Origin of the sequence: Pseudomonas haemolytica, from assembly GCF_009659625.1 — a bacterium.
GTDB classification, from domain to species: Bacteria; Pseudomonadota; Gammaproteobacteria; order Pseudomonadales; family Pseudomonadaceae; genus Aquipseudomonas; species Aquipseudomonas haemolytica.
This window is the reverse complement of record NZ_VOIW01000008.1, coordinates 54755-246424: the sequence shown is the minus strand read 5'-3', so window position 1 is coordinate 246424 and position 191670 is coordinate 54755. Positions and strand designations below refer to the sequence as shown.

Annotated in this window: 165 protein-coding genes, 2 tRNA genes, 1 other RNA gene and 2 pseudogenes (1 of these 170 running past the window's edge); 72 read left to right on the top strand and 98 right to left on the bottom strand. The window is 59.3% G+C overall.

The features are described 5' to 3' along the window. Positions 1-248: 248 nt before the first annotated feature. The 9 genes from msrQ to mrcB form a co-directional block, all read right to left on the bottom strand. On the bottom strand, positions 249-869 hold the full coding sequence (gene msrQ, locus FRT59_RS24910; RefSeq protein ID WP_153839904.1) for a protein-methionine-sulfoxide reductase heme-binding subunit MsrQ: 621 nt from the start codon (positions 867-869) through the stop codon (positions 249-251). After that, the gene (gene msrP, locus FRT59_RS24905; RefSeq protein WP_153839903.1) at positions 869-1882 is read right to left on the bottom strand and encodes a protein-methionine-sulfoxide reductase catalytic subunit MsrP; all 1014 of its coding nucleotides are present in this window, start codon (positions 1880-1882) and stop codon (positions 869-871) included. The genes msrQ and msrP overlap by 1 nt, the downstream gene beginning before the upstream one ends. A 63-nt stretch (positions 1883-1945) precedes the next feature. Next, entirely contained in the window at positions 1946-2803 is an 858-nt protein-coding gene (pssA, locus tag FRT59_RS24900; protein WP_034117880.1) for a CDP-diacylglycerol--serine O-phosphatidyltransferase, read from the bottom strand. 145 nt (positions 2804-2948) lie between these two features. Continuing rightward, complete coding sequence (gene ilvC, locus FRT59_RS24895; protein WP_153872641.1) at positions 2949-3965, bottom strand: ketol-acid reductoisomerase; 1017 nt, start codon at positions 3963-3965, stop codon at positions 2949-2951. A gap of 47 nt (positions 3966-4012) precedes the next feature. Further along, positions 4013-4504 (bottom strand): acetolactate synthase small subunit, encoded by a 492-nt coding sequence (gene ilvN, locus FRT59_RS24890; protein ID WP_019410366.1) that lies wholly within the window; start codon positions 4502-4504, stop codon positions 4013-4015. Positions 4505-4506: 2 nt separating this feature from the next. Beyond that, positions 4507-6231, bottom strand: coding sequence for an acetolactate synthase 3 large subunit (locus tag FRT59_RS24885; RefSeq protein ID WP_034117934.1), 1725 nt, complete (start codon positions 6229-6231; stop codon positions 4507-4509). Positions 6232-6662: 431 nt separating this feature from the next. Continuing rightward, a complete protein-coding gene (locus FRT59_RS24880; protein ID WP_153872640.1) occupies positions 6663-6992 on the bottom strand; it encodes a YqcC family protein in 330 nt (109 codons plus the stop codon). Beyond that, positions 6992-7726 (bottom strand): tetratricopeptide repeat protein, encoded by a 735-nt coding sequence (locus tag FRT59_RS24875; protein ID WP_198809792.1) that lies wholly within the window; start codon positions 7724-7726, stop codon positions 6992-6994. The genes FRT59_RS24880 and FRT59_RS24875 overlap by 1 nt, the downstream gene beginning before the upstream one ends. Positions 7727-7742: 16 nt before the next feature. Beyond that, a complete protein-coding gene (gene mrcB, locus FRT59_RS24870; RefSeq protein WP_034117877.1) occupies positions 7743-10067 on the bottom strand; it encodes a penicillin-binding protein 1B in 2325 nt (774 codons plus the stop codon). Positions 10068-10185: 118 nt separating this feature from the next. Between mrcB and FRT59_RS24865 the strand changes: the two genes are divergently transcribed. The 3 genes from FRT59_RS24865 (at position 10186) to FRT59_RS24855 (ending at position 12655) form a co-directional block, all read left to right on the top strand. After that, positions 10186-11742 (top strand): bifunctional aminoglycoside phosphotransferase/ATP-binding protein, encoded by a 1557-nt coding sequence (locus FRT59_RS24865; RefSeq protein WP_198809793.1) that lies wholly within the window; start codon positions 10186-10188, stop codon positions 11740-11742. 92 nt (positions 11743-11834) lie between these two features. Beyond that, complete coding sequence (locus FRT59_RS24860) at positions 11835-12179, top strand: pentapeptide repeat-containing protein (protein ID WP_034117875.1); 345 nt, start codon at positions 11835-11837, stop codon at positions 12177-12179. 203 nt (positions 12180-12382) lie between these two features. Continuing rightward, positions 12383-12655 carry a TfoX/Sxy family protein gene (locus FRT59_RS24855; RefSeq protein ID WP_034117874.1) on the top strand — a complete coding sequence of 91 codons (273 nt, stop codon included), beginning with the start codon at positions 12383-12385 and terminating at the stop codon, positions 12653-12655. Between the two features lie 243 nt (positions 12656-12898). Here the strand turns inward: FRT59_RS24855 and FRT59_RS24850 are convergent, their stop codons facing one another. The 3 genes from FRT59_RS24850 to FRT59_RS24840 are packed head-to-tail and all read right to left on the bottom strand — an operon-like array spanning position 12899 to position 15578. Next, complete coding sequence (locus FRT59_RS24850) at positions 12899-13666, bottom strand: heme ABC transporter ATP-binding protein (protein ID WP_153872639.1); 768 nt, start codon at positions 13664-13666, stop codon at positions 12899-12901. Next, positions 13666-14703, bottom strand: coding sequence for a FecCD family ABC transporter permease (locus tag FRT59_RS24845; protein ID WP_034117872.1), 1038 nt, complete (start codon positions 14701-14703; stop codon positions 13666-13668). Before FRT59_RS24845 ends, FRT59_RS24850 begins: the two co-directional genes overlap by 1 nt. After that, positions 14700-15578 carry a heme/hemin ABC transporter substrate-binding protein gene (locus FRT59_RS24840; protein ID WP_034117871.1) on the bottom strand — a complete coding sequence of 293 codons (879 nt, stop codon included), beginning with the start codon at positions 15576-15578 and terminating at the stop codon, positions 14700-14702. The genes FRT59_RS24845 and FRT59_RS24840 overlap by 4 nt, the downstream gene beginning before the upstream one ends. A gap of 156 nt (positions 15579-15734) precedes the next feature. On the opposite strand from FRT59_RS24840, the gene FRT59_RS24835 reads away from it, so the two are divergent. Then, on the top strand, positions 15735-16052 hold the full coding sequence (locus FRT59_RS24835; protein WP_034117870.1) for a Rieske (2Fe-2S) protein: 318 nt from the start codon (positions 15735-15737) through the stop codon (positions 16050-16052). Here the strand turns inward: FRT59_RS24835 and sfsA are convergent. After that, positions 16049-16762: a DNA/RNA nuclease SfsA gene (sfsA, locus tag FRT59_RS24830; RefSeq protein WP_153872638.1), complete on the bottom strand. Its 714-nt coding sequence runs from the start codon at positions 16760-16762 to the stop codon at positions 16049-16051. The genes FRT59_RS24835 and sfsA overlap by 4 nt on opposite strands. Further along, entirely contained in the window at positions 16762-17934 is a 1173-nt protein-coding gene (locus FRT59_RS24825) for a pyridoxal phosphate-dependent aminotransferase (RefSeq protein WP_153872637.1), read from the bottom strand. Before FRT59_RS24825 ends, sfsA begins: the two co-directional genes overlap by 1 nt. A gap of 320 nt (positions 17935-18254) precedes the next feature. Between FRT59_RS24825 and dksA the strand changes: the two genes are divergently transcribed. The 14 genes from dksA to FRT59_RS24755 all read left to right on the top strand — a co-directional run bounded on the left by dksA (position 18255) and on the right by FRT59_RS24755 (position 37782). Next, entirely contained in the window at positions 18255-18689 is a 435-nt protein-coding gene (gene dksA / locus FRT59_RS24820) for an RNA polymerase-binding protein DksA (protein ID WP_005791430.1), read from the top strand. 83 nt (positions 18690-18772) lie between these two features. Next, on the top strand, positions 18773-19660 hold the full coding sequence (gluQRS, locus tag FRT59_RS24815; RefSeq protein ID WP_153872636.1) for a tRNA glutamyl-Q(34) synthetase GluQRS: 888 nt from the start codon (positions 18773-18775) through the stop codon (positions 19658-19660). Positions 19661-19722: 62 nt separating this feature from the next. Continuing rightward, positions 19723-19899: a hypothetical protein gene (locus tag FRT59_RS24810; protein ID WP_003176118.1), complete on the top strand. Its 177-nt coding sequence runs from the start codon at positions 19723-19725 to the stop codon at positions 19897-19899. After that, complete coding sequence (locus FRT59_RS24805) at positions 19883-22837, top strand: sensor histidine kinase (protein WP_167524309.1); 2955 nt, start codon at positions 19883-19885, stop codon at positions 22835-22837. Before FRT59_RS24810 ends, FRT59_RS24805 begins: the two co-directional genes overlap by 17 nt. Positions 22838-22859: 22 nt before the next feature. Continuing rightward, complete coding sequence (locus FRT59_RS24800; RefSeq protein ID WP_034117865.1) at positions 22860-24296, top strand: sigma-54-dependent transcriptional regulator; 1437 nt, start codon at positions 22860-22862, stop codon at positions 24294-24296. A 697-nt stretch (positions 24297-24993) separates the two neighbouring features. Beyond that, positions 24994-26397 carry a polynucleotide adenylyltransferase PcnB gene (locus tag FRT59_RS24795; RefSeq protein ID WP_153872634.1) on the top strand — a complete coding sequence of 468 codons (1404 nt, stop codon included), beginning with the start codon at positions 24994-24996 and terminating at the stop codon, positions 26395-26397. A gap of 2 nt (positions 26398-26399) precedes the next feature. After that, a complete protein-coding gene (gene folK / locus FRT59_RS24790) occupies positions 26400-26882 on the top strand; it encodes a 2-amino-4-hydroxy-6-hydroxymethyldihydropteridine diphosphokinase (RefSeq protein ID WP_162524997.1) in 483 nt (160 codons plus the stop codon). Between the two features lie 322 nt (positions 26883-27204). Further along, entirely contained in the window at positions 27205-28005 is an 801-nt protein-coding gene (gene panB, locus FRT59_RS24785) for a 3-methyl-2-oxobutanoate hydroxymethyltransferase (RefSeq protein ID WP_043050611.1), read from the top strand. After that, a complete protein-coding gene (gene panC / locus FRT59_RS24780; RefSeq protein ID WP_153872633.1) occupies positions 28002-28853 on the top strand; it encodes a pantoate--beta-alanine ligase in 852 nt (283 codons plus the stop codon). Before panB ends, panC begins: the two co-directional genes overlap by 4 nt. 224 nt (positions 28854-29077) lie before the next feature. Further along, on the top strand, positions 29078-30742 hold the full coding sequence (pgi, locus tag FRT59_RS24775) for a glucose-6-phosphate isomerase (RefSeq protein WP_153872632.1): 1665 nt from the start codon (positions 29078-29080) through the stop codon (positions 30740-30742). 103 nt (positions 30743-30845) lie between these two features. Beyond that, a complete protein-coding gene (gene acs, locus FRT59_RS24770; RefSeq protein ID WP_153872631.1) occupies positions 30846-32783 on the top strand; it encodes an acetate--CoA ligase in 1938 nt (645 codons plus the stop codon). A gap of 16 nt (positions 32784-32799) precedes the next feature. Beyond that, complete coding sequence (locus tag FRT59_RS24765; protein WP_153872630.1) at positions 32800-33669, top strand: oxygenase MpaB family protein; 870 nt, start codon at positions 32800-32802, stop codon at positions 33667-33669. A gap of 69 nt (positions 33670-33738) precedes the next feature. After that, positions 33739-34755 carry a class I SAM-dependent rRNA methyltransferase gene (locus tag FRT59_RS24760; RefSeq protein WP_153872629.1) on the top strand — a complete coding sequence of 339 codons (1017 nt, stop codon included), beginning with the start codon at positions 33739-33741 and terminating at the stop codon, positions 34753-34755. Positions 34756-34842: 87 nt separating this feature from the next. After that, positions 34843-37782 (top strand): DUF748 domain-containing protein, encoded by a 2940-nt coding sequence (locus tag FRT59_RS24755; RefSeq protein WP_153872628.1) that lies wholly within the window; start codon positions 34843-34845, stop codon positions 37780-37782. A gap of 279 nt (positions 37783-38061) precedes the next feature. Here FRT59_RS24755 and FRT59_RS24750 read toward each other — a convergent pair whose 3' ends face one another. The 16 genes from FRT59_RS24750 to rlmE all read right to left on the bottom strand — a co-directional run bounded on the left by FRT59_RS24750 (position 38062) and on the right by rlmE (position 54400). After that, positions 38062-38661 (bottom strand): BON domain-containing protein, encoded by a 600-nt coding sequence (locus FRT59_RS24750; protein ID WP_153872627.1) that lies wholly within the window; start codon positions 38659-38661, stop codon positions 38062-38064. Between the two features lie 294 nt (positions 38662-38955). Then, positions 38956-41061 carry a polyribonucleotide nucleotidyltransferase gene (gene pnp / locus FRT59_RS24745; protein WP_034117854.1) on the bottom strand — a complete coding sequence of 702 codons (2106 nt, stop codon included), beginning with the start codon at positions 41059-41061 and terminating at the stop codon, positions 38956-38958. A gap of 195 nt (positions 41062-41256) precedes the next feature. Continuing rightward, on the bottom strand, positions 41257-41526 hold the full coding sequence (rpsO, locus tag FRT59_RS24740) for a 30S ribosomal protein S15 (RefSeq protein ID WP_003176135.1): 270 nt from the start codon (positions 41524-41526) through the stop codon (positions 41257-41259). A 260-nt stretch (positions 41527-41786) separates the two neighbouring features. Continuing rightward, positions 41787-42704, bottom strand: coding sequence for a tRNA pseudouridine(55) synthase TruB (gene truB, locus FRT59_RS24735; protein ID WP_034117853.1), 918 nt, complete (start codon positions 42702-42704; stop codon positions 41787-41789). A gap of 3 nt (positions 42705-42707) precedes the next feature. Further along, positions 42708-43103, bottom strand: coding sequence for a 30S ribosome-binding factor RbfA (rbfA, locus tag FRT59_RS24730; RefSeq protein WP_016973761.1), 396 nt, complete (start codon positions 43101-43103; stop codon positions 42708-42710). A 159-nt stretch (positions 43104-43262) separates the two neighbouring features. Next, the gene (infB, locus tag FRT59_RS24725; protein WP_153872626.1) at positions 43263-45779 is read right to left on the bottom strand and encodes a translation initiation factor IF-2; all 2517 of its coding nucleotides are present in this window, start codon (positions 45777-45779) and stop codon (positions 43263-43265) included. 27 nt (positions 45780-45806) lie between these two features. After that, positions 45807-47288, bottom strand: a complete 1482-nt coding sequence (gene nusA, locus FRT59_RS24720; protein ID WP_025857112.1) for a transcription termination factor NusA — start codon at positions 47286-47288, stop codon at positions 45807-45809. Between the two features lie 47 nt (positions 47289-47335). Next, a complete protein-coding gene (gene rimP, locus FRT59_RS24715; RefSeq protein WP_034117933.1) occupies positions 47336-47794 on the bottom strand; it encodes a ribosome maturation factor RimP in 459 nt (152 codons plus the stop codon). 140 nt (positions 47795-47934) lie between these two features. Further along, positions 47935-48011: transfer RNA gene (locus tag FRT59_RS24710), tRNA-Met, on the bottom strand. A 96-nt stretch (positions 48012-48107) separates the two neighbouring features. Then, positions 48108-48193 (bottom strand) — tRNA-Leu (locus FRT59_RS24705). Between the two features lie 21 nt (positions 48194-48214). After that, positions 48215-48598: a preprotein translocase subunit SecG gene (secG, locus tag FRT59_RS24700; protein WP_003194191.1), complete on the bottom strand. Its 384-nt coding sequence runs from the start codon at positions 48596-48598 to the stop codon at positions 48215-48217. A 4-nt stretch (positions 48599-48602) separates the two neighbouring features. Continuing rightward, a complete protein-coding gene (gene tpiA, locus FRT59_RS24695) occupies positions 48603-49358 on the bottom strand; it encodes a triose-phosphate isomerase (RefSeq protein ID WP_153839887.1) in 756 nt (251 codons plus the stop codon). Positions 49359-49424: 66 nt separating this feature from the next. Continuing rightward, entirely contained in the window at positions 49425-50762 is a 1338-nt protein-coding gene (glmM, locus tag FRT59_RS24690) for a phosphoglucosamine mutase (protein WP_153872625.1), read from the bottom strand. Between the two features lie 16 nt (positions 50763-50778). Next, a complete protein-coding gene (gene folP / locus FRT59_RS24685) occupies positions 50779-51630 on the bottom strand; it encodes a dihydropteroate synthase (RefSeq protein WP_034117849.1) in 852 nt (283 codons plus the stop codon). A gap of 8 nt (positions 51631-51638) precedes the next feature. Next, positions 51639-53549 carry an ATP-dependent zinc metalloprotease FtsH gene (gene ftsH, locus FRT59_RS24680; protein WP_032803717.1) on the bottom strand — a complete coding sequence of 637 codons (1911 nt, stop codon included), beginning with the start codon at positions 53547-53549 and terminating at the stop codon, positions 51639-51641. 200 nt (positions 53550-53749) lie between these two features. Continuing rightward, positions 53750-54400: a 23S rRNA (uridine(2552)-2'-O)-methyltransferase RlmE gene (rlmE, locus tag FRT59_RS24675; RefSeq protein WP_034117848.1), complete on the bottom strand. Its 651-nt coding sequence runs from the start codon at positions 54398-54400 to the stop codon at positions 53750-53752. 105 nt (positions 54401-54505) lie between these two features. Between rlmE and FRT59_RS24670 the strand changes: the two genes are divergently transcribed. After that, a complete protein-coding gene (locus FRT59_RS24670; protein ID WP_003176146.1) occupies positions 54506-54814 on the top strand; it encodes a YhbY family RNA-binding protein in 309 nt (102 codons plus the stop codon). Between the two features lie 20 nt (positions 54815-54834). Here FRT59_RS24670 and FRT59_RS24665 read toward each other — a convergent pair whose 3' ends face one another. The 8 genes from FRT59_RS24665 to grpE form a co-directional block, all read right to left on the bottom strand. Further along, entirely contained in the window at positions 54835-55239 is a 405-nt protein-coding gene (locus FRT59_RS24665) for a hypothetical protein (protein WP_034117847.1), read from the bottom strand. 28 nt (positions 55240-55267) lie between these two features. Continuing rightward, complete coding sequence (greA, locus tag FRT59_RS24660) at positions 55268-55744, bottom strand: transcription elongation factor GreA (RefSeq protein WP_034117846.1); 477 nt, start codon at positions 55742-55744, stop codon at positions 55268-55270. Continuing rightward, on the bottom strand, positions 55741-58962 hold the full coding sequence (gene carB, locus FRT59_RS24655; RefSeq protein ID WP_153872624.1) for a carbamoyl-phosphate synthase large subunit: 3222 nt from the start codon (positions 58960-58962) through the stop codon (positions 55741-55743). The genes greA and carB overlap by 4 nt, the downstream gene beginning before the upstream one ends. 103 nt (positions 58963-59065) lie before the next feature. After that, entirely contained in the window at positions 59066-60202 is a 1137-nt protein-coding gene (gene carA, locus FRT59_RS24650) for a glutamine-hydrolyzing carbamoyl-phosphate synthase small subunit (RefSeq protein WP_153872623.1), read from the bottom strand. A gap of 259 nt (positions 60203-60461) precedes the next feature. Beyond that, complete coding sequence (gene dapB / locus FRT59_RS24645) at positions 60462-61268, bottom strand: 4-hydroxy-tetrahydrodipicolinate reductase (protein WP_034117843.1); 807 nt, start codon at positions 61266-61268, stop codon at positions 60462-60464. A 9-nt stretch (positions 61269-61277) separates the two neighbouring features. Then, positions 61278-62402 (bottom strand): molecular chaperone DnaJ, encoded by a 1125-nt coding sequence (dnaJ, locus tag FRT59_RS24640; protein ID WP_034117842.1) that lies wholly within the window; start codon positions 62400-62402, stop codon positions 61278-61280. Positions 62403-62719: 317 nt separating this feature from the next. Continuing rightward, positions 62720-64636, bottom strand: coding sequence for a molecular chaperone DnaK (gene dnaK, locus FRT59_RS24635; RefSeq protein ID WP_153839883.1), 1917 nt, complete (start codon positions 64634-64636; stop codon positions 62720-62722). Between the two features lie 102 nt (positions 64637-64738). Continuing rightward, entirely contained in the window at positions 64739-65299 is a 561-nt protein-coding gene (grpE, locus tag FRT59_RS24630) for a nucleotide exchange factor GrpE (protein WP_034117840.1), read from the bottom strand. Positions 65300-65553: 254 nt separating this feature from the next. On the opposite strand from grpE, the gene recN reads away from it, so the two are divergent. Then, complete coding sequence (recN, locus tag FRT59_RS24625; protein ID WP_153872622.1) at positions 65554-67227, top strand: DNA repair protein RecN; 1674 nt, start codon at positions 65554-65556, stop codon at positions 67225-67227. A gap of 84 nt (positions 67228-67311) precedes the next feature. Here recN and fur read toward each other — a convergent pair whose 3' ends face one another. Beyond that, on the bottom strand, positions 67312-67716 hold the full coding sequence (gene fur, locus FRT59_RS24620; protein ID WP_003194220.1) for a ferric iron uptake transcriptional regulator: 405 nt from the start codon (positions 67714-67716) through the stop codon (positions 67312-67314). Positions 67717-67814: 98 nt separating this feature from the next. Here fur and FRT59_RS24615 point away from each other — a divergent pair, with 98 nt between their 5' ends. Continuing rightward, complete coding sequence (locus FRT59_RS24615) at positions 67815-68342, top strand: outer membrane protein assembly factor BamE (RefSeq protein ID WP_034117838.1); 528 nt, start codon at positions 67815-67817, stop codon at positions 68340-68342. A gap of 63 nt (positions 68343-68405) precedes the next feature. Here FRT59_RS24615 and FRT59_RS24610 read toward each other — a convergent pair whose 3' ends face one another. After that, positions 68406-68708, bottom strand: coding sequence for an RnfH family protein (locus tag FRT59_RS24610; RefSeq protein WP_153872621.1), 303 nt, complete (start codon positions 68706-68708; stop codon positions 68406-68408). Then, the gene (locus FRT59_RS24605; protein ID WP_005791512.1) at positions 68701-69135 is read right to left on the bottom strand and encodes a type II toxin-antitoxin system RatA family toxin; all 435 of its coding nucleotides are present in this window, start codon (positions 69133-69135) and stop codon (positions 68701-68703) included. Before FRT59_RS24605 ends, FRT59_RS24610 begins: the two co-directional genes overlap by 8 nt. 168 nt (positions 69136-69303) lie before the next feature. Between FRT59_RS24605 and smpB the strand changes: the two genes are divergently transcribed. Further along, the gene (smpB, locus tag FRT59_RS24600) at positions 69304-69786 is read left to right on the top strand and encodes an SsrA-binding protein SmpB (RefSeq protein ID WP_003176160.1); all 483 of its coding nucleotides are present in this window, start codon (positions 69304-69306) and stop codon (positions 69784-69786) included. Positions 69787-69824: 38 nt separating this feature from the next. Here smpB and FRT59_RS24595 read toward each other — a convergent pair whose 3' ends face one another. After that, positions 69825-70592 carry an FCD domain-containing protein gene (locus tag FRT59_RS24595; protein WP_153872620.1) on the bottom strand — a complete coding sequence of 256 codons (768 nt, stop codon included), beginning with the start codon at positions 70590-70592 and terminating at the stop codon, positions 69825-69827. A gap of 250 nt (positions 70593-70842) precedes the next feature. Here FRT59_RS24595 and FRT59_RS24590 point away from each other — a divergent pair, with 250 nt between their 5' ends. The 6 genes and pseudogenes from FRT59_RS24590 (at position 70843) to FRT59_RS24565 (ending at position 78942) form a co-directional block, all read left to right on the top strand. Next, entirely contained in the window at positions 70843-72537 is a 1695-nt protein-coding gene (locus FRT59_RS24590; protein WP_153872619.1) for a lactate permease LctP family transporter, read from the top strand. A 70-nt stretch (positions 72538-72607) separates the two neighbouring features. Then, positions 72608-75418 carry an FAD-binding and (Fe-S)-binding domain-containing protein gene (locus tag FRT59_RS24585; protein WP_153872618.1) on the top strand — a complete coding sequence of 937 codons (2811 nt, stop codon included), beginning with the start codon at positions 72608-72610 and terminating at the stop codon, positions 75416-75418. 136 nt (positions 75419-75554) lie between these two features. Further along, a complete protein-coding gene (locus FRT59_RS24580; protein ID WP_153872617.1) occupies positions 75555-75833 on the top strand; it encodes a hypothetical protein in 279 nt (92 codons plus the stop codon). Positions 75834-75927: 94 nt separating this feature from the next. Beyond that, positions 75928-76324, top strand: a transfer-messenger RNA (tmRNA) gene (gene ssrA, locus FRT59_RS24575). A 192-nt stretch (positions 76325-76516) separates the two neighbouring features. Further along, a pseudogene (locus FRT59_RS24570) lies at positions 76517-76900 on the top strand (integrase arm-type DNA-binding domain-containing protein); the annotation flags it as partial. Between the two features lie 251 nt (positions 76901-77151). After that, positions 77152-78942: a TIGR04141 family sporadically distributed protein gene (locus tag FRT59_RS24565; protein WP_153872616.1), complete on the top strand. Its 1791-nt coding sequence runs from the start codon at positions 77152-77154 to the stop codon at positions 78940-78942. A gap of 279 nt (positions 78943-79221) precedes the next feature. Here the strand turns inward: FRT59_RS24565 and FRT59_RS24560 are convergent, their stop codons facing one another. The 6 genes from FRT59_RS24560 to FRT59_RS24535 form a co-directional block, all read right to left on the bottom strand. After that, entirely contained in the window at positions 79222-82272 is a 3051-nt protein-coding gene (locus tag FRT59_RS24560; protein WP_153872615.1) for a type I restriction endonuclease subunit R, read from the bottom strand. A 1-nt stretch (position 82273) separates the two neighbouring features. Next, the gene (locus FRT59_RS24555; RefSeq protein ID WP_153872614.1) at positions 82274-83377 is read right to left on the bottom strand and encodes a restriction endonuclease subunit S; all 1104 of its coding nucleotides are present in this window, start codon (positions 83375-83377) and stop codon (positions 82274-82276) included. Next, positions 83374-84888, bottom strand: coding sequence for a type I restriction-modification system subunit M (locus tag FRT59_RS24550; RefSeq protein ID WP_153872613.1), 1515 nt, complete (start codon positions 84886-84888; stop codon positions 83374-83376). The genes FRT59_RS24555 and FRT59_RS24550 overlap by 4 nt, the downstream gene beginning before the upstream one ends. Next, positions 84881-85060, bottom strand: a complete 180-nt coding sequence (locus tag FRT59_RS24545) for a hypothetical protein (protein WP_233456226.1) — start codon at positions 85058-85060, stop codon at positions 84881-84883. Before FRT59_RS24545 ends, FRT59_RS24550 begins: the two co-directional genes overlap by 8 nt. After that, complete coding sequence (locus tag FRT59_RS24540; protein ID WP_153872612.1) at positions 85057-86556, bottom strand: type I restriction-modification system subunit M; 1500 nt, start codon at positions 86554-86556, stop codon at positions 85057-85059. The genes FRT59_RS24545 and FRT59_RS24540 overlap by 4 nt, the downstream gene beginning before the upstream one ends. A gap of 570 nt (positions 86557-87126) precedes the next feature. Next, positions 87127-87930, bottom strand: coding sequence for an HNH endonuclease (locus FRT59_RS24535; RefSeq protein WP_153872611.1), 804 nt, complete (start codon positions 87928-87930; stop codon positions 87127-87129). Positions 87931-88460: 530 nt separating this feature from the next. Here FRT59_RS24535 and FRT59_RS24530 point away from each other — a divergent pair. Continuing rightward, complete coding sequence (locus FRT59_RS24530; RefSeq protein ID WP_153872610.1) at positions 88461-88778, top strand: hypothetical protein; 318 nt, start codon at positions 88461-88463, stop codon at positions 88776-88778. Between the two features lie 55 nt (positions 88779-88833). Here FRT59_RS24530 and FRT59_RS24525 read toward each other — a convergent pair whose 3' ends face one another. Both FRT59_RS24525 and FRT59_RS24520 read right to left on the bottom strand, forming a co-directional pair. Further along, on the bottom strand, positions 88834-89793 hold the full coding sequence (locus tag FRT59_RS24525) for a DMT family transporter (protein WP_153872609.1): 960 nt from the start codon (positions 89791-89793) through the stop codon (positions 88834-88836). Between the two features lie 34 nt (positions 89794-89827). Beyond that, a complete protein-coding gene (locus FRT59_RS24520; protein ID WP_153872608.1) occupies positions 89828-90751 on the bottom strand; it encodes a phytanoyl-CoA dioxygenase family protein in 924 nt (307 codons plus the stop codon). Positions 90752-91166: 415 nt separating this feature from the next. Between FRT59_RS24520 and FRT59_RS27615 the strand changes: the two are divergent. The 3 genes and pseudogenes from FRT59_RS27615 to FRT59_RS24510 form a co-directional block, all read left to right on the top strand. Further along, positions 91167-91253 (top strand): annotated as a pseudogene (locus tag FRT59_RS27615) (DUF6124 family protein); the annotation flags it as partial. 205 nt (positions 91254-91458) lie between these two features. After that, positions 91459-91968, top strand: coding sequence for a hypothetical protein (locus tag FRT59_RS24515; protein WP_153872607.1), 510 nt, complete (start codon positions 91459-91461; stop codon positions 91966-91968). Positions 91969-92115: 147 nt separating this feature from the next. Then, entirely contained in the window at positions 92116-93549 is a 1434-nt protein-coding gene (locus FRT59_RS24510; protein ID WP_153872606.1) for an ArnT family glycosyltransferase, read from the top strand. 15 nt (positions 93550-93564) lie between these two features. On the opposite strand, the gene FRT59_RS24505 is transcribed toward FRT59_RS24510, so the two are convergent. Then, entirely contained in the window at positions 93565-94053 is a 489-nt protein-coding gene (locus FRT59_RS24505; RefSeq protein ID WP_005791582.1) for a TIGR00645 family protein, read from the bottom strand. Positions 94054-94215: 162 nt separating this feature from the next. Here FRT59_RS24505 and FRT59_RS24500 point away from each other — a divergent pair, with 162 nt between their 5' ends. Further along, positions 94216-96039: a hypothetical protein gene (locus tag FRT59_RS24500; protein ID WP_153872605.1), complete on the top strand. Its 1824-nt coding sequence runs from the start codon at positions 94216-94218 to the stop codon at positions 96037-96039. Between the two features lie 6 nt (positions 96040-96045). Here the strand turns inward: FRT59_RS24500 and FRT59_RS24495 are convergent, their stop codons facing one another. Continuing rightward, positions 96046-96363, bottom strand: coding sequence for a PA4575 family protein (locus FRT59_RS24495; protein ID WP_034117929.1), 318 nt, complete (start codon positions 96361-96363; stop codon positions 96046-96048). 313 nt (positions 96364-96676) lie between these two features. Next, positions 96677-99115 (bottom strand): Lon protease family protein, encoded by a 2439-nt coding sequence (locus tag FRT59_RS24490; RefSeq protein WP_065925342.1) that lies wholly within the window; start codon positions 99113-99115, stop codon positions 96677-96679. Between the two features lie 268 nt (positions 99116-99383). Between FRT59_RS24490 and FRT59_RS24485 the strand changes: the two genes are divergently transcribed. The 4 genes from FRT59_RS24485 to FRT59_RS24470 all read left to right on the top strand — a co-directional run bounded on the left by FRT59_RS24485 (position 99384) and on the right by FRT59_RS24470 (position 102972). After that, the gene (locus FRT59_RS24485) at positions 99384-99872 is read left to right on the top strand and encodes a DUF3015 domain-containing protein (protein ID WP_034117820.1); all 489 of its coding nucleotides are present in this window, start codon (positions 99384-99386) and stop codon (positions 99870-99872) included. Positions 99873-99963: 91 nt separating this feature from the next. Further along, the gene (locus FRT59_RS24480) at positions 99964-101817 is read left to right on the top strand and encodes an Lnb N-terminal periplasmic domain-containing protein (protein WP_153872604.1); all 1854 of its coding nucleotides are present in this window, start codon (positions 99964-99966) and stop codon (positions 101815-101817) included. A gap of 230 nt (positions 101818-102047) precedes the next feature. Continuing rightward, complete coding sequence (locus tag FRT59_RS24475; protein ID WP_153839411.1) at positions 102048-102404, top strand: hypothetical protein; 357 nt, start codon at positions 102048-102050, stop codon at positions 102402-102404. Between the two features lie 70 nt (positions 102405-102474). After that, positions 102475-102972, top strand: coding sequence for a GreA/GreB family elongation factor (locus FRT59_RS24470; protein ID WP_153839412.1), 498 nt, complete (start codon positions 102475-102477; stop codon positions 102970-102972). Here the strand turns inward: FRT59_RS24470 and gdhA are convergent. Next, positions 102969-104306: an NADP-specific glutamate dehydrogenase gene (gdhA, locus tag FRT59_RS24465; protein ID WP_153872603.1), complete on the bottom strand. Its 1338-nt coding sequence runs from the start codon at positions 104304-104306 to the stop codon at positions 102969-102971. The genes FRT59_RS24470 and gdhA overlap by 4 nt on opposite strands. Positions 104307-104655: 349 nt before the next feature. Next, positions 104656-106320 (bottom strand): energy-dependent translational throttle protein EttA, encoded by a 1665-nt coding sequence (gene ettA, locus FRT59_RS24460; RefSeq protein ID WP_034117814.1) that lies wholly within the window; start codon positions 106318-106320, stop codon positions 104656-104658. Positions 106321-106605: 285 nt separating this feature from the next. Between ettA and FRT59_RS24455 the strand changes: the two genes are divergently transcribed. Continuing rightward, the gene (locus FRT59_RS24455) at positions 106606-110457 is read left to right on the top strand and encodes a sensor domain-containing protein (protein WP_153872602.1); all 3852 of its coding nucleotides are present in this window, start codon (positions 106606-106608) and stop codon (positions 110455-110457) included. 230 nt (positions 110458-110687) lie between these two features. Next, the gene (gene glyA, locus FRT59_RS24450; RefSeq protein WP_153839415.1) at positions 110688-111941 is read left to right on the top strand and encodes a serine hydroxymethyltransferase; all 1254 of its coding nucleotides are present in this window, start codon (positions 110688-110690) and stop codon (positions 111939-111941) included. A 102-nt stretch (positions 111942-112043) separates the two neighbouring features. Here the strand turns inward: glyA and yjiA are convergent, their stop codons facing one another. The 3 genes from yjiA to FRT59_RS24435 form a co-directional block, all read right to left on the bottom strand. Further along, positions 112044-113003: a GTPase gene (gene yjiA / locus FRT59_RS24445; RefSeq protein ID WP_153839416.1), complete on the bottom strand. Its 960-nt coding sequence runs from the start codon at positions 113001-113003 to the stop codon at positions 112044-112046. 135 nt (positions 113004-113138) lie between these two features. Continuing rightward, a complete protein-coding gene (locus tag FRT59_RS24440) occupies positions 113139-113336 on the bottom strand; it encodes a YbdD/YjiX family protein (RefSeq protein WP_003194308.1) in 198 nt (65 codons plus the stop codon). 15 nt (positions 113337-113351) lie between these two features. Further along, positions 113352-115418, bottom strand: a complete 2067-nt coding sequence (locus FRT59_RS24435) for a carbon starvation CstA family protein (protein WP_034117810.1) — start codon at positions 115416-115418, stop codon at positions 113352-113354. A gap of 173 nt (positions 115419-115591) precedes the next feature. On the opposite strand from FRT59_RS24435, the gene FRT59_RS24430 reads away from it, so the two are divergent. Continuing rightward, a complete protein-coding gene (locus tag FRT59_RS24430) occupies positions 115592-115960 on the top strand; it encodes a PilZ domain-containing protein (RefSeq protein ID WP_034117809.1) in 369 nt (122 codons plus the stop codon). A gap of 63 nt (positions 115961-116023) precedes the next feature. Here the strand turns inward: FRT59_RS24430 and radA are convergent, their stop codons facing one another. From radA to katB, 3 genes are read right to left on the bottom strand one after another with little or no spacing between them, the layout of a single operon-like run. Next, positions 116024-117391 carry a DNA repair protein RadA gene (gene radA, locus FRT59_RS24425; RefSeq protein WP_046069598.1) on the bottom strand — a complete coding sequence of 456 codons (1368 nt, stop codon included), beginning with the start codon at positions 117389-117391 and terminating at the stop codon, positions 116024-116026. A gap of 36 nt (positions 117392-117427) precedes the next feature. Further along, the gene (locus tag FRT59_RS24420; RefSeq protein ID WP_034117807.1) at positions 117428-117967 is read right to left on the bottom strand and encodes an ankyrin repeat domain-containing protein; all 540 of its coding nucleotides are present in this window, start codon (positions 117965-117967) and stop codon (positions 117428-117430) included. Positions 117968-118025: 58 nt separating this feature from the next. Continuing rightward, positions 118026-119567 carry a catalase KatB gene (katB, locus tag FRT59_RS24415; RefSeq protein WP_034117806.1) on the bottom strand — a complete coding sequence of 514 codons (1542 nt, stop codon included), beginning with the start codon at positions 119565-119567 and terminating at the stop codon, positions 118026-118028. Positions 119568-119854: 287 nt separating this feature from the next. Here katB and mscL point away from each other — a divergent pair, with 287 nt between their 5' ends. After that, positions 119855-120271, top strand: coding sequence for a large-conductance mechanosensitive channel protein MscL (gene mscL, locus FRT59_RS24410; RefSeq protein ID WP_153872601.1), 417 nt, complete (start codon positions 119855-119857; stop codon positions 120269-120271). A gap of 40 nt (positions 120272-120311) precedes the next feature. Here mscL and FRT59_RS24405 read toward each other — a convergent pair whose 3' ends face one another. Further along, a complete protein-coding gene (locus FRT59_RS24405) occupies positions 120312-121088 on the bottom strand; it encodes a ferredoxin--NADP reductase (RefSeq protein ID WP_153872600.1) in 777 nt (258 codons plus the stop codon). Between the two features lie 395 nt (positions 121089-121483). Between FRT59_RS24405 and FRT59_RS24400 the strand changes: the two genes are divergently transcribed. Together FRT59_RS24400 and FRT59_RS24395 are read left to right on the top strand one after the other, a co-directional pair. Next, entirely contained in the window at positions 121484-122194 is a 711-nt protein-coding gene (locus FRT59_RS24400; RefSeq protein WP_153872599.1) for a helix-turn-helix transcriptional regulator, read from the top strand. 141 nt (positions 122195-122335) lie between these two features. Beyond that, on the top strand, positions 122336-123460 hold the full coding sequence (locus tag FRT59_RS24395; RefSeq protein WP_153872645.1) for a methyltransferase: 1125 nt from the start codon (positions 122336-122338) through the stop codon (positions 123458-123460). A gap of 82 nt (positions 123461-123542) precedes the next feature. Here the strand turns inward: FRT59_RS24395 and FRT59_RS24390 are convergent, their stop codons facing one another. Genes FRT59_RS24390 through FRT59_RS24380 form a run of 3 tightly spaced genes read right to left on the bottom strand, consistent with a single transcriptional unit; the run spans position 123543 to position 126171 of the window. Next, the gene (locus FRT59_RS24390) at positions 123543-123710 is read right to left on the bottom strand and encodes a DUF2474 domain-containing protein (RefSeq protein WP_080752921.1); all 168 of its coding nucleotides are present in this window, start codon (positions 123708-123710) and stop codon (positions 123543-123545) included. Between the two features lie 12 nt (positions 123711-123722). Then, entirely contained in the window at positions 123723-124730 is a 1008-nt protein-coding gene (gene cydB, locus FRT59_RS24385) for a cytochrome d ubiquinol oxidase subunit II (protein WP_014720024.1), read from the bottom strand. 1 nt (position 124731) lies between these two features. After that, the gene (locus FRT59_RS24380) at positions 124732-126171 is read right to left on the bottom strand and encodes a cytochrome ubiquinol oxidase subunit I (RefSeq protein ID WP_034117801.1); all 1440 of its coding nucleotides are present in this window, start codon (positions 126169-126171) and stop codon (positions 124732-124734) included. Between the two features lie 317 nt (positions 126172-126488). Between FRT59_RS24380 and FRT59_RS24375 the strand changes: the two genes are divergently transcribed. Further along, positions 126489-127739 (top strand): MFS transporter, encoded by a 1251-nt coding sequence (locus FRT59_RS24375; RefSeq protein ID WP_034117800.1) that lies wholly within the window; start codon positions 126489-126491, stop codon positions 127737-127739. Between the two features lie 123 nt (positions 127740-127862). On the opposite strand, the gene FRT59_RS24370 is transcribed toward FRT59_RS24375, so the two are convergent. The 4 genes from FRT59_RS24370 to FRT59_RS24355 all read right to left on the bottom strand — a co-directional run bounded on the left by FRT59_RS24370 (position 127863) and on the right by FRT59_RS24355 (position 132097). After that, entirely contained in the window at positions 127863-130046 is a 2184-nt protein-coding gene (locus tag FRT59_RS24370) for a xanthine dehydrogenase family protein molybdopterin-binding subunit (protein ID WP_153872598.1), read from the bottom strand. Next, positions 130043-131032 carry an FAD binding domain-containing protein gene (locus FRT59_RS24365; RefSeq protein WP_034117798.1) on the bottom strand — a complete coding sequence of 330 codons (990 nt, stop codon included), beginning with the start codon at positions 131030-131032 and terminating at the stop codon, positions 130043-130045. Before FRT59_RS24365 ends, FRT59_RS24370 begins: the two co-directional genes overlap by 4 nt. After that, positions 131029-131553: a (2Fe-2S)-binding protein gene (locus FRT59_RS24360; protein ID WP_153872597.1), complete on the bottom strand. Its 525-nt coding sequence runs from the start codon at positions 131551-131553 to the stop codon at positions 131029-131031. Before FRT59_RS24360 ends, FRT59_RS24365 begins: the two co-directional genes overlap by 4 nt. Positions 131554-131650: 97 nt before the next feature. Then, positions 131651-132097 (bottom strand): DUF4879 domain-containing protein, encoded by a 447-nt coding sequence (locus tag FRT59_RS24355; protein WP_153872596.1) that lies wholly within the window; start codon positions 132095-132097, stop codon positions 131651-131653. 209 nt (positions 132098-132306) lie between these two features. Here FRT59_RS24355 and FRT59_RS24350 point away from each other — a divergent pair, with 209 nt between their 5' ends. Together FRT59_RS24350 and trmA are read left to right on the top strand one after the other, a co-directional pair. Next, positions 132307-133602, top strand: coding sequence for an NCS2 family permease (locus FRT59_RS24350; protein ID WP_034117796.1), 1296 nt, complete (start codon positions 132307-132309; stop codon positions 133600-133602). Beyond that, positions 133599-134678 (top strand): tRNA (uridine(54)-C5)-methyltransferase TrmA, encoded by a 1080-nt coding sequence (gene trmA / locus FRT59_RS24345; RefSeq protein WP_153872595.1) that lies wholly within the window; start codon positions 133599-133601, stop codon positions 134676-134678. The genes FRT59_RS24350 and trmA overlap by 4 nt, the downstream gene beginning before the upstream one ends. An 83-nt stretch (positions 134679-134761) precedes the next feature. On the opposite strand, the gene FRT59_RS24340 is transcribed toward trmA, so the two are convergent. The 7 genes from FRT59_RS24340 to FRT59_RS24310 all read right to left on the bottom strand — a co-directional run bounded on the left by FRT59_RS24340 (position 134762) and on the right by FRT59_RS24310 (position 144435). Further along, positions 134762-136090: a TolC family outer membrane protein gene (locus FRT59_RS24340; protein ID WP_153872594.1), complete on the bottom strand. Its 1329-nt coding sequence runs from the start codon at positions 136088-136090 to the stop codon at positions 134762-134764. Next, positions 136087-137412: an HlyD family type I secretion periplasmic adaptor subunit gene (locus tag FRT59_RS24335; RefSeq protein WP_153839426.1), complete on the bottom strand. Its 1326-nt coding sequence runs from the start codon at positions 137410-137412 to the stop codon at positions 136087-136089. The genes FRT59_RS24340 and FRT59_RS24335 overlap by 4 nt, the downstream gene beginning before the upstream one ends. Further along, positions 137409-139157: a type I secretion system permease/ATPase gene (locus tag FRT59_RS24330; protein WP_153872593.1), complete on the bottom strand. Its 1749-nt coding sequence runs from the start codon at positions 139155-139157 to the stop codon at positions 137409-137411. Before FRT59_RS24330 ends, FRT59_RS24335 begins: the two co-directional genes overlap by 4 nt. A gap of 170 nt (positions 139158-139327) precedes the next feature. After that, on the bottom strand, positions 139328-139948 hold the full coding sequence (locus FRT59_RS24325; protein WP_153872592.1) for a heme acquisition protein HasA: 621 nt from the start codon (positions 139946-139948) through the stop codon (positions 139328-139330). Positions 139949-140029: 81 nt separating this feature from the next. Beyond that, complete coding sequence (locus tag FRT59_RS24320; protein ID WP_153872591.1) at positions 140030-142687, bottom strand: TonB-dependent receptor; 2658 nt, start codon at positions 142685-142687, stop codon at positions 140030-140032. A 164-nt stretch (positions 142688-142851) separates the two neighbouring features. Then, positions 142852-143850, bottom strand: coding sequence for a FecR family protein (locus tag FRT59_RS24315; RefSeq protein ID WP_162524957.1), 999 nt, complete (start codon positions 143848-143850; stop codon positions 142852-142854). Between the two features lie 63 nt (positions 143851-143913). After that, a complete protein-coding gene (locus FRT59_RS24310) occupies positions 143914-144435 on the bottom strand; it encodes an RNA polymerase sigma factor (protein ID WP_034117786.1) in 522 nt (173 codons plus the stop codon). A gap of 206 nt (positions 144436-144641) precedes the next feature. Between FRT59_RS24310 and aroQ the strand changes: the two genes are divergently transcribed. Both aroQ and FRT59_RS24300 read left to right on the top strand, forming a co-directional pair. Next, positions 144642-145088, top strand: a complete 447-nt coding sequence (aroQ, locus tag FRT59_RS24305; protein WP_034117785.1) for a type II 3-dehydroquinate dehydratase — start codon at positions 144642-144644, stop codon at positions 145086-145088. Then, a complete protein-coding gene (locus FRT59_RS24300) occupies positions 145088-145942 on the top strand; it encodes a shikimate dehydrogenase (protein WP_153872590.1) in 855 nt (284 codons plus the stop codon). The genes aroQ and FRT59_RS24300 overlap by 1 nt, the downstream gene beginning before the upstream one ends. A 137-nt stretch (positions 145943-146079) precedes the next feature. Here FRT59_RS24300 and FRT59_RS24295 read toward each other — a convergent pair whose 3' ends face one another. Together FRT59_RS24295 and quiC are read right to left on the bottom strand one after the other, a co-directional pair. Next, a complete protein-coding gene (locus tag FRT59_RS24295; protein ID WP_034117783.1) occupies positions 146080-146745 on the bottom strand; it encodes a TetR/AcrR family transcriptional regulator in 666 nt (221 codons plus the stop codon). Between the two features lie 77 nt (positions 146746-146822). Continuing rightward, on the bottom strand, positions 146823-148724 hold the full coding sequence (gene quiC, locus FRT59_RS24290) for a 3-dehydroshikimate dehydratase QuiC (protein ID WP_153872589.1): 1902 nt from the start codon (positions 148722-148724) through the stop codon (positions 146823-146825). Between the two features lie 224 nt (positions 148725-148948). Between quiC and FRT59_RS24285 the strand changes: the two genes are divergently transcribed. Then, complete coding sequence (locus FRT59_RS24285) at positions 148949-150283, top strand: MFS transporter (protein ID WP_153872588.1); 1335 nt, start codon at positions 148949-148951, stop codon at positions 150281-150283. A gap of 1 nt (position 150284) precedes the next feature. On the opposite strand, the gene FRT59_RS24280 is transcribed toward FRT59_RS24285, so the two are convergent. Next, positions 150285-151163: a DMT family transporter gene (locus FRT59_RS24280; protein WP_034117780.1), complete on the bottom strand. Its 879-nt coding sequence runs from the start codon at positions 151161-151163 to the stop codon at positions 150285-150287. Positions 151164-151347: 184 nt separating this feature from the next. On the opposite strand from FRT59_RS24280, the gene FRT59_RS24275 reads away from it, so the two are divergent. From FRT59_RS24275 to FRT59_RS24265, 3 genes are read left to right on the top strand one after another with little or no spacing between them, the layout of a single operon-like run. Beyond that, positions 151348-151758, top strand: a complete 411-nt coding sequence (locus FRT59_RS24275) for a membrane lipoprotein lipid attachment site-containing protein (RefSeq protein WP_034117779.1) — start codon at positions 151348-151350, stop codon at positions 151756-151758. A gap of 45 nt (positions 151759-151803) precedes the next feature. Beyond that, positions 151804-152691 carry a KPN_02809 family neutral zinc metallopeptidase gene (gene ypfJ, locus FRT59_RS24270; protein ID WP_034117778.1) on the top strand — a complete coding sequence of 296 codons (888 nt, stop codon included), beginning with the start codon at positions 151804-151806 and terminating at the stop codon, positions 152689-152691. Further along, complete coding sequence (locus FRT59_RS24265) at positions 152692-153678, top strand: alpha/beta hydrolase (protein WP_153839435.1); 987 nt, start codon at positions 152692-152694, stop codon at positions 153676-153678. Between the two features lie 70 nt (positions 153679-153748). On the opposite strand, the gene FRT59_RS24260 is transcribed toward FRT59_RS24265, so the two are convergent. From FRT59_RS24260 to FRT59_RS24250, 3 genes are read right to left on the bottom strand one after another with little or no spacing between them, the layout of a single operon-like run. After that, positions 153749-154336: an HAD family hydrolase gene (locus FRT59_RS24260; RefSeq protein ID WP_153872587.1), complete on the bottom strand. Its 588-nt coding sequence runs from the start codon at positions 154334-154336 to the stop codon at positions 153749-153751. Then, positions 154333-155202 (bottom strand): acyl-CoA thioesterase II, encoded by an 870-nt coding sequence (gene tesB / locus FRT59_RS24255; RefSeq protein ID WP_153872586.1) that lies wholly within the window; start codon positions 155200-155202, stop codon positions 154333-154335. The genes FRT59_RS24260 and tesB overlap by 4 nt, the downstream gene beginning before the upstream one ends. Before the next feature lie 38 nt (positions 155203-155240). Next, on the bottom strand, positions 155241-155810 hold the full coding sequence (locus tag FRT59_RS24250; RefSeq protein WP_153839438.1) for a GNAT family N-acetyltransferase: 570 nt from the start codon (positions 155808-155810) through the stop codon (positions 155241-155243). 77 nt (positions 155811-155887) lie between these two features. Here FRT59_RS24250 and FRT59_RS24245 point away from each other — a divergent pair, with 77 nt between their 5' ends. Together FRT59_RS24245 and FRT59_RS24240 are read left to right on the top strand one after the other, a co-directional pair. Continuing rightward, positions 155888-156808: a histone deacetylase family protein gene (locus tag FRT59_RS24245; protein ID WP_153839439.1), complete on the top strand. Its 921-nt coding sequence runs from the start codon at positions 155888-155890 to the stop codon at positions 156806-156808. 169 nt (positions 156809-156977) lie between these two features. After that, positions 156978-158210 (top strand): TIGR03862 family flavoprotein, encoded by a 1233-nt coding sequence (locus tag FRT59_RS24240; RefSeq protein WP_153872585.1) that lies wholly within the window; start codon positions 156978-156980, stop codon positions 158208-158210. 55 nt (positions 158211-158265) lie between these two features. Here FRT59_RS24240 and FRT59_RS24235 read toward each other — a convergent pair whose 3' ends face one another. From FRT59_RS24235 to yedA, 3 genes are all read right to left on the bottom strand, one after another. Further along, positions 158266-158766, bottom strand: coding sequence for a hypothetical protein (locus FRT59_RS24235; protein WP_034117771.1), 501 nt, complete (start codon positions 158764-158766; stop codon positions 158266-158268). Between the two features lie 187 nt (positions 158767-158953). Next, entirely contained in the window at positions 158954-160288 is a 1335-nt protein-coding gene (gene rhlE1 / locus FRT59_RS24230; protein ID WP_153872584.1) for an RNA helicase RhlE1, read from the bottom strand. 48 nt (positions 160289-160336) lie between these two features. Then, on the bottom strand, positions 160337-161233 hold the full coding sequence (gene yedA, locus FRT59_RS24225) for a drug/metabolite exporter YedA (RefSeq protein WP_034117769.1): 897 nt from the start codon (positions 161231-161233) through the stop codon (positions 160337-160339). A gap of 160 nt (positions 161234-161393) precedes the next feature. Here yedA and FRT59_RS24220 point away from each other — a divergent pair, with 160 nt between their 5' ends. Continuing rightward, positions 161394-161855: an Lrp/AsnC family transcriptional regulator gene (locus FRT59_RS24220; protein ID WP_034117768.1), complete on the top strand. Its 462-nt coding sequence runs from the start codon at positions 161394-161396 to the stop codon at positions 161853-161855. Further along, complete coding sequence (locus FRT59_RS24215; RefSeq protein ID WP_080752920.1) at positions 161845-162552, top strand: cyclase family protein; 708 nt, start codon at positions 161845-161847, stop codon at positions 162550-162552. The genes FRT59_RS24220 and FRT59_RS24215 overlap by 11 nt, the downstream gene beginning before the upstream one ends. A gap of 105 nt (positions 162553-162657) precedes the next feature. Here the strand turns inward: FRT59_RS24215 and FRT59_RS24210 are convergent, their stop codons facing one another. Beyond that, on the bottom strand, positions 162658-162915 hold the full coding sequence (locus tag FRT59_RS24210) for an acyl carrier protein (protein ID WP_153872644.1): 258 nt from the start codon (positions 162913-162915) through the stop codon (positions 162658-162660). Positions 162916-163406: 491 nt separating this feature from the next. Here FRT59_RS24210 and FRT59_RS24205 point away from each other — a divergent pair, with 491 nt between their 5' ends. Then, complete coding sequence (locus FRT59_RS24205; RefSeq protein WP_153872583.1) at positions 163407-163715, top strand: DUF6124 family protein; 309 nt, start codon at positions 163407-163409, stop codon at positions 163713-163715. A 141-nt stretch (positions 163716-163856) separates the two neighbouring features. On the opposite strand, the gene FRT59_RS24200 is transcribed toward FRT59_RS24205, so the two are convergent. The 3 genes from FRT59_RS24200 to FRT59_RS24190 all read right to left on the bottom strand — a co-directional run bounded on the left by FRT59_RS24200 (position 163857) and on the right by FRT59_RS24190 (position 165865). Then, positions 163857-164468 (bottom strand): 3'-5' exonuclease, encoded by a 612-nt coding sequence (locus FRT59_RS24200; protein WP_034117766.1) that lies wholly within the window; start codon positions 164466-164468, stop codon positions 163857-163859. Positions 164469-164510: 42 nt separating this feature from the next. Next, positions 164511-164987: a LabA-like NYN domain-containing protein gene (locus FRT59_RS24195; protein WP_034117765.1), complete on the bottom strand. Its 477-nt coding sequence runs from the start codon at positions 164985-164987 to the stop codon at positions 164511-164513. A gap of 128 nt (positions 164988-165115) precedes the next feature. Continuing rightward, complete coding sequence (locus FRT59_RS24190; protein ID WP_034117764.1) at positions 165116-165865, bottom strand: DUF2076 domain-containing protein; 750 nt, start codon at positions 165863-165865, stop codon at positions 165116-165118. 182 nt (positions 165866-166047) lie between these two features. On the opposite strand from FRT59_RS24190, the gene FRT59_RS24185 reads away from it, so the two are divergent. After that, positions 166048-166707 (top strand): YciC family protein, encoded by a 660-nt coding sequence (locus FRT59_RS24185; protein WP_034117927.1) that lies wholly within the window; start codon positions 166048-166050, stop codon positions 166705-166707. A gap of 41 nt (positions 166708-166748) precedes the next feature. Beyond that, positions 166749-167837, top strand: coding sequence for an endonuclease/exonuclease/phosphatase family protein (locus FRT59_RS24180; protein WP_153839446.1), 1089 nt, complete (start codon positions 166749-166751; stop codon positions 167835-167837). A gap of 124 nt (positions 167838-167961) precedes the next feature. Here FRT59_RS24180 and hrpB read toward each other — a convergent pair whose 3' ends face one another. Beyond that, the gene (hrpB, locus tag FRT59_RS24175; RefSeq protein WP_153872582.1) at positions 167962-170469 is read right to left on the bottom strand and encodes an ATP-dependent helicase HrpB; all 2508 of its coding nucleotides are present in this window, start codon (positions 170467-170469) and stop codon (positions 167962-167964) included. A 160-nt stretch (positions 170470-170629) separates the two neighbouring features. On the opposite strand from hrpB, the gene FRT59_RS24170 reads away from it, so the two are divergent. Together FRT59_RS24170 and FRT59_RS24165 are read left to right on the top strand one after the other, a co-directional pair. Then, positions 170630-171049 (top strand): polyribonucleotide nucleotidyltransferase, encoded by a 420-nt coding sequence (locus FRT59_RS24170; RefSeq protein WP_153872581.1) that lies wholly within the window; start codon positions 170630-170632, stop codon positions 171047-171049. Between the two features lie 9 nt (positions 171050-171058). Further along, a complete protein-coding gene (locus tag FRT59_RS24165) occupies positions 171059-171952 on the top strand; it encodes a cation diffusion facilitator family transporter (RefSeq protein WP_034117760.1) in 894 nt (297 codons plus the stop codon). On the opposite strand, the gene FRT59_RS24160 is transcribed toward FRT59_RS24165, so the two are convergent. Then, positions 171949-172905 carry a DUF6515 family protein gene (locus tag FRT59_RS24160; protein WP_034117759.1) on the bottom strand — a complete coding sequence of 319 codons (957 nt, stop codon included), beginning with the start codon at positions 172903-172905 and terminating at the stop codon, positions 171949-171951. The two genes, FRT59_RS24165 and FRT59_RS24160, sit on opposite strands and share 4 nt — an antisense overlap. A 428-nt stretch (positions 172906-173333) precedes the next feature. Here FRT59_RS24160 and FRT59_RS24155 point away from each other — a divergent pair, with 428 nt between their 5' ends. Beyond that, positions 173334-173813, top strand: a complete 480-nt coding sequence (locus FRT59_RS24155; protein WP_003194418.1) for an Lrp/AsnC family transcriptional regulator — start codon at positions 173334-173336, stop codon at positions 173811-173813. 136 nt (positions 173814-173949) lie between these two features. Next, positions 173950-174159 carry a DUF2788 domain-containing protein gene (locus FRT59_RS24150; RefSeq protein WP_025999909.1) on the top strand — a complete coding sequence of 70 codons (210 nt, stop codon included), beginning with the start codon at positions 173950-173952 and terminating at the stop codon, positions 174157-174159. On the opposite strand, the gene FRT59_RS24145 is transcribed toward FRT59_RS24150, so the two are convergent. From FRT59_RS24145 to FRT59_RS24130, 4 genes are all read right to left on the bottom strand, one after another. Next, positions 174154-174789 (bottom strand): pseudouridine synthase, encoded by a 636-nt coding sequence (locus FRT59_RS24145; protein WP_153872580.1) that lies wholly within the window; start codon positions 174787-174789, stop codon positions 174154-174156. The two genes, FRT59_RS24150 and FRT59_RS24145, sit on opposite strands and share 6 nt — an antisense overlap. 72 nt (positions 174790-174861) lie before the next feature. Then, positions 174862-176334 carry an AMP nucleosidase gene (gene amn, locus FRT59_RS24140; RefSeq protein WP_153872579.1) on the bottom strand — a complete coding sequence of 491 codons (1473 nt, stop codon included), beginning with the start codon at positions 176332-176334 and terminating at the stop codon, positions 174862-174864. 184 nt (positions 176335-176518) lie between these two features. Then, positions 176519-178171: an acyl-CoA dehydrogenase family protein gene (locus FRT59_RS24135; RefSeq protein ID WP_153872578.1), complete on the bottom strand. Its 1653-nt coding sequence runs from the start codon at positions 178169-178171 to the stop codon at positions 176519-176521. A gap of 68 nt (positions 178172-178239) precedes the next feature. Further along, positions 178240-180639, bottom strand: coding sequence for a hybrid sensor histidine kinase/response regulator (locus FRT59_RS24130; RefSeq protein WP_153872577.1), 2400 nt, complete (start codon positions 180637-180639; stop codon positions 178240-178242). Positions 180640-180914: 275 nt separating this feature from the next. On the opposite strand from FRT59_RS24130, the gene FRT59_RS24125 reads away from it, so the two are divergent. The 4 genes from FRT59_RS24125 (at position 180915) to FRT59_RS24110 (ending at position 184462) form a co-directional block, all read left to right on the top strand. Further along, positions 180915-181712, top strand: a complete 798-nt coding sequence (locus tag FRT59_RS24125; protein ID WP_153839453.1) for a hydroxymethylpyrimidine/phosphomethylpyrimidine kinase — start codon at positions 180915-180917, stop codon at positions 181710-181712. Positions 181713-181757: 45 nt separating this feature from the next. Beyond that, on the top strand, positions 181758-182387 hold the full coding sequence (gene thiE, locus FRT59_RS24120) for a thiamine phosphate synthase (protein WP_153872576.1): 630 nt from the start codon (positions 181758-181760) through the stop codon (positions 182385-182387). An 11-nt stretch (positions 182388-182398) separates the two neighbouring features. Then, positions 182399-183682 (top strand): glutamate-1-semialdehyde 2,1-aminomutase, encoded by a 1284-nt coding sequence (hemL, locus tag FRT59_RS24115; RefSeq protein ID WP_034117752.1) that lies wholly within the window; start codon positions 182399-182401, stop codon positions 183680-183682. A gap of 225 nt (positions 183683-183907) precedes the next feature. Then, on the top strand, positions 183908-184462 hold the full coding sequence (locus FRT59_RS24110) for a tetratricopeptide repeat protein (protein ID WP_034117751.1): 555 nt from the start codon (positions 183908-183910) through the stop codon (positions 184460-184462). Positions 184463-184504: 42 nt separating this feature from the next. Here the strand turns inward: FRT59_RS24110 and FRT59_RS24105 are convergent, their stop codons facing one another. After that, positions 184505-184831, bottom strand: coding sequence for a DUF1820 family protein (locus FRT59_RS24105; protein WP_003194436.1), 327 nt, complete (start codon positions 184829-184831; stop codon positions 184505-184507). 130 nt (positions 184832-184961) lie between these two features. Here FRT59_RS24105 and miaB point away from each other — a divergent pair, with 130 nt between their 5' ends. From miaB to lnt, 5 genes are all read left to right on the top strand, one after another. Continuing rightward, positions 184962-186290 carry a tRNA (N6-isopentenyl adenosine(37)-C2)-methylthiotransferase MiaB gene (miaB, locus tag FRT59_RS24100; RefSeq protein ID WP_153839455.1) on the top strand — a complete coding sequence of 443 codons (1329 nt, stop codon included), beginning with the start codon at positions 184962-184964 and terminating at the stop codon, positions 186288-186290. 215 nt (positions 186291-186505) lie between these two features. Further along, entirely contained in the window at positions 186506-187510 is a 1005-nt protein-coding gene (locus FRT59_RS24095) for a PhoH family protein (protein WP_034117749.1), read from the top strand. Continuing rightward, positions 187503-187961 (top strand): rRNA maturation RNase YbeY, encoded by a 459-nt coding sequence (ybeY, locus tag FRT59_RS24090; protein ID WP_034117748.1) that lies wholly within the window; start codon positions 187503-187505, stop codon positions 187959-187961. The genes FRT59_RS24095 and ybeY overlap by 8 nt, the downstream gene beginning before the upstream one ends. 42 nt (positions 187962-188003) lie before the next feature. Then, complete coding sequence (locus tag FRT59_RS24085; RefSeq protein WP_010206772.1) at positions 188004-188843, top strand: CorC family transporter; 840 nt, start codon at positions 188004-188006, stop codon at positions 188841-188843. A gap of 8 nt (positions 188844-188851) precedes the next feature. Continuing rightward, positions 188852-190375, top strand: a complete 1524-nt coding sequence (lnt, locus tag FRT59_RS24080; RefSeq protein ID WP_153872575.1) for an apolipoprotein N-acyltransferase — start codon at positions 188852-188854, stop codon at positions 190373-190375. A 133-nt stretch (positions 190376-190508) separates the two neighbouring features. On the opposite strand, the gene FRT59_RS24075 is transcribed toward lnt, so the two are convergent. After that, a complete protein-coding gene (locus FRT59_RS24075; protein WP_153872574.1) occupies positions 190509-191270 on the bottom strand; it encodes a YdcF family protein in 762 nt (253 codons plus the stop codon). Between the two features lie 97 nt (positions 191271-191367). After that, positions 191368-191670: the 3' portion of a hypothetical protein gene (locus FRT59_RS24070; RefSeq protein WP_153872573.1), read on the bottom strand. Its footprint extends 15 nt past the window's final position; 303 of the gene's 318 nt are visible here — the last part of the coding sequence; its start codon lies beyond the right edge, outside the window — the gene reads right to left on this strand; it ends in the stop codon at positions 191368-191370.

Below are 191670 nucleotides of genomic sequence, written 5' to 3'. Positions count from 1 at the left end.
AGCTTTCGAAGATTTCTTCAACAACTTCAACCACTTGCGCTTCTGATCTCTCATCAGCGGGAGGCGAATTCTACAGCGTTACACGCTGCTGTCAACACCTCTTTTTCAACTTCCTTTCGGCTTCGATTAACTGAAGCAACCTGCTGCCGAAAACCTCATAACTCATTGTTTACCAAGGAGTTTTCCGTTTCGACTGCGCCGGAAGTGGGGCGAATTATAGGCTTCCAAGATCTGCCGTCAAGGGTTAATTACACTTTTGTTGCAGAAAGCGTTTTTTTAGCAATAAGGCGAGGGATTCGACGCATCACGGGTGGTATCCGCAGCACCAGGAGCAGCGCACCTATAGAAGCGTAGATAGCCCACTCCTTCAGATCAGCCCGGACTATCCACAACATGTGCAGCAATCCGAGCCCAAGGATCACATAGACCAAACGATGCAATTTCTTCCAGCGACTGCCCAACCGACGCTGGCTATAGCGATTCGAGGTGACGGCCAACACCAAGAGAGAAAGAAATCCCAGCGTACCGACAATTATATAGGGCCGCTTGCGCAACTCCACACCGAGCTGCGACCAATCCAGCCCCAGGACAAACACACAATAAGCCGCCAAGTGCAGCACCACATAAGCAAAGCACCACAACCCCAACTGTCGACGCACCGCTATCCACCCCGCCCAACCACTCAACTTCTGCAGCGGCGTCATACCTAGCGTTACCAGCAGCAGGATCAACGTACCTAGACCCAGGCGATCGACCAACACTTTTCCTGGGTCAGGTCCCAGTGCAAAACTCCATGCCTCATAGAGCCAGAGCAATGGCCACACTGCCGCAGCTATAAAGACGCCGATGCGCCAGATCGGATAGCGCATCAGTAGTTCTTCCGCAGGTCGAGGCCTGTATATAAAGAAGCAACCTCATCCGAGTAACCATTGAACATCTGCGTCTCGCGTACGTTAGGGCTGAACAGGCCACTGGGTAGACGCCGCTCCCGCGCCTGGGTCCACCGCGGATGGTCAACCGTAGGGTTTACATTCGCATAGAACCCATACTCATCGGCCGCGATGCTTTGCCAGGTGGTTTTCGGCTGATCGCTGACAAGACTGATCCGTACGATGGATTTCACACTCTTGAAGCCATACTTCCACGGCACGACGAGGCGCAGTGGCGCACCATTCTGGTTAGGCAATTCCCGTCCATACATACCCACGGCCAGGATCGCCAGTGGGTTCATCGCCTCATCCAGGCGCAGCCCTTCTACATAAGGCCAGTCGATCAAGCCGAAACTTGAGCGCTGCCCCGGCATGCTCTTAGGATCCTGAAGGGTTTCAAAACGGATGTACTTCGCTTTGGACGTCGGCTCAACTTGCTTGAGCAAGGCCGAGATAGGGAAGCCGATCCATGGGATAACCATCGACCAGGCTTCGACGCAACGCAGGCGATAGATCCGCTCTTCCAATTCATAGGGCTTCATGAAGTCTTCCAAGGCGTATCGCCCAGGCTTTGCCACCTCACCATCAATCACCACACTCCAAGGCTCAGTCTTGAGCGAGCCTGCGTTTGCCGCCGGATCACCCTTGCCTGTGCCAAACTCATAGAAGTTGTTGTAGTGGGTCGCATCCTTGAACGGCGTAATGGCCTCGTCTTTGACCGTCACCGCTTGCCATTTCGTACCTGGAAGCTTCTCGGCGAACCAATTGGGCGCCCTGCCCGGCTCGACATCGGCATAACGCGACGCATCGCCCGCAGTGGCCCAACGCGGCAAGCTGCTGGCAGCAATACCGGCAAGCGCACCGCCGAGCAAACTGCGACGAGAGAAGTAAAGGGATTCAGGCGTGACATCCGATTCATGGCAATCGGATGCTTTGGGTAATTTGATTAACATGGCAACTCCGCAGCATTGGAGAACTGATGCACCAATAGACTGCGGAGTATGGGGGAAATTACATTAAGACAATGTTTTGTCCCGACGCAGATGCAGCAAGTACTGAATCGGCCCCGAAGCGGCATAGGCCAGGAACGCCAGCAGCAGAATACGTGGCGGATCGCTGAACACCACTGCGAACACCAGCACTACCACAAGGATCGCCACGAAAGGCACGCGCCCCTTGAGGTCAAACTCCTTGAAGCTGTTGTACTTGATATTGCTGACCATCAGCATGCCGGCCGCCGCGACCATCAAGGCAACCAGGAACGACATCTTCGACCCCTGGATACCGTAGTCACTGAACGCCCACACAATACCGGCCACCACACCCGCTGCTGCCGGGCTGGCCAGACCAATGAAGTAGCGCTTGTCGGCAGTCCCCACTTGGGTATTGAAGCGCGCCAGACGCAACGCGGCGCCCGCGACATAAATGAAGGCAACCATCCAGCCGACCTTGCCCATATCGCCCAATGCCCAGGCAAACGCCAGCAGTGCGGGTGCGACACCAAAGGCAACCATGTCCGACAGCGAGTCGTACTCGGCGCCGAATGCACTCTGGGTATTGGTCATCCGCGCCACGCGACCATCCAGGCCATCAAGCACCATGGCCACGAAGATTGCGATGGCAGCAAAACCAAAGTATTTGCTGGCACTCACCGCATCACCCGCCGCCAACGCGCTCTGGGCACTCATGGAGTTGATGATGGAATAGAAGCCGGCAAACAGGTTCGCCGTCGTAAACAGATTGGGCAGAAGATAGATGCCACGATGCCGGACCTTGCGACCTTCCGCATCATGCCCTTCTTCGACATGTTCATCGATCGGTAGCAGGCTATCGGCGTCAGAAGCCTGGCTTGGCTCTTCGGGACGTTCGCTCATGGACTTTACCTTGCAACGGTGTGAAAAAAATTCGACAGATACTTGCGGCGAGTGTTCGCCCGCAAACGATGCAGCTTTATACCAGAACCAGCCCCTCAAACGAAAAAACGCGGCCTAAGCCGCGTTTTCCCTTGGTGCGTACGACTTAGTTCTTGGCTTTGTCGACGATCTTGTTGGCACCGATCCACGGCATCATGGAGCGCAGTTGCTCGCCGATGACTTCGATACCGTGAGCGGCGTTGTTACGACGCTTGGCGGTCATCGAAGGGTAGCCGGTAGCGCCTTCGCTGATAAACATTTTGGCGTATTCGCCGTCCTGAATACGTTTCAGGGCGTTGCGCATGGCCTGACGGGACTCGGCGTTGATCACTTCCGGGCCGGTTACGTACTCGCCGTATTCGGCGTTGTTGGAGATCGAGTAGTTCATGTTGGCGATACCGCCTTCGTACATGAGGTCAACGATCAGCTTCAGTTCGTGCAGGCATTCGAAGTAGGCCATTTCTGGTGCATAGCCAGCTTCAACCAGGGTTTCGAAACCGGCCTTGACCAGTTCAACGGTACCGCCGCACAGAACGGCTTGCTCGCCGAACAGGTCGGTTTCGGTCTCGTCCTTGAAGGTGGTTTCGATGATGCCGGTACGACCGCCACCAACGCCAGCGGCGTAGGACAGTGCAACGTTCTTGGCGTTGCCCGACGCGTCCTGGTAGATCGCGATCAGGTCAGGGATACCGCCGCCTTTGACGAACTCGGAGCGCACGGTGTGGCCCGGTGCTTTCGGCGCGATCATGATCACGTCGAGGTCAGCGCGCGGCACAACCTGGTTGTAGTGAATCGCGAAGCCGTGGGAGAAGGCCAGGGTGGCGCCTTTCTTGATGTTCGGCTCGATTTCGTTCTTGTACAGCGCGGACTGGAACTCGTCCGGGGTCAGGATCATGACCAGGTCGGCAGCTGCAACGGCGGACGCAACGTCGGTCACTTTCAGGCCATGGGCTTCAGCCTTGGCAACGGTGGCCGAGCCTTTACGCAGACCAACAGTGACGTCAACGCCGGAGTCTTTCAGGTTGCACGCTTGGGCGTGACCCTGGGAACCGTAGCCGATGACGGCGACTTTCTTGCCCTGGATGATCGACAGGTCACAATCTTTATCGTAATAAACTTTCATGAGGTTCCTCTATATATCCAGGCCGTAAGGCCATTCGCTAATTTGGGTTAGATGCTGAGTACTTTGTCGCCACGGGCAATCCCGGTGACACCACTGCGTACCGTTTCCAGAATCGAGGCCGTCCCGATCGACTGGATGAAGCTGTCCAGCTTGTCGCTTGTACCGGTCAGTTGAACGGTATAAACGCTGGCGCTCACATCGACGATCTGCCCGCGAAAAATATCGGTAGTGCGTTTGATCTCGGCACGTTGGGCACCCGTGGCCTTGACCTTGACCAGCATCAGCTCGCGCTCGATGTGGGCACTTTCCGACAAGTCGACCAGCTTGACCACTTCGATCAGCTTGTTGAGGTTCTTGGTGATCTGCTCGATCACCTCATCGTGCCCCACGGTGGTCAACGTCAGGCGCGACAAGGTCGGGTCTTCGGTCGGAGCCACGGTCAGGCTTTCGATGTTGTAGTTGCGTTGCGAAAACAGGCCGACAACACGAGACAGGGCGCCGGGTTCGTTCTCCAGAAGCAGGGAGATAATATGCCGCATGATTAAGTACGCTCCGTCTTGTTCAGCCACATGTCGCGCATAGAGCCGTCTTTGATCTGCATCGGATAGACGTGCTCGCTGGTGTCCACCTGAATATCGATGAACACCAGGCGATCCTTCATGGCGAACGCCTCTTCCATCTTCGGCTTCAGATCTTTCAGATCGGTGATGCGAATGCCGACGTGGCCATAGGCTTCAACCAACTTGACGAAATCCGGCAACGATTCCATGTAGGAATGGGAGTGACGGCTACCGTAGCTCATGTCCTGCCACTGACGAACCATGCCCAGTACACCGTTGTTCAAGCAGACGATCTTGACCGGAAGACCGTACTGCAGGCACGTCGACAGTTCCTGGATGTTCATCTGGATGCTGCCTTCACCGGTGACACACGCCACGTCGGCATCCGGGAAGCTCAGCTTCACGCCCATGGCCGCAGGGAAACCAAAGCCCATCGTGCCCAGGCCACCGGAGTTGATCCAGCGGTTAGGCTTGTCGAACTTGTAGTACTGCGCTGCGAACATCTGGTGCTGGCCCACGTCGGAGGTCACAAAGGCGTCGCCCTTGGTTACCTCACACAGGGTTTCGATCACAGTTTGTGGCTTGATGATGCTGCCGTCGCCCTTGTCATACGGGAACAGGCCGCGATCACCACGCCATTCGTCAATCTGCTTCCACCAACTGGCAACGGATTCCTTGTTCGGCGCCTCGCCAATGTCCTTGAGCGCAGCAACCATTTCGGTTAACACGCTCTCCACCGGCCCAACGATCGGCACATCGGCCTTGATGGTCTTGGAGATAGACGCCGGGTCGATGTCGATATGGATGATCTTGGCATTCGGGCAGAATTTGCTCGCGCCGTTGATCACACGGTCATCGAACCGTGCGCCCACCGCCAGGATCACGTCGGCGTGGTGCATGGTCAGGTTGGCGGTGTAGCTGCCGTGCATGCCGAGCATGCCGACGAACTGACGATCCGAACCCGGAAATGCGCCGAGCCCCATCAAGGTGTTGGTCACCGGCAGATTGAGCAGCTTGGCCAGTTCGGTCAGTGGTGCGGAACCACCGCCCAGAATCACGCCACCGCCGGAGTACAACACTGGACGCTTGGCCGCCAGGAGCATTTCTGCCGCCTTGCGGATTTGCCCTGAGTGCCCACGGACGGCCGGGCTGTAGGAACGCAGCTTGGCTTTCTTCGGGAAGACGTATTCGAATTTTTCGGCCGGGTTGGTCATGTCTTTCGGGATATCGACCACCACAGGACCCGGGCGACCGGACTGTGCGAGGTAGAACGCCTTCTTCATGACTTCCGGGATTTCCGACGCATGCTTGATCATGAAGCTGTGTTTCACGATCGGGCGGGAAATACCGATCATGTCGGTTTCCTGGAATGCATCGGTACCGACCATGGTGCTGGCGACCTGGCCGGAAATGATCACCATCGGGATGGAGTCCATATAAGCAGTCGCGATGCCGGTAATGGCATTGGTTGCGCCTGGGCCGGACGTTACCAGTACTACGCCGGCTTTACCGGTGGCACGGGCGTAACCGTCAGCCATATGGGTCGCGGCCTGTTCGTGGCGAACCAGGATGTGGGTAACAGCCGGTTCCTTGAACAGTGCGTCGTAGACATGCAGCAGAGCACCACCTGGGTACCCGTAGATATAGTCGACGCCTTCGTCACGCAAAAAGCGGACGAGCATCTCACCGCCAGATAAAAGCTCCACGTTGTTCACCTCTAAAACGCCAGAATACCGTCCGTTAAAAACCGACGGGTCTTAATAGGTTTACTTCTCAACAGAGCATGAGCGACGGTGGTCGCCGACTACGTCAGCACTGACTGAGCAAGTATTGGGATCGTCCCAAGTGTTGCGGGCTTTTCCCACCCAGCGCGAGGTAACGCGTTGCGGGTGTTACAGGTCGGCGCGGATGTGCGCCTCATGATCTGCTGAGCGGGCCTGCTTCTGGCAGTCCCGATACAGCGGACTTTGGATTCTTCTGTTTCAGGCCGTTCAAGTCAAGCAATAATTGCGCTTTTTTCCAACTAAGCGCATGAGAACGTAGAAGAAAGGGCTTTGAGGAGGGATAAAACTCGCCTGAATGTCGTCAAGCGGTAGAAATATGCGCAAGACTGCCGAAAAACCCGACAGTCAGGCAATTAACGAGCGTCGACGATCAATTGATCGAACTTTTTCAGCGCGTTACGCAAGCCAATGCTCTCCAATGGCCGGTCGGCGTAGACCATCTCGGCCATTTCCAGAATCCCCGACGCATTTGGCAATGGCAGGTCCTGCTCCAGGATCTGCTTCATGCGCACGAGGAAGATCCATTGCAGCCACTGGTGGAAGTCCAGGGTATCGACTGAAAAGGGCTCGACGCTGCTGAGCGCTTCAGCGCTGGGGGGCAGTTCGTCCCACCAGCCCTGCGCGCGCAATTCGCGCTCAATCAGCAATAACTGTTCGGCAATCGCTGGAAAACGCGCATCCATCAGAGGCTGACCTTGGCTTTCTGCCGTGCCTGGGCAGCGCCGGCGGCGTCGCCTTGGGCGGCACGCGCATCACCGATCAAGGCCCACAAGCTGGCTTGCAGGTCCGGGCGACCATTGGCCAGGGTCAGGCCACGGCGAGCGAATTGCTCCGCTTGGGGCGCATCGCCCTGGGCCATGCGCACTTGGGCCAGGCGATACAACACTTGGGGCTCGCGAGGCGCCACGCGCTGGGCACGTTCAAGGCTCGACGAGGCGCCATTCAAGTCGCCGCCCGACTGCTGCTGTTGAGCGGTAGTGAGCAGCGCCAGCACCGGGCCGTCCAGCTGTTCGTCAGCCGACAGCCCACCCGCGCTGGACGCCGACGGAATACCGCTCGGCGTCGACGGCATATTGTAGGTGCCCTGGTTGACCGGCGCGGTTTGAATCGGCGTGGAGTTCACCGGGCCTGAAGTGCTTGGGCCTGGAGTCCATGGCTCGGCACTGATGGGCGCCGAGGTCGCAGCACCACTGCCGGGCACCATCACTACCACGCCGGAATCCTGCGGTATCGCCTGGGTTGCAGCTTGGGCAGGCCGCTTGACCACGGTCTGACGGAAGCCACCATTGGCCGAGATGCGGTCGTTATTGGAGACGGACGTGCTTGAGTCCACCACGGGAATAGAGCCGCGCTGCACGCTGGAGCAACCGCCGAGCAAAGCCAGAGCCGTAATCGCTGGAATCCACAACTTGTTCACTTGAAACCCTCTTTGCTTAATTCATCCAGCCCTTGACCCAATCCATCACCGATTCCGCGTCAGCAGGAGCACTGCCACCGCATGCGGCGCCGGGTGGTGGTTCGCTGCCGCGAATATACGGCATCTGTACCGCGCCCGGACAGTTGGCATCAGAGCCTTGGCCCGTGTGCGGGTCGATCCAGGCCTGCACGATATTGTCTGGCTGCGGCATGTTGAGCGGCAATGGATCGGCCTTGCGCATGAAACTGGTCCACACCTGCAGCGCGCCGGTTGCACCGGTAAACGGCGTCTTGCCGTTGTCGTCGCGCCCCAGCCACACCACGGCCAGTACATCCTGGCCGAAGCCCGCGAACCAGCTGTCGCGCGAGTCGTTACTGGTACCAGTCTTGCCCGCCAGGGTCAGGTTCGACGGCAGCACGCTATAGACCGAACGCCCTGTGCCCTCACGCATCACACGCTGCATGGCGTTCTGGATCAGGTAGATGGACCCCGCGTCAAAACGCTGCTGGATCTGGAACGGGTAGCGCTTGAGCGGCTCGCCCTCGGCGGTCAGCACACTGCGAATGCCGCGCATCGGCGTATTGAAACCACCGTTGGCCAGGGTCTGGTACATGGTGGCTACTTCCATGGGAGTCATGGCCGCAGCCCCCAGGAGCATGGACGGGAAAGCCGGGAACTCACGCTCGATCCCCAGTCGCGCCAAGGTCTTCAGGACATTAGGTACGCCCACTTCAAGCCCCAGGCGCGAGGTCGAGATGTTATAGGAATGCGCCAGACCCTGATACAGGAACACGGTACCGTGGGAGCGGCGGTCGAAGTTCTTGGGGGTCCACACCTGGCCATTCGCGCCCTTGACCGACAGCGGGTCATCCGACAGCCAACTGGTCAGTGTGTACTTGCTGGGTTTTTCCAATGCGCTCAGATAGACCGCAGGCTTGACCAGCGAGCCAATCGGCCGCACGGCATCGAGTGCGCGGTTGAACCCGGCGAAGCTGGCCTGGCGGCTGCCGATCATGGCCTGGACTTCGCCAGTTTCCGGGTTGGTCACGACCATCGCGGCTTCGACCTCATCCGAGCCCTTACGGCCGGTCAGGCGCTTGAAGGTGTCGTTGACCGACGCCTCCGCCTTCATCTGCAGTATCGGATCGAAGCTGGTGAAGATCCGCAGCCCCTCTTCGGTCAAGTCTTCGTCGCGATAGTCTTCACGCAACTGGCGCTTGACCAGATCGATAAAGCCGGGGAATGAGCTATCCGCCAGCTTGCCGCGGGTGGTCACGCCCAGTGGCATCTTCTTCGCGGCGGCAACCTGCTCGGCCGTGGCAACGCCCTGCTGCTCCAGTACATCCAGTACCAGGTTGCGGCGCTCAAGCGCACGCTCCGGGTTGCGCCGCGGGTTGTAATAGGACGGCCCCTTGACCATCCCCACCAGCAACGCGACTTGATGCAACTTCAACTCGGATAACGGCTGCCCAAAGAAGAACTGGCTCGCCAGGCCGAAACCATGCACCGCGCGCTGGCCATCCTGGCCGACGAATACCTCATTGAGGTACGCCTCGAGGATTTCCTGCTTGCTGTAATGCAGCTCCAGCAACATCGCCATCATGGCTTCGGTGAGTTTACGGGTCAGGCTACGTTCGTTGGTCAGGTAGAAGTTCTTGACCAGTTGCTGCGTGAGCGTACTGCCGCCCTGGGTCATCTTGCCGCCAGAGGTGTTGACCCAAACGGCGCGGGCAATCGACTTCGGCGAGACGCCCCAGTGGCTGTAGAAATCGCGGTCTTCGACAGCCACCAGGGTTTCCAGCAAGTACGGCGGCACCTGATCGAGCTTGATCAGGATGCGATCTTCAAGGTTCTTAGGGTAGATACCGCCGATCATCAACGGTTCCAGGCGTACCACCGGCAGCTTGGAGCCATTGAGCGACGACAACTCGGCCACATAGTCGCCGGAGAAACGCACACGCACCGGCTGGGCTTTTTCCAGGCCTTCGTAGAACTGGAAGCCACGGGTATTCAGGTCGACGGTATTACCGCTGACAGCAGCAGCGCCCGGACCATTGCTCACGGGTTCGCGGCGGTAGCCCAGTGCGTCGAGCTCGGTCAGGAAGTCCTCCTTGCTCAGCTTCTGGCCGGAGAACAATTCCAGCGGGCGGGCGTACACCTTGGCCGGAATGGTCCAGCGCTTGCCGGAGAACTTTTCCTGCACCACGGCATCGAGGTACACCGCAAAGCCGGCGATCACCACAAGGCCCACCAGGCCAAGCTTGAGCGCCCAGCCCAGCCAGGGGCGCAGGCCGCGGGAAGGAGGTTTTTTACGGGAACGGGGAGATCGGGTTCGAGTCATGGCGGCGGATTATACGCACTTTATTGATGATCAACATGAGCCGGACAGCGGTTTGCACGACTGGCATCAGCAGCCATAATGGCCACCATGATTTCTCCCCGACTTTGAAGGATCGCCCGTGAGCCAGTCCCTGATCGCTGCCCTGCAAAACCCGGCTTTGTACCCTCATCCGGTTGAAGCGTTTCAAGTTATCGAGACCCATATTTCCTGGGTGATTCTGACTGGCGCCTACGCTTATAAATTGAAGAAACCGATGAACTTCGGGTTTCTGGACTTCACCCAACTGGAAGATCGCGGCCACTTCTGCCGCGAAGAATTGCGCCTCAACCAGCGCTTGACCGAAGATTTGTATCTTGAAGTATTGCCGATTACCGGCACTGCCGAAGCGCCGCAATTGGGTGGTGACGGCCCGGTGCTCGAATACGCACTGAAAATGCGCCAGTTCCCGCAAAGCCAGATGCTCAGTACCCTTCAAGCCAACGGCGAGTTGACCAGCGCGCACATCGACGAGATGGCCAAGCAGATTGCGCACTTCCACCTCACCGCCCCCAAAGTCCCAAAAGAGCACCCGGCCGGCACGCCAGAAGAAGTGATGGCCCCTGTGCGTCAGAACTTCGACCAGATCCGCCCGTTCCTCAGCGACAAGGCCGACCTGACTCAACTGGAAGCCCTGCAAGCCTGGGCCCAAAGCAGCTTCGAACGCCTCAAGCCTCTGCTTGAACAGCGCAAGCTCAATGGCTATACCCGTGAATGCCACGGCGATATCCACCTGGGCAACGCCACCCTAATTGATGGCCACGTGGTGATCTTCGACTGCATCGAGTTCAACGAGCCTTTCCGCTTTACCGATGTGTACGCAGATACCGGCTTTCTGGCCATGGACCTTGAGGACCGCGGCCTGAAATGCCTGGCACGGCGTTTTATCAGCCAGTACCTGGAACTGACCGGCGACTATCAGGGCCTGGAGGTGCTGAACTTCTATAAAGCCTACCGTGCACTGGTTCGCGCCAAAGTTGCGCTGTTCAGCATGCCGAGCGAAGCAAGCCCGGTGCAACGCGCCACCACCCTGCGTCAGTACCGCAACTACGCCAACCTGGCGGAAAGCTACAGCACCATCCCATCGCGTTTCCTGGCAATCACCCATGGTGTTTCAGCCGTGGGTAAAAGCCATGTTTCCATGCGCCTGGTCGAAGCACTGGGCGCCGTGCGCCTGCGTTCGGATGTGGAGCGCAAGCGCCTGTTCGGCGAGCAGCAGGTAGAAAACACGCCACAGGCCGGCATCTACAGTCATGACGCCAGCGCTGCCACCTACGCTCGCCTGAACGAAATTGCCGACACCGTGCTACGCGCCGGTTACCCGGTGGTGCTGGATGCCACCTTCTTGAAACGCGCTCAACGTGACGCGGCAGCCCAAATCGCCGAAGCCACCGGGGCGCCGTTCCTGATCCTGGACTGCAACGCGCCTCAAGCCGTTATTGCCAGCTGGCTTGCACAGCGTCAGGCGGATAAAAACGATCCTTCCGACGCAACACTGACCGTTATCGAAGAGCAGCAAGCCAGTCGTGACCCACTGACAGCGCAAGAACTGCTGCTGAGCAAGCGTGTCGAGACCAATGAAAGCGGGACCCTCGATGCGTTAGTCGGGCATATTCGCCAGGCTTTGCCGGGGTTGTAAGAAATATTTCTTGGTCGTGTCGCCCACTTCAGCGCGCGACCCAGCAATAGTGGCACTATAATGGCGTCATAATTCCAAAAGGAGTCGCGATCATGAGTCAGCCCAAGCTTCTCGATACCCCGCTCTACGCACTCCTGCACAAGGACGACATTCGCGGCTTCAATCAGGAACGCCCTGAAGACGGCACCATCGACATGCGCGGTGGCGACTTCCGAGGGCTGGACCTGCGCGACCTGAACGCCGCCGGTGTTGACTTCACCGACGCCTATTTCCGTTCCGCCGACCTGCGCGGCCTGGATTTACGCGACTGCTCGCTGGAAGGCGCCAGCCTGGCCCATGCGCAGATTTCGGGGACTTATTTCCCGCCCGAGCTCACGGCTGACGAGATTCTGATGTCAGTCAATTTCGGCACTCGCCTGCGCTACCGTACCAAGTAACCCCACGCCCAGAACCCCGGCTAAGCCCTAAGAGTGCCGGGCGTTTCCCGCCTGCCTGTCACTAAAGCCATCACCTCACTCTTATAAGCTTTTCGCCCGTCTCTGACCAAAGAACCACGCTTTTCCTACTGAGCGCTACACTCATTTTCAGGCTGCCTGGTCACGATACCCACCGCACCATTCGGCCGTCGCAAGGAGGCTTGATGAACGATGAGCTGCAACACCTGAAAAACCTTGGCAAGACGTCAGCGCAGTGGCTGCATGCGGTGGGCATCCACAGCGCGTCCGACTTGCGTCGCCTGGGAGCGGTCGATGCTTACCGGGCTGTGCGAACTCGCGGCTTCCGAGCATCGAAAGTCCTGCTGTATGCCATTGAAGGCGCACTGATGGATGTGCACTGGAACGACATTCCCACAGAGCGCAAGGAGGCACTGAACCGTCAGTTGGAGGCTATGTCAGCAAGTCATAAAAATTAGATTGGCACTTAACCCCCCTGTATATGGGCAATACAAACGAGCGTTTGAGAAAACTGGATGAGCGTGCAAAAACAAATCTTGACTCTCAAATGAGAATCGTTATGATTATCACAACTGGTCGCGAGATCAGCCGATAACTGAAAGACCATTGGTTCGGACTCTCAGATTATCTCCTCATCAGGCTAATCACGGTTATTTGACCCGGCTCTTGCCGGGTCTTTTTTTGCCCGCAGATAACCGACCTCAGCGCGCAATGATCAGCGGGTGCCCACGCTCCGGATGCGGCTGTACCAGTACATCCAAGCCAAAGACGGCCTTGAGCGGTTCAGGTCGCAGGACCTTTGAGGGCGTACCCAAGGCATGGGGGCGCCCGTCTTCCAGCAACAGGATCCGGTCGCAGTACCGCGCCGCCAGGTTCAAGTCATGCAGGATGACCAGCACCGCAGCCCCTCTATCGGCAAAGCTTCGAATAGCTTGCAAGGTTGTGTGCTGGTGCAAGGGATCGAGCATCGATGTCGGCTCATCCAACAGTAACGTCTGCCCCGCCTCACCCGGCCACAACTGCGCCAATACACGCGCCAGGTGCACACGTTGGCGCTCGCCACCTGACAAGGCCAGGTAACTGCGCCCACTTAAATGACCGACATCCGCCGCCTGCAGTGCCGCGTTGATGATTTCGTCGTCGCGTACTCGCCCGGCCTGATGAGGCAAACGCCCCATGCCCACCACCTCTTCGACACGAAAAGCAAAATCCAGGGTTGAGCTTTGCGGTAACACGGCCAGGCGCTTGGCACGCTGTGCGCCACCCAGGCTTTTCAACTCTTGCTGATCCAGCCACACCTTGCCCTGATCAGGCTGCAATTCCCCGCACAGCGCTCCCAGCAAGGTACTCTTGCCAGCACCGTTGGGCCCCAGCACGCCCAGTACTTCGCCCGGCAATAGGTCCAGGGTGACATCGGCCAGCACGGTTTTACGCCCGCGCCGTATCTGCAACGCTTCAACTCGCAGCATCAGGCGCGACCCCGCAGTAGCAAATAGAGGAAAAATGGCGCACCGATAAACGCTGTGACAATGCCAATCGGTAGTTCCGCCGGCGCCAACGCCAGGCGCGCCACCAGGTCTGCAAACAACAGCAAGCTCGCCCCCGCCAGCACCGAGGCAGGCAACAACACCCGATGATCCGGCCCCGCCAGCAGCCGTACCAAGTGCGGCACCACCAAGCCGACAAAGCCAATCATCCCAGCCGCCGCCACCGCCGCACCAACGCCTAAGGCCGTGCAGAACACCAACTCACGCTTGAGCCCCTCTACATCGATGCCCAGATGATTGGCCTCCGACTCTCCCAACAACAGCGCATTCAGCGCCTTGGCCCGGCGCGGCAACCATAGCGCCACGCCTGCACTTACCAGCAGCAAGGGCCACAACCGCGAATAGCTCGCACCATTCAGGCTGCCCAGGTTCCAGAACGTCAGGGTGCGCAAAGTGGCGTCATCGGCCAAATAGGTAAACAGCCCGACCGCAGAACTGGCCAGCGCCGTAAGGGCAATACCCGCGAGCAGCATCGTCGCGACATTGGTCTGGCCATTGCGACGCCCCAGCCGATAGACCAGCGCCGTCACCCCCAAGCCACCGAGAAACGCGCACAGCGACAACAGGTACGGCCCAAACGCATCCGGCAGCCCGCCCAAAAAAGAACCGCCGACAATCGCCACCGCTGCCCCCAACGCAGCGCCGCTGGACACCCCCACCAACCCGGGATCAGCCAGCGGGTTGCGAAACAGCCCCTGCATCGCCACGCCCGACAACGCAAGGACACCACCGACCGCCAACCCCAGCAAGGTGCGTGGCAGGCGAATCTGCCCCAGGATCAACTCAGCCTGTTCCAACCCCGCCGCCTCGATCGGCACCCCCATCAGCCTTAAAGCGGCCCTGAGCGTGTCCAACAACGGCAGGCTGACCGGGCCCAAGGCCAATGAGAGCCAAATCGCCAATACGCACAACAACGACAGCCCGATAAACAGTGCTTTCGGCTTAACCAGAGTGGTCATGGAGCAGGCTTAGCCTGGGACGGATAAAACCCCGCAGACAACTTCGCCAGGCTTTGTGGCAAGCGCGGTCCCAGGCCACCTACCAGTAAGGTCGGATCGAGCTCAAACACTCGACCGGTCTTGGCCGCAGGTGTAGACGCGAGGATCGGGTTTTGCTTGAACAATGCCGCCCGCGCCGCATCACCGGTCAGCGCGCGATCGGCAAATACCAGCACATCAGGGCTCAACCCTGCCAGCGACTCCACTGAAAACGGTTTATAGCCGGTATGCGTGGCCAGATTACGCCCGCCGGCCTGCTGCAACAGCCAGTCGGCGGCCGTGCCCTTGCCTGCAATCAACGGCTTGCCACCGGCATGGCCCAGCAGCAGCAACACACCCGGCGTCTTTTGCGTGGCCTGGGCCTTGGCCACCCAGCTCTTCTGCTGCTCAAGCGCCTGCTCGTATCCGACGAACAAGGCGTTGGCCTTGGCTTCACTGCCGAGCAACTTCCCCAGGTGGTGGAGGTTGTCTTTCAAGGTCGGCAGATCTGGCTGGGCCGAGAACATATCCACCTGCACGCCAGCACTGCGAATCTGCGCCAGCACCGGCGGCGGTCCCATTTCCTCGGTGCCCACGAGGATTTGCGGTTGCAGGCTGAGAATGCCTTCGGCCGATAGCTGCCGTTGATAGCCAATGCTCGGCAACGCCTTGAGCGACTCGGGATGCTGACTGGTGGTATCCACCCCGACCAATTTCGATTCACCGCCCAGCGCCGTCACCCATTCCGATAGCGCCCCTCCGGCACTGACCCAGCGTTGTGGCAGTTCAGAGGCTTGTGCCCCGTGGTTGACCAGCAGTGAGGCAACAAGCGCAATAGCGCTGGTACTCAGGCGCATAACAGGGTTTCCTTCCTAGGGCAGGGCCACTCAAGCACTCATCGATGTGACAGATAATCCCTGCCAGGCATCGTATTGAGCACCCAGTCAGCTGACGGGCGAAGCAGGCATTTGATAATTGTTTGCATTTGAACGTCAAGGCACTTAAGGATTGAAATGAAGTTTCTCTGCGCCTCAGGCGACCTCGCTCCCAACAGCAGCCGCGGTTTTGATATCGATGGCCGTAAGCTGTTGGTTGTGCGCCGGGACGGCATTGCCTACTTCTATCTCAACCGCTGTCCCCATCGCGGTATTCCCCTGGAATGGCAGCCCGACCGCTTCCTCGACGCCAGCGCCAGCCTGATCCAATGCGCCACCCACGGCGCGCTGTTCCTGATCGAAAGCGGCGAGTGCATCGCTGGCCCGTGCGCCGGCCAAAGCCTCACCGCCCTGCCAGGTCGAGAAGACGAACAGGGCTTGTGGGTGGAACTCTAGTCGCCCAGCAGAACCTCGAGGCGACGCTCGATGTAAATCTCCTCGGGCGTGACCCTCACCCCGTAAGCCAGCACTTCGACACCCGCGGCCTTTGCCTCGCGCAGTGCAGCGGCGTAACCGGCATCGATTTCCACGGCTGGGCGCACCGCATCGACCCCCGACAGATTCACACAATACAACTGCACCGCACGCACGCCGTCACGAGCCAGGTGAGCCAACTCGCGCAAGTGCTTGGCACCGCGCTGCGTCACCGCATCGGGGAAAGCCGCCACCGAGGTGCCATCAAAGCCCAGGGTGACGCTTTTGACTTCGACAAACGCTGCGCCCTGCGGGTAATCCAGGCGAAAATCGATGCGGCTCTTCTCCTGACCGTAAGGCACTTCACGCTTCAACGCGGTAAAGCCGTTGAGTTCAGTGATCACTCCGGCCAGTAGCGCTTCTTCGACCAACTGATTGGCGCGCGCGGTGTTAACGCATGCCAGCCGCCCCTGGGGCGTTTCAGCAATCTCCCATGTGCCCGGCAATTTGCGCTTGGGGTCTGTGGAACGGCTGAACCAGACCTGGCCACCTTCGACCATGCAATTGAGCATCGAACCGGTGTTCGGGCAATGAATGGTGAGCAACTCGCCGGTAACGGTTTCGATATCGGTGAGAAAACGTTTGTAGCGGCGGATCAGCCGCCCTTCTTCGAGGGGAGGATTAAAGCGCATCAGCCTTGCCAGCTCCGCAAGCCACGGGCGATCCGTTCCACCGCCTCTTGTAGCCGATCGAGGTTTTGCGTGTAGGCAAAACGCACATGGTGGCCGGCTTGATAACGACCGAAATCTAATCCAGGAGTAAAGGCCACGTGTTCGGTCTCGAGGAAATGACGGCAAAACGCGAAGGCATCACCGCCGAACGCGCTGATATCGGCGTACAAGTAGAACGCTCCTTCCGGCTCTACGGCGATGCCAAATCCCAGCTCGCGCAAAGCTGGCAGCAGGAAGTCACGACGGCGACCGAATTCGGCACGGCGCTCTTCAAGAATGCTCAGGGTCTGCGGGGTGAAACAGGCCAATGCCGCGTACTGAGCCATGCTCGGCGCGCTGATGTAGAGGTTTTGCGCCAACTTTTCCAAGTCCCCGACCGCAGCGGGAGGCGCGACCAACCAGCCCAGGCGCCAGCCGGTCATGCCGAAATACTTCGAAAAACTATTCAGCACAAAGGCGTCATCGTCGACTTCCAGCACGCTGGCGGCGTCGGTGCCGTACGTAAGGCCGTGATAGATCTCATCCACCACCAGGTGACCGTTCCGCGCCTTGATTGCACTGGACAACCCTGCCAGTTCGTCCCGCGTCAGGATGGTACCTGTAGGGTTGGCCGGGGACGCGACCAACGCGCCCACACTGTCTTGGTCCCAATGCCTGGCGACTAGATCCGCGGTCAACTGGTAGCGCACTTCCGGCCCCACGGGCACCAACTGAGCGGCTCCTTCTACCAGTCGCAGAAAATGTCGATTACAGGGATAGCCGGGATCCGCCAACAGCCAGTGCTTGCCGGGATCGACCAATAAGCTGCTAGCCAATAGCAACGCACCGGACCCGCCGGGAGTGATCAGAATGCGCTCAGGATCGACGCTGAGGCCATAGCGCTGTTGGTAAAAGCCACTGATCGCCTCGCGCAGTTCGGGCAACCCTCGGGCGGCGGTATAGCGGGTCTTGCCGTTGGCCAGCGCGGCCTGGCCGGCCTGGATGATCGGTTCGGCCGTGGTGAAGTCCGGCTCGCCGATTTCCAAGTGGATCACGTCGTGGCCGGCAGCTTGCAGCTCATTGGCCCGTGCCAGTAACGCCATGACATGAAATGGTTCGATGGCGCGACTGCGCGCACTGTAGGGCTGAGCCATTAGCCTTCCTTAACGGTGAGGACAAAATCAGGATTCTACCGAACCCTCGCGGTAAAACATGCTCTATTGCCTGCTCGGCCATCCAAGATGAGCCCGGCAAGCGCTTGCAAAACGACTAAAATCAACATTCGAGACGATACATACCCAGTCATGGCGGGCTGCTGCGGTTTGCAACCCCTTTGCCGTGGACCTCGACAACCGGGAGTGGCGCACCCTGAATCTATCTGGTAAGTTCGCCCGCTTGCAGCCGCAGGGCCGGCAGGTGTCGGTGACGTTGCAATCCTGCGCAATGGATTAGAAGAGTGAGAGGCGGTCTATTCATGTCCACCCAAGCAAAGCAACAGAGCATCAGCGGCTTCCAACCCTACGTTGAATCGAAGGGTGAGGAATACATGGGCAAGCCCATGCGCGAGCACTTCTCCAAAATCCTGAAGCAGTGGAAGCAGGACTTGATGCAGGAAGTCGACCGCACGGTTGACCATATGAAGGACGAGGCAGCCAACTTCCCGGACCCGGCAGACCGTGCCAGCCAGGAAGAGGAATTCGCCCTTGAACTGCGCGCCCGTGATCGCGAACGCAAGCTGATCAAGAAGATCGACAAGACCCTGCAACTGATCGAAGACGAAGAGTATGGCTGGTGCGAATCCTGCGGCGTCGAGATCGGTATTCGTCGCCTGGAAGCCCGCCCAACCGCGGACCTGTGCGTAGACTGCAAGACCTTGGCTGAAATCAAGGAAAAACAGGTCGGCAAGTAACCCTGCCGAACTGAACGAATGGGGCGTGCAAACGCCCCATTTTTGTTTCTGGCGTTTACCGGTTTTGCAGTAGTATCCGGCCCATGACAGCCTCTACCTATATCGGGCGTTTCGCCCCCACGCCCAGCGGCCATTTGCACTTCGGTTCCCTGGTCGCCGCCCTCGCCTCCTACCTCGATGCTCGCGCCCACCACGGCCGCTGGCTGATGCGCATGGAAGACCTCGACCCTCCCCGTGAAGAGCCCGGCGCGCAGGCGGCAATCCTGCATGCCTTGGAACGCTATGGTTTTGAATGGGATGGTGAACTCGTCCGACAGAGCGAGCGGCATGACGCCTACGCCAAAGTCCTGAATGACCTGTTCAACCACGGCCTGGCCTACGCCTGCACGTGCTCGCGCAAGCAACTGGAGCCTTACAACGGGATCTACCCAGGTTTATGCCGCAATGCCGGCCACGATCAGCAAGATGCTGCCATCCGCCTGCGTGTACCCGAGCTGGAATATCACTTTACCGACCGCGTACAAGGCGAGTTCCGACAGCATCTGGGACGCGATGGCGGTGACTTCATCATCCGGCGCCGCGACGGCCTCTACGCCTACCAACTGGCCGTAGTCCTCGATGACGCCTGGCAAGGGGTTACCGATATCGTGCGCGGCGCCGACCTGCTGGACTCCACGCCGCGCCAGCTGTACCTGCAAGAACTGCTCGGCCTGCGCCAGCCACGTTACCTGCACGTGCCGCTGATCGTGCAGCCGGACGGCAACAAGCTGGGTAAATCCTACCGTTCGCCACCGTTGGCAGCGGACCAGGCCACACCTTTGCTGCACCGGGCACTGCGCGCCCTCGGCCAACAGCCCGGCGACGAACTGCTTCACGCCAGCCCACGGGAACTACTGGATTGGGGCATTGCACACTGGGACGCCACCCGCATCCCGCGCACACTGACGCTGGCCGAAGCGCAATTGCGTTGAAGGCGCTTGCAGGTTGTCAGCCATCCGTTACCATCGCCGCAGATTTTTAATCAGAGGCCAACATGTACATCTATCGATTGGTCCTGCTGCTGGTCGTCGGGATCTACCTGTTTTCCCCCGCCATCATGGATTGGTGGATCGACGCCACGGGCGCCTGGTACCGCCCTTATCTGCTGTGGCTGATCCTGATCGTCGTGACCTTCATCCTGCAGAGCCAAAAAGATGCCGATGAGCTTTAGCCTCACCCAGATGCTGCTGATCAGCGCCGCCTACCTGGCTGCGTTGTTCGGCGTGGCCTGGATCAGTGAGCGCGGAATGATTCCGCGGGCGATCATTCGCCATCCGCTGACCTACACCTTGTCCTTGGGCGTGTATGCCAGTGCCTGGGCGTTCTACGGTACGGTGGGCCTGGCCTATCAGTACGGCTACGGCTTTCTCTCCAGTTACCTCGGCGTGTCCGGCGCATTCCTGCTAGCGCCGGTGTTGCTGTACCCGATCCTGAAAATCACCCGTACCTACCAGCTCTCGTCCCTAGCGGACCTGTTTGCCTTTCGCTTCCGCAGTACTTGGGCCGGCGCGCTGACCACGATTTTCATGCTGATCGGCGTTTTGCCGTTGTTGGCCCTGCAGATCCAGGCGGTGGCCGACTCCATCAGCATCCTGACCCGCGAGCCCGTGCAACATCGCGTCGCCCTGGCCTTCTGCGCACTGATCAGCCTGTTTACGATTTTCTTCGGCTCGCGTCATATCGCCACCCGTGAGAAACACGAAGGCCTGGTGTTCGCGATTGCCTTTGAGTCCGTGATCAAGCTGATCGCCATCGGCGGCGTCGGCCTTTATGCGCTCTACGGCGTGTTCGATGGCCCGCAACAGCTGGAGCTGTGGCTGCTGCAGAACCAGACTGCCCTCGCCGCCCTGCACACCCCGTTGCAAGAAGGCCCGTGGCGTACGCTGCTGCTGGTGTTCTTCGCTTCGGCGATCGTGATGCCGCACATGTACCACATGACCTTCACCGAAAATCTCAACCCACGCTCGCTGGTCAGTGCCAGCTGGGGCTTGCCGCTGTTCCTGTTGCTGATGAGCCTGGCGGTGCCGCTGATCCTGTGGGCCGGCCTGAAACTGGGGGCCACCACCAACCCTGAGTACTTCACGCTCGGCATCGGCATCGCCGCCAACAGCCCGGCCCTGGCGCTGCTGGCGTATGTCGGCGGTTTGTCGGCAGCCAGCGGGTTGATCATCGTCACGACGCTGGCGCTCTCGGGCATGGCACTCAACCACTTGGTATTGCCGCTGTACCAGCCGCCGGCCGAAGGCAATATCTACCGCTGGCTGAAATGGACCCGCCGTGCGCTGATCATCGCGATCATCATGGCCGGCTACGGGTTCTACCTGCTGCTCGGCGCCGGCCAAGACCTGGCCAACCTCGGCATCGTCGCGTTTGTCGCCACCTTGCAGTTCCTGCCGGGGGTGTTGTCGGTGCTGTACTGGCCGACTGCCAATCGCCGTGGCTTTATTGCCGGGCTACTGGCGGGGATTATGGTGTGGGTAGTCACCATGCTGCTACCGCTGGTCGGCAATTTGCAGGGCTTCTACATCCCATTGCTGAACATGATCTACGTGCTGGATGACACCAGTTGGCACATGGCAGCCATTGCCTCGCTGGCCGCCAACGTGCTGATGTTCACCCTGATCTCACTGTTCACCAACGCCAGTCCCGAAGAAACCAGCGCTGCCGAAGCCTGCGCAGTCGACAATGTGCGCCGCCCGCAACGCCGAGAGCTGCATGCGGCCTCGCCCCAGGAATTTGCCACGCAGTTGGCCAAGCCCCTGGGCGCGAAGGCGGCGCAAAAGGAAGTCGAACAAGCGCTGCGTGACCTCTATCTGCCATTTGACGAGCGCCGCCCCTATGCCCTGCGCCGTCTGCGCGACCGCATCGAAGCCAACCTCTCCGGGCTGATGGGCCCCAGCGTGTCCCAGGACATGGTGGAAACCTTCCTGCCCTACAAGGCGGGCGGCGAAAACTACGTCACCGAAGACATCCATTTCATCGAAAGCCGGCTGGAGGATTACCACTCTCGCCTCACCGGCCTGGCCGCCGAACTCGACGCCCTGCGCCGTTACCATCGCCAGACCCTGCAAGAGCTGCCGATGGGCGTCTGTTCCCTGGCCAAGGATCAGGAAATCCTGATGTGGAACAAGGCCATGGAAGAACTCACCGGCATCGCCGCGCAACGGGTGGTGGGCTCGCGCCTCAATACCCTGGGCGATCCGTGGAAAGAACTGCTCCAGGGTTTTATCAATTTGCCCGACGAGCACTTGCACAAGCAGCACCTGGCCCTCGACGGCCAGACCCGCTGGCTCAACTTGCACAAGGCCGCCATCGATGAACCGCTGGCGCCCGGTAACAGCGGCCTGGTGCTGCTGGTGGAAGACCTGACCGACACGCAAATGCTCGAAGACAAGCTGGTGCACTCCGAGCGACTGGCCAGTATTGGCCGCCTGGCGGCGGGCGTGGCCCATGAAATTGGCAACCCGATCACCGGTATCGCCTGCCTGGCGCAGAACCTGCGAGAAGAGCGCGAAGAAGATGGTGAAATCACCGAAATCAGCGGACAAATCCTCGAGCAAACCAAGCGTGTCTCACGCATCGTGCAGTCACTGATGAGCTTCGCCCACTCCGGCGCGCATCAGAATCAGGACGAGGCGGTGTGCCTCGCCGAGGTGGCGCAGGATGCCATTGGGCTGCTGGCCTTGAACCGGCGCAATTTCGAAGTACAGTTCTTCAATCTGTGTGATCCGGAACATTGGGTCGATGGCGACTCGCAACGCCTGGCCCAAGTGCTGATCAACCTGCTGTCCAACGCACGCGACGCGTCCCCGGCCGGCAGTGCTGTACGCGTCAAGAGCGAGGCTTTCGAGCATACGGTCGACCTGATCGTGGAAGACGAAGGCAGCGGCATTCCACAGAACATCATGGATCGACTGTTCGAACCTTTCTTCACCACCAAGGACCCCGGTGAAGGTACCGGTCTGGGCCTTGCACTGGTCTATTCCATCGTTGAAGAGCATTATGGACAAATCACCATCGACAGCCCGGCTGACATCGAAAGCCAACGCGGCACCCGTATCCGGGTGACCTTGCCGCGTCATGTCGAAGCGACGTCCGCTGTGAACTGAGACCGTCGAGAGAATTGAATCAATGCCGCACATTTTGATCGTCGAAGACGAAACCATTATCCGCTCTGCCTTGCGTCGCCTGCTTGAACGTAATCAGTACCAGGTCAGCGAAGCCGGCTCGGTGCAGGAAGCCCAAGAGCGATTCAGCATTCCCACGTTCGACCTGATTGTCAGCGACCTGCGCCTGCCGGGAGCCCCGGGCACCGAGCTGATCAAGCTGGGCCAAGGCACTCCGGTGCTGATCATGACCAGCTACGCCAGCCTGCGCTCGGCGGTGGACTCGATGAAGATGGGCGCGGTGGACTACATCGCCAAGCCTTTCGACCACGATGAGATGCTCCAGGCCGTGGCGCGCATCCTGCGTGACCGTCAGTCGGCCAGCAGCGCGCCTGCCGAACAGCGTCCCGCCGGCAAGACCATTGGTAGCGAGAAGCCAGGTGTCGACAACAGTAACGGTGAAATCGGCATTATCGGCTCCTGCCCGCCGATGCAGGACCTGTACAGCAAGATTCGCAAGGTGGCGCCGACCGACTCCAATGTATTGATCCAGGGCGAATCGGGAACCGGCAAGGAACTGGTGGCCCGCGCCCTGCACAACCTGTCCAAACGTGCCAAGGCGCCGATGATCTCGGTGAACTGCGCAGCGATCCCGGAATCCCTGATCGAGTCCGAACTGTTCGGCCACGAGAAGGGCGCGTTCACTGGCGCCAGCGCCGGGCGTGCGGGGTTGGTGGAAGCGGCTGACGGCGGCACCTTGTTCCTCGATGAGATCGGCGAGTTGCCCCTGGAAGCCCAGGCGCGTTTGCTGCGCGTGCTGCAGGAAGGCGAGATTCGCCGCGTCGGTTCGGTGCAATCGCAAAAGGTCGATGTACGACTGATTGCTGCGACGCACCGTGACCTCAAGAGCCTGGCCAAGATCGGCCAGTTCCGTGAAGACTTGTATTACCGCTTGCACGTGATCGCCCTCAAGTTGCCAGCCCTGCGCGAGCGCGGTGCCGACGTCAACGAGATCGCCAGTGCGTTCCTGTTGCGCCAGAGTGCCCGCATCAACCGTACCGACCTGAAGTTTGCCGCTGACGCCGAGCAGGCAATCCGGCATTACTCGTGGCCGGGTAACGTGCGGGAGTTGGAGAACGCCGTAGAGCGTGCGGTGATTCTGTCGGAGAGCCCGGAAATTTCCGCTGAGTTGCTAGGTATCGATATCGAACTCAGTGACCTGGAAGACGACGATTTCATCGGCCTGGCCCCACAACAGGGCGGCGGTAGCAATACCAGCCATGAACCGACGGAAGATTTGTCACTGGAAGACTACTTCCAGCATTTCGTCCTTGAGCATCAGGACCATATGACCGAGACCGAGCTGGCACGCAAGCTGGGCGTGAGCCGCAAGTGTCTGTGGGAACGTCGCCAGCGCCTGGGCATTCCACGGCGCAAGACCGGGGTCGCCAGCGAAAGCTGAGGGCGCGCGCCCACAGGTAACACCCGCTGATGTGAAAAAACTGTTACCGCTGACTTTTCACGTAACAAAAGCCGGGGCTTACGGTAACGAAGCCCCGGCTTTTTTTCGGCTCCAAAAACTGCAAAACCGCCTCTACCCCCTGGTTTTGCTGGCCGGCACAAAAGTTGGCACGCACCCTGCTATATGCTTAGTACAAAAACAATAACAAGCTTTGTACAAGACAATAAAAATAAGACGAATCGACTCACGCATAACAAAAACAACACGGCGGAGGCGCAGCTAACTGATTCTTTTGGAGAGGCGTTGCATTTGGGGCTTGCCCCGCAACCAGGCCGAGAACAACAAAAACTGCCCTAAGGCAGAGCCTGAACTGGTTGGATCGTAGATCAGCAACACAGCGACCAAAGCAATCCGTTTGCTCTTGACTCCCGATTGGGAGTGTCATGAAGGTGAAGCTTCATGGCGAGGGCGATCAACAAAAACAAGAAGCCCGACATCAATAATAAAAATAGAGCACGCAACTACTTCTGGGGGAGCTTCGGCTCCCCTTGTAGTTTCCGGCATTTGACGTTCAGAGGCTTATGGCGCAATGCCTGTAGCTTGTTCCTACACCATCCCCTGACTAAATGCTAGAATCCCGGCCCATCATGCGGTCATTCTTCGTTATGGCCGAACATTCCTTCAAACAGTGCATCCCATGCTGAAGAAGTTGTTCCAGTCATTCCGTTCTCCCTTGCGTCGAACGCAACACAAACGCAGCACGCCTGAAGTGCTCAATAGCAGCCAGCATTCGCTGCAACGCGCTCAGTTCAGCCGTTATGCAGTGAACATCGTCGAACGTTTGCAGAACGCCGGCTACCAGGCTTATCTGGTGGGTGGCTGCGTACGTGACATGCTGCTCAACATAACGCCCAAGGATTTCGACGTCGCCACCAGCGCCACGCCTGAACAAGTGCGCGCTGAGTTCCGTAATGCACGCATCATCGGCCGGCGCTTCAAGTTGGTGCACATTCACTTTGGTCGCGAAATCATCGAGGTCGCGACCTTCCGCGCCGGTCACCCGCAAAATGACGAAGAGGAAGACACCAACCAGTCTTCCCGCAACGAGAGCGGGCGCATCCTGCGCGATAACGTCTACGGCACCCTGGAGGAGGACGCGCAACGCCGCGACTTCACCATCAACGCCCTGTATTACGACCCGGTCAGCGAACGCATCCTCGATTACGCCAATGGCGTACACGACATTCGCAATAACCTGATCCGCCTCATCGGCGACCCGACGCAGCGCTACCAGGAAGACCCGGTGCGCATGCTGCGCGCCGTGCGGTTCGCGGCCAAGCTCAACTTCGGCATCGAGAAGCACACCGCTGCGCCGATTCGCGAGCTGGCGCCGATGCTGCGGGAAATTCCCTCGGCACGCCTTTTCGAAGAAGTGCTCAAGCTGTTCCTCTCGGGCTTTGCCGCCGACACCTTCGAAATGCTCGTCGACCTGCAGTTGTTCGATCCATTGTTCCCGGCCAGTGCCGAAGCCCTGGAATACAACCCGACGTACACCCATACGCTGATCAGCGAAGCGTTGGTCAACACCGACCTGCGCATCAAGCAGAACAAACCGGTGACCCCGGCTTTCCTGTTTGCCGCCCTGTTGTGGCCAGCCCTGCCCAAGCGCGTGCTGCGCCTGCAGGACCGTGGCATGCCGCCTATCCCGGCCATGCAGGAAGCCGCTCACGAACTGATCGCAGAGCAGTGCCAACGCATCGCCATCCCGAAACGCTTCACCATGCCGATCCGCGAGATCTGGGACATGCAAGAGCGCCTGCCACGCCGCAGCGGCAAACGCGCCGACCTGCTGCTGGACAACCCGCGCTTCCGTGCCGGCTACGACTTCCTGCTGCTGCGTGAAAGCGCCGGCGAACAGACCGATGGCCTGGGTGAATGGTGGACCGACTACCAGGACGCCAATGACAGCCAGCGCCGCGAAATGATTCGCGAGCTGGGCAGTAAAGGCGATAGTGCTGGTGAAGGGCCGAAAAAGCGTCGCCGCAGCTCCAGCAAGCGTAAACGCAGCAGTGCCGATGCTTCGGGCGCCGCGGGCGAATAAACGTGGAGCGTATCTACATCGGCATGGGCAGCAACCTGGCTGCTCCGCAACAGCAACTGCGCAGCGCGGTGGAGGCCCTGGCGAAATTGCCTGGCACCCAGCTCGCCGGTGTGTCCGCTTTCTACCAAAGCGACTCCTTACTCCCGGGCCAACCGCGCTACACCAACGCGGTTGCGGCCCTGGATAGCGATCTCGCGCCACTGGACCTGCTCGATGCACTGCAAGCCATCGAGAATGACCAGGGCCGCGAACGCCTTGAGCGTTGGGGCCCACGCACGCTGGACTTGGACATCCTGCTGTTCGGCGATCGTTTGATCGACGAGCCACGCCTCAAGGTGCCGCACTACCAGATGCACGTGCGGGCGTTTGTGTTGTACCCGCTGGCGGAGTTGGCTCCAGGTACCCTGCAACTGCCTGACGGACGCCGCTTGAGCGACCTGCTCACTGCCTGCCCATTCGTCGGCCTGGAACGCTTACCTCTGTAGGAGCGAGCTTGCTCGCGAAAATCGTCAACGATAACGCGCACAGCCTGATTAAATCCGGTGGCTATTAGTTTTTCGAGAGCAATCTCGCGCCTACAATCGCGTCAGTAACAGCGGTAACACCGCCATCGTAACAATGCGGTAACACATCCAATTGACTTCCCGTGTCCTCCTCACGACTATAGGCGTCCCGCTGCCGCCAACCCGGCGCTAAAGGGCGCAATCCAGGCCTTATAAGCACTGCTTCCAAGACAGTGCGCCTGTATAAACGAAGACTCACGCGCGTTACTCGCTGTTTCCAAGCGCCTGAACGAGGACCCTTTTCATGCCAGACATTACCCTGACCACCTTGCAGAGCCTCAAGCTCAAAGGTGAAAAAATCACCATGCTGACTTGCTATGACGCTACTTTCGCCAACGCCTGCTGCCAGGCTGGGGTAGAGGTGTTGCTAGTGGGCGACTCCCTGGGCATGGTTCTTCAAGGGAATGACAGCACGCTGCCCGTGACCACGGATGAACTTGCCTACCACACCGCCAGCGTCAAGCGTGGCAACGACGGCGCCTTGATCATCGCCGACCTGCCGTTCATGGGTTACGCCACGCTTGAGCAAACCTTCCAGAACGCCGGCAAGCTGATGCAGGCCGGCGCGCACATGATCAAAGTCGAAGGTGCCGTGTGGCTGGCCGAGTCGATCCGACTGCTGGCTGAACGTGGCGTACCGGTGTGTGCGCATATGGGCCTGACGCCACAGTCGGTGAACATCCTCGGCGGTTACAAGGTACAGGGCCGCAATGAAGCACAGGCCCGCCAGATGCGCGCCGATGCTATCGCCCTGGAACAAGCCGGTGCCGCGATGATTGTGCTGGAGTGCGTACCGAGCGAACTGGCCGCAGAAATCACCCAGGCCGTCAAAGTGCCGGTGATCGGCATTGGCGCAGGTTCCGCCACCGATGGTCAGGTACTGGTACTGCACGACATGCTCGGCCTGTCGATGACCGGCCACGTACCCAAGTTCGTTAAAAACTTCATGGCCGGCCAAGACAGCATCCATGCAGCGCTGAGTGCCTACGTCAGTGAAGTCAAAGCCGTCACTTTCCCGGGCATCGAACACGGATTCTCTGCATGAACACCGTTAAAACCGTCCGCGAACTACGGGCCGCCGTGACCCACGCCCGCAGTGCCGGCAAACGCATCGGCTTCGTGCCCACCATGGGCAATCTGCACAGCGGCCATGCCACCCTGGTCACCAAGGCTGCGCAGCAAGCGGATTTCGTGGTGGCGAGTATTTTCGTCAACCCGCTGCAATTCGGTGCCGGCGAAGACTTGGACAAGTACCCTCGCACGCTGGCCGCCGATCAGGAAAAGCTCTTGCAAGCCGGCTGCAACCTGCTGTTCGCGCCTACCGTCGAGGAAATGTACCCAGGCGGCATGACCGGCCAGACCCGCGTCAGCGTTCCACAACTGTCCGAAGGTTTGTGTGGCGCCAGCCGCCCAGGGCACTTCGAGGGCGTGGCCACCGTGGTCAGCAAGTTGTTCAACATGGTCCAGCCGGACATGGCCGTATTTGGTCAGAAGGATTACCAGCAACTGGCGGTGATTCGCGCCATGGTTCATGACCTGAACATGCCGATCCAGATCATCGGTGAGCCCACCGTACGCGCAGAGGACGGCCTCGCGCTGTCATCGCGCAACGGCTATCTCACCGAGGAGCAACGCGCTGTAGCGCCTGTGCTGTACCGCGCCCTCAGCCAGATCGCCACTGCCATCAAAGGCGGTGAGCATGATTTCGCCAAGCTGCGTGCCGAGCAGATCCATCTCATTGAAGCCGCTGGGTTGCGCATGGATTACCTGGAAGTACGCCAAGGCGTGCATCTGCGTCCGGCTACGGCTGAAGATCGTGATGTCGTGATACTGGTTGCGGCTTATCTGGGGGCGACACGTCTCATTGATAACCTGCACCTGAACCTCGCCTGAGCCCTCTTTACTCCCAACCTGTTGCCCCGATAGCTGTGCCGGTATAAAAAAGTACCGGCCACGGCACCGACAAAGCCAAGACATATCGACACGCTAGGTTTAATGTAATTGCCCTGCGCTATGGTTAGCGCTGTCTGGAACCCAGTCCTTGAGATAAGACTGGATGTTCCGGGCTTTGAAGTGTCCTAAAGGCAGTCCCCGTAATAAAAAGGAAACCCGCAGCGATGGCGTACTACCGCACCCCTCATGACGTTACCGCGCTGCCCGCCTGGCAAGCGCTTACCCAACATCGCCAAGCCATGCAGGATTTCAGCATGCGCGAGGCGTTCAATGCCGATCCTCAGCGTTTTTCCCAGTTCACCTTGAGCAGCTGCGGACTTTTCCTCGATTACTCGAAAAACCTGATCACCCGTGAAACCCGCGACCTGCTGGTGGACCTGGCCAATGAAGTAAATCTTAAAGGCGCGATCGACGCGCTGTACGCCGGTGAGCCGGTCAACTCCTCCGAAGGCCGCCCAGCGCTGCACACCGCGCTGCGCCGCCCAGTGGGTGACAAGCTGTCGGTCAACGGCGTGAATATCATGCCGGACGTGCACAAGGTGCTGAACCAGATCACTGACCTGGTCGGGCGCATCCACGACGGCCTGTGGCGTGGCTACACCGAGAAGCCGATCACCGACGTGGTGAACATCGGTATCGGTGGCTCGTTCCTCGGCCCGGAACTGGTCTCCGAAGCCCTGCTGTCCTACGCCCACAAAGGCGTGCGCTGCCACTACCTGGCAAATATCGACGGCAGCGAGTTCCACGAGCTGACCATGAAGCTGCGTGCCGAGACCACGTTGTTCATCGTCTCGTCCAAATCCTTCAATACCCTTGAAACCCTGAAGAACGCCCAGGCCGCACGTGCCTGGTACCTGGCCCAGGGTGGCTCGGAAGCCGAGCTGTATCGCCACTTCATCGCGGTCTCGAGCAACAACGCCGCGGCCGTGGCCTTCGGCATCCGCGAAGAGAACATCTTCCCGATGTGGGACTGGGTAGGCGGGCGTTACTCGCTGTGGTCCGCCATCGGCTTGCCAATTGCCCTGGCCATCGGCATGTCCAACTTCAAGGAGCTGCTGTCCGGTGCCTATACCATGGACCAGCATTTCCAGAACGCACCGTTCGAAGCCAACATGCCCGTACTGCTAGGCTTGCTGGGCGTGTGGTACGGCAACTTCTGGGGTGCGCAGAGCCATGCGATCCTGCCGTACGACCATTACCTGCGCAACATCACCAAGCACTTGCAACAACTGGACATGGAATCCAACGGCAAGAGCGTGCGCCAAGATGGCACGCCGGTGTCCACCGATACCGGCCCGGTGATCTGGGGCGGCGTAGGCTGCAACGGGCAGCACGCTTACCACCAGTTGCTGCACCAAGGGACCCAACTGATCCCGGCTGACTTCATTGTGCCGATCGTCAGCTTCAACCCGGTGTCCGACCACCATCAATGGCTGTACGCCAACTGCCTGTCCCAGAGCCAGGCACTGATGCTTGGCAAGACCCGCAGCGAAGCCGAGGCCGAGCTGCGTGAAAAAGGCCTGCCGGAAGCTGAAGTACAGAAGCTGGCACCCCACAAGGTGATCCCGGGCAACCGTCCGAGCAACACCATCGTGGTCGAGCGCATCAGCCCGCGTCGCCTCGGTGCACTGGTGGCGATGTATGAGCACAAGGTGTTCGTGCAGAGCGTTGTCTGGGGCATCAACGCCTTCGACCAATGGGGCGTGGAGCTGGGCAAGGAGCTGGGCAAAGGCGTGTACAACCGCCTGACCGGCGCCGAAGAAACCCTGGCAGACGATGCCTCGACCCAAGGCCTGATCAACTACTTCCGCGGTCGTCACCGCGGCTGAAGCAGGTTTGGAGGCCAACGTCCGTTTGGACGTTGGCCTTGAACCCTCCCGCCACAGGGTGCATCTTTATTGCTTGTCGCAAAAACAAGAATAAGGATCGCTCATGTTCGATATCAGCACGTTCCCCACCGCCGATGCCGTCCGCCGGGCTGCGCAACTCAGTCAAGACGACTACCAGCGCCTCTATCGCCAATCCATCGAACAGCCGGACACCTTCTGGGCCGAACAGGCCAAGGGCTTTCTCGACTGGATAACGCCGTGGCACACCGTCCAGCAGTCAGACATCAAGACCGGCGCTGCCCAATGGTTTGCCGGTGGCCAGTTGAACGTCAGCTACAACTGCATCGACCGTCACCTGGCGCAACGTGCCGATCAGCCAGCCTTCATTTGGGAGGGCGACGATCCGACAAAATCCAGCAAAATCACCTACCGCCAACTTCATCAAAACGTCAGCCGCCTGGCCAACGTCTTGAAAAGCCGTGGCGTGAAAAAAGGCGACCGGGTTTGCATCTACATGCCAATGATCCCGGAAGCGGCCTACGCCATGCTGGCCTGTACGCGAATTGGTGCGGTGCACTCGGTGGTGTTTGGCGGCTTTTCCCCTGACGCCCTGCGTGATCGTATTCTCGACGCCGATTGCCGCACCGTGATCACCGCCGACGAGGGCATGCGTGGTGGCAAGCCAGTGGCACTGAAACAGAATGTCGACAAAGCCCTGGCCAGTTGCCCGAACGTCAGTACGGTGCTGGTGGTGGAACGCACGGGGGCAAGCGTGAACTGGAACGAGGGCCGCGACCTCAAGTATCAAGCCGCGCTGGAAGCCGCCAGCGACAACTGCCCGCCTGAACCGATGGACGCCGAAGACCCGCTGTTCATCCTCTATACCTCCGGCAGCACGGGCAAACCCAAGGGCGTGCTGCACACCACCGGCGGCTACCTGCTGCAAGCGGCGATGACCTTCAAGTACGTGCTCGATTACCAAGAGGGCGAAGTGTTCTGGTGCACCGCCGATGTGGGCTGGGTCACTGGCCACAGTTACATCGTCTACGGCCCGCTGGCCAATGGCGCCACCTCGCTGATGTTCGAAGGCATACCCAGTTACCCGGACAGCTCGCGCTTCTGGCAGGTGATCGACAAGCACCAGGTGAATATTTTCTACACCGCGCCCACCGCGTTACGTGCCCTGATGCGTGAAGGCCACGGCCCATTGGAGAGCACCTCCCGCGCCAGCCTGCGCCTGCTCGGCAGCGTTGGCGAGCCAATCAACCCGGAAGCCTGGGATTGGTACTTCAACGCGGTCGGCGAACAGCGCTGCCCCATCGTTGATACCTGGTGGCAGACCGAAACCGGCGGCATCATGCTCAGCCCGCTGGTCAGCGCCCAGCGCATCAAACCCGGCTGCGCCACCCAACCGATGTTCGGCGTGCAGCCGGTGCTGCTCGATGAGCAAGGCAAGGAAATCAGCGGCGCCGGCAGTGGTGTGCTCGCCATCAAATCAAGCTGGCCGGGGCAGATTCGCAGCGTCTACGGCGACCCGCAGCGCATGATCGACACCTACTTCAAACCCTATCCCGGTTATTACTTCACGGGGGACGGTGCGCGCCGCGATGAGGACGGCGACTACTGGATCACCGGGCGGATCGACGATGTGATCAACGTCTCGGGCCATCGCATCGGCACCGCCGAGGTGGAAAGCGCCCTGGTGCTGCATGACCAGGTCGCCGAAGCCGCTGTGGTCGGCTACCCCCACGACGTCAAGGGCCAGGGTATCTATGCCTTTGTAACGCCAATGAATGGCGTCGAGCCCAGCGATGCGCTGAAAAAGCACCTGCTGGATCTGGTCAGCAAGGAAATCGGCAGCTTTGCCAAGCCGGAACTGATCCAATGGGCGCCTGCCCTGCCGAAAACCCGCTCCGGCAAGATCATGCGGCGCATCTTGCGCAAGATCGCCTGCAACGAACTGGACAGCCTGGGAGATACCTCGACCCTGGCCGACCCGAGCGTCGTAGACGGCTTGATCGACAAACGCCTGAACCGATAGGAACACCCGAGCCTCCATGGAATTTATCCGCAGTCGTATCGAAACCCAGTTGATGAGCCTGACGGGCTTGTCACTGGGCCAACTGGACCTGGAGAACCCCAAGGGCGATCCGGGCCTGTTCGGGCCGGATTCAATGAGTTGGCAAGTGCATGGCGACTTCAGCAGCATGCTTATCGGTGGCATCAGTGCCTTGATGCTGCAAGCCTTGCACCCATTGGCTCTGGCCGGCGTGTGGGACCATTCGAATTTCCGCCAGGACATGCTCGGGCGCTTGCGGCGTACCTCGCAGTTCATTTCCGGCACCACCTTCGGCTCGCGCAAGGACGCTGAGTGGTTGATCGAAAAAGTGCGCACCATTCACCTGCAGGTGGTCGGCCATGCACCGGATGGGCGACCTTATGCGGCCAGCGATCCAGAGCTGCTGACCTGGGTGCATGTGGCCGAGGTCAGCAACTTTCTCGCTGCTTACCTGCGTTATCGCAACCCACAGCTTTCGGGTCGGGACCAGGATCGCTACTACAGCGAAATTGCCTTGGTCGCCGAACGCCTGGGCGCTCGGCGTGTGCCGCGTTCACGCCAGGAAATTTCGGATTACCTGGCGCGCATCCGCCCGCAACTGCGGTGCGACGAACGCAGCCGCGAGGTGCTGCGCCTGCTGCTCAATGCCCCTGCCCCCAGTACGTTGGCCAAACCCTTCGGCAGCCTGATGATGCAGGCCGGGATCGACCTGCTGCCCGACTGGGCAAGCGCAATGCTCGACCAATACCAGAGCCCACTGCAACGCCAGATGATCCGCGCCGGGGTCAGGCGCAGTGCGCCACTGCTGCGCTGGGCGATGCGCAATGGTTCGGTGCAGCGCGCCCATCGGCGGATGGGGTTGATGTAGGTGGCGGCCCATAGCTGTTAAACTCCGCGCCCATATTGCCCTCATTTACCCGCTAGCAAGGCGCGCTCCATGACTCCCTTGAATCAGGCGCTGCGCGCCGCCCTCGATTATCGCCAAGACCTCCTCAATACGCTGCACGCCCAAGGTACGGACTGCTATCGACTGTTTCACGGCAGCCAGGAAGGTGCCGGTGGCCTGACCATCGATCGCTACGGCCCGCAATTATTGGTGCAGAGCTTCCACCAGTCCCTTGAAAGCGCAGACCTGCTGGACCTGCACCAACTGATCAACCAGTACATGGGCCTGGAATTGCTGCTGGTATACAACGACCGTGCCCGGGGCAACTCGCGGATCGACCGCGAAGACACGGTGTACCGTGCAGAGCCTGCGGCGCTGGAAGACCTGGTCGGCCACGAATGGGGCCTCAACTACCGCGTACGTGGACGCCATGCCGGACAAGACCCGTTGCTGTTCCTCGACCTGCGTAACACCCGTGGCTGGGTCAAGGATCACAGTGCCGGCAAAAGCGTGCTGAACCTGTTCGCCTACACCTGCGGCGTGGGCTTGAGCGCGGCGGCCGGCGGTGCGCGCGAGGTGTGCAACCTGGATTTTGCCGAGGGCAACCTGGCGGTTGGGCGTGAAAACGGCCAGCTCAATCCGCATCTGCCAACCATGGAATTTGTGCAGTCCGATTACTTCCCGGCGATTCGCCAGTTGGCGGGCCTGCCGATCACCCAGCGTCGTGGCCAGAAGCTGCCCAGCTATCCACGCCTGGAGCCGCGTCAGTACGATCTGGTGCTGCTCGACCCTCCGGCCTGGGCCAAGAGCGCCTTCGGTACCGTCGACCTGTTGCGCGACTATCAGAGCCTGCTCAAGCCCGCGCTGCTGGCTACCGCCGACAATGGCGTGCTGATTTGTTGCAACAACCTGGCGAAGGTCAGCATGGATGACTGGCGTGAGCAGGTGCTGCGTTGCGCAGAAAAAGCCGGTCGCCCCGTACGTGACTGGCAGGTCATGACACCCGGGGCCGACTTCCCCTCGAAAGATCAACAACCGCCATTGAAGACCTTGATCCTGCAGTTGTAGGAAGTTTCCCAAGGCCCACGGTTCTTCGGAACCGAATTCCCGTGCCATACTCCAAGGCACTCTCGTTCGACATAGATGGCGTCACCCATGCCCAAAGGATTGATTCGCGCCGCAGGCGCCTTGTTGACCGCCCTTGCTTTGTACAGCGTGCTGGGCTTTCTGATCTTACCCGGCATTGCCCTTCGCATTGCCAACCAACAGTTGGCGAACTACGCCACGGTGCCAGCGCGAATCGAGCGCATCGAGCTCAACCCGTTCAGCCTCGAACTGACGCTGTGGGGCCTGAAGATCGGTGAGCCTGGCAAAGAACAAGTGGGTTTCGAGCGCTTTTACGCCAACCTGCAAGTGGACAGTCTCTGGACCCGCGCCCTGCACCTGGCCGATGTGCAACTGGACCAGCCCAAGACCGAACTGCTGTTCGACAAATCCGGCCAACTTAACCTGGCGCAGCTGTTCAAACTGCCACCGAGCGAGCCGACTCCGGCCGACCCCGATGCCAAGCCGTTTCCACTGCGTATCGACAGCATCAAGCTGGCGGGCGGTAACCTGCATTTCCAGGATCTACGCCCCAGCGAACCCATCGAATTCCTCTACGACAAACTCGACTTCGAGCTGAAAAACCTCAGCACCTTGCCCGAAGACAACGCCGACATGACCCTGGTCGCCGCCGGCCCTGAAGGTGGGCAGATCGACTGGAAAGGCAATTTCAGCCTGGTACCGATCACCTCCGAAGGCACCTTGAAGGTCACCGATGGCAAGATGAAAGCCTGGTGGCCGTATGTGCGTGACGCCTTGCCACTGGTGCTGGAAGACGGTGTGCTCAACTTCAGCACCGACTATAAATTCAGCCTGGCCAAAGAAACCGAACTGAACCTGACCAATACCGCCGCCAGCATCGCACCCTTTGCGATCAAGGCGCCGGATGGTCGGCCACTGGCCCGCCTGGAGCGCCTGGATGTCAGCGAAACCACGGTGGACCTGGCTAAGCAGCAGGTGATTGTCGGCAAGATCCGCAGCAACAAGCTGGAAACCTGGGCCGCCCGTGAGGCCGATGGGCAACTGGACTGGCAGAAACTGTTCGCCAGCCAGCCGAGCAAACCAGCCAAGGCTCCGGAACCGGTCAATGCGCCGGCCACTGCCGATGCCCCTGAAGCGCAACCGGCGGCCCCGAACAAACCCTGGCAAGTGCTGCTCAAGGATGTACAACTGCGTAACTATCAGGTGCACCTGGCCGACCGCCAGGCCAAGCCTGCGGTCGCGCTGGAGCTGGGCCCATTGAATGTCGACGTGCAGAACTTCGACAGCCTCAACCAGAGCCCATTTACCTTGAAGGTCGACACCGGCCTGGGCAAGCAAGGCAAGATCCAGGCAACTGGCGAGGTTAACCTCAACCCGGTCAGCGCCAAACTGAAAGTGAACACCCAGGACATCGACCTGCGTGTCGCCCAGTCCTACATCAGTCCGTTTATTCGCCTGGAACTGCGTAGCGGCATGCTGGGCAGCAACCTGGATGTGAACCTCAAAAGCACCGAGCCACTGGCACTTCAGGTCACCGGCCGCGCCCAGGTTGATCAACTGCACACCCTGGATACGCTCAAGACCCGCGACTTCCTCAAGTGGCAACGCCTGGTGCTGGAGGGCGTGAACTACCAGCACGGCCAAAGCCTGTCGATCGACAAGGTCAACCTGCAGCAGCCGTATGTGCGCTTCATGATCAACGACGACCGCACCACCAACATTGACGATCTGCTGATTCCACAGCCGGCAGACAGTGGCAACAAGTCGAAGTCGGCCGCCAAACCTGCAGCCAACAACGAGAAGCCACTGGGCGTTCATATCGGCCAGATCGCGATCAACGACGGCTCGGCCAACTTTGCCGACTTCAGCCTCACTCCCAACTTTGCCACCGCGATTCAACAGCTCAACGGCCAGATTGGCACCATCGACAGTCGCCAGGCCAAACCGGCCAGCGTCGACATAAAGGGTAAAGTGGACCGCTACGCGCCGGTGACCATCAAAGGCAGCGTGAATCCGTTTGACCCGATGGCAGCGCTGGACATCGCCACCAGCTTCAAGCGTGTCGAGCTGACCACATTGACGCCGTACTCGGGCAAGTTCGCCGGTTTCCGTATCCGCAAAGGCCGCCTCAACCTGGACCTGCACTACGTGATCACCAAGGGCCAGTTGAAGGCCGAGAACAAAGTGGTGGTCGAGCAACTGCAACTGGGTGAGAAAGTCGACAGCGCTGACGCCGTGGACTTGCCGATTCGCCTGGCGGTTGCGCTGCTCAAGGACTCCGACGGCAAGATCTCCATCGAACTGCCGGTAACCGGCGACCTGAACAACCCACAATTCAGCGTGATGCCGATTGTGTGGCAGACCCTGCGTAACCTTGTCGTCCGTGCGGCAACGGCGCCCTTCAAGTTTATCGGCGGGCTGGTGACCGGTGGCGGCTCTGAAGACCTGGGGAACGTGTCGTTTGCCGCAGGCTCCAGTGAGCTGAACAAAGATGCCGAAGGCGCGCTGAACACCCTGGCCAAGGCGCTGAAAGAGCGCCCTACCCTGCGCCTGGAAATCGAAGGTACCGCAGCTGCCAGCAGCGACGGGCCGTTCCTGGCCGCACAACGGCTGGAGCGTGAATACCAATACAACTACTACAAGATCCTCCAGCGTCGTGGCGACAAAGTCCCCGCCCAGGCGTCGTTGCTTGAGGTGCCAGAGAAAGAAAAAGCACCGTTGCTGGAGGGTATCTACCGCACTCGCCTCAAACAGCAACCACCGGCCGAATGGAAGGACCTGGGCAGCGCTGAACGCACGGCGAAGCTCAAGGACGGCGTGATCAAGTTCTGGAGCGGCAGTGATGTGCTGTTGCGCCAACTGGGCCAAGACCGCGCCAGTACGATCAAGGATTACCTGGTGGACAAGGGGCAGTTGGAAGATGACCGGGTGTACTTCATTGATGCGCAGTTGGGGCAGGCCGAGAAAGATGGTCGGGTCGTCACGCCAATGCATCTGGATGCTGAGTAACCCGCGACTGCCACACAACTAATGTGGGAGCGGGCTTGCTCGCGAAGGCGGTGTATCAGGTACACATTCAGTGACTGATACATCGCCTTCGCGAGCAAGCCCGCTCCCACACTTTTTGATCTTCGTATGCCCTTCAAAATAGAACAGGCCCCGACACAAGTGCCGGGGCCTGTAATGACCACATCCATGTGGTCGGTCGCATGAACTCCAGAGGTGCATTGGGTGGATATCTAACTCACCCTAAGCCGCCGCAGTCTAGTTCAGACGAAAAGGGTAACGTTACTCTGCTTTCAGGCCGTCGGCCGATACAGCTTTAACGCCCTTGATTTTCTTGGCGATTGCCACCGCGGTAGTTTTCTGAGCTTCGGTGACCGCTACGGTCGACGACAGGGAAACTACGCCTTTGTTGGTTTCGACTTTGATGTCGGTGCCAGGAATGCCTTTCTCGGTTACCAGATCAGCTTTTACCTTGGTGGTAATCCAGGTATCCGTAGTCCCTTCCTTGGCTTTGTCGATGTTGTCAGCTTTTACAGCACCGCCAGCCAGCAGGCCATCAGCGGAAACAGCAGTCACGCCTTTAATTTTCTTGGTGATGGCTACAGCGGTCGCTTTCTGGGAATCCGAGATAGCTACGTCAGAGGACAGGGAAACCACACCTTTGTTGGTTTCAACCTTGATGTCCGAACCAGGAATGCCTTTCTCGGTCAGCAGGTCAGCTTTTACTTTGGTGGTGATCCAGGTATCCGAGGTGGACTCTTTAGCCTTGGTCATTTCACCAGCCGCCAGAGTCATAGGGGCTTGGGAAGTCTGAGCAAAGGCTACGTTAGCACCCATGGCCAGAGTCAGAGCGGTAGCAGTAGCGAGAGCGAACTTCTTCATACGAGTAACTCCTGTTTTATTAAAAGTCTGCAGCGCGTGAACCTTGATGCTGCAGCGTTAACAGGGATATTGCAGGCAGTGTGCCAAGTCGGAAAATAGAGTTAAACCCTTATAAATCAATGAGTTGAAAAACACACTGATTTTCGAAATCGTGCAACTTGCATGAACTGCGTCGTGCCTGCATGCAAGTTGCGGTTTTTTGCCTTGGGCTAAATGGCTGATTTTGCTTAATTTTCCAGCGCCCATAAAAAAAGGACTCCGAAGAGTCCTTTTTTCAGCCTGGCCTACGGGTGATTAAACGCCCGAAGCCTTGGCTGCTGCTACGTCCTTGATGGACAGCTTGATACGACCGCGGTTGTCCACGTCCAGTACCAACACTTCTACTTCCTGACCTTCTTTCAGAATGTCAGTCACTTTCTCAACACGAGCGTCGCTCAGCATGGAGATGTGAACCAGACCGTCTTTGCCTGGCAGGATGTTAACGAATGCGCCGAAGTCGACGATGCGCTCAACCTTACCGACGTAGATCTTGCCGATCTCAGCCTCAGCGGTGATACCCAGGACGCGCTGACGTGCAGCTTCAGCAGCCTCCTTGGTTTCGCCGAAGATCTTGATCGAGCCGTCGTCTTCGATGTCGATCGAAGCCTTGGTCTCTTCACAGATCGCACGAATGGTCGCGCCGCCTTTACCGATAACATCACGGATTTTGTCGGTGTCGATTTTCATCGCGATCATGGTCGGAGCATTTTCCGACAGCTCGGTACGGGACTGACCAATGATCTGGTTCATCTGGCCGAGGATGTTCAGGCGCGCTTCCAGGGCTTGGCCCAGAGCGATTTCCATGATCTCTTCGGTGATGCCCTTGATCTTGATGTCCATCTGCAGCGCGGTCACACCTTTAGCGGTACCGGCTACTTTGAAGTCCATGTCGCCCAGGTGATCTTCGTCACCCAGGATGTCGGTCAGGATGGCGAACTTCTCGCCTTCTTTAACCAGGCCCATGGCGATACCGGCAACCGGTGCCTTCATCGGCACACCAGCGTCCATCAGTGCCAGGGAAGCACCGCAAACGGAAGCCATGGAGCTGGAACCGTTGGACTCAGTGATTTCCGACACAACACGGATGGTGTACGGGAACACGTCAGCAGCAGGCAACATGGCCTGAACCGAACGGCGTGCCAGACGACCGTGGCCGATTTCGCGACGGCCAGCACCGCCCATGCGACCACACTCGCCCACCGAGAACGGCGGGAAGTTGTAGTGCAGCATGAAGGGGTCTTTTTTCTCGCCTTCCAGGGTGTCCAGCAGTTGTGCGTCACGGGCAGTACCCAGGGTCGCGACTACCAGAGCCTGAGTTTCACCACGAGTGAACAGCGCCGAACCGTGAGTCTTCGGCAGAACGCCGACTTCGATGTTCAGTGGGCGCACGGTGCGAGTGTCGCGACCGTCGATACGTGGCTTGCCGTTAACGATGTTTTCGCGAACGGTGCGGTATTCGATTTCACCGAATGCAGCTTTAACGTCGCTGGCAGAAGGCTGGCCTTCTTCACCGGACAGCTTGGCCACAACCTGATCCTTCAACTCGCCCAGGCGAGCGTAACGGTCGGCCTTGACGGTGATGGTGTAGGCGTCGGAGATGGCAGCGCCGAACTCGGAGCGGATAGCGCCCAGCAGCTCAGTGGCTTCCGGGGCAGCAGCCCAGGTCCAGGTCGGCTTAGCAGCTTCGGCAGCCAGTTCTTTAACAGCGTTGATCACAACCTGGAACTCGTCGTGAGCAAACAGTACAGCGCCCAGCATCTGGTCTTCGGTCAGCTCTTTGGCTTCCGATTCAACCATCAACACGGCTTCCGAAGTACCGGCAACGACCATGTCCAGGCTCGAGGCCTTCTGTTGTTCGTAAGTCGGGTTCAGCAGGTAGCCGGTGCTTTCGTGGAAAGCAACGCGCGCTGCGCCGATCGGGCCATCGAAAGGAATGCCGGAGATGGCCAGGGCAGCCGAAGTACCGATCATCGCAGCGATGTCCGGATCGGTCTTTTTGCTGGTGGAAACCACGGTGCAGACAACCTGCACTTCGTTCATGAAGCCTTCTGGGAACAGCGGACGGATCGGACGATCGATCAGTCGGGAAGTCAGGGTTTCTTTCTCGGAAGGACGGCCTTCGCGCTTGAAGAAACCGCCAGGGATCTTACCGGCAGCGTAAGTCTTTTCCTGGTAGTGAACGGACAAAGGGAAGAAGCCTTTGCTCGGGTCAGCGGTCTTGGCGCCAACAACGGTCACCAGTACGGTAACGTCATCGTCAACGGTAACCAGCACTGCGCCGGAGGCTTGACGGGCGATACGGCCTGTCTCGAGGGTAACGGTCGACTGACCGAACTGAAATTTTTTGATAACCGGGTTCACGGTGTCCTACCTTCTTTGTGGCTCTTGGGGGAACTTGTCTTCTTGCGAAATTCTTGGGCAATGCCGGGAATCGGCCCGACGCTAGTCCAGGGTAAAACGTGTATCCAGATAAAACTTGAGGCTGGGAGCCTACCATGGGCCAGCGGGAATCCCACTGACACACGGCAGACAACCAACCTCTAGCGCAATCGCTGATTAGCGACGCAGACCCAGGCGACCGATCAGAGCCTGATAACGACCCAGATCCTTGCCTTTCAGGTAGTCCAGCAGCTTACGGCGCTGGTTTACCATGCGGATCAGACCACGACGGGAGTGGTGATCTTTACCGTTGGCCTTGAAGTGACCTTGCAGCTTGTTGATGTTGTGGGTCAGCAGTGCAACTTGCACTTCTGGCGAACCAGTGTCACCAACAGCTTGCTGATAGTCAGCTACGATTTGTGCTTTTTCTTGAACGTCGAGAGCCATGAGGCAATCCTTTTTTCAGGAAACCACCCAAAGGGCAGTCTCAACAGGCCAGGGACAAATCCCTGTATCTAAAAATGAGTGTTGACCGTGCCTGTTAACAGCCACACTCGTCCCAGTTTGCGTAAAAGCTACTGCGCTCGGTAATCCTGCGTCAAAAACAGACTCGGAATGCTCATTAACAGCAGTTAACTCCGCTTCCTCGTCTGTTTTTTCCTTGTCTTACCTTCGCTCGCTACGCTTTTACCACAAACTGGTTCCGGTCATTCTGACCGAATCAGTCGACGCGGCGCGATGCGCCCGTCTTCGCTCACTTCACCGATACCGATAAAGCGACCGTTATGATCCTGTACCCGCACCATGCCGAACTTCGGGGCATCCGGGGCACGTACCGGCTGGCCGTTGAGCCAGTAGAACGCGCTGTGCTCCGAGAAGTGCAGCAACGGCCAATCGAGCAAACCGCTGTCCGATGGCATCAGGAAGCGATCAACCGCTTCGTTGCCGCCTTCGGCGTGTACCGCTTCCAACTCTTCCAGCGTGACCGTCTGGGCCAGGCTGAAAGGCCCGGCCTGGGTGCGTCGCAGTTCTGCAACGTACGCGCCGCAACCGAGCTTTTCACCAATATCTTCCACCAGGGTACGGATATAAGTGCCTTTGCTGCAGTCCACGGCCAGGCGGGCAGTGTCGCCTTCACAGGCGAGCAATTCCAAGCGCGCAATAGTAACAGAACGCGGTTCGCGCTCCACTACTTCGCCCGCACGTGCCAGCTTGTAAAGTGGCTGCCCATCCCGCTTGAGCGCCGAGTACATCGGCGGTATCTGACTGATTTCTCCACGAAAAGCGGGTAAAGCAGCTTCGATGTCAGCACGACCAACGGTCACGTCGCGAACCTGCAAAACATCACCTTCAGCATCCGCCGTGGTGGTGGTCTTGCCCAGTTGCATCAGGGTTTCATAACCCTTGTCGGAATCGAGCAGGTACTGCGAGAACTTGGTGGCCTCGCCAAAGCACAACGGCAGTACGCCGGTGGCCAGTGGATCGAGGCTGCCGGTGTGCCCGGCCTTCTCGGCGTTGAGCAGCCAGCGGACCTTCTGCAGCGCGGCATTGGAAGTAAAGCCAATGGGCTTGTCGAGCAGAATGATGCCGCTGACGTTGCGACGGATACGTTTGACCTGAGCCACCGCTTACTCCTTGGCGTCTTCAGGTGTGGACGGGTGCTGACTGTCTTCCGCCACGGCGCGCTCGATCAGTGCCGACAGATGCGCACCCCGAACGACGCTTTCGTCGTAGTGAAAGTGCAACTGTGGGACGCTGCGCAGCTTCATTTCGCGGGCCAACTGCATGCGCAAGAAACCTGCGGCCGAGTTGAGCACCTTGATGCTTTGTGCGATTTCTTCGCTGCTGTCCTGCCCCATCACGGTGATAAAGATCTTGGCGTGACCTACGTCACGGCTCACTTCAACTGCGGTGATGGTGACCAGCCCAACGCGGGGGTCTTTGACTTCGCGGCGGATCAGTTGGGCCAGCTCACGCTGCATCTGATCACCGATACGCTGGGTACGGCTGTATTCTTTTGCCATGTCTTGTTACCTGTTACTGCCACACGGTGAAACCCGTGGGGTCTGAAAGCGGCAAACGCCCGGCCTGACAAAAGCCAGACCGGGCGTTGCGTTTAGAGTCCGTACGCTACGCGGGGCATTTGCATGCCCACACGTTGCGTGGCTCCGAAAGTGCGCGAGTTAGAGGCTGCGAGCAACCTGAACCTTCTCGTAGACTTCGATCTTGTCGCCAGCCTTGACGTCGTTGTAGCTCTTGACGCCGATACCGCATTCCATGCCGGCACGTACTTCAGAAGCGTCATCCTTGAAGCGGCGCAGGGATTCCAGCTCGCCTTCGAAGATAACGATGTCTTCACGCAGTACACGGATTGGACGGTTACGGTGCACGACACCTTCGATAACCATGCAACCGGCGATCGCGCCGAATTTCGGCGAACGGAACACATCACGCACCTCGGCAACACCCAGGATGTTCTCCCGGACGTCACTGCCAAGCATGCCGGTAAGGGCTTTCTTGACGTCTTCGATGATGTCGTAGATGACGTTGTAGTAACGCATGTCCAGGCCTTCCTGCTCGACGATCTTGCGAGCGCCAGCATCGGCACGCACGTTGAAGCCGAACAGTACAGCGTTGGAAGCCAGTGCCAGGTTGGCGTCGGATTCGGTGATACCACCGACACCGCCACCGACAACACGCACTTGCACTTCGTCGTTACCCAGGCCGTTCAAGGCGCCGTTCAACGCTTCGAGGGAACCACGGACGTCAGATTTGAGGACGATGTTGAGCGTCTTCTTCTCTGCCTGGCCCATGTTCTCGAAGATGTTCTCCAGCTTGCCGGCGTGCGCGCGAGCCAGTTTGACTTCGCGGAACTTGCCTTGACGGAACAGAGCCACTTCACGGGCTTTCTTCTCGTCGGCAACTACGCTCATCTCGTCGCCAGCGTCCGGAGTACCGTCCAGGCCGAGGATCTCGACAGGGATGGAAGGACCCGCTTCTTTGATTGGCTTGCCGTTCTCGTCGAGCATGGCACGTACACGGCCATAGTTCGAACCGACCAGGACCATGTCGCCTTGGCGCAGGGTACCGTCTTGAACCAGAACGGTTGCAACCGGGCCACGACCTTTGTCGAGACGCGATTCAACCACAACACCACGACCCGGGGCCGATGGAGTTGCTTTCAGTTCGAGTACTTCAGCTTGCAGCAGGACCGCTTCGAGCAGTTCGTCTACGCCGGTACCGACTTTCGCCGAAACCGAAACGAATGGCGTATCACCGCCCCACTCTTCGGAAGTCACGCCGTGAACCGACAGTTCGCTACGGATGCGATCAAGATCGGCGCCCGGCTTGTCGATTTTGTTCACTGCGACAACCAGTGGAACACCAGCGGCCTTGGCGTGCTGGACCGCTTCAATGGTCTGCGGCATTACGCCGTCGTCCGCTGCAACTACCAGAATCACGATGTCAGTTGCCTTGGCACCACGGGCACGCATTGCGGTAAACGCGGCGTGACCTGGGGTGTCGAGGAAGGTGACCATGCCGCGTTCGGTTTCAACGTGGTACGCGCCGATGTGCTGGGTGATACCGCCGGCTTCGCCAGCAGCTACCTTGGCACGACGAATGTAGTCGAGCAGCGAAGTCTTACCATGGTCAACGTGGCCCATTACGGTCACAACTGGCGCACGGGAGAACGTCTCACCTTCAAACTTCAAGGACTCGGCCAAGGAGTCTTCCAGAGCGGTATCGCTGACCAGGGTCACTTTGTGGCCCAACTCCTCAGCCACAAGCTGAGCAGTTTCCTGATCAAGCACCTGGTTGATGGTCGCTGGAGTACCCAGTTTGAACATGAACTTGATGATTTCAGCAGCCTTGACCGACATCTGATTGGCGAGATCGCCAACAGAAATGGTCTCGCCGATCTGCACATCACGCACGACAGGGCCGGTTGGGCTCTGGAAACCGTGGGCGTTGCGTTTTTTCAGCTTGGCCTTGCCGCGACCACCACGACGGAAGCCATCGCTTTCTTCGTCGGTAGTACGCGGGGCAACGCGTGGAGCAGGCGCTTTCTCTTTGACCGAAGCACGATGCGGAGCATTTTTACGCTCGCCATCGCCACCACCACCGCGACGATTGTTATCGTCGGCACGTGGCTTGTCCGGACGACGAGGTTCGTCGCGCTTGCGGGCGTCTGCTGCAGGAGCAGGTGCAGCGGCAACCGGGGCGGCCTCACGCACTGCTTCAACAGGGGCGGCGGCCGCTTCAGTGGCAGCAGGTTGCGCAGCAGCAGGCTGGCGACGCGCTTCTTCTTCGGCGCGACGCTTGGCTTCTTCTTCAGCCTTCTGACGTGCAGCATTTTCTACTGCGCGACGTTCTTCCAGTTCGCGTTTGCGCTCGGCTTCGATTTCTTCCGGGCTGCGCTGTACGAAGACTTTCTTCTTACGCACTTCAACGCTGATGCTCTTGCTACCTGCAACACGCAGGGTGCTGGTGGTTTTGCGCTGCAATGTAATCTTGCGCGGTTCTTCCACTTTCGCCTTGTGGCTGCTCTTCAAGTGAGTCAGCAAAGACTGCTTCTCACTATCGCTCACACCTTCATCGGCGGCGGTGTGCGGCAGACCTGCCTCACGCATCTGCTGCAACAGGCGCTCTACCGGTGTTTTGACCTCATCGGCCAGTTGTTTCACCGTGACTTGCGTCATGCACTTCTCTCCTCAGGCCGCGCCTAATTACTCGAACCAATGGGCTCGGGCGGCCATGATCAACTTGCCGGCACGATCATCGTCAATGCCGTCGATGTCGAGCAGATCGTCAATAGACTGCTCGGCCAGGTCTTCGCGGGTAATTACGCCGCGCACCGCCAGTTCCATCGCCAAATCCTTGTCCATACCCTCAAGCGAGAGCAGGTCTTCGGCCGGATGGGCGTCTGCCAGCTTTTCCTCAGTAGCGATGGCTTTAGTCAACAAACGATCCTTGGCCCGAGCGCGAAGCTCGTTGACGGTGTCTTCGTCAAAGCCGTCGATGTTGAGCATTTCTTCCAACGGTACGTAGGCAATCTCTTCCAGGCTGGTGAAGCCTTCATCTACCAGCACCTGCGCCAGGTCTTCATCGACTTCCAGCTCTTCGATGAAGTTGCGCAGGATGTCACCGGTTTCAGCTTGCTGCTTAGCCTGGATGTCCGATTCGGTCATCACGTTCAGGGTCCAACCGGTCAGTTGGCTGGCCAGACGCACGTTCTGACCACCACGACCAATGGCCTGAGCCAGATTGTCTGCGCCAACGGCGATGTCCATTGCATGGGCATCTTCGTCAACGATAATTGCCGCCACTTCAGCCGGCGACATGGCGTTGATCACAAACTGCGCCGGGTTATCGTCCCAGAGGACGATGTCCACACGCTCACCGCCCAATTCGCCCGACACTGCCTGGACGCGCGAACCGCGCATACCGATGCAAGCGCCTTGCGGGTCGATGCGTTTGTCCTTGGAACGGACCGCGATCTTGGCACGCGAACCCGGGTCGCGGGACGCAGCCATGACTTCGATCAGGCCTTCGGCGATTTCCGGCACTTCGATACGGAACAGCTCAATCAGCATTTCCGGCGCGGTACGCGACAGGATCAACTGAGGGCCGCGGTTCTCGGTGCGGATTTCCTTGAGCAGCGCACGCAAGCGCACGCCGACGCGGAAGGTTTCGCGCGAGATGATGTCTTCGCGGGCCAGCAACGCTTCGGCGTTGTTCCCCAGGTCGACGATCACGTTGTCGCGGGTGACTTTCTTCACGGTGCCCGAGATGATTTCACCCAGGCGCTCGCGATAGGCGTCGACGACTTGAGCGCGCTCGGCTTCGCGAACCTTCTGCACGATGACCTGTTTGGCGGTCTGTGCGGCAATACGGCCGAACTCGATCGATTCGATCTTTTCTTCGACGACATCACCAACCTTGGCACCTGGATGCGTTTCGGCAACCTTGCTCGGCCAGGTTTCGATGGCCGGATCATCAAGATCGGCTTCTTCGACGACCGTCCAGCGACGGAAAGTCTCATAGGCACCGGTGTGGCGGTTGATTTCCACACGCAGATCAACTTCGTCTTCAAAACGCTTTTTGGTAGCGGTGGCCAGGGCCAGCTCCAGCGCTTCAAAAATCACGTTTGCCGGTACGCCCTTTTCATTGGATACCGACTCAACAACCAGCAGTACTTCTTTGCTCATCGTACGCCTCGCCTTTCGCAAGCCATTGGATCCGCGGGATCCGCGTCTCAGTCAAAACTGGGAATAATGTTGGCCTTGTCGATCATATCGATCGGCAACAGGAATTCATGGTCTTCTACCTGCACCACGACATCCTGCTCTTCTACACCGCGCAGAAGGCCCTGAAAGTTGCGTCGCCCTTCAAAAGGGGATCGCAGCTTGATCTTCACTTGTTCACCGGCAAATTTTGCAAACTGATCAATAGTGAACAGTGGGCGTTCCATGCCTGGCGAGGAAACTTCGAGGGTGTATTCAACGGCGATTGGATCTTCAACATCCAGCACACCGCTGATCTGACGGCTGACAATGGCACAATCGTCCACCAGCACACCGCCCTCTTTATCGATATAAACGCGCAACATTGAGTGGCGACCTTGAGCCGAAAACTCAATACCCCAGCATTCATAGCCTAGGGCCACGATCACCGGGGCCAACAAGGCCTGCAACTCTTCTAGCTTGCTCGACACCTGAACCCCCTCGTGCATGTATGTGCATGCTGTGCAAAATAAAAAAATGGGCGAAACGCCCATCCTTGAAACGCCGTCGAACAGCGGCGTTGAAAGTGTCCAGCTAACAAAAAGCCCCTTAAAAGGGGCTCCGCTAAAACTGGTTGCGGGGGCCGGATTTGAACCGACGACCTTCGGGTTATGAGCCCGACGAGCTACCAGACTGCTCCACCCCGCGACAAAGCTGGGGCGGAAGTATACGACCGATCCCTTACAGGGTCAATGTAACCTTCCACCTACAAGAAAGCCCGCAACAGCGGGCTCTCCTGATAATTGGTACCGAGAAGGGGACTCGAACCCCTACACCCTATGGGCACAACCACCTCAAGGTTGCGTGTCTACCAATTCCACCACCTCGGCAATACAGCGTTTACAACCTTCTTACTTCTGCTCTTGAGCTGGAGGCACGTCAGTCGCTGGGGTAGCCGACTTTTGCTCTTGAAGCACCGGGACATCATCAGAAGCCGGTTTTGCTTTTGGTACTTCCAACACTGCTGGGTTTGGGAGACCTACTTGAGTCAGCACATGAGCTTTCTCTTTAGCAAAGTAACCTAACCCCAAGCTGGTTATGAAGAAACCGGCGGCAAGTATAGCAGTAAACTTACTAAGAAAGGTAGAGGAACCTTGGCTTCCGAACACAGTATTTGAAGCACCTGCACCGAAAGACGCACCAGCATCCGCACCTTTACCCTGTTGCAACAAAACCAGAGCCACTACGCTCAGGGCAGCCAACAGATGAAAAACGACTACGACTGTTTCCAGCATTTTTTCAGTTTCCCGCGGCGCGACAGATCGCACCGAACTCATCTGCATTCAGGGAAGCTCCACCAATGAGCCCCCCATCGATATCCGGCATGCCGAACAGTTCGACCGCATTGGCCGCCTTCACGCTGCCGCCGTATAGAAGCCGCACACCTTGCGCGACTTCAGAATTCTCTGCCGCCAACTGCGCGCGAATGGCTGCGTGCACATCCTGCGCTTGTTGCGGCGTAGCAGTCAGCCCGGTACCAATGGCCCAGACCGGCTCGTAAGCAATAACTGCCTTTGCAAATGCACCAACACCCAACTCCTCGATGATGCTGCCCAGCTGACGCGAGACAACTTCAAGAGTCTTGCCCGATTCACGCTGCTCAAGGGTCTCCCCTATGCACAACACTGGAATCAAGCCACAAGCCTGTGCCGCTGCGAACTTGCGGTTGAGTATCCCATCACGCTCGCCCATCATCTGACGACGCTCGGAGTGCCCGACAAGCACATAGGAACAACCCGCATCAACCAACTGACTTGGCGAAATCTCGCCAGTCAACGCACCTTGCATGGGTTCCACCGCAGAGTTCTGCGCGCCGACCTGAATCGACTTGCCTTTCAAACCATCAACCACTTGGTTGATATGCAAGCAAGGCGGGAAAACCGCGATATCAACACCGGTAGGCAAGGCCAAGTGACGAAGGCCATTAATCAGCTCAGCGACACTGGCGCGGGTACCGTGCATCTTCCAGTTACCAGCTACCATAGTGCGACGCATGCTGTACCTCGTCGGTCAAAGTGGGCGCAGATGTTACCCAACCACATCATTACTGGCAAGCCGAATTCAGGCGCAAACTTCAGTTACTAGTTTTGCCAGGTCTTCGGCATGACTGCGAACCTGTATTTCATCCTCGCCTTCAACCATGACGCGCACCAGAGGCTCTGTGCCAGACTTGCGCAATAATACACGCCCACGCCCAGCCATTGCCTGGGTTACGCGCTCGCAAGCCTCTTTGACTGCTGGATGCTCGATTGGATTCTCGCCACCGGCAAAACGCACATTGAGCAGCACTTGCGGGCATTTGCGCAGGGCTTGGCGCGCCTGTGCCAGGCTCTCCTCACGACGACGAAGGGCCAATAACACCTGCAGCGCAGCGATGATCGCGTCACCCGTGGTGGTGTGCTGGAAGCAAACCACGTGCCCCGAGTTCTCACCACCGACCAACCAATTTCGCTCCAGCAGCTCGGCGATCACATAACGGTCACCGACGTTGGCGCGAACGAAGGGAATCCCTAGCTCAGCCAAGGCCAATTCCAGACCGAGATTACTCATGAGGGTGCCGACCACCCCACCTTGCAGTTTGTTACGCTCATGCAGATCACGAGCAATAATGAACAGCAGGTCATCACCATCCACGATCATGCCGGTGTGATCCACCATCAAGACACGGTCGCCATCACCATCGAAAGCGATGCCCAGGTCTGCATGCTCAGCCAGAACAGCGGCCTGCAGCTGCTCCATGTGCGTGGAGCCGCAGTTGTCGTTGATGTTCAACCCGTTTGGCTGAGCCGACAGCACGGTGACCTGCGCGCCCAGCTCCTTGAACACGCTTGGCGCAACCTTATAGGTCGCTCCATGGGCGCAATCGACAACAATCTTTAACCCGGCAAAATTGGTGCTGCTCGGAACGCTGCTTTTACAGAATTCGATGTAACGGCCAGATGCGTCATTAATGCGCGAGACCTTGCCCAGCTTACTGGACTCGACCACCGTCATTGGTGCATCCAGCAGTTCCTCGATCATCAGCTCGATTTCATCAGGCAGTTTGGTGCCCTGCCCCGAGAAAAACTTGATGCCATTGTCATCATGGGGGTTATGGGAGGCACTGATCACAATCCCGGCTTCAGCGTGAAAGGTACGCGTCAGGTAGGCGATCGCCGGTGTCGGCATAGGGCCCAGCAACATCACATCGGCTCCGGCGGCGGACAAGCCAGCCTCCAGCGCAGACTCAAACATGTAACCCGAGATACGGGTGTCCTTGCCGACCAGGATGCGGCACGCCCCCATACTGCGGAACGCCATGCCTGCCGCCCAACCCAGCTTGAGCATAAAATCAGGAGTGATAGGGAATTCGCCGACCCGACCACGAATACCGTCGGTGCCAAAATATTTTCTAGTCATAAGTGCTCCATCATTCTTATTCGGCTGATTCTACAGCAGCGAGCATGCGCACTACATCGACGGTTTCGGCGACATCATGCACACGCAAAATACGTGCACCCTTGGTCACGGCGAGCGCCGCAAGCGCCAAGCCTCCATACAAACGCTCACCCACCGGGCGATTCAAGGCGAGCCCGATCATGCTCTTGCGCGAAACGCCGACCAACAGCGGGCGACCAAGGGCATGCAGGGCATCCATATGCTTGAACAGGCTTAAATTGTGCTCCAGGGTCTTGGCGAAGCCAAACCCCGGATCAAGGATGATCTTCTCAGGCGCAATCCCCGCACTCACGCACAGGGCAATCCTGTCAGCAAGGAAACCACTCACTTCGCCAACCAGATCGCTGTAGTGCGGATCATCCTGCATATTGCCGGGCTCACCCAGCATATGCATCAAACAGACAGGCAGGCCGGTCGCTGCGGCGGCGTCAAGGGCACCGTCACGCCGTAGCGAACGTACGTCGTTGATAAGCCCCGCCCCGAGACGAGCAGTTTCACGCATCACTGCCGGAGTGGAAGTATCTACCGAGATGATCACATCCAGCTCACGGGCGATGCGCTCGACAACTGGCGCCACTCGCTCCAACTCTTCCAAAGGAGAAACCACACGAGCGCCAGGCCGCGTCGATTCGCCGCCGACATCTATCAAGGTCGCGCCAGCAGCCACCATCGCCTCGGCGTGGCGCAACGCAGCGTCCACCTGGCTAAAACGGCCACCATCGGAGAAGGAATCAGGGGTTACATTGAGAATACCCATGACATGCGTATGGGCCAAATCAAGAACCCGGTTGCCGCAAGGCAACCGGGTAGAGGACAAAGCAGAAGTCATTTCAAACCTTAGTGGTCAGCTGCCGGGCCGCCGATTGGGGTTTCAGGGCGCTCGTTCTGAACTACGGGCGGAGTGCCCGAGGTGCCCGAACCACCTTCCCAATCTCGAGGTTCACGCGGGGTACGGCCCGCCATGATGTCGTCGATCTGGTCGGCATCGATGGTTTCGTACTTCATCAGCGCGTCAGCCATGGCATCCAGCTTGTCACGGTTGTCGGTCAGGATCTGCTTGGCCGTGCCGTAGCACTGGTCAATGATGCTGCGAACCTCGGAGTCGATCAGCTTGGCTGTCTCGCCGGAGAAACTGGCGCTTTGACCGCCGCCGCCACGACCCAGGAACACTTCACCTTCTTCCTCGGCATACATCAAGGGCCCGAGTTTCTCCGACAACCCCCACTTCGTCACCATGTTCCGCGCAATCTGGCTGGCACGCATGATGTCGTTGGATGCGCCAGTAGTCACACCGTCGAAACCAAGGGTCATTTCTTCAGCAATTCGACCACCGTACAGTGAGCAAATCTGGCTGATGAGTGCTCGCTTGGAGAGGCTGTAGCGATCCTCCTCGGGCAAGAACATAGTCACGCCCAGCGCCCGACCACGAGGAATGATCGACACCTTGTAGACCGGGTCATGCTCAGGCACAACGCGACCCACAATGGCGTGACCTGCCTCGTGATAAGCAGTGTTCTGTTTCTCTTTCTCGGACATGACCATGGATTTGCGCTCGGCGCCCATCATGATCTTGTCTTTGGCCAGCTCGAACTCTTTCATTTCAACGATGCGCTTGCCGGTACGTGCCGCGAACAGCGAAGCCTCGTTGACCAGGTTGGCCAGGTCAGCACCGGAGAAACCTGGAGTACCACGGGCGATCACAGCCGGAGCCACGTCGTCGCCCATTGGCACTTTACGCATGTGTACTTTCAGAATCTGTTCACGACCTCGGATATCCGGCAGGCCAACCACCACCTGGCGGTCGAAACGGCCTGGACGCAACAACGCAGGGTCCAGCACGTCAGGACGGTTGGTCGCAGCGATGACGATAATGCCGTCATTCATCTCGAAACCATCCATCTCTACCAGCAACTGGTTGAGGGTCTGCTCACGCTCGTCGTGACCACCACCCATGCCGGCGCCACGATGGCGACCAACGGCATCGATTTCATCGATAAAAATGATGCACGGGGCATGCTTCTTGGCCTGTTCGAACATATCGCGAACACGGCTGGCACCCACACCAACGAACATCTCGACGAAGTCAGAACCGGAAATAGTGAAGAAAGGCACCTTGGCTTCACCGGCAATCGCCTTGGCCAGCAAGGTTTTACCGGTACCCGGAGGACCTACCATCAACACACCACGAGGAATACGGCCACCCAGGCGCTGGAACTTGCCCGGATCACGCAGGAACTCAACCAACTCGCCGACTTCTTCCTTGGCCTCGTCGCAACCGGCAACGTCAGCCAGGGTGGTCTTCACCTGATCTTCGGAGAGCAGGCGTGCCTTGCTCTTGCCGAAGCTCATCGGCCCGCCCTTGCCTCCCGCACCACCTTGCATCTGGCGCATGAAGAACATGAACACGGCGATAATCACCAGGATCGGGAAGCTCGCCACCAGGAGTTGAGTCCAGATGCTTTGCTGTTCAGGCTGCTTGCCTTCGACAACCACATGGTTATCCACCAGGTCGCCAATCAGACCGTTGTCCTGGATTGCCGGACGAATGGTCTTGAAGCTGTCGCCGTCGTTGCGCTTACCGGTAATCACGTAGCCATCAACCGCTACGCGCTCGACCTTGCCATCCTTAACTTGCTGGATGAAGTCGGAATAGTTGAGGGTCTGCGGCTCGTTAGGGCTGGAGAAGTTGTTCATCACCGTCACCAGGACAGCCGCGATGATCAACCACAGGATCAGATTCTTTGCCATATCGTTCAATTAACTACCCTCTGAAGCAAGCTCCGCTACTGGCGCGCGCTTCGCATGATATTCACCGGCCTAACTTACTACATTACCTACAACTCTGGCAGGCGCCGTCTGTAACCCTTTGTGAAACTTTGACTACACAATATTCGTAAAGCTTCGTGACGAAAGCGATATAAAAAAACCTATCGCCTTCCTCGAATTTCTCAAAAACGCTCTTCACTCGCCGCGCCTTCGACGCCACGGAAGCCGCGGCACAACAGGTATTGCTCTCTGGACCTGTCCCGAGAGGAGTCCGGTTTACGTGTCTGTACCTTGTCGAACAACTTTCGGATGTTCTTGTGATACTCGTCGAAACCCTCGCCCTGGAACACCTTCACCAGGAAATCGCCACCTGGACGCAATACGCGACCCGCCAAATCCAATGCCAATTCGCACAGGAACATGGCTCGCGGCATATCAACAGCCGGTAATCCACTCATATTGGGGGCCATGTCGGAAATCACAAGGTCTACCTGCGAATTTCCTACAGCTTCCAAAATCTCAGCCAGCACGGCGTCCTGGGTAAAATCACCGTGCACGAAGGTGACATCCGGGATGCTGTCCATCTCAAGGATGTCGGAGGCGATCAGCCGACCTTGCCCACCAATCAGACGACTGGTCACCTGGGACCAGCCACCAGGGGCCGCACCAAGGTCAATAACGCTCATGCCTGGACGAATCAACTTGTCCTTGTCCTGGATCTCCAACAGCTTGTAGCTGGCCCGGGAACGGTACCCATCCTTCTGCGCCTTTTTGACGTAAGGATCGTTGAAATGCTCTTGCAGCCACTTAAGGCTAGTTTTGGAACGGGCCACGGGCCACCTCGAAAATAAAACGGGTCGTGATTAACTGGGCGGTCCCGGACTCGCTCGGGTAAACTGGCCGCCGCTTTTTACAAGATCAGACGCAGGGGTCAGATTATGCCGCTCACTCAAGAGCAGAAGAAACAGTACAAATCCATTGGCCACCATCTGAAACCAGTTCTGATTGTGGCAGACAACGGGTTGACTGAAGGTGTGTTAGCCGAATTTGAACGCGCACTGAACGATCACGAGCTGATCAAGATCAAGGTCAATATCCTTGATCGCGAAGCGCGTTTGGCCGCCGTTGCAGAACTGTGCAAGGTCGGCAAAGCGGACCTGGTTCAGGTCATCGGCAAGATGGCGCTGCTGTATCGCAAGAACTTCAGCGTCAACAAGCAACTGTCGAACGTACACCGTTTCAAGTAGCTTTTAAATTACAAAAAGGGTCAAGGGCGTGCTTCGCGCGCCCTGCCACTCCATCCCGGCGCAGGCTGCATAACCAGCACCAGACCGGAGAACCCTAGCACAAGATAGCTGAATAACTGCCAGCGCAACGCTTCCGGCAGCCATACACGCACCACGCAAAACATTGCGCACGCATACAGCGCCATCAACAGCAGTTGCCCACGAATATCCCGCCACAAACTCCCCAAGCCCTCAGCCTTGATCAGCACTAACGCCTGAAGCATCACGCACGCTGCCGCAAAACCTACCAGCAGTGCACTCAATAATCCGTCGACCTCATCGATCAGCAACGGTGCCAGGCCAATCAGGCCCAGCGCCGGTAACACACCAATATGTAACAGCCACAGGCCGCCGACCCAAAGCATCTGGGAGAGCTGCCAAAGCATGGCGCCCGCACGAAGCGGGCGCCGCCTTTCAGACGTGGCGAACTTCAACGATCTCGTACTCGATCACGCCACCCGGCGTCTTGACGGAAACCACATCACCCTCCTCCTTGGCAATCAAGGCGCGGGCGAGTGGCGAGCCGACAGAGATTTTTCCGAGTTTGAAGTCAGCTTCATCTTCACCCACGATGTGGTAAACAACACGCTCATCGGTCTCGACGTTGGCGATTTCCACAGTAGTACCGAAAATCACTTTGCCGGTATGCGGGATGGTCGTGACGTCGATGATCACCGCATTCTGCATGCGGCCCTCAATGTCACGAATCCGCGCCTCAACCATACCCTGCTGTTCACGAGCAGCATGGTATTCAGCGTTTTCCTTCAAGTCACCCAGCTCGCGGGCCGTACCGATGTCCTGGCTCAGCTTTGGACGTACAACCTTGGTCAGATGGGCGTGTTCCTCTTCCAGGGCCTTGGCGCCCTGGACGGTCATTGGGTATTTGGTCATGCCTTCAATCCTGCGTGTAGATCCTGCAAGCGACGCACGGTCTTTTCCGGACCGAACTTGAGCGCTTCGCAGATGGCTTCGCCAGCAGCAATAGTGGTGGTGCAGTAGATCTTGTGCTGCAAGGCATTACGACGAATGGAGTAGGAATCCGCGATCGACTGACGACCTTCGGTGGTGTTGATGATCAGGGTAACTTCGTCATTCTTGATCATGTCGACCACGTGCGGACGGCCTTCCGTCACCTTGTTCACGCGACGTACTTTCAGGCCGGCAGCTTCGATCAGCTTGGCGGTCCCGGCAGTAGCCACGACTTCAAAGCCCAAGTTGATCAGATCACGGGCAACCCCTGCAACCAGTGGCTTGTCGTCATCACGCACACTGATAAATGCGGTACCGCCGGTCGGCAGCACTTCGCTGGCCCCCATCTGGGCCTTGGCGAACGCTTCACCGAAGGTATCGCCTACGCCCATCACTTCACCGGTGGACTTCATCTCCGGGCCCAGGATCGGGTCAACACCAGGGAACTTGGCGAATGGGAACACCGCCTCTTTCACGCTGTAGAAGTTCGGAATGATTTCCTTGGTGAAGCCGATTTCCTTCAGGGTCTTACCGGCCATCACGCGAGCGGCGATCATGGCCAGGGAGACACCGATGCACTTGGAAACAAACGGCACGGTACGCGAAGCGCGCGGGTTGACTTCGATGACGTAGATGTCTTCGCCTTGCAGCGCCAACTGTACGTTCATCAGGCCGACCACACCGAGTTCCAGGGCCATTTTCTTGACCTGTTCACGCATCTCGTCCTGGATGTGCGCCGGCAGCGAGTACGGCGGCAGCGAGCACGCAGAGTCACCAGAGTGAACGCCCGCTTGTTCGATGTGCTGCATGATCGCGCCGATCACCACGTCGGTACCGTCGCACACCGCGTCCACGTCCATTTCGATGGCGCAGTTGAGGAAGTGGTCCAGCAGCACCGGGCTGTCGTTGGACACTTTCACTGCATCACGCAGGTAGCGCTTGAGTTCTTCTTCTTCGTAGACGATCTCCATCGCCCGGCCGCCCAGTACGTAGGACGGACGCACCACCAGCGGGTAGCCGATCTTGCTGGCTGCACGGATGGCTTCGTCTTCGCTGCGCACAGTGGCGTTTGGCGGCTGACGCAGGTTCAGGCGCTCAACCATTTGCTGGAAGCGCTCACGGTCTTCAGCACGGTCGATGGCATCAGGGCTGGTACCGATGATCGGCACGCCAGCCTCTTCCAGGGCACGCGCCAATTTCAGCGGGGTCTGGCCGCCGTACTGGACGATCACGCCTTTAGGCTTCTCGACCCGGCAGATTTCCAGCACGTCTTCCAGGGTCACTGGCTCGAAGTACAGGCGATCGGAGGTGTCGTAGTCTGTGGAAACGGTTTCCGGGTTGCAGTTGACCATGATGGTCTCGTAACCGTCTTCGCGCAGGGCCAGTGCAGCGTGTACGCAGCAGTAGTCGAACTCGATGCCTTGGCCGATACGGTTTGGACCGCCGCCGAGGATGATGATCTTGTCGCGACCCGAAGGCGCGGCTTCGCACTCTTCCTCGTAAGTCGAGTACATGTACGCGGTGTCGGTGGCGAACTCGGCCGCGCAGGTGTCAACGCGCTTGTAGACCGGGAAGATCTCCAGCTTGTGACGGTGGCGACGCAGCGCTTTCTCTGTCACGCCCAGCAGCTTGGCCAGACGCATGTCGGAGAAGCCTTTGCGCTTGAGCTTGAACATCAGGTCGCGATCGATGCTGGCCAGACCCAGGGTCTTAACTTTCTCTTCTTCCTTGATCAGATCTTCGATCTGCACCAGGAACCACGGGTCGATCATGTTCATGCCGAAGATATCTTCGACCGACAGACCGGCGCGGAAGGCGTCCGCCACGTACCAGATGCGCTCGGCGCCCGGCACGGTCAGTTCGCGCTTAAGGATGCTCATGCTTTCCGGATTGCTCAGGTCGAGCTTCTCGTCCAGGCCGCAAACGCCCACTTCCAGGCCGCGCAAAGCTTTCTGCAGGGATTCCTGGAAAGTCCGGCCGATGGCCATGACTTCACCGACCGACTTCATTTGAGTGGTCAGGCGCGCGTCGGCTTTCGGGAATTTCTCGAAAGCGAAACGTGGCAGCTTGGTCACGACGTAATCGATCGACGGCTCGAAGGACGCAGGAGTAGCGCCACCGGTGATTTCGTTCTGCAGCTCGTCCAGGGTATAACCGATCGCCAGCTTGGCAGCGATACGCGCAATCGGGAAACCAGTGGCTTTCGAGGCCAGGGCCGAGGAACGGGATACCCGCGGGTTCATCTCAATGACGACCATGCGACCAGTGTTCGGGCAGATGCCGAACTGGACGTTGGAGCCGCCGGTTTCCACGCCGATCTCGCGCAGCACCGCCAAGGAGGCGTTACGCATGATCTGGTATTCCTTGTCCGTCAGGGTTTGCGCCGGCGCAACAGTGATCGAGTCACCGGTGTGCACGCCCATCGGGTCAAAGTTTTCAATGGAGCAGACGATGATGCAGTTGTCCTTCTTATCGCGGACAACCTCCATCTCGTACTCTTTCCAGCCGATCAGGGATTCGTCGATCAGCAGCTCTTTGGTCGGCGACAGGTCCAGACCACGGGCGCAGATTTCCTCGAACTCTTCACGGTTGTAAGCGATACCGCCGCCGGTGCCACCCATGGTGAAGGACGGACGGATGATGCACGGGAAGCCGAGCTTCTCGAGCACTGCGTTGGCTTCTTCCATGCTGTGGGCGATGCCCGAGCGCGGGCAGTCCAGGCCGATGGACTTCATCGCCTTGTCAAAGCGCGAACGGTCTTCCGCCTTGTCGATGGTATCGGCATTGGCGCCGATCATTTCTACGCCGAATTTCTCCAGGACGCCTTCGCGCTCCAGGTCCAGGGCGCAGTTCAGCGCGGTCTGGCCACCCATGGTTGGCAGCAGCGCGTCCGGACACTCTTTCTCGATGATCTTGGCAACGGTCTGCCACTTGATCGGCTCGATGTAGGTGGCGTCGGCCATGTCCGGATCGGTCATGATGGTCGCTGGGTTGGAGTTCACCAGGATGACGCGGTAACCCTCCTCGCGCAGGGCTTTGCAGGCCTGGGCGCCGGAGTAGTCGAATTCGCAGGCCTGGCCGATCACGATCGGGCCAGCGCCGAGAATCAGGATGCTTTTTATGTCTGTACGTTTTGGCATGGGTTTGTCACTCAAATCCGCAGGTCAGTCGGCAAGCCGTCTTGAACACTCTTTGAAGAGCCTGCGGGGGCCACCGAGTCGGGGCCGCCCGCAGGCCGCTCAGTCAGCGTCGCTTGGCCATCTCATTGATGAAACGGTCGAACAGCGGCGCTACGTCGTTCGGGCCCGGGCTGGCTTCAGGGTGGCCCTGGAAGCTGAACGCGCTCTTGTCGGTGCGCTCGATACCCTGCAGGGAACCGTCGAACAGCGACTTGTGAATGGCGCGCACGTTGCTCGGCAAGGTGGCTTCATCTACCGCAAAACCGTGGTTCTGGCTGGTGATCATCACAACGCCGGTGTCCAGGTCTTGCACGGGGTGGTTGGCACCGTGATGGCCGTGACCCATTTTCAGGGTCTTGGCGCCGGAGGCCAGGGCCAGCAGTTGGTGGCCGAGGCAGATGCCGAATACCGGAATCTCGGTTTCCAGCACGTCCTTGATGGCCTGGATGGCGTAGTCGCAAGGCTCAGGGTCACCCGGGCCGTTGGACAGGAACACACCATCCGGCTGCAGGGCGAGCACATCGCTGGCCGGGGTTTGCGCCGGCACCACGGTGACGCGGCAACCGCGCTCGACCAGCATGCGCAGGATGTTGTACTTCACGCCGTAGTCGTAGGCGACCACGTGGTAAGGCAACTCGGCAGCATCGATGGTCGCATGACTGTCCGTCTTCAAATCCCAGACCGTGGAACGCCATTCGTACTTCTCTTTGACGCTGACCACTTTCGCCAGGTCCATGCCCTTCAGGCCAGGAAAGCCTTGCGCCGCGGCAATCGCGGCATCTTCGGAAATATCGTCACCGACCATGATGCAGCCGTTCTGCGAGCCCTTCTCACGCAGGATGCGCGTCAGGCGGCGCGTATCGATACCGGCGATCGCCACAACATTGTTGGCTTTCAGGTAATCGGACAGCGACATCGTGTTACGCCAGTTGCTCGCAACCAGTGGCAGGTCGCGAATCACCAGACCTGCCGACCAGACACGATCAGACTCAACGTCTTCCGGTGTAGTACCGGTGTTGCCGATGTGCGGATAGGTCAGGGTAACGATCTGCTGGGCGTAGGAAGGATCGGTAAGGATTTCCTGATAGCCGGTCATGGCAGTGTTAAACACTACCTCTCCAACGGTTTGACCGTCGGCTCCAATGGCTTCGCCGCGAAAAATGCTGCCATCAGCAAGGGCGAGTATGGCTGGCTTAGTCAAGAAGACCTCCCGTAAATAAAGCCTGAAAGGGCGATCGCAGGTTGTAAAAAAGCGGAGTGACGTATGGACACGTCACCCCGCTTCTTCACCGAATTATTCTGCGCGCTTTTAGTGGACACACTAAAGCTGTAGCTTACAGAAAAAGGCTTTTTTGGTCCACCGCTAATGAGCCTTAAAGGCAGGGGAATGCGACAGGACGTCGCTTAGCGGGTAAAAACGGGGCCTCAGGATAATCCTGAGGCCCCGTTTTAGCTACTGATTAGTGCAGATCCAGTACGTCGCGCATGTCATACAGGCCCGACTCGCGCCCCTCCAGCCAAAGCGCAGCACGCACCGCACCCTTGGCGAACGTCATGCGGCTTGAGGCTTTATGCGTGATCTCCAGGCGCTCGCCTTCGGTAGCGAACAGCACAGTGTGATCACCGACCACATCACCACCGCGCACGGTCGCGAAGCCAATGGTGTCGCGCGCACGCTCACCGGTATGACCTTCACGCCCGTACACAGCCACTTTCGACAGATCGCGACCCAGCGCATCAGCGATAGCCTCGCCCATCCGTAGCGCAGTGCCCGAAGGTGCATCAATCTTATGACGGTGATGGGTCTCGATAATCTCGATATCCGCTTCATCGCCGAGCACGCGTGCTGCCAGATCCAGCAACTTCAGCGACAGGTTCACGCCAACACTGAAGTTGGCAGCAAAGACGATAGGAATATCCTTGCCCGCCTCCACCAGCAACTGCTTCTGCTCAGCGTTCAAGCCCGTGGTGCCAATCACCATGGCCTTGCCCGCCTTACGGCAGAACGCCAGGTTTTTCAGCATCACCTCGGGCAGGGTGAAGTCGATCAGCACATCGAACTCGTCAACCACCCGCTCAAGATTGCCCGACAACGAAACACCGATGCGCCCCAACGAAGCCAGCTCACCCGCGTCTGCACCAATCAACGTGCTACCCGGGCGAACAATCGCCGCCGTCAGCCCGGAGGCAGGCGAGCGCTGCTGCACCGCCTCGACCAGCGTCTTGCCCATGCGCCCGGCAGCACCCATTACGGCTATACGTCGCATACCCACTCCTTACAGGTCGCCGAAAAAGCGCTTCACGCCATCGAAGAAACCTGTGGTTTTCGGCGAATGGGAGTCATCGCCCTCCAGCGAGCTGCGGAACTCCTCAAGCAGTTCACGCTGACGACGGCCCAGGTTTACCGGGGTTTCCACCGCCACACGGCACATCAGGTCACCCGCACCACCACCGCGCACCGGCGCAACGCCTTTGCCACGAATGCGGAACTGCTTGCCGGTTTGAGTCCCCTCAGGAATCTTGAGTTTGACTCGACCATCAAGCGTCGGAATCTCCAACTCACCACCCAATGCAGCGTCGACAAAGCTGATCGGCACTTCGCAGAACAGATGCTTGCCATCGCGCTGGAAGATCGAGTGCTCGCGCACATTGATCACCACATAGAGGTCGCCAGTCGGACCACCCTGAGTCCCTGCCTCGCCTTCGCCCGACAGGCGAATACGATCACCGGTATCCACACCCGCCGGCACTTTCACCGAGAGCGTCTTGTACTCTTCGACGCGGCCTTCGCCCTGGCAGGAGTCGCATGGATCGGAAATGATCTTGCCCTGGCCATGGCAACGCGGGCAGGTCTGCTGCACCGAGAAGAAGCCTTGCTGCATGCGCACCTGGCCAATACCACCACAGGTCGGGCAAGTAATCGGCGATGAGCCTTTCTTCGCACCCGAACCGTCGCACGGTTTGCAATTAACCAGCGTCGGCACACGAATATTGACGCTGGTGCCGCGCACGGCCTCTTCCAGGTTCAACTCCAGGGTGTAACGCAGGTCACTGCCTCGCTGGGCACCGCCACGCTGCCCACCACGGCCACCACCAAAGAAGTCGCTGAACACGTCGCCAAAAATATCGGAGAAGTTCTGGCCGCCAAAACCGGCACCGCCGCCACCCATGCTTGGGTCGACGCCAGCATGGCCATACTGGTCGTAGGCCGCACGCTTGTTAGGGTCACACAGGCATTCGTAGGCCTCGTTGGCCTCTTTGAACATTTCTTCGGATTCTTTGTTATCCGGATTACGGTCCGGGTGGTGCTTCATCGCCAGGCGACGGTAGGCCTTTTTCAGGTCCGCCTCGCTGGCCCCGCGCTCCACACCCAATACTTCGTAATAGTCACGCTTTGCCATAAGTCTTTGCACTCTTAAGGACGTTCGGCCTGGCCCTCCTGAACCCTGCCAAACTCGTTGAGCCCCAATACAGGCCCGGACCCAACTCACGTCAATTCAACGATCCTGGTCATTACTGCTTTTAGCCAGGGACCCGGCCAAAAACGCGGTGACTGTCATTCGGAAAGCAGGAGCATTCCCGATTACACCGCCAGCATCCGAGCGTTGTCGCATGCTGTAAAAATTCGCATACCCCAGACACGCCAACGCGGGAGCAAGCTCCCGCGCGGCGACATCCTACCAGTCACCGCTTGTTAGCGGTCAACCGGCCAAGCAGATTACTTCTGCTCTTTGACTTCTTCGAACTCGGCATCGACAACATCGTCATGCTTGGCTTCAGGCTCTGCTTGTTGCGCAGCACCGTCAGCCGGCTGACCTTGCTCGGCATACATTTTCTGAGCGACCGGCGCGGAGACTTTCGACAACTCCTCAACCTTGGCTTCGATGGCAGCCTTGTCGTCGCCCTTGATGGCGGCTTCCAGGGCAACCACTGCCGCTTCGATTGCGGTTTTCTCTTCAGCAGTCACTTTGTCGCCAGCATCAGCGATCATCTTGCGAGTCGAGTGAACCAGCGCGTCACCCTGGTTACGGGCACCTGCCAGCTCTTCGAACTTCTTGTCGGCTTCAGCATTGGTTTCAGCATCACGGATCATCTGTTGAATTTCTTCATCAGACAGGCCGGAGTTGGCCTTGATGGTGATCTTCTGCTCTTTGCCGGTAGCCTTGTCTTTCGCGCCGACGTGCAGGATGCCGTTGGCGTCGATGTCGAAGGTCACTTCGATTTGTGGCACGCCACGTGGTGCTGGTGGAATCTCAGCCAGGTCGAACTTGCCCAGGGACTTGTTCTGTGCGGCTTGCTTACGCTCACCTTGCAGCACGTGAATGGTCACAGCACCCTGGTTGTCATCGGCAGTCGAGAACACTTGGGATTTCTTGGTAGGAATCGTAGTGTTTTTCTCGATCAGCGCAGTCATCACGCCGCCCATGGTTTCGATACCCAGGGTCAGCGGGCTAACGTCCAGCAGCAGTACGTCTTTCACGTCGCCGGCCAATACAGCGCCCTGGATGGCAGCACCCATGGCAACCGCTTCGTCAGGGTTTACGTCTTTACGGGCTTCTTTGCCGAAGAACTCAGTCACCAGCTTCTGAACCAGTGGCATACGGGTCTGGCCGCCGACCAGGATCACGTCGTTGATCGAGCCAACGTCAATACCGGAGTCTTTCAGCGCGATACGGCAAGGCTCGATGGTGCGTTGAACCAGGTCTTCAACCAGCGCTTCCAGCTTGGAGCGCGAGATCTTCACGTTCAAGTGCTTAGGACCGGTGGCGTCTGCAGTAATGTACGGCAGGTTAACGTCGGTCGACTGAGCGGAAGACAGCTCGATCTTGGCTTTCTCAGCGGCCTCTTTCAGGCGCTGCATAGCCAGCGGGTCACCTTTGAGGTTCATGCCGCTTTCTTTCTTGAATTCGTCAACGAGGTAGTCGATCAGACGAATGTCAAAGTCTTCACCACCCAGGAAGGTGTCACCGTTGGTGGCCAACACTTCGAACTGGTGCTCGCCATCAACTTCAGCGATCTCGATCACGGAGACGTCGAAAGTACCGCCGCCCAGGTCATAAACGATCACAGTGTGGTCGCCCTTGGCCTTGTCCATGCCGTACGCCAGAGCAGCTGCGGTTGGCTCGTTGATGATACGTTTTACATCCAGGCCCGCGATGCGACCGGCGTCTTTGGTGGCCTGGCGCTGGCTGTCGTTGAAGTAGGCCGGAACGGTGATCACCGCTTCAGTCACTGCTTCACCGAGGTAGTCTTCGGCGGTTTTCTTCATCTTTTTCAAGATTTCAGCCGAGATTTGCGGTGGCGACATTTTCTGGCCGTTTACTTCAACCCAGGCGTCACCGTTGTCGGCCTTGGCAATTTTGTAAGGGACCATCTTGATGTCTTTCTGTACGACTTCTTCGTCGAACTTACGACCGATCAAACGCTTTACTGCGTACAGGGTGTTATGCGGGTTGGTTACAGCCTGGCGCTTGGCCGACTGACCGACGAGGATTTCACCGTCGTTGGCGTAAGCAATGATCGACGGAGTGGTGCGTGCGCCTTCAGCGTTTTCGATAACTTTTGCAACGCCGTTTTCCAGCACGGAGACGCAGGAGTTGGTGGTCCCCAGGTCAATACCGATAATTTTGCCCATGATTTACTCTCCCGAAACTTGAATTTGGTTGCCGCAGCAGTTGTGGCTAACTGCGGTAGCACTTAAACGCTTGACTTATAGATGGGGGCCTTGCGGCGGATTTCAAGCCTGCTCATCAATAGAAGGTGCAACAGGTGCAGGAGCCTTGCTCACCACCACCATTGCCGGGCGCATCAAGCGACCGTTTAACTGATAACCCTTCTGGAATACCTTCATCACACTGTTGGGCTCCAGGTCATGGCTTTCCTGCATGGCCATGGCTTGGTGATGCTCAGCGTTGAACGGCTCGCCGCCTTGCGGATCGATCGCTTCCAACTGATAACGCTTCAGGGTGTCCTGGAACATTTTCAGGGTCAGCTCGATGCCTTCGCGCATTGGGCGGATGTTTTCGTCGTCCGGGTTGGACAACTCAAGACCACGCTCCAGGCTGTCGATGATCGGCAGCAGATCACCGGCGAATTTTTCCAGCGCGAATTTGTGAGCCTTTTCTACGTCCTGCTCGGCACGGCGGCGGACGTTCTGCAGATCCGCGGCAACACGCAAAGACTGATCCTGCGCAGCGGACAATTGCTCTTCAAGCACTTGCACGCGAGTCGCCAGCTCATCACCGGCAGCCGAATTGGCGTCTGGAGTTTGCGTATCCTGCGTCTGTTCGTCAGCCATAGATTTCTCCTTTCAAAATCATGCGCGAACTCAACTCGCGCTTCTGTTCCGGTATATGGGGCCACAATTTCCAGGTTCAAGGGCGCAGGCGTTACCAAAAGTCTTTCATATGCCCTGGATCATTTCCTGCACCCTCATTCCGCTTCGAGCTAAAAAAAACTACAGATCAAGCAAATCGAGCTAAGCACGAGGATTGTCAGCTCGGAACAAAACACTGTATAAATAACCAGACCTAAAGCCTGGGAGCGGCCTTCATGCTCGTGCACCTGTCTGTACATAACTACGCCATCGTTGAACATCTGGATCTCGAACTGGATCGCGGGATGAGCGTAATCACAGGCGAGACCGGCGCCGGCAAGTCGATCATGCTCGACGCGCTCGGCCTGACCCTCGGCGACCGCGCCGACAGCGGCGTGGTACGCCCCGGGGCCGACAAAGCCGACATCCTGGCCACCTTCGACCTCGCGGATATTCCCGAAGCCGAGACATGGCTGGCCGAGCGCGACCTCAATAATGAAGGCCCCTGCATCCTGCGCCGGGTAATCACTGCCGAGGGCCGCTCGCGCGGCTATATCAACGGCACGCCCTGCCCCCTTGGTGACTTGAAAGCCTTGGGCGAGCTGCTGATTGATATCCACAGCCAGCATGAACACCAATCCCTGCTGAAAACCGATACTCACCGCCGCCTGCTCGATGAATATGCCGGCGCCACCGACCTTGCCCGTCAAGTCCAACTGGCCGCCCAACGCTGGCGCCAGACGCGCCAGGAGCTTGAACGCCTCTCCAACTCAGGCGACGAACAACGCGCTCGTCACCAGTTGCTCAGCTATCAACTCGAAGAGCTTGAAAGCCTGGGCCTGGGCGAGACGGAGCTGGAGCAGCTTGAGCAGGAACACAAGAACCTGACCAATGCCGAGACTCTGCTGGGCATCTGCCGCCAGGTGGTCGAACAATGCAGCGAGAGCGATTCTGGCAATGTGCTCAACGCCCTTACCGCCAGCCTCAATCGCCTGTCCAGCGTGAACAACGCTTCCGGCTCGCTGAATGAAGCCACCACCCTGTTGACCAGTGCACAGATCCAGGTTGAGGAAGCCGTGGGCGAATTGAATCGCTTCCTGGACCACTTCGACGCCGATCCGGCACGCCTGCAGGAAATAGAGGAGCGCTTGGACACTATCTACACCCTGGCGCGCAAGCATCGAATCCAGCCCACTGAAGTCGCCGCCATGCAGCAGAAACTGCTGGATGAAATCGAGACACTGAACGCAAACGACGAATCCATCGAGCGCCTGGGCGAGGAACTCGCCTCGTTTGCCCGCCATTATCAGGAGAAGGCCCGCGAGCTGAGCGACCTGCGCCAGCAAGCAGCCACCAGCCTGGCCAACGCCGTCGAGCAGGAAATCCAGCGCCTGGGCATGCCTGGCGGGCGTTTCACCATCGAGCTACGCGCCAACGCCAGCCAGGAGCTGCAACCCCATGGGCTGGAGCAAGTGGAACTGCTGGTCAGCGCCAACCCTGGGCAACCGCTCAAGGCGCTGGCCAAAGTAGCGTCCGGCGGCGAGCTGTCGCGGATCAGCCTGGCGATCCAGGTGATTACCGCTCAGACCTCGCGAGTACCAACGCTGGTATTCGACGAGGTAGACGTCGGCATTGGCGGGCCGACCGCAGAGATTGTTGGCCAGTTATTGCGCCGCCTTGGGGATCGCGGCCAGGTGCTGACGGTGACTCACTTGCCGCAAGTAGCCGCCCAGGGTCATCAGCATTTATTTGTGCATAAGGTGCGAGGGAGTGACGCGACGCATACGGCCGTCTCCAAGCTGAACAAATCGGAACGGGTAGAAGAGGTCGCGCGGATGCTGGGCGGTATCGACTTGACCAAGGAGTCCCTGGCTCACGCGAAAAAAATGGTCGTGGCCGCGAAGGCCTGAACTGATATTTCCATCTTATAGAAAGCACGAAGGCGACCCTAAGGTCGCCTTCAATCGTTTCGCAGAGCAAAACTGCGTCGATTTTTACTTTTTCTTACGGATGTACAACACCAAATTATGGTCGACCAAATCGAATCCATGCTCCTCAGCAATCTTATGCTGCAGCGCCTCGATTTCAGGGCTGGTGAACTCGATTACCTCATTGGTATCCAGGTCAACCATGTGGTCATGGTGACCACCGTCAGCCAATTCAAATACTGCATGACCGCCGTCGAAATTATGACGAACCACCAGTCCTGCGGCTTCAAACTGGGTCAGTACACGGTAAACCGTGGCCAGGCCGACGTCCTCGTTAGACTCCATCAGCGCCTTGTAGACATCCTCGGCACTCATGTGGCGCTGCTCAGCAGAATCGAGCATTTGTAGAATCTTGACTCGTGGCAGAGTCACTTTGAGACCGGCTTTGCGTAGTTCGCTATTTTCAACCATGGTTAGCTTTCTCGCGGATGCTGCTTCGCAGCTTCTCTTAATACGGGTATGATCGGCGTTTACGTTGTCCCAGCCAAGATAGTGGAAGTCGCCCACCGATGCAAAACACCAAGCTCTTGCTAACCAGTTTCACCTTTGTGGGACTGCTCGCACTCGCCGGTTGTTCATTCCCCGGGGTTTACAAAATCGACATCCAGCAGGGCAATGTCGTCACGCAGGACATGATAGACCAGTTACGCCCGGGAATGACCCGACGGCAAGTACGGTTTATCATGGGCAATCCCCTGCTGACCGACACTTTCCATGCCGATCGCTGGGATTATCTCTACAGCCTCCAGCCTGGCGGCGGTGAACGCCAACAGGAGCGTGTCAGTGTCATCTTTAATGGCAGTGACCAGCTTGTCAGCCTGTCCGGTGACTTCATGCCCGGTGTAAGCCGCGATGAAGCCTTGCTGGGCAAGGACAGCGGCACCAACGTGACTGCGCCTGCACAGGAAGCCGAGAAGCCGAAATCCGAGGTGCCGGCCAAGCCAGGCTCCTTGCTGGACCAGATCCAGAAAGACGTCGACGGCGTGCAAACTGTGCCCGTTCCGACGCCACAACCTCTGGACACCGACCCGCAGTAACTTTGCGGCGCTCGATAAAAAGCCCGGCATGCCGGGCTTTTTGTTGCCTGTCATTTGGCCGACTTATGAATTTTTACGCCTGGCCATCGCAGCTTTAGCCGCACGCAGCCTGCGCACTTCCTTCGGATCCGCGAGCAACGGCCGGTAGATTTCAATTCGATCACCTGGCTGCACGACACGTACATCAGCGTCCGCCACCACCTTACCGAAGATCCCCACAGGGCAGTCAGCCAACACCAACTCAGGAAATTGTGCTGCTATTCCCGATGCCAGTACCGCTGCCCTCAGGCTAGTGCCCACGGGCATCGTCACCGCAAGCAGAGCCTGGCGATCAACCGCGGCATACACCACTTCAATCTCAACCATGCAATTGCTTGGCTCGCTGGCAGAACGCGTCCACCAGCGTGTTTGCGGCTTGGTTAAACAATGGCCCGAGCGTGGCACGCACGATGGGCCCGGCATAATCAAACGAAAGATCCAGGCTGATCTTGCAGGCTTTATCCGTCAGCGCCTTGAATACCCAAACCCCGTGCAACTGGGTGAATGGCCCCTCCTGCAGATTCATTTCGATGGATTTGCCAGGCACCAGCACATTGCGCGTCACGAAATGCTGGCTAAGGCCACCCTTGGCCACACCGACACTGGCAACCATGTGTTCGTCACTGCTCTCCAAGACCTCGGCAGTAGAACACCAAGGCAGGAACTCCGGGTAACGCGCCACGTCGTTGACCAGGTCATAGAGCGCCTGCGCCGGATAGGGCAACAGGGCCGAACGTTGAATATGCGTCGTCATGTGAGCGTTACTTCCACTGCTGAGCGGCAAACATCGCGAAAGAACAGCCCGATCCGCGAGAGAAAAAAACCAAAGAACTGCCTGTATTGTCCGGGATTCGTCCAACACGCTCAAGCACGCAGGTTGACCGTAGCCGACACGCTCGCAACTCCCTATAATGCCGCCCCTATGGCTAAACAAAAGAAACACCCCACAGGGACCATCGCGCAAAATAAAAAGGCGCGACACGATTACTTCATCGAACATCGGTTCGAGGCTGGTCTGGTCCTGGCCGGCTGGGAAGTAAAGAGTCTGCGTGCCAGCAAACTGCAGCTGGTCGACAGCTATGTGCTGCTCAAGGATGGCGAGGCGTGGCTGCTCGGCAGTCATATCACCCCGCTGACCACCGCGAGCACCCACGTTATTGCCGACCCGGTGCGTACCCGCAAGCTGTTGCTCAATGCCCGCGAACTGGAAAAGCTCGCCGCGGCCGTGCAGCAGAAAGGCTACGCCTGTATCTGCTTGTCCTGGTACTGGAGCAAGCACCTGGTCAAGTGCGAAATCGCATTGGGCAAGGGCAAGAAGGAATACGACAAGCGCGACACCGAACGCGAGCGCGATTCCAATCGCGAATTGCATCGCGCCGTGCGCAACAAGGGCAAGGAAGAGTAACCCTTTTGGCGATGTAGCCTCGGGCACCCCGCCCGTGGCTACATACCTTTACGTCGTTCCGCACGCGCTACGCGCTGAACCTCCTGACGAACTTCCTCAAGCACCTCCTGCACATACAGCAGGTGACGTGTTGAGACTTCGCGCGCCTGCTCGGCCCGTCCTTCAATAATTGCCAGGTACAAATCCCGGTGCTGACTGATCAGCATGTCACGGGTTTCCGTGCGCTGCTGATACATGCCGCCGATGTTGGTCACCACGTTACGCTTGAGCAGGTCGAACAAGCCTCGAATGGTATGCAGCAACACCGCGTTATGACTGGCTTCGGCAATCGCCAAGTGAAACCTCGCATCCGCAGCCCCCTCTTCCACCCGGCTCACCTCGTCGGCTTGCGCATAGCAATCCTGCAGCGCCTCAAATGCCGCCGTCAGCCGTTCACGGTCGACCTCCGTGGCACGCAACGCCGCGTAATAAGCACATGAAGCCTCAAGGGTCTGGCGAAACTCCAGAAGATCCCGCTGCGCCTCGGGATTGTTTTCCAACAAGTGCAGAAGCGGATCGCTGAAGGTCGAGCCCAGGGAATCCACCACATAGTTGCCACCGCCCTGGCGACTGACCAGCAACCCCTTGGCCGCCAGTTTCTGGATCGCCTCACGCAACGAAGGTCGCGACACACCGAACTGTTCAGCCAAAGCGCGCTCGGCCGGCAAGCGCTCGCCTGACTTCAACGTGCCCTCGAGGATCATGCCCTCAAGCTGCTCGACAATATCGTCAGACAAACGGCGCTGACGCACCTGATCAAACCCCATAACTCACTCTCCACGATCCCGACCACTCGCCGGGGCCTCTATTCTGGCCTATCGCCGCGCTTGCAGCACCTATCAGAACGTCTTCGATTTATCCGACCAGATCACCCGACACCGCGCCCTAAGACCAAAGTTTCGCGAGCGGCAAATTGACACACCCGTGCAATGCCTCTTAATCTAGCCCACAGCGAATGTAAATTGGTATTACCAATTATCCAAGCACACAAACAAAAACAATCAGGGGCCACCCCACATGCAAACTTGGCAACAGCTTTACAGCCCTCTCGGCAGCCTCGGCCTGTCCGCAATGGCCGCCGTTATTCCGATCGTATTCTTCTTCCTGGCCTTGGCCGTATTTCGTCTCAAAGGCCATGTGGCCGGCAGCATCACCCTGACCCTGTCGATTCTGGTTGCCATCTTCGCTTTCCAAATGCCGGTAGACATGGCCCTGGCCGCAGCCGGTTATGGATTTGCGTACGGCCTGTGGCCCATCGCCTGGATCATCGTCGCAGCGGTATTCCTCTACAAATTGACGGTCAAGAGCGGCCAGTTCGAGATCATCCGCAGCTCCGTCTTGTCGATCACTGACGACCAGCGCTTGCAGGTACTGTTGATCGGCTTCTGCTTCGGCGCCTTCCTGGAAGGCGCGGCCGGTTTCGGTGCGCCCGTGGCAATCACCGCCGCGCTGCTGGTGGGCCTGGGTTTCAACCCGCTATACGCCGCCGGGCTGTGCTTGATCGCCAATACCGCACCTGTAGCCTTCGGCGCCCTGGGCATTCCAATCATCGTCGCAGGCCAGGTCACGGGGATTGACGCGTTCAAGATCGGCGCCATGACTGGCCGCCAGCTACCGCTACTGTCGCTGTTCGTGCCCTTCTGGCTGGTATTCATGATGGACGGCCTGCGTGGAGTTCGCGAAACGTGGCCAGCAGCATTGGTGGCCGGCTTGAGCTTTGCCGTCACTCAGTATTTCACCTCCAACTTCATCGGCCCGGAACTGCCGGACATCACCTCGGCGCTCGCCAGCCTGATCGCCCTGACGCTGTTCCTGAAAGTCTGGCAACCCAAGCGCACCGCAGGCGCACAGATTGCTGGCGCCACCTCCAGCGTAGCGGTCACCTCCAGCGCCGGCGGCTTCGGCTTGCCACGCAACACAGTGGTTTCACCCTACAGCCTGGGGCAAATCTTCAAGGCCTGGTCACCGTTCCTGATCCTGACCGTGCTGGTGACCATCTGGACCCTCAAGCCCTTCAAGGCCATGTTCGCCGCGGGCGGCTCGATGTACAGCTGGGTATTCAACTTTGCGATCCCTCACCTGGATCAACTGGTGATCAAAGTCGCGCCAATCGTGACCAACCCGACCGCTATCCCGGCCGTCTTCAAGCTGGACCCGATTTCAGCCACCGGCACCGCGATTTTCTTCTCCGCACTGGTCTCGATGCTGATACTGAGGATTGACGTCAAAACTGGTCTTACCACTTTAAAAGAAACCTTCTATGAGCTGCGTTGGCCGATCCTGTCCATCGGCATGGTGCTGGCTTTCGCCTTCGTCACCAACTACTCGGGTATGTCCTCAACCATGGCTCTGGTTCTGGCGGGCACCGGCGCAGCCTTCCCGTTCTTCTCGCCGTTCCTTGGCTGGCTGGGAGTTTTCCTGACAGGCTCCGATACTTCTTCCAACGCCCTGTTCAGTTCGTTACAAGCCACTACCGCCCACCAGATTGGCGTCAACGACACCTTGCTGGTAGCTGCAAATACCAGCGGCGGCGTGACCGGCAAAATGATCTCGCCGCAATCAATCGCCGTGGCGTGCGCCGCCACTGGCCTGGTGGGCAAGGAATCCGATCTTTTCCGCTTTACCCTCAAGCACAGCCTGTTTTTTGCCACCATCGTCGGGCTGATCACCTTGGCGCAGGCGTATTGGTTCACCGGTATGCTGGTGCACTGAGACCTGCACGTAATAGGGTAAGAATCGACGCCGGACAACACTGCCGGCGTCTGCTATTTCTGGAGGACCGATGAGCCTGCCTGCTGCTTTTATCAGCGACGTCGCACAACTGATCCCGAAAGATCGTCGATTCGACGATCCACTTTCCACCCTCGCCTTCGGCACCGACGCCAGCTTTTACCGATTGATCCCACAGCTGGTGATCCGCGTGGAGTCAGAAGACGAAGTGGTCGCACTGCTGCAACTGGCCCAGCGTGATCGCGTACCGGTGACCTTCCGTGCGGCGGGCACCAGCCTGTCCGGGCAGGCCATCAGCGACTCGGTGCTGATCGTGCTGGGCGACAATTGGAACCACCGCGAAATTCGCGGGCAAGGCACACAGATCCGTCTGCAACCGGGCGTCATCGGTGCCCAGGCCAACGCCTGGCTCGCACCGTTCGGACGCAAGATCGGGCCGGACCCCGCGTCGATCAATGCCTGCAAGATTGGCGGCATTGTTGCCAACAATGCCAGCGGCATGTGCTGCGGTACCGCGCAAAACACCTACCACACCCTGGCGGGCATTCGCCTGGTACTGGCCGATGGCAGCCGCCTGGACACCGAAGATGCCGCCAGCGTGCAAGCCTTCCGCCAAACTCACAGTGCACTGCTTGAACGCTTGGCCACGTTGGGCCGTGAGACACGCGCAAACGCTGAACTGGCTGCAAAGATCCGCCACAAATACCGTCTGAAAAACACCACCGGCCTGTCGCTCAATGCCCTGGTGGATTTCGATGACCCGCTGGATATCCTCAGCCACCTGCTGGTGGGCTCCGAGGGCACCCTGGGGTTTATCAGTGCGGTTACCTACGACACAGTGATTGATCACCCGAACAAAGCCTCGGCGCTGATCGTATTCCCGGATGTCGAGACGTGCTGCAACGCGGTAACGGTGCTGAAAACCCAGCCAGTCTCAGCGGTTGAACTGCTGGATCGACGCAGCATGCGCTCGGTGCAGACCAAGCCGGGCATGCCCGCCTTCGTACAACACCTATCGGAAAACGCCTGCGCGCTGCTGATCGAGTCCCGCGCGGCCTCGCCGTCGTTACTGCATGAGCAACTAACCCTGATCATGGCCTCCCTCGCCCCGTTCCCCGTGGAGAAGCAGGTCGACTTCACCGAAGACCCCGTGGAAAACGCTCGCCTGTGGGCGATCCGCAAAGACACCTTCCCCGCCGTAGGTGCAGTGCGCAAAACCGGCACCACCGTGATCATTGAAGACGTCACTTTTCCGGTGGAACAACTGGCGATTGGCGTGAACCGCTTGATCGAACTCTTCGACAAACATCACTACGACGAAGCCATCCTTTTCGGACACGCCCTGGAAGGCAATCTTCACTTTGTGTTCACCCAAGGCTTCAACAACAGCGAAGAAGTCACACGCTACCAAGCGTTCATGGACGACGTCGCGCAACTGGTGGCGGTGGAGTTCGGCGGCTCGCTGAAGGCCGAACATGGCACCGGCCGCAATATGGCGCCGTTCGTCGAACTGGAATGGGGCAGCGACGCCTATCAGTTGATGTGGCAACTCAAGCGCCTGCTCGACCCCAACGGCATTCTCAACCCGGATGTGGTACTCAGCGAAGACCCACAAATCCACCTCAAACATCTCAAGCCCCTGCCTGCCGCCGACGAGCTTGTGGATAAGTGCATCGAATGTGGATTCTGCGAGCCGGTGTGCCCGTCAAAAGGCCTGACGTTGAGCCCACGCCAGCGCATTGTGATCTGGCGCGATATCCAGGCCAAGAAGCGCGCGGGCGTCGATACCACCGAACTAGAAAAGGCCTACCACTATCAGGGCATTGATACCTGCGCGGCGACCGGGCTGTGTGCCCAACGCTGCCCTGTAGGCATCAATACCGGTGACCTGGTTAAAAAGCTGCGCAGCCGCGAGGCCGACCGTACGAAAACCGCCGAATGGCTCGCCAGCCACTTCGCCACCGCGCTGCAAGGTGCGCGCTTTACCCTGCATGTCGCCAATGGCGCACGCCTGTTGCTGGGTGCCCCGCGCCTGGCGAAGTGGTCGGCCGCGGTCACCAAGCTGTCCAAAGGGCAGATCCCGCAGTGGACCAACGCCATGCCACAACCGGAAAAGGCCATTCGCTTCAGCCCGACGGTGCCGGATGAGCGCCCACGAGTGGTGTATCTGGCGGCATGCGTCTCACGGGCCATGGGCCCGGCAGCCGGTGATAAAGAGCAGATGTCGCTGTACGACAAAACCCGCAAGCTGCTTGAAAAAGCCGGTTACCAAGTCGTGTTCCCCGACAACCAGGACAGCCTGTGCTGCGGCCAGCCCTTCGCCTCCAAAGGCTACGCCGAACAGGCCGAACACAAGCGCCAGGAACTGATCGGCGCCCTGCTCCACGCCAGCCGTGGCGGCCTCGACCCGATCTACTGCGACACCAGCCCGTGCACGTTGCGCCTGGTGCAAGACCTGGGTGAGTCGCGCCTGGACCTCTACGACCCGGTGCGCTTCATCCGCACCCACCTGATGGACCGCCTCGACTTCACGCCTCAGGAAGCGCCCATCGCCGTGCACGTCACCTGTAGCACCCAGCACCTGGGCGAAAGCCACGCACTGATCGAACTGGCACGGCGCTGCGCAAAAACCGTGGTGATCCCCGAAGGCATTCATTGCTGTGGCTTTGCCGGCGACAAAGGCTTCACCACACCGGAACTCAACGCCCACTCCCTACGCTCGCTCAAGGACGCCGTGCAATATTGCAGCGAAGGCATCTCCACCAGCCGCACCTGTGAGATCGGCCTGAGCCAGCATGGCGGCATTGACTACCACGGCCTGGTCTACCTGGTGGACCGGGTCACCAGCGCCCGCGCGCATTAACCCTGCAAAAAAACAGAACCCTGGCGCGCCGGCGTAGTCATCTGCATAGGCCTCGACAATCGAGGCTCATCAGTGATGTCGCTGGCAGCGGTTGAACGCCAGCAGCGTCGAGCCCTTTTGCGCAAGGAGATACCCTATGAAGCGTTCCGCTCTTGCTGGCTTGTTCATTACCGCTGCGATGCTCGCCTCCCCTGCTTTCGCCGCTGGCGAGCCTGACCTGTGCAAGATCAACCTGGACAAAATCAACAACGGCAAAGCCCTGCTCGCCACCGACACCAGTGGCAAAAGTGGCGAAATAGACACCGCCGTCTCCCAAGCCAAGGCAGCCCACGCCGCAGGTGACGACAAGAAGTGCATCGAAATCACCTCCAAGGCCCTGCAAGACCTGCAGAACAGCGAGAAAGGCGGTCAGTAAGCGATAGGGCCAACCTTCGGGTTGGCCTTCGCCAAGCTTTTGGCGTACACTGCACAGGCTTGTCACTCACTAAGAAACAACGAGTTACAAGCACGGGGCCGTTTAGGATTCGACGCCGGTCGCGAAACTTTAGGTGCATGCCGAGTTGGTAACAGAACTCGTAAATCCACTGTTGCAACTTCTTATAGTTGCCAATGACGAAAACTACGGCCAGGAATTCGCTCTCGCTGCGTAAGCAGCCTTAGCCCTGAGCTTCTGGTACCTTCGGGTCCAGCAATCACCAGGGGATGTCTGTAAACCCAAAGTGATTGTCATATAGAACAGAATCGCCGTGCAGTACGTTGTGGACGAAGCGGCTAAAACTTACACAACTCGCCCAAAGCACCCTGCCCTTCGGGTCGCTGAGGGTTAACTTAATAGAAACGGCTACGCATGTAGTACCGACAGCGGAGTACTGGCGGACGGGGGTTCAAATCCCCCCGGCTCCACCAAATGAACGAAAAAAGACGTCTTGGGACGTCTTTTTTTGTGTCTGGAATCCAGTAAATTCGGGGATTTCACGGCTACTGGTGGCTGTCCAGTTTTTTTGACTTCCAGGCGGTTTGGTATTCCCAATGATATTCCCGACTCCCGGCGCTAATCTTGGGGGTACCAAAAGATGTCATGGAGCACTTCTCAAGTGCGCTCAAACCACCCGTCTCTCCGATCGCCAGCTCAAGGCGGTAAAACCGAAAGACAAGGATTACGTCCTCACCGATGGCGACGGGCTCCAGCTACGAGTCAGGGTCAACCGCTCGATGCAGTGGAATTTCAACTACCGGCATCCCGTCACCAAAAATCTAATCAGCATGACACTCGACTCATACCCCGAGGTTTCTCTTGCGCAAGCTAGGAAGAAAACAGTTGAGGCCAGAGAGCTGCTTGCACAGGGTATCGACCCCAAAGCTCAACGCAATGAGCTACAGGAAGCCAAACGAGCGGAAACGGAACATACGTTCGAGAATGTGGCCACCGCCTGGCTCGAATTGAAAAAGGATTCCGTCACACCAGCGTATGCCGAAGACATCTAGCGTTCGCTCACACTGCATGTTTTTCCAAGCATGAAATCAACGCCGTTAACCGCCGCCCTGATCTGATGAGGATGGGTAAAAGCCGAGCGCACCTGATGATGGGGTAGACCTATCCATGAAAGCGAATACTGACAGTAGCTCCAGTTCTAACGTAAGCTAAGTCATGGCTATAGGCCACGTTCCAAACCTACGGAGCTATCGGGCCGGAGATAGCAAAATACCAGTCGCAAAGCTTAGGAGGAGCGTTGATGAGCACAGGAAAGCCCAAAAGGATTACGCTGAACGTTTACTTACTCAAAGAAGCACCAAATTCGGCGTCTTATTGGACAGATAAAGATTTTATAGCGAGCCCCATAGGCCCGAACGGTAAACCTAAACAAATTGGGACAGAACAGTATCCTCTTGGTCCTGAAGGGGAATATGGCACTCTCTTCATTCGGAAACCCTTTGTAGAAGCCGCTCCAGAATGGTTGAACTTCATTCAGAAGGGCCTAGATGAAGGAGTGAAAACTTCCAAGTGGAAAAATAAAAGCATCTCCGCCATTCTGGTTGTGAAAAATGGCTCTCGCCAGTTTGCTATTTCTTTTGGATACGGTCGCTATCTGATTGAGCCGAGATTAATCGAGGATAGATTTGGCATAAAGGTCGTTTTAAACAGTGTCTCTCCCGATAAGATCGCATCAATTGACCGTCAAACATTCGATGCATCCCCGCGACTAAGCAGGACACAAACGATCAAAGCAGCATCCGTGTCAGATTATATGATTAATGCTGAGCAGGATTTGCTTCGCGGACTAGTAGGACATACAAAAAGCGCTTACTCAGATATTTTTGGAAAAATAATCGCCGGCATTGATTCATTCAAGGCATCTATTGCGATAGATCTCGCTGATTTAGGCGACTTCCTACAACTGGCTTTAGAGCGCTCCGCCTCAAAAGAGTACCTCGCTAAAGATGCAGACGGACATGCCAGTGAGTTTTCTTGGGTTGAAAATTTACTCCCGGTTAAAGACAAAGATCTTTCCGAGGCTCTCGATATTCAACTTTGGAATTCTTTAAGCTCTAATCAAACCCAAGACATGTGGCTCGCCATACCGGATCTAATTGACTGGACGTCCGTTACAGGATTCGCATACAACCAAACCCCGAACAGGGACGATATCGACCCTGTGCTAGATTTGGGAAGATTTTTTTCTACTTTTAGAAAAGGAGCGACTTTAGATACGCTAAAGCGACGCGAAATTTTTCTGATCCTTTCAAGCGGCAGCCCTCCAAGACCATTCCCTGCATTTAAATGCATCTATGCGGAAGTCAAGCATGATGCAAATTTATATATTTTGAATGTAGGAAATTGGTTTAAGGTAGAAGCGTCCTTTCAGACGGCAGTAGAGAAATATTTCTGGGAACTACCGAGAAAACAGTTCGCGCCACCCTTTACAGAGTATTCGCACGATGGTGAAGGTCCGTACAATGAGTACGTTTGCGCCCAGGCGCAGAATTCCCATGCAATGCTCGACAGACAAATGATCAGATTTGGTGGTAGCTACGATAAAATTGAGGTCTGTGACATTTACCGAGTTAAAACTCAAAACGAACGAGGTGAGTTTATTCATGTGAAGCGCGGTCGTGGTTCATCGACGCTAAGCCATCTATTCGCGCAGGGTTTTGTAGCCTCGACCCTCATGGTAAGAGAGCCAGATTTTGTAAAGGCCGTGAACTTGCAACTAACGGAGAATAAGTTTGATGAAATTCCTGTTAATTTCGAAGCGCGTGGCAATGACGTTATCTATGCCATCATTGATGGACCCGCCTCGAAAGCTCTAGATATACCTTTTTTCAGTAAGGTAACACTACAAAACTATGGAAAGACCATCAACTCATACGGCTACGGGGTAAAGTTGATGCATATTCCGGAATCTGCCGCTCACCTTGCTAGTGTCGCCCAGAAAACTGCAGCAAAAGCTTCCAAAAAGAAAACAACAGTTACAAAGAAAAAAACAGACCGCAAGAAGACCGTCCAGCCAAAATCAGGAGTTTGACTTGAAGTGCCTGTTCCCAATGGCAAAAAGCCCTCTCTCAATCAGAAAACGCCCCTTTTACTTGTTCAAAGCGGGCGTAGTGGTCGGGGAGGCTTTCGCGTCTTTCTTCGTGAAGCGCAGCTTTGGGTCGAAAACTGCCAGTTGTGACCCAAAGCTGCGCCTCAAAGCAGATGTAAGCATGCATTTCGTCGATGCAATGTAAGCGCTTCCTACATCCCACCGTCTTCACGGTGGGGGCGCTTAGCTGCCTTCATCGCACGGCCGTACGTCATCATCGACTTAGTAATGTTCTTCAATATAGGCGTATGCCCTTTCAAACAGGTCCTTGTCTTTGCTTAGGCCAAACTGCGCCAGGGTCAGCATCAGTGCTTTCTGGATTTCGCGTGGACCACTGTTGGAGTTCTGCCAGCCCTCAAAGCGGGTAGCGTTCACAATTTTGTCGATCTGCTCGACTACATCACCAATCAGCTTCGGCGTGGTTTCCGGACGGGTTTCCAGAAAGAGTTTGGTCAGTGCCTGCTTGTTGTCTGCCTCCGTTACCACCGAGTCACCGGTTTCACGCTCGGCCTGAACCGTATCTTTGGCGGCATCCAGCAGGCCCTTGAGCCAATCGATGGCCCTGATTACGCCTGCTTCATATTCTCGGCGCAATTTCTCCAGGCGCTCGCCCAGCTCGACGAATACAGCCTCGCCATGGCCGCGCAGACGACCCATCAAGTCTATTTCCAGTCGGCGGGCACGTTTTTCCTGCTCTTTCTCGGTCAGGGTGAAGATCGCGTGTTCATCCATGATTAGCTCATCGATGTCAGCGCGTATGCGACTGATATCGGTGTGCTCGTGAATCATCTTGACGGTCTCGGGCCCTAACGCGGCCCAGACCAACGCACCCGTTTGACCAACCGGGCGTACTGATTCATAAATTTGCGCCAGCCATTTGTAATCCTGGCGGTAGGGCGTCAGGAAAGGGTCGGGGTTGATGGCCGTCCAGAGTTTGGCCAGCACGCCAAATGCTGCGGCAAACTCATCGCGGCTTTTATTGTCCGGCAAGCATTCCTGTGCGGCCAGGATGCCGTCGAAACCTGCCAGGGTGCGGTCCACGTTCGGGAAGAAGGCCAGACACAGCTTCAACTGCTCTGGCAGCAATTCCTTGAATTTCTCGATGCCTTCGACAATCCCGTCGATCTCTTCCGGATTATAGGCCAGCGCCGTGCGCAGGTTTTCGAATACGCCGAGATAATCGATGATCAAGCCCATACGCTTGACGACCCCGTCCGCCTCATACAGGCGGTTGGTGCGGCACATGGCCTGCAGCAATGTGTGATCACGCAGCGGTTTATCCAGGTACATGCAGTAGCAGATTGGCGCATCGAAACCGGTCAGCAGCTTGGCGGTCACGATCAGCAGTTGCAGGGGTTGTTTCGGGTCTTTGTAGATTTCCAGCAGGTTTTTCTGCGCCTGCTCTTCACCATCGAATTTCTGCCAGCGCTCAAAGTCGACTTGCTTGATCGGCAGATCTAGCTCTTCCTTCCACTTGTTCCAGTCCTTGTTGAGCTTGCCGTTCTCATCCTTCACCGGCGCCTGGTCGAGATTCATAACTACCTCTAGTGCGTCGAAACCCAGCTTGTTACCAAGTAGGTAATACATCTGTACGCAGGCATCGCGGTCATAGACCACCACCATGGCCTTCATCTTTTTCGGCTGCACATGGCTGGTGAAGTGTTCGGCAATGTCGGCGCTGATGGCCTCCATGCGTTTCGGTGCCTTGAGCATCACGGCCAGCTTACCGGCGCGTTTGGACAGGACGGATTTTTCGTCCTCGTCCAGGTTGTTGTCTTTGACCAGTTGCTCGAACTCTTCATTGATCGCCTCACGGTCGACCCGCAATTCGGCTAAACGGGGCTCGAACTTAACCGGATTGGTGGCACCGTCGCGGATCGACTGCTTGTAGCTGTAGCGGTTCATATAACGGCCAGGGTCTTCATCGGCGCCGAACAGCTTGAAGGTGTTGCGCTCGATGCCGGAGATCGGCGTACCGGTCAGGCCGTAGAAGTGAGCATTGGGTAGCGCCCAGCGCATCTTTTCGCCCAGACCGCCTTCTTGTGTGCGGTGGGCTTCATCCACCAGTACGATTATGTTGTCGCGATTGTTCAGGCCATCCGGGTTTAGTTCATCAACCTCGACATCCTTGAACTTGAAAATGGTCGTAATCAGAATCCCGCGGCTGTCTTGCTCGATATGTTCACCAAGCTTTTTGCAGCTCTGCACCTTTATCAGGTTTTTTACATCGGCACCGCCGAAGGTCTCGCTGATCTGGCTGTCTAGGTCGCGGCGGTCGACAACGATCAGCACGGTAGGGTTTTTCAGCTCGTTGTCGGCACGCAGCATCTTGGCCGCGTAGAGCATAAGCAGCGACTTGCCCGAACCTTGGAAGTGCCAGATCAAGCCTTTTTTCGGGTAACCCTGCTTGACCCGCTCGACAATCTGCTTAGCCGTCTCGAACTGCGGGTAACGCGGCAGCAATTTGATGCGTTTGGGCGGCGTGTCTTTACCGGTTTTATGGGTAGAGAAAAGCGCGAACGAAGCCAGCAGTTGCAGCAGGGTTTGCGGGTTCAGCAGCCCTTCAGCGCTCGCCAGCACGGAGGCCAATGTGGCAGGAATATCTTCGCGCTGATCAGTGTGGTGCCAGGGGCCCCAGTCCTTGACACGGGCATTGATCGCGCCGTAGGCAAAGGTTTTGCCCTCGCTGGCGAAACACAGCAGGTTGGGCACGAAGAAAGCCTGCACATTCTGCCAATAGTGCTTCTTGCCGCCCATAAAGTCAGCGGCACCGTCTTGCCAACTGACACTAGGGCGAGTGGCGCTTTTCACCTCCCCCACCACCAACGGGATGCCGTTTACATACAGCACGACATCGAAGAACACCTCGCCAGCCGCCACATAGTGTACCTGCTGGGCCACCACGAAATGGTTGTTGTCGAGGTTGTCGAAGTCGATCAGATTGATGGTGACGTGCTCGCCGTTCTCGCCAAAGGCCAAGGTTTTTTCGGCCAGCAGCCACGCTTGGAAATTTTCGTTGGCCCTGACCAAGCCACTGTGCGGCGCCTCCAAAAGCACACCGCGCAGCTTGTGGATCACTTCATCGGCGTAATCCGGTTGTTTGTTGATTGCCGGGTTTAACGAACATAACGCGTCTTTTAGCCACTCATCGACAAAGGTATCCTGCCCCTTCTTGGGCAGGTTCTCGCCGTGGCAGTAAGTCCACTTTACCCCGCTTAAATTTTTTAAACGGTCGATAATTCCATTTTCGGTGACGGTTTGTTCGTTAAACATTTTATTTATCCAGGCTTTTGGGGCTCAGCTCAGTATTAATAATGGCGCTAGCTAGTGATCTGAAAACAGCCAGCTTTTTTGACAAGGTCTTGCGAAGCGATTCAATCTCATCTAACTTATTCGATTCTTTAATTTGTGTTTCATAGCCAGGGAAGGTCCCTTTTAGAGCATGAACATTATTTCTATTCAAGGTAGGTACGGCGCTTGCTGCATCCAGCCGCTCCAGATTTATAGATTTTAAATACCAAAAAACATATTTTGGGTAATTACCCTTAAAATCCTTAACATAGAGAGTAGTATCATGCGGCCAACATGGTGAATCAAAATAATAAACGTCACCAAGCTTTCCTTTACGACCGGTAATTACAGCGTTACCCTCAAGAATGTAGCTGTCGTGATAATATGCAAATCCGGATGATGAAATAACCGGAACATCCCCCTCTGCAGCCTCTTTTTTAGTTAAGTCGTGCCCTCTCTGTAGTAAAAAAAAATCTATAAGCCTTCCGCTTCTTAGCTGACTACAATTAATACTCGCGCTTTTTATATCCATCAAAAAAGCATTCTGCAAACAAGCACTTGCATGCTCCGCACTTAACTGAAGATCCTCAACTAATGCTAGCTTGTTAAAAACAGAAATAAGAGATTTCTGTTTTGACTTTGGAGGCAAGAGGAACAGCTGCTCCTCAAGACTTTTCCATTTAATCGTTGGCGATAGCGACCCTTCAGAGATTGCCACCGCTCGGCTCATAAACAAATCAGACTGCATAAAAATTGGCAAAAAATCTGAAACTATCTTGTCCGGTTTTGCTTCGAGTACCATCGCATGGGCTGAGCAAATGCAATCCCACTCGGTTACGGCAACCTTACGTTGGTATGCTCGGCGCTTACCAAAGATAATCTGGCCTTTTTTAACCAAGAGCTTTTGCCCGGCCACATCACTGGGCACGCCATGGCGCTTGATCTTCAAACTATCCGGGTCCAAGTGCTCCAACCCCACATAGATATCCAGCTCGGTTTCGCTGGGCTCTACGCGCTTGGAAATATGCTTGGCAATTTCACCAAATTTCACCAACTGCCAGCCTTCGGGTAACTGCTGTGCTGTCATGTGTTGTTCACCTCGTACCCCAGCTCTGCGAGGCTTTTAAATAGTTTACTGGTTTGCTTTTTTAACTGAACACGACTGACTTTCCAGGCCTCGATGGCATGCCCGATATCATGCACTTCCTCATCACTGATGGCCTGCACATAAAGCGGTATCGATAAATTGTGCTGATTCGCGCGAATCGTCTCGATATCCACCAGCGCGGTAATGGCCGGCAGCTTGTCCGGTGCACAGTAGGCTTCGATCAGCACAGCCAGATCGTCATCCGAGAGTCGGCTATGGGCACGATCACGCGTGACATGCTCGACGCCATTGATAAACAGGACTTTGCCTCTGCGCTCAGTAGGCTTATTGCTGTTGAGCACCACCACGCAGGATTCCATCGGCGAGTTGTAGAACAGGTTGGAGCCAAGGCCGATCACCGCTTCGATAATATCTGACTCGATCACCTGCTTACGGATGGCCTGCTCCGAGTCGCGGAACAGCACGCCGTGGGGCCAGAGCATGGCGGCGCGGCCGATGTCGGGCTTCAGGCTTTTGATGATATGAGTGTAAAAGCCATAGTCAGCGCAGCCCTGCGGTGGCACGCCGTAAAAGTTACGGCCATAAGGATCGGCAGCGAACTTGTCGCGGTTCCATTTTTTGATGGAGTACGGCGGGTTGGCGAAGATCACATCGAACTGCTTGAGCTGGTCGTTATCGATAAACTTGGGCTCGGCCAAGGTATCACCGCGCAGCACTTCAAACTCTTCGATCTCGTGCAGGAACATGTTCATACGGGCGATGGCGGAGGTGAGCAGGTTCACTTCCTGGCCGTAGAGTTTGACGCTACGCCATTCTTTACCTTCGTCCCGCAGGTCCATCACCGCATTGAGCAGCATGCCGCCGGTACCACAGGTGGGGTCATAGGCGGTTTCACCGGGCTTGAGACCCATGATGCGGGTCATCAGGTGCACCACGGTGCGATTGGTGTAGAACTCGGCGGCGGTGTGGCCAGAGTCGTCGGCGAACTTCTTGATCAGGTATTCGTAAGCTTCGCCCAGGTCGTCCTGGGTCACCGACTTTATGCCCAAGGGGATCTTGCTGAAGTGCTGAATCAGGTCGGCCAGCAGGTGGTCGGGTAGACGCTCTTTGTTGGTCCACTGGGCATCGCCGAATACGCCGTGCAGGCGTTCGTTGTGGGTCTCGATCAGGCGCAGGGCATTCTGGATGGCTTCGCCGATGTTCTTGCTGGTATGGCGTACCTTTTCCCAGCGCGCCTCCTGGGGAATATGGAAGCGGTGAAACATGGGCATGACGGCATAGTCGGCATCGCCCTCGTTGACTTCCATGGCCTCGACATACTCTTCCAGGTAAACGTCGGACAGACGTTTATAGAACAGTAGCGGGAAGATGTACTGCTTGTAGTCGGAGGCGTCGATCTGCCCGCGAAGAAACTCGGCCGCTCCCCAAAGGAGGTCTTCGAGTTTCTTTTTGCCAAGTTGAGAGGCTTGGTTTTTCTGGTACTCAATCATTCTTACGAGTCTTGTCTGATAGCTGATGAGCAAGCTGGCTCAGGTCGGCGAGGCGTTTGTCTGCGCCGGCGGCATCTTCATGTTGGCGCTGCTGGTGAAACTGCTCGTACTGCGACTCGGCGTATTGCTTGATGAGCTGCGAGGTGTTGCTGTCCACGCTATCCGTGCTCATAGCTCAAACCCTTCCTTGATCAGCAGTTCTTCCAGCTCCTGCTCGGCCTGCTCCAGTGCGGCCAGTTTTTGCTGAAAGTCTTTCAGCGCCTCTTCGACGGTGATGGTTTCTTCTTCCAGTGGCTTTTGCACATAACGGGCAATGTTCAGGTTGAAGTCGTTTTCGGCAATTTCACCCAGCGGCACCCAGCGCGCTAAGCCTTCCAATGCTATGGCAGAGGGGCCTTGCTGATACTGCTCTAGGTAGATCTGGTAAATCTGATCCGCCTGGGCATTGCTCAGGGTGTTTTGCGCGCGGCCTTTGGTGAAAATATCCTCGGCGTTGATGATCAGTACATGGTCACGATGCTCATTAGGGCGTCGCTTGCGCAGCAGCAGGATGCAAGCCGGGATGGAGGTGCCGTAAAACAGGTTAGGGGCCACGCCGATAATGGCTTCGATGCGGTTCTCTTTGAGCAGGCTGGTGCGGATTCGGCCCTCGGCAGCGCCGCGAAACAGCACGCCATGGGGCAGCACAACCGCCATGCGCCCATTCGCATTTAGGGAGGCAAACATATGCTGCACCCAAGCGAAGTCACCGTTGGCTTTCGGGGCAAGGCCGTATGTGTTGCGGCTGTAGGCGTCCGCCGCCCACTGTTCATGTCCCCACTCGCTGAGGCTGAACGGTGGATTGGCTATTACGCAATCAAAGGTTTCGAGCCTGTCATAGTTCAGAAACTTGGGCTCACGCAGGGTATCGCCGCGAACAATCTCAAAGTCTTCCTGGCCATGCAGAAACAGGTTCATACGGGCAATGGCTTCAGTGGTCAGATTTTTTTCCTGTCCTTTGAGCTTCAGCAGTCGGGGGTCACCCGCGTTTTCTCGAACGTGGTGAATCGTCTCCAGCAACATGCCGCCCGTGCCACAAGCCGGGTCATAAACGCTTTCACCCGCTTTGGGGTCAAGAATGTTGACCATCAGCCGCACAATGGTGCGCGGGGTGTAGAACTCACCGGCTTTCTTGTTGGCTTTGTCGGCAAAGCGCTTGATCAGGTATTCGTAGGCGCGCCCCATATCGTCGTTACGAACGCTGGCAACCCTGAGATCGACTTTGTTGAAGTGGTTGAGCAGCGTGGCTAGCAGCTCATCCGGCAAGCGTTCTTTATTGGTCCAACTGGCATCGCCGAAGATGCCATGCAACTGGGTGTTGACTTGCTCTATACCTAGAAAAGCATCCTTAAGAGCCTTGCCGATATCGTGGGACTTGGCGAACACATCATCCCAGTGGCTGCCAACAGGAACCTGGATGCGATGGAAGATTTTCTCGCGCGCCAGCTCCGCGCTCCCGACCTTGGCCAGCACCTCTTCAAACTCTTCGTCATATACATCGCAGATCCGTTTGAAGAATAGGATCGGGAATATGTAGGTTTTGTAGTCGGAGGCGTCGATGGGGCCGGTGATGATGTGTGCGGCATGCCATAGGTGCGCTTCAAGGTCTTTTAATTTAATCAGGGTCATTTTTACTCGAAAAAATCTTGAGCAGCTGTTCGGGTAGCCCGCTCCGCTGGCAGGCTAGAGATGGGGCAAGTGTACTGGATATCATTGAATCGAAGGTCCGCATGTCGAAACTACGGAGGCCTTAGCGCTGTGAGGGTGGAAGCGCTTCAGCTTAGTCAAGACAATTGGCAGAGATATCGCTGAGAATCCCAACAGCCTGCGGAAACCTCTGGTACTCCAAAAGGTATTCCAGACAAATTTCTAAAAGAAAATTACCTATAAAAACCAACAAGTTAAAAATACTGTTCAACTTACCCCGGCCCACCAATTGAACGAAAAAAGACGTCTATGGACGTCTTTTTTTGTGCCTGAAGTCCAGTAAACACGGGGGAAAATAAATCCGTCTCCTTCCTCCAGCCCCATTTCCCAGTGAGATAAAAGGCTGCTACCTATACTGTACTGATCAGGAGACCGCGCAATACCTTGAGAGCCAACTTGCCGGGTACAGTAACGGCTAATGGGCCCGCCGGTAGGATGTCACTATCCAGGGTTCAGCCTTACAAAAAACCGTAGGCTGAACACAGCAGAAAACTAAGGCTCGATTACCCATCGCCCGCGCAACATGCCTTTCAGCTCATCAACGCTCAGCGTCATCTCCCGCTTGCGATGGACCACCGCGTGACAGTTGGCGCACAACGTAACGAGGTCAGTCTCAGGATTCACGGCTTTCTCACCACCAAAGTCCGAAATCGGCACTATATGGTGAACGTGAATGAACCCCCTCGCGTGCTCGCCGTACGCCTGTTCGAAATCAAAGCCACATGCTTTGCAGTCGAGCCCGTGGATAGCAATGGCCTTCACCCGCAGATCTTTCCGGCGTTCGTAACGGGTTCCAAAGTAACTTGATTTGTTGCCTTCATTGGCCGATTCAAAGGTCAATGGATCGCCTTCGATATTTGGTGTGCCCTGGTCAGCCTGGGAAGACAGGAGCTTCGCATGACTTAGGATTGCATCGTAATCCAGTTGGGAAATGGACCGAACCCCGTCACGCCAATAGTTGTTCACACGAGTAGCGGGGATCGTCTCCAAGTACGCTCCGTTAATTTTCGAGGGGATAGCGCTTTCAAACGGAGTGAAGTTTTCGATCAAAGCAAATAGGTCACCCTTATCACTCCTCTGGTCTGCGTAGACCTTACCGATGCGTGCCATACCAAAATAATGTGGATCGGCGCTGAGGCGGGCAGAAGCAAAGGTTTTGTCCTGGATGCGTCCTTTGTAATAGATCACTTCGGTTCCTTCAGCAAGCCAGGCTTGGTACCGCTTGGGGAAGTGATAGACAGCACCGGTTTCGTCTTGCCACTGCGATGTGTCGTTTTCCACGATGACTGCGGGCATTCCATTTCCTCTCGACTGATGGCAAAAGCCTACCAAAAATGAGGAAATTTCTTACAAAATATTTAAGATTTACATCCTTGCTTAACGTCATTTCCGCTCTGGTGAACTCATACCGCCGATCGTGGTGAGTATCGCCCGGTAGAGCGGTATTCCAATTGGCATTCCAGCAACAATTTAAGATTATTATTCTTTATATAAATTAATAAGATGAGAAAGCTTTTCAGCTTTCCCCGGCCCACCAATCGAGACACCAGAGAAGCCCGCCCAGTGCGGGTTTTTCTGCATCTGGATGCATCACAAGTGGTTATCAATTGACGCGAACTCTCGCAAGGTTCAGCCGTTTTTTCAGCAACACCCTCTACGGCGTCCTGCCAAACGAAAGCAATGCCCACTCCCCCGGCCCATCGTAAGCCAGACAGCCACCGCGGTCCTGAAACGAATGAGCTTCAGCCCGGCTATTGAGCGTGACAACCAATCAAACCACGGGTAACTATCATGGACCTAAGCCCCGATAAACGAGGAAACACTCAATGGACGCTTCCACACTGCAATCACTCAAGCTTGGAATCATTTCAGCCACTGGCCTCTCGAGGGATGCCCTGCATATCTATGTAGGCCTGGCATTGCTGATCGCTGCCAGCTGCATCACTCGAAAATCCCTGGGTTCCTTCAGCAGTTGGCTGGTGGTGTTGGCGGGGGCGTGCCTCATCGAGTTGTTCGATCTTATGGATGATAAGGCGAGCTTGGGGTACTGGCGGTGGGGCGCGAGTCTCCATGACATCGCCAATACACTGTTCTGGCCAACGGTGCTGGTCGTGGCCTGTCGTTTCAGGTTGATTAAATTCTGATCAACGCTGTTGTTCACCTATCGCCATACCCCGCCGCCCCCGCCAGCTCGATCACTCAAGCCTGCACCTTCACCCCTTCGCGATTACCTTGAGCCATCACCCTCACCGCAATCGAAGCACCTGCCAGCAGCCCAACGATACCCAGAACCTCAAGGCCGGTAGGCAAGCGCTGCTCGGCGATCAGCCCAAAGGCGACTGCGAATATGGTTTCCACTGAAATAAGCTGCCCGGACAGGGCCATCGGTAGCCTCTGGCTGGCAAAATTCCAGGCCCATGCGCCGCCAACGGAAGCAACACAGGCCAGCGCCGCTGCGGCAGCCAGCACCGGCAGGGTATTGCTCAAGTGCAGGTCCAGGTGTGGATAGGTGTACAGGTCCAATACCAGCCCGAACGGCACGAACACAACCACGCTCAAACCAGCGCCGACCATCATCAGGCCGGTCCATAGGCCTGCGTGTACCCTGGGGATTTTCGCCAGCATCTTCTGGTTGAGTATGCTGAACATCAGCCAGGTCAGCACCGCACCCACGGCGTAGCTGACCGCGGCCAGGTAGGAGGTCAGGTCATTGTCTAAAACCCCGACCAAGGTGCCATAGTTCGCCGCGACCAACCCGCAAACCGCCAGAATGATTGGGACAGCGAGGCTGATCCAGGTGGTGGTGCGCTCGATCATATTGCCCGCGACCGCAATGATGACCGGTGTAGCGCTCAGGAATGCCGGTGCAATGATAGCGCCGCCATTGAGCACGCTGCCCATGATGCAACCGATGTACACCGCATAGCCAAGCACGCCAAGCAGCCCGGCGTTGAGGATTGAGCGCCTGGTTAAAACGGGGTCGCCAGGCCAATAGATGCGTAGCATCACCAGGCCGATGCAGCCGGATACGATGAACCGCAGGGTGATAAAGTCAATCGGACCGAAGGCGCCCATCATGTAGGGCGACAGAAAATTAAGCGCCCAGCTGAAGGTGGCAAATACCGCAGCTGCCACTCCCAGCGCGTAGGATCTGGACATTAGCGCTCCTCAGCAGGCAATCTTTGCGGGGACATCAGATGACAGCGCCGCAATACGTGGAAGTGCGAATTTCCTCGCCGTCATTGATGTCGATAAATTGCGAACCATAGGCGGTCTGGGTCGGCCTGCCCCAGTTGACCCCCATCCCTACACCGCCGCCACTTTCAGACTCGCCTTCGAACATCGTTTTGTCCAATCGTGAACGCCAATCGAGAAAACGCATGGTCACCGCCAGGCGAGTCGCGAGCGGTCCTGGCAAGAGCGGTTCAGATCGGTGCCACATCGACTTGGTGAACAGCAGTACATCGCCCACTTCAAAATCGTCCTGGGTTTTATACGCTTCAAACAGGTCTGTGAGCAGGCTGGGCGTTTGGAACACAGCTCTCAAATGCGCGGAAAAATCCTCCACGGCAACGCCGGCAGCCATTCGTTTGGAAAGCAGGCTGGCCATCTGGAAATTCGCTTTTGCGCAGTAGATGTCTTCGGCTAAATAAGCCATGCCCCCGCGCTGGCCTGAATTGTCGATAGGATCCAACGGGATCCACACGCTGAAGGCTGCGTCCAGAGGGCGGATGTACCTGAAGCTCAGGGAATCGTAGTGCCAGGCAAAACCCTCTTTATGCGGGGTAAGCTCGAAACTCTGGGACTCGGTCATGATCAGCGGATGCCCGATTAACGTCACCAAGGCCGTCCTGAACGCGATTGAGGAATAGATGTTTTTCACCGCATCGGTTGTCCCCAAATCATAGGTCAACCGGCTGAAAGAATCCCCATAGGCAGACTTCGACTCCCGTGCGGAGATCACTTTCGAACGAGCCGCCTGCTTCAAGGATTGAATGGCGTGCTCAGATAAAAAGCCTTTGAGTTTGATAAACCCCTGGCGACGAAATGCTTCGATTTCGTCGCTGTTGAGCAAGAGGTTGTTAACAAGAGACAGGTCCTTTTCTTGGGATTGCATCAGCGTGGCCTCCTTTATGCCAGCATTTGAACTCAAGCATGCGATAAGTGGGCGCTGGTGGCTTGAACCCAGACGACTGTTTTGCGCACTGAGGCGACATTGGACGTTGTCTTGCCAGCCGGAAAGCCTAACGATAGAGGCCGCCAAGGTTGGGCATCAGAATTTTCCTGCAAAATGCCGCGCTGTCGATGAACTGGCGCACTCCAACCAACAAGCCTAGCCTTCCTCTGTCGCTGCAAAATCAGCGACCGGGTTTAGCAGCTCGGTTAATATCAAGGCCTGCAAAGCCACCATCCGTTCGAGCGATGCTTTCAGCATCCGCTGGTTCGTATCATGGCGGCTGTGCGTGGGGCACTTTCGGGTGCGCCGGGTTCCTTGATTCCTGGTCTGCTAACCCGCGTACGGTCGCCACCCTTTTCGTTTAGAAGGTGCCAACCGTCACAAGCTGCTGGCCACTCAGCAATTGGTCGTGCTGGGTGAACTGTTGGTAGAGCGAGTACTGGTTCTAACCCAAGACAGGCGGCCGAGGCGCATTCAGCGACTCGGCCTTTTGCTGTCAGCCGCCTCAGAAAACCCAGCGCGTCATCGCCACCCTTTATTTGGATTGACTGTATCAACAGCGCAGAATACGCCCGCGTAATGAATTAACCGCCCCAGCCCTCAAAAGACACAGGCGGAAGGCTTTGATGACAAGGACGAACATCGCATTGAACAAAAATTCCTATGCTTTCGTAATACCGGCCGCCATTGGCATGCTGCTGTTCATGGCGCTGATCCTGGCCTGGGTATTCATTATTTGGCCGTCTGTGCACTTCAAACCGGTGGCTGAAATAACCTGCCTGATCTCATCGCCAGTGCTGGCCATTGCCTGGATGTTGAACCTGTGGCGCATGAGAAAACCCGAATTTCTGCGCAGAAAACCAATGGAGCACTTGAAGGCTTTTCTCGGTGCGCTCATTGCGAGTGCCATGGTGATGGCCGCCCTGCTAGCAGTGCTCATTCTTCTTACAAGTACGGCGCTCAGCAGCTACGTGACCCCGTACGAATACACCCCAGGCGGCAGCCGTAGCTGCTCAGGCATCCTGATATTCGATCCGGAAGTGAACAAACAGATCAAAATCTGCCGCGCCAGCAGCCGCGGTGATCAGGGTTGGGTGCGGGTGGAAAAACGTAGCGGGCTATTCGGGATTGTTGTGACAAACACTGCGCGCCTATGACTTGCCTACGAACAAGTCAGCGTCAGGCCAGAGCCCCTCATCAATATTTCCCCATCCGTTCACTAAACGTTCAGAAACGCTGACAGATACTAGCCAACTGCAATGGCCGATCCCCCGAACGGTCCTCTTCCCCGGTAGCCAGATTCCATGACGCGTCCCGCTCCCCTGCTGCTCCTGCTCGCTGCCCTGTTGTTCTTCTTCGCCCTCGGCAACCACGAGCTGCAAGGCTCCACCGAAGCCCGGGTTTCCGGGATCGCCATGGCTATGCACTTGGACGATGACTGGGTGGTGCCGCGCCTGTTTCGCGAGCCGTTCCTGGAAAAACCGCCGCTGAGCCTGTGGCTGGATGCCGGCGCGATTCGCCTGTTTGGCGCCAGCACTGGGGCTGTGCGTTTGGCCTCGGCGTTCGCCGGATTGTTCAGCGTGATGCTGTTGTACGGGATGCTGCGCCGATTCGGGCGGCCGCAGACGCTGGCGTTCAGTGCCGCGCTGATCCTGGCGACCATGGCCAGTTACTGGGGCAATGTGCGGGGTGTGGGTGAGGATTCTTTACTCAGCCTTGGCGTGACCACTGCACTGCTGGCGTTTTACCAGGCCGTACGGCCCGAACGCGAAGGGTCCAGTGTATGGGCCTGGGCGTTGTTTACCGCTGGCATGGTCATCGCCACCCTGAGCAAAGGTGTGTTGGGCCTGGCCATGCCTGGCATCGTGATCTTTGTGTATTTGGCCAGTACCAGTCTGATGGATAAACGCCTGCGCATCGGCGACTGGCTCAAGCCGGCACTGTTCACGCTGCTGGCCTTGGTGCCGTTGCTGATCTGGCTGGGGTTTCTGTTTCAGCGCGGCGGGATGCAGGCCGTGGGTGAGGTGTTGTGGACCAATAGCGTCGGACGCTTCAGCGGCTCGTTTGTCGAAGCCGGGCATTACGAGCCCTTCTACTATTACATCGCCAAACTGCCCGAGGCGTTCCTGCCCTGGAACATCCTGGTGTACCTGGGCCTGTGGCACTTTCGCAAAAGCCTGGTGCGCAACCGTTACCGTCTGTTTTTCAGCGTGTGGCTGGTGGCGCAGTTCACCTTGCTGACGTTGGCTTCCAGCAAACGCACCGTTTACTTGATGGCGCTGACGCCAGCCGCCGCGGTACTGGCCGCCGAATATGCGCGGGTGCTGCTGGAGTGGGCCAAGGCACACAAGCCTGCGCTGTACCGTTACCACCGGCGCATCATCGCTGGGGTTTTCACCCTGGCCATGGCCTGCTACCTGATCGCAGCCTTCTGGTTCGCACCAAAAGCCGACGTGCGACAGTCCTTCGTACCGGTGATCAGTCAGATCCAGACACTGCAAGACGAAGGCAAAGCGGTGGCGATGTACCAGCCCAACGAGCGGATCGCCGGCGCCAGCGTGTTCTATCTGCAAGCCTACCTGCCGATCCTCAAGACCGAACCAGAGTTGCGCGCCTTCCTCACCGCCAAGCCCGGCAACGTTGCATTGATGGACCACACCGACCGGCTGAACGAGAAAGTCACGGTAATAAAGCAGATGGCGATCAACCGCCAGCCTTACTACTTCGTCGAGCAGTAAGGCCGGCGCGGGGCATCAGTGCTTGGTGAGCTTGTCCAGGTAGCCCATGGCGAACGCCGAGACTACGAAGGTCATGTGGATGATCACGTACCACATCAGGTGTTGCGGATCGACGTTCTTGGCGTCCATGAAGATGCGCAGCAGGTGGATCGAGGAAATCGCCACGATGGAGGCCGCCACCTTCATCTTCAGCGACGAAGAGTCCATGGTGCCCAGCCAGTTGAGCTTTTCCTTGTTTTCATCGATATCCAGCTGCGAGACGAAGTTCTCGTAGCCGGAAATCATCACCATCACCAGCAAGCCGCCGACCAGGGCCATGTCGATCAGCGACAGCAGCAGCAGGATCACTTCCGCTTCCAACATGGTGAAGATGTTGGGAATCACGTGAATGATTTCCTGGAAGAATTTCAGCGCCAGGATCAGCAAGCCCAGGGACAGCCCCAGGTAGATCGGCGCCAGCAGCCAACGCGAGGCGTACATCGTGTTTTCGATAAAGCGTTCCATTGAATCTCACACAGCTTGGCTAAAAATGGCGCCGAGTATACCAGCCGCCCCCCGGCCTCTGTCACCGTGAGAAAACTGACCCAAGTGGCATCTGTAAGAGAGTTTTTCTGCTAGTGTCGAGACCATTAACTCGGCTCGATGATGTCGGACAGGAAGACTCAGATGAAGGATGTGCGATCCCCTTTGGCCACTCTCGGCCTGTGCGCGGCGTTGCTGATGGCCAGCGGCTGCTCCCCCAAAGAAGAGCAGAAGCAGGCGACCCTCGAAGAGAAAACCACGAAGTTCGAACAGTCCCTGGACGACATCCAGGACCCCAAGCTGCGCGATGCCATCGCCGACCTCGGCGGCTCGCTGCTGTTGCTGGAACGTGCGCGCCTCAAGCTCGCCACCAAGCCCATCGAAGCCGAATACGGCGAAGACACCCTGGCCCTGCTCAAGCATTACCCCACGCCGCAAGCGCTGGTGGACACCTACATCAACGGCCTTTTCGTGCTGCGCAAAGCCTCCCATTCCGACTACCTGACGGATTTGCAGCCGGTCTTCCCGTTCAATTTCAACGCGCCTGAGCGGTTCCCGTTCCCCCATGGCCTGGAATGGCAATCGGTGACCCTGAGCAACAATAAAGTCATTCCTTTCCAGCCGGAATGGTCGGAAACCGACCCCGGTATCCAACTGAGCCCAAGCAGCTCCAACCTGACCAACCCCGACGATCTGACGGTCACCTACCCGTTTATCGAAGGCATCGAGACGGAAAACAAAAGCCAGCCACAGCCGGTCAGCCTCAAGGGCGCGGTTGAAGTGGTCACGCCGGGCAAGGTGCTGACGTTCGATCTGAGCAAGAAAGACGTAGGCCATAAACGCACCGAGGGCAATATCACCCTCAACCTGCTGTTGCTGGAAAAGAACTACGCCGAGATCGAACTGACCAACAGCGAGCCCCTGGCCGCCGAAGTCGGCGACGAATCGCCGAACCCGCTGCTGGTGCAGGCACAGGACAGCACCGGGCAATTTCTCACCCGCTCAGGCTCGATCAATGAAAGTGCCGCGCAAGTGGCGTTCTACGAGAAACAATTGGCCGAAATGCACAAGCAAAAGGCTTGGTCCGACGCCTTCGAGAAACAGCTCACCGACGAGCAAAAAGCCTTCGAACGCAAGCAAACCAGCCACTACGCCAAGGTGTACTTCAACGGGCTGATCGACGACCTGCAGGTTAACGTCCTGGACTTTTCCACGGCCACGGTCACCCACAAGGACCTGGAACTGCCGGTGATGCGCTTCGACAGGAACAGCCTGCAGCAAAGCGTGCAAGCCCTGCCGATGCCGGTCACGGTGTATGACGACAGCGCCGCCAGCTGGCTCAAAGATGCCTCGATGACGGAGGAGCAGCTCAAAAAGAGCGTCACCATCAGCCAATCGACCGAAGACGCCAGTGCCGCGAAAGTCGTATTTGACCACCCCTTTACCTTCAATGACGACCTGGTCGGCGCCGAACGCAACAACAGCGACGCACCTATCACCTTCTTCACCGCCGACGACAAGGGCAAGCGCGGCGAGCCCATCGAGGTGCCGACCGAGGCTTTCGAGCTGAACGCAGGCAGCGGCACGCTCACTTACGACCTCAACCTGTTCCCGGAAACTCCGGCGTTCGTGGTGGGCTCAGTGCCGCTGTTCCTGGCGACCATCGAGAAAGCCACGATTGACGCCACCAGGCTGCCCAAGGGCCTGTCGCTCAAGGACAACGCACTGATCGTCGATCAGAAGGACTTCCCTTCCGACAGCTGGCGTTTCTACGCCAAGGACGCCAGCGGCAATTACCTCAAGGAAATCCTCGGCGTCAGCCACCGCGCAGAGGAATACGGCACGGCGATGTTCGACGTGCATTACTTTTACGGCCAGCCGACCACGCTGGAAAGTTACCAGCGCACCGACCTCAGCACCGTGCAATACGGCTTTGAGGTCAAGCTGGACAAGCCTGAGAGCAAATAATCGGCGCTACAGCGCCAGCTGCTCTTGGCCGCCATTGAGTTGTCGCAGGTGGGCTTGCAGGTGCAGGCACCAGATCTGCGGCTCGTCCATTTGCTCGTAGCCATGCAACGTCAGGCTATCAACGATGGACCCCAGCATTCTTTCTGCCACGAAGGGCCCAGGGAACGGGCCCTGGGATTTGACGGTAGACGGCTGCTCGCCCGACATCCCGGCGGCAAACAATAACGTCCACATGCCGTTATCCCCCGCGAGGGGGCGAATGGAGCATTCGATACGGGTGACCAGGCCCAGGCACTGGCGGGTAAGGCAAAGGTTGCGCGACATGGCGGCGCCCCTCGGTAGATCGGTGTTCAGCCCCAGCACAAGGCGAGGCTGTTTCTATCCTGCGACTCCTGTGGATATCCCTGTCTCTGAGAATAGAAGAAAAACACAACGAACCAAGGTTGTAGGGACCAACGGGCGTTGGTCCCTGGACAGCTGTCAATTTAGTGACATACACAGGACCAAATGTGGGAGGGGGCTTGCTCCCGATTGCGGTGTGCCAGTCTAAGTAATTTTGACTGACCCACTGCTATCGGGAGCAAGTCGAATCGTCGCACCGCCCCTCCCACATTTGATTCCCATTGAGCTTCAGGGATCAGGTCGGCTTGGCTTCAGCCAACGCCTGTTGCGCCAGCTCTTTCTCCGCCTCCTTCAAGTCTTCCTCACTGATCATCTCGGCAATCGCCCGCAAACGCTCCACCACTCGCGCATTCACAGTGCCTTCCGGGAATTGCCCCTCTGCGTCCGGCTCACCGGCATCCTCGCCCACCAACAGGCTCAACGCCTCATCGGCCTGGCGTACCGCATAGATATGGAATTGCCCGGCACGCACGGCCTGCAACACTTTCTCATCGAGCATCAGCGTAGCAACGTTGGCTTGAGGGATGATCGCGCCCTGCTCACCGGTCAAGCCGCGCGCTTCGCAGAGACGGAAGAAGCCTTCGATTTTCTCGTTGACCCCACCCACCGCCTGCACTTCACCAAACTGGTTGATCGAGCCAGTGATGGCAAAACACTGCTTGAGCGGCGTCTTCGACAACGCTGAGATCAAGGTGCACGCCTCACCGAGAGACGCACTGTCGCCGTCCACATAGCCGTAGGACTGCTCCAGGGCGATGCTAGCCGAGATCGCCAGCGGGAATTCCTGGGCATAACGGCTGCCCAGGTAACCCGTGAGGATCATCACGCCCTTGGAGTGTATCGGCTGGCCGAGGTTAACTTCGCGCTCGATGTCGACAATACCGCTGCCGCCCGGATACACCGTGGCGGAAATCCGCGCCGGTACACCGAACGCCGAATCGCCCACCTCCAGCACCGTCAGCCCGTTGCACTTGCCTACGGCGGCGCCGGCGGTGTCGATCAGGATCACCCCGGCGAGCATATCGTCAAGAATCCGCGCCGACACACGACCCGTGCGCGTAGCCTTGGCCTTGAGTGCACGCTCGATATGCCCGGCATCGGTCATTTCGTCGCCCGCCAGGTGGCGAATGAAGTCTGCCTCGCTGACTAGCTGGAACAAATCGCCAATACGCGCCGACAAACGCCCCTGATGCTCGGCCAGGCGAGCACTGTAAGTCGCCAGGCGCGCTACCGCGTCCGAGGTCAGTGGCGCCATGCCTTCTTCTGAAGTACGGGTTTTGAGCAACTGGGCGAACTGCTCCAAGCTTTCGTCGACCATCGGGATGTCTTCGTCGAAATCCACCAGTACGCGGAACATCTCCTGGAAGTCCGGATCGGCGTCTTGCAACGCGTAGTACAACTGGCGCGAACCGATGATGATCACCTTGACCTGCAACGGGATCATTTGCGGGTTGAGGGTTACCGTGGCCAAGCGGCCCAGCTCACCCAGGGGCGACTCCATCTTCAGCTTGCGCGACTGCAGGGAACGCTTGAGCGCATCCCACACAAATGGCTCGCTGAGCATTTTCTCGGCTTCAAGAATCAGGAAACCGCCATTGGCGCGGTGCAAAGCCCCCGGACGCAATTGGCGATAGGTGGTGTAGAGCGCCCCTTGGTCGGTGCTGTATTCGATACGGCCGAACAGGTTGTCGTAGGTGGGGTGCGGTTCAAACACCACCGGCGCCCCCCCGTTGACCGGATGGCCGACCACCAGGCTGGGGCAGTATTGCTCTTCGAGCAGCTTACGCGCCTGGGCATCGGTCTTGGCGTCGTCCACCAACTGCTCGACCACCGTTTTCAGCAGGTACACCTGCATGGCTTGCAGGTAACCGCAGACGCCGGCGTTTTCTGCGTACTTTTCCGACAACGGCGCCAGCAACGGCTGCAGGGCCAGGGTGATGGTTTCTTCGTTGAACTGGCGCAGTTGGTTGTTGGACTCACGCTTCCACTGCGGCAGGCTGGCCAACTCTTCGTTGAGGCGCTCTTCCAACTCGGAGATGTCGGTGTGGAAGCGCTCGCGATCCACTTCAGGCAGTTGCGAGAACTCGGCTTCGTCGAGCGCCTTGCCATCAAGCATCGGCGTGAAGGCGATGTTGGAGCTGTCCCGGTAAAGCGCCACGTCTTTTTCCAGGGCCAGACGCTCGATCACGTCCAACGCCTTGTCGTAACGCTGGTTGAACGCCCGGTCGATGGCGCTTTTACGCTGTTGATAAGTCGGGTGTTCAAACACCGCCGGGAAGGTCGCTACCAGGTTGTCGACCAACCCGTTGATATCAGCGATAAACGCCGCCGCGCCGCCCCCTGGCAATTCCAGGGCGCGGGGCTCGCGCGGCTCATCGAAATTATTCACATAGACCCAGTCCGCCGGGGTCTGCAGGCGTTTGCCTTCGGCTTTCAGATAGCGTTTGACGAACGAAAAGCGGCCGGTACCGGGCTCACCCATGACAAACACGTTGTAACCGGGGCGTGGCATGGCCACACCGAACTGCAAGGCTTCGACCGCACGTTCCTGGCCAAGCACACCGCGAAAGGGCTCCAAATCATTGGTGGTCGAGAAGCTGAACTGTTCAGCGGAGAAAGGGCGAGTCAGCGCTTCGGGCGCTAGACGCAAGCTGGCAGCAACAGGATCAGGCATCGGGCTTCCTTACATCAGGCGGGGCAGATGACGGCATTCTGGCTCCCCCTTGCGCGCTCTGGCAAGGCGAGCCTTAGGGAAAGCATAGACACGGAACATACCCTACAAAAAATTCGCGAGAACTCTGATTGTTTTATAAAAAAACACGGAACCCCTGGAACGTGCCTAAACTCCAAACTGCGCGGGTTGGACTAATAACTGGCCCCTAGGGTGCATTCAAGCGCCTGAACCCTTGTCCATTGGTTTGCACACAATAGAGAACAAAGCTATGAAACGGATCCTTCTTGGTACTCTCTTCACCGTCGTCTCCCTCAATGCAATGGCAGAAGCACCAGGTGGCCCGAACTGCGGTTGGGGCAACATGTTGTTCGAAGGCCAGCGCGGTACTCCAGCCCACTTCCTGGCTTCCACCACCAACGGCACCTCGGGTAACGCCACATTCGGCATGACCTCCGGTACCAACGGCTGTAACACCAACAGCGCCCTGACCTACGGCGGCAAGTCCTGGATTGCCATGAATGGCATGATGAACGAGCTGTCCGAAGACATGGCCAAAGGCAACGGCGAAGCACTGACCACCTACGCGGTGGTACTGGGTGTTGCCCCGGAAGATCGCGATCACTTCGCGGCCGTGACCCACGAGCACTTCCAGCAGATTTTCAGCAAGGCTGACGTGACCGCTGACGACGTGCACAACAACACCATTGCTGTACTGAAAAGTGATGCCCGTCTGGCGAAATACGCCACCCAGGCTTAAGCTCGACCTGCCCGCGCCTTTCGAGGCGCGGGTTCTATTTTTGGACCCGCCTCCCCTTTGGGTCTCACTATTTCCGACTTAAGTTGCCCCTATGCTCAAACGCCTTGCCTGGTTGGCACTCTTCGCCTGCGCCCCGCTCTACGCGGCCCCGCACCTTGATGATCAACGTTTGCAGCAACTGGCCAATGATCCGTTCTGGCTTTCGCTGGGGCATTACGAAGCCGGCAAAATCAGTGGCTGGCGCAGCTATGTCAGCGATAAAAAGTTCTTTCTTGCTGCCGATGGCGCTCACCATCCGGACGCCGAACTCAAGGCCACTGTCGATGCGCTGTATGCACCGGCCAGCCTGGGTGAAAAACATACCCAATGCGTCTACCCCGCACGTACCCGCTGGCTCAAGGATCAGTTGCACCTAACTGACCTGCCGACCGTGGACTGCACCGAATTCAAGCAGTGGTTCAAAGACGTCGCGCCCCATAGCGCGGTGATGATCTTCCCGGCGGCCTACCTCAACAGCCCGTCGTCGATGTTCGGCCACACCCTGCTGCGTATCGACCAGGCGGACGTGCAAAGCAACAACACCGCCCTGCTCAGCTATGCGATCAACTTCGGCGCCTATATCGAAGGCTCCGACAACAGCATCCTCTACGCCTGGAAGGGCCTGATGGGCGGCTACCCCGGCCTGTTCGCTCTGGTGCCCTACCAGGAAAAGCTCTCGGAATACCGCAGCCTTGAGAACCGCGACCTGTGGGAATACCGCCTGAACCTGACCCAGGTCGAGACCGAGCGCATGGTCGAGCACGTGTGGGAACTCAAGCAGATCCAGTTCGACTACTTCTTTTTCGACGAAAACTGCTCCTACCGTCTGCTGGAACTGTTGCAAGTGGCCCGCCCCGGCTTGCGCCTGACCGAGCAATTCCCGCTCACGGCGATCCCTACCGACACGGTCAAGGCCGTAAAAGACGCAGGCTTGGTGGAAAAAATCGACTACCGCCCCTCCCGTGAACGCGAACTGCTCGAACGCGCCAAACCATTGGATAGCGATGAGCAACAATGGGTGCTGAAAATCAGCGATGACCAGAAGCAATTGCAGGAGCCGACCTTCAAAGCGCTGCCCCGCGAGCGCCAGGCGCTGATTGTGGATGCCGCCTACCGCCTTGGCCGCTACCGTGCCAATGGGCTGGAGCGCGACACCGAACGCTCCCAGCGCAGCTTCGAACTGCTGCGTGCGATCAACCAGAACCCTGCGCCCGACCTGAAGATCACGCCGCCTGGCCTGCCGGAAAACGGCCACGAATCGCGCACCTGGCAAGCCGGCATAGGCACCCGTGGCGACAAGGCCTTCGGCGAATACGGCCTGCGCATGGCCTATCACGACCTTAATGACAACGCCGAAGGCTTCCCGCTCGGCGCACAGATCGAAATCCTGCAAATGAAACTGCGCCAGTACGAAGGCAACCACTGGCAGTTGCAGCAACTCGACCTGGCCACTATCCGCTCCCTGACCCCACGTAATGCGCTGCTGCAGCCCTGGTCATGGCAAGTGACTGGCGGCCTGGAACGGGTACCGGGCAAGCACGACGACGAAACCCTGGTGGCACACGTCAACGGCGGCGCTGGCGGCACCTGGCAACTGAGCGACGACATGCTCGGCTTCGCCCTCGGCACCGTGCGCGTAGAGCACAACAACGACTTCAGCGAAGCCATCTCACCCGCCGCCGGCTTCAACACCGGCGTGCTGTGGAAAAACCCACTGGGCAACCTGAGCCTGGAAGCCAAGGGCGACTTCTTTACCAACGGCGAAGTGCGGCGCAGCATCAGCCTCAACCAGCAGTGGGAACTGTCCCGCAACCTGGGCCTGCGCTTGAGTGCGCAGCGTGAATACAGCCACTTATCCACGCCCGTGAATGAAGTGATGCTTGAAGTGAAGTGGTACCACTACTGACTCAAGCCTGGTGAAAATCAAAATGTGGGAGGGGGCTTGCTCCCGATAGCGCTGGGTCAGTCAAAAATACTGAGACTGGTAAACTGCTATCGGGAGCAAGCCCCCTCCCACATTTGGTTTTGTGCTTGGCCAAAAGTTCTCCACATCCCCCTGACCCACCTTTCACATACAGCTGACAAATCACTGACTAAACTCCCCTTATCAGCCGTGAACCGGCCAGGGAGTACGCCATGTGGCGGTATGCGGTAATGCTGTGTGCAATGGTGTGGTTGTCAGGCTGCCAATCAACCCATCAAGAGTTGCTGGCCAAGGGTTATCCACCCGCCTTCGCCGACGGCTTTGACGATGGTTGCAGCAGTGGCCGCCAGGCCGCTGGGGTGATTACCGGGGAGTTTCGCAAGAACGTGCCGCGCTATCTGAAAGACCGTCAATACGCCGAAGGCTGGGAAGATGGTTTTCGCCAGTGCAAAGCCATGCGTGAAAACGAAGAGCTGCGTGACTACCAGGAAAACCGCAGGGACGACCGTGAACGTGCCTGGCAACAGGAGAAAGATCGCGATGCGGCCAAGGCCTATCGCTCGCAATAGGTCGCTTCCAGACATCCATCGAAACTAATGCGCGGCGAACATGGACCAAACTCCATAGAGGGAGAATGCCATGAGCCGAGCTTTTGTAAATGAAGACAACGCCGCCGCCCAGGCCGAGCAGCCGGTGGAGCGTCAGGTCAGCGCGCAACCTAACCGTTTGACCGCGCAAGGGTTGGCGCAGTTACAAGCCAAGGTGGCGCAATTGCAGCTTGAGTACAGTGCCGAGTCCGCCAAAGGTGAGCAGGCCGATAAGCAGCGCCAGGCTGATCTTGAGCGGGACCTGCGTTACTTCAACCAGCGGGTGCAGAGCGCACAGGTGGTCGCGCCGGCGACATCCACCGACAAGGTGCAGATCGGCAGCTGGGTCACGTTCGCCAACGAGCAGGACGAGCAGCAGCGCATTCAGTTGGTGGGTGAGGATCAAGCCGACGCCAACGCCGGTTTGATCAACTGGGGTTCGCCCCTGGGCCGCGCCTTGCTCGGTGCCCAGCTAGGTGACGAGGTGCTGTGGCAGCGCCCCGTCGGCGATCAGTTGATCGAAGTGCTGCGTATCGAGCCCGAGGTTTAGACGATGCCTTGGGCCAGCATCGCGTCAGCCACTTTCACGAAGCCCGCGATGTTCGCGCCCTTGACGTAGTTGATGCGGCCGTTCTCTTCACCGTAATGCACGCAGGCATGGTGGATCGACTGCATGATGTTGTGCAGCTTGCTGTCGACTTCGCCAGCGGTCCACAGCAGGCGCATGGCGTTCTGCGACATTTCCAGGCCGCTCACCGCCACGCCACCGGCGTTGGATGCTTTGCCCGGCGCGAACAGAATGCCCGCGTCGATAAAGATATCCACAGCCTCAAGGGTGGTCGGCATGTTGGCGCCTTCGGCCACGCAGGTGCAGCCATTGCGCAACAAGGCGTGCGCGGCGTCGGCGTCGAGTTCGTTCTGGGTGGCGCATGGCAGTGCGATATCGCAGGCCAGTTCCCAAGGCGTCTTGCCTTTACGGAATTCCAGGCCGAAACGTTCAGCCATTTCACTGATGCGCCCGCGTTGCACGTTTTTCAGCTCCAGCAAGGCCGCCCATTGGTCCTCGCTCAACCCACTTTCGGCGTACAGGGTGCCTTCGGAGTCCGACAGGGAAATCACCTTGCCACCCAGGTCCATGACCTTGCGCGCCGCGTATTGCGCCACGTTACCGGAACCGGAGACCGCCACGCGCTTGCCTTCGACCCTCTGCCCCTGGCGCTTGAGCATTTCCTCGGCGAAATACACGCAGCCGAAACCGGTGGCTTCCGGGCGAATCAGGCTGCCGCCATAGGTCATGCCTTTGCCAGTCAGCACCGAGGTGAACTGGTTGCTCAGGCGTTTGTACTGGCCAAACAGGAAGCCGATTTCCCGTGCGCCCACACCGATGTCACCGGCCGGCACGTCGACGTCCGCTCCGATGTGGCGGTACAGCTCACTCATGAACGCCTGGCAGAAGCGCATCACTTCAGCGTCGCTCTTGCCCTTGGGGTCGAAGTCCGAGCCGCCTTTGCCGCCGCCCATGGGCAGCGAGGTCAGGGAATTCTTGAAGGTTTGCTCGAAGGCGAGGAATTTCAATACGCCCAGGTTCACCGAGGGGTGAAAACGCAGGCCGCCTTTGTAAGGGCCGATGGCGCTGTTCATCTGGATACGGAAACCGCGATTGACCTGGACCTTGCCGTGATCATCCACCCACGACACCCGGAAGGTAATTGCGCGCTCCGGCTCGCAGAGGCGCTCCAGGATGCCCGAGGTCAGGTAGTGGGGGTTGGCCTCAAGAAAGGGCCACAGGCTGCGTAGGACTTCTTCTACAGCCTGGTGGAATTCCGGCTGATCGGGGTCACGTTTCTTGAGGCGGGCCAGGAAGGATTCGACGGATTCGATCATGAAAAGTCTCGGCAAATTGATTGTTGTTAAACAGAGATTGAGCCGGACTTTAACAATTCGTTTCGCACCGTGACAGGGCGAAATGTCGCTTTTGTGAATTTAAATGGTGCATTGGATATAAATAATTAAGTCTTAACGCCCCAAAAAGGGTATTTCAGCTTAGAAGATGCACCAACAGTTAAACCGCCTTCGCGAGCAAGCCTGCTCCCACATTCGACCGCATTTCAACGTTGAAACCCGATCAAATGTGGGAGCGGGCTTGCTCGCGAATGCATTCAACGCGGTACTCCTGAAACACCAGCAAAAAAAACGGAGCCCGAAGGCTCCGCTTTTTTCAAACCAGCCCGAATCAGGCCAGTTTCTTGTGACGCACACGATGCGGCTGGGCAGCGGCTTCGCCCAAGCGCTTTTTACGGTCTGCTTCGTACTCGGTGTAGTTGCCTTCGAAGAACACCGCTTGCGAGTCGTCTTCGTACGCCAGGATGTGCGTCGCCACACGGTCAAGGAACCAGCGATCGTGAGAGATCACAATGGCAGCGCCCGGGAAGTCCAGCAGGGCTTCTTCCAGGGAACGCAGGGTTTCAACGTCGAGGTCGTTGGACGGTTCGTCGAGCAGCAACACGTTGCCGCCTTCTTTCAAGGTCAGGGCCAGGTGCAAGCGACCGCGCTCACCACCGGACAGGTCCTTGACGAACTTCTGCTGGTCGCCGCCCTTGAAGTTGAAACGGCCGACGTAGGTGCGCGACGGGATTTCATAGTTGCCGATGCGGATCTGGTCGGAACCGTCGGAAATCTGCTGGAACACCGTCTTGCTGCCGTCGAGGTCTTCGCGGCTCTGGTCGACACAGGCCAGTTGCACGGTGTCGCCGACTTCGATGGTGCCCGAATCCGGAGTTTCCTTGCCCATCAGCATGCGGAACAGTGTGGATTTACCAGCACCGTTACCACCAATTACGCCGACGATTGCGCCTTTTGGCATGGAGAACGACAGATTGTCGATCAACACGCGGTCGCCATAGCCTTTGGAAACGTTCTTGAACTCGATGACCTTGTCACCCAGGCGCGGGCCGGCCGGGATGTAGATCTCGTTGGTTTCGCTGCGCTTCTGGAATTCCTGCGACTGCATTTCTTCAAAGCGTTGCAGACGTGCCTTGGATTTGGACTGGCGGGCCTTGGCGCCTTTGCGCACCCACTCGAGTTCTTCCTTCATGGCTTTTTCGTGGGCCGATTGCTGCTTGGATTCGGCGGCCAGACGGTCGGACTTGGCTTCCAGCCAACCGGAGTAGTTGCCCTCGTAAGGGATACCGGCGCCGCGGTCGAGCTCGAGGATCCAGCCGGCGACGTTGTCCAGGAAGTACCGGTCGTGCGTGATCGCAACCACGGTGCCCGGGAAATCGTGAAGGAAATGCTCCAGCCAGGCGACGGAATCGGCATCCAAGTGGTTGGTCGGTTCGTCGAGCAGCAGCATGTCGGGGGCCGACAGCAGCAGGCGGCACAGAGCCACACGGCGTTTTTCACCACCGGACAGGAATTCGACCTTGGCGTCCCACGCCGGCAGGCGCAGCGCATCGGCGGCGACTTCCAACTGGCGCTCCAGGTTGTGACCGTCGCCGGCCTGCAGGATGGCTTCGAGCTTGGCCTGTTCAGCGGCCAGCTTGTCGAAGTCGGCATCCGGCTCGGCGTAGGCGGCGTAGACCTCGTCCAGGCGCGCCTGGGCGTCCTTGATCACGCTGACGGCCTCTTCGACCACTTCGCGCACGGTCTTGGTCGGATCCAGGATCGGTTCTTGCGGCAGGTAGCCGATGTTCAGGTCCGGCATCGGGCGGGCTTCGCCTTCGAACTCGGTGTCGACGCCGGCCATGATTTTCAGCAGCGTGGACTTACCCGAACCGTTGAGGCCGAGCACGCCGATCTTGGCGCCTGGGAAGAAGGACAGCGAAATGTTTTTCAGGATTTCCCGCTTCGGCGGAACAACTTTTCCCAGCCGATGCATGGTGAAGACGTATTGAGCCATGGTGAACCTAGCGTCAGTGACTGATGAATTAAGCGGACGAAGCCCGTGCCAGGCCATGCGCCGCGCGGGCCGTTGATAGTGATCAATGCCTGCGTGGGGAAAAAGCCTGAATGTCTGGGGCTGGAACGCCCCCGCGTAACCGGCAAAGCTACCTGAATGCGCTGGGGCAGTCCAGCCAGGGAAGACTGGCACTTTGCCACAACTCAAGGCATGCTAGCCGCCCTCCGGGCGTCCGGCTTATAGTGCACGTCGCGCGCCAGTCCAGCCAAACCGCAGGATCACAGCTTGTCCAAAGTCACGCCGCCAACTCCCTTGCGCGCCGCTCATATTGCGCCGGGAGTGCCCCTGCACGGTACCTTGAAGGGCGCGCTGGCGACGCTTGTCCTGCTGTTGCTCGCGTTATTGTTCTGGCAACTGCTCGACCAATTGCAGCAAAACCAGAAAGACCAACAGCAATACACCATTGATTACAGCGCCGACCTCGCCGAACAGATCAGCCTGAACATGGCCCTGAGCGCGCAGATCGCCCTTAATCTGCTGCCCATCGTCGAACCGCCGCGCAACGCCGAACAGCAACAGGCGTTGATCCGCACCTTGCAGCGCTCATTGCCGGAGCTGCGCAGCTTCGCCCTGCTCGCCCCCAGCGGCGCGCTGATCAGCGACACCGACGGCGACAGCCGGGACAGCGCCTGGCTTGAAGAGCTGGTCAAACGCAGCCACTCCCAGCCCTATTACCTGAGCAACGACAACGACGGCACCGTCATCTACCTGTTGCTGCACCAGCCCAGCGGGGGCTCGAAGGTGTACTGGGCCTTACGCCTGGCGCCGAACTTCCTGGCCAACCTCACGCGCCAGGACGTCCAGGCCCAGCGCCCGATGTGGGCGATCGAGAACCGTCTGAACCACCGCGTGGTCAGCCGTGACAGCGGCATGCCGGCGCAGTGGTCCGGCGCCCTGACCCCGGAAGAATTGAACCGCAGTGTGCTGGTCACGCCCTTGAGCAAAAGTGACTGGCAACTGCGCGGGCTGTTCGACCGAAGTGCAGTGTTGGAACAACTGTTGCCGGCGTTTATCGGCAAGTGCCTGCTGGGGCTGGCGTTCTCGCTGATCCCGGTGATCGTGCTGTTGAACATGCGCCGCCGCCAGCGCCAGGTGCATGAAGGCCGGCGGCGCTATCAGGACATTTTCGAAGGCACAGGCGTGGCCTTGTGCGTGCTTGACCTGTCGGGGCTCAAAGCGTTTTTCGACAAGACCCAAGTACACAGCCGCGAGCAATTGCACGCCTGGTTGCGGGCCAACCCCGCCGAACGCCAGCAACTGCTCAAGGAACTACGGGTCACCGAGGTCAACCAGGTGGCGGTGCGCCTATTGAATGTGGGCTCTTGCGAACAGGCCTGGGAACGCCTGATCGATGATTGCCCACGCAATGCCACCGCCATCGGCTATCCCGTGCTGGAAGCCGTGCTGACCCAGCAAAAACAACTGGAACTGGAAATCCAGCTCAACGATGTAGCCGGCAACGAACAATACCTGTGGCTGGTGATGCGCCTGCCGGAGCAACAGGACGACTTCAAGGCGGTGATCCTGAGCATCAGCGATATCACCAGCCGCAAGCTGATCGAACTGTCGCTGGTGGAGCGCGAGAGCTTCTGGTCGGACGTGGTGCGCACCGTACCCGACCACCTGTATGTGCAGGACGTGATCAGCCAGCGCATGATTTTCAGCAACCATCACCTGGGCCATACCCTCGGCTACAACAAGGCCGAATTGCAGCAAATGGGCGAGTACTTCTGGGAAATCCTGCTGCACCCCGAAGACGCCGAGCACTACCACGACTTGCGCCAACAGCAACGCGAAGTCGGCTATACGATCCAACTGCACTGCCAACTGCGCTTTCGTCACCGCAATAACCAATGGCGACGCTTCGATATCCGCGAACAAGCCCTGGCCCGGGACACGTCCGCGGTGGTCACCCGGATCATCGGCGTGGCCAAGGACATTACCGACCAGATCGAGGCCAGCGAATCGCTGCGCGACAGCGAGCAGCGCTACCGCATGCTGGCCGAAAGCATCAGCGACGTGATCTGCTCCACTGACAGCCAACTGGCCCTCAATTACATCAGCCCGTCGGTCAACGCCGTGCTCGGCTATGACGTGGACTGGGTGTTCAAGAATGGCTGGCAGTCGATCATTGCCAACCCGCAACAGTTGACCGGCATTTATAGCCTGATGGAACAGGTCAGCCGCGCCCTGGGCAACCCCGAAGCGTTGAATACGCTGCGCGATGAAGTCCAGACCCAGTTGTTCCTGTTCGACTGCCTGCGTGCCGATGGGCGCAAAGTGCCGATTGAACTGCGCCTGGTGCTGGTGTGGGATGAACATGGTGCGTTTGAAGGCATCCTCGGCGTGGGCCGCGATATCAGCCAGCAACGCCGTGCCGAAAAAGACCTGCGCATGGCGGCCACGGTATTTGAGCATTCCACCTCGGCCATCCTGATCACCGACCCGGCCGGCTATATCGTGCAGGCCAACGAGGCGTTCAGCCGGGTCAGCGGTTATGCGGTGAGCGATGTGCTCGACCAACTGCCGAACATGCTCACCGTCGATGAGCAGCAGGAAGCCCATTTGCGCTATGTGCTCAAGCAACTGCACCAGCACAGCACCTGGGAAGGCGAAGTGTGGCTCAAGCGCCGCAACGGCGAGCATTACCCAGCCTGGGTCGGTATTACCGCCGTGTTCGACGATGAAGGCGACTTGGCCAGCTACGTATGCTTCTTCAGCGATATCAGCGAGCGCAAGGCCAGCGAACAGCGCATCCACCGCCTGGCTTACTACGATGCCCTGACCCACCTGCCCAACCGCACACTGTTCCAGGACCGCCTGCACACCGCGTTGCAGTCAGCCGAGCGGCAGAAGTCGTGGGTGGTACTGATGTTCCTCGATCTCGACCGCTTCAAGCCGATCAACGACTCCCTCGGCCACGCCGCCGGCGACCGTATGCTCAAGGAAATGGCCACGCGCCTGCTCGGTTGCGTGGCCGAAGACGACACCGTGGCGCGCATGGGCGGCGACGAGTTCACCTTGCTCCTGCAGCCGCGGGTCAGCCGCGAGATGGCGTTGAACCGCGCGATACATGTGGCCGAGCAGATTCTCGCCAGCCTGGTGAAGCCCTTCGTGCTGGAAGGCCGCGAGTTTTTTGTGACCGCCAGCATCGGCATTGCCCTCAGCCCGCAAGACGGTAACGAGCTGAGCCAATTGATGAAGAACGCCGATACTGCGATGTATCACGCCAAGGAGCGCGGCAAGAACAACTTCCAGTTTTACCAGGCCGACATGAACGCCAGCGCCCTGGAACGCCTGGAGCTGGAAAGCGACCTGCGCCACGCCCTGGAGCAGAACGAATTCGTGCTTTATTACCAACCGCAATTCAGCGGCGACGGCAAACGCCTGACCGGCGCCGAGGCCCTGCTGCGCTGGCGCCATCCGCGTCGCGGCCTGGTACCGCCAGGCGACTTCATCCCTGTGCTGGAGGAATTGGGGCTGGTGGTGGATGTGGGCGACTGGGTGATCAGTGAAGCCTGTCGCCAGCTCAAGACCTGGCACCAGAACAAGGTGCGGGTGCCGAAAGTCTCGGTGAACATCTCGGCGCGACAGTTCTCCGATGGCCAGTTGGGCACGCGCATCGCCACCATCCTCAAGGACACCGGCCTGCCGCCAGCGTGCCTGGAGCTGGAGCTGACCGAAAGTATCCTGATGCGCGAAGTCAACGAAGCCATGCAGATCCTCGCCAGCCTGAAGAACCTGGGCCTGAGCATCGCGGTGGACGACTTCGGCACCGGCTATTCGTCACTCAACTACCTCAAGCAGTTTCCCATCGACGTGCTGAAGATCGACCGCACATTCGTCGATGGCCTGCCCTCGGGTGAGCAGGACGCGCAAATTGCCCGGGCGATTATCGCCATGGCCCACAGCTTGAACCTGGCGGTGATTGCCGAGGGTGTGGAAACCCATGAGCAGTTGGACTTCCTGCGAGAGCATGGGTGTGATGAGGTGCAGGGTTACCTGTTCGGGCGGCCGATGCCGGCAAATCGGTTCGAGGCGCAGTTCAGCAATGATGCGCTGTTCATGTTCGACTGACCTGCTGTTGTGCGGCTTATGGCCCCATCGGGAGCAAGCCCCCTCCCACCTTTTGAACTGTGAATACCTTCAAATGTGGGAGGGGGCTTGCTCCCGATGAGGCCAGCACAGTCACCACTCATCTCCAGATGAGCCCCACTTGTCCGCGACATGATGTCCTTTCATATGCCATCTAAAACCCATTGGGTTAGAATGCCCTCCTTTTCTGCCCCCGATCCTTGAGGACCGCCATGTTCAGCCGTGATTTGACTATTGCCAAGTACGACGCCGATCTCTTCGCCGCCATGGAGCAAGAAGCCGTGCGCCAGGAAGAGCACATTGAGCTGATCGCTTCGGAAAACTACACCAGCCCTGCGGTGATGGAGGCTCAAGGTTCGGTTCTGACCAACAAGTACGCCGAAGGCTACCCAGGCAAGCGCTACTACGGTGGTTGCGAGTACGTCGACGTGGTTGAGCAGCTTGCAATCGACCGCGCCAAGGAACTGTTCGGCGCCGATTACGCCAACGTCCAGCCGCACGCTGGCTCCCAAGCCAACAGCGCCGTGTACCTGGCCCTGCTGCAAGGCGGCGACACCATCCTGGGCATGAGCCTGGCCCACGGCGGTCACCTGACCCACGGCGCCAGCGTTTCCTCCTCCGGCAAGCTGTACAACGCCGTTCAATACGGTATCGATGCCAACGGCCTGATCGACTACGACGAAGTCGAGCGCCTGGCGGTCGAGCACAAGCCAAAAATGATCGTGGCTGGTTTCTCTGCCTACTCGCAGATCCTGGACTTCCCACGTTTCCGTGAAATCGCCGACAAGGTTGGCGCCTACCTGTTCGTCGACATGGCTCACGTAGCCGGTCTGGTCGCCGCTGGCGTCTACCCGAACCCGGTGCCTTACGCTGACGTCGTCACCACCACCACCCACAAGACTCTGCGCGGTCCACGTGGCGGCCTGATTCTGGCGCGCGCCAATGCCGAGATCGAGAAGAAACTAAACTCCGCGGTATTCCCGGGCGCCCAAGGTGGCCCGCTGGAGCACGTGATCGCCGCTAAAGCGATCTGCTTCAAGGAAGCCCTGCAGCCTGAGTTCAAGACCTACCAGCAACAGGTAGTGAAGAACGCCCAGGCCATGGCCACTGTGTTCATCGAGCGCGGTTTTGACGTGGTGTCCGGCGGTACCGAAAACCACCTGTTCCTGCTGTCGCTGATCAAGCAGGATATTTCCGGTAAAGATGCTGACGCTGCCCTGGGCAAAGCCTTCATTACCGTGAACAAGAACTCCGTGCCGAACGACCCACGTTCGCCGTTCGTCACCTCCGGCCTGCGCTTCGGCACCCCGGCAGTGACCACTCGTGGCTTCAAGGAAGCAGAGTGCAAGGAACTGGCCGGCTGGATCTGCGACATCCTGGCAGACCTGAACAACGAAGCCGTGATCGACGCGGTACGTGAGAAGGTCAAGGCCATCTGCAAGAAGCTGCCGGTGTACGGCGCTTGATTGCAGTTGCTTGAATGAAAAGCCCGGCTCTTGAGCCGGGCTTTTTTATTCCAGTTTGAAATGCTGTCCAAGCCCCCTCCCACATTTAAATTGCATTTCAGGTCAGGATTGGTGGACTTTGGCAAAGCCCTCGCGGATTTTGTCTTCGGGCAACTCATCGGCAATAAACACAATCACACTCTCCCGCGCCTCACCTTCAGCCCATTCGGTGTCCCAGTCGAACCCGTAGAGCTTGAGCACGCCCTGGAACACCATGCGCCGGTCTTCCCCGGCAATATTGAGCACGCCTTTGTAGCGCAGCAGTTGCTTGCCGTGGTCTTCCAGCAGCTCGTTCATGAACTCGCTGAGGCGATCGATATCCAGCGGCTGCTCAGTGCGCAATACCAGGCTGGAGATACGGTCGACGGAGGGCGCGGCACTCACCGGGCGCAGGCTCATGCCGGCGTTGAGGTTAAAGCCGCGCACATCGAGCAATTCGGCCAGGTCAATCGTGCCGTGATCGACCACGCGAATCGGCGCACGCCGGTTGATGCGGGTCAGGCGCTGGCTGAGGGCGTCAAACGTCGCGTCGTCCACCAGGTCGCGCTTGCTCACCAGCAGGCGGTCGGCAAAACCGATCTGGGCCTGGGCGATGGTCTGGGTCAGGTGGTGCTCGGCATGGGCCGCGTCCACCAGGGTAATGATGCCATCGAGGATGTAGCGCTCGCGCAGCTCTTCGTCGATGAAGAAGGTCTGTGCTACCGGCGCTGGGTCGGCCAGGCCGGTGCACTCGATAACCAGACGGTCGAAAGCGATTTCGCCACTGTCCAGACGTTCAAGCAGCAGGTACAGGGCCTTGGTCAGGTCGGTGTGGATGGTGCAGCACACGCAGCCGTTGGACAGGGTCATGACTTGCACCGGCTCTTCGCCCAAGAGCTGGGTATCGATACCGGCGTCACTGAATTCGTTTTCGATCACGGCGATTTTCAAGCCGTGCTCGGCTTTGAGCAGGTGGCGCAGCAAGGTGGTTTTGCCGGCACCGAGGAAGCCGCTAAGGACGGTCACTGGAATGGGAGAGGACAAAAAAAATCTCCTTGAAGGAACACTGAAACAAATGTGGGAGGGGGCTTGCTCCCGATAGCAGTGTGTCAGGCACTTATCTGTCACTGACACACTGCTATCGGGAGCAAGCCCCCTCCCACAGGGAGTTGCGTTAACTCAACAACACTTAGGCCCACCCTTGCCGCCGTAACGGGCTTCCTGGCGTTCCCGGAAGAACGCCTTGTAGTCCATCACCGGCTTGTCCGGGTGCTTGGTTTGCATATGCTCGACGTAGGTGTCGTAGTCGGGCATGCCGACCATCAGGCGCGCAGCCTGACCGAGGTATTTACCGAGGCGACTGATGTCATTGAACATGGTTGCAATCCTCGTTTACGCGTCCGGAACAGCCTGGAACGGCGCTTCTTTATCCGTACGTTCTTTGTTGCCCCAGGCGGCGATGCCTACCTTGAGCGCATAGAACAGGATGCTGAACACCACGAACAGGAACAGCGCCGTCAGCGTTGCGTTGGTGTAGGCGTTCCAGATCACGTGCTGCATCTGGTCGATGCTCTTGGCCGGCGCGAGGATCTGACCGTTGGCCAGGGCGTCGCTGTATTTCTTGGCCAGGGACAGGAAGCCGATGGCCGGGTTGGCGTCGAACAACTTGATGAAGCCTGCGGTGGTGGTGCAGATCAGCAGCCAGACGGCCGGCAGCATAGTCACCCAGATATAGCGCTGGCGCTTCATTTTGATCAGCACAACGGTCGCCAGCATCAGCGCAATGCCCGCCAGCATCTGATTGGAGATACCGAACAACGGCCACAAGGTGTTGATGCCACCCAGCGGGTCGATCACGCCTTGGTACAGCAAGTACCCCCACATCGCCACACAACCGGCAGTCGCGATCAGGTTGGCGGTCCAGGACTCGGTGCGTTTCAGCGCCGGTACGAACGAACCCAGCAGGTCCTGCAGCATGAAGCGACCGGCACGGGTACCGGCATCGACCGCCGTGAGGATGAACAGCGCTTCGAACAGGATCGCAAAGTGGTACCAGAACGCCATGGTGTTTTCACCCGGCAGCACACTGTGCAGGATCTGCGCGATGCCCACCGCTAACGTCGGCGCACCGCCGGCACGCGCCAGGATGGTGGTTTCACCGATATCGTGGGCGACGGCTGACAGCGCCTCGGGAGTGATGGCAAAGCCCCAGCTGCTGACGGTTTGTGCCACGGTAACCACGTCGGAGCCGACGATTGCGGCCGGGCTGTTCATGGCGAAGTACACGCCAGGCTCAATCACCGAAGCGGCAACCATCGCCATGATGGCCACGAACGACTCCATCAGCATGCCGCCGTAACCGATGTAACGAGCGTGGCTTTCACTGGCCAGCAACTTGGGCGTGGTGCCCGAGGAGATCAGCGCATGGAAGCCCGAGACCGCACCGCAGGCGATGGTAATGAACAGGAACGGGAACAGGCCGCCCTTCCACACTGGGCCGGTGCCGTCGATAAACTGAGTCAGCGCCGGCATTTTCAGGTCAGGCATGGTGACCAGAATGCCAATCGCCAGGGCGATGATGGTGCCGATTTTCAGGAAGGTCGACAGGTAGTCGCGGGGCGCCAGGATCAGCCATACCGGCAGCACAGCCGCAACGAAACCGTAGCCGATCAGCATCCAGGTGATCTGGATCCCGGTGAAGGTAAACGCCTTGGCCCAGACCGGGTCGGCGGCAATCTGCCCGCCCAGCCAGATCGAACCGAGCAGCAACAGCACGCCGATGATCGAGATTTCACCGATGCGGCCCGGGCGGATGTAGCGCATGTAGATGCCCATGAACATCGCAATCGGGATGGTCGCCATCACCGTAAAGATGCCCCACGGGCTCTCGGCCAGGGCCTTGACCACGATCAGCGCCAGCACCGCAAGGATGATGATCATGATCAGGAAGCAGCCGAACAGCGCGATGGTCCCGGGAATGCGGCCCATCTCTTCACGCACCATATCCCCCAGGGAACGGCCGTTGCGACGGGTGGACAGGAACAGGATCATGAAGTCCTGCACCGCACCCGCCAGCACCACGCCGGCAATCAGCCACAGCGTACCGGGCAGGTAGCCCATTTGCGCCGCCAGTACCGGGCCCACCAACGGGCCTGCACCGGCAATCGCCGCAAAGTGGTGACCGAAAAGGATGTGTTTGTTGGTCGGCACATAGTCCAGACCATCGTTGTTGACCACTGCGGGGGTGGCCCGCCGAGGATCGAGTTGCATCACGTTATTGGCGATGAACAGACTGTAGTAACGGTACGCAACCAGGTAGATGGCTACGGCAGCGACCACGATCCACAAGGCGTTGATCGCCTCGCCGCGGCGCAAGGCCACTACGCCCAGGGCGCACGCTCCTACGATTGCCAGCACCAGCCAGGGTAGGTGGCGTAGCAGGCTATTATTATTTTTCATTTTTATATTCCAGCCAGGGTGGACAGAAAGGACAGCCAGCCCGAGTTTAGCGCTACTGGCTCCAAAGACCAGCCCCCTACGTTGGTCTAGAGCCTTCAAGCGGCAAAAAAGCGGAAATAAATGCCACCTGATGGCGCAAGGCTACAATCCATCTATCCACAGAGGGCTTCACCATGACCCAGCACGCGTCTGATCGCCGCCGTTTTCGCCGGATCGCGTTTGATGCCAAAACCGAAATTCGGCAAAACGGGTGGGAATTGCCGGTTAAATTGGTGGATCTTTCACTAAAGGGCTTGCTGTTGGAACGGCCAGAAGGCTGGAAGGGCAATAAAGCGCTGCCGTTTGAGGTCGACATACGCCTGGATCCGAAGGCCCATATAAAGATGCAAGTACGGCTGACCCATGAGCACCATGGGCAGTTGGGCTTCGTGTGCCAACACATCGACCTGGATTCGATCAGCCATTTGCGGCGGCTGGTTGAGTTGAACCTGGGTGATGAGGATGAGCTCCACAGAGAGCTGGCGGCATTGCTGGAAATCTAGAAGCCAACACAATTCAAATGTGGGAGCAAGCCCCCTCCCACATTGGTTTCGCGGTGTCGCTGGCTACTCGAACAGAGCATCCAGCGCCTGTTCCAGGCGCGTTACCCCAATCACCTGCAAACCCTGGGGCATTTCCTTCGGCGCATTGCCCTTGGGCACAATCGCGCGTTTGAAGCCGTGCTTGGCCGCCTCCTTCAAACGCTCCTGCCCGCTCGGTACCGGGCGCACTTCGCCGGACAAGCCGACTTCGCCGAATACCAGCAGGTCGTGGGGCAGCGGCCGGTTGCGCAGGCTGGACATCACCGCCGCCATCAGCGCCAGATCGGACGCGGTCTCCAGTACCTTGACCCCGCCGACCACGTTGAGGAACACATCCTGATCGTGGGTCGGGATGCCGCCGTGGCGGTGCAGTACCGCCAGCAACATCGCCAAACGATTCTGGTCGAGGCCGAGCGTGACCCGCCGCGGGTTGGCCAGATGGCTGTCATCCACTAGCGCCTGGACTTCCACCAGCATTGGCCGGGTGCCTTCCCACGTTGCCATCACCACACTGCCCGGGACTTCTTCCTGGGCACGGGTGAGAAAAATCGCAGAGGGGTTGGAGACTTCTTTCAGCCCACGGTCGGTCATGGCGAACACACCCAACTCGTTCACGGCACCGAAACGGTTCTTCACGGCCCGCAGCAAGCGCAGGCGACCATCGGATTCGCCTTCGAAATACAACACGGTGTCGACCATGTGTTCCAACACCCGTGGCCCGGCCAACGCGCCTTCTTTGGTCACATGGCCGACGAGGAAGATCGCCGTGCCGCTTTGTTTGGCATAGCGCACCAACAGTGCCGCGCTTTCACGCACCTGGGACACCCCGCCCGGTGCCGATTGCAGTTGCTCGGTGAAAATCGTCTGGATCGAGTCGATGACCATGACCTTGGGTTTTTCGATCCGCGCCGTGGCGATGATGCTTTCGATGCAGGTTTCGGTCATGACCCGCAGTTGGTCCTGGGGCAGGCCCAGGCGCCGGGCGCGCATGGCCACTTGTTGCTGGGATTCTTCGCCGGTGACATACAGCGCCGGCATGCGGCTGGCGATGCTGCACAGGGTTTGCAAGAGGATCGTCGACTTGCCGATGCCCGGGTCACCGCCGATCAGCACCACCGAGCCGTCGACCAGGCCACCGCCGAGCACTCGGTCCAGCTCGCCGGAGGCGGTGGAAAAACGCGGGATCTCTTCGACGCTGACTTCGGCCAGGGTCTTGATCTGCGCCTGTTGCCCGGTCCAGCCGGCGCGGCCGGTAGGGGCTGCTGCCCCGCCGCTCTCGATCATGGTTTCGGTCAGGGTGTTCCACGCACCGCACTCGGAACACTGGCCCGCCCATTTGGGAAAGGTCGCGCCGCACTCTGTGCAGCCGTACATGCGCTTGGCCTTTGCCATGTGAGAAACCTCCAACCGAAAAACCGCGATGATAGCTCAGCGCGACGCCGGGGTCCGGATTTCGCCATTGGCCAAACGTGAAGCGCTGTTGCCGATGGGGTCTTCGGCGTTCAGGTCAGCGCCTTTGGCTTGCAGCTCGCCCAGCAGCTCGACGCGCTTGAACAGCCCCGCATACATGGCAGCGGTCTGCCCGGCTCCGTTGCGTTGGTCAGGGTTGCAGTCCGTCGCCAGCAGGCGTTGGGCGATTTTCAGCTCCCCCTTGAAGATGGCGCCCATCAGCGCTGTATTGCCGCGCTTGTCCTGCACGCAGGCGTTGGCTCCCGCGTCGAGCAGGCGCTCCACATACGGGCCTTGGCCGTGATAAGCGGCGAGGATCAGCGCGGTATAGCCTTTGTCATCCTGAGTGTTGAGGCCGTAGCCAGACTCAATAAACGTGTTGAGCATGTCGAGATCGCCACGGCGGGCAGCGTCGAAATAGTAGTCTTGCAACTGGGCCTTGAGCGCCACCGGGTCGGGAGACTCGGCATGGGCGACGAAAGCCAGCATTGTCATCAGCAAACCGATTGAGATACGCATGGGGTTTTCTCCTGCCAAAGGTCAACGCCCTATAAGGGCGCCGACCACGACCAACGGATCAGTCAGTCAGTTTTTCAGCCAGCGCCTTCACGCGGGCCAGATCACCCTTGGCGACCTTCGCAACGCCTGTGCCGTATTCCGGATCAGCCTTGTAGAGGAACGACAGGATGATGTGCTTGCTCTCGTCATCGGTGGTGGCCAACGAGCCGCCGAAGTTGTCGATCAAGTCCTGACGCTCTTTCTTGGTGTAGGAGCGGTACAGATCGCCAGCCTGCTTGAAGTTCTGCTCACGCTGGATCTTCGCCTGCTGGGTGCTGCCCGACAGCGGCGACTGGCTGTAGCGCGCAGTTTGCGGCTCTTCCCGTGGCAGCAGGCGGCTTGGCTGGTAGTTCACGCCGGTGGTGGTCTTGCCGAAGTTCATCGCACCGTCCTGGTTGCCGTTGTTGACGGTGACCCGAGGGGCGTTGATCGGCAGTTGCAGGGCGTTCGCGCCAAGGCGGTACATCTGCGTATCGGCATAGGAGAACACCCGGCCCTGCAGCAGACGGTCTTCCGACGGCTCGATGCCAGGTACCAGGTTGGCCGGGGCCATCGCGACTTGTTCGGTCTCCTGGAAGACATTGGCCGGGTTACGGTTCAGCACCATTTGCCCGACTTTACGCTCCGGCACATTCGGCCAGATCTTGGTGGCGTCCAGTGGGTCGAAATCAAACTTGGCCAAGTCCTCTGGCTTGAGTACTTGCACATACAAGTCCCACTTAGGGAAGTCGCCCTTGTTGATGTGGGTGACCAAGTCATTGGTCATGTGGCTGTAGTCACGTCCCTGGACTTCGGTGACTTGTTTAGGGTCAAGGTTCTTGATGCCTTGCAGGCTCTTCCAGTGAAACTTGACGTAGTGCACTTCGCCCTTGGCGTTAATCAACTTGTAGGCGTGCACGCCATTACCGTCCATTTCGCGGTAACTGGCCGGGGTGCCTGAGTCTGAGTACAACTCGGTCAGTGTACGAGTGGACTCTGGAACATGGGAGAAGAAGTCGAAACGGCGCGAGTCATCATCCAGGTTAGTGCGTGGGTCCGGTTTAAAGGCATGGACCATGTCCGGGAATTTGATGGCATCGCGGATAAAAAACGTCGGGAAGTTATTACCGACCAGGTCCCAGTTGCCTTCAGCGGTGTAGAACTTGGTGGCGAAGCCTCGTGGGTCACGCAGGGTTTCCGGGGAGTGGTTACCGTGGACTACCGCCGAGAAGCGCACGAACACTGGCGTGGTCTCACCGGCCGCGAACACCTTGGCCTTGGTCAGGTCACTGAGGTTGTCGGTCACGGTGAACGTACCATGGGCACCCGTACCGCGGGCGTGTACCACACGCTCTGGGATGCGTTCGCGGTCGAAGCGTTGCAGCTTCTGGATCAGTTGCACGTCCTGCAGCAACACTGGGCCGTTGGCCCCGGCTGTTTGCGAGTTCTGGTTATCACCGACGTTGGCCCCGTTATCGCGGGTCAGGTTGGCGGCTTGCACCGAGAGGGAAAGCAGGCTGGCGGTTACCAGTGCCAGCGCATGGCGCGCTGACACCGGCCTGCGGCTGAGTGGAGTGTTCATCGAGGTTTCCTCTGATTTTTTTAGTGCACATTCGGTTGTGCTTGTCAGAGGCTAGTGACCTGGGAATCAGAAGATAAATAGAAAAACACCACAGGCCCGATTAAGAAAATAATCTGGTAACTGGCTGAAATGACGGGTAATTCGCGCGCGACTGGTGGCACTTTGCAAACTATTTGCGATTTAATGTGTCGATAAAAATCGACAGTGTTAACAGTTGTGTCGAGCAAGCCTTGTACGACTGAATTACACTGACTTCCACCCTCCTCAACTGTAACAAGGAATAACCTATGGGCGTGATCAGTGAGTTCAAGGCCTTCGCGGTCAAAGGTAATGTGGTCGACATGGCCGTCGGTATCATCATCGGCGCCGCCTTCGGAAAAATCGTTTCCTCGTTTGTAGGCGACGTAATAATGCCACCCATCGGCCTGCTGATCGGTGGTGTGGACTTCGCCGATTTGGCAGTCACCCTCAAGGCCGCACAAGGTGACGTACCTGCCGTGGTCCTGGCTTACGGCAAGTTCATCCAGAGCATCATCGACTTCTTGATCGTCGCTTTCGCGATTTTCATGGGTGTAAAGGCCATCAACCGCCTGAAGCGCGAAGAGGCCGTAGCCCCGAGCTTGCCGCCGACGCCGACCAAGGAAGAGGTGCTGCTGGGTGAGATCCGCGATCTGCTCAAGGCACAGCATGACAAGCCGCTTTAAATCGCGGATGCAGAAAGGCGCCTCGTAAGGCGCCTTTTTTCTACCAGTAGTTTTCCACTGCAACCTGGCCAGGGCGTCGGCTCAGGCTCAGCTGCATGTCCCTCTGCTTGAGCAACTGACGGGTGTCATCCACCATCGCCGGGTTGCCGCAAATCAGTACACGTGAATGTTGTGGGCTCAACTCGACGCCGGCCGCACGCTCCAACTCACCATTTTCTATCAAGGTAGTAATGCGCCCGTTCAACGCGCCCGGATGTTGCTCGCGAGTGACGATGGGGATGTAGGTGAGTTTATGCGCATATTCGGCCAGGTATTCTCGCTCCCCCAGTGTCTTGATCAATGACTGATAGGCCAGCTCCTTGGCTTCGCGCGCGCTGTACACCAGAATGATTCGCTCGAATTTCTCCCAGGCTTCAAAGTCCTGCAGGATCGACAGGAACGGCGCCACGCCTGTGCCGGTCCCCAGCAGCCAGAGGTCGCGCCCATCAACGAAACGACTCAGCGTCAGGAAACCCGTGGCCTGGCGCTCTACCAACAACGTATCGCCGACCCGCAAGCGACTCAACTCACTGGTGAACTCCCCATCGGGAACGACGATGGAAAAAAAGTCGAGGTATTCGTCGAAAGGCGACGACACCACGGAGTAAGCACGCCAGACAACACTGCCATCCGCCTTGGTCACTCCCAGGCGTACAAACTGCCCCGCCGTGAAACGAAAGCCGGCGTCACGCGTGGTGCGCAGCGTAAACAGGCTGGGCGTCAACGATTGCACGTCGAGCAGGGTCTGGCAGGTATGTTTCTCAGCGCTGGCCGTCATGGGGCACTCCGTTCAACAGGGGCCCTAGTGTCCCCCAAAGTGGCGCATTAAAACACCGATGAACAGTAGTGGCATCAAGCCCACCAACATTGATGGCGCTTTAGCATCACCTTTGATCAATTGGCTATTTGCACCCCACCTATCTAGCTTAAGTAGTGCCAAAAACGGTGTACACATTGCGTTTAAGACGCTTACCTAACCCATTAATACACCGAAAAAAAACTAACTTAATGGGTGGCAGATACGCGAACGAACCGAGCGAGAACACTCCTAAAATCGGTCACAAAAGAGCGAAAAATTCATCCCGCATCGTAGTCCGTGCCCTACACTCTTTTCCGTATCTCATTGGGATCAGGACGTACCCAAGTCACACCAACACCCATGGAGATTTGCCGATGGTCAACTGGCGCAATACACGACTCCCAAAACTCGAAGGTGAGAACGAGGTCACCAGTGTTTTTGAGATGGTCATTAACCACACCTATGAATTGGGCTTTGAATACTGCTCCTTCACGATGAGCTCCCAACTTCCAACCAGCCAGGTAAATACCGTACAAATCAACAACTACCCAAATGAATTCAACTCCTTGTATAAGCAAGCCCACTTTTTTGACACAGATCCCGTCGTGGCTCACTGCAAGCGCTGTGTTCTACCATTGGTCTGGGAAGAGAAGGCGTTCAGCACGGCACCGCATTTGTGGGCGTTGACCCAGTCGTTCGGCATTCACCTGGGTTGGAGCCAGGCTGTCCACGACTTCCAGGGCGTCTTCAGTATGCTGAGCGTGGGCCGCAGTCATGACGCCGTCAGCCCCGAGGAACTTTACGAAAAAGCCGGCCAAGTGCTGTGGTTATGCCATGCCATGCACGCCGTGGTAGCGCAGAAATATGCTACTGAGCCGAGCATGAACCCATCGAGCAAATTGACCCCACGAGAAACGGAGATCCTGATGTGGTCAGCCAAGGGCAAAACCGCCTCGGAGATTGCCACTATCCTCTGCCTCGCGGAACGCACAGTGGGCTTTCATATCAGCAGTACCTTCAAGAAATTGGGCGTCAACAACAAAATCGCTGCCGTGCTCAGCGCCTCGAAAGCAGGGCTGTTTTAACCTGCGCATGAAACACCGCATGTCATCGGGCTCAAAAAAAAGTAACATTTGCGACCAATTCTGAGTGTTGAGGTTGCCCCTTGAGGGCGTTGCTTCGTGGTTCATTCAGACGGCCCGCCGATTACCCAGAGCCTCCCCGCCATGCCCCTGCTCGACAGCCCCTTCGCCCAGCTCGATCTGATTCGCCAGCCAGAGCAACACAATGATCCGCTGCAAGCCTTCGATGCCGCCGACGAGTACCTGCTCAGCCATCTCGCCGAGCAGCAGCCCCACGCTGCCACCCGCGTGCTTATCCTGAATGATAGCTTTGGCGCCCTGGCGGCCAGCCTGGAAGGACATGTGCAGGTGACCTCCAGCGGTGACTCATTCCTCGCCGCCCAGGGGTTGGAGAAAAACCTGGTGCGCAACGGCAAGGCCTTTGATGCAGTGAAATTCACGCCAGCCAGCCAGGTAGCCACCGGACCATTCGATCGCGTATTGATCCGTGTACCCAAAACCCTGGCGCTGCTGGAGGAACAACTGATCCGCCTGCAAGGGCAACTGGCGCCGGGCGCCGAAGTGATCGCTGGGGCGATGATCAAGCACTTGCCCCGGGCCGCGGGCGAGCTGCTGGAGCGCTATATCGGGCCAATGCAGGCCTCATTGGCCGTCAAAAAGGCGCGCCTGCTGATCGCCACCGTCGCCGACCGCCCCGTAGCGGTCTCGCCCTACCCAACTCGCTACACCCTGGACACGCCGACCATCGAGCTGCTGAACCACGCCAATGTGTTCTGCCGCGAAGGCCTGGACATCGGCACCCGCGCCTTCCTGCCACACCTGCCAAAAAACCTGGGCAGTGCCCGCGTGGCGGACCTGGGCTGCGGCAATGGCGTGTTGGCAATTGCCAGCGCCCTGCAAAACCCCGACGCCCAGTACACCCTGGTGGATGAGTCCTACATGGCCGTGCAATCCGCCGCTGAAAACTGGCAGGCCGCCCTGGGCGCGCGTGAGGTCAGGGTACGCGCCGATGACGGCCTGGCCGGCCAGGAGGCGCAGTCGTTGGACGTGGTGCTGTGCAACCCACCGTTCCACCAGCAACAGGTAGTCGGCGACTTCCTCGCCTGGCGCATGTTCCAGCAGGCACGGGAAGCCCTGGTAGTCGGCGGCGCCCTGTATATCGTCGGTAACCGTCACCTGGGTTATCACAGCAAGTTGGCGCGGTTGTTCCGCGGCGTCGAGCAAGTCGCCGCTACGCCGAAGTTCGTCATCCTCAAGGCGCGCAAATAAAAAAGCCCTGCCCTTCCAAAAGAAGAGCAGGGCTTGCCGCTCAAGTTAGCAGGCTGCGGGCCGCAAAGCCCCGCCCGGGATATCAGTGCGTGGTCAGGCCGGCCGCATTCATGAACATGCGCATCAGGCTGGCCACGATGAACAGGGCCACCACGCTACCGGTCCAGATCATCACCAACCAACCCAGGCGCCGCCACAGCGGCTGCTTCTCGGCCTGCTCAATCTCGTGCAACGTAGGTTTGCCGGACATGAAGAGCCCCTCCTAGTGATAGCCGTCTTCGTGGGTGACCTTGCCGCGGAACACGTAGTAGCTCCAGAAGGTGTAGCCCAGGATGAACGGGATGATGAACAGCGTGCCCACCAGCATGAAGCCCTGGCTTTGCGGCGGCGCGGCGGCATCCCAGATTGATACGGACGGCGGGATGATATTCGGCCACAGGCTGATGCCCAGGCCGCTGTAGCCGAGGAAGATCAGCACCAGCGTCAGCAGGAACGGCGTGTAGTGCGCATTACGTGCCACGGCGCGGATCAGCCCGTACATGGTCACCAGCACGAGGATCGGCACCGGCAGGAACCAGAACAGGTTCGGCAAGGTAAACCACCGCGATGCGATTTCCGGGTGGGTCAGCGGCGTCCAGATGCTGACGATACCGATCACCGCCAACACCACGAACGCCAACGGCCGCGCCAGGTTATGCATCTGCTCCTGCAACTTGCCTTCGGTCTTCATGATCAGCCAGGTGCAGCCCAGCAGCGCATAAGCCACGATCAATGCCACACCGCAGAACATCGTGAACGGTGTGAGCCAGTCCAGTGAGCCACCGGCAAACTGGCGGTCCACCACCGGGATGCCGTCGATAAAGGCACCCAGCGCCACCCCCTGGAAGAAGGTCGCCGCCAGCGAGCCACCGATAAACGCCTTGTCCCACAGGTGACGCTTGTGGTCCTTGGCCTTGAAGCGAAACTCAAAGGCCACGCCGCGGAAGATCAGCCCGATCAACATCAGGATCAGCGGCAGATACAAGGCCGACAACACCACCGAATAGGCCAGCGGAAACGCGCCAAACAACGCCGCGCCGCCGAGTACCAGCCAGGTTTCGTTACCATCCCATACGGGTGCCACGGTGTTCATCATGACGTCACGGTCGACCTTGCCCGGGATAAACGGGAAGAGGATGCCGATGCCCAGGTCGAAGCCGTCCATGACCACGTACATCATGATGCCGAAGATGATGATCACGGCCCAGATCAGCGGAAGATCAATACCCATCTCAATGCTCCTTGTGCTGGATGTGGGCTTGGTCGTTATCGCTGCCATCATCGGCGGCGGAAAGCGGACGAGCCGGTGTACGTTTCTGGCCAGGGCCACCGTGGGTCGGTTCGCTGCCTTCGTGGGTCTGAGGCCCTTTGCGCACCAGGCGCATCATGTAGCCCAGGCCAGCACCGAACAGTGCGAAGTACACCACCACGAACAACACCAGGGTGATGGTCATTTGCGCCAGGCTATGCCCGGATGAAGCATCCGCCGTGCGCATCAACCCGTAGACCACCCACGGCTGGCGACCGATTTCGGTAGTGAACCAACCGGCGAGAATCGCAATCAGGCCAGACGGGCCCATCCACAGCGCGAGGTACAGGAATGGCCTGGACGTGTACATCTTGTCGCCCCGGCGCAGCCACAGGCTGAACAGACCGGTGAAGATCATCAGCAAGCCCAGGCCGACCATGACCCGGAATGACCAGAACACAATGGTCGAGTTGGGGCGGTCCTCTGGCGGGAACTCCTTGAGGGCCGGCACCTGCTTGTCCAGGGAGTGGGTCAGGATCAGGCTGCCCAGGTACGGGATCTCGACGGCGTATTTGGTTTTCTCGGCTTTCATGTCCGGCCAGCCGAACAGGATCAGCGGCGTTGGCTCGTTGCCGATATTTTCCCAGTGACCTTCAATCGCGGCGATTTTTGCCGGCTGATGCTTGAGGGTGTTAAGGCCATGGAAGTCGCCGATCACCGCCTGGATTGGCGCGACGATCAGGGCCATCCACATCGCCATCGAGAGCATTGTGCGGATTGCCGGGTTATCCCTGCCGCGCAGCAAATGCCAGGCCGCCGAGGAACCGACAAAGAACGCGGTCGCCACGAAGGCAGCCGTGGCCATGTGCGCCAGGCGATAGGGGAATGAAGGGTTGAAGACGACAGCGAACCAATCGGTAGGAATCACGCGACCGTCGATGATTTCAAAGCCCTGGGGCGTCTGCATCCAGCTGTTGGACGAGAGAATCCAGAAGGTGGAAATCAATGTACCGACGGCCACCATCACGGTGGAGAAAAAGTGCAGCTTGCGCCCCACCTTGTTCCAGCCGAACAGCATCACACCGAGGAAACCGGCCTCGAGGAAGAACGCCGTGAGTACTTCATACGTCAGCAACGGCCCGGTGACCGCGCCGGCGAAGTCGGAGAAGCGACTCCAGTTGGTGCCGAACTGATAGGCCATGACCAGGCCCGAGACCACCCCCATGCCGAAGTTGACGGCAAAGATCTTCGACCAGAAATGGTAGAGGTCACGGTAGGTGTCGTTGTGGGTCTTGAGCCACAAGCCCTCCAGCACTGCAAGGTAACTGGCCAGGCCGATGGTGATCGCCGGGAACAGGATGTGGAATGAGATGGTGAACGCGAATTGAATTCGGGCGAGATCTAGCGCCTCCAAACCGAACATAAGTCTTCCTCTGTCAGGTAATACCGGCTGCTGGCTGGGAGCCTGCACCCACTGCCCCCACGGATATGGAGTGTGGCGAATTTGAATTCGTTTCTTTTTTTACCCATCACGCAGGGAATCTGGTCTTGCGACCGCCAGAACAATCCCGGGGCAGGTTTTGATCTGGATCAAGCATTGCTCAAAGCGTAGTCCTATTTTAGCTGTAGGACTGTGTGGTCTTTTGCCGCGTGACAGCTTGCCTCAGTCATGTTCTCGCAACTATTTGTTACAGGTAGATGCTAATCTCGCCATTCTCCAAGCCCTGACCTGAATGCCCAATGCCCAGTGAACCCGCGTTGCTGTTACGTCACCACCGCCCTTTCATCGCGTTCTGGCTGGCGCGGATCTTTACCGCCAGCGGCTTCCAGATGCTCACCGTGGCTATCGGCTGGAACCTCTACCAACTGACCGGCAATGTGCTGGACCTGGGTCTGGTGGGCCTGGTGGAGTTCGTACCGCGCGTGCTGTTCATGCTGCACACCGGGCATGTGGCTGATCGCTATGAGCGGCGCAAAGTCGCCGCCATCTGCCAGACCGTGCAGGCGCTGATTGCCTTGTCGCTGGCCATCGGCGGCCTGACCGGCAACGTGACCCGCGAGATGATCTTTATCCTCGCCTTCCTGCTCGGCGCGGCACGTTCGTTTGAAATGCCCACCACTCAGGCGCTGCTGCCAAGCATCGTGCCCAGCGCCCTGTTCCCTCGGGCCGTGGCCTCCTCGCAATCAGCCCAGCAATTGGCGACCATCGTCGCGCCGGCCCTCGGCGGTTTGCTCTACGCGTTTGGCAGTGTGTGGGTGTACGGCCCGACCGTGGCGCTCTACCTGATCGCCTGCGTGTTGACCCTGAACCTGCCCGCCCGCCAGACCCCGTTGAACAAAGGCAAGGCCACCATGGACTCGCTGCTGGCGGGCATTCGCTTTATCCGCAGCCGCCCGGACATCCTCGGCGCCATCTCCCTCGACTTGTTTGCCGTATTGCTGGGCGGTGCCACCGCCCTGTTGCCAGTGTTCGCCAAGGACATCCTGCTCACCGGCGCCTGGGGCCTGGGCCTGCTGCGTTCGGCGCCGGCAGTGGGAGCGTTGTTGATGTCATTGTGGCTGGCGCGCTTCTCGGTCGACCGCAAAGTGGGCCGCGTGATGTTCACCGCCGTCGGCGTGTTTGGCGTGGCGACCATCGCTTTTGGCCTGTCGACCTCATTCTGGTTCTCCCTGGCGGTGCTGGTGGTACTGGGCGCAGCGGATATGATCAGCATGGTGATCCGTGCCTCGTTCGTGCAACTGGAAACACCGGATGAGATGCGCGGGCGGGTCAGTGCGGTCAATGGCCTGTTTATCGGCGCATCCAATCAACTGGGCGAGTTCGAATCCGGGATCACCGCCCACTGGTTTGGCACCGTGCCGGCGGTGGTCATGGGCGGTATCGGCACGCTGGTGGTGACGGGAGTGTGGATCAAGCTGTTCCCGACCCTGGCTAACCGGGACCGTATGCATGTGCCGGTGGAACAGCCCACTCAAAAAACTACCGCATAACCCATGTGGGAGGGGGCTTGCTCCCGATAGCGGTGGATCAGTCAATTTATGCTTGGACTGAAACGCCGCCATCGGGAGCAAGCCCACTCCCACATTTGGATCTTCAGTGTTTGCTAGATCGCGTCAGAGCACCTTGTCGAGGGTGATCGGAAACTCCCGCACCCGCTTGCCAGTGGCGTGATAAATCGCATTCGCCACCGCCGCCGCCACCCCGACAATACCGATTTCCCCCACGCCCTTGGAGCCCAGCGCATTGACGATCTCGTCGTGCTCCTCGACAAACAGCACGTCAATCTCGCCAATGTCGGCATTCACCGGGATGTGGTACTCGGCCAGGCTGTGGTTCATGTAGCGCCCCAGTTGATGGTCGACCTGGGTTTCTTCATGCAGGGCCATGCCAATGCCCCACACCACGCCGCCAAGGATCTGGCTACGGGCCATCTTGGGGTTGACCACCCGCCCGGCGGCAATCGCACTGACCACACGGCTGACCTTGATGGCGCCCAAGTCTTCGTCTACCCGCACTTCGACAAACACCGCCGAGTGAGTCGCGGCGGCATAACCCTGGCGTTTCTTGTCGGGTTCGCTGTCGACCTGCACTTGCAACGCCTCTTCACCGCTGTCCTTGACCAGTTGCGCCAGCGACACACTCACGTTACCGGTATGCAACTGGCCGTCTTCAAAACGCACGGCTTGCGCGTCCTTGAACACCGGATAGGTCTGCCGGGCGACCTCCAGCAACTTGGCATTCAGCGCTTCACACGCTTGCTGCACGGCGGTGCCGACGGAAGATACGGTAAACGAGCCGCCCTGCAATGGCGCGGTGGGTAACGAAGAGTCGCCCAACAGAAAGTCGATATCAGCCATTGCCACACCACTGGCCTGGGCGGCGATCTGAGTCATTACCGTGTAAGTGCCCGTGCCGATATCCGTAGTGGCGCTGCTGACGGTGAGCTTGCCCTCAGCGTCGATACGCGCCTTGGCACTGGCCTTCATCTGCATGGCTTCCCACACGCCGCCTGCCATGCCCCAGCCGATCAATTGGCGACCGTCGCGCATGCTGCGCGGTTCCGGGTTGCGCTGGCTCCAGCCGAAACGCTCGGCGCCTTCGCCGTAGCACTCACGCAGGGCCTTGCTCGACCAGGGTTTGTCTTCGTTCTGGTTGCGCTCGGCGTAGTTGATCAGGCGCAGTTGCACCGGGTCCATGCCTAAGGCGCAGGCCAGTTCGTCCATGGCGCACTCCAGGCCGATCACGCCCAATGCGGCGCCGGGTGCGCGCATGTCCAAGGGCGTAAACACATCCAGCGGCGCCAATTTGTAGGTCAGTTGCACGTTGTCGCAGTGATAGAGCATGCCGCTCCATTCCACCACGTGCTCGCTGAAATCCTCGAAGCGCGAGGTCTGGCCAATCGCGGTATGCCCCAAGGCCAGCAAGCGCCCGTTGGCGGCGGCGCCCATCTGCAAACGCTGCAAGGTGCGCGGGCGATAACCGAAGGTGAACATCTGCTGGCGAGTCAGGGTGACGCGTACCGAACGCTTGAGCGCCAGGGACGCCATCACCGCCAACGGCAATTGGTATTGCGGGCGCAGCCCCGAGCCGAAGGCACCGCCAACGAAGGCGGCAAAGATGCGCACCTGGTTCTTATCCAGGCCGAACACTTTCTGCACGTAGGCTTGGCAGTTCTGCGGGCCCTGGGTCTTGTCGTGGATATGCAGGGTGCCGTCCGGCTGGAACAGCACGGTGCTGGCATGAGGTTCCATCGGGTTGTGGTGTTCGATGGGCGTGCTGTAGTGCAGATCGAGGCTGACCGCCGCGCCGGCCCACTCGGCCTGGAAGTTGCCACGGGGCTTGGGTGGCGTCTGTGGCGAGGGATAGGCCAGATCCTGCTGGGTGAGCAAATCGGTCTCGAAACTTTCACGCTCGTATTCAATTTCCACGAGTGAGCCGGCATGCCGTGCCAACTCCAGGTTATCGGCGATCACCAGGGCCAGCGGCTGGCCACTGTAGAGCACACGGTCGTTGTACAGCGGGCGAAACGGCGAGCCATCGGCGGCATCGTCATCGGCGAAGGCATCGTCGTAACTGGCGATCTTCGGCCGGTTGAGGTGATCGATCACCGCCACCACGCCGGGCAACGCCAGGGCCTTGGACGCATCGATGCTGACGACCCGCCCCTTGGCGATAGTGCTGGAGACCACGCTGCCATGCAGCAGGCCCGGCTCGGGAAACTCACCGGCATAACGCGCTTTCCCGGTGACTTTGAGTAGGCCGTCGACACGGTCCAGGGGTTTGCCAATGGCGCTCATGGCTGTTCTCCTGCGACGGCGGCGTCGCTCAAGGCACGAATGATTGCGCGACGTGCCAGCTTGATCTTGAAGCCGTTGTGTTCCAGTGGCTCTGCGTCTTGCAGCAGAGCGTCGGCGGCATTGCTGAAGGTTTCGCGGCTGACGGTCTGGCCGATCAATGCGGCTTCTATTGCGCGATCGCGCCAGGGTTTGTGCGCCACGCCGCCGAGGGCCAGGCGCGCATCGATGATGGTGTCGCCGTCCAGTTCCAGGGCCGCGGCAACGGACACCAAGGCAAAAGCATAGGACGCGCGATCACGGATTTTCAGGTAGTGGCTGTGCAGGGCCAGGTGGTCAGCGGGCAACTCGATGGCGGTGATCAGTTCGTCGTCGGCCAATTGGTTATCGCGTTGCGGTGCATCACCGGGCAAACGGTGGAAGTCGGCAAACTCGATCACTCGCGCACCGCCGCGCCCCTCTACATGCACGCGCGCCTCCAGCGCCGCCAGGGCCACGCACATGTCCGACGGGTGCGTGGCCACACACTGCTCGCTGGCACCGAGGATCGCATGGATGCGGTTCAGACCGCTGCGCGCCGGGCATCCGCTGCCGGGCTCGCGTTTGTTGCACGGCACCGTCGCGTCATAAAAGTAGTAACAACGGGTGCGCTGCAACAGGTTGCCGCCAGTACTCGCCATGTTGCGCAGCTGCGGCGACGCCCCGGCCAGGATCGCCTGGGACAGCAACGGGTAGCGCTGTTCGATCAGCGGGTGCCAGGCCAGGTCGGCATTGCTCACCAGCGCGCCGATACGCACACCGCCCTCGGCCGTTTCTTCAACCGCATGCAACGGCAGGCCAGTGATGTCGATCAGGTGCTCGGGGCGGCTGATGTTTTCTTTCATCAAGTCCAGCAGGTTGGTGCCCCCGGCAATGAAGCGCGATACCGCACTGCTCAGGTGCACCGCCTCGCGCACATCGGCAGGCTTGCTGTAATGGAAGGGGTTCATTGCTTGCCTCCCTGGCTGCGGCAGGCCGGCAACGCCTCTTCGATGGCATCGCGGATATTGGTGTAGGCGCCACAGCGGCACAGGTTGCCGCTCATCAGTTCCTGGATTTGTGCACTGTCGTGGGCACGGCCTTCATTGGCCAGGCCGACTGCGGAACAGATCTGGCCGGGGGTGCAGTAGCCGCACTGGAACGCGTCGTGCTTGATAAAGGCTTGCTGCATCGGGTGCAGTTGGTCGCCGTCGGCCAAGCCTTCGATGGTGGTCAGCTCGGCGCCGTCGCACATGACGGCCAGGGTTAAACAGGCATTCACGCGCTTGCCGTCACGCAATACGGTGCAGGCGCCGCATTGGCCGTGGTCGCAGCCTTTTTTGCTGCCGACCAGGTCCAGTTGTTCGCGCAGCAGGTCCAGCAAGGTGGTCCAGGGCAGCACGTCCAATTGGCGATCCTGGCCATTGAGGGTCAATCGAATCGAGTGGGCGACGAACGGTTGGGCCGCCGCGCCATTAGGGGTCGCGCTCATAAAACACCTCACGGGTTGGTGTACATCCGCGGCGTTCAGGAAAGTCGCCGTCTCAGGGGTACGACTTCCCGGTGTTTTGAGCGTTCAAGACAATTGATCAGCGGATATCGAGCTCGGCTTTCAAGGTGTTTTGTGGAGGGTTGATTGAGGTATTGGTGAATTCGAACCAGCCCGGGGCCTGCACGTTCAGGTCGAACACATAGATGTAGCCCATCAGCGTGCCTACACCATTACACGCCTCACTGATGTTGCCGACCTGGCACACCGCCGTGCGTTGCCCGTTCAACTCTGCGCCGTTGAAGCGCCCCATCGGGCTATTGCCCAGGCCGACCTCCATGACCGAGACCTGGGTGGGCCCACGGTGTTCGCACATCTGGGTGGTGTTCACCCGTTCCGGGATCGCTTCGCTGCACTTGGCCGACTCCACCTTGAACACTCGCACTTCGCTCAAGGCCGGTGCAGCCGCGCCCCACGCCGGTGCTGCGCCCAGCCACAGGCTGATAGTGGCGATCAGAGCTAGACTCCACGCGTTGGCTTTTTTCATGCTGGCAATGACCCGGTATTGAACGTCGGCGCAGTATGCCTCAAGGCCATGATCGAGAATACGCAGCCCATGCGCCACACGGCGTCGGCTGCTGGTATGATGCGCCGCTTTTTCCGATCCTCTCTGAAACCACAGGCGCTTGGCGCAATTTGTGCTTTGACTTAGAGGTCAACAAATAACGACGCAAAATAGCGTCACAGGGAGCCGGCATGCTGGAAAAGCTGTTTCAACTCAAAGCCCACAACACCAATGTGCGCACCGAGATTCTCGCGGGTATCACCACATTCCTGGCCATGGCCTACATCCTGTTCGTGAACCCGAGCATCCTCGGCGAGACCGGCATGGACAAGGGCGCGGTGTTTGTCGCGACCTGCCTGGCGGCCGCCATCGGTTCTACCGTGATGGGCCTGATCGCCAACTACCCGATTGCCCTGGCACCGGGCATGGGCCTCAACGCCTTCTTTACCTACACCGTGGTCCTGCACATGGGCCATACCTGGCAAGTGGCGCTGGGTGCGGTATTCATTTCGGCGGTGCTGTTCTTCCTGCTGTCGATCTTCCGCATCCGCGAGTGGATCATCAACAGTATCCCCCTGCCCCTGCGCTCGGCGATTGCCGCCGGTATCGGCCTGTTCCTGGCGCTGATCGCCCTGCACAACGCCGGTATCGTGGTCGCCAACCCGGCCACCCTGGTGGGCCTGGGCGACCTGAAACAACCGGCGCCGATCCTCGCCACCCTCGGTTTCGTGCTGATCGTTGCGCTGGAAGCCCTGGCAGTACGCGGCGCGGTGTTGATCGGCATCCTGGCGGTGACGATTGTCTCGATCCTGCTGGGCGTCACCCCGTTCGGCGGCGTGACCTCGATGCCACCGTCCCTGGCCCCGACCTTCCTGCAGCTGGATATCAAGGGCGCGCTGGATATCGGCCTGGTCAGCGTGATCTTTGCCTTCCTGTTCGTCGACCTGTTCGATAACTCCGGCACCCTGATCGGCGTCGCCAAGCGCGCCGGCCTGATGGGCAAGGACGGCCACATGCCGAAAATGGGCCGGGCGCTGATCGCCGACAGCACCGCCGCCATGGCCGGCTCCTTGCTGGGCACCTCGACCACCACCAGCTACATCGAATCCGCTGCGGGCGTGAGCGCCGGTGGCCGCACCGGCCTGACCGCCATCGTGGTCGCCATTCTGTTCCTGCTGGCGCTGTTTTTCTCGCCACTGGCGGCCAGCGTTCCGGCCTTCGCCACCGCGCCAGCGCTGCTGTTCGTTGCCGTGCTGATGACCTCGGGCCTGGCCGAAATCGACTGGGACGACATTACCGTTGCAGCGCCGGTGGTGATCACCGCCCTGGCGATGCCCTTCACTTACTCCATCGCCAACGGCATTGCCTTCGGTTTCATCGCCTGGACCGCCATCAAGCTGCTTTCGGGCCGCTACCGTGAGCTGAACCCGGCACTGGTGATCCTGTCGATTCTGTTTGTGATCAAGCTGGGCTGGTTCAACGCATGACTTTTGACGCCGCAAGCTACACCGCTCAACTGCAAGACAAGGTCACGCGCCTGCGTGACCTGCTGGCACCGTTTGACGCACCGCAGCCGCAGGTCTTCGACTCGCCCCTGCAGAATTTCCGCCTGCGCGCGGAGTTCCGCCTGTGGCGCGAAGGCGGTGAGCGCCACTACGCGATGTTTTCCCAGGACGACAAGCGCACACCGATCCTCATCGAAGAGTTCCCCATCGCCAGCCAGCGCATCAACCAGTTGATGCCGCAACTCAAGGCCGCCTGGCAAGCCAGCGCCGCTCTGAGCCACAAGCTGTTCCAGGTGGAGTTCCTCACCACCCTGGCCGGCGACGCGATGATCACTCTGTGCTATCACCGCCCTCTGGACGAGCATTGGCACACCGCCGCGAACGCGCTGGCGGCTGAGCTGAACGTGAGCATCATCGGCCGATCCAAAGGCAAGCGCGATGTGATCGGCCATGACTACGTGGTGGAACAACTCGATGTCGGTGGCCGCACCTTCAGCTACCGCCAACCCGAAGGCGCATTCACCCAGCCCAACGGCACGGTGAACCAGAAGATGCTCAACTGGGCGTATGAAGCGCTGGGCGAGCGCCCGGACGATTTACTGGAGCTGTACTGTGGCAACGGCAACTTCACCCTGCCGTTGGCCACCCGCGTGCGTAAAGTGCTGGCCACCGAGATCAGCAAGACCTCGGTGAATGCGGCCTTGAGCAACCTCGATGAAAACGCGATCAGTAACGTCACCCTGGTGCGTCTCTCTGCCGAGGAACTCACCGAAGCGCTGAATGAAGTGCGCCCGTTTCGCCGCCTGCACGGCATCGACCTGAAAAGCTACGAATTCGGTAGCGTTTTCGTCGACCCACCCCGCGCTGGCATGGACCCGGACACCTGCGAACTGACCCGGCGTTTCGATAACATCCTCTACATCTCCTGCAACCCGGAGACGTTGGCGGCGAACATTGCGCAACTGCATGACACGCACCGGATTACCCAGTGCGCGATGTTTGACCAGTTCCCGTGGACGCACCATATGGAGTCGGGTGTGTTGCTGACCCGCCGATAAATCAGCGGCATATACCGGCCCACATGTAGGAGCGAGCAAGCTCGCTCCTACAAAAGATGGGTGTTTATGAGCCGAGTAATCACTCATGCCGAGGGTTGGAAGTACCCGGCCAGCGTTCGTAAGTCCTGCTCGCTGAGCAACCCCGCGTAATACTTCAACTGAATGCGCGCCAGCAGGTATGCATGGCGGGCATTGGCCAGGTCGCGGCGGGCCGTGAAGAGTTGCTGCTCAGCGTCGAGCACGTCGAGGTTGACGCGCTCACCGCCACTGACGCTTTTCTTCGTGGCGGCCACCAGCGCCGTGGCGGAACTGACTGCCATTTCATAGGCCCGCACCTTCGCCGCGCCGCTGGTGTTGAGGTTGAATTGCTTGCGCAACTCCACCAGCGTGGCGGCGGTTTGTGCGTCCAGTTCGTACTGGGCCTGGGACAGTTGGTTGGCCGCCTGGCGTGTGGTGGCCGACACCGACCCGCCGGCAAACAGCGGCAGGCTGACCTGAATGCCAATGCTGTTGGTGTCGTACTTCTGGTTGTAGCTGCTTTCTGAATCGGAGCTGGTCTGGCGGCTGCTGGCGTACAGGCTGACCTTGGGCAAGTGCCCGGCGCGCTTGCGTTCCACTTCATAAGACGCCACGTCCAGCGCGTGGTGCTGGGACTTGAGTTCAGGGTTGTTGGCCATGGCCAGTTCACGCCAGGTTTCAAAGCGATTCGGTTCCAGCGGCGCGATATCGAATTGACGGGCCAGGGGTGCCAGCTCTTCGAGCTGCAGCGGCTGGCCGACAATGGCCTCCAGCTCGCGCAAGGCGCTGTCCTGTGTATCCAGGGATTCGATTTCTTCGGCCTGGGCCAGGCTCAGGCGCGCCTGGGTTTCGAGCACATCGGTACGCGTGCCTTCACCGCCTTTAAGCAGGCGATCATTGAGTTGCAGGCGTTCGGCATAGGCGCGTTTTTGCGCTCGGCTCAACTCGATGCGTTCCTGGGCCAGCAACGCCTGGCTGTAGGCGCCCAGCACACGCACGGCCAGCTCCTGGCTCTTGCCGCGAAAGCGCTCGTCGGCCATCAACGCTTGAGCCGTGCCCTGGCGAAAGCGTGCATAGGCTTCGTAATCCAGCAGCGGTTGTTGCAGGGTCAGCGTCGAGGCGTAGCTGCGGTAATGACGGTCGCTGCTGACATTGCCGAGCGCGGTGCTCTGGGTGACGTCGGACTCATTGCGCGAATGGTTGTAGCTCCACGACAGGTTGGGCAGCAGTGCCGCTCGGCCGATCACGCGGTTTTCTTTACCGGCTTCACGCTCCTGGATCGCCGCCTGAAAAGTCGGGTCGTTGCGCAGGGCCAAATCATAAACGTCCAACAAACCCAGGGCTTGCACCGCCGGTGTACAGCTCAAACAGAGGGTGAACAACAACGCCTTCATTCTTCCACCAGGGCCATATGAGTGCGATCCAGCAACGGTTTGAACAGGTAGTTGAGCATCGAGCGCTCACCGGTCTTGACGAAGGTTTCCACCGGCATGCCCGGGCGGATCTGCACGCCGTCCAGTTGCTGCATGCCGGCCGCACTGACCTGGGCACGCAACGTGTAGTACGGCTCATCGGTGCGCTCATCGACCTGACGGTCGGCCGATACCAGCGTGACCTCACCCGCCACCCGTGGCGTCGTGGACTGGTTGAACGCCGAGAACATCAATTCCACGGGCAAGCCCGGGTGCACCTTGTCGATCATCTGCACCGGTACACGCGCTTCCACCAACAGCGGCTCACCCTGGGGCACGATATCCATCAGGGCCTGGCCGGGCTTGATCACGCCGCCCTCGGTGTACACCTCCAACCCCACCACTACGCCAGATGCGGGTGCGCGTACCAGGCTGTTGGCCAGCTCGAACTCGGCCGAGGCCAGGCGATTGCGCAGGTCATCGCTGCGGGTGCGGGTCTCGGCCAACTGGCTGCGCAGGTCTTTCTGGAAGTCTTCACCGAGCTGGCGAATGCGCAAACGCAATTCCAGCACCTGGCGTTGCAACTGGCCGATGCGGCCGAAATCCTCGGCGATGGCGCCGTCGATTTGCGCATACAGCCGCTCGCTGTCGAGCAGGCGATTGCGTGGGATATAGCCGTCGCGTGCCAGCTCGCGCAGGCCCTGTAGTTGCTCATTCAACGCCGCTCGCTGTTGCACTTTGCTCGCCTGGGAATCCCGCGTGCCGCGCAACTGCGCCTCAAAACCGCCGATGGTTTCGCGCAGGCCCGCCTGTTCGGTGGCGAGTGCCTGGGCGCGGCTAGCGAACAGCTGCCGTTGCAGGCTCAGGTTCGCGGCGGCTTCGGGAGCAGCCAACAACTCAGGCGCAAACTCGATGGCCGGCAAACCTTCGCTCTCTGCATTCAAGCGCGCTTCGCTGGCCAGGGACGCAAGGTACTGGCTGCGCAGTGACTGCATCTGCCCGCGCAACGGGGTCTCCTTCAAACGCAGCAACACCTGGCCGGCGCTGACCCGGTCACCGTCACGCACCTCGATACGCTCGACGATCCCACCCGCCGGGTGCTGCACCGTCTTGCGATGGCCCGAGACCATGACCTTGCCCGACACGGCCACGCCCTTGTCCAACGGGGCCAGCGCCGCCCAGCCGAGGAACCCGGCAAAGCCCCCGAGCACCAGCCACCAGCCCAGGCGTGAGTATTTTTTGTCATCCAGCGCCAGCACGTTGTGCGGCGGGTCGCTGACCCATGTGGGTGTGCTCTGGCTCATGCGTGTTTTCCTTCACCGAGGCGGTAGCTCATGCTCATGGTCGATACCGGTTTGGTCGCCAACGGTTTCTGCCGCGCCTCCAACACCCGCGCCGTCGGGCCGAAGGCCTGCATCTGGCCGTCCTTGAGGATCAGCAACTGGTCGGTCAGGCTCAGCACGTTGGGCTTGTGGGTAATCAGGATCAGGGTGCGGCGCTGTTGCTTGAGCTGGGCGATGGCTTGCAGCAGCGCCTGTTCACCGGCTTCATCGAGGTTGGCATTGGGCTCGTCCAGCACGATCAGCGCCGGCAGGCCGTACAGCGCACGCGCCAGGGCCACCCGTTGTTTTTGCCCACCGGACAAGCCCGCGCCGCCTTCCCCCAGTTGGGTGTCGTAGCCTTGCGGCAGTTGCAGGATCAGCTCATGCACGCCGGCCATTTGCGCAGCGGCGAGGACTTTGTCGGCATCCACCGCTTCAAAGCGCGCGATGTTTTGCGCGATGCTGCCGGCGAACAACTGAATGTCCTGGGGCAAGTAACCGATATGCGGGCCCAGTTGCTGCTTGTCCCACAGGGCCAGGTCGGCACCATCGAGGCGCACCTTGCCGGCCAGCGGTGCCCAGGCTCCCACCAGCACCCGGGCCAGGGTGGATTTACCGCACCCCGACGGGCCGATAACACCGAGTACATCGCCCGCTGGCAGGCTGAACCCCAGGTTGGCCAGCGCTGGCCGGCGGCTACCGGGCGCGCAGGCGCTGATTTGCTCTACGCTCACCTGGCCCTTGGGCACGGGCAGGCCCATGCGTTGCGGTCGCGCCGGGTTTGCCTCCAGCATCAGCGACAAGCGCTCATAGGCCAGGCGCGCCGAGCTCCACTGCTTCCACACGCCGATCAACTGGTCGATGGGGCTGAGCACCCGGCCCATCAGGATCGACCCGGCAATCATCATCCCCGGGGTGATATCGCCCTGCACCGCCAACCAGGCGCCCAAGCCCAGCACCAAAGATTGCAGGGCCAGGCGTACGCCCTTGGACCAGGCGGTGACAACGGCGGTCTTTTCACTGGCCAGGTTCTGCTGCACCAGAAACGCCTGGTGTTGGCTGAACCAGCGCCCGCGCAAAGTGGCGAGCATGCCCATGGCCTCGATGGTGTCGGCATTGCGCAGGTTGGCCGTGGCCTGCTGGCTGGCGCTGATCGACAGTTGGCTGGCCAGGGCCATCGGCGCCTGGCTGACATGATGGTTGGCCCACGCCAGGGCGATCAGCAACAGCGCACCGCCCAGCGCCAGCAGCCCAAGCCAGGGGTGGAACAGGAAGATCACCAGCAGGTACACCGGAAACCATGGCGCATCGAAAAAGGCGAACAACGCCTGGCCGGTGGCGAACTGGCGCAAGGTGGTCAGGTCATGCAAGGCCTGGCCCGCCGCCTGGGTGCCACCCTTGAGCTGCGCTTCATAGGCGGCGTCGAACACACGCTGGTTCAAGCGCATGTCCATCTGCGTGCCGAGGCGAATCACCACCTGGCTGCGCACCCACTCCAACGCGCCCATCAAGCCGAACAGGCCGAGGATCATCAGCGTCAGCATCAGCAGGGTCATCTGGTTGCCGGAGGCCAGTACTCGGTCGTACACCTGCAACATGTACAGCGCCGGGGCCAGCATCAGCAGGTTGATCACCGCCGAAAACAGGCCGATGTTGAAGAAGGCGCTTTTATAGGCCGTCAGTGCAGCCAGCATCTCATTCGCGCGCTTGGCACCGGGCCGAGTCATGGAGGTTGTCCCATTGAAGAGTCAAGCAAGGGCCCGCCCGGTGCGTTGACAGCACCGGCGGCGTACCCACAGAGTTCGCACCCGCCGCCGCCCTGGCCTTCGAAAACTCGGGCAGCGACGGGGGTTTAACAAGGCCGATGAAGGCGTGATCGTTCATCGGCTTTTTTGCATCAGGCGGCCAGGGCGAAATCTTGAGGCGCATCCTGAATGCCGACCAGGCCCACATCGGCAGCGGCGAACGCAGCCGAGTCCTGATGCGCCACACCGGCAGCGGCCAGTTGATCGAAGGTGGAGTTGACCGACAGGCTTGGGTCGATGCCCTTGAGCAAGGTGTCGATCGCCGAGGCCAGTGCCGAGCTGTCACCGCTCATCAGGCCGTACACGATTTTGTGCACCTGGCCGTCACGGCCTTCGGCCTGCAGGCTCGACAGGCCCAGGTTGGTGAAGCTGACTTCCTGGTTGGCGATGGTGTAGCCACCGCTGGTTGCGCCACCGGCCAGGGTGTCACCCAGGGTCAGGCTGTCGAGCGAACCCCACAGCGTGTGCGACGGCGGGTTGAACAGGGTGTAATGCAGGTTGCCTTCAGCGACCACGGCTGCATCACTGACGCTGCTCGAGACGCCGTATTGGGTGCCGTCGAACGGCCCAGGATTGAAACCACCGGTGTTCACACCCTCTTTGACCGAACCTTCACGGTGGTTGAGATCACCGAAGTAGGCCGACCAATCGCTCAAGTACTGGGCGACGGTGCTGGCGGCGTAGGTCGTGCTGTATGAAATAGAAATGCTCATGCAAAACTCCAAGTCATTGGGTGGTCACTCCGCAGCAAGCCAGTGCCTGCTGTGGTTTTGCCCGTCACTGGGCAAAAGCGGTCAGAACTGATATTCAACGGTGCCCTGCAAGGTGCGCCCACGGCCCAGGGTGAAGGCCAGCACATCGCCCAGCGGCACCAGGTAGGCGCGGTCGGTGACGTTTTCCATAGCCAGGCGCAGGGTCAGTTGGTCGGTGGCGCGGTAGCTGCCGTAGAGGTCGTAGACGGTGTAGGGCTTCCAGTCGGCGGGGTAGACGCCGGTCTGCGAAGTGGTCACCCCGGCGGCGCCTTTCACGTAGTAGCCGGCGCTATAGCGGGCGCGAACACCCACGTCCAACGTGCGCTCAAAGAACCGCGCGCCCAGCGTCGCGGTGCCGCGGTCCATGGGCATATGTTCGGAGGAGCCCAGGATCGCACTGCAGCCCACGCCGGCATTGGCCGCATCGTCTGGCACCATCGCGTCCACCGGCGCACGGTTGCCCGGGCGCTTCTGGGTCTTGGTCACGCCGCCGAGCCAAGCGGTCTTGCTGCAGAATTTATTGCTGCCGAGCATGCGCGTGTAGTTGAACTGGCCGTAGGCAAACCCGGCGTCGTAATCCAGCTGGTATTCGAGGCCACGGAAACGCGTGGTCTCCAGGTTGTTCACATAGGCCGCACTGCCGATATTGACGTTGCCATAACCGGGCGGCTGCACGCCCAGGGCCATATAGGAAAAGTCATCGACCCGGGTGTTGAAGTAGGACACCTTCATGCCCGCGCGGTCATTGGAGAACAGCAGGTCTTCCTTGAGCACATTGAACCCGACTTCCCACGCAGTGGATCGCTCAGGCTTGAGGTAGGGGTTGGGGAAAATGAATTCCGAACCACCGCCGTGGGGCCGACCGCTGACCATGGTTTCGGTCACCGCCGGCGGGCGCCAGCCCTTGCCGTAGGTGGCAAAGAGTTGCAGCCAATCGACACCGGGCTTGATCGACAGGCCGAAGGTCGGCGAGAAGCGGCCTTCCTCCCGGTCCACGTCGTAATTGACCGGCACACCGATTTGGCGGGTGGTACCGATGATGAACGTGCGGGTGTTCAAGCCGGTTTCGCCCCGCAGCCGATAGCGGTCGTAGCGCAAGCCGGCGTTGAGATTCAGCCAACCGTCGTAGTCGAAATCCAGGCGCCCGAACACGCTGCCCATTGCGCGGTCGCCTTTGGGCGTGATGCTTTCGGCCGCCGAGGCCGTCACCGCAGAGCCGGCCTCCACCGCCTGGTTGGAGTCTGGCCGGACCTTGTCGTAGAAGAATTCCAGCCCGTAGTTGGCCTTGAACGTGGCCAGCTCAGTCAGGGCAAAGGTCGAGATGTTCTGCGCCTGCAAGCCGTAGGTATTGGTTTGATAGGTCACGTCGTAACCCTTGCTGATACCCCGGGCCAGCGTGGATTGGTCATTGCGGGTGTCGACGTAGTAAAGCTTGGCCTTGAAGTCGATCAGCGGGTTGTCCGGCGCATAGCTGTAGTCCAGCGCGAAGTTCTGCGCCTTGACGTCGCTGCTGCCGAGCTTTTCCCATAACCGGGCCTTTTCGGCGGTCATCATATTGACGTCGTCGTAGTCGACGTCGGTGGCCAGGTAACTCAGTTGCAAACGCTGGTCAGCCGGCAGGTTCAGCCCGAGCTTGAGCAGGCGCGAACGCATCACCGACCCCGAATAGGCGACGGTGGTGTTTTTGATGCGCTCCTCACTGGCCGGAATAAAAGCCGCGCCGGTACGCAGCTCGCCGATACTGCCCTTTGTGCCTGGGTTGTAATCGCCGAGGTGGCGCTCACTGGCGGCCACCAGCATGTCCCACACATCGGTGCCCACGGCAAACGCCGAGCTGCCGATGAAATGAGTGCCGTTGCTGCGCCCGCCCAACCCCGAGGTGAGGCGAATGCGCCCACCGATTTCCTTGCCATCCTTGAGCAGGTCAGCGGCCTCCACGGTACGAAAGTTGGCCACCCCGCCAATCACTCCCGCACCGCCCAGGGTGGAGGTCGCACCCTTTTCGATCACGACTTCGGACAACAACTCCGGGTCGACATACAGCGTGCCATTGCGTTGCTGATGACCGCTTTGCTGGTAATTCTGGCGCATGCCGTCTACCGACATGTTGACCCGGCCATAGTCCTGGATACCGCGGATATTCACTGACAGGCCTGGGTCTTGCTGGCTGACGGCGGAGTAGACGCCCGGCGCCTCTTCAAGCATCTCGGCGGCATGCCGCGGCGGGTTGCGATCCAACTGTTCGCGCCCGACCACGCTGACCGAGCGCGGGGTTGAATACACCCAGTCCTGCGGGTGCAGGCCAGTGACCGTGGTGGTCGCCAAGGCCAGGGCACCGGCCTGTTGCTCAACCCGGGTCAAGGTGACCTGGCGCTCGCCGGTGAAGCGATATTCAACCGGAGCAGCACCGAGCAGGCGGCCAAGCCCTTCCTGCACGTCGAAGCTGCCCTTGAGCGCAGCGCTGCTCAAACCTTGCAGGCGCTGGCTGTCGAACAACACTTGCAGGCCGGCCTGGTCGGCGAAAGCCAGCACCGCACTGCCGAGGGATTGCGCAGGGATATCAAACATCAACACAGCGGGCTTGGCCGCGCCGGCGAGAGGCTGCACCGCATAAACCGGTGCGGCGGCGGCGAACAACCCCAGGTGAATGGCCAGGGCCAACCGGCTACCGGTAATACGCCCCTTGGTGAGTGCTGACATTTCTGATTATCCCTGCGCTAAGCGTTTTTTGTTTATGCGAATGCTTCTCACCTAGCAAGACGTGCGAGGTGCGGGAAGTCAGTAAGACTTTTTAGAAGTTTTTAACGCAGGGAGAAGAAACGGTAGGAGCCAGCCTGTTCACTCTTACCGATACAAGGGAAAGATCAGTAGATCAGGCTGAGGCCAGCCAGGTCCAAGCGTTGCACTTGAAGCTCATGGGCCAGGGTGCCGAGGGCGGTGTCGAGCATGTCCAGACGGAATACGCCGCTGACTTCACGCTCACCCAGGTCCGGGTTGGTCAACACCACCCGCCCGGGGCGGTAACGGTTGAGTTGCTCGATAACCTTGGCCAGCGGCTGCCGATCGAAAATCAGCACGCCTCGCCGCCAACTGGTGGCGCGGTCAATATCAAACTGATCAAGGCTGACCACACCGTCCTGAGGGCTGTAGCGCGCAGCCTGGCCTTGCTCGACGATGCGCTCGGCAGCGCCTTTTGTCGGCGCCCCCTGCACGGAAACCATGACGCTGTGCTGCAACACGCCGACCCAGGCTTGACCGTCGCCCTCGCGCTCGACCACAAACCGCGTGCCCAACGCTCGGGTCTGGCCCCCGGCGCTGTGCACCACGAAAGGCCGGGTTTCTTCGCCCGCCATCGGCGCCACATCAAACACTGCCGAGCCCTGGAGCACGCTGACTCCGCGCTGCACCCCATCGTAATCCAGGCGGATCGCGCTGGCGGAGTCCAGTTCCACCGTACTGCCATCGGCCAGGTGCACCGTGCGCACTTCACCTTTGCGCGTGACGTAGTCGGCCTGCATGCGCAGCAAGGCGTCCGGCCCGCGCACCCAGCCGACGCCCGCTACCACCAGCACCAGCGCCACAGCGGCTGCACGTTGCCACGGCCGGCGGCGGTGGGAGCGGCGCACGGGTATGGCCGCCGTAGACGGGCGCTGTCGGTGTACAGAGTCGTCCTTGTGCACTTCGCCCAGCGCCGCCCAGGTCTGCTCGGCAAAGCGCAAGGCCGCTTCGTGACGGCTGTCACGGGCGATCCATTGGCGCAACTCGGCCTGCTCCTGTTCGCTCAAGGCACCGGCGTGCAGGCGCACCGCCCACTCGGCAGCCTCCTCGGTAATGCTGTGCTGTTGCGGACCTTGGCTATTCACGTGTGAATCTCGAATTTTCGTTATATAGACGCTGTGACGTCTGGCCTGGCGTTTTTCGGTAATTCATTCGTCGGATGGCGCCACCTCGCCTTCCTGCAAGCGCTGCATCACATACGCCAGGGCCTTGGCCAGATGCTTTTGCACGGAGCTGTCGGAGATCTCCAGGTGCCGGGCGACTTGGGCGTGGGTCATGCCGTCGATACGGTTCAAGCGGAAAATCTGCTGGGTGCGCTCCGGCAACTCCGCCAGTGCCTGCTTCAATGCCTGTCGCTGTTGCTGCGCCATTGCCTGAGCCTCCAACCCGGCCACTTCATCTTCAATCTCGGCCAACGCTTCGTGGGGCACGGTGTCCGTCTTGCGCCGTGCTTCCTGGCGAATATGGTCGATCAGCAGATTGCTCGCCGTTCGATAGAGATAGCCCTGGGAGTTGTCGATACGCTCACCGGCCGGTTTTTCGGCCAGGCGCAGGAAGCTCTCCTGCACCAGGTCTGCGGCTAATTGCGGGTCCCGTACCTTGCGGGCCAGATACCCGCGCAGAGTATCGGCATGCTTGAGAAACAGGCCCTTGAGATCCACGTCCGACAAACCGACTCCCTGGAATGTTAAGGAAACAGGCGGGCATCTTAAGCGTTGTCGAGAATGATTTTCAATTGATATCTAATCTGATCGGATTGATGAGTGCCGTTGATTAACGGTTCGATAATCGAACGGATCCGTTGCGATCAATTGACCAAATTAACCATCCAGTACATTTTGTCTCCACAACCAATAAGAACTGTGGAGATGCCTCTATGCCGCCCATCGTGCTGGTGCTCAACGGCCCCAACCTCAACCTGCTCGGCACCCGCGAGCCCGCCACTTATGGCCACGAAACCCTGGCCGACATCGCTGCCCTGTGTGGCCGTAGCGCAGAAAAGCTCGGGCTGAAAATCGAGTTTCGCCAGACCAACCACGAGGGCGAACTGCTCGACTGGATCCACGGTGCCCGCGCCCGCTGCGCCGGTATCGTGATCAACCCGGCAGCCTGGACCCATACCTCGGTCGCGATTCGCGACGCGCTGGTCGCCAGTGAAGTACCGGTGATCGAAGTGCATTTATCCAACGTGCATGCCCGTGAAGCGTTTCGTCATCACTCCTTTGTGTCACCCATCGCCAAGGCAGTACTCGCCGGGTTTGGCAGCCATGGCTACCACCTGGCCCTGGAACATTTCAGCCACACGCTCAAAGGGAACGCTTGATGAAACCGCGTATTCTCGCCGGCCTGATCGGCGCCGGTATCCAGGCCTCCCGCACCCCCGCACTGCATGAACAGGAAGGTGACGCCCAGGGCTTGCGCTACCTGTATCGCCTGATCGACCTTGAGCCGCTGCACCTGGACCTCAACGCCTTGCCCGACCTGCTGCGGGCCGCGGAGCAGATGCACTTCACCGGATTGAACATTACCTACCCGTGCAAGCAGGCAATCCTGCCGTTGCTGGATGAGTTGTCGGCCGAAGCCCGAGGCATTGGCGCGGTCAACACCGTGGTGTTCAAGGACGGCAAGCGCATCGGCCATAACACTGACTGCCTGGGGTTCGCCGAAGGTTTCCGGCGTAACTTGCATGATGTGCCGCGCCAACGCGTAGTGCAGATGGGTGCCGGTGGCGCGGGCGCGGCGGTGGCCCATGCGCTGTTGGCTGAAGGCGTGGAGCAACTGAGTATTTTCGATGTCGACGGCGCCCGTGCCCTTGAGCTTGTGGATAACCTCGCCCAGCGGTTTGGCGCCGGCCGTGCCCAAGTCGGTACTCACTTGGAAAACGCCATGGCGCAAGCCGATGGTTTGGTGAACACCACGCCGATGGGCATGGCCAAGCTGCCGGGCACACCGGTACCAGCAGAATTATTGAGGGCTGAACTGTGGGTTGCGGAGATCGTGTATTTCCCGCTGGAAACCGAGCTGCTGCGCAATGCCCGCGCCCTGGGTTGCCGCACTCTGGATGGAGGCAATATGGCGGTGTTTCAGGCGGTGAAGGCGTTTGAGTTGTTCAGCGGCCAAGTGGCGGATGCAGGGCGAATGCTGACGCACTTCCAGAGCATGAATACCTCACTGTAGAAACTGGAGCAAAATGTGGGAGGGGGCTTGCTCCCGATTGCGGTCTGTCAGCCAAGCATGTGCTGACTGATACACCGCTATCGGGAGCAAGCCCCCTCCCACATTGACTGCATTTCTACCTCGAGAGTTGCGTGTTCTCAGGCCTGCAAATAACGCAACACCGACTCGCAAATCATCTCCCGGTGCCGCTGCTTGATCGCTTCATCCGACAGTTCGATCTGGAAAATCTCGCTGAAGGTATGGCGGTTGGACACCCGGTAAAAGCTGAACGAGTTGATCAGCAAATGCACGTCCAGCGGCTCCAGCCCTGCGCGAAAAAGCCCCATTTCAGCGCCTCGACGCAGGGTTTCCCCAAGCCCCTCGAGAATTTTGCTATTCATCGCCTTGATCGTATGCGTGCGCTTTACGTACTCGGCGTTGTGGATATTTTCGATGCTGACGATGCGCACGAAATCCACATTCTGGTCGTGGTGATCGAAAGTGAATTCCACCAGCCGGCGAATCGCCTCACGCGGCTCCAGGGCAGTGAGGTTCATGCGGGTTTCGGTGTTGCGGATATCGCCGTAGAGCTTCTCCAGCACCTCGACGTACAGCTGCTCCTTGCTGCCGAAGTAGTAATAGATCATGCGCTTGGAGGTGTGGATGCGCTCGGCGATGGCGTCCACGCGGGCGCCGGACAGGCCCTGCTGAACAAACTCGACAATGGCTTCCTGGAGAATATTCTCGCGGGTCTTTTCCGGATTGTTCTTACGACTCTTGCGCGGTGCGTCTGGCACCGCGGGGAGATCGGGACTCGAGGTCATGGTGCGCTCACGGCCATTGTTGTGCAGGCGCCGATTATGGGCCGCGGCGCTCGCCGAAGGAAGCACCCGGCCCGCGGTTATAAACGCGCCTGGCGCACCGCACCGCTGCGCGACTTGGCCATCGCCGCCAGACGCACCGCCACGTTGGCCGCGCCATAGCCGGCATAGCCGTTCTTGCGCTGGATGATCTCGAAGAAAAACCGCCCTTCGAACGGCTCGGTGTACACATGAAACAACTCACCGCCCTGAGCGTCGCGGTCGTACAGCACGTTGTAGTACGCCAACTCGCTGAGGAACTCATCGTCAAAATCGAAGCGCGCCGCCAAATCGTCGTAATAGTTGAGCGGGATATCCAGCAGCGGCACCCCGGCTTCTTTTGCCCGGCGCACCTCGGCGAAAATATCTGCGCAATCGAAGGCAATGTGGTGCACGCCTGAACCACGATAGCTCGAGAGTGCATGGGAAATCGCAGTGTTGCGGTTTTCGGAAATATTCAGCGGCAGGCGAATCGAGCTGCAACGGCTGCGCAACGCACGGCTTTTTACCAGGCCGTAAGGGTCGGGCAGCACCACCTCGTCATCGGCTTCGAAATCCAGCAGGCTCTTGTAGAACAGCACCCAGCTGTCGAGGCTATCGGCCGGCAAGGCCATGGCCATATGGTCGATGCGCAGCAAGCCGCCGCTGGCAGCCGTGGCCGGTTGCAGGTTGAAATCCGTGTCGTACAGCCCGCCTTCGCTGGGGGCCACCAGGTAAATCAGGCTGCCATCCGGCGCACGCACCGCAGCCAGTTCCAGCTCGTTGGGCCCGACCAGGCCGCGATACGGCTGGCCCTTGTAGGCCACCGCCCGCTGCAGGGCCTTGGCGCTGTCCTTGACCCGGATGGCGGTGGCACACAACGACGGCCCGTGAGCCTCGAAAAAGTTGTGGGCAAAGGAATAAGGCTCACAGTTGAGGATCAGGTTGATATCGCCCTGGCGCAACAGGCTCACGCTCTTGGAGCGATGCTGCCCAGCCTTGACGAAACCCAAACGCTCCAGCCAATGGGTCAGCTTGGCGCCAAGGCTTTCATCCACGGCAAACTCAAGAAATTCGATACCGTCGTATTCGCTGGCCGGCGGGGTTTCAAACAGAATATCTAGCGGCGCTGCAGGTTGTTCTGCGGCCAGGCGCTGGCGGGTTTTCTCTTCCAGGTACAACAAGGAGCGCAAGCCATCCGCCGCATTCGCCCGGGTCGGCGCGGCGCGGAAACCATCATTGAAAATCTCCAGGGACAATGGCCCGGTATAGCCACTCTGGATGATCGGCGCGAGAAAGCCCGCCAGGTCGAACTCGCCCTGGCCGGGGAAACAGCGGAAATGCCGGCTCCACTCCAGCACATCCATGGCCAGGATCGGCGCATCGGCCATTTGCACAAAGAAGATCTTGTCGCCGGGGATCTGCGCGATGCCGCTCGGGTCGCCCTTGAGCGACAGGGTGTGGAAGCTGTCGAGCAATACGCCCAGGCTTGGGTGGTCGACCTGGCGCACCAGGTTCCACACCTGTTGCCAGGTGTTCACATGTTTGCCCCAGGCCAATGCTTCATAGCCGATGCGCACGCCACGCTTGCCCGCGTGTTCGGCCAGCAGGCTCAGGTCATCGAGCAAAATACTCTCATCACCGACACAATCGGCCGAGGCATTACTGCACACCAGCACCAGGTCGGTGCCCAGTTCCTGCATCAGGTCAAACTTGCGCTCGGCGCGCTCCAGGTTGCGTGCCAGGCGGTCGCGGCGACAACCTTCAAAGTCGCGAAACGGCTGGAACAGGGTGATGGCGATGCCCAGGTCAGCGCACATCTGCCTAACTTCCCGGGGGCTGCCATCGTAATACAACAAGTCGTTCTCGAAGATTTCCACCCCGTCAAACCCGGCGGCGGCAATGGCTTCGAGCTTTTCCGGCAGGGTGCCGCTCAACGAAACAGTGGCAATGGAACGTTGCATGGATGACTCCCGGCGATTGTTGTTTGTGGCAAATTATTCGCCCCCAGCCTACACGCAGCAATTAAAATGTACGAACCGGTTAGTTTTCGGTGCGATTATCGAACACTATGCCCTTTTGGCGAATTGACGACTTTTTAACCACTGCGCACCATCGATCACGCAATTCGCTCCAGTAAAAAGACCCAGAACACACCATAAAAATTTCAAAAAACGGGTACGACCTCATGCCTCTGCAAAATTCCACCCTGGCCACGCGCCCGGGCAACCCGCACGCCGGCATCGGCGACAAGATCCGCGGCGCCCTGGCCGTGGGTAAAACGCGCTGGGGCATGCTGGCCCTGGTGTTCTTCGCCACCACGCTGAACTACATCGACCGTGCCGCCCTGGGTGTGATGCAGCCGATCCTCGCCAAGGAAATGAGCTGGACGGCGATGGACTACGCCAACATCAACTTCTGGTTCCAGGTCGGCTATGCCATCGGCTTCGTGCTGCAGGGCCGCTTGATCGACCGGGTCGGCGTCAAGCGTGTGTTCTTCTGCGCCGTGCTGTTGTGGAGCCTGGCCACCGGCGCCCACGGCCTGGCCACCTCGGCGGTGGGTTTTATGGTCTGCCGGTTAATCCTCGGGCTGACCGAAGCCGCCAACTACCCGGCGTGCGTCAAGACCACCCGCCTGTGGTTCCCCGCCGGCGAGCGTGCGGTTGCCACCGGTATCTTCAACGCTGGCACCAACGTCGGCGCGATGATGACGCCGATGCTGCTGCCCTTGATCCTGCACGTGTGGGGCTGGCAGGCAGCGTTTCTGTGCATGTCGGCACTCGGCGGCATCTGGCTGCTGTTCTGGGGGCTGAAGTACTACAACCCGGAAGACCACCCGACCGTCAAACAATCCGAATTGGACTACGTGCAGCAGGAAGTCGAGCCAGAACAACCCCGCGTGCCATTCAGCCGTATCCTGCGCATGCGTGGCACCTGGGCCTTCGCCCTCGCCTACTCGCTGACCGCACCGGTGTTCTGGTTCTACCTGTACTGGCTGCCGCCGTTTTTGAACCAGCAATACAACCTGGGCATCAACGTGACGCAGATGGGCATACCGCTGATCATCATCTACCTGACCGCCGACTTCGGCAGCGTGGGGGGCGGGATCCTGTCGTCGTTCCTGATCGGCCGTGGGATGAACTCGATCAAGGCGCGGCTGCTGTCGATGCTGCTGTTTGCCTGCTGCATCGTCGGCGTGATCATGGCAGCCGGCTCCAGCCAGCTGTGGGTCGCGGTGTTCGCCATCTCCCTGGCCATCGGCGCGCACCAGGCCTGGACCGCCAATATCTGGAGCCTGGTGATGGATTACACGCCCAAGCACATGATGAGCACGGTGTTCGGCTTCGGCGGGATGTGCGCGGCCATCGGCGGCATGTTCATGACCCAGATCGTCGGCCACATTCTCACAGTGACCAACAACAACTACACCGTGTTGTTCACCCTGATCCCGGCGATGTACTTCATCGCACTGGTGTGGATGTACTTCATGGCACCGCGCAAGATTCCTACCGTCGACGTTTGATCTACCTGCGCCGCTGCTGCCAGGCAGCCGCCAACCCGCTCATGCAAATCACCCCGATACCGACCATCGTGGTCGTATCGGGGGTATGACTGAACACGAGCCAGCCCAACAACCCCGCAAACACGATCTGGCAATAGCCGAACGGCGCCAGCAAGGCCGGTGCCGCAAAGCGGAACGCCTGGGTGAGCATCAGGTGCGCGGTCATCCCACAGGTACCCAGGGCCAACATCATCACCCCATGCCACAGCGTCGGGATCTGCCAGAAGAACGGCACCAGCGCACTCATCACCAAGGTGTTGCACAGGCCGGCAAAGAAGTTGCTGGTGGTCGGCGTGTCGTATTGGCTGAGGATTCGCGTGAGCAGTTGGTAGAAGCAGAAGAACATCGCCGAACACAGTGGCAGCAGCACCGCTGGGGTGAACAACTCACCGCCCGGGTGGATGATCACCAGCACACCGATAAACCCACAGATCACCGCCAGCCATTGGCCACGTGTCACGTGCTCACCGAGCAGCGGCACCGAGAGCGCGGTCACCAGGATCGGCGCGAGAAAGTTGACCGCCGTGGCTTCGGCCAGCGGGATGTAATGCAACGCCGCGGTGAAAAACAGGCTGGTGCCCAACAGGCACAAGGCACGCACCACCTGCATCCCCGGCCGCTTGCTGCGCAGCACACGCAAGCCCGATTGCGGCAGGAAGATCCCGGCCATCAGCAACGTGTGCACCAGGTAGCGCGCCCACACCACCATTACGATGGGGTAGAACCCGGCCAGGTATTTGGACAAGGCGTCGTGGCTGGAGAACAGGAACGTCGCCACCACAATCAGCAGAATACCTTTGAAGGGATGGTTGACACCTGAGAGGGGGGTACTGACAGTCATTGAATTCTCTTGCTGGCGAGCTGAACGCGGTGGTACTCAACCCGGTAATCTAGCAGCCGGGCTTGCGTCTGCTCCAAGAGCATAACCAAACACCGGGCGAACAGCGCACTAAATCACGGGAATCGAGTCCAACCCTGCACGTTTGCCCCCGCGTTGCACACTTTTTAATCAAGGCCTTGCCGCTATGAAAAAAATCCTCTTTGTTCTGACTGCTGTCGCCCTGCTGACCGCCTGCGATAAAGCCAAGGAAGCCCCCAAGCCCGCGCCACCTTCCGTACAGGCCACCCTCGTGCCGCAAACGCCACCCACCGATCAATGGGTCGGCAAGTGGATCGGCGTAGAAGGCTTGAACCTGACCATCGCCAAGGACGACAGCATTGGTCGCGGCCACTACCTGCTCACCATGCAATACGGCCTCGACGCCGACGACTCCGGCACCTTCAAGGGTGAAGCCGCCGAAGACGGCATCGCCTTCAACCGCCCCGACGGCCCACAACTGCTGCGCGCCGGTGACGGTGCCGCCACCGGCCTGAAATGGCTGGCGGATAAAAAAGACTGCCTGATCGTCACCACTGGCGAAGGCTATTGCCGTTAATACCGACCATAATCAATCACGGTTAGCACACAGAGGATTGTTCCCATGCTATGGAAAAAAGGCCGACGCAGCGACAACGTGGTGGACGCCCGCGATGACAGTGGCGGCGGCGGTGGCGGCATGCGCTTTGGAGGCGGCAAGGGCCTGAGCCTGACGGCGATCGTGCTGATCGTGGGCATTGGCTGGTTGACCGGCCAGGACCCGATGCAGATCCTTGGCCAGTTGAGCGGCCAAATGGAACAGGCACCGTCGGTCAGCACCCAGCCGCGCCAGGCGCCTCCGGCCAATGACCAGCAGGCCGACTTCGTGCGCGCCGTGCTGGGCGACACCGAAGACACCTGGGGCCAGGTTTTCCAGGAAAACGGCCTGGCCTACAAGAACCCGAAGCTGATCCTGTTCCGTGGCCGGGTGAACTCCGCCTGTGGTGGCGCCACCTCGGCCAGCGGCCCGTTCTACTGCCCGGCCGACCAGCAGGTGTACCTGGACCTGGATTTCTTCCGGGAAATGTCCCAACGCTTCCAGGCATCCGGCGAATTCGCCCAGGCCTATGTGATCGCCCACGAAGTCGGGCACCACGTGCAAACGCTGCTGGGCATCTCGTCCAAGATCCAGGCTGCGCGTCAGCAGGGTCGGCAGATGCAAGGCGATGGCGGCCTGCTGGTACGCCAGGAACTGCAAGCCGACTGCTTTGCTGGAGTGTGGGCCAACCGCGCACAGAAACGCCTGAACTGGCTGGAACCCGGCGACATCGAGGCGGCACTGAACGCGGCCAACGCCATTGGCGATGACCGCTTGCAGCAGCAGGGCCAAGGGCGCGTAGTGCCAGACTCGTTTACCCACGGTACCTCGGCCCAACGGGTGCGCTGGTTCAAGACCGGCTTCGCCCAGGGCCAGATCTCTCAATGCGACACCTTTACCGCGAAGAGTCTCTGAATGAATAGACGATTGGGGTTAGTGCTGGGGTTGGTAGCCAGCTGTTGCACCACCACTTGGGCCGACGAGAAAACGCACGGCGTCAAGGTGGTCAGCCCCGATCGCTTTCACCTGGAGGCCGGCGACCTCAGCCTCGGCTTGAGCCAGGACTGGCGTCAGCCGTTACCCAAGGTCACCCGCGCGCTTATCATCGTGCACGGGCGCCTGCGCAATGCGCAGACCTACCTGCACAGTGGCGAAGACGCCGCCGAACACGCCCGGGTTGCTGCCAACACGCTGGTGATCGCGCCGCAGTTTCTCAATCAGGCGGATGTGAAGGGCAATCACTTGGGCAATCAGGTGCTGCGTTGGAAGGGCAACGACTGGATGGCCGGTGAACCCTCCACCGGCCCAGGCCAGATCAGCTCCTACGGCGCCCTCGACCAGATCATCAAGCACCTGGGCAACCGCACGCTGTTCCCGGCGCTGAAAGAAATCGTGGTCGCCGGCCATTCCGGCGGCGGTCAAGTGGTGCAGCGCTTTGCCCTCACCGGCCACGACCACCCGTTGCTGCAAACCGAAGGCATCCGCCTGCGGTATGTGGTCGCCAACCCCTCCTCCTACGCCTACTTCAGCCCGCAGCGGCCGGTGCCGTTCGATACGGCCAGTTGCCCAGGTTTCAATGACTGGAAATACGGCATGCAAAACCTGCCGGATTACGTGGGTGACCGAGGCGCCCAGCAACTGGAACACGCCTACGTTTCACGCGACATCACTTACCTGTTGGGCCAGCAAGACACCGACCCCAACCACCCGGCATTGGATAAAGGCTGCGAGGCCGAGGCGCAGGGTGCGTACCGGCTGATCCGTGGGCATCACTACTTTGACTACCTCAAGCTGCGCCATCCGCAGTTGAGTCACAAGCTGGTGGAAGTGCCGGGGGTGGGGCATGACGGGGATAAGATGTTTACTTCGCCAGAGGGAGAAAAGGTGCTGTTTGCCCAGTAGCACCTGAAGGAACCCGATCAAAATGTGGGAGGGAGCAAGTCCCCTCCCACATTTGAGTCCATTGCCTTGGCTAGATCATTTGACGCAGTACCGAGCAATCCTTGGCATGCCAATCCGCCAACTCCGGCCATGGATTTTCCGGCAGGTTGACCAACACTGTCCTGGCCCCCGCCGCCCGGCCACAGTCCAGGTCAAAACGATAATCCCCGACCATCACCATCTCGCTCGGCGCCACACCCCACGCCGCCGCCAGTTTCAACAACCCACCCGGGTCAGGCTTATGCGGCGCATCATCACGCCCCAGTACATCCTCGATGGCAAAGCAGTCCGCCAGGCCAATCGCCTCTAACGTCACGTGCGCCAGCTCGCGCGCATTGCGGGTCAGAATGCCCAGGCGATAACCACGCCCGGCCAGCTCACGCACCAGTTCTACCGCGCCTTCAGCCGCGACCGAACCCAGTGCCAACTCGCGCTCATGCTCCAGCAACCAGGCATGCTTGGCCGCAGCAACCGGCGCCGGCAAGGCTGCCAGGTGCGTGAGGATGTCGTCCTCAGGCGGAATGTCCAATGCCACGCGAATGGCGCCAAAATCATGCACCGCCACCGTGAGGGTGCCGTCCATGTCGAACACCCAATGCTTAACGTCCGACAGACTCATGCCCAGTCCTTGCGATGGCGAATCAAACCTTCCTGGGTCACCGACGCCACCAGTTGCCCGGCGCGGTTGTACACGCTGCCCCGGGAGAAACCCCGGGTGTTGCCGGCCCATGGGCTGTCCATGGCATACAGCAACCAGTCATCGGCGCGCAGGTCAGCGTGGAACCACAGCGCGTGGTCAAGGCTGGCGACCTGCATGTCTTTCTGCCACACGGTCTTGCCATGGGGCAGCAACGAAGTCGTCAGCAGGCCGAAGTCCGAGGCGTAGGCCAGCAGGTACTTATGCAGCGCTGGCGAGTCCGCCAAGGCGCCGTCGGCACGAAACCACACGTACTTGACCGGATCGGACGGCTGCGGGTTGAACGGGTCTTTCTCGGTGACCGGGCGCACCTCGATAGGCTTGGGGCACAGCAGCTTGTCGCGCATGTGCTCGGGGATCAGGTGCGCACGTTGCTTGGTCAGCTCCAGCTCCGACGGCAGGTTTTCCGGGCCGACCACCACCGGCATGGTGGTCTGGTGATCGAAGCCTTGTTCGTCGTACTGGAACGAGGTGGTGCACGTGAAGATCGGATGGCCCTTCTGGATCGCCGTCACCCGCCGAGTGCTGAAGCTGCCACCGTCGCGCACGCGGTCTACCGAATACACCACCGGCAAGGCGGCGTCGCCAGGGCGCAGGAAATAACCGTGCAGGGAATGCACATGCCGCGCCTCTTCTACGGTCTGGCTGGCCGCCGACAGCGACTGGCCGAGTACCTGGCCACCAAACAACTGGCGAAAGCCCAGGTCCTGGCTGCGGCCACGAAAGAGGTTCTCCTCGATCGGCTCCAGGGTCAGCAAGTCCACCAGATCTTCCAATACTTGGCTCATAGAGCAACTCCTACAATCAATAGGGCATTCCGGGCTGCTTATCCGTGCAGCGTGTCCAACCATTGGGCGCGGGTGATGCGGTACAAAACATGATGGCGCAGCGGGTCATCGGCTGCGACCTTGGGGTGTTCAAAATCTGCCTGCGGATCGTAATGCATGCCGATGGCCTGCATGACTTTTTGTGAGGGCAGATTGGTCTCGGTGGTGAAGGCGAGAATTTCATCCAGTTGCAAGCGATCAAAGCCACAGCGCAGCGCGGTCCAGGCCGCCTCGCTGGCATAGCCCAGGCCCCAATGCTCGCGGGCCAGGCGCCAGCCGATTTCAACCGCCGGGGTAAAGCCAGCTTCGAAGCTGACGTTCTGCAACCCGGTCAGGCCGATAAATTCGCCGGTATCCTTGCGCTGCAAGGCCCAAAAACCAAAGCCGTATTCCGCGAAATGCCCGCGAATCCGGCCGATCAGCGCGGCGCTTTCCAAGTGGCTCAACTTAGCCGGGAAATAACGCATCACCTGCGAGTCGGCGCACATGCGCGCAAACTCCGTGAGGTCGCTGTCGCGCCATTGGCGCAGCACCAGCCGTGCACTTTCCAATTCCAGTATCGGCTCCATGGGTCCCCCCTGCCTTGCCATGTGCGTGAGTGTACAGCGCTGTTAAGATCCTTCGCAGGTTCCCGTCAGAAAATCCCATGCCCTTGCCATTGATCTACCACGAAGACTACAGCCCTGAGTTCCCGGCGGACCACCGGTTCCCCATGGACAAGTTTCGCTTGCTGCGAGATCACCTGGTGGACAGTGGCCTGACCGAGGACAGCCAGTTGCTGCGCCCGCAGCTGTGCCCCGCAGACATTCTGGCCCTGGCCCATGAACCTGGGTATATCGAACGCTACATGAGCGGCCAATTGTCCCGCGAAGACCAACGCCGCCTCGGCCTGCCCTGGAGCGAAGCCCTGGCCCGCCGCACCGTGCGAGCAGTAGGCGGGTCGATACTGGCGGCCGAGCAAGCCCTCGAACATGGCCTGGCCTGCCATCTGGCCGGCGGTACCCACCACGCCCACTACGATTACCCGGCGGGCTTTTGCATCTTTAATGACTTGGCGGTGATCAGCCACTACCTGCTGGCCAGCGGCCGAGTCAATCGCGTGCTGATCTTCGACTGCGACGTGCACCAGGGCGACGGCACCGCACGCATCCTCCACGACACGCCGGACGCCATCACCGTGTCGCTGCACTGTGAAAAGAACTTCCCCGCACGCAAGGCCCAGAGCGACTGGGACATCCCGCTGCCCATGGGCATGGGCGATGCCGATTACCTCAAGGTGGTGGACGACGCGCTCAACTACCTGTTGCCGCTCTACCAGCCCGACCTGGTGCTGTACGACGCCGGCGTGGATGTGCACAAAGATGACGCCCTCGGTTACCTCAAGCTGACCGATGAAGGCGTCGCCGCCCGCGATGAAAGCGTGATGCGCCACTGCCTGGGCCGCGACATTGCGGTGATGGGCGTGATCGGCGGCGGCTACAGCAAAGACCGCCCGGCGCTTGCCCGCCGCCACGGCATCCTGCACCACAGCGCACAACGGGTATGGACGTCATCAGGTTGTCATTGAACGGTGGGCGTTACCCACAATGCCTGTGGAACGGCCTGTGGATAACTTGAGCGTAAGCGCCTACACGCTAGCAACCGTATGGCCTGTAGGAAAGTGTACGTTTTTTGATCAGGCAGCCGCGCCTTCGTCGGGTAGAATGCTCGGCCTATTCAAGCGACCGTAGCCTGCCATGCCTCAGACCCCTTCTCAACACGTCACCATTATCGGCGGCGGCCCCGCCGGGCTGATGGCCGCCGAAGTCTTGAGCCAGGCAGGCGTGGGTGTGGACCTGTACGACGGCATGCCCTCGGTGGGCCGCAAGTTCCTGCTCGCCGGTGTCGGCGGCATGAATATCACCCATTCCGAAGCCTACCCTGCGTTTCTGTCACGCTACGCCGAACGTGCACCGCACATGGCGCCGTTGTTACGCTCGTTTGGGGCCCAGGCGCTTTGCAAGTGGATTCATGGCTTGGGCATTCAAACGTTTATCGGCACCTCAGGGCGGGTGTTTCCGACGGATATGAAAGCCGCTCCCCTGCTGCGCGCCTGGCTTAAACGCCTGCGTGATCAAGGCGTGGTTATCCACACGCGTCATCGTTGGCTGGGCTGGAATGCCGAGGGCGGCTTACTTATCCACAGCCCGGACGGCGATAAAGTTGTCCACAGCGATGCCGTGCTGCTGGCCCTGGGCGGCGGCAGTTGGTCGCGCCTGGGTTCCGACGGAGCCTGGCTCAAAGTGCTGGAAGACAAGGGCGTGCCCTACGCGCGGTTGCAGCCGAGCAACTGTGGTTTCGAGGTGTCGGCCTGGAGCGAGTTGATGGTCAGCAAATTCGCTGGCGCGCCGTTGAAAAACGTCGCCATTGGCCTGGCGGATGATCCGCCTCGGCTGGGTGAATGCGTGATCACCGCCACCGGTATCGAAGGCAGTTTGATCTACGCACTGTCGGCGCCGATTCGTGAAGCGATCAACCGTGACGGGGCGGCCACGGTGCATATCGACCTGCTGCCGAGCAAGCCGCTGGACAACGTGCAGGCAGCATTGGCCAAGCCCCGTGGCTCGCGGTCGATGAGCAAGCATTTGCACAGTCAGTTGGGGTTGGACGGGGTCAAATCAGCGCTGTTGCGCGAGCTGGCGCCGGCTGAACACTTCCAAGACCCGGTGAAGTTGGCTGTGGATATCAAGGCCCTGCCCCTGACACTGGTGAAGACCCGCCCACTGGATGAGGCGATCAGTACCGCCGGCGGCGTGCCCTTTGAAGCATTGGATGAACGACTGATGCTCAAGCAAGTACCCGGTGTGTTTTGTGCGGGGGAAATGCTCGATTGGGAAGCGCCGACCGGCGGGTACTTACTGACAGGATGTTTTGCCAGCGGTCGGGCGGCTGGGCGTGGTGTCCTGGAATGGTTGAAACACCCACGGTAGGCCCCGCGGCTACCGTAGCCCAGCCTGAACGGCAGGCTACAGGCAGCCTTAAAACTCAAGTAGCCTGGGTATGCGGGTACTTCTGCTCAAACCCTTCCAGTTCCCTTCGCAAGAACTCGTCACCTTCTGGCAGGGCTACCGACAGGGCGTCTATATACGTGCGGTGCGCCGTTTCAAGCGCTACGGGTTGGTCTTTCAAGCTCTCCTGCTCGGCCTTGAAGCCACGACTAAGGGCTAGTCCTTTCTCTTGGCTTTTGTATTCAACGCCTTTGATAACCTGATCCAGGGGCAAGGTTTCGTGAGGTTTCACGCTGACATGATGCCGATGCAACGAAGCCAATTCTTTATACCGCTTGATTTGCTGCGCATAAGCCTCTGGTTGGGTTTTTTTAATATCTGTCAGCTCTTTCTCCAGCTCGCTGATACGCGCCTCATGACTCCTCTCTGACGCGGCGGCAGTGTCTCTATGCGTTTGCGCTGCGCGGCTCAGGTACTCGCAGAATGTTTCCTCTCCCCGCTTGAAGGATAGCGTCGCAAAAGAAGCTGCAAATTCCATATCAATTACCTCCACTCAAAGGCTGCTGGTTAGCGGTCAGTTTCCTGACGCCTACCTGAGTGGCGATCGAACGGTTTGAGTTCAGTTGTTCCACGCGAAAAAATTTACAAGAAGATTCCATCCACAGTGAACGGGATTGCCCCGTCCACTTTGTTCATCAACCCTTTATCAGATTGGCTTAAAACCCTTACTTCTTCTTACGCGGCCCGGTATTGAACACCGGCACCTTGCGCACCGGCTTGATCGAAGGCTCCGCCGGCGCTACTTCACCACTGTCCACCCACTTGCCCAGGTTGCGCTTGCCGCCACCACCGGAGGTTTTAGGCTTCTTCGGTTTTTTCGGCTTCTTGACGACCTGCCCGCTGGCATCGGTGTCAGGCACACGGTGTTCCGGCTCGAAGTCTGGCTCCATCTTGCGGGGCAAGGTCTGGCGGGTCAGCATCTCGATGGCCGAGAGCATGTTCACCTCGTCGGCACACACCAGCGAAATCGCCTCACCGGTGTTGCCTGCGCGACCGGTACGGCCGATACGGTGGATGTAGTCCTCAGCCACGATCGGCAGGTCGAAATTGACTACCAGCGGCAGGTCTTCGATATCCAGGCCACGGGCCGCCACATCGGTGGCGACCAGAATCTGCACGTCGCTAGCCTTGAAGCGGTCCAGTGCGCGTTGACGCGTCGCCTGGGGTTTGTCGCCATGGATGCCGTCGGCGTTGATGCCCAGGCCCTGCAACTTATCCACCAGTGCATCCACACCGTTGCGGGTCTTGGCGAACACCAGCACCTGCTTCCAGCGGCCTTTGCGCATCAGGTGCACAAACAGCTCCGGTTTGCGCTTCTTGTCCACCGGCACTACCCACTGCTTGACGGTGTTGGCGGCGACGTTGCGCGGGCTGACTTCGATGCTCAGCGGATCGTTGAGCATCTGCCCGGCGAGCAGGCGGATGTCATCGGAGAAGGTCGCAGAAAACAGCAAGGTCTGACGCTTTTTCGGCAGCATGCGATAAATGTTGGCAAGCTCTTCGGAGAAGCCCAGGTCGAGCATGCGGTCGGCTTCGTCGAGCACCAGGGTTTGCAGCTGGTTGAGTTTCAGCGCGTTCTGGCGGAACAGGTCGATCAGGCGGCCAGGGGTGGCGACCAATATGTCGACGCCCTTGCGCAGCTTCATCATCTGCGGGTTGATGCTCACACCGCCATACACCGCGTAAGTGGTCAGCGGCAGGTGCTGGGCGTACTCGGCGACACTGGCGTGAACCTGCTCGGCCAGCTCGCGGGTTGGGCACAGGATCAGCGCACGCGCCGAGTTGGCGGCGACTTTCGGCCCTTCCAGGGTCAGCAGTTGCAGCAGCGGCAGGGCGAAACCAGCGGTCTTGCCGGTGCCGGTCTGGGCCGCAGCCATCAGGTCACGACCGGCCAGCACCGCCGGAATGGCTTGCGCCTGCACCGGCGTCGGGGTCTGGTAGCCAAGCGTCTCAAGGGCGCGCAGCAAGGGTTCGATCAGGCCAAGGGTGGCGAAAGTCATGTGTTTACCGTAGGAAAAATTCAGCGCAAGTCGCAATTGCGCCGCAGTTTACCTTATTTCCGGTTTTGGCTTACGCCACTGTGGCAGGCTGATCAACAGCACGGCGCTGATGATCACCAGCATCGCCAAGGCTTCTTCCAGGCCAATGGTCTCACCGACGAACACAATCCCCAGCAACACCGCCACTGCCGGGTTCACATAGGCGTAGCTGGTCGCCGCGGCCGGGCGTACATGCTTGAGCAGGTACATATAGGCGTTGAAGGCGATGATCGAGCCGAACACCGTCAGGTAAGCCAGGGCCAGCCAGCCTTCCAACGGCGGCATGGCCTGCAGGTGCTCGCCGGACAGCGCGCTGACGATCAACAACGCCACACCGGCCACGAGCATTTCCGCGGCACTGGCCATGGCGCCCTGGGGCAGCGGCAAATGCCGGCTCCACACCGAGCCGAAGGCCCAGGAGGCCGCCGCAACCAATAGCAAAACCGCACCCAGTGGGCTCGATTGCAAGGTGTTGCCCATATTGAGCATGGCAATGCCGATGATCCCCAGAATCACCCCGGCCCATTCCAGCCGCGTATTACGTGCGCCCCAGAAAAAGCCACACAACAGGGTGAACAACGGCACGGTCGCCACGGCTAGCGCCGCCACGCCGGACGACACGCCCATATGCTCCGCCACGCTGACGCCGCCATTGCCCACGGTCAGCAACAAAATGCCGATCATCCCGGCCGCCTTCCATTGCGGCCACGTCGGCGCCGGCACCCCGCGCCACCTGAGGAAGGCATACATCAACACCCCCGCGGTGCAAAACCGAATCCCCGCCAGCAACAGCGGTGGCCAATACTCCACGCCGATGCGAATCACCAGGTAAGTGGAACCCCAGATCACATACAACGCAAAAAAGGCGGCGATCAACGGTAAGGGAAAGCGACGTGGGCCAGGCATTGGGCGGCTCTATGGCAGGAGATGGGAGCCTTATTCTAGAAAGGCAGGTGCATAAACATAAGTTACAAAACCTGTTTAAACCGCCCATACACTTTTCAAAACACGGTTATGAAGGCTATAACCCGTGCTTTCGAAAGCCACGCGCAACCGGAGCCTTACCATGGACAAATACGACCGCATGCTCCTCAGCGCCCTGCTCGAAGACGGCCGCGCGTCCTACGCGCAATTAGCCCGCACGGTAAACCTCTCCGCGCCCGCCGTGGCCGAACGCGTGGCCAAACTGGAGGCCAGCGGTGTGATCACCGGGTACCAGGCCAAGGTGGATTTATCCAAAGTCGGTTTGCCGATCCAGTGCGTGATTGAACTGCGGCTGACCAATCACGGCAGCCAGAAGGTTTACGATGCCCTGGCGCAAATTCCCGAACTGACCGAATGCCACCGGGTCACGGGCGACCCTTGCGTGATCATGCAAGCGGCAGTGGGCACCATGCCGCAGCTGGAAGACCTGATTAATCGGGTGGCGAAGTTCGGGTTCAGCAAAACCTCGATTATTTTGTCCAGCGCCATAGAGCGGCGGGTGCCGTTGGGGCAGTTGGAGGGGAATGGCAAACATGGCGGTTAAACAGCTGCAATTTCAGCAGGTCATCAGTCTCAGCCACCCGATCAACCCGCGTATCCCGCTGTGGCCGGGCGATCCACCCGTGGAATTCGAAGAGGTTGCGTCGTTAGAGCAAGACGGCTATTTCCTGCGTCGCTTCAGTATGGGCGAACACAGCGCGACCCATATGAATGCGCCGAACAGCTTTTATGCCAATGGAATGGGGATTGATGGTTACCCGGCAGAAGCACTGGTGCGGCCTGCGGTGGTGATCGATGTGCGCGGTAAAACCCTGGGCAACCCGGATTACGAAATCAGCCCGCAGGACATTCACGCCTGGGAACACCAGCACGGCCTTATCGAATCGGGTTCGGTGGTGTTGGTGTACACCGGCTGGCAACACTTCTGGAACGATCCGGCGGCATTTTTCGGGCAAGACGCACAAGGCTCCCACTTTCCCGGCATTGGCGAGGCGGCCATCAGCTTTTTGCTGGAGCATCGCCAAGTTGCCGGGGTGGGTATTGATACCCACGGCGTGGACTTTGGGCAAAGCAGCACTTTTGCGATCAATCACGCGGTGCTGGCTGAAAACGGGATTGTGCTGGAGTGCCTGACCCACCTCGACCGCCTGCCGGCCACCGGCGCAACCCTGGTCATCGGCGTGTTGGCGCTCGAGGGTGGCTCGGGGTCACCCGCTGCCGTGATGGCATTTATTCCCTGACATCCCTACCGCCCACACCGACGCCATCGCGGGCAAGCCCGACTCCCACAGTGACCGCGTTGCCTGGGGTACACACGGTCACCTGTGGGCTTGCCTGCGATGGCGTCAGCGGCCGCGCTGCATAGTTGAGCGCTCAACAATCAGATCGACTATCTGCTTAATGGTCGTGATGTGATCCCAATCGTCCTGAGTCGCTTGCAGCTTGAACTGCCATTTGATCTGCATGACGAAGCAGGTCAGGTCATCATCAATGATTTCGAAGTCGTGGACGAAATCCGTCAGCTCCGTCACTTCGCTTCGGTCGATAAAACCGATGATATCGACGAACAGCTGAATCACCTTCCCGCTGATTTCGGCTCTCATCAGAGCAATTTCCTTTTTGTCGATAACGCACCGGATATTAAATGCCTGACGCATCTTGCCCGTTGACGGCAGGAAAACCAGAAGGGTCCGATACAGCATCAGGATTCACCCTACAAACCTTTCTGATTTCAGGTTATAGCGCTGTCAGAAACTGAAAGTTTCAGTGGCCAGCAAGACCGATCCCTTTCATTTGCGGGACGTTTCCGAGAGAATCTCACGGCCTTGTTTCCGTCGGATCAGGTAGCTAGTCTCGCTTCGTCATCGAATGTTCGGTGGCCGGACGTGCAAGTCCGACGACGGTAATACGCAACAGCCTTAGCTCCCAGCGTCTGTTTTTTACTCCAGGCGTTAATTCGTTATGGCAGCTGTACGCGGGAGATCTTCGGATCTACCGGACACCGTCACGGTCTTGCACACCCGCGTACTGCTGCCACCCTAATTCGTGTGCAAGCGAACGGTTGCAGCTTCTTACCTGACGGAGAAGCTACATTATGGTCAAAGTTACCCCCGATCCACCTCGCTCCAAAGCAGACTTCCCCAGCGAAGACGCCCTGCTCCACCGCCGCGCCATCGACTACTACCTCAAGGCGTCCGCCCCGGATGCGCCCACCTTTATCCTCAATGACAACCTGAGCTTCGAAGATGCGCTGGCCCATGCGGCGGATTTGTTGCATTGCGCGGTGGAGACGGCACATGCCTCAGGAGAGGTGATGAAGGCGCCGCAGCGGGCGGTGATGCATTTGGTGGAGATGGCGAAAGGCGTGGTGGATCAGGCGTTGGAGTGCGCGCAGCCTCGATAGGCGCCGCCTAACTAAATGTGGGAGGGGGCTTGCTCCCGATTGCAGTGTGTCAGTCAGCTAGGCTGTATCTGACACACCGCTATCGGGAGCAAGCCCCCTCCCACATTTGGCGTTTCATTGGTCTTGAAAATGCACTCCGGCTCAGAACCCGCGGTGCTTCTTCAAATGCTCATTGATCTTCGCCGCCGGCACTTTCTGCAAGGTGCACAGCAGTTCATGGGACAGCTCACGCAAGCCATGGGTACGTCGCAGTTCCTGGGCCAGGTGCGCGGTCAGGTTGGCGGCCATTTCCGCATCGGCCATGGCCCGGTGAGCCTGGCCGGTATGGGGCAGTTGGGCGTAGGTGTTGAGGGTGCCAAGCTTGTGGTTGGGCGCGGTCGGCATCAGGCGCCGGGCCAGTAGCAGGGAGCAGGCGAACTTTTGCAGGCGGGTGCGGCGGATCAGGCCGAGCTCAAAGTCCCAGAACTTCTGGTCGAACGCGGCGTTGTGCGCCATCAGCGGTGTGGTGCCGACGAACTCATTGACCTCGTTCATCACCCGCTCGGCCGGTGGCGCGCTGCGCAGCATGGCGTTGCTGATGCCGGTGAGTTGCTCGATAAAGCCCGGCACTCTGACGCCCGCATTCATCAGGCTCTGGTAGCGGTCCACGATCTGGCCACGTTCGAGGATGACCACCGCGATTTCAGTGGCCCGGCAGTGGCTGCTCGGGGTGATGCCGGTGGTTTCAAAGTCGATGACCGCTATACGTTCCAAACCTGTTCCTACTCCGTCTGACAATTTATTGAGCCGCAGCGCTTATTTGAGCAGCAGCGCGCCTTCGATCGGCACGTAGCGGCTGGCGGCGCGGATCAATGAGTTGGCCGTCAGCCCCGGTACGCCGTACGCCACGGCTTCGACGCCATGCTTGTGGATGATGCGGTCGAGCAGCATGTCGAAATCGCCGTCACCGGAAGCCAGTACGATTTCGTCGACGTGGTCGGCGGCGTCCATGATGTCGATGGTGATGCCCACGTCCCAGTCACCCTTGGCCGAGCCGTCGCTGCGCTGGATATACGGCTTGAGTTTTACCGTAAAGCCCAGGTTGCGCAGGATCTGCTGGAATTGCTGCTGCTTGCTGTCGCCGCGGTCGATGGCATACGCGTACGCCTCGACGATCTGCCCGCGGGCGCTGATGTCAGCCCACAGGGCGGCGTAGTTGAAGTGGCAGCCATAGGCTTGGCGCACGGTGTAATAGAGGTTTTGTACATCGGCGAACACTGCAATTTTCTTCACCGCACTTCCCCATGGCTGCCGCTTGGACCCTGGACGCGAAGGTCCGCAAAGGCGCCAGTATGCCAGCCATGGGGAGGTTTCCGCGAAAAATCAGCCCGGGGCGACGAAGCGCCCCGGTTGTGTGTGGGTCAGACGAAGGAGTCGTCGTCGCCGAAGGAGGAGGAATCGTCGTTGTCGGCGAAGCTGTCGGAGTTGTCGCTGCCCCAGTTGTCATTGCCGGCAAACGTCTGGTCATTGTTGCCCCAGTCGCCGTTGTCACTGGCAGGCGCCGGCTCTTCGCGGATGATTTCTTCCACGACTTGCGGCTGTTGCGAGTTGTGGTTGAACAGGCTGCTGATGCCTTCTGCCAGCATCACACCACCGGCCACGCCAGCGGCGGTTTTCAGCGCGCCACCGAGGAAGCCGCTACCCATGGGCGCAGCGGGTGGTTGCTGGTAGTTCTGTTGTGGCGCCGCGTAGTTCTGCTGCTGCGGCGCAGGCTGGCCGAACGAAGGCCGCGCCGGTTCACGCCAGCCGCCACCAGACGACGCCGGAGCGCTCTGCTGCGGTTGCGGGTCACGGGAACCACCGCCGAAGATGCTCGACAGAAAGCCACCGCTGCTCGGCGCCGATTGCGCTGTTTGAGCGCGGGCCTGTTGCAACTCATCCTGCAATTGCTGGATCTGCTGCGCCTGCTGCTTGTTCTGCGCGTCGAGGCTCTTGATCGCGTGTTCTTGCACCAGGATCGACTGGGTCATGTAGTACCCAGCGGCCGGTTGGCGAGTCATGTGCTCCTTGATCCGCGCTTCGGCCTGGGCGTCGCGGGGGGCTGAGTCCGTTTCGGCTTGCTGCAACCGTGCAAACAGTCCATCGATCAGGGTTTGCTCTTCGCTGTTCATGGCGACCTCGTTAGATTGCCGATAAAAAATTCTGGTCCCGCCTGTGATCAGGTCGGGGGCTTTCCAGTTATGGGGATGTTACGAGGTGTTTCAATGGTCTTTACTCAAGGTTTACGTTTGCGCCGCTTGGACCCTGATCGGTTAAAGTGTTGCCCTCTGCTCCCAGGCCTGTGATGAACCTGATGAATCCGTTAGACGTTTTGCGCGACTCCTTCCGTTTTACCCAGCACAACCTGGGCGCCATCGTCCAGCTGTGCCTGCCATTGGTAATCCTCGAAGCCCTGCTGCAACAGGTACTGGACCACACGCTGGGCCCGGATGCGTTCCCCGGCTACAGCGTGATCGTGGGTTTATTGGTGTACCCGCTGTACACCGGCGCCCTGATCCTGTTTCTCGACGCCCGCACCCGCGGCGAGTCGCCCCGTATCAAGGATGTGTGGGCGATGGCCTTGAGCCTGTGGCCCCGCTTTGCCCTGCTGACGGCCATGAGCACGTTGCTGATATTGCTGGGCCTGTCGCTGTATTTCCTGCCGGGCTTGTGGCTGATGGTGGTGTTGGCGTTTGCCGAATACCTGCTGGTGCTGCGCGGCATGCCGGCCTTGGAGGCGATGAAGGAAAGTTTTCGCCTGACCCGCGGGCACTTCTGGCGAATCCTGGTGTGCCTGCTGTGCGTGATGACGCCGCTGTGGCTGCTCAAGGGCGCCAGCGTGGCGGCCTATCCTGAGCCTGCGCCGTTGCTGGGGCTGCTGATGGACAGCGCCCACAGCTTCCTGCAACTGTTCACCAGCGTGGTGCTGTTCCGTTTATTCATGCTGATCGGTGGCGACGCCGACGTGCGGTGATATGCTCCGTGCCTCTTCTGACACGCAAATAAGCCGAGCCGATGACCCGTTTATTGCGCATCACCCTGTTGAGCCTGTTGATCATCGCCGGCCTGCTGGCGGCGCTGATCTACAGCCTGACCTGGCGCCCTGCCGACAAAGAGACCTTGCCCGTCAGCTGCGTGGCACCTCGCGCCCCGACCTTGTTGCCGGGGCAGGCGCTCAAGGTGATGACCTGGAACGTGCAATACCTGGCCGGCAAGAACTACGTATTCTGGTACGACACCACCGACGGCAGCGGCCCGGACGACCGTCCCACAGTGGAAGACATGGCCGCCAGCCTGGATGAAGTGGCCCGGGTGATCCGCGACGAACAACCCGACATCCTGCTGTTGCAGGAGCTCGACGAAGGCGCCAAGCCGTCCCACTACCAGGACCAGCTTGCCCTGTTGCAGGAACGCCTGGTCGACCTCTACCCGTGCAGCACCCAGGCGTTCGACTGGAAAGCCGACTTTATCCCCAACCTGCATATCTTCGGCAGCGTCGGCCGCAAGCTCGCCACCCTCAGCCGCTACCAGATCGAACACGCCGAACGCCTGCAACTGCCGGCCCCCGAAGCCAACTTCATCAGCCGGCAATTCCAACCCAAGCCGGCGTTGCTACTGACATACCTGCCCTTGAGCGATGGCGGCCAACTGGCGGTGCTCAATACCCGCCTGGACGGCGGCGTGCCTGGGCGTTCGGCGGCGCAACAACAGGTGCAGGCCACGGTGAAGCTGTTGGATAAGTTCGAAGGCCGTGGCACGCCCTGGTTGATCGGCGGGGATTTCAACTTGCTGCCACTGGGGCAATTCCTGCGCCTGGACGCGGGCAAGCGCGGGCAGTATTCGCCGGACAGTGAGCTGCATCTGCTGTGGGATAAGTACCCGATGATCCCGAGAAACAGCGAATCCAGTGGGATCGATCGTGAGAAATGGCTGACGCATTTTCCCAACGACCCTAGCCTTGATGGCCCGGATCGCACCCTGGACTACCTGTTCTACAGCCCGGGAATCAAGCGGGTGGAGGCCAAGGTAAGGCAGGAAGACACCTTGCGCATCTCCAACCATCTGCCGGTGATCGCCCGCTTCCTGCTGCCTGCCGCGCAATAACCACCACCACAAAATCCATGTGGGAGGGGGCTTGCTCCCGATAGCGGCCGGCCAGCTACAGATAAGTTGACTGGCCCACTGCTATCGGGAGCAAGCCCCCTCCCACATTTGAACGGTATCGTGGCTATTTACGCGGCTTGATCCTGGCCGTCGCTTCGGCCACCAACGGATCATCCGGCCAGTAATGCTTCGGATACCGCCCCTTGAGATCCTTCTTCACCTCGGCATAGGTACTGCGCCAGAAGTTCGCCAGGTCTTGCGTCACCTGCACCGGCCGCCGCGCCGGGGATAGCAGGTGCAACTTCACCGCCAGGCGCCCGCCGGCAATGCGTGGGGTGTCCGCCAGCCCGAACAGCTCCTGCAAGCGCACCGCAAGGATCGGCGGCTGTTCGCTGTAGTCCAGGCGCACAGACGAGCCCGACGGCACTTTCACATGCTGGGGCGCGAGTTCATCCAGGCGCTGGGGCAGTGGCCAGGGCAGCAGGTTGTGCAGGAAGCTGGAAATATCCAGGTTGGCGAAATGGCTCAGGCGCGAGACTTTGCCCAGGTACGGCATCAGCCAGTGTTCCAGGCTGGCGAGCAGGGCTTTGTCGCTGATATCGGGCCACTCGCTGGTTTTGCCGGCATCCAGTTGGCGCAGCAGCATCACACGGGCCTGCCATTGGCGCAGTTCCGGGGTCCAGGGCAGCAGCTCCAGGCCTTTGCGGCGCACCAGGTTGACCAGCGCCTGGCTGCGGGCGGATTCGTCGACGCCGGTCAAGGGTTCACGACTGAGCACCAGCTCACCGACCTTGCGCTGGCGTTCGGCACGCAATACGCCTTCGCGTTCATCCCAATCGAGTTGGTCGACGTTGCGCACTTGCTCGGCAAGCACCGTGTCGAACAGCGCCGGATCAAAATCCGCCGCCAGGTAGATGCGCTCTTCGCGTTGGCCCTGGCGGCTGCCAAGGTCAGCGATCACCAGCCAGGCTTGCTTCATCAGGCTGTCGGCCTCGGCGAACAACGCAGCACGGCCGTTGGCCAGGCGATATTCGGCGCCACCGGGGCGACGTTGCTGGGCGACGCGATCCGGGTACGCCAGCGCCAACAAGGCGCCGAGCCAGCGCGGGTGGTCAGGATTCTCCACCGGCTGGGTCGCTTTGCCACGCAAGTAGCCGCGGTATTGCCGAGCCAGTTGCCTGGCGCGCTGCACGCCACCTTGGCCGCCGCGCGCACGCTCTTCGCCGGACATCAGCGTCAGGCGGCTGTGCAAATCCGCACCACCACCGCGCAAGATATCGCGTTCGCCCAACAGCGCCGCCACGTCACAGGCCATGGCAGCCAGCCCCAGGTCCTGCCCGCGCAACAGCAGATGGGCGATACGCGGGTGGGCCGGCAACTCGGCCATTTTCTGGCCATGGGCGGTGAGGGTTTCTTCGTTCAAGGCGCCGAGGCGTTGCAGCAGCTCCTGGGCCTGGGCATATGCGGCAGTGGGCGGCACATCCAGCCACACCAACTGGCTGGGCCTCACACCCCAACGTGCCAGCTGCAAGGCCAGGCCGGCCAGGTCGGCGGCGAGGATTTCCGCACTGCCATACGCGGCCAGGCCGTCATGCTGGTCTTCGGACCACAACCGATAACACACCCCCGGCTCCAACCGCCCTGCCCGACCGGCACGCTGGGTAGCACTGGCGCGGGAGATGCGCTGGGTGTCGAGGCGGGTCATGCCGCTGCCCGGGTCGAAACGCGGCACCCGCGCCAGCCCGGCATCGATGACAACGCGCACGCCGTTGATGGTCAGGCTGGTCTCGGCGATGTTGGTGGCCAGCACCACCTTGCGCTTGCCGGCCGGCGCCGGGTCGATGGCGGCGCGTTGGGCGTTGAGGTCCAGCTCGCCATGCAGCGGGCATAACAACACATCGGGGCGATCCCCCAGGGCGTCGGCCAGTTGCTGGTTGACCCGGCGAATCTCCGCCTGCCCCGGCAAAAACACCAGCACGCTGCCGGTCTCGTCATGCACGGCTTCGAGAATAGTCTGCACCACCCGCGGCTCGATAAATTCCCCGGCCTGGTACGGCCGCCCCCAGCGCATCTGCACCGGAAACATGCGCCCTTCGCTGCGCAGAATCGGCGCGTCATCCAGCAGGCTGGCGAGGCGCTCGCCTTCGAGGGTGGCGGACATTAGCAGGATTTTCAGCGGCTGCTCGTCGCGAAACAGCTCGCGGCCGTTGAGGCTCAGGGCCAGCGCCAGGTCGGCATCGAGGCTGCGCTCGTGGAATTCGTCGAAGATCAACAGGCCCACGCCCTCCAGCGCGGGGTCGTCTTGCAGGCGACGGGTGAGGATGCCTTCGGTGACCACTTCGATACGCGTGTTGGGGCCGACTTTGCTGTCGAGGCGGATGCGGTAGCCAACGGTCTCACCGACCTTTTCACCCAGCTCGCTGGCCAGTCGCTCTGCGGCAGCACGCGCAGCCAGGCGCCGGGGTTCAAGCATCAGGATGGTTTGCCCGGCGAGCCAGGCTTCATTCAATAAGGCCAAGGGCACACGGGTGGTTTTACCGGCGCCGGGCGGCGCTTCCAGCACAGCTTCATGGCGATGGGCCAAGGCGTCACGCAGGGCGGGTAAAACATCATCGATCGGCAACGAATTCATACTGGCTCCAAAGCAGAGCGGCGAGTATAACGGCGAACTGCATAATCCCATTGGGAACAGAGTCAGATGTGGGAGCGAGCAAGCCCGCTCCCACATTTGGACATCATCGCCTTGTAGACTCGCTTATAGTCACCCTTAAATAGTGTTCAGGAGACTTTTCATGCGTATCGCTTCCCGTGTCATCGGCGGTGTCCTCGCCGTCACCCTGCTGAGCCAACTCACCGCCTGCGGGTCGATTTTCTACCCCGACCGCCGTGGTCAGATCGACGGCAAGATCGACCCGGCCATCGCCGTGCTCGATGCCGTCGGCTTGCTGTTCTACGTGATCCCCGGCCTGATCGCGTTCGGCGTCGACTTCGCCACCGGTGCGATTTACTTCGAACCGGGCAAGACCGCCCAGGTCGCCCCGGAGAAACTCCACGAAGCCATCGGTGCCGACGGCAAGGTCGACAATGCCAAGCTGCAAAGCATCATCCAGAAGGAAACCGGTCGCGCCCTGCCGCTGGATGACCCACGCCTGATCCAGTTCAAGGGCAGCGTGCATCAACTGGCGGCCCTGGGCCTGCAGCCAGCCGCTTAAGGACTGCTCATGACCAGCAGCCCCGAACACGCCAGGCTCCTGCGCCTGGCCACCCGCGCCTCGGTGGGCGTGGCCTGTGTGCTGATTGTCACCAAGGCCATTGCCTGGTGGCTCAGCGGCTCGGTGAGCATGCTCGCCGGGTTGACCGACTCGCTGCTCGATGGCGTGACCTCGCTGTTGAACCTGCTGGCGGTGCACTACGCCCTGCGCCCCGCCGATGACGATCACCGTTATGGGCACGGCAAGGCGGAATCGCTGGCAGGTATGGCGCAAGCGTTGTTTATCGGCGGCAGTGCGGTGCTGATTGCGCTCCAGGCGTTTGAGCGGCTCAAACATCCGGAGCCCGTGGGCGCGCCGTGGCTGAGTATTGGCGTGATTATTTTATCCCTGGCGCTGACCGTGGCCCTGCTGATGTTGCAACACCGCGTGGTGCGGGAGACCGGCTCGAACGCGGTACGCGCTGACTCGCTGCACTACCGCTCGGACTTGCTGCTCAATGGCAGCATCCTGATTGCGCTGGTGCTGGCAGGCTTTGGCTTTCATCAGGTCGATGCCTGGTTTGGCCTGGGCATCGCCGTCTACATTCTGTGGAGCGCGATCCAGATCGCCCGGGAGAGCTTCGCGGTGTTGATGGATGAAGAGTTACCGCCAGATGTCAGCCAGCACATGCTGGAACTGGCCCGTGGCGTACCTGGGGTGCTGGGCGCCCATGACTTGCGCACACGCATTTCCGGCAGCCACTGGTTTGTGCAGTTGCACTTGGAGCTGCCGGGGGAATTGACCTTGTCGGTGGCCCACGGCATCAGCGACCAGGCCGCCGACGCCATTCACCAGGCTTACCCACGCGCCGAAGTGCTGGTGCATGCCGACCCGCGGGAAGTGGTCACCGGCAACAAGACCTAGTACTGCACCTGATACCCACGACTGCCCAGGCAGTTGCCCTGGGCCTGGCGGTAGGTTTGCACTACCGCCGGGTCAGGGGCGTAGGTGACCGTGCGCGGGTCAAAGCCACTTTGCTGCACCGCCCAGCGATAACAGTCATAACCGTCCTGCTGCACCTGGGCTTGGGATTGGCCATTGGCAGGATAAGCCACTACGTCATAGCCATTGCCTTGAGGCGCCGGCTGGGGTGATGGCACCTGCGTCGGCGGTTGTACCACTACGTATTGCTGGGTGCTTTGCTCATAGGCGTAGTAGGCGCCAGCAGCGAGGAACAACAGCGAACCACCGACCCACACTTCCCGTGCGTAGTCCGGCAGGTAATGCACGCGGATGCCATACGGCGGCGTCACTACCACGTAGCGGGGGCCTTGAGGGCGATACCAATAGCCGCCGGAGAAAAAGTAGTCCTGGCCACGGTACGGCACGCGGTAATTACGATCGGGGAAGCGATCCACCACATAGCCGGGGCGATGCTGCGGGCCGGGGCCCCAGCCGTTGCCGTGCCCGTCCGGGCGGCCTGGCCAGCGGTTATCACCGGGACGATCATTACCCGGACGCGAACCGGGGCCACCAGCCTCCCAATGCCGATTGTCATCGTTACGTCGAGGGATATCACGGTAGTAACCCTGGCGCGGCTCCTGGGTCTGACGCACGGTATCGGGTCGGCTCTGGATAGGTAGATTATTGGAGGGTTGCGGTGCCGGTCGTCCTGGCTCATTACTTTGAGGGCGACCTTGCCATTGGCCACCCTCGTGCTGACCACCGCGATCACCATGCGGGTTTTGTGGGCGTGGCTGATTGTTTTCAGACCGTTGCCCCTGGCCCGGTGAGTTATCGCGCTCGTCTGCCATTACCTGCGTGCCGACGCTGACCACCAGCAAACCAACACCTGCCATACGCCAGATGCGCTTCATGCTATTCCTCACTGCGGATTAGGGCCTACACATGAGACTGGAAAAGCCTCACCCGGTTCTCGAGCAGGTTATCAGCAGTGAAGACTATTTTCTGAAGGCAAAAGACGCGCGCAAAGAAAAGGGGTGACCCGTCGGCCACCCCTTGAGAACTTCGTCCATGCTCAACGCTTTTGACGTTGGCTCACCTCACGCCGTCTTGTGGACAGTGTGCAGCCTGGAGGCCGGCTCAACCCTGCTGGGGCGGCGGCCGCAGCGGGCCTGATTGGGCGCGCTGCTGTGGACTGTTGTCCAAGCGGTGATTCTGTTGGTAATCATAGGCGTGCCGGCCAGGCAGATGATTGCGAAGATTGCGTCAATAAACAGTGCTTGCGCAATTTTTAACCCTTCATGGATAATTCACCGCAATAGTTACGACAAAGGCCAACCCAATGAGCAAGCTTGACCGATACGACCTGAGTATTCTGGCGGAATTGCAGCGCGACGCGAGGATCTCCAATCAGGAGCTGGCCGAGCGTATCGGCCTGTCGCCTTCGCCCTGCTCACGCCGGGTCAAGCAGTTGGAGGACGACGGCTACATTGCGCGCCAGGTTGCCTTGCTGGATCGCAAGATGCTTGGCCTGAGCCTTACTGCCTATGTGCTGATCGGCATGGACCGTCACACACCGGAGCGCTTTGAGAATTTTGAAGCGGCCATTCGCACCCTGCCGCAAGTGCTGGAGTGCAGCCTGGTGACGGGTATGGATGCGGACTATCAGTTGAAGGTGGTGGTGCCGGATATGGACCACTACCAGAAATTGCTGCTGGGGCATCTGACCCGCATCGAAGGCGTGACCAGCGTGCGCTCCAGCTTTGTGCTGAACCAGGTATTGAACAGCACCGAACTGCCCCTGACCCACCTGCGCACTTAAGACCGGTGAAGGTCAAATGTGGGAGGGAGCAAGCCCCCTCCCACATTTGGATTATGCTTCGACTCAGGTCAATGTTGCGTCGGTAACGCTGCCGTATACTGCTCGCTTGTCTTGCTGGAAGAGCCCCATGAACAACATCGACCCCGCCCTGTTTGAAGAATGGATGATGACCGGCCTGGTCACTATCCTAATTATTTTCATGGGCTTTATCGTCTGGGACCTGGCGAAGAAATCCAAGGCCGGGCGCTTTGGTTCGTTCATCCTGTTTTTCGTGCTGGGCCTGGGCGTGGCCGCGTTCATCATCAAGAGCGTGGTGATCGGCCTGATCGAATCCGGCGCTTTATAAACGCGCCGGCACTGCCTTCCATTGGCCTTGATCCAGGCCGTCGATCGACCAGTCACCAATACGCACGCGCACCAGGCGCAATGTCGGCAGACCCACTGCCGCGGTCATGCGCCGTACCTGGCGGTTACGCCCTTCGCGAATCACCAGTTCCAGCCAGTGGGTCGGCACACTTTTGCGAAACCGTACCGGCGGGTTGCGCGGCCATAAGTCGGGCTCATCCAGTTGTCGAGCTTCGGCGGGCAAGGTCATGCCGTCATTGAGCTCCACCCCCTCACGCAGGCGTTGCAGCTGTTCTTCCGTCGGCTTACCTTCTACCTGCACCCAGTAGGTTTTCGCCAGCTTGTGCTTGGGGTCGGCAATGCGCGCCTGTAGCTGGCCATCATTGGTCAGCAGCAGCAGGCCCTCGCTGTCACGGTCCAGGCGCCCCGCCGGGTAGATGCCGGGTATGTCGATAAAGTCCTTGAGGGTCGCGCGCCCGCCTTCGTCGCTGAACTGGGTCAGCACATCGAACGGTTTATTGAACAGGATCAACTTCGGCTCGGCCGGTGGTGCCTTGGCGACACGACGCGCAGCGGAATGTGGAGGTTTCACGCCAGGGCGACGTGAATCAGGACGGGTAGGACGGGACATGGCAAAAGGAACATCTAACGGTCAGGACCGACAATGCTAGTGGCCTGACCGCCAAATGACCATCCCAACCGCTTAGCGGAACGGTGGCTCGTCGAAGCTGCGCAGTTTGCGCGAGTGCAGCGAGTTGAGTTCAGTACGCAACAGGTCGACCGCCTCGATGCCGATCTTCAAGTGCTGGCTGACCGCACGCTCATAGAACGCGTTGGCCGAACCCGGCAGCTTGATCTCGCTGTGCAACGGTTTATCGGATACGCATAACAAAGTGCCGTAGGGCACGCGCAGACGGTACCCCTGGGCGGCGATGGTGCCGCTTTCCATGTCCACGGCCACGGCACGGGACAGGTTGATCAACGGACGCTCCTGGGCCCAGCGCAGTTCCCAGTTACGGTCGTCGTAGGTCAGCACGGTGCCGGTGCGCAGGCGCTTTTTAAGCTCTTCGCCTTTCTCGCCTGTGACATTCGCCGCTGCCTGCTGAAGTGCCAACTGCACCTCGGCCAAGGCCGGGATCGGAATGTTCGGCGGTACCACGCGGTCGAGAATCCCGTCACGGCGCATATAGGCGTGAGCCAGTACGTAGTCACCGATGGTCTGGGATTGGCGCAGGCCGCCACAGTGGCCGATCATCAGCCAGCAATGCGGGCGCAGTACGGCCAGGTGGTCGGTGATGTTCTTGGCGTTGGATGGGCCGACGCCGATATTCACCAGGGTCACGCCGTGGCCATCGGTGGCTTGCAGGTGATACGCCGGCATCTGGTAGCGGTGCCAGACCACACCTGCGGCAATCGCCGAGGCTTCGCCGTGGTCCATGCTCTTGTCGATCACCACGTTGCCTGGCAATACCATGCGGATAAAACGCGGGTCGCTGCGCAGTTGCTCCAGGCCATGCACGATGAACTGGTCAACATAGCGGTGGTAGTTGGTCAGCAGGATCCACGGCTGCACATGGCGCCAGTCGCTGCCGGTGTAGTGCACCAGGCGGCGCAGGGAAAAGTCCACGCGGGCCGCGTCGAACAGCGCCAGGGGCAGCGGGTCGGTGTTTTCCCAATCGTAGAGGCCGTCGGCAATGCCATCGGTGGCGGCGGACAGGTCGGTACTGGGGAAGACACGGGCCAGGGTCGCGGCGGTTACGCCGGAGCCAGCCAGTTCGTCGCCCTGCTCCACCACGTAGGGGTATGGGATGTTCTGCTGGCTGACGCCCACTTCCACCGTCACGGTGAAGTCGTGCATCAACGGCACCAGTTGCTCGAGCAGGTACTTACGGAACGCGGCCGGATGAGTCACGGTGACGCTGTAGGTGCCCGGCAGTTGCACCTTGGCATACGCCCGGGTGGTCTGTGGGACTTCACCGTGGCAGTGGTAGGTCAGGCGCAGTTCCGGGTAGCGAAACAGTGCGCGTTGCTCAGCGTCGGGCTCGACGCGGTCCTTGAGGTATTGCTTGAGGGCTTGATTGAGTGCGCCGGTAGCACGCTCATGCAGGGCCGCCAGCCGGTCCACGGCTTCTTCGGCGGTTTGAACGACAACAAAAGCTTCGGTCACGGTAAGCATCCTGTGTTCTGACTTGCAGGCCTTTATCTTGCCTGTATCCCGGCCTCACCGAAACAACAGGATTGGAATGCACCTTAAAATGTGGGAGGGGGCTTGCTCCCGATAGCAGTGTGTCAGCCAAGGATTCAGTGACTGGCACACCGCTATCGGGAGCAAGCCCCCTCCCACAGTTGACCGTGTTTATTCAGCGAGATGGCGGGGTTGAGCGCGCGACTATGGCTTCTACATCCACCCCACGCGGCAAGGTGCCATACACCCGACCGGACGATTCACCCAACCGGCTGGCGATAAACCCATCACTGACCGCCGCATTCCCCGCTTCCAGTAACAACTTGGCCTGCAATGCCACGGCGATATCCTCGGTCAGTTGCCGTGCCCGGTACTGAATATCCTGGGTGTCCATAAACGCCGACTTCAATTGTTCGATATGCCGCGCCAACTGCTTGTCGCCGTGCCCATCGCCCAGCTCGACAAACAGCGTCTCCAGCACGCCCGGTTCTTTTGACAGCGCGCGCAGCACGTCCAGGCATTGCACGTTACCGGAACCTTCCCACGTCGAGTTCACCGGCGCCTCACGGTAAAGGCGCGGCAGGATGCTGTCCTCCACATACCCGGCACCGCCCATGCATTCGGCAGCTTCGTTGATCATCGCGGGTGCACGCTTGCAGATCCAATACTTGCCCACCGCCGTGACCAGCCGGGCGAACTTGGCCTCCTGTTCATCGTCAAGATGATCCAGGGCGCGGCCCATACGCAGGCTCAAGGCCAGGGCCGCTTCGCTTTCCAGGGCCAGGTCGGCCAAGACATTTTGCATCAGCGGCTGTTCGCTGAGCACGCGGCCACCGACCAAGCGGTGGGCGCAGTGATGGCTGGCCTGGGTCAGCGCCTGGCGCATCAAAGCGCTGGAGCCGACCATGCAATCGAAACGGGTCATGGCGACCATTTCGATAATGGTCGGTACACCGCGGCCCTCTTCGCCGACCATCCAGGCCAGGGCGCCGCGAAACTCCACTTCGCTGGAGGCGTTGGAACAGTTGCCGAGTTTGTTCTTCAAACGCTGGATATAGAACTCGTTGCGCGTGTCATCCGGGCGGTGCCGGGGCAGCAGGAAACAGGTCAGGCCCTTGTCGGTCTGGGCCAGGGTCAGGAAGCCATCGCACATCGGCGCCGAGCAGAACCACTTGTGGCCCACCAGTTCATAGGCCTGGCCGGGGCCGCCCGCGCCAACGGGATAAGCGCGGGTGGTGTTGGCACGCACGTCGGTGCCGCCCTGCTTCTCGGTCATGGCCATGCCAATGGTGGCGCCGGCCTTGTGGGCGATGCCGACGTTGCGTGGGTCATATTGGGTATTGAGGATTTTCGGCAGCCAGAGGTCCGCCAGGTCCGGTTGCAAGCGCAGGGCCGGGACGCAGGCGAAGGTCATGGTCAGCGGGCAACCGGTGCCGGCTTCGGCCTGGCTGTGCAGGTAGGTCATCGCCGCACGCGCCACATGGGCACCGGACTGCGAATGAGCCCACGGCAGCGATGGCAAGCCATGCTCGACGGCGGTGCGCATCAGCTCGTGATAGGCCGGGTGAAACTCCACCAGGTCGATGCGATGGCCATAACGATCATGGCTGCTGAACACTGGCTTGTTCTGGTTCGCCAGGAACCCGGCTTCCATCAGTGGCCCACCCGCCAGCGCGCCGTAGGCATCAATACGCGATTCGGCCCAGCCAGCGCCGAAGCGGCGCGACCATTCCTGCAGGGGCAGATCGATGCGATACAGGTTAGTGCCGTCCAGGGACGGTGGCTGGTTGGTGACGTCGTGGGTTTCGGCAAACGGGTGCAGGTTCATGACGGGCCTCCTGAAAAAAGGCCGCGTGAAATGATGGCCTGAAACTCAGTTAAGCACCGTCCCCGGCCTTAAAAAAGTGGCATACCCGCCGAATGTTCGGCGCTTTCGCCCTCTGCCGAGCACAGCAAACGGCGCTCCAGCACTGCCTGCAAGGCGTCGAAACGCACGGGTTTGGCCAGGCGGTCGGTCATGCCGATGCCATGGCAGCGTTCGCGTTCCGGCCCATTGGGTGAGGTGCTCAGGGCGATAACCGGTAACTCACCACACCCAGGCAAAGCGCGAATCTGACAGCACAACGAGAAACCGCCTTCAGGCACATCCAGCAGCACGGCATCGAAGCTATTTCCTTGCAACTGGGCCAGTGCCGCCGGGCCGTTATCCACGGCTTTGACCCGGTAACCGAGTTTAAGAAGCATGCCACGCACGGCCAACTGACCGACGCTGTTTTCGTCCACCAGCAGCACCGTGCAATCCTGGGGCGCACGTTGCGCCTGAAGCGCCTGCCCGCCAGCCTTGAGCTCCGATGGCACTGGCCTGACGTCTACTTCCAGCTGGAAGCGGCTGCCTTTGCGCGGCTCCGAATGATGAGTCAGGCGCCCGCCCAACAATTCGATCAACTGCCGGCAAATCGCCAGGCCAATGCCCAGGCCTCCGTACTCACGGGTCATCGATCCATCGAGTTGGAAAAAGCGTTGATACAGCGTGGCCTCGTCGAGAAAGGCGAAGCCGATACCGGTGTCAGTGACAATAAAGCTCAGGTGTAATGCGCCCTCCCCTTGGGGCACACCGACCACTCGCATGCGTACTACACCGACGTGGGTAAATTTGAACGCATTGTCCAGCAGGCAATCCAGACACTGGAGCAGTTTTTCGGCATCGCCGATCACTCGGTCCGGCAGCTCATCCGCAACGTCGATGGAAAATTCCAGGCCTTTGCTTTGGGCGCTGGGGGCGAACTGCTGCCGCAAGGTATCAAGCGTGCCACGCAGGCTGAACACTTGGGGCTGGGCCACCAGACGCCCGGCCTGCAGCTCGGTCAGGGTGAGGATACCGTTGACCATGCGCATCATGTCCCGTGCCGAACCGGCGGCGGTTTGCTGGTACTGCGCCAGGTCATTGCCCAGAGGCACGGTCTGCATCAGCTCCAAAGAGCCAATCACACCGTTCATCGGCGTCCGCAATTCGTGAGTCAGCGTAGCAAGGAACTCGTCCTTGAGGCGATTACTGCGGGCCAATTGCTGGTTGAGCGCTTCGAGCTTCTGGCTGGCGTCGAAGAGAATCTGCGCCTGCTGCTCGCGCATGCCGTTGATGCGATCAGCCAAGGCAAGTGACAGCAGCGCCACCTCGACGGCCGAGCCAATTTGGCTGGCATACATGGTTAGGAACACGTTCGGCAGGTAACCCAGCACCATCAGGGTATTGACGACGCCTCCGAGCAGGAACGCCGTCCAGGCGAAGATGAAATAGCGCGCCATGCGTTGCCCGCAGTACCAGGCCTTGATCGCGGCGACGAAGATGGTCACGGTGAATACCAGCGCCAGCCCGGTGGCCAGGCGCAGGGCCACCGCGTAGCTGGTCAGCAGCGCCAGCGCCATCACCAGCCCACCGCAGGCCGCCAGCGCCAGCAGCACCCGGTCGAGCCAGCGACTGTGCTGCGCGGTGTGCAGGAAGCTGCGAGCGAACAGGCTACCGAACAAGGCCGCCGAACCGATCAGGAACGGCACCGCCGCATTCGCCCACCACGGGTTGGTCGGCCAGAAGTACTCCACCGCGACCCCATTGACCGATAGCTGGTACAAGCCGAACGACGCGATATAGAGGATGTAATACAGGTAGCTGGTGTCGCGTACGCTCAGGTAAATGAACAGGTTGTAGATCAACATGCCCAACAACACACCGTAAATAGCCCCAAGCACATACAGGCGCAGCGGCTGTTCTTCCAGGTACGCAGTGCCCGCCCACAGCGTCAATGGGGCCTGGATCGAACCTTGGCTTTGCAAACGCAGGAACACCGTTTGTTGCTGGTCAGGTACGAAGTTGAGCTTGAACAGGTAGTTGCTCTGGCGCACTTCCCGGCTGGAAAAAGGCAATGCGCTGCCCGTGCGGGCGGTCAGCCGGTAGGTACCGGTGCCGTCGTTCTGGTACAGGTCCAGACGATTGAGCGGCGGGTAAGCCAGTTCAAGGAACCAGGTACGCGGTGCACGGGGATCTTTGGCGGTGTAATGCAGGTTGACCTTGAGCCAGAACACCGAGCGTGAATAGCCGGCATTGAGGGTGGCTTTGTCATGGGTTTTGAATTGGGCGGCGTAGGCGGGGGAACTGACATCAGCGATGGTGAGGGCGTCGGTGGGATCTTCGAGCACTTGCATGACCTGGCCCAGCGGCAGGCTTCGCGTGTCCTGGTTGAACTCGACGGCGCTGGCGAGCATCGGCAGCCCGCACAATATAAAGATCAGCAAATAGCGCATAGAGCCCCAGCGTGGCCTGTCCGGTTATGTCAAAAGCCCCCATTCCTTTTGAGAAGACGTACACCGGCGATACAGTAAGTTGTTTGAATGCACTTTAGCATAGCCAGTAAAGGCCATAGGACACTACTGAAATAATTTTTTGAAAGGCTCTAGATCAACGCTTTCAGCGAATTTCCAACAGGCTTCATCCGGCAGAAAAACAGCGTAACCAGGCGCACACTTCAACCATCGCCAGACGGCCACGCAAAAAGCGTTTGGTGGTAAGCTCGCGCACCATGAATATCTACAGCTCTCGCCCCGTTGTCCTCTGTCTCTCCGGCCACGATCCCAGTGGTGGCGCCGGCTTGCAGGCAGATATCGAAGCCCTGCTCGCCCAGGGCTGCCATGCCGCTACGGCCGTCACCGCCCTGACCGTGCAGAACACCGTCAATGTCAGTGATTTCCGCGTGCTTGACCGCGAGTGGGTAATGGCCCAGGCCAATGCCGTGCTCGGCGACTCCGAGGTCGCGGCGGTCAAGCTGGGCATGCTCGGTTCTGCCGCGATGGTCGACACCGTGGTCGAACTGCTGCAGGCGCACCCGCACTTGCCGGTGGTCTGTGACCCGGTGCTGCGCGCCGGCGGCGGCGGTAGCCTGGGCAAGGACGAAGTCGGCTACGCGATGCGTGAGCGCTTGCTGCCGCTGTCGTTGATCGCCACGCCCAACCTGCCTGAAGCGCGCATCCTGGCCGAACTGCCTGACGGCACGGCGGACGAATGTGCCGAGAAGCTGCTGCCGTACATCAAGCACCTGCTGATTACCGGCGGCCATGGTGACGAGCACGAAGTGCACAACCGCCTGTACAGCCGCGACGGCACGCGCCGCACCTTTACCTGCCAGCGCTTGCCCGGGAGTTATCACGGTTCGGGCTGCACCTTGGCCAGTGCACTGGCCGGGCGCATCGCACAGGGCGAGGGCTTGGCCAGCGCCGTGCAATCGGCTCTCAACTACACTTGGCGCACCCTGCGTGACGCTGAACAACTCGGCCAGGGCCAGTTTGTGCCGCGCCGGCTGCCGTTGGATTTCTGCTCGTAATACCCTGCTCGTACATCCTGCTCGTAACATCAAGGGACCTGCCCGATGAAACTACGTGGCCTTTACGCCATCACCGACAGCCAACTCCTGGCCGGCAAATTCCTCGCCTACGTCGAGGCGGCGCTGGACGGTGGCGTGACCCTGTTGCAGTACCGTGACAAAAGCAGCGACGAAGCACGCCGCCTGCGTGAAGCGGAGAAACTGCACAAATTATGTTCACGCTATAAGACCCAGTTGATCATCAACGACGACGCTGAACTGGCCGCGCGCCTGGGCGTGGGCGTACACCTGGGCCAGACCGACGGCCCACTGACCCCGGCCCGCTCATTGCTGGGTCGTCATGCGATCATCGGCTCGACCTGCCACGACCAGATCGAACTGGCCGAACAGGCCGCCAAGGAAGGCGCCAGCTATGTTGCCTTCGGCCGCTTCTTCAATTCCACGACCAAACCCGGTGCACCCGCCGCCACCGTTGAAATGCTGGCCCAGGCCCGCACGCGGCTGCAGCTGCCGATCTGCGTGATCGGCGGCATCACCCTGGACAACGCCGAACCGTTGGTGGCCCACGGGGCCGACTTGCTGGCGGTGGTACACGGCCTGTTCGGCGCCGAGACCACCCAGGAAGTCACGCGCCGCGCCCGTGCCTTCAACGACCTTCTTAAATATTCAGTTTAGAGAGCCCGATCATGTCCCGTTCCGAAACCCTGTTTGCCAATGCCCAGAAACACATCCCCGGTGGTGTGAACTCCCCCGTGCGTGCGTTCAAGAGCGTGGGTGGCACGCCGTTGTTCTTCAAGCATGCCGAGGGTGCCTACGTCACCGACGAAGATGACAAGCGCTACGTCGACTACGTCGGCTCCTGGGGCCCGATGATCCTTGGCCACAGCCATCCGGATGTATTGGAGGCTGTGCGCCAGCAACTGCAACACGGCTTGTCCTATGGCGCACCGACCGCCATGGAAACCGAAATGGCCGATCTGGTGTGCAGCATCGTGCCGTCGATGGAAATGGTGCGCATGGTCAGCTCCGGCACCGAGGCCACCATGAGTGCTATCCGCCTGGCCCGTGGTTTCACCGGCCGCGACAGCATCATCAAATTCGAAGGCTGCTACCACGGCCATTCCGACAGCCTGCTGGTGAAAGCCGGTTCCGGCCTGCTGACCCAAGGTGTACCGAGTTCGGCTGGCGTACCGGCGGCCTTCGCCAAACACACCCTGACGCTGCCGTTCAACGACATTGCCGCCGTCGAGCAGATGCTCAGCGAAGTCGGCCAGGACGTGGCGTGCATCATCGTCGAGCCGGTGGCCGGCAACATGAACTGCGTACCGCCGGCCCCGGGCTTCCTCGAAGGCCTGCGCGAGCAGTGCGACAAGCACGGCGTGGTGCTGATTTTTGACGAAGTGATGACCGGTTTCCGCGTTGCCCTCGGTGGCGCCCAGGCTTACTACGGCGTCACGCCGGACCTGAGCACCTTCGGCAAGATCATTGGCGGCGGCATGCCGGTGGGCTGCTTTGGCGGCAAGCGCGAAATCATGCAGCACATCGCGCCGCTGGGCCCGGTGTACCAGGCTGGCACCTTGTCAGGTAACCCGCTGGCAATGGCCGCCGGCCTGACCACTCTGCGCCTGATCAGCCGCCCGGGCTTCCACGCCGAGCTGACCGACTACACCACCCGCCTGCTCGACGGCCTGCAACAACGCGCCGACGCCGCCGGTATCCCGTTTGTCACCACCCAGGCCGGCGGTATGTTCGGCCTGTACTTCAGTGGCGCCGACGATATCGTCACCTTTGATGACGTGATGGGTAGCGATGCCGACCTGTTCAAGCGCTTCTTCCACCTGATGCTGGAAGGCGGCGTGTACCTGGCACCGAGCGCCTTCGAGGCCGGCTTTACTTCGATCGCCCATGGCGATGCTGAGCTGAAACTGACCCTCGATGCCGCTGAACGCGCCTTCGCCGCCCTGAAATAAGTGACGGCAACCTCTGACGCTGCCCCGGGCAGCGTCAGATTTGCTACTTTGCTTACAGAGATTTCCTGGATTTTTCGAGAATTGTCCTGCAAACCGGCAGATAACTTGCCCAAGCAGCAGAAAAACGAGTAAAGACTTTGTAAGCAGAGGCCTGCTTATTTCATAATGCGCGCTTATTGGACTCCCCGAGGGTCCGCGTGCCCCGTCAGAGGTAAGTCGATTCCCATGAAACGCACCGGCCGCACCCTGGTTCTGGGCTGCCTGTTGCTCCTTCAGCCGCTGCTGGCACATGCCCAGGCAGGCGGCAACTCGTTGTTAATCCCAGCGATGGGTCGTTGCACCCTCAATACCCAGCCAGACAGCCAGGCCGAAGCCCTGAGCGCGTGCCAGAAACAGGCCGACGATGGGGATGCGCAGGCGCAATACGAGTTGGGCGAGTACTACCATGACAGCAAGAACCCCGCCCTCGACCTCAACAAAGCGTTGAGCTACTTCGAGAAAGCCTCGTTGCAGGGCCATGCCCAGGCGCAATTCCAGCTGGGCAATATGTTCTTTCGCGGCGAAGGCGTGCCGGCCAATAACGTCCAGGCGTACATCGTGCTGAAAATGGCCGCGGTCAACGGCGCCGAAGACGCACTGGACACCGCCGACGAAGTCGCCGAGCACATGCAACGCGATGAGCTTGAAGTGGCTACCCAGGTGCTGGGGCAGATTTTCCGCAATTACCTGCAGGAATTGCAGAGTGCCGATGGGCGATCGCCGTTCTCACCCTTGCCCTGATTTCAGCTGAACCCTGCGATGGGCACACCTCGGTCTAACGCCCTACTTCTCAGGCATCGGCATCGGAAACGGCATGACATTGCTCGTGCCCCGTGCCTCGCTGATCTTTGGCGTGCCCAGGCGCTCGACTTCATCGATGCGCACAATCGAATGCATGGGCACAAAGCTGCGCACCACGCCTTCAAACTGAGCCTTGAGCTTTTCTTCGCCCGGGTCGACAACCAACTGGGTGCGCTCCCCAAAGACGAATTCTTCCACTTCCAGGAAGCCCCACAGATCACTTTGATAGATCTGCTTGGCGTACATTTCGAACACCTGGCCCTGGTTGAGGAAAATCACCTTGTAGATTGGAGCTTCACGTTTGGTCATGGTGGGCGGGGAACACATGGGGATATAAAAGAGGGCGCGAACTATAGCATGGCACCCGATGCACAGCGCTAGGAACCGATGGGCATGACCCCTATAATGCGCGGTTCTTTACCACCAGTTGACGATTCCCATGGCCAAGAAGCTTTATATCGAAACCCACGGTTGCCAGATGAACGAGTACGACAGCTCGCGCATGGTCGACCTGCTGGGCGAACACCAGGCCCTGGAAGTCACCGCCCGCGCCGAAGATGCCGACGTGATCCTGCTCAATACCTGCTCGATCCGCGAGCGGGCCCAGGACCGTGTGTATTCCCAGCTGGGCCGCTGGCGTGAATTGAAACTGGCCAACCCGGACATGGTGATCGCCGTCGGCGGTTGCGTGGCCAGCCAGGAAGGCGCCGCGATCCGCGACCGCGCACCGTATGTCGATGTGGTCTTCGGCCCGCAGACCCTGCACCGCCTGCCGGACATGATCGACGCCGCACGCATCACCAAGCTGCCCCAGGTGGACGTGTCGTTCCCCGAAATCGAGAAATTCGACCATTTGCCCGAGCCGCGCATCGACGGGCCAAGCGCCTACGTGTCGGTAATGGAAGGCTGCAGCAAGTACTGCACCTTCTGCGTGGTGCCCTACACCCGCGGCGAAGAGGTCAGCCGCCCGTTTGACGACGTGCTGTCGGAAATCATCCACCTGGCCGAAAACGGCGTGCGTGAAGTGACCCTACTGGGCCAGAACGTCAACGGCTACCGTGGCTTGACCCATGACGGGCGCCTGGCCGACCTGGCAGAGTTGATCCGCGTGGTCGCCGCCGTCGATGGCATCGAGCGCATCCGCTACACCACTTCGCACCCGCTGGAGTTCTCCGACAGCCTGATCCAGGCCCACGCCGAAGTGCCGGAGCTGGTCAAGCACCTGCACTTGCCGGTGCAATCGGGCTCGGACCGCATCCTGTCGGCGATGAAGCGCAACCACACAGCGCTGGAATACAAATCCAAATTGCGCAAATTACGCGCCGCCGTGCCGGGCATCTGCATCAGTTCGGACTTTATCGTCGGTTTCCCGGGCGAAACCGAAAAAGACTTCCAACAGACCATGAAGCTGATCGAGGACGTCGGTTTCGACTTCTCCTACTCGTTCGTCTACAGCCAGCGCCCGGGCACACCGGCGGCGGACCTGGTGGACGAAACCCCGGAGGAGCTGAAAAAGGAACGCTTGAACGCGCTGCAACACCGCCTCAACCAGCAGGGCTTCGAAATCAGCCGACAGATGGTCGGTTCGATCCAGCGCATCCTGGTCACGGATTACTCGAAGAAAGACCCGGGTGAATTGCAGGGGCGCACCGAGAACAATCGCATCGTCAACTTCCGCTGCAATACTCCAACCCTGATTGGCCAGTTTGCCGATGTACACATCGATGCCGCGCAACCGCACTCGTTGCGTGGGTCGTTGGTGCAATAATTTGCAGATCAACAAATTCCAATGTGGGAGGGGGCTTGCCCCCGATGGCGGTGTGTCAACCAACACATGCAGTGACTGATACTCAGCTATCGGGAGCAAGCCCCCTCCCACATTAGAACCATGCAACATTCCGATGACGTAAGTGCTTTCGTACCCGCGCCACTGGCGTTATCCTCTCTATCACCTAAACAGCCAAAGGGCGGCTAAAAGCAACCTTGAACGCACCCATAGCAGAACCCCATCGCTTTCTCCTCGAGCCGTTTGAGGCTCGCCGTTTCGCCAACCTGTGCGGACAGTTCGACGAGCACCTGCGCCTGATCGAACAACGCCTGAGCATCGAGATCCGCAACCGCGGCAATCAGTTCGAGCTCATTGGTGAACCCCAACACACCACGTCTGCAGAAAACCTGCTGCGCCGCCTCTACCGCGAAACCAAGGGTAGTGAGCTGTCGCCGGAAACGGTGCACCTGTACCTGCAGGAATCCGCCGTGCAAGACCTGGCCAATAACCCGGTGGCCGAAGCCAGCGTGGCCCTGCGTACCAAAAAAGGCATGATTCGCCCGCGCGGCTTGAATCAGCAGAAGTACGTCAAGGAAATCCTCGGCAACGACATCAACTTCGGCATCGGCCCAGCCGGTACCGGCAAGACCTACCTGGCCGTGGCCTGTGCGGTCGATGCCCTGGAACGCGAGCAAGTGCGGCGCATTCTGCTGGTGCGTCCGGCAGTCGAGGCGGGCGAAAAGCTTGGCTTCCTGCCCGGCGACCTGGCCCAGAAGATCGACCCGTACCTGCGCCCGCTCTACGACGCACTCTACGAGATGCTCGGCTTTGAATACGTGGCCAAGCTGATCGAGCGCCAGGTGATCGAGATCGCCCCGCTGGCCTACATGCGTGGCCGTACCCTGAACAACAGCTTCATCATCCTCGACGAAAGCCAGAACACCACCGTCGAGCAGATGAAGATGTTCCTCACCCGTATCGGTTTCGGCTCCACGGCCGTGATCACCGGTGACGTCACCCAGGTCGACCTGCCCAAGGGCACCAAGTCCGGGCTGGCCCAGGTGATCGAGGTGCTCAAGGACGTGCCGGGCATCAGCTTTACGCACTTCATGCCCAAGGACGTCGTACGCCACCCACTGGTGCAGCGCATTGTCGAGGCCTATGAGCGTTTCGACCATAAGGACGACGCACCGGCCAAGGACGTTCGCCGCGATGCTTGAGCTAGATCTGCAGCTGGCCACCGACGCGCCCGCCCCCAGCGAAGAACAGTTCCGTCAATGGTGCACCCTGGCCTTGCGCCAGCGCAGCGCTGACTCGGAACTGACCATTCGTCTGGTCGACGAGCCCGAAGGCCGCGACCTGAACCACACCTGGCGCCAGAAGGACTACGCGACCAATGTGCTGTCCTTCCCCGCCGACGTACCGGATGAGCTGCTGGATATCCCGTTGCTGGGCGACCTGGTGATCTGCGTCGAAGTGGTCGAGCGTGAGGCGAAGGAACAAAACAAGGAACTTGAGGCCCATTGGGCCCATCTAGTCATCCACGGCTGCTTGCATCTCTTGGGTTACGACCATATAGACGATGACGAAGCCGAAGAAATGGAAGCACTGGAACGAACGTTGCTTGCAGAACTGGGTCACCGCGACCCATACGCAGACGACGAAAACTGATCAACACTCAACTGTCATATCAAAGGATTTAGAGTAATCGCTATGAGCGAAGACCGATCGAGCAACGGGCAGAAGTCATGGCTGGGTAAACTGACCCAGGCTTTTGCCCACGAGCCGAAAAACCGCCAGGAGCTGCTGGAGCTGCTGCGCGAGGCCCACCAGAACAAGTTGCTGGACAGCGAAGCGCTGGCCATCGTCGAAGGCGCCATCCAGGTGGCTGACCTGCAAGTACGGGACATCATGGTCCCGCGCTCGCAGATGATCAGCATCAAGGCGACCCAGACCCCACGGGAATTCCTCCCGGCCGTGATCGACTCGGCGCACTCGCGCTACCCGGTGATCGGTGAAAGCCATGACGACGTCATGGGTGTCCTGCTGGCCAAGGACCTGCTGCCGCTGATCCTCAAGGAGAACGGTGACAGCTTCAACATCAAGGACCTGCTGCGTCCGGCCACCTTCGTACCTGAATCCAAGCGCCTGAATGTGCTGCTGCGCGAATTCCGCGCCAACCACAATCACATGGCCATTGTGATCGACGAATACGGCGGCGTGGCGGGCCTGGTGACCATCGAGGACGTGCTGGAACAGATCGTCGGCGACATCGAAGACGAGCACGACGTCGAAGAAGACAGCTACATCAAGCCGCTGCCCAGCGGTGATTTCCTGATCAAGGCACTGACGCCGATCGAGAACTTCAACGAGTTCTTCGACAGCGAATTCTCCGACGATGAGTTCGATACGGTCGGCGGCCTGGTGATGAGTGCGTTCGGGCATCTGCCTAAGCGTAACGAAACGACCGAGATTGGCGCCTATCGCTTCCGCATCCTGAATGCTGACAGCCGCCGTATTCACTTGATTCGCCTGACACCTATTGCCCGCTAAGGATTGATATGCGCCGTCTGACCCGCCCCGGCTGGCCCGGTAATTTGCTGGCCGTGGTGGCCGGCGCCATCACTACCCTGGCGCTGGCGCCGTTCGATATCTGGCCGTTGGCACTGGTAGCGGTCGGTTTGTTCTATATCGGCCTGCGGGAGCTGACACCGCGCCAGGCCCTGGGCCGTGGCTGGTGTTTCGGCTTCGGCCTGTTTGGTGCCGGTACCAGCTGGATCTACTACAGCATCCACCACTTCGGCGGCGCTTCGGTGCTGCTGGCGGGGTTCCTGATGCTGCTGTTCACCGCAGCCATTGCCTGGTTCTTTGCCCTGCCCGCCTGGTTGTGGGCGCGCTGGCTGCGCCGCAATGAAGCGCCATTAGCAGATGCACTGACCTTCGCGGCGTTGTGGGTCGGCCAGGAAGCGTTTCGTGGCTGGTTCCTCACCGGTTTCCCCTGGTTGTACTCCGGTTACAGTCAACTCGACGGCCCGCTGACCGGCCTCGCGCCGCTGGGCGGGATGTGGCTGATCTCCTTCGCGCTGGCGCTGACCGCAGCGCTGCTGTGCAACCTGCCCCGCCTGCTGGCGGGCAAGCGCAATGCCTTTATTGGCGCTGGCCTGGTGCTGCTGGTCGCGCCCTGGGCCACCGGCCTGGCGCTCAAGCATCACGCCTGGACCTCGCCCTCCGGCGCGCCGCTGAGCGTGGCCGCGATCCAGGGCAACGTCGAGCAAAGCATGAAGTGGGACCCCGAGCAGCTCAATGCGCAACTGGCCCTGTACCGCGACATGAGCCTGAGCTCCAAGCGTGTCGACCTGCTGGTATGGCCGGAAACCGCGGTGCCGGTGCTCAAGGAGTCCGTCGAGGGCTACCTGGGCATGATGGGCAAGTTTGCCGCCGACCGGAACACCGCGCTGATCACCGGGGTGCCGATTCGCCAGGAACTGCACCACCAGAAGCGCTACTTCAACGGCATCACCGTGGTTGGGGAAGGAGACGGCACTTACCTGAAGCAAAAGCTGGTGCCGTTTGGCGAGTACGTGCCACTGCAGGACATGCTTCGCGGGCTGATTGCCTTCTTCGATCTGCCGATGTCGGACTTCGCCCGCGGCCCGTCAGACCAGGCCATGCTCCAGGCCAAGGGCTATCAAATCGCGCCGTTCATTTGTTATGAGGTGGTGTACCCGGAATTCGCCGCCGGCCTGTCGGCCCAGAGCGACCTGCTGCTGACCATCAGCAACGACACCTGGTTCGGCCGCTCCATTGGCCCGTTGCAGCACCTGCAAATGGCGCAGATGCGTGCGTTGGAGGCTGGCCGCTGGATGATCCGCGCCACCAACAATGGCGTGACCGGGTTGATCAACCCGTTTGGGCAGATCACCGCGCAGATACCGCAATTCGAGCGCGGCATTCTCTACGGCGAAGTGGTACCGATGCATAACCTCACACCGTACCTGCAATGGCGTTCGTGGCCGTTGATCATTGTGTGTGTGCTGCTATTTGGCTGGGCGCTGCTGGCCGGCCGGATGTCCAAAACCGTCTAACGGGACAAACACAATACAATGTGAGAGGGGGCTTGCTCCCGATAGCGGAGTGTCAGCATCAAATGTACTGACTGACACACTGCTATCGGGAGCAAGCCCCCTTCCACATTGATCTGCATTTTAATCAGCAGAATCAGCGGTAAAACACCCGATACCCCACCTGCCCCACCGCCTCATTGATCAACTGCCCGCTCTGCCACACCGCCTTGACCTCCGGCATCCAGCCGCCGAGCGGCCGGCCGTGGTCTACGCCCAGAAAGCCCACCGGCCCGGGCACCACAGTGAAGCCGGCCTTCTCAAAGCTCCACACCGAGCGCGGCATGTGCCAGGCCTGGGTCACCACTATCACGCGCTTGATGCCTTGAGGCAGCAGAATCTCGGCACTCATCTGGGCGTTCTCCCAGGTGGTGCGGCTACGTTCTTCTTTCCAGCGCACGGTGACGCCGAAATCATCCTGCATCGACACGGCCATCAACTCGGCCTCACTGGGCGGCGTACCGTAATGCAAGCCGCCACTGGTCAGCACCGGCAACCCGGACGCCTTGGCCAGACGCGCCGCATAACGCTCACGCTCCAAGCCAACGCCGGTGGGCTGGTCGCTGCCCCATGCGATATCTCCACGCTCGCGCCCAGAGCCCAGCACCACAATCGCATCGGCCCGCTGGGCTAGCGTGGCCCAGTCTTCACGGGCCAAAGGCGGTTCAGTTTCGAGGGCACGGGCACTCCATTGCACCATTACCGGCAGGCTGATCAACCACATGCCGCCGAGCCCCAAGGCAAAGCACCACCCGGCCAGGCGTGGGCGACTCCGGCGAAACCACCAGGCACACGCCAGCAACAGCAAAAAAATGCCGGGAGGCAACAACAGTTGTTTAATGAAATAGCGAAAAGGCATCGGGCATCTCCAAAGATGCCCGAAGCCTAGATGCAACGGGGTTTAGCGACAATCTTTACCAGCCTGTTTCGAGAAAATTAACGGATAGCACTGTGCTTCACTTGCACCGTACGGACCGGTTTTTCTCCGGGCCGCGGCCGGCCGCCAGATCCTTCAGCCAGATCACCTTGGCCGAACGAGGAGGCTCTTGAGCAGGCGGGGAGGCCTGCCCAGGAGAGGCGCGGTGGTGATTCAATTCCAGGTAGGTCTTGATCAGTTCAAGTTCTGCCTGGCTCAAGCCTCGCAACTCCAGCTCCAAAGGCCGTTCATCACGCAATCGGCCTGCGGTTCTTGCAGCATCCAATGCCCGACCCAGTCGGTCGATCAGTCCCTCATACAACTGCGGTTTCGTTAAAGTTCG

What these genes read in the sequence shown, in the direction of transcription:
- quiC (WP_153872589.1), bottom strand. Translation starts at nt 148,724, where the DNA reads ATGCAACGTTCCATTGCCACTGTTTCGTTGAGCGGCACCCTGCCGGAA.
- FRT59_RS24355 (WP_153872596.1), bottom strand. Translation starts at nt 132,097, where the DNA reads ATGAAAAAAGCCAACGCGTGGAGTCTAGCTCTGATCGCCACTATCAGC.
- FRT59_RS24185 (WP_034117927.1), top strand. Translation starts at nt 166,048, where the DNA reads ATGAATCCGTTAGACGTTTTGCGCGACTCCTTCCGTTTTACCCAGCAC.
- yedA (WP_034117769.1), bottom strand. Translation starts at nt 161,233, where the DNA reads ATGCCTGGCCCACGTCGCTTTCCCTTACCGTTGATCGCCGCCTTTTTT.
- FRT59_RS24125 (WP_153839453.1), top strand. Translation starts at nt 180,915, where the DNA reads ATGAATATCTACAGCTCTCGCCCCGTTGTCCTCTGTCTCTCCGGCCAC.
- ypfJ (WP_034117778.1), top strand. Translation starts at nt 151,804, where the DNA reads ATGCTATGGAAAAAAGGCCGACGCAGCGACAACGTGGTGGACGCCCGC.
- FRT59_RS24545 (WP_233456226.1), bottom strand. Translation starts at nt 85,060, where the DNA reads ATGAGCACGGATAGCGTGGACAGCAACACCTCGCAGCTCATCAAGCAA.
- FRT59_RS24335 (WP_153839426.1), bottom strand. Translation starts at nt 137,412, where the DNA reads ATGAGCCAGAGCACACCCACATGGGTCAGCGACCCGCCGCACAACGTG.
- FRT59_RS24475 (WP_153839411.1), top strand. Translation starts at nt 102,048, where the DNA reads ATGTGGCGGTATGCGGTAATGCTGTGTGCAATGGTGTGGTTGTCAGGC.
- FRT59_RS24285 (WP_153872588.1), top strand. Translation starts at nt 148,949, where the DNA reads ATGCCTCTGCAAAATTCCACCCTGGCCACGCGCCCGGGCAACCCGCAC.
- ettA (WP_034117814.1), bottom strand. Translation starts at nt 106,320, where the DNA reads ATGGCTCAATACGTCTTCACCATGCATCGGCTGGGAAAAGTTGTTCCG.
- recN (WP_153872622.1), top strand. Translation starts at nt 65,554, where the DNA reads ATGCTCGTGCACCTGTCTGTACATAACTACGCCATCGTTGAACATCTG.
- lnt (WP_153872575.1), top strand. Translation starts at nt 188,852, where the DNA reads ATGCGCCGTCTGACCCGCCCCGGCTGGCCCGGTAATTTGCTGGCCGTG.
- rhlE1 (WP_153872584.1), bottom strand. Translation starts at nt 160,288, where the DNA reads ATGACTTTCGCCACCCTTGGCCTGATCGAACCCTTGCTGCGCGCCCTT.
- fur (WP_003194220.1), bottom strand. Translation starts at nt 67,716, where the DNA reads ATGGTTGAAAATAGCGAACTACGCAAAGCCGGTCTCAAAGTGACTCTG.
- FRT59_RS24755 (WP_153872628.1), top strand. Translation starts at nt 34,843, where the DNA reads ATGCCCAAAGGATTGATTCGCGCCGCAGGCGCCTTGTTGACCGCCCTT.
- FRT59_RS24405 (WP_153872600.1), bottom strand. Translation starts at nt 121,088, where the DNA reads ATGACGGCCAGCGCTGAGAAACATACCTGCCAGACCCTGCTCGACGTG.
- ilvN (WP_019410366.1), bottom strand. Translation starts at nt 4,504, where the DNA reads ATGCGGCATATTATCTCCCTGCTTCTGGAGAACGAACCCGGCGCCCTG.
- dapB (WP_034117843.1), bottom strand. Translation starts at nt 61,268, where the DNA reads ATGCGACGTATAGCCGTAATGGGTGCTGCCGGGCGCATGGGCAAGACG.
- sfsA (WP_153872638.1), bottom strand. Translation starts at nt 16,762, where the DNA reads ATGCGCTTTAATCCTCCCCTCGAAGAAGGGCGGCTGATCCGCCGCTAC.
- FRT59_RS24505 (WP_005791582.1), bottom strand. Translation starts at nt 94,053, where the DNA reads ATGGAACGCTTTATCGAAAACACGATGTACGCCTCGCGTTGGCTGCTG.
- FRT59_RS24525 (WP_153872609.1), bottom strand. Translation starts at nt 89,793, where the DNA reads ATGTCCAGATCCTACGCGCTGGGAGTGGCAGCTGCGGTATTTGCCACC.
- FRT59_RS24760 (WP_153872629.1), top strand. Translation starts at nt 33,739, where the DNA reads ATGACTCCCTTGAATCAGGCGCTGCGCGCCGCCCTCGATTATCGCCAA.
- FRT59_RS24380 (WP_034117801.1), bottom strand. Translation starts at nt 126,171, where the DNA reads ATGTTCGGTTTGGAGGCGCTAGATCTCGCCCGAATTCAATTCGCGTTC.
- FRT59_RS24330 (WP_153872593.1), bottom strand. Translation starts at nt 139,157, where the DNA reads ATGACTCGGCCCGGTGCCAAGCGCGCGAATGAGATGCTGGCTGCACTG.
- FRT59_RS24850 (WP_153872639.1), bottom strand. Translation starts at nt 13,666, where the DNA reads ATGCTGCGAGTTGAAGCGTTGCAGATACGGCGCGGGCGTAAAACCGTG.
- FRT59_RS24765 (WP_153872630.1), top strand. Translation starts at nt 32,800, where the DNA reads ATGGAATTTATCCGCAGTCGTATCGAAACCCAGTTGATGAGCCTGACG.
- FRT59_RS24610 (WP_153872621.1), bottom strand. Translation starts at nt 68,708, where the DNA reads ATGGTTGAGATTGAAGTGGTGTATGCCGCGGTTGATCGCCAGGCTCTG.
- FRT59_RS24750 (WP_153872627.1), bottom strand. Translation starts at nt 38,661, where the DNA reads ATGAAGAAGTTCGCTCTCGCTACTGCTACCGCTCTGACTCTGGCCATG.
- gluQRS (WP_153872636.1), top strand. Translation starts at nt 18,773, where the DNA reads ATGACAGCCTCTACCTATATCGGGCGTTTCGCCCCCACGCCCAGCGGC.
- FRT59_RS24275 (WP_034117779.1), top strand. Translation starts at nt 151,348, where the DNA reads ATGAAAAAAATCCTCTTTGTTCTGACTGCTGTCGCCCTGCTGACCGCC.
- ilvC (WP_153872641.1), bottom strand. Translation starts at nt 3,965, where the DNA reads ATGAAAGTTTATTACGATAAAGATTGTGACCTGTCGATCATCCAGGGC.
- FRT59_RS24350 (WP_034117796.1), top strand. Translation starts at nt 132,307, where the DNA reads ATGCTGGAAAAGCTGTTTCAACTCAAAGCCCACAACACCAATGTGCGC.
- FRT59_RS24220 (WP_034117768.1), top strand. Translation starts at nt 161,394, where the DNA reads ATGGACAAATACGACCGCATGCTCCTCAGCGCCCTGCTCGAAGACGGC.
- FRT59_RS24665 (WP_034117847.1), bottom strand. Translation starts at nt 55,239, where the DNA reads ATGCTTTGGCAGCTCTCCCAGATGCTTTGGGTCGGCGGCCTGTGGCTG.
- FRT59_RS24520 (WP_153872608.1), bottom strand. Translation starts at nt 90,751, where the DNA reads ATGCAATCCCAAGAAAAGGACCTGTCTCTTGTTAACAACCTCTTGCTC.
- dnaK (WP_153839883.1), bottom strand. Translation starts at nt 64,636, where the DNA reads ATGGGCAAAATTATCGGTATTGACCTGGGGACCACCAACTCCTGCGTC.
- ybeY (WP_034117748.1), top strand. Translation starts at nt 187,503, where the DNA reads ATGCTTGAGCTAGATCTGCAGCTGGCCACCGACGCGCCCGCCCCCAGC.
- infB (WP_153872626.1), bottom strand. Translation starts at nt 45,779, where the DNA reads ATGACGCAAGTCACGGTGAAACAACTGGCCGATGAGGTCAAAACACCG.
- hemL (WP_034117752.1), top strand. Translation starts at nt 182,399, where the DNA reads ATGTCCCGTTCCGAAACCCTGTTTGCCAATGCCCAGAAACACATCCCC.
- FRT59_RS24565 (WP_153872616.1), top strand. Translation starts at nt 77,152, where the DNA reads ATGAGCACAGGAAAGCCCAAAAGGATTACGCTGAACGTTTACTTACTC.
- panB (WP_043050611.1), top strand. Translation starts at nt 27,205, where the DNA reads ATGCCAGACATTACCCTGACCACCTTGCAGAGCCTCAAGCTCAAAGGT.
- glmM (WP_153872625.1), bottom strand. Translation starts at nt 50,762, where the DNA reads ATGACTAGAAAATATTTTGGCACCGACGGTATTCGTGGTCGGGTCGGC.
- FRT59_RS24590 (WP_153872619.1), top strand. Translation starts at nt 70,843, where the DNA reads ATGCAAACTTGGCAACAGCTTTACAGCCCTCTCGGCAGCCTCGGCCTG.
- FRT59_RS24105 (WP_003194436.1), bottom strand. Translation starts at nt 184,831, where the DNA reads ATGACCAAACGTGAAGCTCCAATCTACAAGGTGATTTTCCTCAACCAG.
- miaB (WP_153839455.1), top strand. Translation starts at nt 184,962, where the DNA reads ATGGCCAAGAAGCTTTATATCGAAACCCACGGTTGCCAGATGAACGAG.
- grpE (WP_034117840.1), bottom strand. Translation starts at nt 65,299, where the DNA reads ATGGCTGACGAACAGACGCAGGATACGCAAACTCCAGACGCCAATTCG.
- FRT59_RS24340 (WP_153872594.1), bottom strand. Translation starts at nt 136,090, where the DNA reads ATGAAGGCGTTGTTGTTCACCCTCTGTTTGAGCTGTACACCGGCGGTG.
- FRT59_RS24605 (WP_005791512.1), bottom strand. Translation starts at nt 69,135, where the DNA reads ATGACGACGCATATTCAACGTTCGGCCCTGTTGCCCTATCCGGCGCAG.
- thiE (WP_153872576.1), top strand. Translation starts at nt 181,758, where the DNA reads ATGAAACTACGTGGCCTTTACGCCATCACCGACAGCCAACTCCTGGCC.
- dnaJ (WP_034117842.1), bottom strand. Translation starts at nt 62,402, where the DNA reads ATGGCAAAGCGTGACTATTACGAAGTATTGGGTGTGGAGCGCGGGGCC.
- FRT59_RS24155 (WP_003194418.1), top strand. Translation starts at nt 173,334, where the DNA reads ATGAGCAAGCTTGACCGATACGACCTGAGTATTCTGGCGGAATTGCAG.
- rbfA (WP_016973761.1), bottom strand. Translation starts at nt 43,103, where the DNA reads ATGGCAAAAGAATACAGCCGTACCCAGCGTATCGGTGATCAGATGCAG.
- amn (WP_153872579.1), bottom strand. Translation starts at nt 176,334, where the DNA reads ATGCTTACCGTGACCGAAGCTTTTGTTGTCGTTCAAACCGCCGAAGAA.
- FRT59_RS24360 (WP_153872597.1), bottom strand. Translation starts at nt 131,553, where the DNA reads ATGAGCGCGACCCCTAATGGCGCGGCGGCCCAACCGTTCGTCGCCCAC.
- FRT59_RS24480 (WP_153872604.1), top strand. Translation starts at nt 99,964, where the DNA reads ATGCTCAAACGCCTTGCCTGGTTGGCACTCTTCGCCTGCGCCCCGCTC.
- FRT59_RS24390 (WP_080752921.1), bottom strand. Translation starts at nt 123,710, where the DNA reads ATGTCCGGCAAACCTACGTTGCACGAGATTGAGCAGGCCGAGAAGCAG.
- FRT59_RS24835 (WP_034117870.1), top strand. Translation starts at nt 15,735, where the DNA reads ATGAAGTTTCTCTGCGCCTCAGGCGACCTCGCTCCCAACAGCAGCCGC.
- FRT59_RS24420 (WP_034117807.1), bottom strand. Translation starts at nt 117,967, where the DNA reads ATGCGTATCTCAATCGGTTTGCTGATGACAATGCTGGCTTTCGTCGCC.
- FRT59_RS24395 (WP_153872645.1), top strand. Translation starts at nt 122,336, where the DNA reads ATGCCCCTGCTCGACAGCCCCTTCGCCCAGCTCGATCTGATTCGCCAG.
- FRT59_RS24855 (WP_034117874.1), top strand. Translation starts at nt 12,383, where the DNA reads ATGAACGATGAGCTGCAACACCTGAAAAACCTTGGCAAGACGTCAGCG.
- FRT59_RS24165 (WP_034117760.1), top strand. Translation starts at nt 171,059, where the DNA reads ATGACCAGCAGCCCCGAACACGCCAGGCTCCTGCGCCTGGCCACCCGC.
- FRT59_RS24320 (WP_153872591.1), bottom strand. Translation starts at nt 142,687, where the DNA reads ATGTCAGCACTCACCAAGGGGCGTATTACCGGTAGCCGGTTGGCCCTG.
- FRT59_RS24430 (WP_034117809.1), top strand. Translation starts at nt 115,592, where the DNA reads ATGACCCAGCACGCGTCTGATCGCCGCCGTTTTCGCCGGATCGCGTTT.
- FRT59_RS24595 (WP_153872620.1), bottom strand. Translation starts at nt 70,592, where the DNA reads ATGGGGTTTGATCAGGTGCGTCAGCGCCGTTTGTCTGACGATATTGTC.
- FRT59_RS24840 (WP_034117871.1), bottom strand. Translation starts at nt 15,578, where the DNA reads ATGCGCCTGAGTACCAGCGCTATTGCGCTTGTTGCCTCACTGCTGGTC.
- FRT59_RS24370 (WP_153872598.1), bottom strand. Translation starts at nt 130,046, where the DNA reads ATGAGCGCCATTGGCAAACCCCTGGACCGTGTCGACGGCCTACTCAAA.
- smpB (WP_003176160.1), top strand. Translation starts at nt 69,304, where the DNA reads ATGGCTAAACAAAAGAAACACCCCACAGGGACCATCGCGCAAAATAAA.
- FRT59_RS24145 (WP_153872580.1), bottom strand. Translation starts at nt 174,789, where the DNA reads ATGTCCCGTCCTACCCGTCCTGATTCACGTCGCCCTGGCGTGAAACCT.
- FRT59_RS24530 (WP_153872610.1), top strand. Translation starts at nt 88,461, where the DNA reads ATGGACGCTTCCACACTGCAATCACTCAAGCTTGGAATCATTTCAGCC.
- acs (WP_153872631.1), top strand. Translation starts at nt 30,846, where the DNA reads ATGTTCGATATCAGCACGTTCCCCACCGCCGATGCCGTCCGCCGGGCT.
- dksA (WP_005791430.1), top strand. Translation starts at nt 18,255, where the DNA reads ATGTCCACCCAAGCAAAGCAACAGAGCATCAGCGGCTTCCAACCCTAC.
- FRT59_RS24075 (WP_153872574.1), bottom strand. Translation starts at nt 191,270, where the DNA reads ATGCCTTTTCGCTATTTCATTAAACAACTGTTGTTGCCTCCCGGCATT.
- FRT59_RS24400 (WP_153872599.1), top strand. Translation starts at nt 121,484, where the DNA reads ATGGTCAACTGGCGCAATACACGACTCCCAAAACTCGAAGGTGAGAAC.
- FRT59_RS24845 (WP_034117872.1), bottom strand. Translation starts at nt 14,703, where the DNA reads ATGACCACTCTGGTTAAGCCGAAAGCACTGTTTATCGGGCTGTCGTTG.
- FRT59_RS24375 (WP_034117800.1), top strand. Translation starts at nt 126,489, where the DNA reads ATGCCCAGTGAACCCGCGTTGCTGTTACGTCACCACCGCCCTTTCATC.
- FRT59_RS24085 (WP_010206772.1), top strand. Translation starts at nt 188,004, where the DNA reads ATGAGCGAAGACCGATCGAGCAACGGGCAGAAGTCATGGCTGGGTAAA.
- FRT59_RS24135 (WP_153872578.1), bottom strand. Translation starts at nt 178,171, where the DNA reads ATGAACCTGCACCCGTTTGCCGAAACCCACGACGTCACCAACCAGCCA.
- trmA (WP_153872595.1), top strand. Translation starts at nt 133,599, where the DNA reads ATGACTTTTGACGCCGCAAGCTACACCGCTCAACTGCAAGACAAGGTC.
- FRT59_RS24860 (WP_034117875.1), top strand. Translation starts at nt 11,835, where the DNA reads ATGAGTCAGCCCAAGCTTCTCGATACCCCGCTCTACGCACTCCTGCAC.
- tesB (WP_153872586.1), bottom strand. Translation starts at nt 155,202, where the DNA reads ATGAGCCAAGTATTGGAAGATCTGGTGGACTTGCTGACCCTGGAGCCG.
- carB (WP_153872624.1), bottom strand. Translation starts at nt 58,962, where the DNA reads ATGCCAAAACGTACAGACATAAAAAGCATCCTGATTCTCGGCGCTGGC.
- secG (WP_003194191.1), bottom strand. Translation starts at nt 48,598, where the DNA reads ATGCTGGAAACAGTCGTAGTCGTTTTTCATCTGTTGGCTGCCCTGAGC.
- FRT59_RS24235 (WP_034117771.1), bottom strand. Translation starts at nt 158,766, where the DNA reads ATGGAATTTGCAGCTTCTTTTGCGACGCTATCCTTCAAGCGGGGAGAG.
- FRT59_RS24535 (WP_153872611.1), bottom strand. Translation starts at nt 87,930, where the DNA reads ATGCCCGCAGTCATCGTGGAAAACGACACATCGCAGTGGCAAGACGAA.
- cydB (WP_014720024.1), bottom strand. Translation starts at nt 124,730, where the DNA reads ATGGGTATTGATCTTCCGCTGATCTGGGCCGTGATCATCATCTTCGGC.
- FRT59_RS24110 (WP_034117751.1), top strand. Translation starts at nt 183,908, where the DNA reads ATGAAACGCACCGGCCGCACCCTGGTTCTGGGCTGCCTGTTGCTCCTT.
- FRT59_RS24250 (WP_153839438.1), bottom strand. Translation starts at nt 155,810, where the DNA reads ATGGAGCCGATACTGGAATTGGAAAGTGCACGGCTGGTGCTGCGCCAA.
- pssA (WP_034117880.1), bottom strand. Translation starts at nt 2,803, where the DNA reads ATGAGCGAACGTCCCGAAGAGCCAAGCCAGGCTTCTGACGCCGATAGC.
- FRT59_RS24495 (WP_034117929.1), bottom strand. Translation starts at nt 96,363, where the DNA reads ATGTCGCGCAACCTTTGCCTTACCCGCCAGTGCCTGGGCCTGGTCACC.
- FRT59_RS24560 (WP_153872615.1), bottom strand. Translation starts at nt 82,272, where the DNA reads ATGTTTAACGAACAAACCGTCACCGAAAATGGAATTATCGACCGTTTA.
- FRT59_RS24295 (WP_034117783.1), bottom strand. Translation starts at nt 146,745, where the DNA reads ATGACCTCGAGTCCCGATCTCCCCGCGGTGCCAGACGCACCGCGCAAG.
- FRT59_RS24585 (WP_153872618.1), top strand. Translation starts at nt 72,608, where the DNA reads ATGAGCCTGCCTGCTGCTTTTATCAGCGACGTCGCACAACTGATCCCG.
- FRT59_RS24825 (WP_153872637.1), bottom strand. Translation starts at nt 17,934, where the DNA reads ATGGCTCAGCCCTACAGTGCGCGCAGTCGCGCCATCGAACCATTTCAT.
- FRT59_RS24260 (WP_153872587.1), bottom strand. Translation starts at nt 154,336, where the DNA reads ATGAGTCTGTCGGACGTTAAGCATTGGGTGTTCGACATGGACGGCACC.
- msrP (WP_153839903.1), bottom strand. Translation starts at nt 1,882, where the DNA reads ATGTTAATCAAATTACCCAAAGCATCCGATTGCCATGAATCGGATGTC.
- tpiA (WP_153839887.1), bottom strand. Translation starts at nt 49,358, where the DNA reads ATGCGTCGCACTATGGTAGCTGGTAACTGGAAGATGCACGGTACCCGC.
- aroQ (WP_034117785.1), top strand. Translation starts at nt 144,642, where the DNA reads ATGCCGCCCATCGTGCTGGTGCTCAACGGCCCCAACCTCAACCTGCTC.
- FRT59_RS24795 (WP_153872634.1), top strand. Translation starts at nt 24,994, where the DNA reads ATGCTGAAGAAGTTGTTCCAGTCATTCCGTTCTCCCTTGCGTCGAACG.
- FRT59_RS24615 (WP_034117838.1), top strand. Translation starts at nt 67,815, where the DNA reads ATGCAAAACACCAAGCTCTTGCTAACCAGTTTCACCTTTGTGGGACTG.
- FRT59_RS24130 (WP_153872577.1), bottom strand. Translation starts at nt 180,639, where the DNA reads ATGCGCTATTTGCTGATCTTTATATTGTGCGGGCTGCCGATGCTCGCC.
- FRT59_RS24880 (WP_153872640.1), bottom strand. Translation starts at nt 6,992, where the DNA reads ATGGATGCGCGTTTTCCAGCGATTGCCGAACAGTTATTGCTGATTGAG.
- FRT59_RS24440 (WP_003194308.1), bottom strand. Translation starts at nt 113,336, where the DNA reads ATGTTCAATGACATCAGTCGCCTCGGTAAATACCTCGGTCAGGCTGCG.
- greA (WP_034117846.1), bottom strand. Translation starts at nt 55,744, where the DNA reads ATGACCAAATACCCAATGACCGTCCAGGGCGCCAAGGCCCTGGAAGAG.
- ftsH (WP_032803717.1), bottom strand. Translation starts at nt 53,549, where the DNA reads ATGGCAAAGAATCTGATCCTGTGGTTGATCATCGCGGCTGTCCTGGTG.
- FRT59_RS24245 (WP_153839439.1), top strand. Translation starts at nt 155,888, where the DNA reads ATGCCCTTGCCATTGATCTACCACGAAGACTACAGCCCTGAGTTCCCG.
- FRT59_RS24300 (WP_153872590.1), top strand. Translation starts at nt 145,088, where the DNA reads ATGAAACCGCGTATTCTCGCCGGCCTGATCGGCGCCGGTATCCAGGCC.
- nusA (WP_025857112.1), bottom strand. Translation starts at nt 47,288, where the DNA reads ATGAGCAAAGAAGTACTGCTGGTTGTTGAGTCGGTATCCAATGAAAAG.
- folP (WP_034117849.1), bottom strand. Translation starts at nt 51,630, where the DNA reads ATGACTTCTGCTTTGTCCTCTACCCGGTTGCCTTGCGGCAACCGGGTT.
- panC (WP_153872633.1), top strand. Translation starts at nt 28,002, where the DNA reads ATGAACACCGTTAAAACCGTCCGCGAACTACGGGCCGCCGTGACCCAC.
- FRT59_RS24365 (WP_034117798.1), bottom strand. Translation starts at nt 131,032, where the DNA reads ATGAACCCCTTCCATTACAGCAAGCCTGCCGATGTGCGCGAGGCGGTG.
- FRT59_RS24240 (WP_153872585.1), top strand. Translation starts at nt 156,978, where the DNA reads ATGCCTCAGACCCCTTCTCAACACGTCACCATTATCGGCGGCGGCCCC.
- FRT59_RS24470 (WP_153839412.1), top strand. Translation starts at nt 102,475, where the DNA reads ATGAGCCGAGCTTTTGTAAATGAAGACAACGCCGCCGCCCAGGCCGAG.
- FRT59_RS24490 (WP_065925342.1), bottom strand. Translation starts at nt 99,115, where the DNA reads ATGCCTGATCCTGTTGCTGCCAGCTTGCGTCTAGCGCCCGAAGCGCTG.
- mscL (WP_153872601.1), top strand. Translation starts at nt 119,855, where the DNA reads ATGGGCGTGATCAGTGAGTTCAAGGCCTTCGCGGTCAAAGGTAATGTG.
- FRT59_RS24435 (WP_034117810.1), bottom strand. Translation starts at nt 115,418, where the DNA reads ATGAAAAATAATAATAGCCTGCTACGCCACCTACCCTGGCTGGTGCTG.
- FRT59_RS24500 (WP_153872605.1), top strand. Translation starts at nt 94,216, where the DNA reads ATGAAGGATGTGCGATCCCCTTTGGCCACTCTCGGCCTGTGCGCGGCG.
- hrpB (WP_153872582.1), bottom strand. Translation starts at nt 170,469, where the DNA reads ATGAATTCGTTGCCGATCGATGATGTTTTACCCGCCCTGCGTGACGCC.
- FRT59_RS24510 (WP_153872606.1), top strand. Translation starts at nt 92,116, where the DNA reads ATGACGCGTCCCGCTCCCCTGCTGCTCCTGCTCGCTGCCCTGTTGTTC.
- pgi (WP_153872632.1), top strand. Translation starts at nt 29,078, where the DNA reads ATGGCGTACTACCGCACCCCTCATGACGTTACCGCGCTGCCCGCCTGG.
- FRT59_RS24540 (WP_153872612.1), bottom strand. Translation starts at nt 86,556, where the DNA reads ATGACCCTGATTAAATTAAAAGACCTTGAAGCGCACCTATGGCATGCC.
- gdhA (WP_153872603.1), bottom strand. Translation starts at nt 104,306, where the DNA reads ATGATCGAATCCGTCGAATCCTTCCTGGCCCGCCTCAAGAAACGTGAC.
- FRT59_RS24210 (WP_153872644.1), bottom strand. Translation starts at nt 162,915, where the DNA reads ATGAGAGCCGAAATCAGCGGGAAGGTGATTCAGCTGTTCGTCGATATC.
- rpsO (WP_003176135.1), bottom strand. Translation starts at nt 41,526, where the DNA reads ATGGCTCTCGACGTTCAAGAAAAAGCACAAATCGTAGCTGACTATCAG.
- FRT59_RS24550 (WP_153872613.1), bottom strand. Translation starts at nt 84,888, where the DNA reads ATGATTGAGTACCAGAAAAACCAAGCCTCTCAACTTGGCAAAAAGAAA.
- FRT59_RS24215 (WP_080752920.1), top strand. Translation starts at nt 161,845, where the DNA reads ATGGCGGTTAAACAGCTGCAATTTCAGCAGGTCATCAGTCTCAGCCAC.
- FRT59_RS24555 (WP_153872614.1), bottom strand. Translation starts at nt 83,377, where the DNA reads ATGACAGCACAGCAGTTACCCGAAGGCTGGCAGTTGGTGAAATTTGGT.
- FRT59_RS24205 (WP_153872583.1), top strand. Translation starts at nt 163,407, where the DNA reads ATGGTCAAAGTTACCCCCGATCCACCTCGCTCCAAAGCAGACTTCCCC.
- FRT59_RS24265 (WP_153839435.1), top strand. Translation starts at nt 152,692, where the DNA reads ATGAATAGACGATTGGGGTTAGTGCTGGGGTTGGTAGCCAGCTGTTGC.
- mrcB (WP_034117877.1), bottom strand. Translation starts at nt 10,067, where the DNA reads ATGACTCGAACCCGATCTCCCCGTTCCCGTAAAAAACCTCCTTCCCGC.
- msrQ (WP_153839904.1), bottom strand. Translation starts at nt 869, where the DNA reads ATGCGCTATCCGATCTGGCGCATCGGCGTCTTTATAGCTGCGGCAGTG.
- FRT59_RS24485 (WP_034117820.1), top strand. Translation starts at nt 99,384, where the DNA reads ATGAAACGGATCCTTCTTGGTACTCTCTTCACCGTCGTCTCCCTCAAT.
- FRT59_RS24170 (WP_153872581.1), top strand. Translation starts at nt 170,630, where the DNA reads ATGCGTATCGCTTCCCGTGTCATCGGCGGTGTCCTCGCCGTCACCCTG.
- FRT59_RS24670 (WP_003176146.1), top strand. Translation starts at nt 54,506, where the DNA reads ATGCCGCTCACTCAAGAGCAGAAGAAACAGTACAAATCCATTGGCCAC.
- FRT59_RS24160 (WP_034117759.1), bottom strand. Translation starts at nt 172,905, where the DNA reads ATGAAGCGCATCTGGCGTATGGCAGGTGTTGGTTTGCTGGTGGTCAGC.
- katB (WP_034117806.1), bottom strand. Translation starts at nt 119,567, where the DNA reads ATGAACACTCCACTCAGCCGCAGGCCGGTGTCAGCGCGCCATGCGCTG.
- FRT59_RS24810 (WP_003176118.1), top strand. Translation starts at nt 19,723, where the DNA reads ATGTACATCTATCGATTGGTCCTGCTGCTGGTCGTCGGGATCTACCTG.
- FRT59_RS24580 (WP_153872617.1), top strand. Translation starts at nt 75,555, where the DNA reads ATGAAGCGTTCCGCTCTTGCTGGCTTGTTCATTACCGCTGCGATGCTC.
- radA (WP_046069598.1), bottom strand. Translation starts at nt 117,391, where the DNA reads ATGGCAAAGGCCAAGCGCATGTACGGCTGCACAGAGTGCGGCGCGACC.
- FRT59_RS24805 (WP_167524309.1), top strand. Translation starts at nt 19,883, where the DNA reads ATGCCGATGAGCTTTAGCCTCACCCAGATGCTGCTGATCAGCGCCGCC.
- glyA (WP_153839415.1), top strand. Translation starts at nt 110,688, where the DNA reads ATGTTCAGCCGTGATTTGACTATTGCCAAGTACGACGCCGATCTCTTC.
- FRT59_RS24325 (WP_153872592.1), bottom strand. Translation starts at nt 139,948, where the DNA reads ATGAGCATTTCTATTTCATACAGCACGACCTACGCCGCCAGCACCGTC.
- FRT59_RS24280 (WP_034117780.1), bottom strand. Translation starts at nt 151,163, where the DNA reads ATGACTGTCAGTACCCCCCTCTCAGGTGTCAACCATCCCTTCAAAGGT.
- FRT59_RS24180 (WP_153839446.1), top strand. Translation starts at nt 166,749, where the DNA reads ATGACCCGTTTATTGCGCATCACCCTGTTGAGCCTGTTGATCATCGCC.
- FRT59_RS24800 (WP_034117865.1), top strand. Translation starts at nt 22,860, where the DNA reads ATGCCGCACATTTTGATCGTCGAAGACGAAACCATTATCCGCTCTGCC.
- FRT59_RS24190 (WP_034117764.1), bottom strand. Translation starts at nt 165,865, where the DNA reads ATGAACAGCGAAGAGCAAACCCTGATCGATGGACTGTTTGCACGGTTG.